Genomic DNA, 192,655 nt, shown 5'->3' on the forward strand with positions numbered 1-192,655 from the left:
GCCGGCAGCACCGCGTCAAGGCGGGAAAGCGTGCCTTGACCCGGCGCCACCGGCCGTGTTCTGGCTTCGGATCGGGGTGCAGGGAGGGGGCTGGGTGGGGTGCGGGTTGGGGCGTCAGCGTCTCGTTCACGTCGATGAGGCGCATTTTGAAGGCCCCGCTCGTAACCAGACAGGCCCCACCGCTCCCTGGGGGCTGACCCCGGTCCAGTCTATCGGCCGGCTCTGACAAAACCGCCCGGAAAGCCGTTCGGCCGCCCGCTTGTCCACAGCGCGGCGATCTTGTGGACAAGCGGCCGGCGGCAAGGTCACGAACGATTATTCGAGACATCGGAGGTCGCGAATGACTCATTCGGGACCCCCGGGTGTCCTGAATGAGTCATACACGACCTCCAACCTCCAACCGAGCCGACCCGCCCCGATCCCAGAGCACGAAAAAGCCCCGCACCCCAAGGCGCGGGGCTTCCCCGAAAAGAATCAACCGGCAGTGCGCACGTTCGACGAAACCAGCGCCGCCAGCCGGTCCCCGATCGCCTGCGTTGCCCCCGGCGAAGCCTGGTCCCGCGTCGCCAGGTCGAACGCCACCGACGCCTCGATCCGCCGCGCCGCCTCCTTCTGGCCCAGGTGGTCCAGCAGCAGCGCCACCGACAGCACCGCCGCCGTCGGGTCGGCCAGGCCCTGTCCCGCGATGTCCGGCGCCGAACCGTGCACCGGCTCGAACATGCTCGGGTTGCGGCGGGTCATGTCGAGGTTGCCGCTGGCCGCCAGGCCGATGCCGCCGGTCACCGCGGCCGCGAGGTCGGTGATGATGTCGCCGAACAGGTTGTCCGTCACGATCACGTCGAACCGCGACGGGTCGGTGACCAGGTGGATGGTCGCCGCGTCCACATGGGAGTACGCGACCGTCACCTCAGGGTGCTCCAGCGAAACCTCTTCGACGATCCGCGACCACAGCGAACCGGCGAACGAGAGCACGTTCGTCTTGTGCACCAGCGTCAGGTGCTTGCGCGGGCGGGCCTCGGCGCGGTTGAACGCGTCCGCGACCACGCGCCGGACACCGAACGCGGTGTTGACGCTGACCTCGGTCGCGATCTCGTGCTCGGTGTCCTTGCGGATCAGGCCACCCGTGCCCGCGTACGGGCCTTCGGTGCCTTCGCGCACGACGACCATGTCGACGTCGCCGGCGTCGGCCAGCGGTCCCCGGACACCCGGGTACAGCCGCGCCGGGCGCAGGTTGACGTGGTGGTCCATCTCGAACCGCAGGCGCAGCAGCAGGCCGCGCTCGAGGATGCCGCTCGGCACCGTCGGGTCGCCGACCGCGCCCAGCAGGATCGCGTCGTGCTGGCGGAGCTCGCCGAGGACCGACTCCGGGAGCAGCTCACCGGTCGAGTGCCATCGCGCCGCGCCGAGGTCGTAGTTCGTGATCTCCGCCGTCGGTACTACCTCGCCGAGCACCTTCAGCGCCTCGGAGACCACCTCGGGCCCGATCCCGTCTCCTGGGATCACCGCGAGCCGCATCCACACACCTCCGTCGACCGGACCACCGGCCGCACCGATGGCCCACCGCAACAAAACGCCAGCAGCCGGAAGGTTACCGGCCGTAGACAAACCGCCGTAGCCGCACCACCCTTATGTCGCATCCTCCCACGGGGTGAGACACCCAATCGGGTGAATACAAACGGGGCGCCCCCGGCGGAAATCCGCCGGAGACGCCCCTGGTCCTGCACAAATCGATCTTGCCGGGGACTAGCGGTGACCAGCCCCGATCGGCTGACGCTCGTTCCCCGGCCGGGCGCCCTGCGCCGCGTCCACCTTGACCACGTTCGCCCGGTTGCCCGCGGCGTTGTGGTGTTCGATGGCCAGCAGCCCGAGGGCGTTGTCGGCCGCGGCTGACGCCGCGTTCCGCGTCACGACCAGCGCCGTGCCCGGCTTCGCGACGTAGCCCAGCGCGGCGTCGCCGCCGCCCTGCACCGTGTAGCCCGGCGCGAGCGCGTCGAACGAAAGCGGCGTGCCGACGTAGTCGATCAGCCCGTTCGTGGTGCCCGGCGCGACGTAAAAACCGCTCACGCCCACCGTGTAGGAGATGCGGTGGGAGTCGGCGTTCGCGTCGATGCCCAGCGCGGCCAGGGAAACCGGCAGCGTGAGCACGTTCGTGTCGAACACGTTGGTGTCGACGTCGCCGAGCTGGCCGTTGACCGCCTGGACGTCCACGGTCGGGAAGCCCGGCTTCAGCGCGACCGTGTTGGCCAGGAGGACGTCGGTCGACGTCGCCTTGGTCACGTAGGTCTCGAAGTCCGGCTGCCCGTCCCCGGTCGTGTCGATGTCGACGAACGGCGAGGTATTGCTGCCGATGTTCGCCCAGTCACCCCAGGTGGACAAGCCGAACGCGAGGATCGCGTTCTCCGGCTCGCCCTGGGCCTTCGCCAGCGGAGCGGTCGACGCCGCGCCGATGTAGCGGAGATCGCCGCCCTTGGCCGTGTTGTTCAGCGTGCAGTCGGTGACCACGTCCGCGTCGCACTCGGGCAGCTGCGGGGACTCCGCCTGCAGCTCGAGCACGCTGATCAGCGAGCGGTACCGCTGCGCGCCACTGCCCTGGTCGACACCCTTGCCGGTCAGGTTCAGCACGGCCTGCGTAGCGTCCGGAGCGAACTTCACCGACGGCGGCGTCGAAATCGTCGACACCGGCTTCGGCGCGGAGTAGACCGAGACCCGCAGCGGCACCTTGGCCCCGCTGACCGGCGTGAAGGCGACGCGCCCGGAGGCGTCCGCGACGAACTGCCGGGCCAGGCCGGCCTGGGTGGCGGCCATGGTCGGGTCCATGACCTTGCGCAGCGCCTTGGCGTCGGTGATCTTCAGCGTCACCTTCACCTTGGCCGTGCCGCGCGGGGTCAGCTTGACCGACGGCTTGTCCACTGTGTACTCGACACCCGACAGCGCGTTGACCGCCTGGTAGGCCACCGAGTACTCGGCGGGCGTGACGCCCTTGTTGACCAGCTTGACGGTCTTCGACAGCGTCACCGGACCGGCCGCCTCGACCGTGCCGAAGCTGACGCTGACCGCGCCCGGGTCGTCGACGACGTAGGCGAGCACCTGGTTGTCCAGCGCCGCCTTCGCGTCGATCCGGCCGCTGCCGACGCGCTGCGGCGCGTAGGTGTGGCCCGCACCGTCGGAGACGTCGTGGCCGGCGGTGTCGATGACCGACGCCTTGACCTCCTCGACCGACCAGTCGGGGTGCGACTGGCGGACCAGCGCGGTGATGCCCGCGGTGTGCGGGGCGGCCATCGACGTGCCGCTCAGCACCGTGCGGCCGTTGCCGCTGCCGCGGAAGGCCGAGGTGATCGTGTCACCCGGCGCGGCGACGTCCGGCTTGACGGCCGGCCCGCGGGTGCCGCGCGAGGTGAACGAGCTCGGGGTGTCGACGATCGTCTTGTCGTAGGTCTGGATCGAGGCGCGGCCGGCGCCGTAGAGCCGGACCTGCAGCGTGCCCGCGGTCAGCGCCGCGCGCAGCGTCTTCGTGGCGGACCCGGTGAACTGGAACATCGGGATCGCGGCGTTGCCCGCGATGCCCGCGCTGAAGTGCTCCAAAGTGGACGAAAGCAGCGCGCCCTTCGCCCCGGCGGCCTGCGCGTTGTTGGCGCGGGCGGCCGAACCGCAGGCGCGGGTCGCGTCGTTGTCGTCCCACTCCAGGAAGACGAACTTGCCGGCCGCCTTCGCCTTGTCCTCGGCGGAGTACGGCGCGCAGCCCGCGGCGTTCGCCGCCGAGAGGGCCACGACCGGCGCGGTGACGTCCAGCGTGTCGTAGCCGGTGTAGTTCTGGCTGTACTGGCCGGTCTTCTGGCCCGCGGCGGTCGTCGGGGCCTTGACCTCGGCGGCGTCGCGCAGGATGCCGGCGTCGCGGGTGCTGGCGACGGTGAGCGCTTCGGGGGTGTTGCCCGGAGAGCCGGCGATGTCGTTGATGTCGCCGCCGTTGCCCGCGGAGATCACCGGGAGCACGTTGTTCGCGGCGAGCTTGCGCACGAACAGCGAGTCCGGGTCGTCCGGCGCGCCGAAGTCGGAGCCGAGCGAGAGGTTGACGATGTCGAGGTGGTCGGTGAAGTCGCCGTCGCCGTCGGGGTCGAGCGCCCAGTCCAGCGCCTGCGAGGTGACGTTCGTCGAGCCGGTGCAGCCGAACACCTTGATCGCGTAGAGCAGCGACTTCGGGGCCGTGCCCGGGCCGATCTGCATCGCGTCGACCTTCTTGGCGTCCAGCTTCTTGTAGTCGCCCTTGAACGTCTTGCCGTCGGCGGTGACGCCGAAGCCGCCGATGGTGCCGGCGACGTGCGTGCCGTGCTCACCGCAGGCGAGCGGGTTCGGGTCCGGCTTCGGGGTGGTCTTGCCGGCCGTGGCGGCGTCGTAGTCGTCGCCGACGAGGTCGGTGCCGCCGACGACCTTGGCGCTCGGGAAGAGCGGGGTCGGCTTGGTGGGATCGACGCTCTTGTAGGCGGCCTGCGTGCCGGGGCCGCCGAAGTCGGCGTGGGTGTAGTCGATGCCGTCGTCGATGACGCCGACGCGGACGCCGTCGCCGAACTTGCCGGTCTGCTGCCAGGCGGTGAGCGTGTTGGTCAGCTGCTCGGCGCTGGCGTTGGTGCGGGTCTTCGGCACGACCGTGCGCACGGCGACGACGTCGGCCCGCTTCGCGACCTCGCGCAGCTTCGCGGCGTCGGCGGTGACGACCACGCCGGGAACGGCGTTGGCGGTCTGGGTGACGACCTGCGGCTTGGCGTCGGCCGCGCGCAGCTGGCCGACGACGGCGTCCACGGCCGCCGCGGTGTCGGCCTTGGCCGCCTTGGCGGCCCGCTTGGCCTGCTCCTTGCCCTGCGGCTGCGCGTCGGCGAACGCGTCGACGGCCGGCTTCTTGGCCAGCTCGACGAACGCGGTGACCCGGCCCTGCGCGGCCCCCAGGCGCGGCGACAGCTTCCCCTGCAGCTTCGCGTCGTCGATCTTGGCGGGTGCGACGCCTTCCGCGAGCTGCGCGCCCTGTGCCGGATCAGGACTGGCGCTCGCGACCGGCGCCCCGAGCGCGGCCGCCAGAACGACGGCGAAGGCCGCCGTCGTGGCGCGCGCGGGGAGGCGGGATCTGCTCATGAGTCGGCCCCTTACTCGAGGTCTGGACCCGAACCTGCCTGCCGCTCCTGACACCCCCGACGGTGAAGCGCGGCGCAGCGCCGTCCCTCGACGACGCGTGGTTCAACCTCGCGCAGAGAACCTAATCCCCCAAAACACCTACTTAGGTAGGCAAAGGACTCCGTTATGTAGTTGTGATTGCGCACGAAGACCCCCTGCCGGGTGACAGGGGGTCCTCGAAAGTGTTACGTCAGTTGAAGTCCACCGCGCGGATCGTGTGCGCCCCGACCGAAGCGCCGATCGGCTCCAGCAGGTGCGCGTCGATGTGGCGGTCGACGCGCAGCAGCATCACCGCGTCCGAGCCGTCGGTGGTCTGGCTGATCTGCGCGGCCTCGATGTTGATGCCGGCCTCGCCGAGCAGCGTCCCGACGCGGCCCATCACGCCCGGGCGGTCCGGGTACTCGACCAGCAGCACGGTGCCCTCGGCGCGCAGGTCGAAGCCGCGGCCGTTGACCTCGACCAGCTTCTCGACCTCGTCCAGGCCGGTCACCGAACCGGACACGGTGAGCACCGAGCCGTCCGCGTGCACCGCGCGCACCGTGACCAGGCTGCGGAACTTGGGGCTCTCCGGCTCGGTCTCCAGCTCGACCTGCACGCCCAGCTTCTCCGCCAGCTGCGGCGCGTTGACGAAGGTGACCTGGTCCTCGACCACGCCGGTGAAGACCCCGCGCAGCGCCGCCAGCTGCAGCACACCGGTGTCCTCGTTCGAGATCTCGCCCTTGACCTGCACGGTCACCGACGTCGGCGACGTCGGGTTGAGCGCCGTCAGCAGCTGGCCGAGCTTCTGGACCAGCGACAGGTACGGGCGGACGTGCTCGCCGACCGCACCGCCGCCGGTGACGTTCACCGCGTCCGGCACGAAGTCGCCGCGCAGGGCCAGCAGCACCGACTTCGCGACGTCGGTGCCCGCGCGGTCCTGCGCCTCGGCCGTGGAGGCGCCCAGGTGCGGCGTCACGACGACGTTCTCCAGCTCGAACAGCGGGCTGGACGTGGTCGGCTCGGTGACGAAGACGTCGACGCCGGCGCCGCCGACGTGGCCCGAGCGCAGCGCGTCGGCCAGGTCTTCCTCGACGATCAGCCCGCCGCGGGCGGCGTTGACGATGATGACGCCCGGCTTGGTCTTCTTCAGCGCCTCGGCGTCGATGAGGCCCTTGGTCTCCGGGGTCTTCGGCAGGTGGATGGAGATGGCGTCGGCGCGGCTCAGCAGCTCGTCGAGGGTGACGAGCTCGATGCCCAGTTGCGCGGCGCGGGCGGCCGAGACGTAGGGGTCGTAGGCGATGAGCTTCGTGTCGAAGGCGGCCAGGCGCTGGGCGAACAGCTGACCGATCTTGCCGAGGCCGACCACACCGATGGTCTTGCCCTGGAGCTCGACGCCGGAGAACGAGCTGCGCTTCCACTCGCCGCCGCGGAGGCTCTGGTCGGCGGCCGGGACCCGGCGCGCGACCGCCAGCAGCAGGGCGACGGCGTGCTCGGCGGCGGAGACGATGTTCGACGTCGGCGCGTTGACGACCAGGACGCCGCGCTCGGTCGCGGCGGGCACCTCGACGTTGTCGAGGCCGACGCCGGCGCGGGCGACGACCTTGAGCTGCGTGGTGGCCGCGAAGACCTCGGCGTTCACCTGGGTGGCGGAGCGGACCAGGAGCGCGTCGGCGCTCTTCACCGCCTCGAGCAGCGCGGACCGGTCCGTGCCGTCGACGTGCCGGACCTCCACCTCGTCACCGAAGACACTCAGCACGGAGGGGGCGAGCTTCTCCGCGATGAGGACGACGGGTTTATTGGGCTTGCTCACGATGCGGCTCCCACTATCTGGTCATTTCCAGGACGCTCTGTGTCGACAAACGGTCTCAGCACGTCGTTGTGCCCCGGTCGAGCGGGAGTTTAACCCGCGCGCCGGACCTGTGGCGTCGTCCGGTGTTAACTTGCCCGCAATCCCTCGAAAACAAGAGCCAGCAGCCGCTGCATGCCCCCTTCGCCGGGCAGGTGCCCGCCCGCCCAGGATGCCGCGTGCAGCAACAGAAGCAGCTCGTGCGCCGTGACGTCCTCGCGGAGTTCGCCCGCGCGCTTCGCTCGTTCCACCAGTTGGGAACCGACCTCGCGCATGGCGTGGCAAGACTCGTACAACCGGGACGATTCGTCGTTCAGCGCATCGGCGGTGAGTTCGACCAGGCCGCGGAAGGTGCCGGTGGCGTCCCCGAGCCCGGCGAGCCACGAGTGCAGGGCGTTCAGCGGCTCGGGGTGGGTGAGCAGGGTGCGGGCCCGCTCGGCCTGGACGTCGAACCGGGCGCGCAGCAGCGTCTCGAGCAGCGCGTCCCGGGTCGGGAAGTGCCGGTAGAGGGTGCCGATGCCGACGCCGGCGCGGCGCGCGATGTCTTCCAGTGACGCCTCGACGCCGTGCTCGGCGAAGGCGCGCTGCGCCTCTTCGAGGAGGCGTTCGTAGTTGCGGCGGGCGTCCGCGCGCATCGGCTTCACATCGGTCATCGCCTCTCCGACTTTACCGGGTAGCCAATCGGAGGCTGCCTCCGTATATTAACCGGAGGCAGCCTCAGCTTACTGGAGGGAGTTTCGAGGATGACCTTGATCGAAGACACGCGGGCGCGGCTCGGCGCGGTCGGCGCCTGGTTGCCGAGCGCGCCGCTGGCCCCGCCACCGGACGTCGAGCGCGCGGCGACGCGCCGGCTCGCCGAGGCCGGTTACCGCTCGGTCTGGAGCGGCGAAGGACCCGGCACGCGGGAGGTGTTCGCCCACTTCGGCGACCTGCTGGCCACCGTGCCGGACGTCGTGCTCGGCAGCGGTATCGCGAACCTGTGGGCCCGGCGCGGGACGACCGCGTACAAGGGCGCGGCGACGCTGGCCCGGTCCCACCCGGGCCGGTTCGTGTTCGGCATCGGCGCCGGGCACGCGGTCCAGGCGGCGAAGCTCGGCGAGGACTACCGGCCGCTCGACCGGATGCGGTCCTATCTGTCCGAAATGGACGATGCGGCGGCGGAAAACCCGTCCTCGGTCACGTTTCCGCGCGTGCTGGCCGCCGTCGGACCGAAGATGCTGGCGCTCGCCCGCGACCACGCGGACGGCGCGCACCCGTTCGCCCAGCCGGTCTCGCACACGGCATACGCCCGCGAAATCCTCGGGCCGGGCAAGCTGCTGATCCCGCAGCAGACCGTGCTGGTGGGCAGCCGCGAGGACGCTCGCGAAAGCGTGCGGCGCCGGGTGGCGCAGGCGCGCGAGCACTCCGTCACCGTCTACCTCGCGGGCTGGAAACGGCTCGGCTACACCGACGCCGACATCGCCGGGCCGAGCGACCGGTTCGTCGACGACCTCGTCCTGTGGGGCGAGCCGGCGACCATCGCGAAACGCCTCGGCGAGGTGCTCGACGCGGGCGCGGACCACGTGCTGCTGACCCCGGCGGCCCCGTCGTTCGAGTCCACTGTGGAAACCCTGCTCGACCTGGCTGCGGTGGTGACCCGATGAGCGTCGGGATCTGGCGGTTCTTCGACGGCGCCCCGATTGGTGTGGTGCGCGAGACGGCCGCCGAGGTGGAGGAGCTCGGCTTCGACGCGATCTGGTTCGGCGAGTACGCCGGCCGGGACGCGTTCACGCAGGCGGGCCTGGTCCTGGCGGCGACGTCCCGGCTGACCGTCGCCACCGGGATCGCGCGGTTCGACCGCCGCGCCCCGATCGCGGCGGAGGCGGCGACCCGCGCGCTCGGCGAGGCCTACCCGGGCCGGTTCGTCGCGGGCTTCGGCGGCCACCTGCCCGGCGCGCGGCCGGTTCCGGCCATGCGCGCGTACCTCGACGGGATGGACGAGGCCGCGTTGCCGGCCTTGCCACCGCCGTCGCCACGGCCCCGGCGGCTGATCGCCGCGCTCGGTCCGCGGGTGCTCGACCTGGCGGCCGAGCGGGCGGACGGCGCGCACCCGTACTTCGTCCCGCCGGAACACACCGCGGTCGCGCGGGAGCGGCTCGGACCGGGCAAGTACCTGGCGGTCGAGCAGACGGTGATCCTCGACGCCTCGCCGGAGGCCGCCCGCGAAGCGGCCCGGGAGCACGTGGGCCTGTACGTCCGGCAGGCGCCGCACCACCAGGCCAACCTGCGCCGCCTCGGCTTCACCGACGCCGACCTGGCCGACGGCGGCAGCGACCGCCTGGTCGACGCCATCGTGGCGACCGGCGAGGAGACGGCCGCGGCCCGGATCCGAGCCCACCTCGACGCGGGCGCCGACCACGTCTGCGTCCAGGTCCTGGCCCGCACCCCCAAGTCCTACAGCCTCCTGGCCGACCTCCGCCCGTGACGAACGGGGCATCACGCGTGTCCCGGCGGGCATCACCGGTGATGGGGCGGGCATCACCGCGATGCCCGCCCAATCACGCATGATGCCCCGGCAAGCACGCGTGATGCCCCTTCAAGCACGGGTGATTCCGCTGGGAACACGCGAGATCCGGGTTCCGGGGTAGGGTGGCGGGGCGCGGTGCGGGCCGCGTCCCGTCCGCGGAAAGGGCCGAGCCCACCCCCGCTTCACCGCACCACCAGCTCCGCACCTTCTTCCTGCCCGGTGCCGGCGGACCACGGGCGACGAGGGAAGGAGGCACCATGGGCACGTTGCCCGCGAAACCGAGCCTGGACCAGCTGCGCAAGCGCGCGAAGGACCTCGCGCGCGCCGAAGGCGTCAAACTCGCCGAAGCGCAGTTCCGCATCGCGAGGGACCACGGGTTCCCGAGCTGGCCGAAGCTGCAGGCCTACGTCCGGCGCGTCACCGAGCACGGGAACACCCTGCAGCACCCGTACCACCAGGACGTCGGCTACTACGCCGAACGCGCGCTCGGGCTGCTCGCCTCGGCCGAGGACGACACGCCCGGCGCGAAAGAGCCGTTCGACCGCTGGGGCCAGCCCCTCACCCGCGACGGCGCCCGCGCGGTCGTCGCGCGCGAGCACGGTTTCGGTTCCTGGAAAGCACTCCGCGACCACGTGAAGTCTCTTGTGGACAGTGGCGAGCCGTTCGCGCGCGCGTACCGGGCGATCGAGGCCCGGGATCCCGAGCAGCTCGAAACGCTGCTCGGCGAGTTCCCCGGACTCGTCGACGCGCGCGGCACCAACGGCAACGACCTGCTCGGCATGGCCGGCGCCACGCACGACGAACGGCTCACCCGGGTCCTCCTCGACCACGGCGCCGACCCGGCCCGCGGCAACGTCCACGGCTGGACACCCCTGCACCAGGCGGCCTACAGCAACCTGCCGCGCCTGCTCGACCTGCTCCTGCGGCACGGCGCCCCCGTCGACGTCCCGGCCCGCGGCGACGGCGGCACTCCCCTGGTCGTCGCCTTGTTCTGGGGCCACCGCGAAGCCGCGGAAACCCTGGCCGCGCACAGCCGCGCGCCGGGCAACCTGCGCGTCGCGGCCGGCCTCGGCGACATCGAGGCCGTCGACGACCTCCTGACGTCGGGCCGCGGCGGCGCCCACCGCGGTTTTTACCGCCCCCACAGCGGTTTCCCGGCCTGGCAGCCGACCGACGACCCCGCCGAAGTCCGGAACGAAGCCCTCGCCTGGGCGGCCCGCAACGACCGCACCGAAGCCCTGCGCACCCTGGTCGCCCGCGGCGCCGACGTGGACGCGGACGTCTACCGCGGCACCGCGCTGGCCTGGGCGGCGGCGCAGGGCAAGCTCGCCGCCGTCCGGACGCTGCTCGACCTCGGCGCCGACGTGAACTTGCGTGGCACGTTCGGCGGCCCGAACCACGGCGAGGGCGTCACGGCCCTGCACCTGGCCGCGCAGTCCGGCCATCTCGACGTCATGCGCACCCTCCTCGAAAACGGCGCCGACCCCACGGCGCGGGACGCGATCTTCGACGGCACGCCGCAGACGTGGGCGGAGGTGTGCGGGCAGCCGGCCGCGCGGGACCTGCTCCAGTAGACAACCGGAGTATGTAGTCCGTATCTTCAGAGACGGACTACAGACTCCGTTTTGCCCCTGGGAGGATCGCATGAACTCACCCCGCGACGTCTTCACCGCGTTGTCCGACGGCATCAGCGAAGGACGCTTCAGCGAGCTGTCCGCGCTCTACGCCGAGGACACCGTCGTCGAGCACCCGCAGGCGGTCCCGCGGCCGACCCGCCTGGTCGGCCGCGACGCGGTCCACGAGCGGTTCGCCGGGGTTCTGGCCGGGGCGCTGCGGCTCAAGCGCAAGAACGTCGTCGTCCACGAGACGACGGACCCGGAAGTGATCGTCGCCGAATACGACTACGACGCCGAATCCGTGGAAACCGGCCGGACGATCACGACGGCCAACATCCAGGTGCTGCGCGTCCGCGACGGCCTCATCGTCCACTCCCGCGACTACCACGACTACCTGCGGCTGGCCGTCATCCGCGACGGCGTCGACCAGCTCGTCAAGGCGTACGAGCAGGCGCCGCCGTGCGAACTGTCCCCGGTGACGCCGGAGAGCGGGAACACGGCGTTCGAGCGGCTCGTGCACGGCGTCGCCGGCGGCCGCTGGGACGAGCTGCCGGAGCTGTACGCGGAGGAAACCCACGTCACGCACCCGTTCCTGCCGGGCTCCGAAGTGGTGCGCACGCGCGAGGAGCTGCGGGCGCACTTCGCCGCGGGCAAGGCGATGAACCCCCAGTTCGCCGTCGCGGACCTGGTCACCTACCACGGCACCGACCCGGAGGTGCTGATCGGCGAGTTCGCCTACCAGGGCGAGTACGGCGGGAAGCCGGTCCGGATCGCGAACATCTTCGCCATGCGGATCTCGGGCGGCCTGGTCGTCGAATCCCGCGACTACGGCGACCACCTGGGCATCGCCGGCGACCTCGGCCGGATCCCCGAGCTGGTGGCGAAGCTCTAAGCGTCGGCGAGGTCCTCGGGCAGGTCGAACTCGCCGTCGCGGACGCCCTTGACGAACGCGTCCCACTCCCCCGGCGTGAAGACGAGGATCACCCCGTCCGGCTTCGCGGACTGCCGCATCGCCGTGTAGGTGACGCCGTCGGTGTGCTCGATGAAGGCGTACTCGACGCAGTCGTCGAGGGTGACGCCTTCGGGCTCGGCCCGGATCCACTCGGCCTTCGTGAAGTCGAGGTGGTGCCGGATGTGCGCCTTGTCGTCGACCGGCTGCTCACTCATGTCACCAGCGTAGCGACCCGGGCACCGAACGCACTGAAGGGGACGCCCGCGGCGGGCGTCCCCTTCGAGTGGGCTGGAATCAGGCGGTTTCGGTGATCGGCCGGTCCACCCACGACATCAGGTCGCGCAGCTTCTTGCCGGTCGCCTCGATCGGGTGCTGGTTGCCCTGCTCCTCGAGCTTGGTGAAGTTCGGCCGCCCGGCCTCGTCCTCGGCGACCCATTCGCGGGCGAACGTGCCGTCCTGGATCTCGCCGAGGATCTTCTTCATCTCTTCCTTGACCGCCGGCGAGATGACGCGCGGGCCGCGGGTCAGGTCGCCGTACTCGGCGGTGTCGGAGATCGAGTAGCGCTGGCGCGCGATGCCGCCCTCGTACATGAGGTCGACGATCAGCTTCAGCTCGTGCAGCACCTCGAAGTAGGCGATCTCCGGGGCGTAGCCGGCCTCGGTGAGCACCTCGAAACCGGTCTGCACCAGCGCGGACGCGCCACCGCAGAGCACGGCCTGCTCGCCGAAGAGGTCGGTCTCGGTCTCCTCGGTGAACGTCGTCTTGATGACGCCGGCGCGGGCGCCACCGATGGCGGCCGCGTAGGAGAGCGCGAGCGCCTGGGCGTTGCCGGAGGCGTCCTGCTCGACGGCGATGAGCGCCGGGACGCCCTTGCCGTCGACGAACTGGCGGCGGACCAGGTGGCCCGGGCCCTTCGGGGCGACCATCGCGACGTCGACGTTGGCCGGCGGCTTGATCAGGTCGTAGCGGATGTTGAAGCCGTGCCCGAAGAAGAGCGCGTCGCCGTCCTTGAGGTTCGGGGCGATGTCCTGCTCGTAGATGAAGCGCTGCTTGGTGTCGGGCGCCAGGATCATGATCAGGTCGGCCTCGGCCGACGCCTCGGCCGGGGTGAGCACGCGCAGGCCCTGCTCCTCGGCCTTCGCCCGCGACTTGGACCCCTCGGGCAGGCCGATGCGGACGTCGACGCCGGAGTCGCGCAGGCTCAGCGAGTGGGCGTGGCCCTGGCTGCCGTAGCCGATGACAGCGACCTTGCGCCCCTGGATGATCGAGAGGTCGGCGTCGTCGTCGTAGAAGATTTCCACTGCCATGGGGGTACTGCTTCCTTTCCTGACTTACGTCTTAACGCGGTGATGTAGCGGTGATCGAACGGGCGCCGCGACCCACCGCGACCATGCCGGACTGCACGAGTTCGCGGATGCCATACGGCTCCAGCATCCGCAGCAGGGCGCCGATCTTGTCCGACGTCCCGGTCGCCTCGACGGTGAGCGCCTCCGGGGACACGTCCACCACCTTCGCACGGAAGAGCTGGACGGTTTCGAGGACCTGGCTGCGCACGGTGTTGTCGGCGCGCACCTTCACCAGCAGCAGTTCGCGCTGCACGGCGGTCGACTGCTCCAGCTCGACGATCTTGATCACGTTGACCAGCTTGTTGAGCTGCTTCGTCACCTGTTCGAGCGGTAGCTCTTCCACGGCGACCACGATCGTCATGCGGGACACCTCGGGGTTTTCCGTGGGCCCGACGGCGAGGGACTCGATATTGAACCCGCGGCGGGAGAACAGGCCCGAGACGCGCGCGAGCACACCCGGCTTGTTCTCGACCAGGACACTCAGCGTGTGGACGCTCATCTCAGCGCTCACCCTCTCCGGCGGCTTCCGCGGCGGCCTCGGTGGTTTCGACCGAAACCTCGTCGTCGTCGAACAGCGGTCGGATGCCCCGGACCGCCATGATCTCGTCGTTGCCGGTGCCCGCGGCGACCATCGGCCACACCTGGGCATCCTTCCCCACGACGAAGTCGATCACGACGGGGCGGTCGTTGATTTCCATCGCGCGGCGGATGGTGGCGTCGACGTCCTCCTTCGTCTCGCAGCGCAGGCCGGCGCAGCCGAGCGCCTCGGCCAGCAGGACGAAGTCCGGGATGCGGTGCTTGTGCGTCCCCAGGTCGGTGTTGGAGTACCGCTCCGAGTAGAAGAGGTTCTGCCACTGCCGGACCATGCCCAGGTTGCCGTTGTTGATGACGGCGACCTTGATCGGCGCGCCCTCGATGGCGCAGGTGGCCAGCTCCTGGTTGGTCATCTGGAAGCAGCCGTCACCGTCGATCGCCCACACCGGCGTGTCCGGGACGCCGAACTGCGCGCCCATCGCGGCGGGCACGGCGTAGCCCATGGTGCCGAGGCCGCCGGAGTTGATCCAGGTGCGCGGGTTTTCGTACTTGACGAACTGCGCGGCCCACATCTGGTGCTGGCCGACACCGGCGGCGTACACGGCGTCCGGGCCGACGAGCTCGCCGATCCGCTCGATGACGTACTGCGGCGACAGCGAACCGTCGTCGGGCCATTCGTAGCCGGCCGGGTAGGTCTTGCGCCAGTCGTCGGCCTGGGTCCACCAGTCGGCGAGGTCCGGACGGCCGCTGTGGTCGAACTCCGTCTTCACGGCGGTGATGAGCTCGCCGATGATTTCCTTGCAGTCACCCACGATCGGGACGTCGGCCTTGCGGTTCTTGGAGATCTCGGCCGGGTCGATGTCGGCGTGCACGACCGCGGCGTCCGGCGCGAACGAGGACAGCTGGCCGGTGACCCGGTCGTCGAACCGGGCGCCGAGCGCGATCAGCAGGTCCGCGCGCTGCATGGCGGCGACCGCGGCGACCGAGCCGTGCATGCCCGGCATGCCGAGGTGCTGCGGGTGCGAGTCGGGGAACGCGCCGCGCGCCATCAGCGTGGTGACGACCGGGATGTTCGTCAGCTCGGCGAGCTGCTTCAGCTGCTCGTGCGCTTCGGCCTTGATCACGCCGCCACCGACGTAGAGCACCGGGCGCCGCGACTTCGCGATCAGCTTCGCGGCTTCGCGGACCTGCTTGCCGTGCGGGCGCAGCGTCGGGCGGTAGCCCGGGAGGCGCAGCTCCGTCGGCCAGGAGAACGAGGTCATCTCCTGCAGCACGTCCTTGGGGATGTCCACCAGGACGGGGCCGGGCCGGCCCGTCGCGGCCAGGTGGAACGCCTCGGCGATGGTCCGCGGGATGTCCGCGGGGTCGGTGACGAGGAAGTTGTGCTTGGTGATCGGCATGGTGATGCCGCAGATGTCGGCTTCCTGGAACGCGTCGGTGCCGATCAGCGCGCGCGACTGCTGGCCGGTGATGGCCACGACCGGGACCGAGTCCATGTTCGCGTCGGCGAGCGGGGTGACCAGGTTGGTCGCGCCGGGGCCCGAGGTGGCCATGCAGACGCCGACCTTGCCGGTGGCCTGCGCGTAGCCGGTGGCAGCGTGGCCGGCGCCCTGCTCGTGGCGGACCAGGACGTGCCGGACCTTCGTCGAGTCGAGCAGCGGGTCATAGGCGGGCAGGATGGTGCCGCCCGGAATCCCGAAGACCACCTCGGCGCCGACGGCCTCGAGCGAGCGCACGAGGGACTGCGCGCCGGTGACGCGCACCGGCGTTCCCGCCGGAGGGGCCGGCTTCGGACGTGCTCCGGGCGTTCCGGGCGTCGGCCCGGGCTTCGCGTCGCTGCGCGACGTCGCACTGGTCATCGGATCTGCCTCGTGGGTCTCGGTGTCACTCGTTCGGGTCGGTTTTGTGCGGTGGGGCCGGGAATCTCTTCCCTTGGGCAACAAAAAACCCTCGCCGACCGTAAGGTCGCACGAGGGTTCGCGCGTCGACGCAGCGGAAAGTCTTCCCTAAGCGTCGACGCGCTTGGGAAGTACGAGGCCGGTCAGCGGTGTCACGGCGATGACGCTAGACCGAACGCCCCGCGGGTGTCAACTCTGCGGGATGACGTGTCCGCATCGTGGACGTGGGTCACACCGGCGCGACCCGGGTTCGAGCCCGGCGTGCGCGCGGTGCACCATTTCTCCGTGGCCGAAAAACAGCAGGACGAAGGCCGGAAGGCCGTCTTCCGCGTCCCCCGCACGTCGTTCATGGCGATCGCCCTCCTGACGATCTGCGTGACGCCGATCGCGCTCGGGGAGATCCCGTACCTGCAGTGGCTCTACCTCTTCCCCATCGCGCTGGCGGTGTTCGTGGTCCGCCACCGCACCGTCGCGACGCGCTCGGGGCTGGCGGTCCGCACGGTGTTCGGCCACCGCGACATCCCGTGGTCGGCGTTGAAGGGGCTCGCGATCACGAAGAAGTCCCGCGTGCAGGCGGTGCTGCAGGACGATACGAAGGTGCCGCTGCCGACCGTGCGGACCCGGCACCTGCCGGTGCTGTCGCTGGTCAGCGAAGGGCTGATCGCCGACCCGAGCGGGGTGCTGCAGGCCGAGGACATCAAGCCCGGGACACCGGCGAGCGAGTAACCCCGCGGCGTTTGCTGGGAACCCGACGGCGTAAATTGGTCCTACCAGTTTCGCCGGCCACCCTTTGACCTGGGAGTTCCCGTGCCGCCTCTCCGTTCCCGGACCACCACCCACGGCCGCAACGCGGCGGGCGCGCGCTCGCTCTGGCGCGCCACGGGCATGACCGACAGCGACTTCGGCAAGCCGATCGTCGCGATCGCCAACTCCTACACGCAGTTCGTGCCCGGCCACGTGCACCTCAAGGACCTCGGCGAGATCGTCGCGGACGCGGTCAAGGAAGCGGGCGGCGTCGCGCGCGAGTTCCACACGATCGCCGTCGACGACGGCATCGCCATGGGCCATTCCGGCATGCTCTACTCGCTGCCCTCGCGCGAGATCATCGCCGACTCGGTGGAGTACATGGTCAACGCGCACCAGGCCGACGCGCTGGTGTGCATCTCCAACTGCGACAAGATCACCCCGGGCATGCTCAACGCGGCGATGCGGCTGAACATCCCGGTGGTGTTCGTCTCGGGCGGCCCGATGGAGGCCGGCAAGGCGGTCGTCGTCGGCGGCGTCGCCCAGGCCCCGACCGACCTGATCACCGCGATCGCGGCGTCGGCGAGCCCCGAGGTCGACGAGGACGGGCTGGCCGTCGTCGAGCGTTCGGCGTGCCCGACGTGCGGTTCGTGCTCGGGCATGTTCACCGCGAACTCGATGAACTGCCTCACCGAAGCCCTCGGTTTGTCGCTTCCCGGCAACGGCTCGACGCTGGCGACGCACGCCGCGCGCCGCGCGCTGTTCGAGCAGGCCGGGCGCACGGTCGTCGAGCTGTGCCGCCGCTGGTACGAAAACGACGACGACTCGGTCCTGCCGCGTTCGATCGCGTCGAAGGCGGCGTTCGAGAACGCGATGGCCCTCGACATGGCGATGGGCGGTTCGACGAACACGGTGCTGCACATCCTCGCGGCCGCCCAGGAGGGCGAGGTCGACTTCACGATCGCCGACATCGACGCGATCGGCCGCCGCGTGCCGTGCCTGTCGAAGGTGGCGCCGAACTCCGACTACCACATGGAGGACGTCCACCGCGCGGGCGGAATCCCGGCGATCCTCGGCGAGCTGTACCGCGGCGGCCTGCTCAACACGGACGTGTGGTCGGTGCACTCGCGTGACCTCGAATCGTGGCTTTCGGAGTGGGACATCCGGGCTTCGTCGCCGTCTGCCGCCGCTCTCGAGCTCTTCCACGCGGCGCCGGGCGGGGTCCGCACGACCCAGGCGTTCTCGACGTCGAACCGCTGGTCGTCCCTGGACACCGACGCTGCCGGCGGCTGCATCAGGGATGTCGAGCACGCGTACACGAAGGACGGCGGCCTGGCGATCCTCCGCGGAAACCTCGCGGAGAACGGCGCGGTGATCAAGTCCGCGGGCATCGACGAGGACCTGTGGCACTTCGAGGGCCCGGCGCGCGTCCTGGAGAGCCAGGAGGAAGCGGTGTCGGCGATCCTGAAGAAGGAGATCCAGCCGGGCGAGGTCCTGGTGATCCGCTACGAGGGCCCGGCGGGCGGCCCGGGCATGCAGGAGATGCTGCACCCGACGGCGTTCCTCAAGGGCTCCGGCCTCGGCAAGAAGTGCGCCCTGATCACGGACGGCCGCTTTTCCGGTGGGTCGTCGGGCATTTCGGTGGGCCACATCTCCCCGGAGGCGGCCGCGGGCGGCCTGATCGGCCTGGTGGAGAACGGCGACCGGATCCTGCTGGACGTCCACGAGCGCCGGCTGGAGCTGCTGGTGGAGCCGGAGGTCCTGGTGGAGCGCCGGGCGAAGATGGAGGCGTCCGAGCGGCCGTGGCAGCCGAAGGACCGCCAGCGCCCGGTGACGGCGGCTTTGCGCGCGTACGCCCGGATGGCGACGTCGGCGGACACGGGCGCGGTCCGCGACGTGAACAAGTAAGCCAGGCTGGTTCGAGAAGGCCGTCCCGGGTTTCCCGGGGCGGCCTTTTCCGCTCCACCAGGCGATTTTTCGGCACACCAAGACCTCGGCCCCCTGGGGGACCTCCGATTTCAACATTACCGGCGCCCACCGACAGTTTTCCGGCGTCGCGGAGGCCGGAGCCGCCCCGCCGAGTCGTCCCCCGGCTACCGCGTCAAGACGATGACCACGACGGTCGCCGCGGCGGCGAGCAGCAGCGACACCAGTCCCAGCGGCAACGGCCGCTTCCGCCAGGGCGTGTTCCGCTCCAGCGAAATCGGCCCGGCGCCGGTGAACAGCAGGCTCAGCGCCGAGAGCCCCAGCAGCAGCTCGAACTCGAACCCCTGCCCCGAGCCCTCGAAGAACCCGCCGTGGAACTTCGCGTACACCGCGTTGGCCGCCACCCCGAGCAACCCGGCCGCGGCCAGCGGCGTGAACAGCCCGACGATCACCAGCACCCCGCCGCCGACCTCGGTGACCCCGGTGATCCACGACAGCAGCGTCGTCTGCTTGTGGTAGCCGAACGTCTCCAGCACCCGCGCGAACCCGCCGATGCCCGGCCCGCCGAACAGGCCGAACAGGTGCTGCAGCCCGTGCGCGCCCATGGTCACGCCGAGCGCCAGCCGCAGAATCAGCAGGCCCAGCCCCAGCCCGCCCTGGCGCGGCGTGTCGTCCGACCGATCGTCCTCGACGCCCGACAGGAGGCTGGTGGGCTGCTGCGAAAAGTCGTCTCCACTGCTCACCCGCGCAGGTTAGGGGATCGCCGCGGGCCTGGCGAGCTCAGTATTCGCCGTGCACCAGGTTGTCCGGCAGCTCGCCGCCGGCGTACCGGGCGATCTCGGCCGCGGCGACGGCGTAAGAACGACCACGAACCCCGCGGACGGCCCCGCCGACGTGCGGCGTCAGCAGCAGCCCGGGCACCGTCCACAGCGGGTGCCCGGCGGGCGGCGGTTCGGGGTCGGTGACGTCGAGAGCCGCCCGCAACCGGCCCGTGGTCAATTCGGCGACAAGAGCGTCGGTGTCCACGACAGCGCCGCGCGAGACGTTGACCAGCACCGCGCCGTCGCGCATCCGGGCCAGGAACTCCGCGTCGACCATCCCCCGCGTGCGGGACGTCAGCGGCACCATCAGCACCACGACGTCGTGCAGCTCGAGCAGCCCGGGCAGCTCACGCACACCGTGCACGCCCTCCCGCGCGGTCATCCCGACCATCGTGCAGCGCGCGTCGAACGGCTCGAGCCGGCGCCGCAGGTGCTGCCCGAGGTCGCCGGCGCCGACGACGAGCACGCGCTTGCCCTGCAGCGTGTCCGCCGTCTGCCGCTCCCAGCGGCCTTCGCGCTGCGCCACGGCGAACACGTCCAGCTTCCGGTACATCGACAGCAGCGCGGCGACGACCCACTCGGCCGTGCTCCCGCCGTGCGCACCGCGGCAGGTGGAGAGCAGGACGCCGTCGGGCACCTTGCCGACCCAGTCCTCGGCGCCGGCGGACAGCAGCTGGATCAGCTTCAGGTTCGGCAGCGTGCGCCACAGCTGCTCGCCCGGCGGGTGCTTGCCGGGGATGAGCACCTGGGCCTTCGCGGCCTCGGGCGGCACCGGCTCGCCCCACTGGTAGCGCACGGGCAGGACCCGCGGGACCTCGGCGAGCACGGTCATGCCCTCGTCGTCGGGCACCAGCACGGTCAGCGTCATGATCCCCAACGTAATCGAGGAGTACTCACCCATGGTTCACGCACCGGCCCCTAGGCTGGGGGATCATGCGCACCCGCTACCGCTCGGCCCTGCTGGCGATCTTGGCCTGCGGCGTCCTGCTGCCTACTGGGTGCGCGCGGTTCGACGACACCGCGGCCGGCCAGACGTTCAGCCCCGCGCCCGTCCCGAGCCCCGAGTCGCCGCCCGAGGTCCAGGGCCCCGGCGCGGACTCCGGCAGCGACCCCAAGCAGGCACGCCCGGGCCAATCCGCCGCGCCCGTGCCGCCGCCGCAGGGCTGCAAGGACTTCGACCCGTCGGTGATCGCGACGTGCCTGGACACCGTCGCCGCGGTGGCCGGCCTGCCGGGTGACGGCTCCACGCCGACCGCGCTGGCCGGCGAGCGCAAGAGCGGTCGCGTCCTGCTGGCGACGGCAGGCAAGGACGCGACGGACTTCGCGAAGCTCGACGTCCAGGCGGCCGGCGACGGCGGCCTGACCGGGCTCGCGCTGTCGCCGTCGTACGTCGAGGACCAGCTGGTCTTCGCCTACGTCACGACCGCGACCGACAACCGGGTCGTCCGGTTCGCCCAGGGCCAGCCGCCCAAACCGGTGCTCACCGGCATCCCGAAGGGCGCGTCCGGCAACCGCGGCACGATCGGCACGGACAACCGGGGCGCGCTCCTGGTCGCGACCGGCGACGCGGGCGACCCGAACGCCGCGGCCAACCCGAGCTCCCTCGCCGGGAAGCTGCTGCGGATCGACACGTCCGGCAAGGCCGCGGCGGGCAACCCGAACGGCTCGCTCGTGGTGGCGGCCGGCCTGCACGCGCCGGGCGGGGTGTGCGCGTCGGCCGACGGCGGCCGCGTCTGGGTCACCGACCGCCTCGCCGACAAGGACGCCCTCTACCGGATCCAGCCCGGCCAGCCGCTGACGACGCCGGCGTGGACGTGGACGGACAAGCCGGGCGTCGCGGGCTGCGCCGACTTCGTCGACGCCAACGGCTCCCTCTCGGTCGGCACGTCCCTGGCCGGCAACCTGCAGAACCTGCCGGTGAGCCCGGACGGCGCGATCAGCGGCAAGCCGACGGTCAGCCTCGACGGGAAGACCGGCAAGCCGCCGGTGACGTACGGGCGGCTGGCCGGCATGAGCATGATCAATCCCCAGCTGGCGGTGGCGGGCACGGTCAACAAGGATGGCGGCACCCCGGTCTCCAGCGACGACCGCGTCGTCCTGATCACCCCGGCCACCTCCGGCGGCGGCAACGGCAAGGACTGACCTGCGCGTTTCCGTCTGTCGCCGATAATCGACCCACGGCCGGACCCGCACCGCCCCTGTCGCCGATAAACGACCACACCGGACCCGCGCCGCGGTCGCCGACAATCGACCGCACTCAGGTCGCGCCGCCGTCGCCGATAAACGACCACGGCCAGACCCGCGCCGCCATCGCCGACAAACGACCACGGCAGACCCGCACCGCCCGTCGCCGATAAACGACGACTGGCCAGAGCGCCCCCCTCGCCGAAACCGACTGCGGCCAGACCCGCCGTCCATCGCCCACCGGAGCCGGGGCGGCCCGCCGCCTCCCCGGCCCACCGCCTCCCCGGCAGCCGGTCAGCTCAGTGGCTTCAGCTCCACCCGCCGCCCTTCAGCGGACGACGTCAGCCCGGCTTCCGCCACCTGCAACCCCCGGGCGGCCGAGAAGAAGTCGTACCGGTGCTGCCGCCCGGCGACGACGTCACGCACGAACTCCTCCCACTGCGCCTTGAAGCCGTTGTCGAACTCGGCGTTGTCCGGCACTTCCTGCCACTGGTCGCGGAAGGGTTCGGTGGCCGGCAGGTCCGGGTTCCAGACCGGCTTGGGCGTCGCCGAGCGGTGCTGGACGCGGCACCGCCGCAGCCCGGCGACCGCGCTGCCTTCGGTGCCGTCGACCTGGAACTCGACCAGCTCGTCGCGGAAGACCCGCGTCGACCAGGACGAGTTGATCTGCGCGATGACCCCCGACTCGAGCTCGAAGATGCCGTACGCGGCGTCGTCCGCCGTCGCCGCGTACGCCTCGCCCTGTTCGTCCCAGCGGCGCGGGATGTGCGTCACCGCCTTGGCCGTCACCGCCGAAACGCGGCCGAAGAGGTTCTCGAGCACGTAGTTCCAGTGGCAGAACATGTCGAGCACGATCCCGCCGCCGTCCTCGGCGCGGTAGTTCCAGCTCGGGCGCTGCGCCTCCTGCCAGTCGCCCTCGAACACCCAATAGCCGAACTCGCCGCGCACCGACAGGATCCGCCCGAAGAACCCGCCGTCGACCAGCCGCCGCAGCTTGAGCAGCCCGGGCAGGAACAGCTTGTCGTGCACGACGCCGTGGCAGATCCCGGCGTCCCGCGCGAGGCCGGCCAGCTCCAGCGCCGCCGGGAGCGTCTCGGCGAGCGGCTTTTCGGCGTAGATGTGCTTGCCCGCCGCGATCGCCGCTCGCACCGACGGCTCCCGCGCGGACGTCAGCTGCGCGTCGAAGTAGATCTCGACGTCCTGCAGCGCGGAGTCGGTGTCGGTGGTCCACGCCGTCAGGCCGTGCCGGTCGGCGAGGTCCTTGAGCTTCGCGGCGTTGCGCCCGGCGAGGATCGGCTCGAGCTGGACGCGGCTGCCGTCCGGCAGGGCGACACCGCCCTGTTCGCGGATCGCCAGGACCGACCGGAGCAGGTGCTGCCGGTAGCCCATCCGGCCCGTCACCCCGTTGAGCAGCACTCCGATGCTGGACTGGTTCATCACTGCAAGCCTTCCTGGTCGAGCGGGATGTCGTATTCGGTGCGGCGCCCGCACATGCCGTAGCCGTCCGGGTTCGACGGCGTCGCGACCCGCAGGCCGGACCGGTCGAGGTGGCTCCCGTCGCCGTCGGCGAGCGCCTTCAGATGGGCGCCGGTCAGCTCGGCGGCCCGCAACGCCCCGGCCTGCCAGCGCGGTATCCACTCTGCGACCTTCGGCGCGACGAGCGCGACGGCCGCCCGGTGGAACGCCCGCAGCGGTTCCGGATCGCCGTCCCGCAGGGCCTCCCGCAGCGGCAGGTACCCGCGAACGGCCAGGTCACGGCGTTGCCGAGCGGCGTGGTCGGTTTTCGGCAACGCCGCGGCCTCGGCGTAGGCGGCCGGGTCGGCGAGCACGTCGGGCGGGAACGTGAAGACGGCGTCCCCGGCCTCCGGCAGCCCGCTGTTCTGCATGAGGACCGTGACGCGCAGGCCGTCGTCCTGCACCATCCGGTGTACGGTGCCGGGCGCGAACCACGCGATGACCCCGGCTGACAGCGGCGTCTCCGCGTAGCCGTCACCGCTCAGAGTCTGGACCGCGCCCCGGCCCCCGGTGACGACGTAGGCCTCGGTGCAGGCGAGGTGGACGTGCGGACTGCCCCCGCAGACGCCGTCCTCGGCCGCCCAGTCGTAGGCGCGCAGGTGCGAGACGCCGATGCCACCCGGTAGCGGAAAATCGTTCATGACCAGCCGTGCCCGTCGAGGTAGCGGGCGACCCGGTCGCGGTCCCAGACCCCGTCGGCGACGACGATCCGGTAGCGGTAGGTGAAGCTCTCGCCCGGCGGCAGGTCGAATTCGTCGAAAAACGCCCACGAGAAGGCGACCATGGGCTGGTCCCCCGACCGGACGAACCAATGCGACTCGTGGATCGCCTTGTCGTTCTCGGGCGCATGGGCGAAGACGAGCGTCGAATGCGCGTCGACGCCGTCGTGCTCGCCGACGAACGCGAGCCACGGCGCCTGCGTGCCCATCATGGCCTCGCCTTCGAGGTCGCCGGGGCCGAGGACGCGGCCACCGCCGAAGTCCCGGGGCCCCCGCCAGTGCAGCCCGGTGTACCCGGCCAGCTCGCGGCCCGCGGTGGTCGGGCTGCCGAACACGAGCGCGGTGTCGCGGATGTTCGTCAGCTCGATCCCCCAGTCGAGCGCCCAGGACCCCAGCTCCGGTTCGACGGAGTGGACGACGATGTCGCGCCGCTCCCGCGCCCACTCCTCTCCGCCGTTGGCGACCCAGGTGAGGCCCTCGGTGAAGCTCAGCCGGTCGCGTTCGACGGTGAAGGCGGTGAATTCGTCGTGCCGCATCGAGCCGATGCGGTCGGGCAGCTCCTGGTACCAGTCACCGGGGACGTAGGTGTGCCCGCCCCAGAAGTTCTGCCCGGACAGGTGGCTCGCGGTCATCTGCAGGCCCTTGTGCCAGCGGTGGTCGGCGGGCCGGTAGCCGCTGACGGGCCGGCCGCCGAGGGTCCGCAGCGGGTGGGCGTAGGGCTTGCGCGACTCGAAGGCCACCGGGTCGGGTTTGTACACATAGGGCATCAGCTGGACGCCGCCCGCCTCGACGGCCACGTGCTCGCCGTGCCGGTGGGTCACCGTGATCGTCGCGCTCATCCGCGGCCTCCTGCCTGGTCGCCCGCCATGGAGCGGTAGAAGGGGTCGCCGGGCCCGATCTCCCCGCGGCGCACGCCGAGCCCGGTGGACGCGGACTTGTAGAGCGCGGCGATGAACTCGAGAACCTGCCGCCCGTCGTCCCCGCTGCACGGCGGCCGCCGCCCGGCCCGGTAGGCGGCGAGGACCGGCGCGAACGCGGCGGCGTGCGAGCTGTCGACGTCGGCGGCCGGGGTGTGCCACCGCTCGGCGGCCTCCCCGCCGACGTGCGGCGCCGGCGTGTAGCGCCAGTCCTTGACGCCGTATCCGTAGAGGTGGGTGAGCTCCGCGGTGGCGCGCTCGCAGTCGATCCGGATCCGGCTCACCTCGTCCGGTGAGAGCACGCTGTTGACGACGGTCGCGAGCGCGCCCGATTCGAACCGGACCAGTGCGGTGGAGACGTCCTCGGTCTCGACGTCGTGCACGAGCCGAGCGGTCATCGCCCGCACCTCGGCCCAGTCGCCGAGCAGGTGGAGCAGCAGATCCATCTGGTGGATGCCGTGGCCCATGGCCGGGCCGCCACCCTCGGTCTCCCAGCGTCCCCGCCACGGCACCGCGTAGTAGACGGCATCGCGGTACCAGGTGGTCTGGCAGTGCGCGACGAGCGGGCGCCCCAGCTCCCCGCCGGCGAGCAGCTCACGGAAGTGCGCGGTGGCCGAGCCGGACCGCTGCTGGTAGACGAAGGCGGCGTACGGACCGCCGTCCCGCTCGGCGACGGTCATCTCGTCGTACTCGGCGAGCGACCGGCACGGCGGCTTCTCACACCAGACCCAGGCCCCGCTCTCGAGCGCCTTCTTCGTCTGCTCGACGTGCAGGCTGGGCGGCGTACAGATCGAGACGAGGTCCGGTTCCTGCTCGGCGAGCAGCGTGCCCAGGTCGTGGTACGGCTTCGCGTGGTCGGTCGCGGCGCAGAACGCGGCGACCCGTGCCTCGTCGACGTCGGCGGCGGCCACGATGTCGACGTCTTCGTGGTGGACCTCGAAGGCGGTCCGGTGGCTTTCCGCGATGGCCCCGGTCCCGACGACCGCCACCCGTAAGCGCTTTCCCTGAGCCAACCCGGGTCTCCCTCCACGGCTCCGGCGCCCCAGCAACGCCGATCCACGCCGCCCGGGCACCCGCGGACGGCGGCCGCCACGACCGGGCTGACCTCTCCGACCGTTCCAGAAAGCGCTTTCTCATGCAACGGGCGACCGCGATGTCAACGTTGTCAACGGCTGCGATCCACCGGTCGGACGACTCGCGCAGCCGGTCGGAAATTCTCCAGCGGCAGGACTCTTACCGAAGTGGCCGCGAAGATCAGCTGCTTTTGCTGCGGGTCTTCCGCGGCTGCCGGCTCTCGGCCCGCATCGCCCGCATGTCCAGGAAAGAGGCAACGCCGGACACCAGTGCCGCGAACAACCCGAGGTACCGGCCGAGGCCGGGCTCGATGGCGACCCCGGCGGCCTCGAAGATACCGCGCTGGTCGGCGTCGAACTCCCAGTCCAGGGTCGCCCAGCCCAGCGCCATCAGCAGCAGCGACGCCGCGGCGACCACCAGCCACAGCTGCGGCAGGCCGCTGACGCGCAGGGTCCGGATTCGCCCGAAAACGACCACGACCAGCCCGGCCAGCAGCAACGGCAGCGGCGGGCACCAGGCGAAGAAGCTCGAGTGCCATGCGTCGCGGACGACGTCACCGTGGGGCAACTGCGCGAGGATGCCCTCGATGTCCGGTCGGGTGGCGGTCAGCGTGGTCCACGGCAGAAACGTCGAACCCAGCGCGAGCAGCCCGGCCGCCAGGCCGAGCCACTCGCGCCAGGTGACGCTTTTGACGGAGAACGGCTGTGTCATGAAAACGGTCAGGAACCGACGCGCTCGATGATCAGTTCGCGCACCCGCTTGGCGTCGGCCTGCCCCTTGGTCGCTTTCATGACCGCGCCGACGATGGCGCCCGCCGCGGCGACCTTCCCGCCGCGGATCTTGTCCGCGACGTCCGGCTGCGCCGCCAGGGCCTCGTCGATCGCCGCGAGCAGCGCCGAGTCGTCCGAGACGACCTTCAGCCCGCGCTTCTCGACGACCTCCCGCGGCTCACCCTCACCGGCGAGCACGCCCTGGACGACTTCCTTCGCCAGCTTGTTCGTCAGTTCGCCGGACGTGACTAGCCCGATCACCTCGGCCACCTGGGCCGGGGTGATCGCCAGCTCGGCCAGCTCGACCTCGCGGGCGTTGGCCTCCTGGGCCAGGGTGTTGACCCACCAGCCACGCGCGTCGTCCGGCGATGCGCCGGCCTCGACGGTGGCCGCGACGAGGTCGACGGCGCCGACGTTCAGCAGGTCACGCAGGGCCTCGTCGGAAAGCGACCATTCCTGCTGGATCCGCTTCCGCCGCTCCGACGGCATCTCCGGCAGCGTCCCGCGCAGCTCCTCGACCCACTCGCGCGACGGCGCGATCGGGACCAGGTCGGGCTCCGGGAAGTACCGGTAGTCCTCCGCGGTCTCCTTCGTCCGGCCCGAGGACGTGGTGCCGTCGGCCTCCTGGAAATGCCGCGTCTCCTGCTTGATCGAACCGCCCTCGGCGAGGATCGCCGCCTGCCGCGTCATCTCGTAGCGGACGGCGCGCTCGACGCTGCGCAGCGAGTTGACGTTCTTCGTCTCGGTGCGGGTGCCGAACTCGGTCGCGTCCTTGGCCATCAGCGAGACGTTCGCGTCGCACCGCAGCGAGCCCTGGTCCATCCGGACGTCGGACACGTCGAGCGCGCGCAGCAGGTCCCGCAGCGCACTCACGTAGGCCCGCGCCACCTCGGGCGCCCGCTCGCCGGTGCCCTCGATCGGCTTCGTCACGATTTCGATCAACGGCACGCCGGCGCGGTTGTAGTCGAGCAGCGAGTGTTCGGCACCGTGGATCCGCCCGGTGGCGCCGCCGACGTGCAGCGACTTGCCGGTGTCCTCCTCCATGTGCGCGCGCTCGATCTCCACGCGCACGACCTCGCCGTCGTCGAGCGTGACGTCGAGGTAGCCGTTGAAGGCGATCGGCTCGTCGTACTGCGAGGTCTGGAAGTTCTTCGGCATGTCCGGGTAGAAGTAGTTCTTCCGCGCGAACCGGCACCACTCGGCGATCTCGCAGTTCAGCGCGAGACCGATCCGGATGGCCCCCTCGACGGCCTTGCCGTTGACCGCCGGCAGCGCCCCGGGCAGGCCGAGGCAGGTCGGGCAGACCTTCGTGTTCGGCTCGCCGCCGAACTCGTTCGGGCAGCCGCAGAACATCTTCGTGTTCGTGTTGAGCTCGACGTGGACCTCGAGCCCGAGCACCGGGTCGAACCGCTCGACGACGTCGGCGTAGTCCATCAACTCGGCCACGGCAGTCACTTCGTTCCTCCCAGCTCCGGGACCTTGTGGATGAGCGCCCCACCGGCGGCGGCGTCGCGGGCGGCCTCGTAGGCGGCGCCGACCCGGTAGAGCCGGTCGTCGGCGAGCGCCGGGGCCATGATCTGCAGCCCGACGGGCAGGCCGTCCTCGTCGGACAGCCCGCTCGGCACGCTCATCGCGGCGTTGCCGGCCAGGTTCGACGGGATCGTGCACAGGTCGGCGAGGTACATCGCCATCGGGTCGTCGACGCGCTCGCCGATCTTGAACGCCGTGGTCGGCGTCGTGGGCGAAACGAGGACATCGACCTGCTCGAAGGCGGCGTCGAAGTCACGCGTGATGAGCGTGCGCACCTTCTGCGCCGAGCCGTAGTAGGCGTCGTAGTAGCCGGACGACAACGCGTAGGTGCCCAGCATGATCCGCCGCTTGACCTCGGCGCCGAAGCCCTTCTCGCGAGTGAGCGACATGACCTCTTCGGCGCTGTGCGTGCCGTCGTCGGCGACGCGCAGGCCGTAGCGCATGGCGTCGAACCTCGCGAGGTTCGACGAGCACTCGCTCGGGGCGATCAGGTAGTACGCGGGCAGCGCGTAGACGAAATGCGGACAAGAGACCTCGACGACCTCGGCCCCGAGCGCGCGCAGCTGCTCGACCGCGGCCTGGAACGACCGCAGCACGCCCGGCTGGTAGCCGTCGCCGCCGAACTCCTTCACGACGCCGACCTTGACGCCCTTCAGGTCACCGTTCGCGCCCTCGCGCGCCGCAGCGACGACCGGCGGCACCGGCGCGTCGATGGACGTCGAGTCCCGCGGGTCGTACCCGGCGATGACCTCGTGCAGCAGGGCGGCGTCGAGCACCGTCCGCGCGCAGGGCCCGGCCTGGTCGAGCGAGGACGAAAAAGCGACCAGGCCGTACCGCGACACCCCGCCGTAGGTCGGCTTGACCCCGACGGTCCCGGTGACCGACCCGGGCTGCCGGATCGACCCGCCGGTGTCGGTGCCGATCGCGATGGCGGCCTCGAACGCCGCGATCGACGCCGACGAGCCACCGCCCGACCCGCCCGGGATGCGGGCGTGGTCCCACGGGTTGTGCGTGGGCCCGTACGCGGAGTTCTCGGTCGACGACCCCATGGCGAACTCGTCCATGTTCGTCTTGCCGAGGATGACGACACCGGCCTCGCGCAGCTTGCGCGTCACAGTCGCGTCGTACGGCGGCAGCCAGCCTTCGAGCGTTTTCGAACCACAGGTGGTCGGCACGCCTTCGGTGGTCAGGACGTCCTTGAGCGCGAGCGGGACACCGGCCAGCGGCGATGCAGGCGCGTTGCCTTCGGCGATGCCCTCGTCGACCTTCTTGGCCGCGGCCAGCGCGCCCTCGGTGTCGACGTGCAGGAACGCATGGATGTGGTCGTCGACCTCGGCGATCCGGTCCAGGTGGGCCTGCGTGACCTCGACCGCGGACACCTCGCGCGAGTGGATCTTGTCCGCCAGCTCCGCGGCGGTCAGCTTGATGAGCTCGGTCACTGCTCTTCCCCCAGAATCCGCGGCACCCGGAAACGGCCCTCTTCGGCGGCCGGCGCACCGGCCAGCGCCTGTTGCTGCGTGAGCCCGGGGACGACCACGTCCTGTCGGAAGACGTTCGTCAGCGGCACGGCGTGCGACGTGGGCGGTACGTCGGCGGCGGCGACCTCGCTCACCTTGGCCACCGAGTCCAGGATCTGGTCGAGCTGGCCGGCGAAGACGTCGATTTCGTCGTCGGTCACGGCCAGCCTGGCCAGCTTCGCGAGGTGCGCGACCTCGTCTCGGGAAATGTTGGGCACGCGGGTGACTCCCGGGTTGTGCTGTGCGGGTTGTCTCGGAAGCTGCAAGTCTATGGTGGCGGCGCGGGCGGACTCGACTGGGTTACGCCCGGCGCAGGCAGGCTGCCGTCCGGCGACGCTCACATCCCGCCCGGCGGACAGCAGGTCCCGCGAGCCGAGTAGGTCTGTCACAATCGGCGACCGGCATCGAGCGTCCCACGGCAAGGCTGGGACGCCAGAGGTGAGAGGGGCGCGTGGTGTCGTTCCTGATCCGGGTCCTCCTTCCGGACAGCCCGGGGACCCTCGGCGCGGTGGCCACGGCGCTCGGCACGGTAGGCGCCGACATCCTCAGCGTGGACGTCGTCGAGCGCGGCAGCGGAGTCGCCGTCGACGACCTGGTGGTCGAACTTCCGTCGGGCCGCTTGCCCGACGCGCTGATCACGGCGGCGGAGAGCGTCGAGGGCGTCGAAGTGGACGCGGTCCGTCCCTACGCGGGCGTCCTGGACACGCATCGCGAGCTCGAGCTCGTCGAGGAGATCGCCGCGCAGCCGAAGTCCGGCCTCGACATCCTCGCCGAGGGTGTCCCCCGGATCGTGCGCGCCGGCTGGGCGATGATCGTCGAACATTCGGAGACGGGCGCGGTCCGGCTGGCCTCGTCCAGCGCCGCCCCGGAAACCCCGATCACCGACCTGCCGTGGCTGCCGCTCGAACGCGCGACGGTTCTCGACAGCGAGGAGGCCTGGATCCCGGAGACGTGGAAGGAGCTCGGCACCGAGCTCGCCGCGACCCCGCTCGGCAAGCCGGGCAAGGCGCTGCTCGTCGCCCGTCCCGGCGGCCCGAACTTCCGCGCCGCCGAGGTCGCCCGGCTCGCCCACCTCGCCGGCATCGTCGCGGTCGTCCTCGACGGGTAGCCCCGCACGCCGTCGAAAAGGGACGAGCCTTCCACGGGCTCGTCCCTTTTTCGACGAAGCCCAGGTCAGAGGTCGATCTGGTAGGCGATGAGGGTGATGTGCGGGAACGGCCGCCAGTCTCGCTCGGCCAGGCGCGTGAACCCGAGACGTTCGTAGAGCCGATGCGCGCTGTGCATCCGGTCGAGGCTGCTCAGCACCACCTTGCGGAGCCCGAGCGCACGAGCGTGGTCGAAGACAGCCTTGATCAAGGCTTCGCCGACACCGCGGCCACGCGCCGACGGCGCCACCGCCAGCATCCGGAACTCCAGCTCCCCCGGACGCGAGATCTCGGCGTACTCCGACCCGGGCCGCACGATGGTCACGGTGCCGACCACGTTCCTCGCCCCGTCCACGGCGACGAGAACCTCAGCCGCCTCGGCCCGCCGCGCGACGTCACGCAGCATCGCGTCGTAGCCGACGTCGTCGGCCAGGTGGCCGTCGGCTTCGTACGCCTGGACCGTGACCTCGCCCGCCGCGGCGTATTCCTCGGCCCGCGGCGGCCGGATCTCGACCTCACCCATCCGATCCCCCAGTCTCTCCTTCGGCGGTCTCGTCGCCGGCCGGCAGCGCCACCTCCCGCGCCGCGTCGGGGCCCTGCTCCAGCAGGACGCGGAAGCCGCCTTCGTCGAGCACCGGCACCTTGAGCTGAACCGCCTTGTCGTATTTCGAACCAGGCGAATCCCCGACGACGACGAAAGCGGTCTTCTTCGAGACCGACCCGGCGGCCTTGCCACCGCGGGCCATGATGACCTCCTTGGCCTCGTCGCGGGAGAAGCCGTCGAGCGAGCCCGTCACCACGATCGACAGGCCCTCGAGGTTGCGCGGGATCGAGTCGTCGCGCTCCTCCTCCATCCGGACGCCGGCGCGTCGCCATTTTTCGACGATCTCCCGGTGCCAGCCGACCTCGAACCACTCCTGCGTCGCGCGCGCGATGGTCGGGCCGACGCCGTCGACGTCCGCGAGCTCCTCCTCGGTCGCCTGCTCGATGCGCTCGATCGAGCCGAACTCTCGCGCCAGTGCCTGCGCCGCGGTCGGACCGACGTGCCGGATCGACAAAGCGACCAGCACCTTCCACAACGGCCGGTCCTTCGCCACCTCCAGGTTGGCGAGCAGCTTCCGCGCGTTCGCCGACAACTCGCCGGCTTTGGTACGGAAGAGTTCCACCTCGGCGAGACTGTCCTCGTCGAGGTCGAAGACGTCGCCCTCGTCGGCGATCACCCGCGCGTCGAGCAGCGCAGCCGCCGCTTCGTACCCGAGGACCTCGATGTCGAAGGCGCCGCGCCCGGCCAGGCTGAACAGACGCTCTCGCAGCTGCGCAGGGCAGAACCGGCTGTTCGGGCACCGGATGTCCTTGTCGCCCTCTTTCTGGTAGGCGAGTTCGGTACCGCAGGCCGGGCAGTGGGTGGGCATGACGAACTCGCGCTCGTCACCGGTTCGCGCGTCCACCACCGGCCCGAGCACCTCGGGGATGACGTCACCGGCCTTCCGGATGACGATCCGGTCGCCGATCAGCACGCCCTTGCGCTTGACCTCTTCCTGGTTGTGCAGGGTGGCCCGCGCGACGGTCGACCCCGCGACCTTCACCGGCTCGGTGACGGCGAACGGGGTCACCCGTCCGGTCCGCCCGACGTTGACCTGGATGTCCAGCAGCGTCGTGATGGCTTCTTCGGGCGGGTACTTGTACGCGATCGCCCACCGTGGCGCGCGTGACGTCGTGCCGAGCCGCCGTTGCAGCGCCACCCTGTCGACCTTGATGACCACGCCGTCGATCTCGTGCTCGGCGTCGTGCCGGTGTTCACCCCAGTAGGTGATGTGTGCGGTGAGTTCGTCGGCCGACGTCAGGACTTTGCTGTGCGGCGACACCGGTAGCCCCCAAGCCGCCAGCGCGTCGTACGCCTCCGACTGACGCTGGGGCTCGAAGCCGTCGCGCTTGCCGAGACCGTGGCAGATCAGCCGGAGGCGCCGCTCGCGCGTGATCTTCGGGTCCTTCTGCCGCAGCGAGCCGGCCGCGGTGTTGCGCGGGTTCGCGTACGGCGGCTTGCCCGCCTCGACCATCTTCGCGTTCAGCTCGAGGAAGTCCTCGACGCGGAAATAGACCTCGCCGCGCACCTCGACCAGGGCGGGCACCGGGAACTGGTCGGTGGCGGTGAGCGTTTCCGGGACTTGGTCGAGCGTGCGGACGTTCAGCGTGACGTCCTCCCCGGTCCGGCCGTCGCCGCGGGTGAGGGCCCGGGTGAGGTGGCCGTTTTCGTACAGGAGGTTGATCGCCAGGCCGTCGATCTTCAGCTCGGCCAGGAACTCGGTCTGCCCGACCTCCTTCTCGACGCGTTCCACCCACGCCAGGAACTCGTCCCGGTCGAACACGTTGTCCAGGCTGAGCATGCGCTCGAGGTGGTCGTACGCGGTGAATTCGGTCGAGAACGTGCCTCCGACACGCTGCGTCGGCGAATCGGGCGTGACCAGCCCGGGGTAGTCGTCCTCGAGCTGCTGAAGTTCGCCCAGCAGCTCGTCGAACTGCCCGTCGGAGATGATCGGCGAGTCCAGGACGTAGTAGCGGAACTGGTGGTTGCGCAGTTCCTCGGCGAGGGCGCCGTGCCGCTCACGCACGTCGGCCGGGACGTCGGTCACGTCCTCGGCGTTCTGGTCCTGGGGAAGGTCGGTGCTGCTCACGGGTGGTAACCCTAGTCGGCGGTACCGACATTTTCGTCGTGGTTGCCGCCCAGTCCGCGGACCAGTTCACGGAACTCCAGAAGGGTGATGGAGCCGGCGGGCTCGGCTTCGGCGGTCTCGACGCGCCGTAACCGTTCGGCGGCGAGCCGTTCACCCAATGTCGCATCGAGGGGCAGGAAGGTCATGGTCTGCCGGGTGGCGTCGTCGAGGTCGCCGAAGCGCGGGTGGAAGACCGCGACGTCGACCACCTGCTCGTCGTCGTCCACCTGAGCGACGACGCGGACTTCGGCCAGCGCGATCCGGTGCCTGCCGAGGTTCACCGTGACCTCGGTCGGATCGGGGACCGGCGGAACCGAGTCGTGGTACTCCCAGATCGCGTCGTCCGGCGGGGCGGCAGCGCGCCACGCGTCGGTGAACGGCCGCACTTCAGGGTCTTCCTGGCCCGTCACGACCAGGGCGTAGATCGCTTGGCGACCACGCTCCAGCGAGAAGTGCAGCCGCGGGTGCAGCGCCTCCACCAGCTCGCAGAGCTCGTGCTCGACCCGATGTGGCTCGCCCTCGCCCAGAGCGGCACTGACCATCGGAAGCAGCTCGAACCAGCCGTGCCAGAACGCCTCCGCGGCGGCTGCGGGATCATCCGGCACGGGCTGCTCCGGCCACGCGGTGCGCGGGTCGGGCGGGTCGGCGGCGGTGCTCTTGCGGCGGAACAGACGCATGGTTTCGGGAGGTCCTCGTTCGGTCGGCTACTCGCCAACGCTACTTGCCGGCCGAGGCGGACGTCCGCGAGTCGCCGGATTCCGTCACCAGCCTTCCGGCGGCTCCACGAAGGCTTTGCCGAGGTCCCGGGTGAGCGAGAGGGCGCGGCGCATCCATTCCGGCGTCGCGCCGGCGAGGCCGCAGGCAGGCGTCGGCACGGCCCGTTCGGCGAGGACGCTGCGGTTGAACCCGAGCCGGTCGGCCAGCCGGAACGCCGGCTCACCGACATCCTTCAGGCTCGGCGGCGCTCCGGGCGCCGTTGCCGGCACCGCCCCCAGGAACAACGTGGCCCCGCCGTCCCACACTTCGCCGATCTCGTCGAGGAACGCGGCGGAGGCGCCGTCGAGCGCGGCGAGGTCGAACGCCAAGGCGTCCGCGCCGGCCTCCCGCAGCAGACCGAGAGGCGGTTTCGCGGCGCAGCAGTGCAAGATCACCGGGCGATCGGTGATGCGGCGGGCGCCGTCGATGACGGTGGTGAGCAGCTGGCGGGCTTCGGGCGCCGGCACTGCCGGGACGTTGCCGTAGCCGGACGGCGTCGACAGGCCGCCGGCCAGCACCGCGGGCAACGACGGTTCGTCGAACTGGACCACCACCGGCGCACCGGTCCTGGCCTGCACCTCCGCGACATGTCCGGCCAGGCCGTCCAAGAGGGACGACGTGAAGTCCCGCAGGGCCCCGCGATCGGTGAGCACCCGATGCCCCCGGGGCAATTCGATTCCGGCGCCCAGGGTCCACGGCCCGGCCAGCTGGATCTTGAAGACCGGCGGGGTGACCCCGGCCTTCTCCCGCGCCTCCTGCACGGCGTCGAGATCCCAGCGGAGCAGGTCGACGGCCCGGCGATGTTCGTGCCCAGGCCGGGACGCGACGCGATAGCCACTCGGCACGACGTCGACGGCCAGATCGACGAGCAGTGCGGCGGTCCGGCCGAGCATGTCCGCGCCGACGCCGCGGGCCGGCAACTCGGGCAGGTGCGGGAAGTCGGGCAACTCGCCGAACACGACGGCAGCCGCTTCGGCGGGATCGTTGCCCGGCATCGAGCCGATCGCCGTCGCGGCTCCGCTGGCCCAGATTCGCTCACTCACGGCCACCGATTCTGGTCGATCCCTGGACGACGGCACCGGCCGGGGCGCCGGGATGCGGACATTCACCGCATATCCCTTGACCGGCACCATGGGTGCGTCCACGGCGATAGGCTGACCGGCCATGACCAGTTCCCCACCGCAGCCGGGCTGGTACCCGGACGCGCGGGACCCCCGTCTGCACCGATGGTGGGACGGCCAGGCCTGGACCGCCGACACCCGGCCGGCCTACCCCTCCCCGCCATCGAGCGATTCCGAGCCGATCGAGCTGGACATCGAACGCGCCCACGACCCGGCCCGGATCCAGAACCAGGTCAATCGCGCGACACGCGGCCGGGGCGCCGCACGCGCCGGGAGCGGCACCCTGTTCACCGAGCCGGTCCTCGTGGTCAACCAGCGAGCCAAGCTGATCGAGATGGCCAACGAGTTCGGCGTCTTCGACCAGCACGGCAACCAGCTCGGCGGGGTCGTCGAGGTGGGCCAGAGCACGCTGAAGAAGGCGATCCGGCTCCTGACCAACTACGACCAGTTCCTGACCCACAAGTTCGAGATCCGCGACGCCAACCACAGCACCGTGCTCAAGGTGACCCGGCCGGCGAAGGTGTTCAAGTCCCGGTTCCTCGTCACCAGGGCGGACGAGACGCCGATCGGTGAGATCGTCCAGGAGAACGTCTTCGGCAAGATCCGGTTCGGCTTCATCGTCGACGGCAGGTCGGTCGGCGGGATCTTCGCCGAGAACTGGCGCGCCTGGAACTTCTCGATCCGCGACCACGCCGGCACCGAGGTCGCCCGGGTGACCAAGACCTGGGGCGGGTTCCTCAAAGCCGCCTTCACCACGGCCGACAACTACGTCGTGGAGATCCCTCACCCGCTGCCGGATCCGCTCGCCAGCATGGTGGTCGCGGCCGCCCTGACCATCGACACCGCGCTGAAGCAGGACACCGACTGACCGAGGTGACCGGCGTCTCATCTCCTCCCGGTGGACAGCGGGCCCGGCACGGCTCAGGGTGAAGAAAGGCCGGGACGCCGCAGTCTCGCCGGGACGGGAGGTCACCGTGGAGCCGTTGCCGGAAAGCAGCGACAGGAACTGGACCGAGCCCGGAATCTACGAGGTCACTTCAGGCGTCTACCGGATCCCGTTGCCGCTGCCCAACGATGCTCTGCGCGCGGTCAACGTCTACGCGGTCACCGACGGCGAGAAGCTGGTGCTGGTCGACTCGGGGTGGGCGCTGACCGTGGCCCGGCAACAGCTCGCCGACGCTCTGGCCGGGATCGGCGCCGGACTCGCCGACGTCAGCGAGTTCCTCGTCACCCACGTGCATCGGGACCACTATTCGCAGGCGGTGGTCCTCCGTCGTGACTTCGGTTCGAAGATCGCGCTCGGCCAGGACGAAGAGCCATCGCTCAAGGCATCCGGCAATCCCGACCGCCTGCCGATGGAGGCCCAGGTCGACCTCTTGTTTCAGGCCGGGGCCGGCGAAGTCGTGGAAGCGCTCGCCCGGCAGTTCGGCACGAACCGGCGGCACACGGAAGCCGACCTCTGGGAAGCGCCCGACGAATGGCTGACGCCGGGCCCGCGGCCGATCCTGCCCGGGCGCGAATTCGAAGTCGTCGCCACTCCGGGACACACGTCCGGGCACGTCGTCTTCGTCGACGACACGGCCGGCCTGTTGTTCTCCGGTGACCACGTCCTGCCGCACATCACACCCTCCATCGGGTTCCAGCCGGTGCCGGCCGAGTTGCCGCTCAACGACTTCCTCGGCTCGCTCCGCCTGGTGCGTGCCATGCCGGACCGCCGCATGCTCCCCGCCCACGGTCCGGTGTCCGAGAGCGTGCACACCCGGGTCGACGAACTGCTGGAGCACCATCGCCAACGTCTCGAGACGGTAGCGTCGCAAATCGCGGCCGGCGCGACTTGCGCGTACGAAGCCGCACACCGGATGGGGTGGACCCGCCGCAACCGCAAACTGTCCGAAATGGACTCCTTCAACCAGATGCTCGCGGTTTTGGAGACCGCCGCACACCTGGACCTCCTGGTTTCCCAAGGAAAATTGAGCGCCCAAGCCGTCGACGGGATTCGTCGTTACGCGGTCGCCTGACACAGGGCGCCGCCCCGCACTGCGGGTAGCCGCCTCGTCGCAGTCAGGTCCACCGACCTGCCTCCTGCATACTGGATGAAATGGAGGTCATCAGACGCGCCCGGGCCACGGACGTCGAGGCGCTCGTGCGCCTGTTCGGCGCACCGGGCGAACCGTTGGCAACCGCGCTCCAGGAACTCATGAACACCTCGCACGTCACGCTTGTCGTGGCCGAGGACGACAACGGCGTCGCCGGCACCGCGCAGCTGACCGTGCTCCGCGGCCTGGCCTGGGACGGCGCGCCTCGTGGTCTGCTCGAGGGCATCCGCGCCGCGCGGCGCGGTGTGACCAGCGCGCTCCTGACCTGGGGTATCGACGAAGCCCGTCGGCGCGGTTGCGCACGCATCCACCTTGATTCGGGCCTCACCCGCGGCGACCTACGTGACTTCTACTCACGCTTCGGTTTCGAGTACAGCTACCAGGGGTTCTCCCGCGTCCTGTGATACTGACGCCGTGGCCGACTACACCATCCGCAGAGCACGGCGAGAAGACATCGAAGCGATCGTTCACATGCTGGCGGACGACCAGCTCGGCGCCACCCGGGACGATCCCGGCGACCTTGAGCCGTACCTGCGCGCCTTCGCCGAGATCGACGCGGATCCGAATCAGCTTCTGGTAGTCGTCGCAACAGGTGACAAGCCGGTCGGCACCTTGCAGCTGACGATCATTCCGGGCCTCGCCAGGCGCGGCGCGCTTCGCGGCCAGATCGAGGCCGTGCGGATCCACGCCGACCATCGCGGCACCGGCCTGGGTGCCGACCTCGTCCGCTGGGCGATCGACGAGTCGCGGCGGCGCGGGTGCGCCCTCGTGCAGCTCACGTCGGACACCTCCAGGACAGGAGCGCACCGGTTCTACGAGCGACTCGGGTTCCTGCCCAGTCACACGGGTTTCAAGCTCAAGCTCTGAGCGGCGGGCGTCGCCACTTGTCGCGAAGCAACGACTGTCTATTTCGGACATTGAATCTTCTCCAACCCCAGCGTGGACGTCCATTCACATCAACGAAGCACAAACAATGGTGATTAGTCAATAGAACGGCGCGAAGGGACCGTTCGCGCCGTTTCGATGACTTTTCTCGCGAGCCGTCGTACCGTCGGACTCATGACATCTTCACAACCAGTCCGCAAGCTCGTCCCTGCAACCGCCCAGAGCGCTGCCGGCGAACTTCCGTTCGTGCTGCAGTCGATCCGGGCCGACCCGAACACGTTGCAGCGCATGAAGGACGAGCAGGTCATCGACTTGATCCGCGATACGGACGCGGAGATCTCGAAGCTGCAAGCACTGCAGCTGAGAGCGATCGCGGACCTGAGCGTGCGGCGGAGACAGGCGCCCAGCGCGTCCTCGGAAGTGGCGTTGGCCTTGTCCACAACGGAACATCGCGCCAGTGCCATCGTTTCCGCGGCCAAAGCGCTGATCGCCCGCCTGCCCCGCATGCTGAATCTCATGGATGACGGCCAGCTCGACCTTTATCGCGCCATGAAAGTCACCGACGCGACGGCATGGCTGTCGGGAGAACACGTCCGTGTCGTCGACGCAACGCTCGAGGGTCGGATTCCGGGGAAGAACGCCACCCAGGTCCGCCGGGCCGCGGCCTACGCCGCCGCGCAGGCCGATCCCGAAGGCGCAGCGCTCCGCACCGAACGAAAGCTGGTCGAGCGGCGGGTCACCCTCCACCACCAGGACGCCGGCGTGACCCACCTGTCGGTCAACAACGCACCGACCGAAAAGGCAACCGCGGCCTATGCCCGCGTCGACCAGACCGCCCGTGCGCTGAAGACGCCGGACGAACCGCGAACGCTGGATCAGCTCCGAGCGGACGTGGCCATCGATCTGCTCCTCAGCGGCAACGGCGGCCCGAGCGAACGCACCGAGGTCTTCCTGCACATCGATCTGGCCACCTATCTCGGCCTCAATCAGACGCCGGCAGCGTTGTCCGGTCGCGGGCCCATCGCGGCTGCGCTCGCTCGCCACATCGTCGGCGGCTCCGGTACGACGCTGCGCCGGGTTCTCACCGACCCGCGAACCGGCCACGCGGTCGAACTGTCGCCGACGCGCTACGCGCTCGATCAGGACGAGTTCATCCGGGTTCGCGACCAGGAATGCCGACAGCCAGGATGCACGCGCCCCGCACAGAGATGCGGGATCAAAGCGACTCGCACGAAGGGCGAGCCGGAAGGCGTTGCAGACCAGGCAGTCACCTTGTGCTCGCGGCACGGCAAGCTGGCGGGACAGCCTGGCTGGGACTACGAAGTCACGCCGGAAGGCACCGTCAATGTCGCGACACCGTCAGGACAGGTCCATTCGACGACCCCACCGTCGATGCACCCCGCCCGCCGTCGGACGAACCGGCTCCGTAAGAAGCACCGGAGGTGACCGACGATCAGCGGGTTCCTGAGATCTTCGCGCTGCCGAGCACGACGTCCCCACCTTCGGGGTCAGGGCGGTAGAGAACGACGACCTGCCCTGGAGCGACTCCACGCAGCGGCTCGCGCAAGTGCACCGTCATGGTGTCGTTGTCCACGTCGGCGACCGCGTCCACGATCCCTCCGTGGGCCCTGACCTGGACCACGCACTCGGTGGGTTCGCTCAGCGGCCGCCCGCTGGGCCAGATCGCCCGGTCAGCCTCGATCACCTTGACGCCAAGTCCGGCCGCGGAGCCCACCTTGACGGAGCCCGACACCGGTTCGAGTGACAGAACGTACCGAGGACGGCCATCCGGTGCCGGTGCATCGATTCCCAGCCCCTTGCGCTGGCCGACGGTGAACCCGTGCACCCCGGTGTGCCGGCCGAGGACCGCACCCGTTTCCGCGTCCACGAGCTCACCGGGACGCTGCCCCAGCCGGTTCTCCAGGAACTTCTTGGTATCGCCGTCCGGGATGAAGCAGATGTCGTGGCTGTCCGGCTTGTTGGCGACGGACAGGCCTCGCCGCTCCGCCTCGGCTCGCACGTCGGTCTTCCAGGAGTCTCCCAGGGGGAACATGGCGTGGCTGAGCTGCTCCGGTGTCAACGACGCGAGGACGTACGATTGGTCCTTGCCGCTGTCCGCGCTACGACGCAACTCGGGCACGCCGTCCACCACGGAGAGGCGCGCGTAGTGGCCTGTCGCGACCGCATCGAATCCAAGCGCCATCGCCTTCTCAAGAAGGGCTTCGAACTTGATCTTCTCGTTGCAGGTGACACACGGATTCGGAGTGCGCCCGGCAGCGTATTCGCCGACGAAGGTCTCAACGACCTCTTCGGTGAAGCGCTCGGCGAAGTCCCAGATGTAGAACGGGATCCCGAGGATGTCAGCAGCCCGTCGGGCGTCGTGCGAGTCCTCGATCGTGCAACACCCGCGCGAGCCGGTCCGCAGCGTTCCCGGTTTGGCCGACAGGGCCAGGTGCACACCGACGACGTCGTGCCCGGCGTCGACCGCGCGCGCCGCGGCGACCGCCGAGTCCACTCCTCCGCTCATCGCGGCCAAAACCCGCATGCCTTACACCTCTTGCTTCTGGGTCTGCTTGCGCATTCCGGCGAGGCCGGCCTGCCGGGCGCGCATGACGACACCACCGATCTCCGCAGCCACCGCCTCGATGTCCGCGGCGGTCGATGTGTGTCCAAGGGAGAAACGGAGGGAACCACGAGCCGCCGCCGGGTCGGCACCCATGGCGAGCAGCACATGGCTCGGCTGGGCGACGCCTGCAGTGCAGGCAGACCCCGTCGAGCATTCGATGCCCTTGGCGTCGAGCAGCATCAACAGGCTGTCGCCGGCGCATCCGGGAAAGGTGAAGTGGGCGTGGCTGGGCAGCCTCTCGCCCTCTCCACCGTTGAGAACGGCGTCCGGCACCTCGCGCTGGACGGCCTCGACGAGGCCGTCCCGGAGTTCCTCGACGCGCTTCGCGTAGTCGGCTCGGGTCGCGACGCTCAGTCGGACGGCAGCCGCGAACCCCACGATTGCCGGGACGTCCAGGGTGCCGGAGCGGATGTTGCGCTCCTGGCCTCCGCCGTGAAGCAGAGGCGCACACGGTACGTCCCGCCCGAGCAGAAGCGCTCCCACACCGAACGGGCCGCCGAGCTTGTGTCCGGTCAGGGTGAGCGCAGCAGCGCCACTGGCCGCGAAATCGACCGGGACGGCCCCGACGGCCTGAACCGCGTCCGTGTGGAATGGGATGTCGAACTCGGCGCACACCGCCGCCAGCTCGGCGATCGGATTGATTGTGCCGACCTCGTTGTTCGCCCACATCACGGTGGCCAACGCGACAGATTCGGGATCCGCTGCGATGGCTGCGCGGAGGACGTCAGGCGACACCCGTCCCTGACTGTCCACGTCGAGCCACGTGACCTCGGCACCGCTGTGAGCTTCGAGCCATTCGACGGTATCGAGCACTGCGTGGTGCTCCGCGGCACCGCACAGGATGCGACGACGCTGTTCCTGCTCGCCGCGGCGGGCCCAGTAGATGCCCTTGATCGCGAGGTTGTCGCTCTCGGTACCCCCGCCGGTGAAGAGCACCTCGGAGGGACGGGCGCCCAGCGCCTCGGCGATGGTTTCGCGGGCTTCCTCGACCATCCGGCGAGCCCGGCGACCCGAAGAGTGCAGCGCCGAGGCGTTGCCCACGGTGGACAGCGCCTCGGTCATTGCCGCTATGGCTTCGGGCAACATCGGAGTGGTCGCCGCGTGGTCGAGATAGGTCATCGCTGTTCCAGGGTAGTCCGCTCCAGCGCGTGACGAAGCCCACCCTGGCTCTCGAAGTGGGCTGTCACACCTTTGACGGCCACCGCCCGGTCAGCCGGACGCCCACCATCGCGAGAGCCACCAGGGTCACCGTGAGCAGGGCCATCGCCGGTGACGGGTCGACAACCGAGCCGACCGCGCCGAGCAGGACCCCACCCAGGCCGATGAGCAGCGCGGATCCGACCCAGTCCGCGAGCTGCATCGCCGAGGTGTTGAATCCGCGCTCACCCTCGGGCGAGTAGCGGAGCAGGAGGACGGAGATCGCGGGCATCGCAATCCCCATGCCTGCGCCGCCGACCGCGCAGGCCACGAATGCGATCCAGCCGGGGAACCACGGCTGCGAGACCAGGCCGAAGCCGACCAGGCCGGCCGCGACCAGCCAGAACCCCGTGCGCAGCGACGCCTCCCTCGACCACTCGAGGTACCGGCCTTGCGCTGCCGACGCCGCGGACCAGCCCCACGCCGTGATCGTCAGCGGCAGGCCGGCCAGGGCGGGGTTGTAGCCGTGGACCGCACCCATCGTCAGCGGCAGGTATGCCTCCATCCCCGCATACGCCCCGGCGATCAGGGCTCGGGAGGCGACAACCGTCGGCAGGCCAGGGCGGGAAGTCAACGTCCCTGACGGCAGCAGCGTCCGGAGGGCGTAGGCCAGTGCGATCAGGCCGACCGTGCCGTAGCCGAGCGCGATCCACGACTGGTGCTGGGCCGCCCATGTCAACGCCGCGACACCGAGCGCGGCGATAATCGCCTGCGGCACGCTCGCCCGTCGGCCGCCGGTGGCGGGTTCGTGCGCGGGCAAGCGCCGGACGACCACGACCAGCATGAGCACCCCGACGACCACCAGCGGAACCAAGCCGAGGAAGACCCAGCGCCAGCCGATGCTGACCGTCACGACCCCTGCCACCGAAGGCCCGATGACCGCAGGCAGGACCCAGGCGGCTGCGTTTGCGGCGTAGATGACCGGACGTTCGTGGTCGGTGAAGGTCAGCGCGATCAGGAGCGAAACCGAGACGAGGAGCAACCCCGAGCCGAAGCCCTGCAGCGCACGGCCCAGGAGGAGCATCGGCATTCCGCTCGCTTTCCCCGCGACGACCAGGCCGACCGCAAACAGCACGGGTCCCGCCAGCAGCGCCGGCGCTGGGCCGCGGCGGTCGCCGATCCGGCCCGAAAGCACCGTCGCTACCACGCTGGAGACCAGGAAGATCGTGAAAGGCCACGAATAGAGCGACGCACCGTGGAGGTCGGCGACCAGGGTCGGCATCGCCGTCGCCACGCCCATGCTCTCGAACGCGACCAATGTGACCACGAGCAGCAGCGCGATCGTGGTCAGGCGGTGTTCCGCGGTCCAGAGCACACTTCGGCGGCGGGGTGCGGAGTCGATCGTCGAGGCCATGATCAGCAGCGTGCAACCTCCAGCCCGCTGGAGGTCAAGGTGGTTCAGGCGGAGCGGTGCGCCACCGGTTCCAGCGGCAGGTCGCGGGCCAGTGCCGCCGCCTCGCCGCGGGAACTCACGTCCAGCTTGTCGAGGATGTTGCGGACGTGGAACTTCACCGTGTGCTCGCTGAGCTGCAGTTGCTCGGCGATCTGCCGGTTGCGCAGGCCTTGGGAGATGCCCGACAGAACCTCCAGTTCGCGCGGATTGAGCCCGTCGAGCGGACGCAGCTCCGGCGGCTCTGTGACACCGAGCGGGAGGACCGCGGTGACCGTTGTGCCCCAGTCCGGCACGGCGTCGACCTCCCAGTGGCCGCCGAGGGCCGTCAGGCGCTCGGTCAGGCCTCGGGGCGGGACCGCGTCGGCGACTTCGGGGCAATCGTCGCGGACGGTGATCCGCAGCACCGATCCGTCCACGCGCCAGGACGCCCTCAAGCGCGTGGTCGCGGGCCGGTCCAACGCTGCGAGCACCAGGCCGCGGGTCAGCGTCCGTGCCGTGTGGGCGATGTCCTGCGGGAGGGACGCGTCGCCGACCGGGTCGACGAGGTCGACGTCGACTTCCGTGTGCCGGACCAGGTCGGCCAGCTGGGCCTTGAGGACGGCGAATGCCGCGTCCGACGGCTCCGCGGACAGAACTTGGTCACGGTCGCCGACGCCTTTGAGCTCGAGCAGCGCGTCGGCGGCGAGGTCGACCGCGGTGCGGCGGGCGACGGCGTCGGAGAGCCGGCCGGAACGGAGCACCGACAGGAGGGTGACCAGGGTGGCCGCGTGCGTCTGGCCGAGGTCGGTGATCACCTGGGCGCGAGCGGAGGCCGCGGCGAGGCTGCTGGCCAGGACGTCCGGGCCCGGGTCCGTCGCCCGCTGGCCTGCGTCGGTGCTGACGATGTGCCACAGCTGAGCCGCCAGCTCCAGTTCTGCCGACGGCGGCTCCGCGGCTTCCAGCACCACGGCGATCATCGCGCCGTGGCCGACCGCGGGTGTCGAAGTGAGCAGGATCAGGCGACGCTCGACGCCTCCGAGGATGCCGTCGGTCACCAGGGCTTTGTCCGGCTCGCTGCGGTCGACCAGCCGCTGTAGCTCGACGCTCGTTACTGCCTGCGTGATCGCTTCGTCGCCGATGGCCTTGAACGGGCTGCGGGGGCAGTCGCCCGTCTGCATCGCGGCCGCGCGGTGCGGGATCAGCTTGCCCAGCTCCGCGGTGAACCGGCTGAGCAGCTGGGGCCGGGGTGCTGACAGGAGCCGTTCGACGACGCCCAGCACGTGCCGCGGATCCGACCAGGAAACGTCCATGGTCTCCAAGGTAGGCGCGGCCGGGATCCGGCGACCTGCTCGTCCGGCTAGTGAACACTGCTCGTCCGGGCGGTTCGGCGGCTCCGCCGGGCGAGTTGACTTCCGAGGGAGGACATTCGAACCGAAGGTCACGAACCAAGGAGCGAGAACCACCATGCGAGCGATCACCTTCTCCGCATACGGCGGACCGGAAGTCCTGCAACTGTCCGACGTCCCGACGCCGGAGCCGGGCCCGGGACAGGTGCGGCTGGCCGTGCGGGCCGCCGGGGTCAACCCGATCGACTGGAAGATCCGCAACGGCGCCATGCAGCAGAATTTCCAGGTCCCGTTCCCGCACATCCCGGGCCTCGAGGTCGCCGGGGTCGTCGACGCCGTCGGAGAGGGCGCGGACTTCGCCGTGGGCGACGAAGTGTTCGGCTGGTCGGAGACCGGAGCCTACGCCGAATACGCGCTCGCCAAGACGGTCGCGCCGAAGCCCGGGAGCCTTTCGTGGGCGGACGCCGCCGCGTTGCCGGTCGCCGGCGAGACCGCGCTTCGCGTCCTCGGGCTGCTTGGGGTCCGCGAGGGCGAGACGCTGCTGCTCCACGGCGCCAGCGGCACGGTCGGGCGGTTCGCCGCGCAGGTCGCCGTCGCGCAGGGTGTGACCGTCATCGGGACCGGCGGCAGCCGGAGCCTCGACGACCTCAAGTCGCTGGGCGTCGTCCCTGTGCTCTACGGCGACGGCTGGGTGGAGCGGGTTCGTGAGGCGACGACCGGGCCGGTGGACGCCGTTTTCGACGCTGCCGGGCACGGCGTGCTGCCGGGGTCCGTGGAGCTGCGCGGCAGCAAGGACCGGATCATCACGATCGCCGATGCGGCCGCGTTCGAGCTGGGGATCCCGTTCTCCAGCGGGGGCGAGCAGACCCGTGAGGTCCTCACCGGGATCGCCGGCTGGGTGACCGATCGCGGGGTCGGCATCGCGCAGGGCAGGAGCTATCCGCTGGCCGAGGCGGCCGCGGCGCAGGTCGAGAGCGAGGGCGGGCACCCTGGCGGAAAACTGACGATCGCCGTCGGCTGAACGAAGCGGACCGGGACCGGCCGCCGGGTGATGGCGGCCGGGTCCCCCAATCCGGGCCTGCCGCCGGATCGCGGCGACAGGGCCCGGATCACTTCGCGGGAGGCGAAGCCAGTGGGGCCGCCTGGCGGCGCGGGGTCCGGCGGCGCTGCTGGACCGGGATCTGCACCGTGCCCAGCGCGGAATGGACCGCGGACTCGGCGAGGTCGGCCAGTTCACGGCGGGTTTCGGCCCGGCCGGGGGCGATCTCCGGGCAGATGTAAATCTCGAGCACCAGACCGCGCAGGGCCGCGACCCGGCGCAGGGAGGCGATCAGCGACTCCGGGCCGATGAACGCCGGGCGGCTGGTCTCGCGGCCGTCGGCGAGGCGGTACCGCAGCGCGATCGGACGCACCGGGACACCGCCGTCGATGGCCGCCTGGAACGTCGCCGTGGTGAAGCGGCCCGAAGCCAGACCGCACCACGTCGTGCCCTCCGGCGTGACGCTCACCAACGAGCCCGTCCGGAGTGCGTCGGCCAGCGCCGCCATCGTGGCGGGCAGGGTCCTCAGCCGCTCGCGGTCGAGGAAGATGCTGCCGCCGCGGCGGACCAGGCCGCCGAGCACCGGCCAGCTCGCGATCTCCTTCTTGGCCAGCGCGCGCATCGGCCGCAGCGCGTTGATCGCGATGATGTCCAGCCACGAGATGTGGTTGTTGACCACCAGCGCGCCGCGGCCGGCGGGCGCGGTCAGGAAGTCGCCGCCGCCCCGGATGTCCAACCGGACGCCGAACGCGCGCAGCACGCCCAGGAACACGAGCCTGAGCAAGCGCTCACGGCCGGGGGCGACCAGCAGCAAGGGTGCGGACACCAGTGCCGCGAGGACCACCGAGATCGCCGCCGCGAAGCGCAGGACCCGGCGCGGGAGGCCGACCAGCGGGTCGTCGGCGGTGAGGCACTCGTCTCCGCACGGCGAGGACGGCATCCACGCGTGGCTCATCCCTGGCCCCCGAGGAAGAACTTCAGGTAGCGCTCGTCGACGTTCTGCAGGTCCAGCAGCACGAAGAAGTCCGCGACGCCGAAGTCGGCGTCGAGCGCTGGCGGCCCGCAGACCTTGGCGCCGAGACGGACGTAGCCCTTGATCAGCGGGGGCAGCGTGGGCCGCGCCGGGCGCTCGATGCCCGAGGCGTCCCACGGGATCAGCGGCGCGACGCGCGTAGCCTCGTCGGAGTAGTGCTTGGCGCGCAGGAGGTCCCACACGCCGGCGGCGAAGGAACCGTCGTCCACGAGCGGGACGGACGCGCAGCCGGCCAGGTAGCGGTGGCCGGAAAGCAGCATGTAGCGGGCGATCCCGGCCCAGACCAGGCTCACGACGGCGCCGCTGCGGTGGTCCGGGTGCACGCACGACCGGCCGGTCTCGACCAGCGACGGGCGCAGGCCTCCGATCGCCGCCAGGTCGAATTCGCTGTCGGCGTAGAGCTTCCCGGCCTGGGCGGCGCGCTCCGGCGGCAGCATGCGGTAGCAGCCGACGATGTCGCCCGTGTTGTCGTCGCGGACCACGAGGTGGTCGCAGAACTCGTCGAACTCGTCGACGTCGAGACCGGGCCGCGGGGAGTGGAGCCGCGCACCCATTTCCTCGGCGAAAACCCGGTGCCGCAGTTTCTGCGCCGCGACCACTTCGTCGTTCGCGTGCGCGACGAGAAGCGAGTACCGGGGGGCGTCGGCGGGGAGCTCGGCACCCGCCTGATCAGTGCTGACGAGGAGCTGTGACGTCGTCATGGTCAAGGTGTACCTGCGCGGAGGAAGCCGCGGAGAGTGCCATCCGATGACCGATAAATGCACGTTCAGTTAATGGGGGGTTCTCTGTCCCGAAAACGCACGAAGGGGCCCTCCGGGTCGTCCGGAGGGCCCCTTCGCGGGCGAAGATCAGCCCTTGCGCTTCTCGACCGCTTCGGTCAGCTGCGGCGCGACGTTGAACAGGTCACCGACGATGCCGAAGTCGGCGATCTCGAAGATCGGCGCCTCCGGGTCCTTGTTGACGGCGATGATCGTCTTCGACGTCTGCATGCCGGCGCGGTGCTGGATCGCGCCGGAGATGCCGAGCGCGATGTACAGCTGCGGCGACACGGTCTTGCCGGTCTGGCCCACCTGGAACTGCGCCGGGTAGTAGCCGGAGTCGACGGCGGCACGCGACGCGCCGACAGCCGCGCCGAGCGAGTCGGCCAGCTTCTCGACGACGTCGAACTTCTCCGCCGAGCCGACGCCGCGGCCACCGGAGACCACGATCGAGGCCTCGGTCAGCTCCGGGCGGTCGCCGCCGGTGACCGGCTCGACGCCGGTGATCTTGGTGGCCTTCGCCGCGTCGACCGCGGGGAGCTCGACGGTCTCTTCGGCCGCCGCGCCCTCGGCGGGCTCGGCCTCGACCGCGCCCGGGCGGATCGAGACGACCGGCGCACCCTTGGCGGACTTGGACTTGACCGAGAACGCGCCACCGAAGATGGACTGGTCGATGACGCCGTCGCCGTTGACGCCCACGGCGTCGTAGATCAGGCCGGAGCCCAGGCGCACGGCCAGGCGGGCGGCGACCTCCTTGCCCTCACCGCTGGCGGTGACGAGCACGGCCGCCGGGGACGCCTGCTGCGCGAGCGCGGCGAGCACGTCCACCTTGGGCGTGACCAGGTAGTTCGCGGCGTCGTCGCCTTCCGCGACATACACCTTGGCGGCGCCGTGCGACGCCAGCGCCTGCTTCGCCTTCGCGGCGGTCCCGGTCGGGCCGACGACGACGGCCGACGGCTCACCGAGCGCGCGGGCGGCGGTCAGCAGCTCGAGCGTGACCTTCTTGACCTCACCGTCGACGTGGTCGACGAGGACGAGTACTTCAGCCATGGTTCTACTTCCTCCTCGAAGAGCCGTTGTCAGATGAGCTTCTGGCCGACCAGGTACTCGGCGACCTTGGTGCCGCCGTCACCCTCGTCCTCGACCTTCTCGCCGGCGGTGCGCGGCGGCTTCGGCGCGGACTCGGTCACCTGCGACCACGCGTTGGCGAGGCCGACCTCGCCCGCGTCGACGCCCAGGTCGGCGATGGTGAACGTCTCGACCGGCTTCTTCTTCGCGGCCATGATGCCCTTGAAGGACGGGTAGCGCGGCTCGTTGATCTTCTCGCCGACGCTCACGATCGCGGGCAGGCTCGCCTCGAGGTGGGTCAGGCCGTCCTCGGTCTCGCGGGTGGCCTTGATCGTCGAACCGTCGACGGTCAGCTCACGCACGTAGGTGACCTGCGGCAGGCCCAGCAGCTCGGCGAGGATCGCCGGGACGGCGCCACCGCGGCCATCGGAGGACTCGTTGCCGGCGATGACCAGGTCGAAGCCCTCGACCTTGCCGATCGCGGCGGCGAGCACCTTGGCGGTGGCGATCGCGTCGGAGCCGTGCAGCGCCTCGTCGGAGACGTGGATGGCCTTGTCGGCGCCCATGGACAGTGCCTTGCGGATGGCGTCGGTCGCGCGGTCCGGGCCCACCGAGATCACGGTGACCTCGCCCTCGCCGGCCTCCTTGATCTTCAGCGCTTCTTCGACGGCCTTCTCGTTGATCTCGTCGAGCACGGCGTCGGCGGATTCGCGGTCAAGGGTGTGGTCGGACCCGTTGAGCTTCCGCTCCGAGTAGGTGTCCGGTACCTGCTTGACCAGGACGACGATGTTGGTCATGGGTCTGCTTCGACCTCCCGGTTCGTGGCCCGCGGGCAACCACGGGACAGTGCTCTACTGGCCGGTAGATTAGGGCCATTCGGCGCGCAGGACCCGTTGAGGTGACGCCATTCACCTGGATGAGCAATTTACTGGGACCATCGTCCCGGTAGTTGACCGGTTACCCCACCCGACCTGCCGTTCGTCCGATCGGACCAACCACGGCCTACTCGCAGTGGGTGTCAGGCATTAACCTCCCCCACCATGCCCGCGCGCATCGCCGTCATCACCGACTCGAGCTCCTGCCTGCCCGACCTCGTCGCTTCCCGGTGGGCCATCGGGGTTGTCCAGATCCAGCTGAGCCTGGGCAGCCACTACGACGACGAAAACCGCTTCGACCGCGGCGAAGTGATCGACGCCATGAGAGCCGGGCAGGTCATCGTCACCGCGCCCCCGGACCCGGGGGCGTTCTTCTGGGCCTACCAGGAAGCCGCCGCCGCCGGGGCGACCGCCATCGTCAGCATCCACATCTCCGGCCGTATGTCCGACACCGTCCGCGCGGCTCGGGAGGCCGCCCAGCAGGTCCGCATCCCGGTGCACGTCCTGGACAGCCGGACCACCGGCATGAGCCTCGGCTTCGCCGCCGTGTCGGCCGCGCGGGCCGCCGCGGCCGGCGCGGACGCCGAGCGGGTCATCGATGCCGCCGAACGCCGGTGCACCACGAGCACCGAGTTCATCTACGTCGACACCCTCGAATACCTCCGCCGCGGCGGCCGGATCGGTGCCGCCCAGGCCATGCTCGGCAGCGCGTTCTCGATCAAGCCGCTGCTCACGGTCAAGGACGGCGAGGTCGCCCCGCTGGCCCGCGTGCCCGGCACGCGGCGCGCGCTGGCCAAGATGGTGGACCTCGCGGTGAAGAAGTCCGGCGGGTTCCGCGCCGACATCGCCGTGACCCGGTTCGGCGCCGGCGACCACGAACTGGAGATCGGCAGGCAGATCGAACGCCGGGTGCCGGGGATGGTCGAAAGCATGGTCGTCGAAGCGAGCACGGTCATCGGCGCGCACCTCGGCCCCGGCGCGCTCGGCATCACGGTGTCGCCGGTCGGCTGAGCCGCCGCCCCGGGATCGCCAGCACCGCGAGCGGCACCACGACGCCCAGCCCGGTCGTGGTGATGATCAGCCCTTGGTCGATCGGCGCGAAGTGCGACACGTGGCCGAGGTGGTAGAGGAAGTGCGGCAGTCCGAACAGCAGCGCCGCCACACCGGCGAGCCGGGCGACCGATGTGGTGCCGATCACGGCGGCTCCGACGAGGAGGGCGGCGAGCGCCAGGTTCAGGCCGCCGAAGTCGCGCAGGAGGTGCTCGTTGAACGGCCCGTCCATCGCCACCCAGCCGGTGCGGAAGCCGGGAAAGTCCTGGTAGAAGCCGGTCGGCGACATCAGTGGCCACATTCCGACCATGGCCTCGACCAAGCCGAAGAAGACGAGCAGTACGCGGGTGATGGTCCGTTGCATGACCACGGAACGAGAGGGCGGTGCCGGACGTGACACCCGCTAGGGTCGCGGAGGTGACCACCCCAGCCACCCGGGCCGAGGCGCTGCACCTGACCGGCGAGCGGACCGTCCCCGGCATCGCCGAGGAGAACTACTGGTTCAGGCGCCACGAAGCCGCGTACGCCGCCCTGCTCCCCCACTGCGCGGACGCGACGGTGCTCGAAGCCGGCTGCGGCGAGGGCTACGGCGGGAGTCTGCTCGCGACCACCGCCCGCCGGGTGCTCGCGCTGGACTACGACGTCCCGACCACCGAGCACGTCGCCCGCCGCTACCCCGAGGTCGCCGTCGCACGGGCCAACCTGGCCTTCCTCCCGGTCCGGGACGGCGCGGTCGACGTCGTCGCCAATTTCCAGGTCATCGAGCACCTGTGGGACCAGGCCGGGTTCCTCGCCGAGTGCCGGCGGGTGTTGCCGGAAAACGGCAAACTGCTGGTCACGACGCCGAACCGGCTGACCTTCACCCCGGACAGCGACACGCCGCTGAACCCGTTCCACACCCGCGAGCTGGCGCCGTCCGAACTGGCCGCGCTGCTCACCGACGCCGGCTTCGACGTCGAGACCCTGCACGGGTTGCACCACGGCGAGGCCGTTCGGGCGCTCGACGAGCGGTACGGCGGTTCGATCATCGACGCCCAGCTGGACGTGGTCATGGGCGAGCTGCCGGGTCAGGCCGTCTGGCCGGAGGCGCTGCTCGCCGACGTCGCCGCGATCGAGGCCACTGGCTTCGACATCCACGGCGACGACCTCGACACCAGCCTCGACCTGATCGCCGTGGCGGTGCGCCGATGAGCGAGGGCACCTTCTGCCTCGTCGTGCACAGCCACCTGCCGTGGCTGCCGCACCACGGGAGCTGGCCGGTCGGCGAGGAGTGGCTCTACCAGGCGTGGGCGCACTCCTACCTGCCGATGGTCGAACTCCTGGAGCGCTTCGCCGCCGAAGGCCGCCGCGACGTGCTGACGCTGGGCGTGACGCCGGTGCTCGCCGCGCAGCTCGACGATCCCTACAGCATCCGCGCGTTCCACGACTGGCTCGGTCATTGGCAGTTGCGCGCCCAGCACGCGTCGACCCTGTGGCGCGGCGACCCGCTGCTGCGCGAACTCGCCGCGGCCGAGCACCGGACCGCCGTCCGCGCGGCCGAGGAGCTCGGCACGCGGTGGCGGCACGGCTTCTCCCCGGTCCTGCGGTCCCTGGTCGACAGTTCGACCATCGAGCTGCTCGGCGGGCCGCTCGCGCACCCGTTCCAGCCACTACTGGACCCGCGGGTGCGGGAGTTCGCGCTGAACGCCGGTCTCGCCGACACGGCCCTGCGGCTCGGGTCGCAACCCGAGGGGATTTGGGCTCCGGAGTGCGGCTACGCGCCTGGTATGGAAAACGACTACGCCGCGGCGGGCGTGCGGCGGTTCCTGGTCGACGGCCCGTCGCTGCGCGGCGAGACCTGGGCCGCGCGACCGGTCGGCGGTACCAACGTCCTCGCGTTCGGCCGGGACCTCGAGGTCACCTACCGCGTCTGGTCGCCGAAGGCCGGCTACCCCGGCCACGCCGCCTACCGCGACTTCCACACCTGGCAGCACGAGGTCGGCCTCAAGGCGGCGCGGGTCACCGGCAAGACGGTCGAGCCACAGGACAAGGCGCCGTACGACCCAGCGCTCGCCGCGGACGTTCTGGGCACCCACGTCAAGGACTTCGTCGAGACAGTCGTGACGCGGCTTCGGTCGCTGAAGCGGCAACACGGGCGTGAGGCGCTCGTGGTCGCCGCGTACGACACGGAGCTCTTCGGGCACTGGTGGCACGAAGGACCGGCGTGGCTGGAGGGCGTGCTGCGTGCGCTTCCCGAGGCCGGCGTGCGGGTGACGACGCTGAAGGGCGCGATGGAAGCCGGCCACGTCGGCGAGCCGATCGACCTGCCTGCGTCGTCGTGGGGCTCGGGCAAGGACTGGCGCGTCTGGGACGGCGAGCAGGTCAAGGACATGGTCGCCGCCAACGCGGCGCTGCAGGAGCGGCTGCTCGACCTCGTTGCCGGTTTGGCGACCATGGCACGGGACACCGTCGCCGACCAGGCCGTCGCCGAGGCCATGCTAGCGCTGGAAAGCGACTGGGCGTTCATGGTCACGAAGGACTCGGCCGCGGACTACGCCCGTCGTCGCGCGGCGGTCCACACCGAGCGTTTCGACACGCTGGCCGGGTTGCTGCGCTGCGGCGATCGCGCGCGGGCCGCGGAACTCGCCGCGCGCTACCGGGCCGACGACGGACCGTTCGGGCACCTCGACGCCCGGGCGCTGAAGCACGACTGAAAGGGACCCCCGGATGGGAATCCACGAAATTCCGCTCAAGACCCTCGACGGGCGGGACAGCTCGCTGGGCGAGTTCGCGGGCAAGGCGCTGCTCGTGGTCAACGTCGCGTCGAAATGCGGCCTCACCCCGCAGTATTCCGGTCTCGAGCGGCTGCAGGAACGCTTCGGCGAGCACGGCTTCTCCGTCGTCGGGTTTCCGTGCAACCAGTTCGCCGGCCAGGAACCCGGCAGCGCGGACGAGATCCAGACGTTCTGCTCGACGACCTACGGCGTCACGTTCCCGCTGTTCGAGAAGATCGACGTCAACGGCGAAGGCCGGCACCCGCTCTACGCCGAACTGACCGAGACCGCCGACGCCGAGGGCGCGGCGGGCGACGTCCAGTGGAACTTCGAAAAGTTCCTCGTCGGCGCCGACGGCGAGGTCCTGGCGCGGTTCCGGCCGCGCACCGAGCCCGAGGACGAGGCGGTCGTCAAGGCCATCGAGGCCGCGCTGCCGGCTTGACGTCCGACGGCGGGGGACACCGGTCCCCCGCCGTGGTCGAATTCAGGACGAGCCCGCCTCGATCACCTTTCGCACGCACTCGGCGACCACCACCGGGTCCACTTTGACCACGTGGCGGTCGTAGGTGAGCAGGCCGTTGACCTCGTTTTCGACATCCGTCGTCTGGGTGTAGACGGCACCGGACAAGCCGCGCTCCGCCACCACTCGCTCGAGCGCGGCGCTCACCTCCGCGTACCGCTCGGTGAGCCGCTCTCGCGTCGGCGTCATCTCGTACGCGTTCGGCGGACCAGGCCAGCGGTGGTCGTCCAGAACGAGACCAAGGCCGCCATACTCGCCGTCGACGATCGCGCGGCCGTCGCTCACCGACGGCGTACCCGGGCCCACGTACGTGTGGTCGTCGTAGACGTCGCCCGCGCCGCTGTCCGGCCGCGAGAAACAGCAGTTGACGCCGCTGTTCGCGATCACCAGCCGCGTCGAGTCGAGGGCTTTGACCGATTCCGCGACACGGGCCGTGTCGAACTCGCCCCAGCCCTCGTTGAACGGGACCCAGCCGACGATCGACGGGACCGCTTGCAGTTGCGTCACCATCTCGGCCAGCTCGGCCTCGAACCGCTCGCGCGCCCGCGGCACCGGGTCCGGTGCGATCCCGGGCGGGCCGTCGAACGACACGGTCAGCGACGGCATGTCCTGCCAGACGACCAGGCCCAGCGTGTCGGCCCAGAAGTACCAGCGGGCCGGCTCCACCTTGACGTGCTTGCGGACGAAATTGAAGCCCAGTTCCTTCGTCTTCTCGAGGTCGAACCGCAGGGCGTCGTCGGTGGGCGCGGTCGAGATGCCGTCCGGCCAGTAGCCCTGGTCGAGGGGTCCGTGCAGGAAGGTGACCCGGTCGTTGAGCGCGATCCGGGGACGCCCGTGCGGGTCCGGGACCAGGCCGATCGTCCGCAGGCCGGCGTAGCTGCCGACCTCGTCCGAAATCGCACCACGCTCGTCGAGCAGCTGGACGCGCAGCGAATAGAGGTGCGGGTCGTCGGGTGTCCAGAGGCGCGGCGACGGGACGTCCACGCGAATCGACGTCCCGGCTGCGCCGGAGGCTCGTGCGATCTCGACGTCGTTGTCCGAAAAGACGACAACGACCTCGTCGCCGCCCGTGACCTGGGGCAACACCGTCACCCCGGTCAAGTCCGGAGTCAGCTCCAGCCGCTCGACCCGGGCCTCGGGGACCGGCTCCAGCCACACCGTTTGCCAGATTCCGGACGACGGCGTGTAGCAGATCCCGCCGGGCGCGTTGCGTTGTTTGCCGACCGGGAAGGGCTCGATGTCGGTGCAGTCCTCGGCGCGGACGGTCAGCTCCTGCGGTCCCGAGGCGCGCAGGACGTCGGTGATGTCCGCGCTGAACGCCGTGTAGCCGCCTTCGTGGGTCGCGACGAGCTGGTTGTTGACCCAGACCTTCGCCGTCTGGTCGACCGCGCCGAAGTGCAGGAGGACCCGTGACCCGCGCCAGTCGGCGGGAACGTCGAAAAGGCGCCGGTACCAGAGGACTTCGTCGCGTCGCCGGATTCCGGACAACGCCGATTCCGGCGGGAACGGGACCAGGATGCGCTCGGCGTAGCCGGACGGCCGTGGTTCGTCCGGCGACGACGGCCAGCCCGCGTACTCCCAGACGCCGTTGAGGTTCAGCCAGCGCGGCCGCGTCAGCTGGGGGCGCGGGTACTCGGGCAGGACGTTGTCCGGAGCGACGTCGCCGCTCCACGGGGTCGGCAGGGGCGGGTCGAGCCGGCGCCAGCCGGGGGCCTCGTCAGGAGTCATCCCGGTCGATGGTGGCAGAGATCCCCGCGCTCGCCAGTGATCGAGATCACATGTGAACACTTCGCCAGCACGGGCGCGTCTAGGCGTTCTGACTCGCGAGTAACCTCTGCCCATGCGAGTGCTGATGCTGTCCTGGGAGTACCCGCCCGTGGCCATCGGGGGCCTGGCCCGGCACGTCCACGCGCTCGCCACCCACCTCGCCCGCCAGGGCCACGACGTCGTGGTGCTCTGCCGGCACGCCGCGGGCACCGACGCCGGGACGCACCCGCGCACCGACCGCGTCGTCGAGGGCGTGCGGATCATCCGGGTCGCCGAGGACCCGATGCACGTGACCTTCGAACGGGACCTCGTCGCCTGGACGCTGGCCATGGGGCACGCCATGATCCGCGCCGCGCAGGACCTGCTGCGCACCTGGCAGCCCGACGTCGTCCACGCGCACGACTGGCTGGTCGCCCACCCGGCCATCGCGATCGCCGAAGCCGCGCGGGTGCCGTTGGTCGGCACGATCCACGCGACCGAGGCGGGGCGGCACTCCGGCTGGCTGTCGCACCCGCTGAACCAGCAGGTCCACTCGGTCGAATGGTGGCTCGCGAACCGGGCCGACGCGCTCATCACCTGCTCGCAGGCGATGCGCCGCGAAGTCGCGCACCTCTTCGAGGTCGAAGCGGCCGACGTCACGGTGATCCACAACGGCATCGAGGAGCGCGGCTGGCAGGTGCCCGCGGACGAGATCGCGCGTGCCCGCGAGGTCTACAGCCCGGCCGGGGCGCCGCTGTTGCTCTATTTCGGACGACTCGAATGGGAAAAGGGCGTGCAGGACCTGCTGGCCGCCCTCCCCCGCATCCGGCGCCGCCACCCGGGCACCCGCGTCGTCGTTGCCGGAAAAGGACGACACTTCGACGAGCTGGTCGAGCAGTCGCGGAAGCTGCGGGTGCGGCGCGCGGTCGACTTCGTCGGGCACCTCTCCGACCGGGACCTCCGGGCCGCGCTGGCCGCGGCCGACGCCGTCGTGCTGCCGAGCCGGTACGAGCCGTTCGGCATCGTCGCCCTGGAGGCCGCGGCCGCGAAGGCGCCGCTGGTCGCGTCGACGGCCGGCGGCCTCGGCGAGGTCGTCGTCCACGGCGAGACCGGACTGGCGTTCAGCCCCGGGGACGTCGCCGCGCTGGCCGCCGCGGTGACAGCGGTGCTCTCCGACGCCAAGGCCGCGGCCGAGCGGGCCCGGGTCGCGCAGTCCCGGCTGGCCGCGGATTTCGACTGGGGCCGCATCGCCGAGGCGACCGCCGAGGTCTACCGCCGGGCGAAGCCGGGCGAACCGGTCGAGCTGCCCCGGCCCAAGATCGCCACCGGCAACGCCTTCGAACCCGTCCCGGCCGAGATCCCGGAAGTCTAGGCAGCCGGGAATCTCAGAACCGGCAGGGCCGGACGCAATCCGGACCGGCTGCGACGGTCGTCGTCGCAATTTCGGACACGGCGAACGTCAGCGAAAACACGACGAAGAGAGTGGCTACGGCAGCTCTCAACCTGCTGGTCATGGGGACTCCTCGGGGAACGGGGGCGCGATCGGCGCCTCGCAGCGAGCATCCGCGCCGCTTCCCGGGGAAACAATAAGCGGAACAGCAGGGGCGATACGTATTCGTCGTCCGTGATCGGTAAGTCCGGTTCACCGGGTTCCGGTCAGCACCCGGACGCGGACGCGTTCCCGCAGCGGGCCGTGTGGGGTCACCGCCGCCCGGATTCGCTCGGTGAACGCCGGCCTCGCGTCCGGGGCGGGCAGTTGCTCCGGGCTCATGGCCGAAAAAACGCCACCGGCCAATTCCTCGACACTCAGCGGCGCCGAGTACTCGACGACCGTCGAGTGCACGACGTACCCGGCGGCCGCGAGAGCCGTCGCGTACCGCTCCTGGCTCGCGTCGTCGGTGCCGCAGGTCCGGTGCACCGGGGTGCCGAGGTAGGCGGCGAGGACCTCCCACAGTGCGGCCGACCACGCCGTGTCCTGCAGCCACAGCGGCTCGCCGTTGGTCACCACCGCGACACCGCCGCCGGGACGCAGCAGCGGGCGGACCGTCGCGAACAGCCGCTCGTGGTCCATCCAGTGCAACGCCTGCGCGACCGTCACCGCGGCCAGGCGTCCCCGTCCGAGGACGGCCGCCAGTGCGCCGACGTCCGAATCCGCGCCGAGCAGCCAGCTGACGTTCGCCTCCACGGTCGCCCGGCGGCCCTGCGTCAGCATCGCCGGTTCCGGATCCATGCCCAGCACCGCGCCGACGCGGGGCGCCAGGGCCCGGGTGAGCTGGCCGGTGCCGCAGCCGAGGTCGAGGACGACGTCGTCGCCGGTCAGCGCGAACGCCTCGGCGAGCTCGTCGCCCACCTCGGGTGGATAGCCGCGCCGGAACCGTTGGTAGTACTCGCTCACTTCGCCGCCGAACCCCGATGTCGTCATGCCACGAGCCTCCCCGCCGCGACCGGCGAGCGGCGTCGGTTCCACTCAGGGCGGACGCCGGGCGTCACAGTCGGGTCTCGGCTAACAACCCGCTGGCCTGCGCAAACGCCTTGAAGGCACGAACCGAACTCCGTGAGGTCACCATGAAGATCCTCTCCCTCACCACGGCCGGCCTGCTCGCCCTCACCCCGGCGGCCGCCGCGCAGGCCACCACCCCGCCACCACTGCCCACCTGGCTGAAACTGTCGGCCTCCAGCGGACATCCCGGCGAAAATGTCAGCCTCACCGTCGCGTGCGAAGGCGAAGCGAGCCCAGTCACCACCAAGACCCTGCGCGTCACCGTGCCGTTGGACCGCAACGCCGAGGGACACCAGCCGTGGGCGTTTTTCGGCGAAAGCGTCGTCGCCGCCGTCGCGCCCGGGACGTACCCGGTTTCCGTCCGCTGCGCGGGAGAGACCCTGACCTCACGCTTCACGGTCCTGGCGGCGAAGCCCCGGTTCGGCCAGGTCAAGGTCGTTCCCCACAGCGCTCCCCGGACCGGGGACGGCTCGGCCGCCTAGAAAACCGGCAGCAGGACGCCCTGCTCCGACTCCGTCCGCGGGCCGAAGATGCGGCGGTCGGTTTCGGCGATCGGGACGTCGTTGATGCTCGCTTCGCGGCGGCGCATCAGGCCTTCGTCGCTGAACTCCCACAGCTCGTTGCCGTAGCTGCGGAACCACTGTCCCTCGGCGGTCCTGGACTCGTACTGGAACCGGACGCCGATGCGGTTGCCGCGGAAGCCCCACAGCTCCTTGCGGAGGGCGTAGTCGAGTTCGCGCTCCCACTTCGCCGTGAGGAACCGGACGATCTCCGCGCGCCCGACGACGTATTGGTCGCGATTGCGCCAGACCGAGTCCTCGGTGTACGCGAGCGAGACGCGTTCCGGGTCGCGGGTGTTCCACGCGTCTTCGGCGGCCTGGACCTTCTGGCGGGCGGTGTCCTCGTCGAACGGCGGGAACGGCGGGCGTGGGGTCATGGAAGCTCCTTCCGGACGCGGAGAACGTGCGTTCTCCGCTGCTCCCGCTAGACTAGAGAACGATCATTCTCAGCGCCAGGGACAGGTGACATGAATTCCACGGAGGCGACCGACCGGCTGCTGGAGGCCGCCGAAGACCTCTTCTACGCCCACGGCGTGCAAGCGGTCGGGATGGACGCCGTCCGCGAGCGCTCCGGCGTCTCGCTCAAGCGGCTCTACCAGTGCTTCCCGGCGAAGAACGACCTGGTCGAGGCCTATCTCCTCCGCCGTGACGAACGCTGGCGCGGCTCGTTGCGCGATTTCGTCCACGCCCGCGGCGACGACCCCCTGGCCGTGTTCGCCTGGCTGAAGAACTGGTTCGCCGAGCCGGGCTTCCGCGGCTGCGCGTTCATCAACTCCTTCGGCGAGTTCGGCGAGCCCACCCCCGGCATCGCCGCCGCGATCCGCAAGCACAAGGACGAGGTCCGCGCCTACCTGCGCGGCCTCGTCCCCGACCGGAACATCGCCGACCAGCTGTTCTCGTTGATGGAGGGCGCGACGGTGCTCGCCGCCATCACCGGCGACCCCCGCGAAGCGGAGATCGCCGGCGAAGCAGCGAAGGTTCTGCTGGCCGCTCAGGGGTAGAGCGTCAGCCCGGGATCGAGCGCGACCTGCGCCAGCTGACCGAGGTCCAGGGGCGGCGACGGCATGTCCGGCGCGTCACCCAGTTTCGCGTCCCGGGCGGTGTTCTGGGCCTCGATGACGACGCCGGTGCCGTCGGGCTTGGTGACGTTCACCCGGTTGACGGTCGGACCCCCCGGGGTGGTGAAGGTTGTCTCGACGATCGTCTCGCCGTGCGGTCCGGTCCACGGTCGGCACGAGCCCTGCGTGTCCTCGGGCAGCGGGCCGCACTCGGTCGCGGGGGTGGCGTTGCCGCCGAGCCGGGTGACGATGGCCCAGACGGCGCCCTTGTGCGCCTTTTCCGTCGTCGAGGCCGCGGCCATGAAGTAGTCCTCGCCGCCACTGCACACGCCGTCCTCCTCCACCTGCGCGGAAAAGACGTGGTAGAAGGTCAGGGGCCCGTGCTGGGTGCCTTTCGGGTACTGCCCGAACGGGTGAACGCCCAACGTCGTGCCCGCGGCGACCCGCTGCTGGACGGCCGCGGTGAGCACCGTCGTCAGCCGGTCCGCCGCCACGGTCACCTTCTCCTTCGGCGGGGCCCCGGTCGGCCGCGAGGGGAGCCGGCACGCATTGGACGACGGAGGTGGCGGAGCCGCCCCCGGCTGCACGAGGCTCGGCCCGGGATCACCCGGGGCGAGGACGAGCACCGCGCCGGCGGCCACCGCCGCCACCCCCGCGCCCGCCGCGGTCCACGGGTTCGCCACCCGGCGCACCCGCGCCCGGCGGCGCTCGCGGTCCAGCACCGCCTCGACGTCCACTGTGGATGGTGGGACGACGCCGATCGCCGCGTCGAACTGCTCCCTGCTCATTGGCCCTCCATCAGTTCCGGCTCGCGGCGACGAGCGCGCGCAGCGAGTCGAGCCCGCGCGCGGTCTGGCTTTTGACGGTTCCGGTCGAACACTCGAGGATCTCGGCCGTCTCCTCGATCGAAAGGTCGCAGTAGTACCGCAGCACCACCGCGGCCCGGCGCCGCGGCGGCAGCGCGTCGAGCAGTTCCAGCAGGCCGAGCCGTTCGATGACGTCGTCGGCGGGCAGCACCGCGGGCTCCGGCAGCGTCTCCGCCGGCTCTTCGCGCCGCCACGCCCTGGCCTTCTCGTCCAGCCACGTCCGCACCAGGATCCGGCGCACGTAGGCGTCGAGGTGCGCCACCCGGCGAGCCCGCGGCCAGTGCCGGTACAGCTTGCCGATGGTGATCGACACGAGATCGTCGGCGAGGTGCCAGTCCCGGCACAAGAGGTACGCCGTGCGGCGCATGACCTCCATCCGCGTCGTGACGTAGTCGCGGTACCCCGCTTCTTCCGACCGTTTCACCAGTTCCTCCTCGTTGCCCCCACACCTGTCGAACGGGGCGCGCGGCCGCGGGGGTTGCCCGGAGATCGCAATCCGGGCAACCCGGCTCCGCGCCGAACCCGTTCCACGAACTGGGGGACCCGACAGTGAGGAACCATTCCATGAGGAAACCGATCACCGCGGTCATCGCGGTGACCTTGGCCGCGGGCGTGCTCACCGCACCCGGCGCGGCGGCCGCCCCGGCGGACGGACCGGCGGAGACGCCGACCCGGATCACGCTGGTCACCGGCGACCAGGTGCTGGTCGGCGGCACCGACGTGCGGGTGCTGCCCGCCCGCCGGGACCACCCGGTGCCGTTCCGGCAGTACACCCGCCACGGCGACAGCTACGTCCTGCCCGGCGACGCCGCCGAGCTGGTCCGCGCCGGACGGCTCGACGAGCAGCTGTTCAACGTCACCGGCCTGCTGCGCCAGGGCTACGACGACGCGCGCACGCCGCACGTGCCGTTGCTGGTCCGGCAGGCGGGCCCGGCCGTCGCCGCCCGGACCGGGGTGGCCGCGCGGCCCGCCGCACTCGGCTACACCGCACTCGACGAGCCCAAGTCCGGCGCCGCGGCGTTCTGGAACCGGCTCACCACGCAACCCGCCACGCTGGCGGCGGGCACCGCGAAGGTGTGGCTCAACGCGAAGGTGCAGGCGAGCCTCGACCAGAGCGTGCCGCAGATCGGGGCCCCCGCGGCGTGGCAGGCGGGGCTGACCGGCCGCGGCGTGACCGTCGCGGTGCTCGACACCGGCATCGCCACCGCCCATCCGGACTTCGCCGGCCACGTCGGCCCGAGCAAGGACTTCACCGGCAAGGGCAACGTCGAGGACGGCGTCGGACACGGCACGCACGTGGCCTCGACGATCGCCGGCTCCGGTGCGGCGTCGGGCGGGAAGTACCGGGGCGTCGCGCCCGACGCGACCCTGGCCGTCGGCAAGGTCCTCGACGACTCCGGCCACGGCACGTTCGACGGCGTCCTGGCCGGCATGCAGTGGGCGGTGACCGAGGCGCACGCCCGCGTGGTGAACATGAGCCTCGGCAGCGCGCCGTCGGACGGGACCGATCCGGTGTCCGAAGCCGTGAACACCCTGACCCGCGACTACGGGACACTGTTCGTCGTCGCCGCGGGCAACTCCGGCCAGGATGAATCCGTCGAGAGCCCGGCCGCCGCCGACGCCGCCCTCGCCGTGGCCAGCGTGTCCAAGAAGGACGTGCTGAGCCCGTTCTCCAGCCGTGGTCCGCGGCCCGGCGACGGCGCGGCCAAGCCGGACGTCGCGGCCCCGGGCGAGTCGATCACCGCGGCGCGCCCGGCCGGGATCCCGCCCGCGGGCGAGCCCGTCGGCGACGGCTACCAGACGCTGAACGGCACCTCGATGGCAACGCCGCACGTCGCGGGCTCGGCGGCGATCCTGGCCCAGCAGCACGCCGACTGGCCGGCCGAGCGGCTCAAGGCGGCACTGGCCAGCAGCGCCACGCCCGTCGACGCCGGACCGGCGGCGGTCGGCACCGGCCGCGTCGACGTCGCCCGCGCCACGACCACGGCGGTCACCGCCACCGGCGCGGCGTCGGCGTACCTCCCGTGGCCCCACCACGGGACGACCAAGAAAGCGACGGTCACCTGGTACAACTCCGGATCCACGCCGGTGACGCTGGCGCTCTCCAGCGACCTCGGCGGCGTGGTCACTTTTCCGGCCAACGTGACCGTGCCCGCAGGTGGCAGCACTCCCGTGGAGCTCACCTTCGCCGCCCAGGACGGCGCCCCGGGCACTCACTCCGGCATCCTCACCGCGCGCGGTGACGGCGTCAGCACCCGGACCGCGCTGTCGGTCCGGCAGGAAGGCGAGACGTACAACCTCACCGTGGGCCTGCTCGACCGCGACGGCAAGCCGTGGGCGCCGACCGGGTACCCGCCGGTGGCGATCCTCGACCTCGACACCGGCTCGCTGACCCTCGGCGAGGCGGGCACCTATCGGCTGCCGCGTGGCCGGTACGCCGTGCACAGCACCATCGAGACGCCGCGGCCTGGCCAGGAGCCGTCGTACAGCTTCATCAGCCTGCCGGAGCTGGTGCTCGACCACGACGTCACGCAGACCTTCGACGCGCGCGACGGCAAGCCGACGTCACTGGAGCCGGACAACCCCGCGGCCCGTGGCGGCACGTACGGGGTCGAGCTGCTCAGCCGGATCACCGGCTGCGGCTGCGTCTTCGCGAACAACACGGACCTCGACCCGCGTTTCCACGAAGCCTTCGCCGCGACGGTGCCGGGGACCTCGTCGGCCGCGTTCGCCTTCAGCCAGCAGCGCCGGGCCACCGAACCGGACCTCGAGCTGACCGCGGACGACGGGAAGCCGTTCGCGGTCCGGGGCCTGTGGCTGGAGTCCGCCGCACCGGCCGGCCGCAGCACGGTGCCGATGGTGTCCGGCGGGGCCGGCACCCAGGAGGACCTGGCCAAGATCGACGCGCGCGGCAAGCTCGTCGTCATCCAGGTGTCACCGGAAACGCCGATCACCGAGACCTACCGGCGGCTCGCGGACGTCGAGCACGCCGGGGCGAAGCTCGCCCTGGTTTCCCTGTCGGGTGACACAGCCGCGGCCACGGTGCTCGGCGGCGACGCCCCGACGCTGACCATGCCGACGATCTGGAGCGGTTCGTCGGTCACCGGGCGGCGGCTGGCGGAGCTGGCGAAGACGGGCGGGGCCTCGGCGACGGTCGTCAGCCGTCCGTCGCCCAATTTCCGCTACGAGCTCGGTGATGGCGTCGAGCGGGCCGTGACGGCAGCCCGCGTCCAGCGGCCGAAGACGCGTGACCTCGCCGAGGTGCGCACGGCCTACCACGACAGCACTGCCCAGACGATCCGCTACGTCGCCGCGCGCGAGTTCTTCGGCCGGATGGTCGGCTACGGCTACACCGAACCCGTCGCCGACCAGCAGGAACGCACCGAGTACTACTCCCCCGGCCGGTGGGAGACGGTGTGGACCGCGGGCCGGCTCGGGGAGCTGACGGAGAAGCTCGACCTCGCCGCGGGCCGCCAGTACCGGCTCGCGTGGAACAAGGCCGTGGCCGGGCCGTCGGTGCGCGGGCTGACCGTGACCCACTCGGGCGAGCAACCGCGTCCGTGGGCGTGGCGCAAGGACGGTGTCTTCGACATGTGGTTGCCGATGTTCGGCGACGCCGCCGGACGGCCGCGCACGGCCGAGTCGTTCTTCGGGGACACCGGATCGGTGAGCCTGACCAAGGACGGCGTCGCGATCCCGGTGTCCCCGGACGAGCCGGGCATGGCCCGGATCCCGGTGCCGGACGCGGACGGCGCGTACCGGCTCTCCGCGGAGGTCCACCGGCACGCCGGCTGGTGGCCGCTGTGGACGGATGTGTCGGCGGAGTGGGGCTTCCGTTCGTCGGCCGCCGCGGACGGCAAGGCGCTGCCGCTGCTCACCGTCCGGTTCGACCCGGCGGTCGACCTCCGCAACGGCGCGCCGGCCGGGCGGGTCTTCACCTTCCCGGCGTTCGTCGAGCGGCAAGGCGGTGGGACCGGGACGAAGCTGGCTGTCGAGACGTCCACGGACGACGGGCGCACCTGGCAGCCCGCGGTCACCCTGCGGACCGGGGACCACTGGACAGTCGTGGTCCGAAATCCGGCAAGTGGTTTCGTCTCGCTGCGGGCGAAGGCGTCGGACGACGACGGGAACACCGTGCAGCAGACGGTGATCCGGGCGTACGGGATCTCCTGACGCGGAAATGAACCGGTCCGGTGACGGGGAGCCGCCGTCACCGGACCGGTCCGGACCACACCATCCCAACCAGTGTGGATCCGGCCTCCCCTCGTCAGGTAGGGGAGGCCGGATGCTCGAAGCACTCTTTACCGCTGAGAGCACATCGAACAGAGCCCTGCTACCGGGCGTCCGTGAGGTACCGCGCGTAGGCACCCGTGGTGAGGAAGCTCGGCAGCTTCTCGCCCAGCGCGGTTTCGGTGAAGATCTCGTACGCGTCGTCCAGGCGGTTGCCCGCGCCCAGCTCGGCGCGCACCGACGCGAGTTCTTCGTTCAGGAATTCGACCGCCAGCTCGCGGGTCAGCGCCGTGCCGTCCTCGAGCTTCGTGCCGTTGCGGATCCACTGCCAGACCTGGCAGCGCGCGATCTCCGCGGTGGCCGCGTCTTCCATCAGGTTGTGGATCGCCGCCGCACCGGTGCCGCGCAGCCACGCGTCGACGTACCGCAGCGCGACGTTGATGTTCGCGCGGACGCCCGCCTCGGTGACCTCACCGCCGGCGCTGGCCACGTCCAGGAGGTCTTCGGCGGTGACGTGGACGTCCTCGCGCAGCTTGCCGAGCTGGTTCGGCCAGCCGCCGAGCACGCTGTCGAAGACCTCGCGGCAGACCGGGACCAGGCCGGGGTGCGCGACCCAGGAGCCGTCGAAACCGTCGCCGGCCTCGCGTTCCTTGTCGGCACGGACCTTCTCGACCGCGGTCGCGTTGACTGACGGGTCCTTGCTCGGGATGAACGCGGCCATCCCACCGATGGCGTGGGCGCGGCGCTTGTGGCAGGTGCTCACCAACAGCTCGGTGTAGGCCCGCATGAACGGCACGGTCATGGTGACCTGCGCGCGGTCCGGGAGGACGAAGTCGGCGCCGTGCGCGGCGAAGTTCTTGATGAGGCTGAAGATGTAGTCCCAGCGGCCGGCGTTCAAGCCCGCCGCGTGCTCGCGCAGCTCGTAGAGGATCTCGTCCATCTCGAACGCGGCGGTGATGGTCTCGATCAGCACGGTCGCGCGGATGGTGCCGCGCGGGATGCCGAGTTCGCGCTGCGCCAGCAGGAAGACGTCGTTCCAGAGACGCGCTTCGAGGTGGTTCTCCAGCTTCGGCAGGTAGAAGTACGGGCCGACGCCGCGGGCGAGCAGCTGGCGTGCGTTGTGGAAGAAGTACAGGCCGAAGTCGACCAGGCTCGCCGACACGGGACGGCCGTCGATGCGGATGTGCTTCTCGACCAGGTGCCAGCCGCGGGGGCGGGCGACGATCGTCGCGGGGTCGTCGCCGATCGTGTAGCGCTTGCCCGCGTCCGTCGTGAAGTCGATGTTGCGGCGGATGGCGTCGTAGAGGTTGATCTGGCCGTCGATGACGTTGTGCCAGGTCGGCGACGTCGCGTCCTCGAAGTCCGCCAGCCAGACCTTCGCGCCGGAGTTCAGCGCGTTGACCGTCATCTTGCGGTCGGTCGGGCCGGTGATCTCGACGCGGCGGTCCTCCAGACCGGGCGCGGTCCGGGCGACGTGCCACGACTCGTCGTCGCGGATCCGGCGGGTCTCGGGCAGGAAGCCGAGCGGCTTCTCGCCGGACTGCAGTTCCTCGCGCCGCGTGCGGCGGGCGTCGAGCAGCTCGCGCCGGCGGCCGGCGAACGTGTTGTCCAGCTTGGCCAGGAAGTCGAGTGCCGCCGGGGTCAGGATTTCCGCGAACCGGCCCTCGACCGGTCCGGTGACCTCGATGCGGTAGTTCAGCCGATCAACCATGGGGTGCCTCCGCGAGCTGTGGGCAGGGAAGGAAAGAAGGGGGAAGGTCGCGGCCGGACGACGGTGGGGGTTGCCGTCGTCAGGCCGCGGCCGGGATCAGTGGAACTGGGCTTCTTCGGTGGAGCCCTTGAGCGCGGTGGTCGAGCTCTCCGGGTTCAGCGCGGTGGCGACCTGGTCGAAGTAGCCGGTGCCGACCTCGCGCTGGTGCTTGGTCGCGGTGTAGCCGCGGCTCTCCGAAGCGAACTCGCGCTCCTGCAGGTCGACGTAGGCGGTCATGCCCTCGCGGGCGTAACCGTGCGCCAGATCGAACATCGAGTAGTTCAGCGCGTGGAAGCCGGCCAGCGTGATGAACTGGAACTTGTAGCCCATGTGGCCGAGCTCGCGCTGGAACTTCGCGATCGTGGCGTCGTCGAGGTGCTTCTTCCAGTTGAACGACGGCGAGCAGTTGTAGGCCAGCATCTGGTCCGGGAACTTCGCCTTGATCGCCTCGGCGTACTTGCGCGCCACCTCGAGGTCCGGCTCGGAGGTCTCCATCCAGAGCAGGTCGGCGTACTGGGCGTAGGCCAGGCCGCGCTCGATGCACGGCTCGATGCCGTTGCGGACCTCGTAGAAACCCTCGGCGGTGCGGCCGCCGGTGAGGAACTGCTGGTCGCGCTCGTCGACGTCGCTGGTCAGCAGCGTCGCTGCCTGGGCGTCGGTGCGGGCGACGATCAGCGACGGCACGTTCAGCACGTCCGCGGCGAGGCGGGCGGCGTTCAGCGTGCGCTCGTGCTGCTTGGTCGGGATGAGGACCTTGCCGCCGAGGTGGCCGCACTTCTTCTCGGACGCGAGCTGGTCCTCCCAGTGCACACCCGCGGCGCCGGCCGCGATCATGCCCTTCATCAGCTCGAACGCGTTGAGCGGGCCACCGAAGCCGGCCTCCGCGTCGGCGACGATCGGGGCGTACCAGTCGATGTCGGTGTTGCCCTCGGCCCAGCTGATCTGGTCGGCGCGGCCCAGCGCGTTGTTGATGCGGCGGACCACCGCCGGCACCGAGTTGGCCGGGTACAGGCTCTGGTCGGGGTAGGTCTGGCTCGCCAGGTTGGCGTCGGCCGCGACCTGCCAGCCGGACAGGTAGATCGCCTTCAGGCCCGCGCGGACCTGCTGGACGGCCTGGTTACCGGTGAGCGCGCCCAGCGCGTGGATGTAGTCCTCGGTGTGCAGCAGGTCCCAGAGCTTCTCCGCGCCGCGGCGGGCCAGGGTGTGCTCCTCGACGACGCTGCCGCGCAGCTTGATCACGTCTTCGGCCGAGTAGGAGCGCTGCACGCCCGCCCAGCGGGGGTCGCTCGCCCACTGCGCGGCCAGCTCCGCGGCCGCCTGCTTGGCCTGTTCCGTCATCGGATCTCCCGGTGTTGCGAAGTTTGCGATTGCTCGCCTTGCTTGGTCTGACCCTGACACGCCAGCGAAAACGAGGTCTAGTCGTCCAATTTGCCAATTTGTGCGAAGGGTACGTACGCTCTTTGCAAAGCTTGCGAATCGCCCGGTTCGCAAGTGATCGAAAATCCGCGTTCTTGACCGTTCACGTAACCGTTCAGGACCGGAAACCTTCCGGGAAAGAGGGCTCGCATGGAGAAGACTTTCGCCGGGGCGCGGCTGCGGCACCTTCGGGAAAGCCGCTCGATGAGCCAGGCCGATCTCGCTCGTGTGCTGGAGATCTCACCCAGCTACCTCAACCAGATCGAGCACAACTCGCGCCCGCTGACCGTGCCGGTGCTGCTGCGGATCACGCAGGCGTTCGGCGTCGACACCGAGTTCTTCGCCAACAACGACACGTCCCGGCTGGTCGCCGACGTCAAGGAAGCGCTGCTCGACGAGGTCCTCGGCGTCGACGTCACCACCAGCGAGCTCAACGACCTGGCGACGAACCTCCCGGCGATCGCGCAGGCGCTGGTCAAGCTGCACCGCAGCTACCGCAACGCTGTCGAGAACACCGCCGTGCTGACCACCGAAAACGGCCTGGGCCTGCACGGCAGCGCCGCTGCGCCGCTGCCGCACGAGGAGGTTCGCGACTTCTTCTACGAGCGCGAGAACTATGTCGCGGAACTGGACGAACGCGCCGAGAAGATGGCCGCGGAGATCCCGCTGCAACGCGGGCAGGTGCTCGGCGCGCTGAAGGAGCGCCTTTCCCAGCGCTACGGCGTCGAGGTGACCAGCGAAGGCATCGACGAAGCCGCCGGTCAGCAGCACCGCTACGAGCCGGTGACGCGCGTGCTGCGGCTGGCACCCAGCCTGCGGGTCGGGCAGCAGGCGTTCCGGATGGCTTCGCAGATCGCGCTGCTCGAGTACGACGACCTCATCACCGAGCTCGCCGACTCGTGGGCGTTCTCCGGCCCGGCCGCCCGGTCGCTCGCCCGCGTCGGCCTGGCGAACTACTTCGCCGGGGCGCTGATCCTCCCGTATGGACCGTTCCTGGCCGCGGCCGAACGGTTCCGCTACGACATCGAGCGGCTCTGTGACCACTACGGCGTCGGCTTCGAGACCGTCTGCCACCGGCTCTCCACGCTGCAACGGCCCAAGCAGCGCGGAGTGCCGTTCTCCTTCGTGCGGGTGGACCGGGCCGGGAACATGTCCAAGCGGCAGTCGGCGGCCGGGTTCCACTTCTCCCGCGTCGGCGGCGCCTGTCCACTCTGGAACATCTACGAGGCGTTCACCCAGCCCGGCAAGATCCTCACCCAGATCGCCACCCTGCCCGACGGCAAGAGCTACTTCTGGATCGCGCGCACGGTGTCGCGCAACATCGGCGGCTACGGCAGCCCGGGCAAGACGTTCACGGTCGGCCTGGGCTGCGAACTGCGCCACGCCGGGCGGCTGATCTACTCGACCGGCCTCGACCTGGACGAGCCGGCCGCCGCGACCCCCATCGGGATGGGCTGCAAAGTCTGCGAACGGCCAGCCTGCTCCCAGCGCGCCTTCCCGACGATCGGCAAGCAGCTCACCGTGGACGAGAACACCAGCACCTTCGTCCCCTACCCGGCGGTGCCCAAGGGCTGATCACCCGATCACGTGCGTGGTCCACTTCGTCTCGTCCGGGCCGAGCAGCGTGATCCGGCTCAGCAGTTCCTGGGCGGCGATGCCCGCGGCCTGGGGCTTGTCGATCGCGACGCACGCCCGCAGCCCGTTCTTCGTCGTGCACCGCGGCTCGCCGAGGCCGTATGTGCGGCGGGCGCCCGGCGGTGAGACGTTGATCGTCACCAGAGCGCCGTTCGCCGAGTACTGCAGCACCAGCTGCCAGGGGACTCCGTCGTCATCCGGACGGCGCGACGTGGAGGCGTCGGACAGGCGGAACGACGGCGGGAGGCTGCTGATGCGCAGCGGCAGGGACACCGCCCGGGGCCCGAAGGTCACCTCGCTCGCGACCCGCACCAGCGCCTGCTGAAGGTCGGGCCGGGCGAGGTAGTACGTGTGCAGCTGGGCCCAGCGGCCGTCCGGGGTCGGCCAGCGCAGGTAGCTGGCCCCGTGGTTGAGGGGGTCGTTCACGTCGGTTGTGATCCAGTGGCCGTCGCGGCCGCCGACCTTCTGCGGGACTCGCTTCGGCGTGCCGCTCAAGTTGGGTGGCGGGCCCGGTTCGCTGTCGTCGACCGAAAGCCAGATCATCGGAGGCAGGTCGCCGCGGCCGATGGCCAAGACGGTGTCGCCGTGTCCGCCGGTGGCGTATTCGATGCCCTTGATCTCCTCCGGCAGCCAGCCGAAGCTCGCCTTCGCCACCAGCGGGTTGTCGGTGGGCGCCGGTGCGACGGACGGCGGCGCGGCGAGCGACGGCGTGGGCAGGACGGCCGCCGGCGCGATCGGGGGCGGCGCTGGCCGGAACGCCGACACCGCCGTCCAGCCCCCGGCCGTCACCACCGCGGCACAGCCCAGGACCAGCGCCGTGGTCCGCGCGCGGCGACGGCGTCCCCCGAGGCGGCGCGCGCGGTCGAGGTCGAGGCGGGACGGCGGGGCGGGCGTTTCGGCCAGTTCCTTCAGCTTGGTGGCCAGCTCGTGGTCGGTCATGCTCGTCCCTCCCGGATCGGTTCGCGCAGTAGCTCGCGAAGTGCGTCCACGGCCTTCGCGGTCTGGCTCTTGACGGTGCCTTCGGAACAGCCCAGCGCCCGCGCGGTCTCCGCGACCGGGAGGTCGCAGAAGTAGCGCAGGACGACGGTCGCCCGCTGCCGGGCCGGCAGCCGCTCCAGCGCGGCCCGCAGGTCGAGGGCCAGTTCGACGTCCGCAGCAGGCGTGGACGGCTCGTGGTCTTTTTGGCGCAAATCCACCCGCCGCCACCACGACGTGCGCTGTTCGGCCAGGTACGTGTTGACCAGCGTGCGGCGCGCGTAGCCGTCGATGTTGTCGGCGCGGGCGGCCCGCGGCCAGTTCGCGTAGAGGCGGGTGATCGCCGACTGGACCAGGTCGTCGGCCCGGTGCCAGTCGCCGCAGAGCAAGTACGCCACCTTGCGCAGCCAGGCCGCCCGCACGGTCACGTACTCGGTGAATCCGGCGTCCATCGGCGCCCCCCATCTCGTTCGACACCCCTTTGATGTGGCCGGAGGCCCGAACGGTTGCCCGGGACGCGCGAGTCGTAGATTCACCGGGGTGCACGACATCGAGACGGTGACCGCGGCAACCATCGAAAAGGCCGCCGAGCGGCTGGCCGGGGTGGTGACCCGGACGCCGCTGGAGCCCAGCGCCCGGCTGTCGTCCCGGGTGGACGCCCAGGTCTGGGTGAAACGCGAGGACCTGCAGACCGTCCGGTCGTACAAGATCCGCGGCGCCTACAACTTCATCGTCCAGCTCGACGAGGACGTCCGCGCCCGCGGGGTCGTCTGCGCCAGCGCCGGCAACCACGCCCAGGGCGTCGCGTACGCGTGCCGCCGGCTCGGCGCCACCGGCCGCGTGTACGTCCCCGGGACCACGCCGCGGCAGAAGCGCGAACGCATCGCGACGCTCGGCGGCGCGCACATCGAAGTGATCGTTGTCGGAGAAACGTACGAAGACGCCTTCGCCGCGGCCAACGAGGACGCCCAGCGCACCGGCGCGACCCTGGTGCCCGCCTTCGATGACGTCCGGACCGTCGCCGGTCAGGGCACGGTCGCTCTCGAGGTGGTCGAGCAGCTCGGCTTCGTGCCCGACGTCGTGGTCGTGCCGGTCGGCGGCGGGGGGCTGCTGGCCGGGGTCGGCAGCTGGCTGCGCGAGCGGCACCCGGAGGTCCGGATCGTCGGCGTCGAACCCGCCGGCGCGGCCTGCATGGCCGCGGCCCTGGAGGCCGGGCACCCGGTGCGGCTGCCGGAGCTCGACTCGTTCGTCGACGGCGCCGCCGTGCGCGAGGCAGGCGCGGTCACCTATCCCCTGATCCACGAGAGCGGTGCCGAGCTGACCGCGGTCGCCGAGGGCGCGGTGTGCACCGAGATGCTCGCGATGTACCAGTCCGACGGGATCATCGCCGAACCCGCGGGCGCGCTCGCCGCGGCGTCGCTCGGCACGGTCGTCGAGGTCGAGCCCGGCCAGACCGTGGTCTGCCTGGTCTCCGGCGGCAACAACGACGTCAGCCGCTACGGCGAGATCCTCGAGCGCTCGCTGATGCACGAAGGGCTGAAGCACTACTTCCTCGTCGGGTTCCCGCAGGAGCCGGGCGCGCTGCGGCGCTTCCTCGAGCAGGTCCTCGGGCCCGAAGACGACATCACCCGCTTCGAGTACGTCAAGCGCACCAACCGCGAGCTGGGCCCGGCGCTGGTCGGCCTGGAAATCGCGCGGCCGTCCGACCTGGCCGGGCTGCTGGCCCGGATGGACGCGAGCCCGCTGCAGGTGGAGCGGATCGAGCCGGGCAGCCCCCTGTTCCACTTCCTGCTCTGAGCGCGCGGTCCACTAGGCGGATGGTGAAGGTCGACGGTGTCCGCAGTGTCGAGGCGTTGCGCGAAAAAGTCCACGAGGGTGCGGAGCCCGAATACCTGCTGTTCTACGGGCACACGCCCTCGAAGTCCGGCCGGGTGACGGCGAGCTGCCTGAGCCAGTGGTGGGTCGACCCGTTCGAGGCCGACGGCGTCGTCTACTCGACCGCCGAGCACTACATGATGGCGGGCAAGGCGCTGTTGTTCGGTGACGTCGAGAAGGCCGAGCTGATCCGGTCGACGCCCGACCCGAAGACGGCGAAGGTGCTCGGCCGCGAGGTCGCCGGGTTCGACGCCGCCACCTGGGAGCGGCACCGGTTCGACATCGTCGTCGACGGCAACCTGGCCAAATTCCGGCAACACCGCGACCTGCGCCGGTTCCTGCTCGGGACCGGGGACGCGGTGCTCGTCGAGGCGTCCAAGAAGGACCTCGTCTGGGGCACCGGTCTCGCGCGCGAAGAGAAGAACGCGACCAAGCCGGACTACTGGCGCGGGCTGAACCTGCTCGGCTTCGCGCTGATGGAGGTCCGCGACCAGCTGCGGGCGCGCGTCTGACTCAAGGCCCGGGGACCGGCGCGCCGGGGCACGACGCCGACGTCGTCCGGCCCGTGTCGAAGAAAGTGACCACGGCGTCGGCGCAGGGCAGCGACGCCAGCGAGCCGTGGACGTCGTCCTCGACGGTCATCAGCGCGCCGCCGATCCGTCGTTGCACCGCGAGCGCCCAGCCGATGGGCGTGACCGGCTCGTAGAGGTGGCCGGCGAGCTGCAGCGGGCTTGTCCCGTTTTCGAACGACCACGGCCGGGCGTCGAGGGGCCAGCCGATGCAGAGCTGTTCGTAGAAGCCGTAGCCGCCCGCGACCGGGAGGCGCTGCATGCGGTCGAGGCGGTGCTGCCAGACGGTCTCGAAGTCGCGCGGGCTCGGTGACTCGTTGCAGAGCAGCGCTGTCTGCTGGAAGTGGTTGAAGGCGTGCGGCTCGCCGTTCCAGCCCAGGCCGCCTGTTGTCGTTTTTCCGGCAACGGGCGTTCCGCCGTCGCGGATGGCGGCGAGCTGCTTCGCCAGGCCGGCCCATTCCCGACGTGGGTTGGCGAGCATGCCGTTGACGCTCTCGCCGTACTCGTCCCGCAGGCCGAGCAGGGCGTTCGCGACCGCGGGCTCCGTGGTCCCGAATCGGTAAATGGCGTCGTACCTGGCGATCCAGGCCGCGAACTCGTGGAAGGTGTTCTCGCCCGCGGTCGCCTGGCCGTCGTCCATCGCGGTGACGCTGAAGGCCGGCGGCATGACGGAGTCGAGCAGCATTTTGTCCACCTGGTCGTCGAAGAGCGACCGGTACTGGGCGCCGAGCGCGGTCCCCCACGAGACGCCGTAGTAGCCGATCTTGTCCTCGCCGAGGGCGACGCGGATGCGGTCCAGGTCGCGGGCGATCGTCGGCGTGGTCAGATTCCGGACGAAGGCCGGGTCGGCGTCGACGCACTTGCGGTTCGCCTCGGCGAACCGTTCGGCGGCTTCGCGCGCCTTCTCCTCGTCGGTGCTGCCCGGCTCGGGGAATTCGGCCGGGCACGGCAGGTCGGCGCTGTAGCCGACGCCGCGCGGGTCGAACCCGACGAGGTCGTGGTGGACACCGAGGCCGCCGGCGTGGGTGTCGGCGATGCTGCCGGGCATGGTGAGCCCGGACTGGCCGGGACCGCCGGGGTTCAGCAGGATCGCGCCGGCCCGCGTGCCGGTCGCCCGGATCCGGCTGACGGCGATGTCGATTTTCCGGCCATCGGGGTCGGCGTAGTCGAGCGGGACCGGGACCAGCGTGCATTCGGTGCGGTGGTCGCCGGGGTCCCAGCCCTGAGCGACGGTGGCGCACAGCTGCCAGGAGAGCCCGTCCGCGACGGCGACCGCGGGGACGGCGGGCAGCAGTGCCGCGGCGGCGAGCAGCGGGACGGCGAGCCGGGTGATCGACATGGGCCCAGGCTGCCGCGGAGCGGGCGTGGCGGAGATCGGCCGATCAGCCGGGGAGCACCGCCGAACGGCCGGGAAACGGGCGTGGTCGTTTCCCGACCATCGGCGAACCCGCAGGTCAGTCGCCCGGGCATTCGTTGTCGCCGCCGCTGCGCTCGACGCAGTGGGTCGGCTCCGGGGGCGGTGGCGGGCCGGGGTGGGTCTGGGCCCACCGAACCCCCGCCACCACGGCGACCACGACGACACCGATCCCGTAGAACCAGATCCAGCCCTGCCGCCGCGTGGTCGCCGAAACGACCAGTCCCACGACCGGGATACCCACGCCGAGCCAGCTCGCCCAGGTGAACGTCGGGCTCGCCGCAGCGGGGTCACCGGATCCCAGCCCGATGCCGTGCGCCGTCAACGTGCCCTGGAAGAACATCAGCGGGACGACGATCAGCCACACCACCGCGCCCACGGCGAGCAGAGCGGACGCGGCGACCTCGCGAAGCTCCTTCACCCGACCACTATGTCGCGAAAAGCGACCACGCGGCCTGAGTAGATCTACTGCTCGCCGAGGGTCTTCTGCAGTGCCTTGTTGGCCTTGCGGGCCATGTCCGCGACCGCCTCGCGACGGGCGGCGTCGGCTGCGTAGTCGTCTTCGCGGTTGCGGACCACGCGGGCCGGCGCGCCGACCGCGATCGAGTAGTCCGGAATGTCACCACGGACGACCGCGTGCGCACCGAGCACGCTGCCGCGGCCGATGCGGGTGCCCTTCAGGACGCTGACCTTGGTGCCGAGCCAGGTGTCCGGGCCGATCCGGACCGGGGACTTCACGATGCCCTGGTCCTTGATCGGCACGTGGATGTCCGAAATGACGTGATCGAAGTCACAGATGTACACCCAGTCGGCGACCAGGGTGGCCGCGCCGAGCTCGATGTCGAGGTAGCAGTTGATCACGTTCTGGCGGCCGAACACCGACTTGTCGCCGATCCGCAGGGAGCCTTCGTGGCAGCGGATGGCGTTGCCGTCGCCGATGTGGACCCAGCGGCCGATCTCCAGGCGCCCGTAGCCCGGGCGGCAGTGGATCTCGACGTCTTTGCCGAGGAAGAGCATCCCCCGCAGGATGATGTGCGGGTTGGCGAGCCGGAACTTGAGCAGCCGGTAGTACCGGACCAGGTACCAGGGCGTGTACGCGCGGTTGCGCAGCACCCAGCGCAGCGAGTCGGCGGTCAGGAACTTGGCCTGCCGCGGGTCCTGCCGGGCGCGGCGCCAGGCCCGCACCCGCGACAGCGCGGGCGCACCCCACATCGACGTCATGCCCGTGACCGTAACCTGTGTGCGGGACGGGTTCGCAGGCAAGGGGAGCGGGATGGGCACGAAGCTGATCATCGACACCGACCCGGGCGTCGACGACGCGCTGGCGATCGCGCTGGCGGCGCTGTCGCCGGACGTCGACCTGCTGGGTGTGACGTCGGTTTTCGGCAACGTCCCCCTCGACCGCACGACGTCGAACGCGCGAAAGCTGCTCGAGCTCTTCGGCCGCGCCGACGTGCCCGTGGCCGCCGGGGCGGCTCGCCCGCTCGTCTACTCGAAGCCGCGTGACGCGAAAGAGGTCCACGGCGGCGACGGCCTGTCCGGCCACTCCTACACCCTGCCCGAGGCGAGCCGTCCGCTGGAGGAGCGGGACGCCGTCCGGCTGATGCTCGACCTGCTCGAAGCCGCCGACGAGCCGGTGACCATCGCCCCGATCGGGCCGCTGACGAACATCGCCGCGCTGCTCGCGGCCCACCCGGGCGCGGCGGCGAAGATCGCGCGGCTGGTGATCATGGGCGGCGGCGTGACGTTCGGCAACAGCACGACCGCCGCCGAATTCAACATCTGGAGCGACCCCGAGGCGGCCCGGCGGGTGCTGGTCGAGGAGGACGTCCCGGTGGTACTGGTCCCGCTGGACCTCACGCACCGCTGCGCCGTCGACGGCGAGTGGCTGGCGAAGCTCGCGTCGTCGGGGCCGGTCGGCGCCACCCTCGAAGGACTGACGTCGACCTACCGGCAGCACTACACGCGCGTGTTCGGCGAAGACCGGATGGTCATGCACGACGCCGTCGCGGTCGCCGAGGCGATCTCGCCGGGCATCCTGCACACCGAGACCTACCGGGTCGACGTCGACTGCGGCCTCGGCCCGGCGCGCGGCCAGACCCTGGTCGACCGGCGGCGGCTCGGCGAGGACGATCCGCAGTTCTCCCCCGGCCGCCCGATCGAGGTGGCGCTGGACACCGACCTCGACGGCCTGCGCGGCTTCGTCCTCGACCGGCTCACGGGAGCGGCCCGGTGAGCGAGGAACCCGAGATCGTCCCGGCCGAGATCGAGACCGGCAGGCCCGGACCGCGCCGCCGGAAGCCCGTGGTCGTGATCGCGGCGGTGGTCGTCGTCGCGGGTGCCCTGGTGGCGGGGATCTCGCTCGCGCCGAAGCAGCAGGAGACCACGAACGCCGCCGCGACGGCCGGCCCGACGTCGTCGACGTCGGGGACATCGCCGACGCCGTCCACGCCGCCGACGACCACGCCACCGCAGACCTCGACGCCGCCGAAGGTGCCCGAAGCGAGCGAGTTCGACGCCTGGGCGTCCAAGACCAGCCAGTGGCTGGACATCCCGCTGCGCGCGATGGTCGGCTACGCCAAGGCGACGACGACCCTGAGCAAGGACATCCCCGGGTGCCACCTTTCCTGGGTCACGCTGGCCGCGGTCGGAAAAGTGACCACGGACCACGGCCGGGCGCGCGGCGGGCAGTTCGGCACCACCGGCGTCCTGGACAAGCCGCTCGGCACGATCGAGGTGCGCGACTTCTACAACAAGGTCGTCTCGACGGCGAACGCCGCCGGGCCGATGCAGCTGTCCCCGGCGATCTGGGGCAAGTACCAGGCGAGCGCGTCCGGCGGGCAGCCCGATGTCCAGAACATCGACGACGCCGCGTTGACCACGGGCCGCGCGCTGTGCGCCGACGGCCACGACCTGTCCCAGGGCCAGGTGTGGTGGAACTCGGTCGCCACACTGCAGGCGGCACCGCTGTTCCTGCACCGGACGCTGGCCACGGTCAACGTCTACGGCACGGTCGGCCAGGGCTCGGCGGCGCCGAACCCGGCGGTGCTGAGCGCGGTGAACTTCGCGATCGACAAGATCGGCCTCCCGTACATCTGGGGCGGCAACGGCACCGGCGGCAACGACCCGGGCTTCGACTGCTCTGGCCTGACGACGGCGGCGTACGCGAGCGCGGGGATCAAGCTGATGCGCACGGCCGACACGCAGTTCCGCAGCGTGCCGCACGTGACCGACCCGCAGCTGGGCGACCTGATCTTCTACGGCGAGCCGGCCACCAAGATCCACCACGTCGGTCTCTACATCGGCAACCAGCAGATGATCGACGCCCCCCAGACCGGCCAGGCGGTCCAGGTCCACTCGTACCGCCGGGACGGCGACGATTACGCGGGAGCGGGCCGCCCGACGGCCTGAGGCGCTGCGCTCGGAGACCTCGGTTTCCGACCTCGCCGGCGGCCCGGCGAGACCATCACCGCCCGCTCGTCTCCGCCCGTTCGGTCGGCGGGAACCAGTCCCACAGACGCGCGGCCTTGCGGGCCGCCACGCCGCCGCCGGCGACGCGGGTCAGGCGGGTCATCAGCCGGTGGGTGAGCGGGCTGGTGGACAGGCTGACCTTCGGGTCCTGCCGGGCCATCCGCGCCACCCGCTGGCTGCGAGGACGCCGCGCGTGGTCGTAGCGCGCCAGCGCCGCCGGGACATCGGTGGCGCCCGCGAGTTCGGCGGCGAGCACGGCCGCGTCCTCCAGCGCCTGGCACGCGCCCTGGGCGAGGAAGGGCGTCATCGCGTGGGCCGCGTCGCCGAGCAGCGCGACCCGGCCGTCCGCATAGGACGGCAACGGGTCGAGGTCGAAGATGTCGTGGCACAGCACGGACGCCGCCGGGGTCGCGGCCAGCAGGGCCGGAATCGGGTCATGCCAGTCGCCGATGCGGGCACGGACCTCGGCGAGGTTGTCGCCGTAGCGCCGGCCGGGCTCGTCCTCGCGGATGGTGAGGAACCAGAACACCCGCTGCCCGCTGAGCGGGTGCGCGCCGAACCGGGCGCCGCGGCCCCAGGTCTGGAACCCCGCGACCGGCCACACGGCACCGGGTTCGGTCACCCCACGCCAGCAGAGGATCCGCTGGAAGACGGGACCGGGCACGTCCGGCCACACCGCACGCCGGACCGCACTGCGAAGCCCGTCCGCCCCGATGAGGACGTCGGCGTGCGCGGTCCGGAGCCCGGCCGGGGTCCGGTAGGCGACGGCCACCCCGGAGCCGGACTGCTCGACTCCGGTCACCTCGGCCGCGGCGTGCACGACGCCGGCCGGCAGGTGGCCGGCCAGCACCCCGCGCAGGTCGGCGCGGTGGTTGGCCAGCAAGGGCGCGTCCCGCCCCGGCCGGAACCGCATGAGGTAACCGCCGTTCGGGGTGCGGAGCGTGGCTCCGGCCTCGGTCGGCACCGAGACCGCGCGGAATTCTTCGCCCACGCCCAGCGCGTCCGCCGCGCGGACCGCGTTGGGCGCGAACGACCAGCCTGCGCCGGCTTCGCCGGGTTCGGCCGCCCGTTCCAGCACGGTCACTGTCCAGCCGGCCCGCCGCAAGCCGATCGCCGCGGCGAGGCCGCCGATCCCTCCACCGGCGATCAGCGCCGTGTTCTCCCGGCCGGTCATTTCGTCTTCCCCTTCGCAGGGCGCGGCGTCTCGGTCAGGAGCTTGGTCATCCAGTCGTAGACGTCGTGGGCGACGCGCAGCCGTTCGGCGCGGCCGCTCCCGGCGCCGGCCAGGCCGATGCCGTCGGCGGCGAGGTCACGGAACTCGGCCAGGCCGGCGACCCGGCGCCGGATCACCGTGTCCCACGCGTCGTCGTCCACGCGGTAGTAGCTCGTCCGCTCGCCCGGCCTGGTGCGGCGCCGGACGAACCCGGCGTCGGCCAGGACCCGCATGTTCGTGGCCAGCGACGCCTTGCTCGCCCCGATCGCCTCCGCGATCTGCCCCGCGGACTGCTCCGGTGGGTCACAGATCATCAGCCACCCTAGGATCCGGCCGGCGATCGGTGGCACCGCGTACTCCGCGGCGCAGAACATCGCCATCCGCTCGACCCACTCGAGCTCCTGCTCGCGCTCGGCCACTCGAACCTCCCGTGCTGTTCAGTTAGTTCAGTATGTTCCGAACCAACTGGACTTGGCAACCCGGCTCGAAAAGAATTGGACGGCTCCCGGTCCGGGGTTGTAGCTTGCGGTCGTCCGTGACACCGCCCGAGGAGGTGAGACCCATGAACGCAGGATCGACGTGGGTGCTCCCCCTCCCGTCACGGCCGGGCGATTGACGTAGGTGTCGCCGGGAGCGCCTCGACCACCAGGCACTCCCGAAAGGCACCCCCATGGACTCTCCGCCCTTCGACGTCGTCATCGCCGGCTGCGGCCCGACCGGCGCGACCCTGGCCGCCGAACTGCGGCTGCACGACGTGCGCGTCCTCGTCCTCGAACAGGACACCGAGCCCGCGTCCTTCGTCCGCATCGTCGGGCTGCACGTCCGCAGCCTCGAACTGATGGCCATGCGCGACCTGCTGGACCGTCTCCTCGAGCACGGGCGGCAGCGGCCGGCCGGCGGGTTCTTCGCCGCCATCCCCAAGCCCGCGCCCCCGGACCTGGACTCCGCGCACGCCTACCTCCTCGGCATCCCGCAGCCGGTCGTCGTCCGGCTCCTCGAAGACCACGCGGTCGCCCTGGGTGCCCAGGTCCGCCACGGTGCGGCCGTGGTCGATTTCGAGCAAGACGACGACGGCGTGACCGTCGAGCTGGCCGGCGGCGAACGGCTGCGGACCCGCTACCTCGTCGGCTGCGACGGCGGCCGCAGCACGGTGCGCAAGCTGAGCGGCATCGGCTTCCCCGGCGAGCCGTCGCGGACCGAGACGCTGATGGGCGAAATGGCGGCGACGGCGCCGCCGGCGAAGATCGCCGCCAAGGTGCGGGAGGTCGGCGAGACCCACCGGCCGTTCTGGCTCCGGCCCTTCGGCGAAGGCGTCTACAGCGTCGTCGTCCCCGCCGACGGCGTCGGCGATCGCGCGACACCGCCGACCCTGGACGATTTCCGGCAACAGCTGCGTGCCGTCGCCGGAACCGACTTCGGCGTGCACTCCCCGCGCTGGCTGTCCCGGTTCGGGGACGCCACCCGGCTGGCCGAGCGGTACCGGGCGGGGCGGGTCCTGCTGGCCGGCGACGCGGCGCACATCCACCCGCCCACCGGCGGCCAGGGCCTCAACCTGGGCGTCCAGGACGCGTTCAACCTCGGCTGGAAGCTGGCCGCGCGCATCCGCGGCTGGGCACCCGGCACCCTGCTGGACACCTACGAGGCCGAACGCCGTCCGGTCGCCGAGGCCGTCTTGGACAACACCCGGGCCCAGATGGAACTGACGTCCCCCGAACCGGGCCCGCAGGCCGTGCGCCGGCTGCTCACCGAACTGATGGACTTCGCCGAGGTGAACCGCCACCTGATCGGGAAGATCACCGCGATCGACATCCGCTACGACTTCGGCCCGGGCCCCGACCTGCTCGGTCGGCGGTTGCGCGACATCGACGTCAAGCAGGGGCGTCTCTACGACCGGCTGCACCGCGGCCGCGGCCTGCTGCTGGACCGCACCGAACGCCTGGGCACCGGCGCCTGGTCGGATCGGGTCGACCACCTCCCGGACCCGGCCGCGGCCCTCGACGTTCCGGCCGTCCTCCTGCGCCCCGACGGTCACGTCGCCTGGATCGGCGACGACCAGCGCGACCTGGACGACCACCTGGCCCGGTGGTTCGGCTCGCCGCTCCGGTGAGGCAGCACGCCGAAGTGGTCGCTGATCGAGTCGAGCCCGGAGACGCGCAGGTTCACCACGTCCGGGTGGTCGCGGCCGAGCCGGCGCCGGTTCTCTTCGACCTGCCGCTCCCCATCGCTGTAGCGATCTTCGTCCGCTGCGAAGCGGCTGTCCAGGTCCGGGAAGGACGTCTTCGGGGCACTCGATCATGACCCCACGGCCGCCGTCGGCCGGCCTACCGTGGCGGGGTGATGTCTTTGAGCCACGACCGGCTGGCCGGCGCCCTCGTCACCGAAGCGGACCGGTTCGGGGCGGTGATCGCGGGCGCCGACCCGGACGCGCGCGTCCCGACGTGTCCGGAATGGACACTGCGGGACCTGACCTGCCACGTCGGCGTCGCCTACCACAAGTCGGCCGTGATCATCGCGAGCCGGCCCAGCGGTTACGTGCCGTTCGAGGCCGTCACGATCGACGAGCCGCCCGCGTTCGAGGCTCTCGGCGGCTGGCTGCGCGACGGTGCCGAGCGGCTCGTCGCCGCGGTGGCCGAGGTCGGTCCCGAGACTCCGACGTCGACCTGGACCCCCGATCGGCGCGCCGGGTTCTGGACGCGGCGGCTGACCCACGAGACGGTCGTCCACCGCGCGGACGCCGCCTTCGCGACCGGCACACCGTACGACGTCGACGCCGACCTCGCCGCCGACGGGATTTCCGAGGGCCTGGACCTGGTCGTCGTCTTTTCGCGGCAACAGCACCCGGCCCTGGACCGGACGTCGCTGCGGGGCACCGGCGAGACGCTGCTGTTCCGCGCCACCGAACCCGAGGTCGCCTGGCTCGTCCGGCGGACGCCGTCGGGGGTGGAGGTGAGCGAGGAGGCCGGCTCGGAAGCCGACGTCGTCGTCGAGGGCCGCGCTGCCGACCTGCTCCTCGCCCTGACCGGGCGCCTCGCCGCGGACGACGTCCGGCTCGCCGTGTCCGGTGACGCGGCCCTGTTCCACCACTGGCGGGAGCAAACGCGCTTCTAGACGTCGATGGTGGCGGTCGCCGAAATGTGTAAGGCTCCTGTCATGAGTGCAGCCCCGACCGGCGATCGACCGGGCTACCTGATCAAACGCGCCCAGCAGGCCCTGAACCAGGCCTGCACCGACCGGCTCCGCCCGCTGGGCCTGTCGATGTCGCAGTACGCCGTGCTGCGCGCGCTCCACGACCACCCGGGCGCGTCGTCGGCCGAGCTCGCGCGGATCACGTTCGTCACGCGGCAGTCGCTGCGGGACGTCCTGGGCGGCCTGCGGTCGGCCGGGCTGGTCGCCGTCGCCGAAAAAGCGACCACCGGCCGGGCGCGCCCGGTGACGCTGACCCCGCAGGGCCGCGCCCGGCTGGACGCGGCCGAAGACCTGATCACGCAGGTCGAAGCGCAAATGCTGAGCACGCTGTCGGCCGACCGGAAGCGCTGCCTGGCCGACCTCCTGCACACCTGCGTCGGCAACCTGACTTGACGGCGGTCGTATAGTCGGTTCCGACTAATAGGGAGCGACTAGTGCCGCCACGCAAGATCCGCAACACCCTCGCGCTGGCCCTGCTCGGGCTGCTGCTGGAACGCCCGATGCACCCGTACGAAATGGCGTCGACGCTGCGCGAGCGCCACAAGGGCTCGACGTTCAAGATCAACCCGGGGTCGCTCTACGACACTGTGGAGTCGCTGGCGAAACACCGCTGGATCGAGCCCGTGGAGACGGTCCGGGAGGGCAACCGGCCGGAGCGGACGGTCTACGCGCACACCGAACTCGGCCGCCAGGAGTTCGTCGCCTGGCTCGACGAACTGGTCCGCGAACCGGTCGCGGAGTACCCGAAGTTCGTCGCGGCGGTGAGCTACCTCGGCGCGCTCGGCCCCGAGCGCGCCGCCGACGCGCTCGAGGAACGCGCCCGCCACCTCGCCGAACGCATCGACGGCGCGGACACGGCGCTGGCCGAAACGGTCGGCAAGGGCGCGCCGCGGCTGTTCATGATCGAGGTCGAGTTCGTCCGCCACGCGTGGCAGGCGGAGCTCGACTGGGCGCGCCGCACGGTCGCCGAAATCCGGTCCGGCTCCCTGCCGTGGCCCGAGAACTTCTGAGGGGAACCATGTCCGACACCGATGTCCTCGTCGCCGGCGCCGGTCCGGCCGGCCTGCTGCTCGCCGCGGAGCTCGCGCTGGCCGGCGTCCGCACCACGATCGTCGAACGCCTGCCGGAACGTCCGCCGTATTGCCGCGGCTTCAACCTGAACGCGCGGGCGCTGGACCTGCTGGCCCGCCGCGGCCTGGCCGAGGGGCTGGTGGCCGAGGGGCACCGGGTGCCGCACGCACCGGTCACCGGTCTGCCCGGCCCGCTGCTGCTCGACGGCGCGGCGACGGACCACCCGTTCTCGCTGGGCATCCCGCAGACCCGCGTCGAAGAGGTCCTGGAGGCGCGGGCGCTCGAACTGGGCGTCGAAATCCTGCGCGGCCACGACCTGCGCTCGTTCACCCAGTCCGCGGACGAGGTCGCCACGACGGTCCACAACGGACGCTTCGGCCGGACGATCCGCGCACGGTTCCTCGTCGGATGCGACGGCGGCCGCAGCACGGTGCGCAAGCAGGCGGGCATCGGCTTCCCCGGCGTCGACGCACGCTGGTACGCGCTGCTCGGCGACGTCGAATGCGAGCTGCCGTACGGGCCTTCGGCGGGCCCGGACGGGCGGAGCGTGTTCGTGATCCCGCGGCCGGGCTACGTCCGGATCGTGGTCCGGGAGGACGACCCGCCGTCGGACAAGGACACGCCCGTCACGCTGGAGAGGCTGCAAGCCCAGGTGGACGCGGTCCTCGGCCGCCACGTCGAGTTGCGCGCACCCCGCTGGCTGAGCCGCTTCGGCGACGCGGCTCGCCTGGCCTCGAGGTACCGCGAAGGCCGGGTGCTCCTGGCGGGCGACGCGGCCCACATCCACCCCCCGGCGGGAGCGATCGGCGTGAACGTCGCTCTGGACGACGCGTTCAACCTGGGCTGGAAACTGGCGGCGACGGTGCTCGGCACTGCGCCGGAAGGCCTCCTGGACACCTACCACGACGAGCGGCACGCGGCGGGCGAGCGGATCCTGGCGAACACGCGGGCGCAGGTGGCGCTGGAAGAAGCCGCCGAGGAGCCGTGGGCGGACTTGATGCGCCGGGTGGCGGCGCACCCGGCGGGGAACCGCGCACTGGCGGAGATCATCACGGGCCTGGACACGTGTTACGAGCCGGGCGGCCACCCGTGGTCCGGGCGGCTGGCTCCGGACGTGCCGCTGCTGGCCTCGGGAGCGGAGACGCACTTGGCGGCCTTGCTGCACGCCGGGCGGCCCGTGTTGCTGGATCTGACGGCCTCGGGGTCGTTCGCGGCTTGGTCCGGCGGGGTCGAGGTGGTGGCCGCGTCGAGTCTGTCTCCTTTGGACGTCGAGGCGGTGCTGCTGCGACCGGACGGTCACGTCGCCTGGGTGGGCACGCCGGACTCGGGCGACGCCGGGCTGGCGGAAGCGGTGCGCCGGTGGGTGGGGCAAGTGCCGGCGTCGGTCTGACGGGGTCAGCGCGGGCGGTCCAGGACCGCCCGCTGCTCCACCCGTCCGTCCAGGACGAACTTGCTGTGCAAGGAAAATCCCAGCTTCTCGACCACCCGGGCCGACGGCTTGTTCGCCGGCTCGTAGACCGCCAGCAGCCGATCCGTCCAGCCTGACTCGAACGCGCGGTCGCGGACCGCGGACGTCGCTTCCGTCGCGTACCCGCGGCCCCAGCCCGAGGGCGCGATCCACCAGCCCATCTCCACCGCCGGCACGCCCAGGCCCGACTCCGTCGCCGCCCGCCGCACCAGGGAGACCACTCCGTCGAACGATCCCGGCGCCGCCGACACCGCGAACCAGCCGAAGCCGTGTTCGGCCCAGTGCGCCAGCGTTGCGCGGTGCTTGGCCAGCGTGTACTCGTGGCTCCACGGCTCACCGGTACCCACGTAGCGGACCGTCTCCGGCAGCTGGGCCAACCCGAACAAGTCGTCGAAAAACGCTTCGGACCACGCGTGCAGCGTGAGCCGTTCCGTGGCGATCAACACCGGTGCCACCTTATCCGAGGAGCACGCCGATCCCGTCGAGCTGACGCTGCAACCCGAACTCGAACGCCTCGTCGAGGTCGACGTTCTCGACGCCCGTCATCACCTCGGTCAGCGTCGGGAACCGGCCCGATTCGAGGAACCGGGTCAGCAGCGCCATGTCGGCCTCCAGGCGCTGGTCGCCCGTGATGCCCGTGTCCTGCTCGGCCTGGACCTCGAACGCGTTGCTCGCCGCGAGGCCGCCGACCCAGCCGTTGAGCGTCATGATCACCTGCAGCTTCACCCGCCGCTTCAGACCGGTTCCGGCCAGCGCGCGCAGCGACCAGTCGACCAGGCGCAAGCCCGCCGCCAGCACCGGCGGGCGGACCAGGGAGTTGAGCAGGATCGGCGCCAGCCACGGGTGACGGCGGTACGCCCGCCACTGCGCGCGGGCGGCCAGCTCGAGGCGCGGCCGCCACGGAGCCGGGCCTGGCTCCGGCAGCTCCGCCTCCCCGAGCGCGACGTCCGCCATCAGCCGCAGCAGCTCGTCCTTGTCCGGCACGTGCCGGTACAGCGCCATCGGGCCGACGCCCAGCTCGGCCGCCAGCCGCCGCATCGACAGCGCGGCCAGGCCCTCGGCGTCGGCGAGCGCGATCGCCGCGCGCACCAGGCTGTCGCGGCCCAGCGGCGGCTTGACCGGCGTCCGGTCCGCGACGACCGTGCCGCTGCCCGGCACCGCACGCACCCAGCCCTGCTCGCCCAGCGCCGACAGCGCTTTCGCGGCCGTCGCCATCGCGACCCCCCACTCGCGGACCAGCGCCCGCGTCGACGGGACACGGTCGCCCGGCCGCAGCTCGCCCGCCGTGATCCGGCGACGCAGGTCCGCCGCGATCCGGAGGTAGGGCGCCTCGGTCACAGCCACTCCGTACTAGAACAGTTGCCGGCAGAGCCTAGAACACTTCCAGGGTACTCCCCCAATGTCTGCACCAGAGATTGCCGGTGCGAAAGGCCGCACAATACGGTCCGAATACACCGTACGAGAAATCAGGGGGAACCATGACGACGACCGAAGTCCGCCGCTCGAAGCCGTGGGTGCGCCGCCCGTGGGTGTTCCCACTGGGGCTGCTGGTCACCGCGTTCCTGGTCTTTTCGCTGCCGCCCTACCTCGGGCTCGACCCCGCGCAGTCGCGGATCCCCGCCCCCACCGGCTGGTACTACCCGGTGCTCGTCACGCACATCGGCTTCGCGACCGTCGCCATGGTGACCTGCGCACTGCAGATCTGGCCGTGGCTGCGGCAGAAGTACCCGGCGGTGCACCGCCGCACCGGGCGCGTGTACGTCTTCGCCGGCGCGATCCCGGCGTCGATCGCCGGCTTCGTCATCGCGCTCGCCGCGCCGTTCGGCCCGGTCGGAGCCGTGTCGAACGTCCTGCTCGCGATCCTCTGGTTCGGCTGCACCGTGCAGGGCTACCGGATGGCCCGGGCGCGCCGGTTCGGCGACCACCGGCGGTGGATGGTCCGCAGCTTCGCGCTGTGCATGTCGATCATCAGCAACCGGATCTGGGGCGTGGTCTGGGCGATGGTGCTGACACCGCAGCTGGACACGACGTTCGGCGGCAGCGAAGTCGCGCTGGGCCAGGCGATCGCCGGGATCACCACGTGGACCGGCTGGGTGCTCCCGCTGCTGGCCGCCGAGTGGTGGCTGGGCCGGGGACGGCGTCGCGCGGCGGCCTGAGCGACCCAGCGTGACCGGGGTAGCCCGATCAGCCTATGGTCCACACCACAGTAAAAGGTCTATACCAATGGAGACAGGTTTCCGCCGCCGCGCTTCGAGTCGTGGAGGTTCCCATGCGTCTCCGTTCCCTGCTGGCCGCGCTGGCCGGTGCCACCCTGCTGAGCACCGGGGTCGCCGATGCCGCGGCCGGGTCGCCGATCCCGGTCGGTCCCTATGTCGACATGGGCGCCTGGCCGACGCCCAGCCTGTCGGCGATGTCGGCCGCGAGCGGCGTCAAGAGCTTCACGCTCGCGTTCGTCAACTCCTACGGCTGCAAGGCCAGCTGGTTCGGCGCCTACGACCCGCGCACGGCGTGGCAGCAGGACGAGATCGCGAAGATCCGCTCCGCGGGCGGCGACGTCAAGATCTCCTTCGGCGGCGCGTCCGGCATCGAACTGGCCCAGGCGTGCAGCACGTCCGCGCAGGTCGCGGCCGAGTACGACGCCGTCGTCAAGGCCTACGGCCTCAAGTACGCCGACTTCGACATCGAAGGCGCGGCCGTCGCGGACCCGACGTCGATCGCGCGCCGCTCCCAAGCGCTGAAGACGCTTCAAGACAACAACCCGGGACTCAAGATTTCCCTGACCCTGCCGGTGCTGCCCGACGGCCTCACCGCGGACGGGCTCAACGTCGTCAAGGCCGCGAAGAACGCCGGGGTGAACCTGGACCTCGTGAACATCATGGCGATGGACTACTACCAGGGCGCCGGCGACCAGGGCGCGAAGGCGATCTCGGCGGCCAAGGCCACACAGGCGCAGCTCAAGTCGCTCTACGGGCTGAGCGACGCGGCGGCGTGGAAGAAGGTCGGCGTCACCCCGATGATCGGCGTCAACGACTCGCAGAACGAAATCTTCTACCAGAAGGACGCGAAGGCGCTGGTGGCCTTCGCGAAGACGGTCCACCTGGGCATGCTGTCGTTCTGGGAGGCCGGCCGCGACGCCAACGCGTGCACCGGCGCGCTCTACAAGTGCACCAACGTGCCGCAGTCGAAGTACGAGTTCGCGAAGATCTTCGCCGGGTACACCGGCTGAGTCACCACCGGGCGGCGTCCGCGAGCAGTGCGTCCCGCACCGCCGCGGACCCCGGCCGGCAGGGCCCCGCCCGGGTGACCGCGAAGAGCGTGTTGATCGGTGGCTCCTCCGGCTCCAGCAGCGCGATCAGCGCCCCCGAAGCCAGCTCGGCCGCGCAGAGGTACCTCGGCAGCACGCTGACGCCGAAGCCCGCTCGCACGCAGGCCAGGACCGCGCGCAAGTCGGGTACGACCACCGCCGGCCCCGCGGGCGGGCGGGTGCCCAGTACCGAACGCCAGTAGCGGCGGATGATCGGCAGGTCCTCCGCGTACGCCACGAGGGGCGCGGTACGCGGGTCGCCGGTGAAACCGCCCGGGCCGACCAGGACGAACTCCTCGTCGGTCAGCGGGGTCGCCGTGAAGCCGCGGCCGCGGGGGCGGATCGTCGAGACGACCAGGTCGAAGCGCCGCTGCGTGAGGCCCGCGAGGAGGTCGTCGGCCAGGCCGAACGTCACGCGCAGCTCGAGACCGGACGCGACCAGACCCGCCAGCGCGGGCAGGACCCGCTCGGCCGTCAGCTCGGCGGGCCCGGCCAGGTGCACCGGTGCGGCGAACGGGTCAGCCTCACCGACGGTCACCGAAGCGAGCGCGTCGATGTGCGGGGCGATCCGGGCGGCGAGGTCGTCGGCGGCCGAGGTCGGGGTGACGCCGCGGGCGCGCCGGACGAACAGTTGCCGGCCGAGCTGCTCCTCCAGGGCTCTGACCTGCGCGGTCACCGTCGGCTGGGAGAGTCCCAGTGACGGCGCCGCGCCGGTCAGCGAGCCGGCCCGGTGGACGGCCAGGAACGTGCGCAGCAGGTCGAGGTCCAGCTCAGTCCTCGATCAGCTCGATCGAGTCCACCACGTTCGGGTAGAACGCGACGTGGTCCTTGATCGGCGCGACCGGGTCGTACGGCTTCTCGTACGTCCAGACCGCGTTCTCGCCCTGCACGTCACCCGCGTTGAGCGAGTAGTAGCTGGCCTCGCCCTTGTACGGGCAGTACGTCTCGTGGTCGGTCCGCTCGAGCACACTCGCGTCGACGTCCGCCAGCGGGATGTACTGGACCGCGGGGTAGGTGGATTCCTGCAGGGTGAACGCGTTGCGGCTGTCCGCGATGACGCGCCCGCCCGCCTTGACCACCACACGCGCCTTCGTCGGCTCGACGGTGATCGGGTGGTCCGGACCCGGCTGCAGAACCTTCTTCGCCATCTCAGCTCCCTAAGAGTTCTGTGTTCAGTGAGCAGCGCGCCGGGCCCGGCCGATATTCCGCGATCAGGGCAGGTAGTACATCGGGTTCGGCAGCTTGACCGGACGCAGCGCGTGGCCGCCTTCGAGGTCGCTGAACTGGTCGCCGAGGTTGAGGACGATCCTCGCGCCCGTCGCCTCGATGTGCGCCCGCGTGCCCGACTTGTACTGGACGGTGGTGCAGGTCAGCCCGCACGGCAGGTAGTCCGGCGCGGTCGTCTTCGGCTTGAAGAACGCGCCGGCCGGGGCGGGGAAGCCCTCGTTGGCGAGGTTCTTCAGCGACTGCGGGCCCTGGAACTCGTTGCGCCCGGTCAGGAAGTAGACCTGGACGCCGCGCTGCGCCGCCCAGTTCGCCAGCTCCAGCACCGGCTTGTTGGCGACGAACGTGCCGTTGTCGATGGCCTGCTGCTGCTTGACCGGGTCGAAGCCGAAGTCGTTGTCGGCCTCCCAGCCGTAGGTGACCTCGGACGTGTCGTCGACGTCCAGCACGATCGCCGGGTTCTTCACCCGGCCCAACGACTGCTGCAGGTAGCGCTTCGCGTCCGAGACGACCCGGTTGGTGTCCTTCGCGAACCGGCTCGTGTCGGAGTAGTGGTGCTTGCCGGCGGCGTCGACGTAGTCGCCGTAGTAGGCCTTGACGTCCAGCTTGACCTGGCCGATGTTGGCCGGTTCCTTCGAGCGGGCGGCGGTCGCGTCGTCCGACCCGGCGAGCGCGGTCGCCCCCGAGGCGACGGTGGCGCCGATGGCCGCGGCGGCGGCGAGCTTGACGAGACTTGACCATTTTCCGGACACGGCGAACCCTCCAGTGGAACTTTGACGACCCGGGGAACCTACGTCACGTTCACCGGGAGTTCCACCCCTCGAAAGTTTCTGTTCACGTGATGCGTTCGGCACGGCAGAAGAACGCGACGGGCGACCGCCCGATCCGCGTCAGCACCACCGAGGCCTCCGCGCCACCACGGGGTTTCAGCCGTCGCCGCAGCGCGTCCGGATCGACGTCGAGGCCGCGCACCAGGATTTCCAGCCGTCCGACGTCGTGCCGCTTGAGGACCGCCTTCAGCGCCTTCTCGGTGTACGGCCCGTGTTCGAGGACGCGGAACGCGCGCACGCCCGGTGGCGGCGCGTCGCCGGTCAGGTACGCGATGCGGTCGTCCAGCTGCCACAACCCGTGCCGCGCCGCGTAGTGGCGGACCAGCCCGGCGCGGACGACGGCGCCGTCGGGGTCGACGATCCACTCCCCCGGCTCCCGCGTGGGCAGTTCGTCCGGATCCGCGTCGGTGACCGTCCACTGTGTCCCGTCCGAGCGCAGCACGGTCGCCCGGCGGCTGACGCCGGTGCCCAGGCCCCGCCAGAGGCAGGATTCCCGGACCTGGCCGTCCAGGGACACGAGTTCGACCTCTTCGGCCCACGGCGTCAGCGTGAAGTCGAGGCCGGGGGCGCACTTGATCGCCAGCGGACGACCCGGGCAGGCCTCGACCAGCCCGTCCAGGGGCGGGGCGAAGTCGGCGGGTTTCCACGCCCGGCGGCCGGCGGAGTCGCGCCGCGCCGGGTCGGCGACGACCACCCCGGACCGGCTGGCCGGACGCAGGGCGTCGGCACGCGCGAGTCCGAACGCGACACCGGCCGCCGTTCCGTTGTGCCGGGCCATTTCCAGCCGGACGGGATCCACATCGGACCCGATCGTGCGACGCGCGACCCGGGCGATTTCGACGAGGTCCGCGCCCACCGAGCAGGTGACGTCGTGGACGTCGAGGCCCGCCAGCCGCCGAGCCCGGTGCCGCGCGACGATCGACGCACTCGCCTGCTGGAGCGCGTCGGAGGTGAACAGCCAGTCCACCCCGGACAGCTTGCCGACGGCTTTCCGCCGCAGCTGCACGGTTTCCAGGACGGCGGCCGCGTGCTCCTCGCCCACCAGGCGGCGCACCTGCGCCACGGACTTGATCGGGTCGGTCAGCGGCCACGCCGAAACCTCGGCGAGCGCCGCCACCCCCGCGCCGGAGCGCAGGTAGGCGACGTCGCCGAGGCTGAACGAATACCCCAACTCAGGACGGCCGCTTGGTCCCGGTGATCATGACGTTGTAGAACAGCTCGCGCGGCAGGATCTTCGACAGCACCTTCTTGTCCACGGCGGACAGCCGCAGCCACAGGTGGTAGGCGAACATCCGCCAGCGCACGGTCAGCTTCTCCGACGGCACGGCGGCCTCGAACGTCCGGATCGGCCAGCCCGCGAGCGCGGCGGCGAACTCCTCGGTCACCGCGCGGACGTCCTGGGCGCCGGCCCCGCGGGCCCACGACTCGAGCTCCGACGGGTCGAAGGTGTGGATGTCGACCACGGCCTCCAGCGCGGCGGCCCGCGACGATTCGTCCAGTTCGGACTGCGGACGCCGCCAGCCGCGCAGCGCCGGCAGCTTCGTCACCCGGGTCGTCAGGAACCAGGTGAGCTGGCCGAGCTTGCGGGCGTAGAAGTCGCCGACCTTGGTCGGCTCGCCCGCGAAGACGAACCGGCCGCCCGGCTTGAGCACGCGCAGCACCTCGCGGAACGCCGCCTGGACGTCCGGGATGTGGTGCAGCACCGCGTGCCCGACCACCAGGTCGAACGTGTTGTCGTCGTACGGGATGCGCTCGGCGTCGGCGACCCGGCCGTCGACGTCGAGGCCGAGCTTCTCGGCGTTGCGCAGCGCGACCTGGACCATGCCGGGCGAGAGGTCGGTGACCGAGCCCTTCTTGGCCACGCCGCCCTGCATCAGGTTCAGCAGGAAGAAGCCGGTGCCGCTGCCCAGCTCCATCGCGTGCTGGTAGGGCTGCCCGTCCTCGCCCGCGACGGCGTTGAACACGTCGGTGGCGTAGGAGATGCAGCGCTCGTCGTACGAGATCGACCACTTCTCGTCGTAGGTGCCGGCTTCCCAGTCGTGGTAGAGCACGTTCGCCAGCTTGGGGTCGGCGTACGCGGCCTGGACCTCTTCGGCGGTGGCGTGCGGGTTCGGCGCCGGGTCGTTCACGTCGGTCAAGGCGTCATTTCCCTTCGAAAGTGGCCTTGCCGGGCCCGTTTTCGATGAACGACTTCATGCCGTTCTGCTGGTCTTCGGTGGCCCAGAGGGCGGCGAACAGGTGCGACTCGAGCTTGAGCGCGTTCGGGAGGTCCATGTCGAGACCGCCGTCGATGGCCGCCTTGGCCGCGCGCAGCGCCACGGCGGGGCCGTTCGCGAACTGGGCCGCCCACTTGTGCGCGGCCGCGTAGACGTCGTCCGGAGCGACGACCTGGTCGACGATCCCCAGCTGCAGCGCCTCTTCGGCCTTGACGAACCGTCCGGTGTAGACGATGTCCTTGGTCTTGCTCGGGCCGATCAGGCGGGCCAGGCGCTGGGTGCCGCCCGCGCCGGGGATGACGCCGAGCTGGATCTCGGGCTGGCCGACCTTGACGTTGTCGCCGGCGACCCGCCAGTCCGCGGTCAGCGCGAGTTCGAGGCCGCCGCCGAGGGCGTACCCGGTGATGGCCGCGACGACCGGCTTGGGGATGTTCGCGATGGCGGCGAGGGTGCCGGTGAGGTTCGCGCCGAACTTGGCGATCTCCGGGTAGGTGCGGGTGGCCATCTCCTTGATGTCCGCGCCGCCGGCGAAGGTCTTCTCGCCGCCGTAGAGGATCACCGCGCGGACGTCGTCGCGCTCGGTCGCCTCCTTCGCCAGCTCGGCCAGCTCGGCGGTGACCTGGGCGTTCAGGGCGTTGACCGGCGGCCGGTCGAGCCGGACGGTGCCGACCCCGTCCTTGACCTCCAGGGTTACGAACTCTCCCACGCCCATCCTCCTCGTTGACGATCTGCCAGCACGCTACCGGTCGGTAGGGACAGCCTAGCGACGGCGGGCGAAGAAGCGATCCCCGGAACGCTCGAGCACGAGGTCCTGGTCGAACGTCTTCGACAGGTTTTCGCTGGTGATGACGTCGTCGACCAGCCCGGACACCACCGCGTGGCCGTCACGCAGGAGCAGCGCGTGGGTGAACCCGGGCGGGATCTCCTCGACGTGGTGGGTGACCAGGACCAGGGCCGGCGCGTCGGGGTCCAGCGCCAGGTCCGACAGGCGGGCGACCAGGTCCTCGCGGCCGCCGAGGTCGAGACCCGCGGCGGGCTCGTCGAGCAGCAGCATCTCCGGGTCGGTCATCAGCGACCGGGCGATCAGGGCCCGCTTGCGCTCGCCCTCGGACAGGGTGCCGAAGGTGCGCTCGGCCAGGTGCCCGATGCCCATCGCGTCCAGGAGCTCGGTCGCGCGGGCCGTGTCGAGGGTGTCGTATTCCTCACGCCAGCGGCCGAGCACCGCGTAGCCGGCGCTGACCACGACGTCCTTGACCAGCTCGTCGCCCGGCACGCGCTGGGCGATGGCCGCCGACGTGAACCCGATGCGCGGGCGCAGGTCGAAGATGTTGACCCGGCCGATCCGCTCGCCGAGCAGGTCAACCTCGCCGTTCGTCGGGTGCAGTTCGGCCGCGGCCAGGCGCAGCAGGGTGGTCTTGCCCGCGCCGTTCGGGCCGAGCACCACCCAGCGCTCGTCCAGTTCGACGCTCCAGTCGAGGCCGGCGAGGAGGTCGTTGGTCCCGCGGCGGACGCCGACACCGGCCATCCGGACCACGAGGTCGTCAAGTTCGCTGGGCTGGATCGGCTCGCTCACGAGGCCCATTCTGTCTGTCGTCGCGCGCGCGTGCGCACCCGCCCGGGTGAGACGGCGATCCGGCAGGTCGGAACTGTCCACGACGTGGAACGCCGCACCGCGAGAGAGCAGCTCCGGGCGTCGCTGTGGCAGGATTGCCGGCATGTCAGCCGACGCGCCCACCACCGGGATCACCCGGGGTTCGTTCTGGCGCCGTCGCACCATCGACCTGCTCCTCGTCGCCTCGGCCGGGTGTACCCGGGCGCGGCTCCGCTGATCCCTCGCGTCCTCTTCCGGCGCGTGCGGTGCCGTGCTGTCCCGGCGTCCCGATCACCTTCGCGTCCGAGGAGCACCCGCGTTGACCACGTCCCTGGTTCGCCCGCCCGTCGAAATCCACCCGCAGCTGACCGACCCGCTGCTGCCCGAGCTGCTGCACCCGTCGCGGCTGCTCTGGACGCCGCGTGAGCTGGCCGACCTGACCGCCACCGTCACCACCGAGCTGACCGCCGATCTGCGCGGCATCCTGCGGTTCGACGAGGACCGCCGCTGGTGGGCGCGGCTGGCGCTGACCGACGGCGTCGAGCTGTGGCTGCTGTCGTGGCTGCCCGGCCAGCACACGAAGCCGCACGACCACGGCGGCGCGTCCGGTTCGTTCACCGTCCTGCAGGGTGAACTCGGCGAGGAGTACCGCTACCCCGGTGGCCCGATCCGGCGCCGCACGCACCTCGCCGGCGAGGGTCTCGGCTTCGGCGCCGGCCGCGCCCACCAGGTCACCGGCCTCGGCGACCGGCCCGCGGCCAGCGTCCACGCGTATTCGCCGCCGCTGGTGGCGACGCGCGAGTACGCCTCGCTCGCCGACGTTCCGGCGGAAATCCCGCCGCTGCCCGCTATCGTCCACGGATGAGCGCCATCGATACGTTCCTGTCCGCCGCGCGGTCCGGGTTGGACCGCGTCGGCCCCGCCCGGGCCCGCGAGCTGCAGGAGGCGGGCGCGCTGCTCGTCGACATCCGGCCGCTGGCGAACCGGCGGGCCGAGGGCGAGATCCCGGGTTCGGTGATCGTCGAGCGAATTCACCTGGAGTGGCGGCTGGCGCCGGACAGCGAGTGGCGGCTGCCCGGGGTGACCCCGGATTCGACGGTGGTCGTGCTGTGCAACGAGGGCTACTCGTCGAGCCTCGCGGCCGCCGACCTGCAGCGGCTGGGGTTGCCGAAGGCGACCGACCTCGAAGGCGGCTTCCGCGCCTGGGCCGCCGCCGGCCTGCCCGTGCAGACCGGCGGCAGCCCGGCGGTGCCCTAGGCGAGCGCCGGAGCGACCTTCTCGGCGAACAGGTCGATTCCGGACCGGTCGTACGCGGCTTCCGGGAAGTTGAAGATCGCGTAGGACATACCCAGCTGCCCCAGCGCGGCGAGCTTCTCGGTGACCTGCTCGGGGGTGCCGGTGGCAGGGCTGTTGGCGAAGACGCCGTGCCACCGCTCCGCGGCGTCGGCAGGCACGTACTTGTCGAGGTGGGACCTGAGCCAGGCGAGCTTGTCCTGGACGTCCTTCTCCGTCTCCCCGATGACCACGTTGTGGTTGACCGAGCGGACGATCGCGTCGAAGTCGGTGCCGACGTCCTTGCAGTGCTGCGCGAGGATCTCCGACTTGCGGGTGAACGTCTCGGGGTCGCCGGCGAAGTTCGTGTACTTCGCGTACTTCGCGGCGATCCGGAGGGTCTTCTTCTCGCCGCCGCCGGCGATCCACAGCGGGATGCCGCCTTCCTGCGGCGGCAGCGGGCGCAGGATCGCCCCGTCGGTCCGGTACTGCTTGCCGTCCAGTGTGGACGTTCCGGTGGTCCAGAGGTCACGCATGATCTGCACGCCCTCGTCGAGCTGGGCGAGCCGCTCGCCGGCGGACGGGAAGCCGTAGCCGTAGGCCCGCCACTCGTGCTCGTACCAGCCGGCCCCGATGCCCATCTCGACGCGGCCACCCGAGATCAGGTCGGCGGTCGCGGCGACCTTCGCCAGGTAGGCGGGGTTGCGGTACCCCATGCAGGTGCACATCTGCCCGAGCCGCACGGTGTCGGTCGCCGCGGCGAACGCCGAGATCAGCGACCAGGCCTCGTGCGTGGCCTCCTCGGTCGGGACGGGCACGGTGTGGAAGTGGTCGTAGACCCAGATCGATTCGAAGGGGCCCGCCTCCGCGTGTTTCGCGAGGCCGAGCATGGTCTTCCAGTGGTCCGCGGGGTCGATGCCGGCCAGGTCGAGCCGCCAGCCCTGGGGAACGAACAATCCGAAGCGCATGCGTCCAACCTAACGCGGCCACCGCCCGCGCGCGGCGTGATTTCCGGCCACCGCGACGTGGAGCAACTCCAGGTCAGTCCGGTTTTTCCGAAAGCCGATCGACCTCAGGCCAGCACGACGCGCGCCAGCTCCGCCGGGGTAGCCAGCAGGCCGTGCTTCGGCAGCACCCGGACCGTGTACCCGATCGACCCCGGCCGGGGGAGTTTCACGCGGGCCGCGAACGCGCCGACGCCGTCGGCGGTCATCGGGACCGTCACCGGGTCGCGGAGCTCGTCGTCGTCGGCCACGCGGCCGACCACCGCCTGGATGTCCACTTCGGACGGGTCGAGGCCGGCCAGGTCGATGCGGGCCCTGATGGTCACCTCGGTGCCCACCACCAGGGGCTCGGTCGCCTCCACCAGCAGCTCCGAGTCGAAGATGCGCAGCCGCGGCCAGGACACCTCGAGCTTCGTGCGGTAGTCCGCCAGCGACAGCGCGCCGCGGTAGCCGTCACCCGTCGCCGCCGCGACCGTGCGCGCCGCCGGCAGGTAGCCGTTGTCGACGTACTCGCGGACCATGCGGGACGCCTGGACCCGCGGGCCGAGCGTTTCCAGCGTGTGCCACACCATCGACAGCCAGCCCGTGGGCACGCCGTCGGGCGAGCGGTCGTAGAACAGCGGCGCGATCTGCTGGCCGAGCAGCTCGTACAGCGCCGCGGCCTCGAGGTCGTCGCGGCGCAGCGGGTCGGCGACGCCGTCGGCGGTCGGGATCGCCCAGCCGTTGCTGCCGTCGTAGCACTCGTCCCACCAGCCGTCGCGGATGGACAGGTTGAGCCCGCCGTTCAGCGCCGACTTCATCCCCGACGTCCCGCACGCCTCCAGGGGCCGCACCGGGTTGTTCAGCCAGACGTCGCAGCCGCGGTAGAGGTAGCGCGCCATCGACATGTCGTAGTCGGGCAGGAAGACGATCCGGTGCCGGACGTCCGCCCCATCGACGAACCGGACGATCTGCTGGATCAGCTGCTTGCCGTTCTCGTCGGCCGGGTGCGACTTGCCCGCGACGACGACCTGGATCGGCCGGTCCTCGTGCAGCAGCAGCGTGCGCAGCCGCTCGGGGTCGCGCAGCATCAGCGTCAGCCGCTTGTACGTCGGGACGCGGCGGGCGAAGCCGACGGTCAGCACGTCCGGGTCGAACACCGAGTCCACCCAGCCCAGCTCCAGCGGCGACGCGCCGCGCTGCAGCCACGCCGCGCGCACCCGGCGCCGCACCTCGTGCACCAGCTTCTCGCGCAGCTCGCGCCGCAGCTCCCACAGCTGGGCGTCGGACACGCCCTCGCGCAGCGGCCCCTCGCCGACGTCGAGACCCCACTCGCGGCCGAGCAGCGTGCTCAGCTCGCGGGCCACCCACGTCGGGCCGTGGACGCCGTTCGTCACCGACGAGATCGGCACCTCGTCGTGGTCGAACCCGGGCCACAGCCGGGAGAACATCTTCCGCGTGACGCGCCCGTGCAGCTGCGAGACGCCGTTCGCGCGCTGCGCCAGCCGCAGGCCCATGTGCGCCATGTTGAACAGGCCGGGGTTGTCCTCGGCACCGAGTGCGAGCACGCGGCGCGGGTCGATGTCGGGCACCAGGCGGCCGTCGGCGAAGTAGCGCTGCACCAGGTCCACCGGGAACCGGTCGATGCCCGCGCTGACCGGCGTATGCGTGGTGAACAGCGTCCCGGCCCGGACGGCGGGCATGGCCTCGTCGAACGCGAGGCCGTCGGCCTGGACGATCTCGCGGGCGCGTTCCAGCCCCAGGAAGCCCGCGTGTCCCTCGTTCGTGTGAAACACCATGGGCTGCGGGTGGCCGGTCAGCTCGCAGTACTTGCGGACCGCGCGGAAGCCGCCGATGCCGGCCAGGATCTCCTGCCGCAGCCGGTGGTCGGCGTCGCCGCCGTAGAGCCGGTCGGTGACGCCGCGCAGGTCTTCGTCGTTGGCCTCGGTGTCGGTGTCGAGCAGCAGCAGCGGCACGCGCCCGACGCGGGCCTGCCAGATCTGCGCGCACAGCTCGCGGCCGCCCGGCATGGCGACACCGATCAGCACCGGCCGGCCGCCCGCCGTCAGCAGTTCGAGGGGGAAGGCGTTCGGGTCGATCACCGGGTAGTGCTCGACCTGCCAGCCGTCCAGCGACAGGGACTGCCGGAAGTAGCCGTTGCGGTAGAGCAGCCCGACGCCGACCATCGGCACGCCCAGGTCGGACGCGGCCTTGAGGTGGTCGCCGGCCAGCACGCCGAGACCGCCGGAGTAGTTCGGCAGCGCCTCGGTGACGCCGAACTCCATCGAGAAGTAGGCGACCGCGGACGGCAGGTCGGCGTCGGCACGCTGCTGGTACCAGCGCGGCTCCGACAGGTACTTCTCCAGGTCCTCGGCGGCGGTTCTCGCGCGCTCGAGGAAGTCGTCGTCGACGGCGAGCTCGTCGAGCCGGGCCGGCGGCAGCGCGGTGAGCATCCGCAGCGGGTCGCGCACGGCGTTGAAGAGCTCGGCGTCCATCGACGCGAACAGGTCGCGCGTCGGCGGGTGCCACGTCCAGCGCAGGTTGGTGGCCAGCGCGCCCAGCCCGGACAGGGAATCCGGGAGGCTGGCGCGGACGGTGAACCGGCGGACTGCACGCATGGGAAGCGACGATATCGGGCCGTGGGCCGCCGTGCGCAGGAGGAGTTCGGGGATAACGTGCACGCTCCGCGTATGCCCTGGGTATGGTCCTGCCCGTCGGGTACGGGTGGGCACGAGAGCGAGTGGAACAGATGATCCCAGGGGGAGGGCGGCGGGCGCTGGTCGCGCTGCTGTGCGTCGCGGCGGTCGCCGTGAGCGGGTGCAAGGACAAGGGCGGGGCGAGCGGGGACCCGGCCAAGGACACCGGCGCGGACTCGGTCTCCGGGCTGCCGGTGACGCACTTCGAGAGCGGCCTCAAGCCGGACGCGCCGACGCCGAGCCTGAACGTCCGCAACGCCGAAGGCGGCGAGGACGACAAGCTGGCCACCGCCGCGATCGACGACGTCCAGACCTACTGGGGCCAGATGCTGCCGTCGAACTTCGGCCAGCAGTTCGAGCCGGTGAAGTCCCTGCTGTCCTACGACGCGCAGACCGACACCGAGAAGACCGGCTGCGGCAGCGTGAAGAAGCTCGTGAACGCGTTCTACTGCCCGGTCGACGACTCGGTGGCCTGGGACCGCGGCGTGCTGCTGCCGATGCTGCGCCAGCGGTTCGGCCCGATGTCGGTGGTCGTGGTGCTCGCGCACGAGTTCGGCCACGCCGTCCAGTACCGGCTCGGGGACAAGGCCGGGATCGCCAAGAACACCCCGACCGTGGTCAAGGAGCAGCAGGCCGACTGCTTCGCCGGCGGCTACTTCCGCTGGGTCGCCGAGGACAAGAGCAAGTACTACCGCGTCTCGACGTCCGAGGGCCTGAACCAGGTGATGGCGTCGATGTTCCTGATCCGCGACCAGGCGGGCACCAGCGCCGCCGACAAGGGCGCGCACGGCACGGCGTTCGACCGCACCTACGCCTTCCAGGCCGGGTTCGAGAAGGGCCCGAAGGAGTGCGCGGGGATGACCGAACAGAACGTCAAGCCGCGGCTCACCGAGCGCCCGTTCGACAAGGGCGACCAGGGCAAGGGCGACGCGAAGTTCAACGCGCAGACCGTCGCGCTGCTGAAGAAGAGCCTCGACGAGGCGTTCAAGGGCGCCAACGTGGCCGCGCCGGAGATCACCGACGGCGGCAGCTGCCAGACCACGCCGCCGGCATCGTACTGCCCGGGCGACAACACCGTCAGCATCGACATGGCGAAGCTGGCCCAGCTCGCCCAGCCGATCGACCGCGACGCCGAGATGAAGGGCGAGGACCCCGGCGGCATGGGTGACTTCGCGGCGTTCTCCGAGGTCGCGGCGCGCTACGCGCTGGGCATCCAGAAGGGTGTCGGCGCGTCGATCGACAACAAGAACGCGGGCCTGCGCACGGCCTGCCTGGTGGGTGCCTGGGCGGCGTTCACCAACCGGCCGGGCGACCTGCGGCTCTCGGCGGGCGACCTCGACGAGGCCATCGCGGACCTGCTGCAGCCGGAGAGCCTCGTGTCGGCGGACGTCAACGGGAAGCGCCCGGACAGCGGTTTCGACCGGGTCGAGGCGCTGCGCCGCGGCTACCTCGAGGGTTCGTCGGTCTGCTCGAAGCAGTACGCGTAGGTACCGCGAAAAGGGCCCCCACCAGCCGGTGGGGGCCCTTTTTCACTTAGAAGAGGGCGCTCGCGAGGTCGCGGCGGGCCTTCATGACCCGGTCGTCGGCCGGGTCGAAGAGGTCGAACAGGGCCACCAGGTGCTCGCGGACCTTGTTGCGGTCCTCGCCCGCGGTGCGGCGGACGGTGTCGATCAGGCGCTTGAAACCGGCCTCGACCTCGTTGGCCGCGATTTCCAGGTCGGCCGCGTCGAGCTGGGCGGCCAGGTCCGACGGGTCGGCGTCGGCCTTGGCGCGGGCGTCCGGGTCGGCGTTTTCGGCGCGGGCGGTGAACTTGACCTGGGCCAGGGCGTTCTTGGCCAGCTCGTTCGCCGGTTCGACGTCGAGGATGCGCTCGTAGGCGGCCTGCGCGGCGGCGAAGTCGCCCCGCTCGAAGGCCTCTTCCGCCTCGGTGAAGCGCGGGTCCTCGGGCTCCTCGACCGGGCCGCCGGCCGCCTCGGCGTCGCGGATGCCCGGCAGCTTGTCGCGCAGGGCGTCCAGGAGCGCGGTGATCCACTTGCGGATCTCGGGCTCGGGCAGCGCGCCGGAGAAGGCGTCGACCGGCTGGCCGCCGGCGATGGCGACGATCGTCGGGATGGACTGCGCGCCGAACAGCTGCGCGATCCGCGGGTTGGCGTCGACGTCGACCTTCGCGACGACCCAGGCGCCCCCGGATTCGGCGGCCATCCGCTCCAGGACCGGCGACAGCTGCTTGCACGGGCCGCACCACTCGGCCCACAGGTCGACGACCACCAGCTGGTGGAGGGACCGCTCCACGACCTCGGCCTGGAAGGTGGCCTCGGTGACATCGATCACGGCCGCGCCCGCGCCTTCGCCGGAGGGCCGCGGCGGGCCGTCGCCGTCCGGACGCGCGGCCGGGGCCGGCTGGCGTTGCGCCGCTTCGGCACGGGCCTTGAGCGCGGACAGGTCGACCGCGCCGGAAAGGGCGGCGGACAGGGCCGCTGACTTCGCTGCAGATCCGCGTGGTTGTGTCACGGTTCCATCCTGGCACGCGCGCCGGAGAAGTTTCACCGGGTGCCCGGCCTGTCCATGGTCTGACACGTCCCGGCGGTGGGTGGTTTCGGCTTGGGGGGTGGGGCGAAGGTGGGGCGAGCGGCCTCGGTTCCGCGCTGGCCTCCGGCCCCCGGTATCAATTCTACCGGCCACCACCGACGATTCCGGGCCGCGCGCAGCCCCGCGAACTGTCGGTGGCCACCGGTAGGCTGGAAATCGGGGGCTGCTCACCGACCCGCGCCGTGGGTTTGCGCACCTGCGCGGCCCGTCCGCTTGGCAGGACGGCACCGCTGGGGCAGGCTCGGCCGGGTGCACATCCGGCGTGACGTGAAGGTGGGCCTGTCGGTCGCGGCCGCCGTCGTCTGGGTCGGCGCGGTGACGTTGCTCATCGTGCACGAACCCGATCCGGGCGCGGGCTCGCCCGCCGAACTGCGCGACCGGCTCGCCGCCGCCCTCTCCGGGCACGATGCCGACTCCTTCGCCGATCTCCTCGACTACCCCGGCTCGGGCGGCGACGACTTCGCGAAGGACTACGTCTCGGTGCTCGCCGACCGCGGCGTCCACGATGTGCGCGTCGAGCTGGGGCCGGACTCGGGCGCGCCGACCCGCGCCACCGTCTCGGGCGCCCTCGGCGACGGCAAGCCGTTCAGCTACCCGCTGACGGTGACGAGCGAAGACGGCCGGTGGACGGTCGCCTTCACCCCGCCGCTTCCCTGATCACGCTTCGCGCAGGTGCGCTTCCACCCGGTCCACCTTGGCCTCGAGCTGGCCCTCGAAGCCCGGCCGGATGTCCGCCTTCAACACGAGGCCGACCCGGGCCGAGCCCTCGCCCGCGGCCTCGACCGCGCGCTTCACGACGTCCATGACCTCGTCCCACTCCCCCTCGATGTTCGTGAACATCGCGTTGGTCGAGTTGGGCAGCCCGGAGTCGCGGACCACCTTCACCGCGCGGGCCACAGCTTCGCTCACCCCGCCGTCGGGGTCCCCGCCGGACGGGCTGACGCTGAACGCGACGATCATGCTCGGAAGTCCCTTCTTCGGTGGTCATTTCCGCCAGTCGTGCGACACCCGCCGGTACCCGCTGGTAACTTCGCGTGTCATGAACCGTCCGCTGCCGTTCGACCCGATCGCCCGCGCGGCCCGGATCTGGGAGGACCGGATCGGGCCCTCCGGGACCATGGCCGCGGTGACCGGGGTGATGCGGGTCCAGCAGATCATCCAGTCCGCGGTGGACGGCGCGCTCAAGCCGCACGGCTTGACCTTCGCCCGGTACGAAGCACTGGTGCTGCTCACCTTCGCCCGCAGCGCCAGCCTGCCGATGCGGGTGATGGGCGAGCGGCTCCAGCTGCACCCCACCAGTGTCACCAACATAGTGGACCGGCTGGAGCGCGACGGGCTCGTGAAGCGGGTCCCGCACCCGACCGACCGCCGCACGACGCTGGTGGAGATCACCGACGAAGGCCGCAAGCGCCGGGAGGCCGCCACCGAAGCCGTCACCGAAATCGACTTCGGGCTGAGCGGGCTGACCGAACGGCAGACCGAGCAGCTGACGGACCTGCTGACCAAGGTGCGCCGCGCCGCCGGGGACTTCAGCGAGTGAGCAGCAGAAGGGCCCGCACTCGGCGAGTGCGGGCCCTTCTCACATGCCGGGATCAGGCGGCGACGGGTTCCTTCGCCTGGAACAGGCCGACACCACCGTGGGACAGCCGCTGCGGGCCGTCGAGCTTGCCGTTGCGCAGCGCCCACTTCTCGAACAGCCAGGTGAACAGCGGCGGGATGCTCGCGAGCAGGGCCAGGACCAGCGTCTTCGGGCGCCAGCCGAGCGGCTTCGCCACGGACAGGGAGACGACCACGTAGAGGACGAAGATCACGCCGTGCACCATGCCGATGACGGGCACGCCGCCCTCGCCGGAAGAGTGGACGACGTACTTGAGGAACATCCCGACCAGCAGCGCGGCCCAGGACAGGGCTTCGGCTACTGCGGCCACGCGGAACACGAGAGCGGCCTTGCTGGACACTGCTTCCTCCTGTGGGGTCTCACCACGTTCGTACCGGAACATCAAAAAACGCCCGACACACCGTCCAAGCCGGACTTGCCTTGGACGTCAACGGCGCTGTCGGACGTACTGATACCCAGTGTGAGGCGTGATGCCCCTCACGGGAACACCGGGTCCCGTGACGATGCTCACGGCCGTGGTCCACTGTGGTCTGAACCACGGCCGTGAGCGTCCCTTGTCTACTCCGCGCAGGGCGAAGCCGGGGCGGACGAAGGTGACGTCCCCCACTTCGCCGTCGCGTCGGACGTGAGGCCGAAGTCCAGCGTCGTCCCGCGGTTCAGCTGGTCCACGTTGACGTACACCCGGTCACTGGCCTTGCCGCCCACCCGAAGGGACGACACGTACTGCAGCTCCGCACCGGAAGCACCCGGCGCCTTGATCGTGATGTCGCGCCCGTTCTCCAGGTGCAGAACGGACTTCGCGAACCGCGGAGCGTTGAGCACGAAGTTCCCAGTCCCTGGGACAGCGGGGTACAGCCCCAGCGCGCTGAAGACGTACCACGCCGACATCGTGCCCAGGTCGTCGTTCCCGGTGACGCCGTTGGGCGCGTTGGTGAACAGCGTGTGCGCGGCCCGCACGACCGTCGACGTCTTCGACGGCTGCCCGGTGAGCGCGTACATCCACGGCGAGTGCAGGTCCGGCTCGTTGTTCGGGTTGTAGCGGAACTGGTCGTAGTAGTCGTACGGGCCGACCACCCAGTTCTCGCGGACCGCCGTCGCCGGGTTCTTCACCAGTTCGTCGTAGGCGAAGAAGTCGTCGAGGCGCTTGCCGGTGGCCGCCGGGCCGCCCATCCGCTGCACCAGCCCGGGCACGTCCTGCTGCACGAGCCACTGGTACTGCCAGGCCGTCCCTTCATGGAAGCCGTCCTGGCTCTGCGGGCTGTAGGGCTTGTCGGCCGGCGAGAACCACGCGCCCCCGAGGACCTTCGGGCGGAAGAACCCGGTGAAGCCGCGATCGGCCTGAGTGGCATCCCACAACGTCCGGTATGTCCGGCCCTTCGCCGCCAGCGCCGCCGCGTCGTCCTTCTTGCCGAGCGCGGCCGCCATGACCGACAGCGAACAGTCACCGAGCGCGTACTCCAGGGTCGCCGAAGCGCCGTGGTTCGGGTCGGTGTCCTGGCCCTTCTTGGGGAAGTCCGGGTCGTACTGGACGAACCCGTCCTTCTGGTAGCTCGCGTTGCCCGAGCGGCCTTGGAACGGCGACGACGCGGGCGGGATCTGCGTCGAGTTCTGCAGGAGCGCCTGGTAGGCGTGCATCTCCTCCCCCGACAAGGCCCCGAAGCGCCACAGGTCGACCAGGAACGGCGTCACCGGGTCGCCGGTCATCGTGTTCGTCTCCTGGCTCGCGTACGCCCACCGCGGCAGCCAGCCGCCCTGGTCGTGGATGGCCAGGATGCTCTTGGCGATGTCGCGAGCCCGGTCCGGCCGCAGCAGCGCCAGGAGCTGGTTCTGCGTGCGGTAGGTGTCCCACAGCGAGAAGAAGTCGTAGTACGTCCAGCCGGCCGCCCGGTGGATCTTCTTGTCGAAGCCGTAGTAGCGGCCGTCGGCGTCGTTGGCCGTCAGCGGCTGCAGCAGCGCGTGGTAGAGGGAGGTGTAGAAGACCGTCCGGTCGTCGGTCGTGCCGCCTTTGATGTCCACAGAGGACAGCTCACGCCGCCAGGTGCGCTGGACGTCGGCCTTGGCCGCGTCGAACGACCGGATGCGCTCCGAGGCCAGGTTCAGCCGCGCACCGGCCGCGTCCACCTGGGAGATGGCCGTGGTCGCGGTGACCTGCCCGCCACCGAACGTCAGCCACGCGCCGCGCAACCCGGCGCCACCCGACGAGGAGCGGGAGCCGGGTGTGCCGCCGTCCGGCGACCACGTGCCGAACGCCTTGAACGGCTTGTCGAACTTCGTCGTGAAGTACGTCGTGTAGGCCTTGCCGCCGCAGAACGCCTGCGACTCCACGGTTCCTTCGACGGTCCGGTCGTCCACGACGCGGATGCTGCTGCCCGTCACCGGTTCCTTGTCGTTGGCCTGGCCGACGTTGACGAAGACGTTGGCGTCACCGGATTCGGCGAAGGTGTACCGCTCGACCCCCGCCCGGGTCGCCGCGGTCGTCTCGACGTCGACGCCGCCGTAGCCGGTCAGGTGGACCTTGTAGTAGCCGGGCTTCCCCACTTCACCGTCGTGGGTGAACGGCGAGGCGTACTGCTTCTGGTCGAAAGTGGACGGCTTGGTCGTGTCGAACGCCTTGCCGGGGCCCACGTCCCCGGTCGTCGGCAGGGTCGAGACCAGGCCGCCCTGCTCCCAGCAGCCCGCGCCGGACAGGAAGAAGTGCCCGAACCCGCGGATCGCGGTGTCGGTGTAGCGGTAGCCGGCGTAGTGCGAGGTGATCGGGCTGACCTGCGTCATCCCGAACGGCGCCGAGGCACCCGGGAAGGTGTTGCCCTCGTCCTGCGTGCCGATGAACGTGTTGACCGCGTCGAGGGCGTCGCCGCCGGCCGCGGCGGCGACGGTGGGGGTCGCCACCGTCGCCGCCGCGGCGAGCGTCAGGACGCCCGCCAGGACCTTGCGCTTCATGCCCCGATGCCGATCGCGAACACGTGCAGGGCACCGCCGCTGACGTTCGACGGCAGCGTCACGCTCGCCACCGTCTTGCCCGCGGCCAGGGTGATCGGGTTGGTGCCGAACACCATCGTGCGGATCTGCTGCGGGTCGCCGCCAGAAGCGTTGCGGTACGGCGTGGACAGCACGATCCGGTTGCCGAACGCCGGCTGCGCGCCACCGCCGCCGAGGGTCCAGTCGGAGAACCCGATGGTCGCGGTGGACGTCGTGCCGTCGGTGTAGGTCACCGTCAGCGTGCCCGACGCGTTGCCGTTCGACGCCGAGCCGAGCAGCGCCAGCCGCCCGGAACCGGTGACGTTCACGGTCTGGCCGCCGGCGACCACGTTGTCCGGGTCCCCGGCCGGGAAGGACGGCCAGGTGAACTTCAGCCCGTCACTGGTGATCGTGGCGCCCGGGGTGGCCCCGGCCGCGGCGAGGGCGTCGGCCGAGTAACTCCAGCCGCCGCCGTCGAAGTTGGCCGCCCCCGAGTTCGAGTCCGGGGAGATGCCCGCGTTGTTCACCGTGGCGAGCCAGCTGTTCGGCTGGGCCACCAGGACCGTCAGGACGGCCTGGGAGGAGGCCACGCCGGGCGCGGAGAACGTCACCGGGATGCGGCGGGCGCCGTCGGCCAGCCCGGCCGGGACGCTGACCGTGAGCTCGGCCTGGGCCTTGCCAGCGGCGGGCACCGCGATGCTGCCCGTCGACGGCGTCAACGTGATCCCGTCGACACTGCCCGCGGAATAGGTCCAGGTCCGGGCGGTCCCCGAGAGGTCCTGGACCCCGACCGACGCCTTCGACGTCGACCCCGCGGGCGTCACCGCGCGTGCCGGGTCCACAAAGGACAGGCTGGGCTTCTCCTGCTCGCGGAACGACGGCGGGGCGTCGGCCGCCGCGCTGCCCCACGCGGTCGCCGTGGCGGACCGGGTGTAGTCGAGCGTGCCGCCACTGGAAAGCAGCGCCTCCGGCAGCCACGCCTTCGAAGCGGCACCGCCGTTGACCTTCAGGCTGCCCACGTAGTCACCGGTGCCCGGCGCGTTGATGGTGATCTTCTTGCCCGCGCCCGTGGTGAGCACGGCGTGCTCGAAGCGCGGGGTGACGAGCAGCGTCTCGGCGCGGCCCGGGATCTCCGGGTAGATGCCGAGCGCCGACCAGACGTACCAGGCCGACATCTGGCCGAGGTCGTCGTTGCCGATCAGGCCTTCGGGACGCGGGTTGTACAGCTCGTCCATCGAGCGGTGCACGATCGCCTGGGTCTTGGCCGGGGCGCCCGCGTAGGAGTAGACGTACGGCGCGTTGGAGTTCGGCTCGTTGCCCATGAAGGCGTACGGCTCCTGCGTGCCCGCGTTCAGCTGCGTGAAGAAGGTGTCCAGCCGGGACTGGGTCGCGGTGTTCCCGCCGAACGCCGTCACGACGCCGCCGAGGTCGTAGGGCACCATCCACTCGTACTGGGCGCCGTTGCCCTCGACCCAGCCCTGCGAGCTGGCGGGGTCGTAGGTGCCGGAGAACGAGCCGTCCGCGTTGCGCGGCTGCAGGTGGCCGGTGCCCGGGTTGTAGAGGTTCTGCCAGTTCTGCGCGCGCTTCATGAACGTCGTGTACGTCGCGCTGTCGCCGAGCCGCTTGGCGAACTGGGCGATGGAGAAGTCGGCGCTGGTGTACTCGAGGGTGTCCGCGCCGGCGCCCGGCACGTAACCGAGCTTCTGGTAGTCCTCGAGACCCGGCCGCTCGGTGTAGCCCTGGGTCGGCTGGGTGGCGCCCTTGATCATGAGCAGCAACGCCTTCTGGGCGTCGAAGTCCCGTGCCCCGAACGCGTACGCGCTGGACACGATGATGTGGTACGGGTCGCCGTTCATGACGCCGGTGTAGTCGTTGGCCACCGTCCAGCGGTCCCACGAGCCGCCCTGCTCGGCGTAGGCCATCATCGACCGGACGATGTCCGAGGTCTCGTGCGGCGCGATCGTCGCCAGCAGCGGGGCTTCCGAGCGGTAGATGTCCCAGCCGGAGAAGTTGGTGTACATCGCGTGGCCCTTGTCGGCCGTGTGGATCCGGCCGTCGAAGCCGACGTACTGGCCGTTGACGTCGGAGAAGACGTTCGGCTGGATCAGCGAGTGGTACAGCGAGGTGTAGAACGTCGTCAGGTCGGCGTCCGAGCCGCCGGTGACGGCGATCTTGCCGAGCTGCGCGTTCCACGCCTTGCGCGCGTTCGACGCCACCGTGTCGAACGACTTGCCGGTGTTCTCCGCCTTGAGGTTGGCCTTGGCGCCGTCGACGGACACGAAGGACAGTCCGACCTGGACGTTCACCTGGGCGCCGTTGAGGTTCGCGAAGGTGACGTACCCGCCGCTGCCCGGGCCGCTGACCGTGGTGTTCTGCGGCGCCGCCTTGGCCGGGCGCGCGATCGAGGCGTCGACGCCGTTGGGCTGCGCGACCTTCGCCTTGGCGCCACCGGTTTCGGCGGCCTTGTTCGGCGTCACGGCGCCGTTCTTCCAGGTGCCGATCGACGCGAACGGCGTGTCGAACTTGGCCGAGAAGTAGACGCGGTAGCTGTTGCGCGCGCCGCAGAACCGGCCGCTGGTGGCCCAGCCGCTGATGGTGTCCTTGCCGATGGTGATCGACGCGTCGTCGGTGCCGTTCACCGAGCCGGAGGTGTTGACCAGCAGCGTCGAGGACGCGCCTGCCGGGTAGGTCAGCCGCGCCGAGCCGGTGCGCTGGGTCGCGCTGAGCTCGACCTTCGCGCCACTGTCGAGGGTGACGTCGTAGGCTCCCGCGGTCGCGTGTTCGTTGGCGTGCGAGAACTTCGACGTGTAGTGGGCCGGGTCGGTCGCCGGCGAAGTCGTCACTTCACCGACATAAGGGATGAACGGGATGTCCTGATAGGTCGAACAGCCCGCGCCGGACAGGTGCGTGAGGCTGAACCCGGTCAGGGCGTTGTCGTCGTAGAAATAGCCGCCCGGCTGGGACTTCACCGTGTCCGGGCTCCACTGGACCATGCCGAACGGGGCGACCGCGCCCGGGAACGTGTTGCCGGCACCGCCCCCGGTGCCGTGGTCGGCCCCGCCGGGCCGGGTGCCCACGAAGGGGTTGACCCACTTCGCGTAATCCGTGCTGCTCGCGGCAGCGGCGGGGACAGCGGGAGCCACCGCTGCGGTCACCGCCAGGGTCAGGAAAGCTAAACCGGCTCTGAAGCGCGCTCGCGCCATGGCCATCGCCTCTCCACCTCGTCAGCGCGACCAGAAACGGTGTGATGACAACCTTGTCGCGCGATCGGTCGAACCCGGCCACCTTCGATAACCACTCACCGGACAGTCAAGGGACACGTCAAGACCTGTCCGGTTCCGGACAGCGTCATCAACCGTCTGCCCTACGCCTTCGGTAGCCGAATCGGCACAATCCACGCATGAGGCGTTGACAAGCACCGGGCGGGTGGCGTTCAATCCCCGTCACTATGACAACGTTGTCTCCTCTCGGCCGGGACCGGGACGGCAGCACGCGCACCGCGAGCAGGCGGGCCACGATGAGCGACGTGGCCCGGCTGGCGGGCGTGAGCATCAAGACCGTCTCGCGCGTGGTCAACGACGAACCGGCGGTGCACCCCGACACCGCCGAGCGGGTCATGGCGGCCATCGAGCAGCTGGGGTTCCGGCGCAACCTGGGCGCGCGCAACCTGCGCCGCGGGTTGACCACCGGCACCATCGGGCTGATCGTCGAGGACGTCGGCAACCCCTTCTACTCCGAGCTGAACCGCGCGGTCGAACGCATCGCGACGTCGTTCGGGCGCCAGGTGCTCACCGGCTCGTCCGAGGAGAACTCCGACCGCGAGCGGGAGCTGGTCCTGGAGTTCTGCGCGCGGCGGGTGGACGGCATCCTCGTCGTCCCGGCCGGCCTGCAGCACGGCTACCTGGTGCCGGAGATGCGCGCGGGCACGCCGGTGGTGTTCATCGACCGCCCGGCCGGCGACATCGTGGCCGACACCGTGCTGGTGGACAACCTCGGCGGCACCATCGAAGCCGTCACTCACCTCGCGCAGCACGGCCACCGGCGGATCGCCTTCCTCGGCGACAGCCCGGACATCTTCACCGCGGCCGAGCGCCTGCGCGGGTTCCGCGAGGGCTGCGTGCGCAACGGGATCACCTACGACGAGTCGCTGGTTTCGATGGGGACACCCACGCCGGACGCCGTCGGCAACGCGGTCAAGCGGCTGCTCGACGGCCCGGACGCGGCCACCGCGGTGATCGCGGGCAACAACCGGATCGCCGTGCACCTGCTGCGCGCCCTCGCGCACGCCGAGCGCCGCCCGGCCATGGTCGGGTTCGACGACTTCGAGCTGGCGGACCTGCTGGACCCGCCGGTCACCGTGGTCGCACACGACGTCAGCGCACTGGGCCACGCCGCGGCCGAGCTGCTCTTCGCCCGCGTCCAAGGAGACCAGTCCCCGCCCAGAAAGGTAGTCCTGCCCGTGCATCTCGTCGCCCGTGGTTCCGGTGAGGTCGCCCCGTGACCCTCGAACCGATCCGGCTCCCCGCCAACCAGCCGCCGCAGTTCTACCGCGGCGGCGACGCCATCGCGGCGCTGCGCGGCGCGTCGCCGGACAAGAAGTTCGGCCCGGAGGACTGGGTCGCCTCGGCGACCACGATGTTCGGCCAGGAGACCAACGGCCTCACCCGGCTCCCGGACGGCGCCTGGCTGCGCGACGCGGTCGAGGCGAACGCGAACGGCTGGCTCGGCGCGAAGCACGTCGAGGCGCTCGGGACATCCACTGGGCTGCTGGTGAAGCTCCTCGACGCGGGCCAGCGGCTGCCGGTGCACTTCCACCCGGACGACACGTTCGCGAAGCGGCACTTCGACTCGCACTTCGGCAAGACCGAGGCCTGGATCGTCGTGGGCACCCACGGCGACGACCCGCGCGTCTACCCGGGCTTCAAGGAGACACTGTCGAAGGCGACGGTGTCCGAGTGGACGCGCGAGCAGGACGTCCCCTCGATGCTGGGCGCGCTGAACAGCATCCCGGTGTCTCCCGGCGACACCGTCTACATCCCGGCCGGGCTGCCGCACGCGATCGGCGAAGGCGTCTTCGTCGTCGAACTCCAGCAGCCGACCGACTTCTCGCTCACCATCGAGTGGCGCGACTTTCTCGCGTCGCCGGAGAAGGGCCACCTCGGCCTCGGCTTCGACACCGCCATCGAGGCCCTCGACACCTCGGGCTGGGACGCCGAACGCCTCGGCACGATCATCAAGCGCACCGCGGGCGATAACGCGTCCACTGTGGACCTCCTGGCCGGCGGATCGGAGCGGTTCTTCCGCGCCGAACAGCTGCGCACCGACGAGAAGACAACGTTGTCACTCGATCCGTCCTTCGCGGTGCTGGTCGTTCTCGACGGCGAAGGCACGCTGCGGACCGAGCACGGCGGCGAGCACGCGCTGGCGAAGGGCGACACCTACGTCGTCCCGTTCGACGCCGGCCAGACCGAGCTGTCCGGCACGGCGACGGTGATCCGCTGCCGGCCGCCGGCGCCGGAAGAGAGGCACGGATGAGCGAACTCCTCCTGGACGCGGTCGACCTGACCAAGCACTACGGGTCCGTCGAAGCCCTGCGCGGCGCGTCGTTCCAGGCCCGCGCGGGCGAGGTGACGGCCCTGATCGGCGACAACGGCGCCGGCAAGTCCACGCTGGTCAAGTGCCTCTCCGGCGCGGAACAGCCGACCTCGGGGAAGATCCTCCTCGACGGGACCGAAGTGCACTTGGACTCCCCCACCACCGCGCGGCGGCTGGGCATCGAGACCGTCTACCAGGACCTCGCCGTCGCGCCCGAGCTCGACCCGGCGGCCAACCTCTTCCTCGGCCGCGAGATCCACCGCAAGGGCATCCTCGGCAAGCTCGGGATGCTCGACAAGGCCGAGATGCGGCGGCAGGCCGTCGAGGAGTTCCAGCGCCTCGGCGTGACCCTGCAGAGCACCGACGTCCCGATCGGGTCGCTTTCGGGCGGCCAGCGGCAGAGCGTCGCGGTGGCGCGCTCGGTCGTGTGGGCGTCGAAGGTCGTGTTCATGGACGAGCCCACGGCGGCGCTGGGTGTCGTGCAGCGCGAGCGCGTGCTCGACGTCATCAAGAAGGTGCGCGACAAGGGCATCGCCGTGGTGCTGATCAGCCACAACATGCCCGAGGTGCTGTCGGTCGCCGACCGCGTCGAGGTGCTGCGGCTCGGCAAGCGGGTCGCCCGGTTCACCGGCTCGGACACGAAGCTCGAAGACCTCGTCGCCGCGATGACCGGCGCCCTCGTGCAGGAGGAGGCCGCGTGACCGAGCCTGCGAGGTCCGCAATAGACACAGCAGCGTCGGTCACGACGCCGACGAGCGTGAGCGAGGAGGCGGCGTGAGCGTGTCCAGTCCCCCTCAGAAGGACATCCAGGAGAGCCCCGAAGCGGGCTTCGGCAAGCGGCCGCTGGGCAAGCGCCTGATCGAGGCCAACACGTTCTGGATCGGGCTGGTCCTGCTGGCGCTGGTCATCCTGTTCAGCGCGATCGCGCCGGACAGCTTCCCGACGCTGTTCACGTTCCAGACGCTGTTCATCGAGTCCTCGGTGCTGCTGATCCTGTCGGTCGGCATGACGTTCGTGATCATCACCTCGGGCATCGACCTCTCGGTCGGCTCGGTGCTGATCCTCGCGGGCATGGTCGCGGGCAAGGTGATGGAGGCGCTGTCCGGCGGGGACGCGTCGAAGGCGGGCTGGGGCGTGATCCTCGTCGGGCTCGTCGTCGCCGTGGTCACCGGCACGATCTGGGGCCTGATCAACGGCGTCCTCGTCGCCGTGGCGAAGATCCCGGCCTTGATCGTCACCCTCGGCACGATGGGGGCCGCGCTGGCCACCGCGTACCTGCTCAACGGTGGCTCGGACCTGCGCACCGTGCCGGCGGAACTGACCAAGACCTTGGGCTACGGCACGTCCTTCGGCATCGTGCCCAACCTGGTGATCGTGGCCATCGTGATCACCGTCATCGGGGCGTGGCTGCTGCGGACCACGAAGTTCGGGCGGTACACGTTCGCGGTCGGCTCCAACGCCGAAGGCGCGCGGCGGGCGGGCATCGGCGTCACCGCGCACCTGCTGAAGGTGTACACGCTGACGGGTTTCCTGGCCGGGATCGCCGGGTTCCTTTCGCTGGCCTACTACAACTCGACCACCATCTCCGGGCACACCACCGACAACCTCAACGCCATCGCCGCGGTCGTGATGGGCGGGACGAGCCTCTTCGGCGGCGTCGGCACGATCCTGGGCACGGTGATCGGGGTCTTCATCCCCGCGGTGCTGCGCAAGGGCTTCAACATCATCCACGTCCAGGACTTCTGGCAGATGTTCATCGTCAGCTGGGTCCTGGTCGCCGCGGTCTGGTTCGACCAGCGCCGCCGCCGTCGCCACAACTCCCGCTGAGTCCCCCCAAGTACAGTCCCCCCAAGTACAACGAGGTGCTTATGAAACTGACCAAGACTCTCACCGCCATGGGTGCCGTGGTCTCCGCCGCCGCCCTGCTGTCCGCGTGCGGCTCGGGCACGGTCGGGCAGAGCGGGTCCGGAAACTCGGCGCAGCCGGTCGGCGGCAAGAAGCTCGCGCTGATCCCGGGCGTGCAGGCCGAGCCGTTCTACATCTCGCTGCAGTGCGGTGCCGAGGCCGAAGCGAAGAAGCTCGGCTACGAGCTGACCACCCAGGCACCGCAGAAGTTCGACGCGCCCCTGCAGACCCAACTGGTCAACGCCCTCGGCGCCAACCCGCCGGCCGCGCTGCTCATCGCCCCGACCGACGACACCGCGATGCTGGCGCCGATCCAGCAGGTCAAGGCGCGCGGGACGAAGATCGTCGAGGTCGACACCGCGCTGAAGGACACCGGGGTCGCCGTCTCGTCGATCTCGTCCGACAACGCCGCGGGCGGCAAGCTCGCGGCCCAGACGATGGCCAAGCTGGCCGGCGGCAAGAGCGGCTCGGTACTGGTGCTCGACACGATCGCGGGCACGTCCACCACGGCCGCGCGCGCCAAGGGCTTCGAGGACGAGCTGAAGAACACCCCGAACCTCAAGTCGATCGGCATCCAGTTCACCCAGAACGAGCCGGAGCAGGCCGCGGCCAAGGTGACGGCGGCCCTGTCGTCGACCCCGGACCTGATCGGCGTCTTCGCCACCAACCTCAACACCGGCGAAGGCGCGGCGACCGGCCTGCGCAACGCGGGCAAGGTCGGCGCGGTCAACCTGATCGGCTTCGACGCCAGCCCGTCGGAGGTCGAGGGCCTCAAGAACGGCCAGTACCAGGCCCTCATCGCCCAGGACCCGGCCTCGATCGGCACCCAGGGCGTCCAGCAGGCCGTCGCGGCCATCGAGGGCAAGGCGGTGACGCGGAACCTCACCGCGCAGCTGCACTCGATCACCAAGGACGACATGGACACCAACTCGCAGTACTTCTACAAGCAGTCCTGCTGACCCGTCCGTCAGAGCCCTGCGGGTGGTGTGCGCGCCTCCGCAGGGCTTTGACCAGCGGTGTTCACCGGCGGTGAACACCCGCAGCCGGTCACCGCGGTGGGAGAACCGCTCACCGCACCGCCCGTTTCCCCGGACGGGTGTCCTGCGTCACACTCATCTGCACATGCATCTGCACTTCCAGATGCATGATCGCAGGGAGGGTGCGATGAAGTACGAACGGCCGGCTTTGCACCGGACGATCTTCGCCGTGGACGTCGAGGGCTACGGCGACCAGAACAGGACCACACCACACCGGCTGGCGTTGCGCGAAGGGCTCTACCGCGCGCTCAGCCGCTCGTTCGACGACGCCGGCGTCCCGTGGGCGGCCTGCCGGCGCGAGGACTGCGGCGACGGCGTCTTCGTCCTCGTCCCGCCGGAGATCCCGAAGGGACTGTTCGTCGAGTTCCTGCCCGCCGCGCTCGCCGTCGCGCTGCACCGGCACAACCGGACCCACGACCCCGGCGCGCGGATCCGGCTCCGGATGGCGCTGCACGCGGGCGAGATCGCCTACGACGACCACGGGGTCACCGCGCCGGCGATCAACCAGACGTTCCGGCTCCTGGAGGCCAGGCCGTTGAAGGAGGCGCTCAAGGCGTCCCGCGGCGTGCTGGCGCTGATCACGTCGGCGTGGTTCTTCGACGAGGTCGTCCGGCACAGCGACGGTCTCGACCCGACGACGTTCCGGCCGGTGCCGGTGGCCGTCAAGGAAACCCGCACGACCGGGTGGATTTCGCTGCCGGACCGGCCGTACCCGGCGAACTCGAGCCTGCTCGGCAACGTCACGGCGATCGACCACTACCGGACCTGGCGCCGGTTCCGCCGCCACGCCCAGGTGCTGGCCGACCGCGACGGGCCCGCGTAGCCGTAGGATCTACTGCCCTGGACACCGCCGCCGAGGGGAGGCCCGACCGTGCACCTGCGCCCGGCGTCCCGCGCCGACCCGCTGCCGGTGCTCGCCGCCGCCCGCCGCATCACCGACGACCTGCGCGACGGCCTGTCCGGCATGCCCGCCCGCCGCGCCGCACACCGCCTGCGCCGGCTCTTCGGCTTCCCGGGACTCGGCCTCACCGACCTGTCCGGGTCCCTGCTGTGGTCGGGGCGGCCCGGGCCGGACGCGGTCGTCGCGACGGTGCTCGAAAGCGTGCTCCACAGCGAAGAACCCGGCTCGGCGCCGGACGTCCTGGTGCTGCCGCTGCACGTCCGCGACGAGCTCGCCGGGGCGTTGCTGGTCGTCGGGGACGTCCGGGACGCGGTCGCGGCCCAGGCCGCCGACCTGGTGGTGCAGGCGCTGGAGCGCGGGCGGCTCGAGGCGTCGGCGGAACAGGCGGCGCAGGCCGAACTGCGGGCGCTGCGGGCGGAGATGTCGCCGCACTTCGTCTACAACGCCCTGACGGTGATCGCGTCGCTGGTGCGGTCGGACCCCGACCGCGCCCGCGACCTCATGCTCGACTTCGCCGACTACACCCGCTACAGCCTGGCCCGCCACGGCGAGTACACCGTCGTCGCCGAGGAGTTCCGCGCCATCGAGACGTACCTGGCGCTGCAGAAGGCGGTGCTCGGCGAACGGCTGCGCGTCCAGGTGCGGGTGGCGCCGGAGATCCTCGCCGTCGCGGTGCCGTACCTCGTGCTGGAGCCGCTGGTGGAGAACGCGATCCGGCACGGCATCGAGCCGCGGTCGGGCACCGGGCAGGTCCAGGTGCACGGCCAGGCGGAAGGGAACGACTGCGTGATCTTCGTCGAGGACGACGGGGTCGGCATGGACCCGAAACGGGCGGCGGACATCCTCGCCGGGCGCACCGGCGAAGACGATCCCGCGGGTCTCGGGCTGGCCAATGTGGACAGACGGCTGCGGGACGTCTACGGCGCCTGGTACGGCCTCACCGTGGAAACCGAGGTCGGCGCGGGCACCCGGGTGATCGTGCGGGTGCCGCGGTTCCAGCCGGGAGTGCTGCCGTGAGCGGGCTCCGGGTACTGGCCGTCGACGACCTGCCGCCCGCGCTGGACGAGCTCTGCCGGATGCTGCGCGAAGCGCCCGAAGTCGGCGAAGTCGTCGGCGCCGCAGATGCGCTGAAGGCGTTGAAGCTGCTTCAGGCGGATCAGTTCGACGCGGTGTTCCTCGACATCTCGATGCCGGGCCTCGACGGGCTCGAACTCGCGTCGCTGCTGGCGAAGCTGAGCGAGCCGCCGGTGATCGTGTTCGTCACCGCGCACGACGGGCACGCGGTGACCGCGTACGGCATCGGCGCGGTCGACTACCTGCTCAAGCCGGTCCGCACCGAACGGCTGTCCGCGGCGCTGGCCAAGGTGCTGCGGATGGCGACCCCGGCGTCGCGGCCGACCCCGGACGCGATGGCGGCGCTGCCGGTCGAGTCGGGCGGGCGGACCCGGTACGTCCGCCGTGACGACGTGTTGTTCGTGGAGGCCCACGGCGACTACGTCCGCCTGCACACCCGAGGCGGGGTCCACCTGGTCCGGATGCCGATTTCGCGGCTGGAGGAGTACTGGGAGGGCACGGGGTTCAGCCGGGTGCACCGCGGTTTCCTGCTGGCGGTGGGGGCGGTGCTGGAGCTGCGCAGCGACACGGCGGGCGGGCTGCTGGCCCACACGGAGGCCGGAGACGTCCCGGTGAGCCGCCGCCACGCGCGGGACCTGCGGGACCGGTTGCTGGAAGCGGCCCAGCGCGGTCAGCTCGGATCCGATTCGCGATGAGCAGGATCCGGCGGGTCGCCGTCACCAGCCCGCAGACCCGGCTCGCGCACGCCCGCCGCCGGTCGCGCGGCCGCTGGCGCCAGCCCCGCCTGCCCGCGGGCGACACCCAGCGCGCCACCGCCCTCTACACCGCCCAGCGCCGTCGCGGCATCCCCGCGCTGGTCCTCATGTTCGCGCTGCTGCTCGGCCTTCCCGGTGTCTTCGCGCTCTTCCCGGCCCTGGACACCGTGCGGTTCCTGGGCGTTCCGCTGTCCTGGCTGATGCTCGCGGTCTTCCCGTACCCCGCGATGGCGCTGCTGGCCCGCTGGCAGCTGCGCCGCGCCGAGCGCCTCGAGGACGAGTAGTGGGCGTCGCGCTCGCCGTCGCGCCGGTCGTGCTCGTGACGCTGCTGATCGGCGTCCGCGGGGTCGCCGCCATGCGCACGACGTCGGACTTCCTCGTCGCCTCCCGCCGGATCTCCCCGCTGGTGAACTCGGCCGCCGTCTCCGGCGAGTACCTGAGCGCGGCGTCGTTCCTCGGCATCGCCGGGCTCGTCGTCAAGGACGGCATCGGAGCCCTCTGGTACCCGGTCGGCTTCACCGCCGGCTACATCGCGATGCTCGTCCTGGTCGCCGCCCCCATGCGCCGCTCGGGCGCCCTGACCGTCCCCGACTTCGCCGAAGCCCGCCTCAACTCCCCCGCCCTGCGCCGCCTGGCCGCCGTGGTCGTCCTGGTGATCGGCACGATCTACGTCGTCCCGCAGTTCCGCACCGCCGGCCTGGTGCTCGCCGCGGTCGGCGGCACGCCGTACTGGGTCGGCGTGGTGCTGGCCGGCGCCGCGGTCAGCGTCACCCTGGCGCTGGGCGGCATGCGCGCGGCCACGTACGTGCAGGCGTTCCAGTTCGTCCTCAAGCTGCTGCTGTTCCTCATCCCGGCGATCTGGCTGGTGCTGCAGGCCGGCGCGGTCAACCGGACCGACGCGCTCAACCCCGTCGAGTTCACCCACTTCGCCCGCGAGACGCCGGTGCGGTTCGAAGTCGACGTCACGATGGAGATCCGCGAGCCGACCCCGGTGCGGCGCAACGGCGTCATCGAGACCCTGCCGCCGGGCGAGTTCACCGCGCACAGTCAGGACGAGGTCGTGTTCGGCACGGGCGCGGCCGTCCCCGCGGTCCGCGGCGGCGCCGCACTGGGCGGTCCCGACTGGCGGCGCCCGCTGCTCGACCTCGGCGACCAGGGCCACCCGCTGCTGGGCACCTGGGCCGTGCTCATCGCGACCATGCTGGGCACGATGGGCCTGCCGCACGTCCTGATGCGCTTCCACACCAGCCCGGACGGCCGCGCCGCGCGCCGCACCGCGGCGATCACGGTCGCGCTGCTGGGCGTCTTCTACCTCTTCCCCGGCGTCTACGGGGTGCTCGGCCGGGTCCTCGTGCCCGGGCTGTACCTCTCGGGCGCGACGGACACGGTGGTCGTCGCGCTGCCGTCCCAAGTGGACACCGGCTGGGCCGGCGGGCTGTTCACGGCGCTGCTGACCGCCGGCGCGTTCGCCGCGTTCCTGGCGACGTCGCTCGGGCTGCTGCTGGTGATGTCCGGCGCGCTCGCGCACGACCTCGTGCCCGGCGGGCTGCGGCGGCTGCGGATCGCCGTGTTCGGCGTCGCCGGGGTGATGGTGCTGCTGGCCCTGCGCTCGGCCGAGCTCGACGCCGGCGTCCTGGTCACCTGGGGCTTCACGGTGGCCGCGTCGACCTTCTGCCCGCTGCTGGTGCTCGGCATCTGGTGGCCGCGGCTGACCGCGACCGGCGGCATCGCGGGCGTGCTGACCGGCCTGGTGGCCTCGTCCGGCTCGATCCTGCTCGCCCTCGCCGGGCCGCCGCTGCACGGCTGGGTGGCCATCTTGGTGCAGCAACCGGCACCCTGGTCGGTACCCTTGGCATTCGGCGCAATGGCGCTGGTCTCCCTGCGGGGCAGACCCCCCGGCTGGTCGACGGCAGCCATGCTGCGCCTCCACCTCGACGAACCCCGTTCGACACGCCCGCGCGACCGTTCGTCAACCGTTCGTCGTCTGACCCGGCTGTTGAACCGCTGAAGCTTCACGCGCGCCTCACGCGTCCCTACGGTGTCGCACGTCACTTTCCGCAGCGTCGCAGGGAGCAGCGATGAGCACGACGAACACCGGCGGGCCCCCGGACACCTCCGAAACCATCTGGGAACGAGCACACGAAAGCACGGAGTTCCGCGAGCTGCGCAGCCGCCTGCGCCGGTTCGTCTTCCCGATGACGGCGGTGTTCCTCCTCTGGTACCTGCTGTACGTGCTCCTCGCGGACTACGCGCACGGCTTCATGAGCACGAAGGTGTGGGGCAACATCAACGTCGGCCTGATCTTCGGCCTGCTGCAGTTCGTCTCGACGTTCGTGATCACCGGCCTCTACGTCCGGTACGCCAACCGGAAGCTGGACCCGGTCGCGGAGAAGATCCGTGAGGACATCGAGGGTGACTCTGCGAAGGAGCAGGCATGACGAACATCGCTGCGGGCGTCGAGGGCAGCAACCCGCTCCTCAACATCGGCATCTTCGCCCTCTTCGTGATCATCACCCTGGTGATCGTGTTCCGGGCCAGCCGCAACACCAAGACGGCGTCGGACTACTACGCCGCCGGCCGCGCCTTCACCGGCCCGCAGAACGGCATCGCGATCTCGGGTGACTACCTGTCGGCGGCGTCGTTCCTCGGCATCGCCGGCGCGATCGCGATCAACGGCTACGACGGCTTCCTCTACTCCATCGGCTTCCTGGTGGCGTGGCTCGTCGCGCTGCTGCTGGTCGCGGAACTGCTGCGCAACACCGGCAAGTTCACGATGGGCGACGTGCTGGCGTTCCGGATGAAGCAGCGCCCGGTGCGGGCCGCGGCCGCGACGTCGACGCTGATCGTGTCCTTCTTCTACCTGCTGGCGCAGATGGCGGGCGCCGGCGGCCTGGTGGCCCTGCTGCTCGGCGTCGAAGGCAGTGGCGCGCAGGCACTGGTGATCGCCGTGGTCGGCATCATCATGATCGCCTACGTCCTGATCGGCGGCATGAAGGGCACCACCTGGGTGCAGATCATCAAGGCCGCGCTGCTCATCGTCGGCGCGCTCGTGATCACGCTCTGGGTGCTCGGCAAGTACGGCTTCAACTTCTCCCAGCTGCTGCAGGCCGCCGTCGACAAGGCGGGCAAGGCCGGGCAGACGTTGCTCGGCCCGGGCAAGCAGTACGGCGCCACCGGCACCTCGAAGCTGGACTTCCTCTCCCTCGGCATCGCGCTGGTGCTGGGCACGGCGGGCCTGCCGCACGTGCTGATGCGCTTCTACACGGTGCCGACGGCCCGCGACGCGCGGCGCTCGGTGGTCTGGGCGATCGTGCTGATCGGGGTGTTCTACCTGTTCACGCTGGTGCTGGGCTACGGCGCCGGTGCGCTGGTCGGGCCGGACACGATCAAGAAGGCGCCGGGCGGGGTCAACTCCGCGGCTCCACTGCTGGCTTTGGAGCTGGGCGGCCCGGTGCTGCTGGGCCTGATCTCCGCGGTCGCCTTCGCGACGATCCTCGCGGTGGTCGCCGGCCTGACGATCACGGCGTCGGCGTCCTTCGCCCACGACGTCTACGCGAACGTCGTCAAGCGCGGCAAGACCTCGCCCGACTCGGAGGTCAAGGTCGCCCGGATCACCGCGGTGGTGATCGGCGCCCTCGCCATCGGCGGCGGGATCCTGGCCAACGGGCAGAACGTGGCGTTCCTGGTGGCGCTGGCCTTCGCGGTCGCGGCGTCGGCGAACCTGCCGACGATCCTCTACTCGCTGTTCTGGAAGCGGTTCAACACCCAGGGCGCGCTGTGGTCGATCTACGGCGGCCTGGCCATCACGATCGTGCTGATCATCTTCTCGCCGGCGGTGTCCGGCAAGAGCACGTCGATGATCAAGACCGCGGACTTCGCCTGGTTCCCGCTGAGCAACCCGGGCATCGTCTCGATCCCGGCCGCGTTCATCCTGGGGTGGCTGGGCACGGTCCTGTCCAAGGAGCACGACGAGAAGAAGTACGCCGAGATGGAGGTCCGCTCCCTCACCGGTGCGGGCGCCGAGAAGGCGGTCGTCCACTAGCTCCGCCGACGGGCGGCACGACCCCGAAGGCCGTCGCGAGGGTGTTCCCGATCCCCTCGCGGCGGCCTTCGGCCATCCTCAGTACGGAAGCTTGCCCTCGGCGACCCCCTGCAGGGTGGCCTCCAGCTGCTTGCGCACGTACTGCCACAGCCCGCCGCCCAGCGAAATCCTCGCCACCCCCAGTTCGGCGAGGCCTTCGAGGCCCGGGCTGCCCGGCCACGCGGGCGCGTTGACCGCACCGCCCGTTCCCTGCACGAAGCGCGCGATCAGCTCCGGCGTGCGCAGGTGGATCGGGTAGACGCAGTCGGCGCCCGCTTCGAGGTAGGCCTTCGCCCGGGCGACGCCTGCTTCGAGCGCTTCTTCCGGGTCGGCTCCGCGGAAGGAGTCGACCCGGGCGTTGATCACCAGGCCGTCGCCCGCCGCCTCGCGCAGGGCGGCGATCCGGGCCGCCTGCTCCTCGACCGGCCGGACGTTGCCCGTCGTGTGGTCGGTGTCCTCGAAGTTGCAGCCGACGGCTCCCGCGTCGAGCAGCCGGCCCGCCAGCTCGGCGCCGGAGAGGCCGTAGCCCGATTCGGCGTCGACGCTGACCGGGACGCCGACCGCCTTCGCGATCCGCGCGGCGGCGGCGAACATCTCGTCCGCGGGCGCCTGCTCGCCGTCGGGGAAGCCGAGCGCCGCCGCCACGGCGACCGAGCTGGTCGCGATGGCGGGGAACCCGGCGGCCTCGACGAGCTTCGCGGTGTCGGCGTCCCAGGCGTTCGGCAGGACCACCGGCTTGCCGGGGACGTGCAGCGCCCGGAGCGCGGCGGCGGTCATGCGTCCCGCTTCGGCAGCGGCGTGTGGCTGGTGATGGTCATCCGGTTCCAGCTGTTGATGGCGATGATCTCCCACGCGACGGCCTGGTACTGCTCCTCGGTGAACACCTTCGCGGCCTGCTCGTAGACGTCGTCGGGCACGCTCTGCGTGGCGGACAGCTTGGTCATCGCTTCGGTGAGGGCGAGGGCGGCCTGCTCCTGCTCGCTGAACAGGTCGGTCTCGCGCCAGCCGTCGAGCACGAACAGCCGCCGCGGCGACTCGCCCAGCTCGAGCGCGTCGCGGGAGTGCATGTCGAGGCAGTACGCGCAGCCGTTGATCTGCGACGCGCGGGTCTTCACCAGTTCCAGCAGCTTGGGGTCGAGCCCCGCGTTGGCGCCGGCCTTGTTCACCTGGGCCTGCAGGTTCGCCATCGCCTGGTAGAGCTCGGGGGCGCCCCCGAGCGCGATTCGCTTGCTCATGCCGTCCACGCTAGTGCCAACTGGTCCACGGGTATGGTCCAGTCACATGACGGATTCGTGGTCCAGTTCCGGGCTCGACGTCCACCTCGGCTGGCAGCCCGCTTCGGGCCGGGCCGGGCTCGCGGCGGCGATCCGCGCGGCCATCCGCGACGGCCGGTGGCAGGCGGGCGCGGCGGTGCCCTCGACGCGCTCGCTGGCCCACGACCTCGGGGTCGCCCGGGGCACGGTCACGCGCGTGTACGCCGACCTCGCCGCCGAGGGGTACCTGCGCACGGCCCAGGGCGCGCCGACCCGGGTGGCGACGGCGGGATCGCTGCCCCAGTCCGCGCCGCGGCAGGCCCCGCGCGACCCGGCGCCGCGCTGGGACCTGCGGCCGGGCCGTCCGGACCTGACGGCGTTCCCGCGTCAGGCGTGGCTCACCGCGACCCGCCGGGCCCTGCTGCGGACGCCGGCGTCGGCGTTCGGCTACGAGTCGGAGCTGGGCGCGCCGGAGCTGCGGGACACCCTGGCCGGCTACCTGGCCCGCGCTCGCGGGGTGGTCGCCGACCCGGCGCGGATCGTGGTGTGCCACGGGTTTTCGCACGCCATCGCGGTGGTGTCCCGGGCCTTGTTCTCGTTGGGCACGGGCGAAATGGCGTTCGAAAACCCTTCGCTGGGCATGTACCGGTCGATCGCGGCGGCGCAGGGCCCGCGGATCGCCGGCGTGGACGTCGACGGCGACGGCCTCGACCTGTCCGGTTTGGACAGTCCGGCGGTGGTCGTCACCCCGGCGCACCAGTACCCCACCGGTGTCACGCTGGCCCCGCCGCGCCGGGCGGCGCTGGCCCGCTGGGCGAGCGATTCGGGCGCGTACGTGCTGGAGGACGACTACGACGGCGAGTTCCGCTTCGACCGCCAGCAGGTCGGGGCGTTGCAGGCGCTGGCGCCGGAGCGGGTGGTGTACGCGGGCACGGCCAGCAAGACCCTGGCCCCGGCGCTGCGGCTGGCGTGGCTGGTGCTGCCGCGCTCGCTGGTGGAGCCGGTCCGCGCGGCCATGGCCGACAGCGGTTCGCGTCCGGCGTTGCTCAACCAGCTGGCGCTGGCGGAGCTGATCGACTCGGGCGCCTACGACCGGCACGTCCGCCGCAGCCGCGCGGAGTACCGTTCCCGCCGCACCCGCCTCCTGGGCGCGTTACCGGCTTCGGTTCGGCCACACGGCATCGCGGCGGGCCTGCACCTCCTGCTCATGCTGCCCCCGGACGGCCCCTCCGAGGCCACGGCGTTGGCCGCCTGCCGCCGCCGCTCGATCGGCATCGAGGGCCTGTCCGGCCACTGGATGACCCCGGGCCGCCCAGGCGGCCTCATCGTCGGCTACGCAGCAACCCCGGCCCACGCCTTCAAGGGAGCAACCCAAAACCTGGTAGAAGCCCTAGCCGAAATAACCCCCTAGCCACCCCCTTCCGGCTTCAATCCCGCAAACCGACCCTCCAGGTACGCAAGTCGACCCTCCAGGTACGCGGTCCGACCCTCCAGGTACGCAAGTCGACCGCCCAAACACACGTGATGCCCCTCCAATCACGTGTGATGCCCCCGCAATCACGCATGAAGCTCGCCCCATCACAGGCGATACCCCGCGGAGCACACGCGCGGACCGCGGGCCGCCCCCACCCGGAGCGGCCCGCACCACCGTCAGAACCAGCAGTCCGGCCGGACCCGCAGCAGTTCGGTCCGCAGCACCGGCGTGCCGTCGACCGGCGCCGGGTCCTCCGCGGTCGGCTGGATCCCACCCGCCGCGACCTTGTCCAGGGTCTTCAGCCCTTCTGCACCGACCGTGCCGAACACCGTGTAGTTCGGCCGCAGGGCGGAATCGCCGTACACGACGAAGAACTGCGAACCGTTCGTGTCCGGCCCGGCGTTGGCCATGGCGAGGAGCCCGCGCGCGTAGACGCGCCGGACGCCGGTCGGGTCGGTCGGTGCCGGTGGCAGGTCGACCGGCAGTTCGTCCTTGTACTTGTAGCCCGGCCCGCCTTCGCCGGTCGCGGTCGGGTCGCCGCACTGCAGCACCTTCAACGTCGGGTACGCGGTGAGCCGGTGGCACACCGTGTGGTCGTAGAACCGGTGCCGCGCCAGGTGCAGGAAGCTCTGCACGGTGCACGGGGCCTTCGCGCGGTCGAGCCGCAGCGGGAGCGCACCCTGGCTGGTCGGGACGGCGACGTCGACCTTGCCGTGGCTCGGCGTGTGCCGCGGGTCGGGCGGCAGCGGCACCGGCCGCGCGGGCGGTTCGTCGGGGGTTTCGGTGTACTGGCAGGGCCCGTGCGTCGTCTTCGGCGGCGGGGCGTCGGCCGCCGCGGCGACGCCGTTCCCGGCCACGAACAACGCGCCCGCCGCCAGCGCGGTGAGAAGTGTCCTCTTCATGTGCACGCCCTCCCAGTGATCGCCCGGTTCCGGAGCGCCCCGCAGTCTAGGGCCCGGCACCGACAGCCAGAACCGGCGAAAGTCGCCCCCTGTCAGTCCATCGGGTGAACCTCGGGGTCCGCACCCGGGAAATTGTCGGACCCCCGGCGCACGATGGTCGGCACGCGGCAAACCCGCCGCCCACGAGGGGAGGACACATGGAGCTTCAGCGAAGACCCGTTGCGGCGGCACGGTTTCTGCTCGCGCGGCTCGCGTCCGCGCTACTTGCGCAGATCCGCGATCAGTTCTTCGGCGGCGGCGAACGGGTCGAGCTCCCGCGCCACGACCCGCTCGGCGACCCCGGCGAGCCGTCCCCCGCCGCGCAGGTCCACGAGCTCGGCCCGCAGCCGCCGGAGCGCGATGGCCTCGACCTCGTCGCGCGCCCGGGCCACCCGGCGCCGGGCCAGCTCGTCGTGCCCGGCCAGCCAGTCGTGGTGCGCGGCCAGCGCGTGCACGACCCCGTCGACGCCCTCGCCCTTCGCCGCGACGGTCCGCACGATCGGCTGGCGCCAGCTCGGTCCCCGGATCTCCCGGCGGGCCAGGGAGATCATCTGCTTGAGGTCGTGCACGGTGGCGTCGGCGCCCTCGCGGTCGGCCTTGTTCACGACGAAGACGTCGGCGATCTCCAGCACGCCGGCCTTCGCGGCCTGGATGCCGTCGCCCATGCCGGGGGCGAGCAGCACCACCGTGGTGTCGGCGAGTTTCACGACGTCCACTTCGGACTGCCCGACCCCGACGGTCTCGATCAGCACGACGTCGAAGCCGGCCGCGTCCAGCACGCGCACCGCCTGCGGGGTCGCCCAGGAGAGCCCGCCGAGGTGCCCGCGCGTGGCCATCGAGCGGATGAACACGCCGGGGTCGGTGGCGTGCTCGGTCATCCGGATTCGGTCGCCGAGCAGCGCCCCGCCCGAAAACGGCGAAGAGGGGTCGATGGCGAGCACCCCGACCCGCTTGCCCTCCGCACGCAACGCGGTGAGCAGCGCCGACGTCGAAGTCGACTTGCCGACGCCGGGCGGTCCGGTGAGCCCGACGACCCGGGCCCGCCCGGTGTGCGGGGTCAGCGCCCGCGCGATCTCCGCGACCCGGGGGTGGGCGTCCTCAACGAGCGACAGCAGCCGCGCGACGGCACGGGGTTGTCCGTCCCGCGCGCGGCCGACGAGGTCGTCGAGGTCGAGTGGGCCGGCCACTTACGCCGACGGCACCCGCAGCAGGAGGGCGTCGCCCTGGCCGCCGCCACCGCACAGCGCGGCCGCGCCGAGCCCGCCGCCGCGGCGGCGCAGCTCGTGGATCAGGTGCACGGCGAGCCGGGCACCGGAGGCGCCGATCGGGTGGCCGAGGGCGATGGCACCGCCGTTGACGTTGACCTTCTCCGGGTCGAGGCCGAGCTTCTCGGTGGAGACGAGCCCGACCGCGGCGAAGGCTTCGTTGATCTCGACGAGGTCGAGCGCGTCGGCGGTCAGGTTCGCCTTCGCCAGCGCGGCGAGGATGGCGTTCGACGGCTGCTCGTGCAGGCTAGCGTCGGGCCCGGCGACGACACCGTGCGCGCCGATCTCGGCGAGCGGCGTGATGCCGAGCTCCTCGGCTTTCGCCTTGCTGGCCACGATCACCGCGGCGGCGCCGTCGGAGATCTGCGAGGCCGAGCCCGCGGTGATGGTGCCGTCGGAGGCGAAGGCCGGGCGCAGCTTCGCGAGGCCCTCGGCGGTGGTGTCGGCGCGGACGCCCTCGTCGGTGTCGAAGACGACCGGGTCGCCCTTGCGCTGCGGGATGGAGACCGGCGCGATCTCGTCGGCGAACCAGCCGTTCTTGATCGCCTCGGCGGCGCGCTGGTGGGAGCGGGCCGAGAAGGCGTCCTGCTGCTCGCGGGTGACGCCGTAGCGGGAGTTGTACTTCTCCGTCGAGGCGCCCATGGCGACCTGGTCGAAGGCGCAGAAGAGGCCGTCGTAGGCCATGTGGTCGACGAGGGCGGTGTCGCCGTACTTGAAGCCGGAGCGGGACTTGGGCAGCAGGTGCGGCGCCTGGGTCATCGACTCCTGGCCACCGGCGACGACGAGGTCGAACTCGCCGGCGCGGATGAGCTGGTCGGCGAGCGCGATGGCGTCGAGGCCGGAGAGGCAGACCTTGTTGATCGTCAGCGCGGGCACGTTCATCGGGATGCCCGCGGCGACCGCGGCCTGCCGGGCCGGGATCTGGCCGGCGCCGGCGGTCAGCACCTGGCCCATGATGGTGTACTGCACCGCTTCGGGAGAGACCCCGGCGCGTTCGAGGGCCGCCTTGATCGCGACCCCGCCCAGCTGGGCGCCCGTGAAGTCCTTGAGGGAGCCCAGCAGGCGCCCGATCGGCGTACGGGCGGCACCCAGGATCACGGAACCGGACACGGCGTCCTCCAAGCATCGGCGCATGGGCAGTTTTCCCGACCATACCCGGGAGCAGGGCTTCTTGATGGAGCCAGTGTGAGGCGGGGCACGCGACTATTCCGCCGTGAAGGGAGCCGCGGGCCCCCTATCCTGCCTCCATGAATGACGCCCTGCGGCCGTTCGTGACGGCCATCGACCACGTCGGCATCGCGGTCCCGGACCTGGACGCGGCCATCGAGTTCCACCGCACGCACTTCGGCCTGGAGGTCGCGCACGAGGAGGTGAACGAGGAGCAGGGGGTACGCGAGGCGATGCTGCGCGCCCCGGGCACGGCGGGCACGGAGACGCAGATCCAGCTCCTGGCCCCGCTGCGCGAAGACTCGGCGATCGGCAAGTTCCTGGCCAAGAGCGGCCCGGGTCTGCAGCAGCTGGCCTACCGCGTGTCCGATGTGGACGCCGCAGCGGCGGCCCTGCGCGAAAAGGGCCTGCGCATGCTGTACGAGGAGGCGAAGCGGGGCACATCGAACAGCCGCGTGAACTTCGTCCACCCGAAGGACGCGGGCGGCGTCCTAGTGGAACTGGTGGAGCCGGCCAAGGACGCCACGGCGCACTGAGTCGCGCCCGTTCGCCGGCAACAACACCGGCCCGGCGAAGCCGCATCCGCCTGACAAACGAGCAGGGCGGCGGAGGAGGGGGAGGGCGGGAGGGGCGGGGGGCGGGGCGGGGCCCCAAGAGATGCGGCAACCGGCGCCCTGCCCGGGCCGCGGCTCGAGCCGGAGCCGCCCCACCGCAGCCGGGCCAGTTGCAGCTGCGCCGACCCAGCTCCGGCCGCGCACGGTCGATCGGCACCTCGACCGTCGCGCACTGCGCCGACGGCTCCTGCGGCGTGGCGCACGGGCCACGCGCCGCCAGGCGCCCACACGCCGGCGGCTGGTCGGCGCCGAACGAAGCGCCGTCTCGAACGTGCCCAGCGCACTCGACCTGGCTGGTGTCGCGGGCAAGATCGAGCGGGGTGACGTGAAGCCGAAGGCGCCGCGCCCGCCCGAGCCGACGCCCCCCGCCCAACGCGCGCCCAAACCGGCTAAGCGGGCGCGGCTTTGGAAGACAACGCGTCCGCGATGAACGTCAGCTCACCGTCGAACTCCGCCGGGAGGTCGTCTTCCGAATGACGGGCCGTCGCGTGCCGATGACTGACCGCCCGGGCCAGCAGGCCCGAGGCGCGATCCACGTCCGCCGTCGGCAGCCCTCCGCCCGTCGCCGCCACGATCACCGCCCGGACCTGCCGGACCAGGACCTGGAACCGCTCGTGGAGGGCGTCGCGGACCACGTGGTGCGTGTCGGCCTCGCGCCACAACAGGTGCGAGAGCCCCAGCGATCTGCTGAACCGGTGGTCGAGCTCGCGGACCAGGCGCCGCAGGCTGCCCGCGAGGTCGCCCGGGACCACCACCACGGCCGGCTCGATGCGTTCGTCGGGCAACCGGGCGACGAGCGCCGTGAGCAGGTCGGACTTGTGCCGGAAGTAGTAGTGCACCAGTCCCTTCGGCACCCCCGCCCGCTCCGCGATGCGCGAAGTCGGGGTGGCGTCGAAGCCGGACTCGGCGAAGAGCGCCTCGGCGGCGCAGAGGATGCGCTCCTTCGCCGAATCCTCGGTCATTCCCGTGCCTCCTGCGTCGTCAGTGCTGACCTGCCGTGCGGTGCGCGGCGTTCGCGACCGGCATCGCTGCCGCACCCGCGATCACCGTCAGCACCCCGGCGATCCAGGACGTCCAGGATGCGCCGTTGAACTCCGTGTATCCCATCACCCACGGCGCGATGAACAGCAGCACGCCGAGCGCGATCTGGATGCCTTCGCCGTAGACCATGCCCGGCATCGCCAGCGAAACCAGGCCGTCGAGTGCGATCAGCGCGCCCAGGACGACCATCGTCCACATCGCGGTCGTGTCCGTGCTCAGCCAAAGGGGTGAAAGAGCGGCGACCACCCCGATGACGACCTCGGCCCAATCGTGCGGCCGGGTCCACGCGCGCGTAGAGACTTCACTCATTCGTGCTCACCTCCGTCGGTGAAACTGCTGGTCGGGTGGGTGTACCCAGCACCGATGATCCGCTTGACTGGCCAGCCGGTCAAGTTTCCGGACGTGTAATCGTGCTGTCCGTCTCGTACAGTTGTGGGCGCGTGTTACCGGCGAGTAATTTCTGCCGCCAACGCCCCCCATCTCCGCGGAGGAACCGATGACGCAGCTCGGCGAGATCCAGCAGGCCATCCTGACCGGCGAGTCCGCCGCGGTCGGCTCGTTGCCCGTGCCCGAGAGCTACCGCGGGGTGACCGTGCACGCCGACGAGGTCGACATGTTCGAGGGCCTCGAAAGCCGCGACAAGGACCCCCGCAAGTCACTGCACGTCGACGACGTCCCCGTGCCCGAGCTGGGCCCCGGCGAGGCGCTGGTCGCCGTGATGGCGAGCGCCATCAACTACAACACCGTGTGGACGTCGATCTTCGAGCCGATCCCGACGTTCAAGTTCCTGAAGAAGTACGGGAAGCTCTCGCCGCTGGCCAAGCGGCACGACCTGCCGTACCACGTCGTCGGCTCGGACCTGTCCGGCGTCGTTCTCCGGACCGGTGTCGGCGTGCACAACTGGAAGCCGGGCGACGAGGTCGTCGCGCACTGCCTGAACGTCGAGCTCGAGGGCCCGGACGGGCACAACGACACCATGCTCGACACCGAGCAGCGGATCTGGGGCTTCGAGACCAACTTCGGCGGCCTCGCCGAGATCGCGCTGGTCAAGGCCAACCAGCTGATGCCGAAGCCGGACCACCTGACCTGGGAAGAGGCCGCCTCCCCCGGCCTGGTCAACTCGACCGCCTACCGCCAGCTCGTCTCGCGCAACGGGGCGGACATGAAGCAGGGCGACGTCGTCCTGATCTGGGGTGCTTCGGGCGGCCTCGGCTCCTACGCGACGCAGTACGCGCTGAACGGCGGCGCCATCCCCGTGTGCGTCGTGTCCAGCCCCGAGAAGGCGGCGATCTGCCGGAAGCTCGGCGCGGAGCTGATCATCGACCGCAGCGCCGAGGGCTATCGGTTCTGGAAGAACGACGACGAGCAGGACCCGAAGGAGTGGCAGCGCTTCGGGGCGAGGATCCGCGAGCTCACCGGCGGCGAGGACCCGGACATCGTGTTCGAGCATCCGGGCCGGGAGACCTTCGGCGCGTCCGTCTACGCCGCGCGCAAGGGCGGCACGATCGTCACGTGCGCTTCGACGTCGGGGTACATGCACCAGTACGACAACCGCTACCTGTGGATGAACCTCAAGCGGATCATCGGCTCCCACTTCGCGAACTACCGCGAGTCCTGGGAGGCGAACCGGCTGATCGCGAAGGGGCTGATCCACCCCACGCTGTCGAAGACCTATGCGCTCGAAGAGACCGGGCAGGCGGCGCTGGACGTGCACCGCAACGCCCACCAGGGCAAGGTCGGCGTGCTCGCGCTCGCCCCGCAGGAAGGCCTCGGCGTCCGCGACGAAGAGAAGCGCGCGAAGCACATCGAGGGGATCAACGCCTTCCGCGGCGCCTGAGCCGCGCCGGCGCGCCGGGCCCCGGGTGTCGAAAACCGCCGGGGTCCGGCCCGTTCGGGCCAGTTCCTCCCGCCGCAGCAGACGGCACGTTCGGCGCACCGCACGGGTGCTCACCCTTCCGTGACCGGACTGCGACTACGGTAGGCCCCATGAGCCTTGGCGATGAACGGGAGCTTGTGCCGCTGGGAGCCGGCTTCGACGTGGCGAAGCGCGGGTACAGCCGAGCGCAGGTCGACGAGCACCTCGAACGGCTGGACGCCGATCTGAAGATGCTCACCGCGGATCGGGACGCCGCCATCGCGCAGGCGGGCGACCTCGCCCGCCAGCTGGAGATCGCGCGCGGCGAGATCGCGGACCTGCGCGGGCAGGTCGACCGGCTCGCCCAGCCGCCGACGAGCGTCGAAGGCCTGTCCGAACGGCTGCAGCGCATGTTGCGCCTGGCGCAGGACGAGTCCGCGGACACCCGGGCCCGCGCCGAAGCCGAGGCCGGGCACATCCGGGCGAAGGCCGAGACGGACGCCAGCGCCATGCGGGCCCGCTACGAGCAGCTGCTCACCGAGCTCGACCTCCGCCGCAAGGAGATGGAGGCCGAGCACCGCAAGGTCCTCGAAGACGCCCGCGCGCAGGCCAAGAAGATCACCGACGAGGCCGAGGCGGAGCGCAAGCGGCTCGACACCGAGTCGCAGGACCGCCGCACCAAGGTCGAAGAGGACTTCGAGATCGCGATGGCCTCGCGCCGCACCGAGGCGATGCGGGTGCTGGCCGAGCAGGAGGCGGCGAGCAAGGCCGAAGCCGCGCGGCGCGTCCAGGAGGCCACCCAGGACGCCGCCGACATCCGCGCGAAGGTCCTCGAAGAGGAGAAGGCCGCGAAGGCCGACATCGACCGCCGTCAGCGGGAGTCGGTCGCGGAGGCGAACAAGCGCCGTCAGGACTCGATCACCGAGGCCAACGCCCGGCTCGCGGAGGCCGCCGACGAGGCGCGGCGCCGCGTGACGTCGGCCACGGAAGAGTCGAACCGCCGGATCACCCAGGCGAACGAGCGCGTCGACGCGCTGCGGAAGGTGCGCGGCGGGCTGGCCGAGCAGGTGCGCGCGGCGCGGGCGGTGCTGGCCGAGGCTCACACCGTCCTCGGCGACGACGTCAAGGTACCCGCCGAAGTCACCGCCGACCTGGGAACGGACAAGAAACCGGACCCCGTCGACGCGACCGAGAAGACGGTCCGGGTCACGGACATCGAGGAGACGATCCGGATCCGCGCCTCCGACGTGCCGAAGCCGAAACCCGGCGCCAAGCCCGCGGCCAAGCCCGCCCCCGGTGCGGCCCCCAAAGCGGCGCCCAAACCGACGCCGAAGCCGGCTCCCCGGGCAAGCGGAGCGCAGAAAGCGACTGGCGAGTAACCTTCCACCCGACACGGGCGCGGACGGGCCTGCGCGGTCGGCATCGACCGGCTGACGTCCCTGCTCACGCGGGATCACCTGGAGGTTTTGCGCATGGGTGCGGCATATCGGACCGTGGTGGTGGGCACGGACGGCTCGGAGTCGTCGTTCGCGGCGGTGGACCGCGCGGCGGCGGTGGCCGGCGACGCGGGCGCCACGCTGGTCATCGCGTGTGCGTACTACCCGGCCAGCAAGTCCGACGTGGACAAGGCCCAGGACGTCCTCGGCGACGAGGCGTACCAGGTCGTCGGCTCGGCGCCGGCCGAGGACACGCTGCAGTCGGCGCGGGACCGCGCGACGAAGGCGGGCGCGCAGAAGATCGACACGGTCGCGGTGAAGGGCGACCCGGTCGACTCGCTGCGCAAGGTCGTGCACGAGCGCGAGGCCGACCTGCTGGTGGTCGGCAACCGCGGGCTGAACACGATCGCCGGCCGGATCCTGGGCTCGGTGCCGTCCGAGGTGGCCCGCAAGTCCGGCGTGGACGTGCTGATCGTCCACACGACCTGACGTGACCGATCCGAGCGAGGAGCTTCAGCAGCGGCTCGAACGCGTCCTGCTCGGCGGCAGGCGGAAGTACACCCGGCTCGAAGTGGCGGAGAAGGCCGGCGTGCCCGACGACCGGTCACGCCGGCTCTGGCGCGCACTGGGGTTCGCGACCGTGCGCGACGACGAAGTCGTCTTCACCGACGCGGACGTCGAGGCGATGCGGACCGCCGACCAGCTGGTGCAGTCGGGCCTGATCGACCCGAGCATCGAGGTGTCGGTGACGCGCGCGCTGGGCCAGCACCTGTCGCGGCTGGCCGAGTGGCAGGTCGACATGCTGTGGGAGCTGATCCGGGAGCAGCCGGAGCTGGGCCGCAGCGAACGCCAGGTGACGCGCCTGGTCGACCGGTTGCTGCCGGAGCTCGAGCGCGTCCAGAACTTCGTGTGGCGCCGCCACCTGGCTGCGTACGCGGGGCGGGCGTTCGCGGCGCCGGACGAGCACCTGGAGACGCGCACCGAGGTGGTCGGCTTCGTCGACATGGTGGGTTACACGCGCCTGACGCGCCAGATCGGCGAAGACGAGCTGAGCCGGGTGCTCGACGCGTTCGAGACCCTGGCCACGGAGGTGATCGCCGAGCACCACGGCCGCGTGGTGAAGATGATCGGCGACGAGGTCCTGTTCGTGGCGGACGCACCGGTCGACGCGGCCGAGATAGCCCTGACGCTGACCGAGCGCACCTCGGCGGACGAGACGTTGCCGGCGGTCCGCGCGGGCATGGCCTCGGGCCGCATCCTGTCCCGGTTCGGCGACGTGTACGGCTCGGTGGTCAACCTGGCGGCCCGCCTGACGTCGGTGGCCCGCCCCGGGACGATCCTGGTCGACCGCGAACTGGCGGCGGAGCTGGCGGAGGAGAAGGCGTACGAGCTGCGCGCCCGCAGGCCGGTGACGGTGAGGGGCTACAACCGCCTCCGCCCGGCTGCGCTGCGCCGGGCGAGCGAGGCACCGACGGGCATGTTCGCCAGTTCCCAGCAACTGGCGGCGGAGATGCTGGGGCTGGCGGACCCATCGGCCCGAGAGGCGGCGCCCGAGCAGCCCGGAACGCCGCCGGAGGACGAGGTGACGGCGACCCCACGCCCCCGCCGCCGGCGGCGCCGCATCCTCTGATCCGAACTCGCCAGCACAGTCTCCGGCACTCCCACGCAGGGTTCCGGCAGAGTCACAGTGCCTCTCAGGCGTGAACGGGACGCTGACGCCGGACCTGCACCCCACCCAGACCTCCCCCACCGCCCCGATCCGAAGCCAGAACACGGCCGGCAGCGCCGGGTCAAGGCACGCTTTCCCGCCTTGACGCGGTGCTGCCGGCCGTAGTCACAATGGCGGCTTCGGGGTGGTGGGCACCAAACTTGCCGGCCACGGCGCCCTGGCCCCACCCAGGTCCGCCGCACCTTAGGACCAAACCCGACCAGCAGCCCCCGGCTTCCACCACGCAACAGCGACCGACCTCGCCGGAAACTCCCCCGCCCTTCCCAGGGGGGCGTCCCCAGGTCCAGTCTATCGGCGCCCACCGACCAAACCCGCCCCGAAGCCGCATCCGGGCCAACCTGTCCACAGCAGGGTCACCTTGTGGAAACCCGGGCTCAGGCGTCGAAATCCACCGTAAGCGTCTCCGAGACCGGGTAAGACTGGCACGTCAGCACGAACCCCGCCGCCACCTCTGCCTCCTCCAGTGCGAAGTTGCGCCGCAAGTCCACCTTGCCCTCCGTCACCCGGGCCCGGCACGTGCCGCACACTCCGCCCTTGCAGGCGAACGGCAAATCCGGGCGGAACTTCTGCGCCCCATCGAGCACCGAGGACGAACGCGGCAACGTCATCGGGGTCGAGCGGCCGTCCAGGACCACCGAAACCTCCGACGACTCCCCCGCCACCGCCGGGTCGAGGTGCTCCACCGGCGCCGGTGGGGTGTCCACGTAGAACAGCTCCTGGTGCACCTTCGCCGACGGCACGCCCAGCGACGTCAGCAGCTCCTGCGCGCCCGACACCATCTCGAACGGCCCGCACAGCCACCAGTGGTCCACCGACTCGACCGGCACCAACGTCGAAAACAGCGTGCGCAGCTTCGGGACGTCCAAGCGCCCTGTGAACAGCTCCGCCTCGCGGGGCTCGCGCGAGAGCACGTGGATCAGCTCGAGCCGCGACGGCGCGCTGTCCTTCAGGTCCGCCAGCTCGTCCGCGAACATCACCGTGTCCGTGCGGCGGTTGCCGTACAGCACCGTCACCGTCGCCGTGGACGACTGCAGCAGCGAGGCCACTATGGACAACACCGGTGTGATGCCCGAGCCCGCCGCGATGAGGACGTGGTGACCGCCCTCCGACAGGTCCGGGGTGAACGATCCCGTGGGCGGGGCCACCTCGATCGTGTCGCCCGGGCGGACTTCATTCACCAGCCAGGACGAGAAGTACCCGTCCGGGACCAGGCGCACCCCGACCCGGGGCGGGGCGCCCGCCGGGGCGCAGATCGAGTACGACCGGCGCTCGTCGCGGCCGTCGATCGAGCGGCGCAACGTCAGGGACTGACCCGGCTTGAACGCGTACTCCGACGCCAGCGACGCAGGCACGTCGAACGTCACCGCGACCGCGTCGTCGCACAACCGCTCGACCCCGGCCACCTTCAGCGAGTTGAACCGCGCCACCTAGATCTCCTTGACGTGCTCGAACGGCTCCAGACACGCACGGCAGCGCCGCAGCGCCTTGCACGCCGTCGCGCCGAACCGGGACTGCTCTTCGGTGTCCGCGGAACCACAGCGCGGGCAGGAAACGCGCGAGACCGGCGCCGACAGCGTCAGCGGGATCGGACCCGACCGGCGCGGCGCCGCGCCCGGCGGGGCGATGCCGGCCGCGGCCAACTTCTCGCGCCCCGCGGCCGAAATCCAGTCCGACGTCCAGGCCGGTGACAGCTGCGTCCGGATCTCGACATCCGCGTAGCCCGCCGAAACCAGCGCGTGCTCCAGGTCGTCGCGCATGGTGTCCATCGCCGGGCAGCCCGTGTACGTCGGCGTGATCGCGACGACCACGCGGCCCTCGGACTCCGACACCGAACGCAGCACGCCCAGGTCCGCCAGCGTCAGCATCGGCAGCTCCGGGTCGGTGACCGTGGCGGCCACGGCCGCGGCGGTCACCATCGGGCGTCCGGCATCGCCCGGGCGACGCTCTGCAGCTCCGCCAGCAGATACCCGAAAGACTCGGTGTGGACGCCGTCGCGGCCCATCCGGCCCGAGACCCCGGCAAGCTCGCCGGAAGAAGGCCGCGAAAGCGTCGCCGCGGCCAGGGCCTGGTCCAGCACCGCATCGAACTCGGGGCGCAGCGAAGCCGCGTCCACGAACTCCGCCGGGTGCGTGCGGAACAGCTCGCCCACGTACGGCCAGACCTCGTCCAGGCCCTCCTGCATCCGCGAGTGCGACAACGGCGTGCCGTCGCCGAGGCGGACCAGCCACTGTGCCGCGTAGTCGCGGTGGTAGGTCAGCTCCTTGACGCCCTTGTCCGCGATTGCCGCCAGCACCGGGTCCACCGACATCTCGAGCCGCTGGAACAGGGCCAGCCGCCACGTCGAGAACACGAACAGGCGCGCGATCAGGTGCCCGAAGTGGCCGCCGCCCAGCTCGGCGAGCCGGACGTTGCGGAACTCGTTCTCCACCCGCTGGAACGCGAACGAGTCCTCCGAGCGATCGCTGCCGTCGGCCTTGCCCGCCCGGGCGAGCAGCAGCCGCGCCTGGCCCAGCAGGTCGAGGGCGATGTTCGCGATCGCGACCTCGTCCTCCAGCTCGGGTGCGTTCGTGCACCACTCCTGGAGCCGGTGGGAGAAGATCAGCGCGTCGTCGCCCAGCATCAGGCAGTACGCCGCCAGCGAAGCGGCGTCCACCCCGGACGGCACCGAAGTGTCCACTCCGGACAGCGGGTCCTCGAAGCCGGTGCCGAACGCCCAGCGGGCGTCGTTCTCCTCGGTGATGGCCTCGTACACGTTGTCGAAACTCATATGTGCGGCACATCCTCGGGAATGTCGTAGAACGTCGGGTGCCGGTAGACCTTGTCGCCGCTGGGGGCGAAGAACGGGTCCTTCTCGTCCGGCGACGACGCCGTGATGTCCGCCGCGCGTACGACCCAGATCGACACGCCTTCGTTGCGCCGCGTGTAGAGGTCGCGGGCGTGGTGCAGCGCCATCCGGTCGTCGGCCGCGTGCAGCGACCCGACGTGCACGTGGTTCAGCCCGCGCTTCCCGCGCACGAACACCTCGTACAGCGGCCAGTCGTGCTTGACCGGCCCCGGAGCGGCGGGGACGCCTTCCAGGGGGACGGCGCCGTGGCCGCCTTCGGCCGTCAGGTCGGTCACTTGCGCTCCTTCTTTTCAGCGTGCGCGACGGCGGCTTCCCGCACCCACGCCCCGTCTTCGTGGGCGCGACGCCGGTGCGCGATCCGCGAAGCGTTGCAGGGCCCGTTGCCCTTCAGGACGTTCTTGAACTCGTCCCAGTCCACAGCGCCGAAGTCGTAGTGCCCTCGCGCAGCGTTCCACTTCAGGTCGGGATCGGGGAAGGTGACGCCGAGGGCTTCGGCCTGCGGCACCGACATGTCCACGAACCGCTGCCGCAGCTCGTCGTTGGTGTGGCGCTTGATCTTCCACGCCATCGACTGCGCGGTGTTCGGCGAATCGGCGTCCGGCGGGCCGAACATCATCAGCGACGGCCACCACCAGCGGTTCACGGCCTCCTGGACCATCTCCCGCTGCTGCGGAGTCCCCTTCATCATCGTCATCAGCAGCTCGTAGCCCTGCCGCTGGTGGAAGGACTCCTCCTTGCAGATCCGGATCATCGCCCGCGCGTACGGCCCGTACGACGAGCGGCACAGCGGCACCTGGTTGCAGATCGCGGCGCCGTCGACCAGCCAGCCGATCACGCCGACGTCCGCGAAGGTCAGCGTCGGGTAGTTGAAGATCGACGAGTACTTCTGCTTGCCGTTGATGAGCTTGTCGGTCAGGTCCGCGCGGTCCGCGCCCAGCGTCGCCGCCGCGGAGTACAGGTAGAGCCCGTGCCCGGCCTCGTCCTGGACCTTGGCCAGCAGGATCGCCTTGCGCCGCAGCGACGGCGCCCGCGTGATCCAGTTGCCCTCGGGCTGCATGCCGATGATCTCCGAGTGCGCGTGCTGCGCGATCTGCCGGATCATCGTCTTGCGGTAGCCATCGGGCACCCAGTCGCGCGGCTCGATGCGCTGGTCGCGCTCGATGGTGTGCTCGAAGTGTTCTTCCAGCGAGACAGTGGCCGTCACGGCTGCTCCTTCGAAACCAGCGTCAGGACGTCGTACTTCGCCACGGACTCGCCCTCGGCGTTGGTGACGTCGGCGTCCCAGCGGACCTCGCCGTACTCCTGGTCGATCCGCGGGGTGATCTGCTTGGCGGTCAGGGTCACGGTCAGGGAGTCGCCGACCTTGACCGGCGTGAGGAACCGCAGGTTCTCCAGGCCGTAGTTGGCCAGCACCGGCCCCGGCTCGGGCGAGACGAACAGGCCTGCCGCGAACGACACGACCAGGTAGCCGTGCGCGACGATCCCGCCGAACAGCGGGTTGGCCGCCGCGGCTTCCGGGTCGGTGTGCGCGTAGAACGTGTCGCCGGTGAACTCGGCGAAGTGGTCGACGTCTTCCTGGGTGACCGTGCGCGGCCCGGCGACCACCGAGTCACCGATGCGAAGCTCGGCCAGGGACTTGCGGAACGGGTGCACGTCGCCTTCGGTACGCGGGGCACCGGTGACCCAGCGGCCGGTGACCGCGGAAAGCACGGCGGGCGAACCCTGCACGGCCGTGCGCTGCATGTGGTGCAGCACGCCCCGGATGCCGCCCATTTCCTCGCCGCCGCCCGCGCGGCCGGGGCCGCCGTGGACCAGCTGCGGCATCGGCGAACCGTGCCCGGTGGACTCCTTCGCGTCTTCGGCGTCCAGCACCAGCAGGCGGCCGTGGTACGGCGCCGCGCCGAGGACGACCTCGCGCACGAACTCCTTGTCCGCGCTGACCACGGACCCGGCCAGGCTGCCGCCGCCACGCGCGGCGAACTCGACGACCTGCTCGGTGGACGTGTACGGCATCAGCGTCGAGACCGGCCCGAACGCCTCGACCTCGTGCGGCTCGGAGCGCTCGGGGTCGGCCTTCAGCAGCACCGGCGAGAGGAACGCGCCGCGCTCGGCGTCGGCGTCCACGACGTCGACCTTCTCCGGGTCGCCGAACACGACGCTGCCGGCGTCCAGCAGCGCCTTCAGCGACCGCCGGACCTCCTCGCGCTGCTCCAGGCTGGCCAGCGCGCCCATCCGGACACCTTCGGACGCCGGGTTGCCGACCGTCACCTTCGCCAGCCGCTCCGACGCGGCCGCGGCGACGTCGTCGAGCAGCTCCGCGGGGACGAACGCGCGGCGGATCGCGGTGCACTTCTGGCCCGCCTTGACCGTCATCTCCGTGGTCAGCTGCTTGACGAACAGGTCGAACTCGGTGGTCCCGCGCACCGCGTCCGGGCCGAGGATCGAGCAGTTCAGCGAGTCGGCCTCGGCGTTGAACCGGACGGCGTGCCGGATGATCGCCGGGTGGGTCCGCAGCTTCTGGGCCGTCGACGCCGAGCCGGTGAAGGACACCAGGTCCTGCGCGGTGACGTGGTCGAGCAGGTCGCCGGCGCTGCCCGCGACGAACTGCAGCGAGCCCTCGGGCAGGATGCCGGACTCGATGATCAGCTCGACCACCCGCGCGGTCAGGTACGCCGTCTGGCTGGCCGGCTTGACCAGGCTCGGCACCCCGGCGAGGAACGCGGGCGCGAACTTCTCCAGCGGCCCCCACACCGGGAAGTTGAACGCGTTGATCTGGACGGCGACGCCCCGCAGCGGGGTCGCGATGTGCTGGGCGACGAACGTGCCGCCGCGGGAGAGCGGCTCGACGTTGCCCTCGACGTAGACGGTGTCGTTCGGCAGCTCGCGCTTGCCCTTGGAGCCGTAGCTGAACAGGACGCCGATGCCGCCGTCGATGTCGAACTTCGAGTCACCGAGCGTGGCTCCCGTGCGAGCGGAGAGGGCGTACAGCTCGTCGCGGTGCTCGCGCAGGTGGGAGGCGAGCGCCTTGAGCAGGGCCGCACGCTGGTGGAACGTCAGTTCCCGCAGGGCCGGGCCGCCCACGCGGCGGCCGTACTCGAGGGCGGCGGCGAAGTCGACGCCCTTCGACGAGATCCGGGCGACCTCCTCGCCGGTGGCCGCGTCGTGCAGCGGGACGCCCTCGTCCGCCGCCGTGTGCCAGCTCCCGGAGACGTAGCTGCGCAGCAATGCCATCAGGTCCCTCTCGCCGAATTACCTACCGGACGTTCAGTTAATCGCATGGTAGCCGCCGGGCCCGAAGATCGGAAGAGGCCGGCGCTTGACACCGGCCCGGACCACTGCCTTTACTGAGCGGCACCGCGAGGTGACCGTCCATTCGGTCAGTCTGGAGACACAGCGCATGACCAACGCCGCGCACACCATGTTCGCCGCCGACGAGGCGTCGCGCGCGCTGGGCATCGAACTCGTCGAAGCGAGCGACGGCCGGGCCGTGGCGACCATGACGATCACCCGCGAGATGGTCAACGGGCACGACATCGCCCACGGCGGGTACGTCTTCCTGCTGGCCGACACGACCTTCGCCTGCGCCTGCAACACCCACGGCCCGGTCACGGTCGCGGCGGGCGCCGAAATCTCCTTCGTCGCGGCCGGACGGCTCGGCGACCACCTCGTCGCCACGGCCACCGAGCGCACCCGCTACGGCCGCAACGGCATCTACGACGTCACGGTGCACCGGGAGACCCCCGCCGGGCCCGAGGTCGTCGCCGAATTCCGCGGCCGCAGCCGCGTCCTCTCCGCGAAACGGGATTGACCATGATCGAGACGGACATCGGCGCGGACGAGCTGGCCGCCCTCCAGCTGGAACGTCTGCAGTGGACACTCCGGCACGCGTACGCCAACGTGCCCGCCTACACGCGGAAGTTCGACGAGGCCGGCGTCCACCCGGACGACTGCAAGGAGCTCGCCGACCTGGCGAAGTTCCCGTTCACCACCAAGCAGGACCTGCGGGAGAACTACCCGTTCGGGATGTTCGCCGTGCCGCAGGAGCAGGTCCGGCGCATCCACGCCTCCAGCGGCACCACCGGCAAGGCCACCGTCGTCGGGTACACCGAGCAGGACATCGACACGTGGGCGACGGTGATGGCCCGCTCGATCCACGCCGCGGGCGGCCGCCCGGGGCACAAGGTGCACGTCGCCTACGGCTACGGCCTGTTCACCGGCGGTCTCGGCGCGCACTACGGCGCCGAGAAGCTCGGCTGCACGGTGATCCCGGCGTCCGGCGGGATGACCGCGCGGCAGGTGCAGCTGATCACCGACTTCCGGCCCGAGGTCATCATGGTGACGCCGTCGTACATGCTGACGCTGCTCGACGAGTTCGAGCGCCAGGGCGTCGACCCTCGTACATCGTCACTGAAGGTGGGCATCTTCGGCGCCGAGCCGTGGACCGAGCAGATGCGCGCGGAGATCGAGGAGCGGTTCGCGCTCGACGCCGTCGACATCTACGGGCTGTCGGAGGTGATGGGCCCGGGTGTCGCGCAGGAGTGCGTCGAGACGAAGGACGGTCTGCACATCTGGGAGGACCACTTCTACCCCGAGGTGATCGACCCGTACTCCGAGGAGGTCCTGGGCGGCGGGGAAACCGGGGAGCTCGTGTTCACGTCCCTGACCAAGCAGGCCCTGCCGATCATCCGCTACCGCACCCGGGACCTCACCGCGCTTTCCCCGGGGACGGCCCGGCCGGCGTTCCGGCGGATGGCCAAGGTCACCGGCCGCACCGACGACCTGATCATCCTGCGCGGGGTCAACGTCTTCCCGACGCAGATCGAGGAGATCGTGCTGCGGACGCCAGCGCTGAGCCCGCACTTCCAGCTCGTCCGGTCCACACGCGGCCGGCTCGACCACCTGACCGTGCGGGTGGAGGCCCGTCACGACGCTTCCGGCGAAGACCGGGCGCGCGCGGCTTCGGAGCTGGTCAGCGGGGTGAAGGACGGAGTCGGCGTGACGGTGTCGGTGGACGTCGTCGATCCGGACACGCTGGAGCGGTCCATGGGCAAGATGCGGCGGATCGTCGACCAGCGGGAGAAGCCGTGACAACCCCGAGGCGCGGTCGGCCGGGCTACGACCTCGAATCGCTGCTGCAGGTGGCGGTGAAGCTGTTCAACGAGCGCGGCTACGACGGCACGAGCATGGAGGACCTCTCCCGCAAGCTCGGCATCACGAAGTCGGCGATCTACCACCACGTGCCCAGCAAGGAGGAGTTGCTGCGGCTGGCGGTCGACCGGGCCCTGGACGGGCTGTTCGAGGTCGCCTCCGAGACGGCGTTGCTCGACGGCCGGGCGATCGACCGGCTGGAGCACCTGGTGCGCGGCAGCGTGGTGGTGCTGGCGGACCGGCTGCCGTTCGTGACGCTGTTGCTGCGCGTGCGCGGCAACACGAAGGTCGAGCGGGCGGCACTGGCGCGGCGGCGCGAGTTCGACCGGCTGGTGACGGACCTCGTGAAGCAGGCCGAAGCCGAAGGCGACGTGCGTCCGGACGTCGACCCGGCGGTCACCGCGCGGCTCGTGTTCGGCATGGTCAACTCGCTGATCGAGTGGTACAAGCCCCGGCGCGGCTCCTCGGCGGCCGAGGTCGCGGACGCGGTGTGCAAGGTGGCCTTCGAGGGCCTCCGCACCGGCTCGTGAGGATCACTCCTCGGCGGTCTGCGGTGGACGGCGCGCCTGCCACAGCAGGGCTTCACGCAGCTGGCCGATGAGCCGCTCGTCGTCCGCTTCGGACGGGTCGACGCCCAGCGGGATCCAGCGCTCCGACACCTTCTCGCCCCGGTCGTAGCTGGAAATGACGATTCCCGAGTACGACACGGACGCTTCGTCCGCGCAGTCGCCGTCCGGCAGCGGCTCGCCGGCTTCGAAGGCGTCGTCGAAGCTGACGTGGCGATGCTGCAGGCGGACGCTCACCCAGCGCCCGGCCGGCCGGATCGGCGCGCCTTCTTCGTTCATCTGCTCCTACCCCCGGTCCGGGCCCCCTGCCGTCTCGTCGCATCCGGGTGCCGAGGAGTTACCGGCGGGTTGTTCCGGTTGCGTAACGACAAAGGTTGGCGCGAAACACCGCTCGGCCGCCACCGGAGTCACTCTTTTGACGACGGGTCAACTACTTGTTGACAGCCTGCCGATCCCCCGCGAGGCTGAGCGGATGACCAGTGGGACCCGGCCCCGGCGCCGCCGGCTCGAGCCGGCCGAACGGCGTGCGGAGATCCTCGCCGCCGCCCGGCGGCTGTTCGGGGCGGGCAGCTACGCCTCGGTGTCCACTTCGGACATCGCCGAGGCCGCCGGGGTGGCGCGGCCGCTGATCAACCACTACTTCGGCGGGAAGCGGGAGCTGTACCTGGAAGTCGTGCGGCAGCTGATGATCGTGCCCGCGCCGGTCACCGAAGCGCTGCCGGACACCACGATGGAGCAGCGGCTGTCGATCGGCGTCGAACGGTGGATCGAGGTCGTGGACCGCAACCGCGACGCCTGGCTGACCGTGATCGGGCCCGAGGCGGCCGGGCGCGACCCCGAGATCGAGCGGATCATGCTGGAGGCCGACGAGATCGCCGCCGACCGGGTCCTGGAAGCCGCGCTGATGACCGGCGTGACCGAGGGCCGCGAAGAGCTGCGCGCGATGATCCGGTCGTTCGGCGGGATGCTGCGCGCGGCGTCACGGGAGTGGCTGATCCGCGGCACGCTGGACCGCGCGGCGCTGCGCACCTTCCTCACCGATGCGCTCCTCAACCTGCTGAAGATCACCTACCCGGCGGTCCTCGCCGAGCGGCGCGGAACCGGCGGGCGAACGCCGCCGGCGTCATCCCGGTCCAGCGCTTGAACGCGTGGATGAAGCTCGACGCCTCGGCGTACCCGAGCCGGTAGGCGACGTCCTCGACCGACAACACGCCGGTGTCCAGGAGCTCTTCGGCGAGCGTCTGGCGGACTTCGTCGACCAGGGCCCGGTAGCTCGTGCCGGCTTCGGTGAGGCGGCGGCGCAGGGTGCGGGTGCTGAGCGTCAGCTGGCGGGCGATTTCGTCCATCCCGGCGTCGACGCCGCCGAGCCGGACCAGGCGCTCGCGTACCTGCTGCGAAATGCCGGAACGCTGCCGACGCCGCGTGACGAGCGCTTCGCACTGCGCGGCGCACAGGGCGACCGTCTGGTCGTTGGCCTGCGGCAGCGGCCGGCTCAGCAGCGCCGGATCGAGCGTCGCCCGGCAGGCGTCGGCGCCGAAGCGCGGCCGCACGCCGAACGCGGCCCGGTACGGCTCCACGGTGGCCGTTTCGTGCCGGAATGTCAGCTCGTCCAGCGCGATCTCGGGCAGGAGGTCGCGCATGACGGCGAAGATCGCGGCCAGGTCGCGCAGGACGAGGAAGCGGGCGACGTCGGCAGGCACGCGGCTGTCGTCGAGTTCGAGGGTCAGCCGGTCGGCGCCGAGGACGACGTGCGGGATGCAGAAGGCGAAGCTCAGGTCGAAGTAGCGGAGGGCGAACAACATCGCGTCCCGCAACGTCGGGCTGCTGATGCAGGCGAAGCCGAAGATGCCGAAGGTGGTGACGCGGTAGCGGCGGCCCAGCTCCAGCGCCGCCGCGTCCGAACCGTCCAGATCGGCCAGTGCCCGGACGACGGCCAGCTCCTGGCGCGCGTCGACCTGGACGGCCGGGTCGGCGAGCAGCTCCGGCGTGAGCGTGGTGTTCGCCAGGAGCCTGCCGCCCGGGAGGCCGCGTTCGGCGGCGAACCGGGTCATCAGCTCGATGCTCGCGGTGCCGCGCGGGAAGTCCCAGTCCCCGACGGCGGGCGCGGCGAGCTCGGCCATGGCCGGAATTCTGGATCACGCCGGGAGAACGTGTCCAATCGAGGACCGGAACTGTCCGGGATGATCGTTAGGGTGATCGCGTGGAGAACTTGAGCCGACGAGCCGTCAACCGCGCCACGCTGGAGCGGCAACTGCTGCTGAGCCGGGCGAAGATGTCCGCTTTCGACGCGGTGGAGCACCTGGCCGGGCTCCAGGCGCAGGCGCCGTTTCCGCCGTACTTCGGGCTGTGGTCACGGCTGGAGGGGTTTCGGCCGGCGGAGCTCGTGGAGCTGCTCGAGAGCCGCCGCGTGGTGCGGATCGCGCTGATGCGCGGCACGGTCCACCTGGTGACGGCGGCGGACGCGCTGGCGTGGCGGCCGGTGGTCCAGGCGATCTACGACCGCGATCTGAAGCAGAACACGCTGCACGCGAGTGCGCTGGCGGGGCTCGACCACGATCTCGTCGCCGAGGCGGCGCGAAAGCTGCTCCTCGGCGGCCCGATGCCGGGGAACGCGCTGGGTGCCGAGCTGGCCCGGACCTGGGACGCCCCGCCGTCTTCCCTGACGCACCTGGCCCGCGGCCGGCTGCCGCTGGTGCAGACCCCGCCGCGGGCGATCTGGGGCAAGGCCGGGCAGACGACGTACGCGTGCCTGGAAGAGTGGGTCGGTGCTCCCCTGTCGCCGCCTTCGCCCACTTCGCTGATTGCGCGGTACCTGCGTGCGTTCGGCCCGGCCACGGTGGCGGACGTCCAGACGTGGGCGGGCATCACCCGCCTAGGCGAGGTGGCGTCTTCGATGGACCTCCGGCGCTACCGCGACCCGGACGGCCGCGAGCTGCTGGACCTGCCGGAGCTGACGGTGCCCGACGAGGACACCCCGGCACCGCCGCGGCTGCTGGGGCCGTTCGACCAGATGATCCTGTCGTACGCGGACCGGACGCGGGTGATCTCGGACGCCTACCGCAAGCGCGTGATCTCGCACAACGGCCTGGTCAAGGGCACGCTGCTGGTCGATGGCCAGGTGTGCGGGTTCTGGGACATCAAGGCAACGCGGAAGGCGGCGGTCATCGAGCTGTCGCCGTTCGAGAAGCTGGCGAAGCGGACAGTGTCGGCGTTGGAGAAGTCGGCGGGCGAGCTGGTGAAGTGGGCGGAAGAGGGCGCGGAGACGCACGAGGTGCGCGTCCACCCGCCGGAGTGAGGCTGGCCGGAAATCTCGATTGAGTGACCGTTCGTGGCCTGTTGTCACAGCCAGGGAGTCCGTAGCTTTTCGGACATGACTGGTTCGGCGAAGGGGCCGTCGGTGCTGATCGTGGGCACCGGGTTCGGCGGCATCGGGACGGCGATCGAGCTCAAGCGCGCGGGGTTCACCGACTTCACGATCCTCGAGAGCGCGGCCGAACCCGGCGGCGTCTGGCGGGACAACACCTACCCGGGCGCCGCGTGCGACATCCCGTCGCCGCTGTACTCCTTCTCCTTCGAGCCCAACCCGCGGTGGCCGAAGCGGTTCTCGCACCAGCCCGACATCCTCGCCTACCTTCGGCGCGTCATCGCGAAGTACGGCCTGGAACCGCACATCCGGTACCACCGCGAGGTCACCGCGGCCGCGTTCGACGAAGACCGCGGGCTCTGGCGCGTGGAAACCGGCACCGGGGAGACGTTCGAGGCGAACGTCTTCGTGCCCGCCGTCGGGCAGCTGTCGCGGCCGGTGCTGCCGGACATCCCGAACCGGGAGAGCTTCGCCGGCGACGCCTTCCACTCCGCGCGGTGGGACCACGACGTCGACCTGACCGGCAAGCGCGTCGCCGTCATCGGGACCGGGGCCAGCGCCGTGCAGTTCGTGCCCGAGCTGCGGAAACGCGCGCAGCACGTCACGGTCTTCCAGCGCACGCCGCCGTACGTGATGGCGAAGTCCGACCCGAGCTACCGGCGGTGGCAGCACTGGCTGTTCGAGCACCTGCCGCCGACGCAGCTGCTCGGCCGGCTGCGGATCTTCCTGCTCGCCGAGTACGCCACGTACGCGATGACACGCCACCCCGCGCTGGCGAAGATGTTCGAACTGCGGACCGCGCAGCTGCGGCGCCGTCACATCAAGGACCGGGAGCTGCGGGCGAAGCTGACGCCGTCCTATCCCCTCGGCTGCAAGCGGATCCTCTTCACCAACGACTACCTGCCCGCGCTGGCGCAGCCGAACGTGGACGTCGAGACGCGGCGGATCGCCGAGATCACCGAGAAGGGCGTGCGGGTCGAGGACGGGACCGAGATCGAGGCGGACGTCCTGGTCTACGGCACCGGTTTCGCCGCGACGCAGTTCCTCGGCCGGATGGAGGTGCGCGGCCTCGGCGGGCGGTCCCTGGACGACGAGTGGTCCGGCGGCGCGCGGGCCTACCTGGGCATGACCGTGCCCGGCTTCCCCAACCTGTTCTGCGTCTACGGGCCCAACACCAACCTCGGCGCCGGGTCCATCATCTACATGATCGAGCGCCAGGCGCGCTACATCCGGCAGGCGGTGGAACGGCTCGCGCGGCCGGAGGTGTCCTATGTGGACGTGCGGCCGGAGGTCGAAGAGCGGTACGACCGGGAGGTACAGGGGCGGCTGGGCCGGAGCGTGTGGAGCGCCTGCACGAGCTGGTACCGGCAGGCGGACGGCCGGGTGACGACCAACTGGCCCGGCCTGGTCACCGAGTACGACCGCCGGACCCGGCGCTTCGACGTCGCCGACTACCGGGTGGCGTGATGGACTACGACGTGCTGGTGATCGGTTCGGGGTTCGGCGGCAGCGTCACGGCGCTGCGGCTGACCGAGAAGGGCTACCGCGTCGGCGTGCTGGAAACCGGCCGCCGGTTCGCCGACGACGAGTTCGCGAAGACGTCGTGGCGGGTGCGGAAGTACCTGTGGGCGCCCGCCTTGCGCTGCTTCGGCATCCAGCGGCTGACGCTGCTGAAGAACACGTTCGTGATGAGCGGCTCCGGCGTCGGCGGGGGTTCGCTGGTATACGCGAACACGCTGTACGAGCCCCCGGACGGGTTCTACGAAGACCCGCAGTGGGCGCACATCACGGACTGGAAGGCCGAGCTGGCGCCGTACTACGACCAGGCGAAGCGGATGCTCGGCGTGGTCGAGAACCCGGCGACGACGGCCGCGGACCGGGTCCTGCAGAACGTGGCCGACGACATGGGCATCGGCCACACGTACCGGCGCACCCCCGTCGGCGTCTACTTCGGACAGTCCGGGGTGGACCCGTTCTTCGGCGGCGCGGGGCCGGCGCGGACCTCCTGCACGCTGTGCGGCGAATGCATGACCGGGTGCCGGGTCGGGGCGAAGAACACGACGGTCAAGAACTACCTGTACCTGGCCGAGCAGGCGGGTGCGGAGGTGCACCCCTTGACGACGGCGGTGTCGGTGCGGCCGATTCCCGGCGGGTACGCGGTGGACACGCGGCGCACGGGCGGTCTTTCCCGCCGCACGTTCACCGCGACGCAGGTGGTGTTCTCCGCGGCCGCTCTGGGCACGCAGCGATTGCTGCATCGCATGCGTGACACCGGCACTTTGCCGCTCGTGTCCCCGCGGCTCGGGCTCCTGGCCCGCACGAACTCCGAAGCGGTGCTGGCGGCGCGGTCGCTGCGGGCGGACACGGACTACTCGCGCGGGGTCGCGATCACGTCGTCGATCCACCCGGACGCGGTGACGCACGTGGAGCCGGTGCGGTACGGGCGCGGCAGCAACCTGATGGGCCTGCTGGCGACGGTGCTGGTGGACGGCTCGCCCGGCCGCCGCCGCTGGGTGCTGGGCCTGCGGGAACTGTGGCGCGCCCGGCGGAACCTGCTGCGGATACACAACCCGCGCCGGTGGTCCGAGCGGATGATCGGGCTGCTGGTGATGCAGACGCTGGACAATTCGGTGACGACGTACACGAAACGCGGGCTGTTCGGCCGGCGCATGACCACCCGCCAGGGCGCGGGGGCGCCGTCGCCGGACTGGATCCCGGCCGGCCACGAGGTGACGCGCCGGGTGGCCGCGAAGATCGGCGGGCTGCCGCAGGGCGCGTGGACGGACATGGCGAACATCCCGATCACGGGCCACTTCATCGGTGGCTGCACGATCGGCGACTCCCCCGCTTCGGGGGTGATCGATCCCTATCAGCGGCTGTACGGGTACCCGGGCCTGCACGTGGTGGACGGGTCGGCGATCTCGGCCAACCTCGGCGTGAACCCCTCTTTGACGATCACGGCCCAGGCGGAGCGGGCGATGGCGTTCTGGCCGAACCGGGGAGAAGCGGACCCGCGGCCGCCGCTGGGTGCGGAGTACCGGCGCGTGGCGGCGGTGGCGCCGAAGAACCCGGTGGTGCCCGCGGAGGCACCGGGAGCCCTTCGGCTGCCGATGGCGTGAGAAGGCCCTCCCGGACCGCGCCGCCGGGAGGGCCACACTCAGCGCACGGTCACGGCAGGCCCGCGAGCCCCGCCGACACCGTGTTGGCGAACGCGTACCCCTGCGACGCGTCCCAGTTGATCGACCACGTCATCGCGCCCCGGATCGTCGGGTACGTCGTCGACGGCTTGAAGCTGCCGCAGGACGTTCCACGGGCCAGGCAGTTCAGCGCCGACACCGTGTTCGCCGGGGCCTGGTAGCCGCCGCCCGCGGCCTGCGGGGAGGCCGGGAGGCCGAGGCCGACCTGGTCCGCGCGCAGGCCGCCCTGGAGCTGGATGCAGGCCAGCGCCGTCAGGAAGTCGACCGTTCCCTGGGAGTACACGTTGCCGTTGCAGCCGTTCATCGAACCCGAGTTGTAGTACTGCATGTTGACGATCGTCAGGATGTCCTTGATGTTCAGCGCCAGCTGGAAGTAGCCGCCCGCCGTGGACTGCATGTCGATCGTCTGCGGTGCCATCGTGATGACCTTGCCGCCGCCGTTGTAGATGCTGCGCAGCGCCTGGCCCATATACGTGGCGTTGATGCCGTTCTCGAGGTCGATGTCGACGCCGTCGAAGCCGTAGTTCGCGATCAGCGACTTGATGCTGTTCGCGAAGTTGTTCGCCGAGGTCGAGTCGCCGACGCTGATCGTGCCGTTCTGGCCGCCGACCGAGATGATCACCTTCTGGCCGCGGGCCTGTACCGTCTTGACGTCGGCCTTGAACTGCGCGTCCGTGTAGCCGCCGAGCTGCGAGGACAACCCCGAGTCGAGCGTGAAGCTCACCGCGCCCGGCGTGCCGGTGGCGTCCGCGAAGGACACCGCGATGATGTTGTACTTCGTCGGGACGTCGGCGAGCTTCAGCGCCTTGGCGCCGTTGTAGAAGTTCTGCCAGTAACCCGTCAGGACGTGCTTCGGCAGATCACCCTGAGTGGGCGGCGTCGACGTGGTCGTCGTCGGCGGGGTGGTGGTGGTTGTGGTGGTCGGCGGGGTGGTAGGCGTGGTCGGCGTCGTCGTCGGCGGGGTGCCGGGACCGTCGAGGCTGACGTCGTCGGCGTAGTACCCCGGCTGGCCGTACCAGCCGTGCAGGTACACCGTCAGCGACGTGCTCGAGCCGGTCGTGAAGCTCAGCGACAGCTGCTGGTAGCCGCTGGTGCCGGGCGTCCACGTGCTGGTCGTCGCCGAGCCGGAGACGCCGAGGTAGACGTAGCTGCCCTGGACCCACGCGGACAGCTTGTACGCCGTGTTCGCCGAGACGGTGAGCGTCTGCGCGCACTGGGCGGTGTCCGACGACGACGGCGTCGCGTTCAGGGCCCGGCTGCCGCTGTGCACCGGCGAGCCCACCGCGGCCGACGTGCCGGTGCACGTCCAGCCCGTGGTGCCGGCTTCGAAGCCGGGGTTGGCCAGGATGTTCGCCGCCGAAGCACTGCCGGCGAGCACGAAAGTGACGCCGAGAGACAGCGCCACCACGGAAAGTAAGGAAAGCAGAGCGAAGCGGACCTTGGGGACCACGGAGGACCTCCACGACACTGGTGAGGCAGGTCACCACAAAGTGGACTAGACCAATCTGAATGTCAAGCAACCCCATCCGAAAGTCGGGGTGCCCGAAACGGCAGAATGTGACGATCGGATCCAGGCGAAGCAGGAGCGTGTAGCAGTGAGCGTGTCGGTCGAGCAGAAGATCGCCGAAGAACTGGGCGTGCGCGAAGGACAGGTCAAGGCCGCCGTCGAGCTGCTCGACGGCGGTTCGACCGTGCCGTTCATCGCGCGCTACCGCAAGGAAGTCACCGGCATGCTCGACGACGCGCAGCTGCGCACGCTCGAAGAGCGGCTGCGCTACCTGCGGGAACTCGACGAGCGCCGGCTCGCCGTGCTCGAGTCGATCCGCAGCCAGGGCAAGCTCGACGAGGCCCTCGAGGCGTCGATCCTCGCCGCGGACACGAAGTCGCGGCTGGAGGACATCTACCTCCCGTACAAGCCGAAGCGCCGCACGAAGGCCATGATCGCGCGCGAAGCCGGGCTCGAGCCGCTGGCCGACGGCCTGCTGAACGACCCGAACACGGACCCGCAGGCCGCCGCGGCGGTGTTCGTCGACGCGGACAAGGGCGTGGCGGACGCCCAGGCCGCCCTCGACGGCGCCCGCGCGATCCTGGTCGAGCGCTTCGCCGAGGACGCCGACCTCATCGGTGAGCTGCGGGAGAAGATGTGGGGCCAGGGCCACCTGGTCGCCAAGGTCCGCGCCGGCAAGGAGGAGGAAGGCGCGAAGTTCTCCGACTACTTCGACTTCTCCGAGCCGTACACGAAGCTCCCCTCGCACCGGATCCTCGCGATGCTGCGCGGCGAGAAGGAGGAGGTCCTCGACCTCACCATGGCGCCGGACGAGCCCACCGACGAGCCGCAGGTCGGGCCGACCGACTACGAGCAGCGCATCGCCGCGAAGTTCGGCATCACCCAGCAGGGGCGGCCGGGCGACAAGTGGCTCGGGGACACCGTGCGCTGGGCGTGGCGCACCAAGATCCTCCTGCACCTGGGCATCGATCTGCGGATGCGGCTGCGCCAGGCGGCCGAGGACGACGCCGTGCGCGTGTTCGCGGCCAACCTGCGCGACCTCCTGCTGGCCGCGCCGGCCGGCACCCGCGCCACCATGGGCCTCGACCCGGGCTTCCGGACCGGCGTCAAGGTGGCGGTCGTGGACGCGACCGGCAAGGTCGTCGACACCCACGTCATCTACCCGCACCAGCCGGCGAACAAGTGGGACCAGTCGATCGCCGAGCTCGCGGCGCTGGCCGCGCGGCACAAGGTCGACCTGATCTCCATCGGCAACGGGACGGCGTCGCGCGAGACGGACAAGCTCGCCCAGGAACTGATCAAGAAGCACCCGGAGCTGAAGCTGACGAAGGCGGTCGTGTCCGAGGCGGGCGCTTCGGTGTACTCGGCGTCGGCGTTCGCTTCGCAGGAACTGCCGAACATGGACGTCTCGCTGCGCGGCGCGGTCTCGATCGCCCGGCGGCTGCAGGACCCCCTGGCCGAGCTGGTGAAGATCGACCCGAAGTCGATCGGCGTCGGCCAGTACCAGCACGACCTGTCCGAGGTGTCGCTGTCGCGCTCGCTCGACGCGGTGGTCGAGGACTGCGTGAACGCGGTCGGCGTGGACGTCAACACGGCGTCGGCCCCGCTGCTGACGCGGGTTTCGGGCATCACGACGGGCCTGGCGGAGAACATCGTGGCCCACCGCGACACGAACGGGCCGTTCCGCTCCCGGATGGCGCTGAAGGAGGTCGCGCGGCTCGGGCCGAAGGCGTTCGAGCAGTGCGCGGGCTTCCTCCGCATCCCCGACGGCGACGACCCGCTCGACTCGTCGGCGGTCCACCCGGAGGCGTACCCGGTGGTCCGGCGGATCCTGTCCAAGACCGGCACCGACATCCGGTCGCTGATCGGCAACACGCGGACGCTGTCCTCGCTGCGGCCGGCCGAGTTCGTGGACGAGCAGTTCGGTCTCCCGACGGTGACGGACATCCTGGCGGAGCTGGACAAGCCGGGCCGCGACCCCCGCCCGGCGTTCAAGACGGCGACGTTCGCCGAGGGCGTGGACAAGATCTCGGACCTGAAGCCGGGCATGCGCCTGGAGGGCGTGGTGACGAACGTGGCGGCGTTCGGCGCGTTCATCGACGTGGGCGTGCACCAAGACGGGCTGGCCCACGTTTCGGCGCTGTCGAAGAACTTCGTGAAGGACCCGCGGGAGGTCGTCAAACCCGGGGACATCGTGAAGGTGAAGGTCCTGGACGTCGACGTGCCGCGCAAGCGGATCTCACTGACCCTGCGCCTGGACGACGAGCCGGGCGCCGGCTCGGGCAACCGCGGTGGTGGCGGCGGTGGCGAGCGCCGGGACCGGGGCCAGGGCGGCCAGGGCCAGCGCCGTGGCGGCGGGGGCGGCGACCGACGCGGCCAGGGTGGCGGCGGCCGGGATCGCGGCGGCAACGCGAGCGGCTCGATGGCCGACGCGCTGCGACGGGCCGGCTTCGGGAAGTAAAAGGCAGGCGGGAGGCCGCCCCGGACGAGCCGGGGTGGCCTGCCGGCGGCCGAGGAATCCTCAGCCGCAAGGCACCATCAGCAACACTGCAGGATGCATCGCGCGCGGTCGAAACGGCCCGCTTCGAGGTCTTCGGAGCGGATCATCCAATAGAGCATTCCGGCGTCGCCCCACATCATGTCGGCAGCTTCGTCGCTGTCGATCTGGGCGAGGAACACCCAGCGGGCCGCCTCCTCGATCAGTCGCGGGTCCCGGTAGTCCCCCAGCACTTCCGTCGCGACCTCCTTTTCGACCGCGTTCTGGATGGGGTCGGCGAACCCGCCGACCTGGTGGTGCGGCCCCTCCGGGTGCAGCTGCCAGACCAGCTGCCCGAACACTCCGGTGCCCATGTGGTTGCCGGGCAGCAGCACCGTTTTGGCCGCCTCGGCGAGGGTTTCGCCACTCGCGGTCTTCGTCTCGTCGAGCAGGACGTGGTAGTTCCTCGGGGCGGTGGCCTCGACCTTGCCGAACAGGTCACGCGCCGGGTAGGGGTCGAGGCCTTCGGGTGCCGCCCGCTCGGTGACCGGAACTCCCGCCGGCACGAAGACCAGCCGGGCGGCTTCGGCGTCTCCGAACTCCGGGATGTCGTCGGCTTGGCGGCGCTCGGCGTCGAAGTAGAAGAACAGCAGCGTGCCCGCCTCCGGCAGCGGGATGCTGAGGAACTCCCGCGGCAGCGCGGCGCAGTCCACCGCGGCTACGAAGTCGAGCGGGCCCCGCCCCGGCCACTCGGGCCACCCGACGTCCTCGGGCAGCGCCGGCGCACCACCGATCCGGCCCACGGGCGGGCCTTCGCCCGCGGACACCAGGCGGATCCCCGGGCGAGCCAGCGCGGTCCACGCGGAAGCCAGCTCCGCGGGCAGCCGCTCGTGGGCGAGGGTGTCGAGTCGATCTCTCCAAGACGTCACCGGGACATCGTGGTAGGGGGTACCGACAAAAATCAGCGGAGCGCGAGGAGGCCGGCGGCGAGCAACACGACCGGCACCACCGCGGCCGTCGCGCTGATCAGCCCCATTCCGCCGCGCCAGCCGGCCGCCGACGCGACCATCCGGCGCACCAGCCCCACCTCCACCACGGCCGTCAGCACGAAGCCGAGGCCGACGCCGAAGATCGCCACCGCGCCGACGACCAGCAGGCCCGACGCGGACGCCGCGCCCAGCGGGGCCGCGACCTCCCAGCGCACCACGCCCGCGGCCGCCGCCAGCGATGCCAGCAGCAGGACGAACGCCACGAGGAAGCCGCTGCGGGCCGTCGCCGGGTGCGGGCCGCGCGCGAGGAACCAGAAGCCCGCGTCGAGGGCCAACACCACCACGGCGAGCACCACGAACCCGGGCCGGAAGGTCATGCGGCGAACCGCACTTCCACACTCCCCAGCTCACCGAAGTCCGCCACGACGTGGCCGCCCGCGCGGATCGGGCACGGCGGGGTGGCCGTTCCCGTCGTCACGATGTCGCCCGGGCGGAGCGCGCGGCCGTGGCGGGGCAGCTCCATCGCCAGCCAGTGCAGCGCCAGCCTCGGGTCGCCCAGCACCAGGCTGCCGCTGCCGCGCGAGTACTCCTCGCCGTCGGCGTGCAGGACCACCGGGCGGCGGGGCAGGTCGAGCTCGCGCCACCCCGGCACCGGGCGGCCCTCGACGAACCGGCCCGCGCACGCCACGTCGGCCAGCAGCTGCGGGCCGCCCGCGTGGCGGTGGTCGGTGTAGCGGCTGTCCGGCAGCTCGATCGCCAGGAACATCGTGTCGACCGCGTCGAGCACCGCGGCCAGTGACGGCGACAGCCCCGGGTCGGCCTTGAGCCGGAAGGCGAACTCCGGTTCGGCGACGCCCATCGTCATCGTGTCGGCCGGCACCGGCTCGCCCTCGACGTGGTGGAACCGCTCGAACATCGCGCCCGGCAACGGCCCGGGCACGTCGAGGTACTGCCGCGCGTACGCGGTGGTCGCGGCGATCTTCCAGCCCGACACCGGTCCGGCCAGCTCGGCGAGCGCCGCCTGCGCCGCCATGCCCTCGGCGAGGTCGGCCGGGCGGACGTCGGCCGGGAGGCCCTCCAGCCGCTTGCCGGTCAGCCACGCGTCCCAGATCAGCTCCGCCGCCCGCTCTCGGTTCACGCCCGCGATCTTGCCAACCGGAACACCGGGTGTCGATCGGCTTCCCCGGCGAACGCCTCGGCCGGGTCGCTCGCCTTCGCGTCGAAGAACGGCGCCGTCACCGGGAGCTTGCCGACGTACGCGCGCAGCACCGGGCCGGCCGTCGCCGCGTCGACCTCCTCGACCTCCCACGTCTCGGTCGTCTGACCGCGCCGCAGCCGGGCGGTGGCGTCGGCGCGGAGGTTGTACACCCAGCCGACCCGCCCGTACGGCGAAACGAGCCACCGCTCGCCGCCGACCTCGATGACGTTGACCGGCGTGGTCCGGTCGGTGCCGCTCTTGCGTCCCCGCGTGGTCAGCAGCCACCCGGTGCTCCCCGCGATCGGGACACCGCGGTTCAGGAACGCCGTCACCAGGACGTTCACGGCCTTCCGCACGACCCCCAGCCGGTACTTCTTCGCCATCACGGATTCATAGCGTAGACCCCGGAAAGCGCCCGCACGCGCGCCCAGACGTTCTCGAACCGCCCGGCGTCCACCACCGGCTTGCGCAGCGCGGCCAGCGCGATCGCCTGCTGGGCCTCGGTCGAGCTCGCCTTGCCGTTGAGGTCCACCGCCGCGACGCTGAAGTCCTGCACCAGCACCGCGAAGATCTGGTCGACGACCTCGTCGTCCAGGCCGGTGATGCGGGCCTGCTCCAGGACGAGCTGGCCGTACACGATCAGCGTGAACAGCTCGGTCAGCGCGAGCCCGAAGTCGAGGTCGGCCTGCTGCGCCTCGTCCGGCGCCGCCTCGGTGAGCAGCTTGACCAGGTACCCGGCCTGCTCGGTGAACAGCGCGACGTTCGGGATGTGCGCGGCCTCGGCGTAGGCGGTCTTCCAGTCGTGGAACCGCACCTTCGACAGGCCGCGCGCCGGGCCCTGGCGGAAGAGGAACTCGTCGTCCGCGGCGTCGGTGCGGGTCGGCACCGGGGCGTACTCCTGCGGCGCGAAGAGGTAGTTCGGCATGAACTTCGCGATCAGCGCCAGGTTGACGGCGACCGTGCCCTCGAGCTTCGGCAGGCCGTCGATGTCGTTCTTGGACATCGCCAGGTAGGTGTCGGCCTCGAAGCCCTTGGCCGCCACGACGTCGGCGACCAGGCCGATCACCTTCTGCGCCTCGGTGGTCACCTTCATCTTGGTGATCGGGTTGAACAGCAGGTAGCGGCGGTCGCCGGGGTTCGCGCTGCGGAAGTAGTCGACGGCGCGGTCGGAGAACAGCTTCATCGCCGTCAGCCGCGCGTAGGCCTCGACGAACTCGCGGCGGACGTGCGGGAAGTCCGTCACGGGCTTCCCGTAGAGGACGCGGTTGTGCGCGTGCGTGATGGCCTCGTACAGCGAGTGCGTGGCCATGCCGATGCCGCCGAAGCAGAGGTTGAACTTGCCGATGTTGACGGTGTTCAGCGCGGCGCTGAAGGCCTCGGCGCCGACGTGCAGGATGTCCTCGGCGCGCACCGGGTAGTCCTCGAGCCGGAACTCGGCGACGTACATCTGCGACGGCACCACGTTCTTCACGACGTGGTAGTTCGGGTGCTCGGAGTCGGCGTAGAAGAAGACGTACTGGTCCGGGCCTTCGACGCCGTCGATGCGGCCGAAGACCGACACCGTGCGGGCGCAGTTGCCGTTGCCGATGTAGTACTTGGAGCCGGTGGCGCGGTAGCCGTCGCCGTCCTTGGTGAGCACCATGTCGGACGAGTAGATGTCGGCGCCGTGGTCCTTTTCGGACAGTCCGAACGCGCCGACGCCCCCGGCGTCGAGGGCGGCCGCCGCGCGTTCACGTGCCTCCGCGTTACCGCTTTGCCAGACCGGGCCGAGGCCGAGGATGGTGACCTGCCACGGGTACCAGTAGTTGAGGCCGTAGAAGCCGAGGATTTCCGACAGCGCGGCGACGCGGCTGGTGTCCCAGCGCTTGTCGGGGTTGCCCCCGGCGTTCGCCGACGGCGTCAGGAACGTCGAGAACAGGCCTTCCTTGCCCGCGAACTCGATGAAGTCCGCGTAGAAGGTGCGGTTGTGGTAGTCCTCGGTGAGCTTCGCCTTGCCGCGCTGTTCGAACCAGTCGATGGTGGCGCGCAGCAGGCGCCGCGTCTCGGCGTCGAAGTGCGCCGGGTCGTACTCGCGCGGGTTCAGCAGCATGGTCGTCCTCCTCGATTACCGACCGGTAACTTAGCAAGGACGCGCGAGTGCGGGCAATCTCACTGGGGGTAGGTCACTGTCGTTGGTACACTGATCTTGCGGGCCGCTCAGTTCTGCCTCGGTCCGCTGCTGTTGTCGACTACCACGCGCCGCGGCCGTTGACCGGTCTGCGCCGGGCAGGACAACCCTTCTCGACGTTATGGAGACCAGGGCATTCGCTTGCCCGCACGCACTTATGAGCACTTTTTCCGAACTCGGCCTGCCCACCCCGCTCGTGGCCGCGCTGGCCACCCAGGGCGTCACCGAGCCCTTCCCCATCCAGGCGGCGACCCTGCCGCACACCCTCGCCGGGCGTGACGTCCTCGGCCGCGGCCGGACCGGCTCCGGCAAGACGTACGGCTTCGTGCTGCCCGTGCTGGCCCGCCTCGCCGCGGGCCCGACGCGGCGCAAGCCGGGCCGTCCCCGCGCGCTGATCCTGGCGCCGACCCGCGAGCTCGCGACGCAGATCGAGGCGTCGATCCTGCCCCTGGCCCGCCCGCTGGGCCTCAAGGCGACGACCATCTTCGGCGGCGTCAGCGCGAACCCGCAGATCACCCGGTTGCGTGACGGCGTCGACATCGTCGTCGCCTGCCCCGGCCGGCTCGCCGACCACATGCGCTCCGGGCACGTGAAGCTCGACGCCGTCGAGATCACGGTCCTGGACGAGGCCGACCACATGGCCGACCTGGGCTTCCTGCCCGAGGTCCGGCGGATCATGGACGCCACGCCCGAGCGCGGCCAGCGGCTGCTGTTCTCGGCGACCCTGGACAACGGCGTCGACGTGCTGGTCAAGCGCTTCATGGACGACCCGGTGCTGCACAGCGTCGACTCGGCGCAGTCGCCGGTGGCGACGATGGAGCACCACGTCCTGCACCTGGAGGAGACCCACCGGCTGCCGGTGCTGGTCGACCTGACGGCGGCGCCCGGCCGCACGCTGGTGTTCACGCGGACGAAGAGCCGCGCGAAGGCGCTGACGCGGAAGCTGAACGCCTCGGGTGTCCCGGCGGTGGAGCTGCACGGCAACCTGGGCCAGAACGCCCGCACGCGCAACCTCGAGGCGTTCTCGTCCGGGACGGCCCGCACCCTGGTGGCGACGGACATCGCGGCCCGCGGCATCCACGTCGACGACGTCCGGCTGGTGATCCACGCGGACCCGCCGGTGGAGCACAAGGCCTACCTGCACCGTTCCGGCCGCACGGCGCGCGCCGGGGCGTCGGGCACGGTGGTGACGTTGATGACGGACGCCCAGGTGCGAGACGTCCGGGACCTGACCCGCAAGGCGGGCATCAAGCCGACGACCACCCAGCTCGGCCCGGGCCACCCGCTGCTGGCGGAGCTGGCGCCCGGTGAGCGCACGTTCTCGAAGGCGCCCGCAGTGGACAACCGGCCGAAGAAGGTCTCCGCCACGGGCGCGGCTCCGGGTGGCGGCCGCGGTCGCCGTTCGGCGGCGCCGAAGGAGAACCGCGGTGGGCAGCGAGCCCGGGCGGCCTCGCAGGAGCGGTCGACCGGGTCCGGTTCGCGCCGCTCGGAGGGCGCCTCGGGTGGATCCCGCCGGTCGGGCACCTCGGGCAAGCCGGTCGCGTCCCCCGCTTCGGGAGGCGGGCGGCGCTCCGGTGGCGAGGCTGCTTCGGGCAACGCGCGGCGCTCCGGTGGTGCGCCCGCGGGGAACCGGCGGTCGGGTTCCGGCGGCGCGGCGGCGTTCTCGTCGGGCACCCGCGCGGGTTCGCGCCGCTCGCGCTGAGTTCAGCCGACAGGTCCGGGCCCCGGCACTCGTTGCCGGGGCCCCGGACCGTCCGGGGCCCGGCACGTCCGGTAGCTAAGCGCGGCCCACCGAGACCGGATGCGCCAGGATCTGCCCCGTCCGCTCCGCCGCCTCCCCCACCCCGTCCAGCCCGCGCCACTCCTGGACCACCACGTACAACGTGTCGTCGCTCAGCGCGCACGCGAAGCAGCCTCGGTCGAAGGTCAGCTTCTCCAGCACCTCCCCGCCTTCCCGGACCCGGGTGCACGACCGGTGGGGCACGTCCGACACCCACACCGCGCCCGAAGCGTCGAGCGCGATGCCGTCCGGCACTCCTTCACCGAGGTCCGCCCACACGCGGCGGTCCGTCAGGCTGCCGTCCGGGAGGACCGAGAAGGCGGTCAGGCGGTTCGCGTACGACTCGGCCACGATCAGCGTCGAGCCGTCCGGGGTCAAGGCCATGCCGTTGCCGAACGCGATGTCCTCCGCCACCCTGCGGACCTCGCCCGCCGGGTTGACGAACAGGATCGCGCCCGGGCGGTACGGCTCTCCGGCCATCAGGTCGAACCCGCCGCCGTTGACGTAGCAGCCTCCGGCGCGGGTCGTCACGATCTCGTTGAACCCGGTGCCACCCAGGTCGGCGTGGGTCGTCAAGCCGGACTCCGACAGCCGCAGCAGGAGGCCGTCGGACGACGACACGATCACCGGCTGCCCGTCGAGGAAGTCGAAGCACATCGGCATCGTCGGGAAGTCCGCGCGGAACACCACCTCACGCTCGGCCGCCGGCGAGACCGCCACGATCTCGTGGGCCAGCCAGTCGGCGAACCAGAGCCGCCCGTCGTGCCAGCGCGGGGACTCGCCGAACGCGACTCCGTCGAGCACCAGCGCCGTCATCGCCACACCCCCAGCAGCACCGCCACCACCGCGATCTTCACCAGCCAGTCGCCCGCGTGCAGTGCCGCCAGGCGGACCGGGACCCGCTCGTGCAGCACCGAGCCTGCCAGAATCACCGCCGGGAAGCCCGCCCACACCGCCAGCGCCAACCCGAGCGCGCCCGGCACGCCGTCCACCCCGACCGCGCGCGCCACCAGCGCGAACGCCGTCACCAGGACCACCGTCCGCGCGAACTCCGCGCCCATCCGCCACGGGGACGGCGCGGCCACCGCGCCCGCCGGGCTCAAGCGGGCCCAGACCGGCCCGAACACCCCGTACCAGGCCGCGCTCGCCGCGAACGCCGCCACCGAAGTCACCAATACCGCGATCACCACTGTCCGCTCCTTCGCTCGTCGAGATTCGAAGGAGACGTCGGCGCCGCGCAACCGGCTTCGACATCCGGTGCGGAAAACTTCTACAGCGACGAAGTCAGCCCGCGAGCCCGCAGCACCGCGCGCTCCAGCGGGCGGAACACCACCAGCTCGATTCCCACGCCGACTAGCAGGATCAGGAAGATCGCCGCGATCACCGTCTCCATGCTGTTGAACGACGAGCCCTGGTTGAGGTACGCGCCGAGGCCGATGCCGAGCTGCGGGGACAGCGCGATCAGCTCCGCGGCCATCAGCGAGCGCCACGAGAACGCCCAGCCCTGCTTCAGCCCGGCGAGAAAGCCCGGCAGCGCCGCGGGCAACAGGATGTGCCGCGCCGACGACAGCCGGTTCGCGCCCATCACCTGGCCGACGCGCGGCAGGATCGGCGGGATCTGGTCGATGCCGGAGACCAGGCCGTTCGCGATCGACGGCACCGAACCGAGCAGCACCACGAAGTAGATCGCGGCGTCGTTGATCCCGAACCACAGGATCGCCGCCGGCACCCAGGCCACCGACGGGAGGCTCTGCAGGCCGGTCAGCAGCGGGCCGATGGCCGCGCGGACGACGCGGACCTTCGCGACGACCAGGCCGAGCGGGGTGCCGATGAGCACGCCGGCGACGAAGCCGAGCGCGGCGCGGTGCACCGACGTCCAGACGAAGCCGAACACCTGGCCGTCGACGACGATGCCCCAGAACTCGTTCCACACCGACGCCGGGGCCGGCAGCTGGGACTCCGGCCAGAAGGCCGCGGCCCAGAGGAGCTGCCAGACGACGACCAGCAGCACGAGTGCGCCCACCGGCGGGAGGAAGCCCCAGGCGAACCGCTTCCAGAAGCTCGGGCGGCGTTCGCCGACGGGGGCGTCGAGCGAATCCAGTCCGGCGCCGACCGCATCCAGGTCGGCTTCGGCACTGGGGTGGGGGGTCCCCAGGGGGGCGGAGCCCCCTTGGGCGGGGGTCTGGGGGTTCGACCCCCAGGCAGCCGAGTCAAGCTGCGGCATGGGTGCTGATCACCTCACGCAGGTGCCCGGTGATTTCCTCGGTCAGCTCTTCGGCGTCGGCCAGCGGCACGTCCGTCCACTCGCGCACGACCCGGCCGGGCCGCGACGACAGCAGCACGACGCGCTGGCCGAGGCGGACCGCTTCGCGCACGTCGTGCGTCACGAACAGCACGGACGTGCCCGTGCTGCGGTAGACGCGCAGCAGCTCGCTCTGCAGGACGTCTCGGGTGATGGCGTCGAGCGCGGCGAACGGCTCGTCCATCAGCAGGAGCGACTGCTCCGGGTCGCCGCCGACGCGCAGCGTCGCGGCCAGGGCGCGGGCGAGGGCGACGCGCTGCCGCATCCCGCCGGACAGCTCGTGCGGCCGCTTGCCGCCAGCGCCGTTCAGCCGGACCAGTTCCAGCAGCTCGGCGGCCTTTTCGCGGCGCTCGGCCCGGCCGAAGCCGGCCAGCCGCAGCGGCAGCTCGACGTTGCGGGCCGCGGTCAGCCACGGCATCAGCGCGGCTTCCTGGAACATCACCGCGGGCCGGGAGGTGTTCAGCGTGATCTCCCCCGCCGACGGCGCGTCCAGCCCGGCGACCAGGTTCAGCAGCGTGCTCTTGCCGCACCCGGACGCGCCGAGCAGGCAGACGAACTCGCCGGGCGCGACCGTCAGGTCCACGCCGTCGAGCGCGACGACCGCGCGGCCTGCCGTGCCGAACGCCTTGCGCACGCCGTCGAGGCGCACCGCTGCCGCGCCGGTGAAATTGCTGCGGCCGGTCGGGAGGGTGGTGGTCATCGCTGACTGCCTCTCACTTGGTCAGTTCGGGAGCTTCGACGGCGGGCAGGTTCTTGGCCTTGAGCACCTCGTTCAACGGACCGAAGTCCGCGAAGCCCTTCAGCGCGACCGCTGACTTCACCACGCCCGCCGTCACCGAGTCCTGCGCGAGCTGCGGGAATTCGGCGGCGATGGGGTCGGTGGTCAGCTCGATGCCGGAGAAGGCGCGGTCCAGGACCGCTGCGCTCAGGGTACTGCCGGCCAGCTCCTTGAGTGCTCCGTTGACGACGGTCTTCGCGTCGGCCGGGTTGGCCTTGGCCCAGTCGATCGCGGCGAGTTCACCCTTGAGCAGCGCGCGGACGGTGTCCGGGTGCTGCTGCAGGAACTCGCTGCGCACGATCGCGACGGTCGTCGGGAAGCGGCCGCCGGGCCACAACGTCTTCTCGTCGACCAGGACCTTCGCGCCGGCGTCGAGCACCAGCCGGGACGCCCACGGCTCGGGCAGCCAGCCGCCGTCGACCTCGCCCTTCTTGAAGGCATCGAGCGTCTTCGGGTTGTCGAGGTTGGTGATCTTGACCTGGTCGGTCAGCTGCTGGCCGGCCAGGAACTTCTTGAGCGCGACGTCCTGGGTGTTGGCCAGCTGCGGGGTGGCGATGTTCTTGCCCTTGAGCTGCTCGACGCTGGTGATGTCCGGTTTGACGACCAGCTGCGCGCCGCCCGAGACGGCGCCGGAGACGAGCTGGATGGCCCCCTTGGACTTGGTGAAGGCGTTGATCGCCGGGCCGGAGCCGATGAAGGCGACATCGAGGGAGCCGCCGAGCAGGGCGTTGACCTCTTCGGGGCCGGCGTTGAAGGTCTGGGTGGTGAGCTTGGTCGCGCCGAGTTCGTTCTTGAAGAAGTCCTTCTTGACGCCGATGAGCGCGGGCGCGTGCGTGACGTTCGGGAAGAAGCCGACCCGGACCTCGCCGGCGGCGCCCTGGTTCGCGGCCGGGGCGGTGCTGCTGTCGGCCCGCGAACAGCCGGCGAGCGCGCCCACGACGGTCAGGGCGGCCAACGCCGAGGCCAGAGTTCTTCGAGGGGTGCGCACGTCAGCATCGCCTTTCGTCGGTGTCGGGGGCGAGGTTCGCACGGTCACCCACTCAGGCGCATAGCCATCCGCATCCCGGGAAAGGTGGTGAGATTTCTTGACATCGGCGGCCCCGGCCCTTAGAGCCGGGGAGAAAGTCGACGAAGAGGGCAACCGCTCGCGTCACCCGGACGTGGTACAGGGTGGACCACGGATTCGGGAGGAAGACATGACGAGCAGGGGCCAGGGAGCCGCCGGCGTCCGCGTGGCGCTGGTCGTGTTGTTCATCGGGCTGGGCCAGGCGTCGTTCGAGTGGCTCAGGTCACTGGGCATGGACGCGCTGACCAGCGCCGTCGTCTGGGCGATCCCGGTCATCACGGGGGCGGCGGTGGCCCTGGTGCTGTGGGTGGCATCGGACCGGGCGTTCCTGCTGCGCAACTGGCTGCCGGTGGCGATGTCGATCCCGGTGTACCTGGGCGGAGCATTCGGCCTGGCGACGGGGACGGCGAGTTTGGTGGCGTCGATCGTGAGCGGGGTCGGGCTGGGGATCGCGGCGGTGGTTGTTGCGGGGATGATCCGGTCGCGGCGGCGGGTTGAGGCTGGTCAGTAGGGGGTTGCTTCGGGTTGTCCACATGGTGGCGGGGGTGTGGATAACTTGGGGTCGAGGTGGGCTTTTCGGACTTTTCGGCGGGGGTGGCCGATAGACTGGACTTGGGGACGCCCGGAGAGGGCGGGGGAGTTTCCGGGGCCGCCCCGCGGCTTCGCCGCCGTAAACGGGACGCTGACGACCGCACCTGCACCCCACCCAGACCTCCCCCGCCACCCCGATCCGAAGCCACAACACGGCCGGCAGTGCCGGGTCAAGGCACGCTTTCCCGCCTTGACCCGGCACTGCCGGCCGTAGTCACAATCGCGGCTTCGGGGTGGCGGGCACCCAGCTACCCCGCTCGAGGGCAGGCACCGCAGCGCCATGAATGACCCATTCCTGACCCCAGACGCCAGGAATGAGTCATTCACGACGTCCGGGCGACCCGCACGCAAGACCCCCGGAGAGCGGCGGGACTGAGCGCCCACTCAGTGGCGCAGCAGAAGTGACACGTCACCGAACTCATGCCACAGGTACCGCTCCTCAACCGCCGCCGCATACGCGCGCTGGAGCACCTCGGCCCCCGCCACCGACTCCAGCAGCAACAGGTGCGATGCCTCCGGCGCGTGCAAGCCCGTGATGATCCCGTCCACCACCCGCGCCGGGCGGTCCGGGCCCAGGACCAGGTCCGTCCACCCTGACGCCGCGCGCACCTCACCATCGGAGACCGCCGACTCGAGGGCGCGAGCCGCCGTTGTGCCCACCGCGATCACCCTTCCTCCGCGGGCGCGGACCCACGAGACCAACGCCGCCGTAGTCGGGGGGACTCGGTACCTCTCCGCCTGGGGTGGCTCGGCCGCCTCCGGGGAGGAGACCCCCGTGTGCAGCAGCAGCGGCGCGAACAACACCCCGTCCGCCACCAACCCCGTCACCAGCTCCGGCGTGAACGGGCGGGCCGCCGAGGGCATCTCCGCGCTGCCCGGCTCGCGGGCGAACACCGTCTGGTAGTCCGACAACGGCCACGCCCGCGGGACGTACCCGTAGCGGATCGGGCGGCCGGCTTCCTCGAGCAACGACAGCACGTCGACCGACGAAGCCGCCCGCCACAGCCGGGCCTCCCCCGGGACCACGGGGGCCAGCAGCGTCAGCGACGCGCCCCCGGCCAGCGAAAGGCGCTCGCCCGGACGGCCGTCGAGCAAGGGGCCGTCCGGTGCGCGCAGCTCGACGACCCACGCGCCGTCGTCGAGCGGGGTCGCGAAGTGGACCACGATCGGGTGGCCCGCCCGGCGTGCGTCGACCGCCGCCGGGAGGGTTCCGGAGGTGTTGACCACCAGCAGGTCACCCGGCCGCAGATGCGCCCCCAGCGAGGTGAATGCCGTGTGGTGGACGCCGGCCGGGGAGGCGACCAGCAGGCGGACCTCGTCGCGGGACAGGCCGCGGGCCTCCGGTGGGGCCGATGCCGACAGCTCCGCCGGCAGGTCGAACCGGATGTTCATGCCGTCACCAGGAGGTCGGCCGCGCGGTAGCGGCCGCTCGGGGGACGCTCGTCCAGCAAGCGCAGGAACGCCGGGACCGCGGACGACGGCAGCGGCCGGTCCGAGATGTCCTCGCCCGGGAACGCGCGCTGGTGCATCGCCGTGCGCAGGTCGCCCGGGTCGATCGCGTACACGGACAGGTTCGGGTGTTCCGCGCCCAGGACGGCGGTCAGCTGATCGAGGGCCGCCTTGGCCGAGCCGTAGCCGCCCCAGCCCTCGTACGCCTCGACAGCCGCGTCGGAGCTGATGTTCATCACGACACCACTCGCCAAAGCCGGGAGCAGCAGCTGCGTCAGGGCCAGTGGCGCGAAGACGTTGACGCAGTAGACCTCTTCGAGCGCCGCCAAGGGATAGCGCGCCAGCGGCGGCAGCGGGCTGACGCCCAGGGAACTGGCGTTGTTGACGAGCAGGTCGAGCGAAGGACAGGCTTCGGCGAGCGCAGCGCGGTGGGCCGGGTCGGTGACGTCGCCGGGGACAGCCGTGAAGCCGTCCTCACGAGCCGCCGAAGCCAGCGCGTCCGCGTCGCGGGCGTCGCCGACGACCGTCCACTTGCGACGCACCAGGGCGGCCGCGAGCGCGCGGCCCAACCCGGCCGAAACGCCGGTGACGAGTGCGGTGGGCATGGTTCCTCCTTCGAGAGGGGGTGCCCCACCATCGTGAAACCTCTACGTTAGTCGAGGTCAACCGCTCGGCGGCCGCGCAGCAGGAAGTACGCTGCCAGCGAAACGACGAGGCCGACGTAGTACGCCAGATCCGCGCCGTGCAGCGCGGCCGCGACCGGTCCGGTGTAGAGGGAGGTGTTCATGAACGGGACCGCCGCGCCGAACCCGGCCACGAACGCCACCACCGCTGCCCAGGGCCGCACGGAATCCGCCGCCAGGACGTCCACGCGCCGGCCGCCGCGGGTGCGGGCGAGCCAGTCCGGGACGACCACGCCGAGGAACGGCGGAATCCAGTAGGACACGAACAGCAGCACGTTCTCGAACTTCGCCGAGAGGTCGCCGCTGTGCATCCACAGGATCAGCGCGAACGCGAGCACCGTCACGACCACCGCCGACACCGGGCGCCGCAGCCGGACGCCGACCGTCTGCAACGCCAGCGAACCGCTGTAGTCGTTCATCGCGTTCGACGACACCGCCGCCAGCGCGATCACCGCCAGCGCCAGCGCACCCATGAACCCGCCGCCGAGCAGCTGGGCGATCCCGGACGTCGTGTGGTCGCCCAGCGACGACCCCAGCGCGAGCCCGAGCCCTTCGCCGATCGCGTACGAGACGACGAGCCCGAGCAGCGTCGCCCAGAAGATCGCCCGCGACGACGCCGAGACGGGCAGGTACCGGCTGAAGTCCGACACGTAGGGCGCCCAGGAAATGGCCAAGGACAACGTGATCGTCGTGAACAGGACGACGCCGCCCGCCAGGTCCGCACCGGAAGCGGTGTCGGCGACGGCGATCGGGTGTCCGGAAAGGACCTTCACGGCGAGCGCGGCGAACGCCAGCACCAGCAGCACGCTCATCACCGCCTGCACGCGGTGGATCAGCGCGTAGCCGAACACGCCGAGCGCGCACTGCAGCACGAGCACGATCAGCACCGCCACCCAGAACGGCAGCCCGGTCAGTTCGGCGAGGGCCTCGCCGCCGAACAGGCCGACCAGCGCGTCCCAGGCGATCGAGCCGAGCCACTGCACCAGGCCGGGCAGCACGACGCCGCCGCCGAACGGCAGCCGGGCGAGCGGCAGCTGGCCGGTGCCGGTGCGCGGGCCCCACGTCGACAGGTACGCCACCGGCAGCGAGCCGAGCACGGTGCCGGCCAGCATCGCGGCCAGGCCCGTCCAGAACCCCAGGCCGAGCGACGCCGCGAGGGTGCCGGTGAACACCGCCGTCATCGTCAGGTTCGGCGCGAACCACACGCTGAACAGCCGCCACGGCCGCCCGAACCGGTTGCCTTCCGGCACCGGCGCGATGCCGTGGGTTTCGATCGCCAGGTCCCGCCCGCCCGCGGGCATCCGCCCGCCGAAGACCTCGGCGCCCAATCCGCGTCCGCTCATGTCCTGCCTCCTGTCGAGATCACCCTAAAGCGCAGCCGCGTGGTGTAACGCGACGGCCCGAACGGACGAATCACGGTTGGCCGTTGCCGGACTGCGCCACCCAGCCGCCAAGACCCACCGGGAGGGTCGCGAAGTGCAGCACCCGCGAACGTCGGTGATGACGGGTCTCCTGGCGGCCGGGTGCGCGCTCGGCGTCGTCGCGCTGACGCTCAAAGCCGGCGAAGGCAGCCACTCGGGGCTCGACACCGCGCTCAGCACCACGACCGGGTTCCTCTTCCTGCTCGCGGGCGCGGTCGCGCACGTGCGGCGCCCGGCCAACCCGATCGGGGTGCTCATCGCCTTGGCCGGCGTCGCCCTGTTCCTCGAGGACCTGCAGTTCACGACCGACCCGGTGCTGTACACGATCGCCGTGCCGCTGCGGGCCGCGTCCAGCCCGGTGATCGCGCACCTGGTGCTCGCCTTCCCGCACGGCAGGCTCCGCTCGCGGTGGGAGCGGCTGCTGGTGGCCGCGGCCTACGCCGTGGTGCTCGGCATCGGCGTGGTCGGCCTGCTGACCGCCGACGACCCGCGCGACCTGCTGGCCGTCGCGGCCGACTCGCAGGCCGCGCCCGTGGTCGGCCGCGCCCTCGGGCTCGCCGCGACGGTGATCAGCGCGGGCGTGGTCGTCGTGCTGCTCTACCGGTGGCTGACCGGGCGGCTGCCGCAGCGGCGGCTGCTGTCGCCGGTGGTGGTGATCGCACTGGCCGGGGCGCTGACGTCGGGGGCGGGCACGGCGCTCGGCGAGGGGCACCCCCTGTCCGGGCCGCTGCTGATGGCGTACCGGATCCTGTTCTGCCTGTGGCCGCTGGCGTTCCTGGCCGGCGTGATGCGGGCCCGGGTCGGCAACGCCGAGATGATCCGGCTCCTGCTGGAGCGCGACGGCACCGGGCTGGCCGCGCTGGTGCAGGACGACGAGGTGTGGAAGGACAGCCGGTCGATCGACGCGCTCAACGCGGCCGCCGGGCTGGTGCTGGACAACCAGCGGCTCACCGACGAGCTGGAGCAACGGCTGGCCGAGGTGCGGGCGTCGCGGGCGCGGCTGGTCGCGGCCGGCGACGAGGAGCGCCGCCGGCTCGAGCGCGACCTGCACGACGGCGCCCAGCAGCGGCTGGTCAGCGTCGTGCTGCTGCTGCGGATGGCCGCCCGACCCTCCGGCGCCGAACTGCCGCCGGAGCTCCGCGCCCTGCTCACGAGTGCGGTCGACGAGCTCCAGACGGCCATCACCGAGCTGCGCGAGCTGGCCCGCGGCATCCGGCCGGCGATCCTCACCGAAGCGGGCCTGGTCGCGGCGGTCCGGTCGCTGGCCGACCGCATGCCGATGGAGGTGGCGCTGACCGTCGGCACGGTCCCGCGCCTCGACGCGGCGGTGGAGGCGACGGCGTACTTCGTGACGTCCGAGGCGTTGACCAACGCGCTGAAACACGCCCGGACCGACCGCGCCGACGTGCGGATCGAGGTGGCGGGCGCCGAGCTGCGGGTGGCGGTGACGGACGCGGGCGTCGGCGGCGCGGACGTCGAGGGCAGCGGGCTGGCCGGGCTGCGCGACCGGGTGCAGGCGCTGGGCGGGGAGCTGGCGGTCGCCTCCGGGGCCGGCGGCACCACGGTCACCGCGGTCATCCCCCTGGCCGCCGAAAAGCCGTGAAGGCCCCCTCGCCGAAGCGAGGGGGCCTTCAGCCGAGCACTGACTAGACGAGCAGCAGGAACAGCAGGCCGTTGGGCGTGCCGAGACCCGTCACGTCGTCGTAGCCGGGGGTGGTGTGGATGGTCAGGCCCTGGTAGTCCAGCGTGCGGACCGAGCGGAGCAGGCCGTCCGAGGCGTCGACCGAGTTGGCGTAGTCGACGCGGGCCACCGCGGCGTCCACGTGCTTCACGTCGGTGATCGCCGGCGTGCGGGACGTCAGCTTGTAGATCACCGGGTTGATGAAGCCGTGGTGGAAGTGGTCGAAGCTGTCGGCCACCGCCATGATGCCGGCGAACACCGGCGACGCGAGGCTCGTGCCGCCGATCCGGTACTGGTCGTAGTGCGCACCCTCCGGGAAGGTCTGCGTCTGGCCGACCAGGAAGCCGGTGTTCGGGTCGCCGACCGCGGAGATGTCCGGGACGACCCGGCCCTTCTTGTTGCCGGTCTGGTTCTTCTTCGCCAGCGCGTCCGGGACGACGCCCTTCTGGTAGAAGGGCTGCTCGAACAGGCGGCTGGTGCCGCCGCCGGAACCGCTGGTGTAGTTGGCCGGGCCGTAGACGCCGTTGGTCAGCGTCGACTTGCTGGTCTCCCAGCCGGTCTCGAAGATCCGCTTGCCGTCTTTGCCGATCGCGATGGACGTGCCGCCGACCGCGGTGATCCACGGCGCGGAGGCGGAGAAGTCCGGCGACGGCGTGCCGAGGCGCGCGACCTCGTCACCGTTGTCGCCCGAGGAGAAGTACACGCCGATGCCCTCGAGGACCGCCTGCAGCGAGATCTGGTTGAACACCTTGACCTCGTCGGCCGGGATGTCCTCGCCGGTGTCGCCGTAGGAGTTCGACACGATGTCGGCCTTGTGGCCGGCGACCACGTAGTTCAGCGCCACGTCGAGGGCGTTGTCCTCGCAGGACTCGCCGCCGACGTACAGGATGTCGGCGCCCGGCGCGAGACCGTGGGCGGCCTCGACGTCGAGGGTCTCCTCGCCGTACCAGCCGGCCGCGTCGCACTGGTCCGGCGGCTCGAGGACCGGGTTCGCCGGGAAGACGTGCTGCTTGAACTGGCTCGGCTTCAGCGGGTGCTGCGGGTCGTTCTTCTTCGCGTACGTGCTCGCGTCCGAGTAGATGGTCGGCGAGGCGAACGCGTCGACGATGGCGATCGTGGTGCCCTTGCCGTCCGCGCCGACGTTGTCGACGCCGTAGGCCGACCGCAGCTGCGCCGGGGTGTAGCCGCAGGGGGCGTAGGGCAGGTGCTTGCCGTTGTAGGCGGGATCGGTGGTGTCGATCTTCTCGCCGTAGTAGGCGCTGCACGGCGGCGCGTTGCGGAACCCGGGCCCGGGCGCGACGTCCGACGGCGTGCCGGAGCCGGTCGCGTGGTCCGGCTTGAACAGGTTGGTCGCCTGGTCGACGCCGACGACGCCGAGCACGTCACCGGCCAGGTTCGCCGGCACCGACAGGTTCTTGTCGGCGGCGCGCAGCGTCTGGCCCTTGACCCGGTACTTGCCGAGGTCGACGGCGAAGGCGTTCTCCGTCTGGGCCGCGGTGCCGGTGGCTTCGACGTACGCCTTGTTCGACGGGATCTCGCCGATGCTGAAGCCGTTGCCGGTCAGCCACGCCTTGACGGCGTTCACCGTCGCGTCGGTGGCCGCGAACCGGTCACGCACCTGGTCGGGGCTGAGGTACTGGCGGTAGGTCTTGCTGTCCGGGTCGGACACGGCCTGCGCCAGCGCCTCGGCGCCGGCGTTGTCGCGCTGGTTCAGGTAAACCCGGAAGCTCAGCTTCGCGGCGGGCGCCGTGTCGGCGACCTTCGCCTGCGCGTTCGCCCACAACGGGTGCGATTGCGGGATGTCCTGACGCCCCTGCGCGGACGCCGTCGCCGGCAGGGCGCCGGTCAGGCCACCCACCACCGCGAGCGAAAGGAGCAGGGTGGAGCTTCTTCGCACAGAAATCTCCCTCTTCGAATGCGGCCCCCAGAAAATGGGCCTTGGAACACCGGGTGAGACTAAGCCGGTGTTCCGCTCGCGGGGAAGTGCGTGCGGAACCGTTATCTGGCCGGGAATTCGCGAACCGTGAAGCGTGGTACGGAAATCCGATTTGTCGCGGCGAAAACGCGAGGAATGGTGCGTGATGCGCGATTGGTCCGGTTTGCGCCGGTACGGCGGACCACGCACCACGGGCGTGCGCCACCTACTAAAGTCGGTTGCTCCGTCCACTCGGGACAGTCGGGCGGTGGCGGTACTTCGGCCGTCACGCCAGGCACCGGTCCACCTCGGCGGGGGCGAACACGGTGTCGACGACCATCGCCACCGCGCCGGCCACCGCCATTCCCTCGCCGCGGCCGCCGATTTCCACGCGCAGGTGCTGCGTCGCCCTGGGCAGCGCCCGCCGGTACAGCACCTCCCGCACACCCGCCACGAAGTGCGGCTCGGCGAGGTCGCCGGCGATCACCACCACGCCCGGGTTGACCACGCACACCAGCGTCGCGAGCACCTCCCCCACCTGGCGGCCGGCCACTTCGGCGAGCCGCACCGCGAGCGGGTCCCCCGCCGCGATCCGGTCGCGGACGCCCGAGCCGGACTCCGTCGGCAGCCCCAGCTCGGTCAGTCTCGCCGCCAGCGCACCGCCGCCGGCGACGGCCGCGAGGCAGCCGAGGGAACCGCACAGGCAGCGGGCGTCGGGGTGCTCCGGGAGCCGGATGTGGCCGATGTCGCCCGCACCGCCGTCGATCCCGCGGAACACCTCACCGCCGAGGACCAGGCCCGCGCCGATGCCGGTGGACACCTTCACCACGACCAGGGCCGCCGAATCCCGGTAGCGGGCCCGGTGCACGCCCAGCGCCATCAGGTTCGCGTCGTTGTCCACCAGCACCGGGGCGCCGAACCGGGCGCCGAGGTGGCCGTCGATCGGGTAGCCGTCCCAGCCCGGCATGATCGGCGGCTGCGTGACCCGGGCGCGGCCGGGCTCGACCGGGCCCGGCACCGACACGCCGACGCCGCACACCGGCCGCCCCGCCTCGGCCCGCAGCTCCTCGAACCACTCCGCGACCTGGTCGAGCACCGGTTCCGGGCCGTCGGCGACCCGCAGCGCACCGGCCCGGCGGCCCAGGACCCGACCGGCCAGGTCGGTGACGGCCGCTTCGGCGTGCGTGGTGTCGATGCTCGCGGCGAGGACGACCGCGTGCTGCTCGTCGAAGCGCAGCTGCCGGGCCGGACGGCCGCCGGTCGAATCCTCCTGGCCACCCTCGGCGAGCAGGCCCGCCGCCTGGAGCTGCTCCAGCCGCGCGGTCAGCGTCGAGCGTGACAGGCCGCTGCGCTCCTGAAGGGCCTTCCGCGTGCTCGCCTGCCCGGTCCGGACCAGCTGCAGCAGCTCTCCGGCGCTGGTCGGCGTGGTCATCCCGCAGCCCCCTTCGAACTTTTGTCCATTGACAAGACACAAGTCGGAGATAGATTGGACATATGAACGTAACACGGGAGCGGGCCGCGGCTGTCCTGGCGGGCAACTGGCTCGGCGCGTCCACCGTGCCCTCGCGGGCGCTCTACCCGCACCAGTGGAGCTGGGACTCCGCCTTCATCGCGCTCGGCCTGCGCCACCTGTCCCCCGGGCACGCCCGGCGCGAGCTGCTGACGCTGTTCGAAGCGCAGTGGCCCGACGGCCGCGTCCCGCACATCGTGTTCGACCCGCAGACCCCGCCGGAGGCGTACTTCCCGGGGCCGTCCTTCTGGCAGGCCGGGCGGACGTCGGGCCTGGTCCAGCCGCCGGTGCACGCCCGCGCCGTGCTCGCGGTGCACGAGGCCGAGCCGGACCACGCGTTCCTCGCCGCGCTGTACCCGAAGCTGGTCGCCTGGCACGACCACCTGCGGACCGGCCGCGACGCGGGCGGCCGGGGGCTGGTCGCGATCGTGCACCCGTGGGAGTCCGGAATGGACAACAGCCCGGCGTGGGACGAGCCGCTTTCCCGCGTCCCGCTCGCCACCGGATTCGTCCGCCGCGACCTGGCGCACGGCGACCCCGGCGACCGGCCGAGCGACGACGACTACGGCCGCTACGTCCGGCTCGCCGCCGCCTACCGGGACAGCGGCTACCGGGACTTCGGGGACTTCGTCGTGGAGGATCCCGGTTTCAACGCCCTGCTGGCCGACGCCGAACTGGCCCTGGCCGAGATCGCCGAGGAGCTCGGCCTGCCGTCCGGCGCACACCGCGAAGCCGCCGCCCGCCTCGAGAAGGCGTTGCAGGAAACGCTGTGGGAAGACGGCTTCTTCTTCGCCCGAGACGTCCACACCGGCTCACTGATCCGCGAGCACACCTGCGCGGGCCTGCTGCCGCTGATGCTGCCGGACCTGGCGGTCGCCCCGGCCCTGCTGACGACCGCGACCGGCCCACGGTTCCGGCTCGGGCGGGTGCACGGCGTCCCGAGCTACGACCTGACCGCGCCCGGCTTCGACCCGGCCCGCTACTGGCGCGGGCCGTCGTGGTCCAACGTCGGCTGGCTGGTCCGGCAGGGCCTGCTGCACCACGGTGAGTTCGCCCTCGCCGCACAGCTGCGCGACGACCTCGTCGAGACGGCCGCGCAGACCGGCTTCGCCGAGTACGCCGACCCGCTGACCGGGGCCGGGCACGGCGCCCGGTCGTTCAGCTGGACGGCCGCCTTGACCGTGGATCTGCTGTCCGAGGGGAAGTGACGGGTCGCCCGGCCGCGTCGGGGGCGGCCGGGCGATCCGTTCAGCCCGCCGCCGTCGCGTAGTCCGAGCCCACCCACGTTTCGTCGATCCTCAACCGCTTGTAGCGTGAGCTGTCGCTGGATGCGGCGTACGTGCTCGTCACCTGGAGCCGGACGTACCGGGTGTTCACCGCGGCGAGGTCGACGAACTGGACGCCGCGGTGGCTCGGCAGCGTTCCGGACTTCACCGCGCTGCCCCAGTCCTTGCCGTCACTCGACACGAACACCTTGTACGCCTTGATCCGCGCCGACTGCTCGGTGTCCGACCGGGCGTAGCTGACCGAATCCTCCCGCTGGTTGATCCCGAGGTACTGCACCTTCTTCGCCGTCCCCAGGTCGTAGTCGAGGTTGACCGGGAGCGTCTTGTTGTTGTCGAACCAGGTGAGGTAGTCGCCGTCGCTCGCGGACTGTCCACTGTGGCCGCTCCCCGACGCGCTCGCCTTGAGCGTGACGGTCTTCGGGTCGTAGGTGCCGGTGCGGCCCGCGGTCTCGACCTTGAACACCGTGTCGTAACCGTCCCAGCCGGACAGCCCGGTCAGGGTCAGGTTCCCGCCGCCCTGGCCGAACGCGATCGCCGCACCGGTGCGCAGGTTCGTGACGCGGCGGACGCGGTAGCCGTTGTCGCGGATCTTGAGCGTGCTCCCCGACGGCTTGGTCAGGACGTGCACGTACTGCGTGTCGCCCTTGATGGTGATGACGCCGTGGGCGCCGTCGTTCCAGAAGCCCGGCTGCATGCCGCCGTACATGTACCCGGCGCCTTCGGTGCTGCCGAGGGACTCCCAGATCGCGTCCAGGTACGTTTTCGCGAAGTTGTTGAACGCCTCCTGGTTCGACGGGAACTTCCCGTTCACCATCGCCGTTTCGGCCATCAGGGACTTGATCGACGAGCCCGAGTTCGTGATGAGCCGGCCCAGGTTGAGCATCTTGTTCACCGGCGGGTTCGACCCGCCGTACCACCACGAACCGGTGTCGGGGAGCTTGAAGCAGGCTTCGGTGAGCCGCGGCATCGCCGTGTACGTCGCCTGCGGGTAGTCGTACGACGGCGTCATGCCGGTCTTCTGCTCGTTGCTGATCGTGTCCATGATCGGCGTGTCTTCGTTGTTGTTGCTCAGCAGGTAGTCCGGGCGCTGCTGGTAGATCTGCCGGTACAGGTCGTGGGACTCCCAGTAGGCGTTGTCGTTGTCGATCCAGAAGCCGCCGAGGTCGGGGTAGTTCTTCATGACCTCGAAGAAGTTGTCGTAGCTGAACTGGCCGAAGCCGTCCTGGCTGTCGAGGTCGACGTCCTTGCCCTTGTACTTCGAGTAGCCGGCGGAGTCGAGCCACTCGTGGCCGCCCTCGTCGTGCCACTGGGCGTCGTTGGTCATGTAGAGGATGACCTTGAGCCCGCGGGCTTTCGCGGCGGCGATCAGCTCGCCGAGGAAGTCCCGCTTGGTGCTGCAGCTGCCGGGGATCTTCGACGGCCAGGCGCGCGAGTAGCCGAGCCGGCTGTGGAAGGAGGCGAGGACGAGGTAGGACGCGTGCAGCTTCTCGGCTTCGGTGACCCAGTAGCCGGGACTCCACCCGCCGTCGGTGATCGCCTTTTCCCAGGCGCTGCAACTGGTGTAGCCGGGTGACGTGCGCATGCCCCAGTGCAGGAACAGCCCGGCCTGGCTGTCGCGCAGCCACTGCTGTGACGGCTTCTGCAGGTCGGCCGAAGCCGGCGCGGCGATGAGCCCGGACGCCGTCAGCATCGCCGCGCACGCGACGAGCACCCGGCGGAGGAACCTGTCTGCCATGAGCGACCTCCAGTGGTCTGGTCCACTCGGTGGTGTACTCCTGGCGAGGAGGGCGGTCAAGGCTTAGATCCGACCTTTCTGCCGAGTTTCGCTGGCCGGTACATCCCTGCTGCCGCCGTTCGGGTTAAATATCTGATATATGACGCAAGAGATCCGATCTCTCTTGACTCCGCCTCCGGCAGGCGAGTAGATGTTCTCCCCGAGAGCGCTTTCGCTCTCCGAGACCATCGCTCCGGCGACACGGGCAGCACGCCGCGCCCCCCAGAGCTGGTCGGGATGCCGACGGACGGCGGATCGGCATCCCGGCCACCCTTCCACCGCGTCGCGGGGCCAGCGCAGGAAAGGGACGACGCATGTCCGAACATCCCCTTCGCCCGACCCGGCGTGCGGTCCTGGCCGGGACGCTGGGCGCTCTGGGCGCGCTCGCCGCGGCGGGCCCCCTCGCGCGGGCAGCGGACCAGCTGCCCCCGATCGGCGGCGCGGCACCGCCGCCCGACTGGTCGCGCGCGGTGATCGATTCGACGATGAAGCGCTACACGCCGGACAAGATCGGCGGCTGGGGCTACACGCTCGGCCTGTACCTCTACGGCCAGTACCTGTTCTACAAGCGCACCGGCGAGAAGAAGTACCTCGACTACATCATCGCGTGGTACGACCGGTTCATCACCGACAGCGGCATCTCCAACAGCTTCAGCAACCTGGACTCGATGCGCTCGTGCCAGATGCTGCCGCTGCTGTACGCGGAAACGGGCCGCAAGAAGTACAAGACGGCGGCCGACCAGCTGCGCAAGCGGTTCCCGTCCTACCCCCGCACGTCCGACGGCGGCATGTTCCACGCAACGAGCAAGGTCGGCCAGCTGTGGGGCGACGGCGTCTACATGGCCCAGCCGTTCCTCGCCCTCTACGGCGCGGCTTTCGGCGACGGTGACTACTGCTTCGAGGAAGCGGCGAAGAACATCGTCGTGTACTTCAGCCATCTGCGCGAACCGGCGAAGGGCCTGCTGTACCACGCCTACGACGAGGACGGCTCCGAGTCGTGGGCGTCCGGGTCCGGGCACCACTCGAAGTACCACTGGGCGCGGGCGATCGGCTGGTTCGGCATGGCCACCATCGACATCCTCGAGGTGCTGCCGGCCGACCACCCGCGGCGGGCCGCGCTGATCGACGTCGTCCGCTTCCTGGCGGCCGGCTACCAGCGCTACCAGGACGCCTCGACGGGCCGCTGGTACCAGGTGGTCGACCGCGGAGGCGACGCGAAGAACTGGCTGGAGACGTCGGCGTCGTCGATGTACACGTTCACGATGGCCCGCGGCGTCCAGCGCGGCTACCTGCCGGCGTCCTACCAGGCGGTGGCGGATCGCGGGTACGCCGGCGTGCTGCGCAAGGTGTCGCTCGGCTCGGACGGGCTCACGAACATCACCGACATCTGCGAGGGCACCAACGTCGGAGACCTGTCCTACTACTACGCCCGGGCCCGCAAGACCAACGACTTCCACGGCCTGGGCGCATTTTTGATCATGAACGAGCAGTATTCGCACTGACCCTTGTGACGCCGCAGAAGGGGCCCCGGCCAGTCGGCCGGGGCCCCTTCGTCCGTGCGGAAAGAGGCATCACGTGTGATTGAGCGGGCATCACACGTGACTGGAGGGGCATCACTCGTGATGCCTTACCAATCACAGATGATGCCCCTCCAATCACACGTGATGCCCCCTGGATCACGGGTGAGGCCCCTTCCCGCTCGCGGGAAGGGGCCTCGGGGTGGGGTCAGCAGGCCGAGGTGGAGCTTGCGGTGGTGATCCGCAGGGCGGAGCCGGAGGTGGTAGTGGAGTCCTTGACGCAGTAGCCCGTCACGGACTGGAAGCCGATGTCGAACGGGCTCTTCGAGCCCTTTTCGGCCGTGAAGTGGTCGAACGTGATGTCGGAGCTGTTGTTGACGATGCTCGCCGGGCGGCCGTCGTCCTTGGCGAACTCCACCGAGCTGTTCACGAACCGGATGCCGGCCGCGTAGTGCAGGTACCAGCCGTACGACGGGCGGGTGCCGATGCTCTTCGGGTTGTAGTCCGTCGCCGTGTTGCTCGGGACGCCCGTGCCCATGGTGCCGTTCCCGCCCGGCACCGAAAGCTTCACGCCGGTGAACGTGACGTCGGAGACGCGGTGGCCGCTGTCCGCGCCCCAGATCGTCGGGCTGAAGCTGCTGCCCGTGTGCGTGCCGGTGACGTTGTCGAACGTGATGCCGCTGATCGACCCGACACCCGGGTTGTTGCCGCAGCGCTTGCGCGTGCCGATCTTCATCATGATCGGCGAATACGTCCCGGACATCGTGATGTCGCGGTAGTGGACGTCGGAAATCTTCGCGCCGTCCATCGAAACGATGCCGATGCCCGATTTGTGCGCGCCGGTGATCGTGATGCCCGAGAAGTGGTACCCGGTGAAGTCGCCGCAGGTCTCGGACCCGAACATCAGCGCGTTGCAGCAGACCGCCGACAGTTTCGCGCCCGTCACCGTCACGTTCCCGTTCGGCAGTTTCGCGCCGAGCGCGTAGTCGCTCTTGAACACCAGCGCGTCGTCGTTCGCGGCGATCGCGGCGTTGGTGATCGTGACGTTCGTCGTGCTGATGATGTTCCAGCCGTCGCGGTCGCTCGCCGTGTCGATGGTGAGGTGGTCGGAAACGACGTTCGTGCAGCCGTTGATCAGCGCCGCGAAGTGGCCGCCGCGGCGCAGTTTGACGCCGGACAGCGTCAGGCCGTCACACCGGGTGAGGGACAGGATCTTGTCGGCCTCGCCGGACTTCGGGTTGCCGGTGATGAGGTTGCCGCCGCCGTCGATCGTGCCGGCGCCGGTGAAGCCGATGTTCGTCAGCCGGTCGCCGGAGAACATCGCGTTGTGGAAGTGGCTGTGCCCGTAGTCCTGGTAGTCGTCCCACTGGTTCGGCTCGGGCTTGTCGTAGGTGTCCGCGCTCGACCCGGTGATCGTCGCCCCGGCGTCGAGCTGGATCGTGACGTTGCTCTTGAGGTGGACGGTGTTCGCCGACTTGTAGGTGCCGGAAGTGAACCGGACGGTGCCGCCGCCCGCCGCGTTCGCCGCGGTGATCGCCTTGTCGATGGCGGCGGAATCGTTGGCCGACCCGTTCCCCTTGGCGCCGTAGTCCTTCACGTCGTAAACGCCGCCGGGCGCGGCGGCGGAAACGCCGGCGCCGGCCACCACCAGCCCGGCCACCGCGAAGGTGATCAGCAAGAGTTTTTTCACCGTGGAACCGCCTTGTCATGGGATCGCAGAATTCGGCATGACGGCGGAAACCCCAGATTACGAGCGGCACGAACGGAATGTCAAGATCGCCGGGTCCGGGGACCCGCGCCACCCCCAGTCGGGGCGCGGGTCCCCGTGTCCATTCGGGATTCTCGGAGTCTACCTTCGCCGGGCCCGGGTGCCCCGTACATTTTTCATGGTCCACAACGTGAATCCACCATGATCGGTGTCACGCAGGGTGACTTCAGGCCTTCTGGAGACCCGGCTTCCCGGCCTGCACCACGTAGCTGACGTCGTTCTTGATCACCACCGCAGCCGGGTCGTAGACGCTCGTGTCGGACGTCGTCATGAAGTCCGCCCGCAGCTGCGACGGCGTGGTCGTGACGCGGACGTACCCGCGCTCGCCCTTGCAGTACTTGACGTGCGGGTTGTTCGCGTACCAGGCCGCGCTGGGCGCGGACGCGGTGTCGCTGTTGCTCGTGACCGACGTCGTGACCAGCTCCGAGCCGATCACCGGGTCGCTGTGGTCGAAGTAGTCCAGCCGCAGGTCCGCGGCCCAGTGCCGGTGGACGTCGCCGGTGAGCACGACCGGGTTGGCCACCTTCCGGTCGACCCAGCCCTGCTGGATCCGGTTGCGGGAGGCCTCGTAGCCCTGCCAGGAGTCGTTGCTCTCGCAGGTGGCCTTGTTGCCGTCGCTGTCCCGCGTCGCGAAGAAGACCTGCTGGCCGAGGAAGTCCCAGGTCGCCGGGTGCGACTCGAACTGCTTGAGCAGCCACGCCTCCTCCGTGGCGCCGAGGATGCTGCGGGAGGTGCTGCGCATGTCGGCGCAGGCCGGACCGGCGTCACCGGACGGGTCGGGCACCTGGGCACTGCGGTACTGGCGCGTGTCGAGCATGTGGAACCGGGCCAGGTTGCCCCACATCAGCTGCCGGTAGAGCTGGATCGACGCGCCGTTCGGCTTGGCCGTCGACCGGATCGGGGTGTTCTCGTAGAAGGCCTGGAACCCGGCGGCCTTGCGCGCGGCCGGCGCGGGTGAAGTGGTGCCGTTCCAGTTGTTCATCACCTCGTGGTCGTCGAAGACCACGATCCAGGGCGCGATCGCGTGCGCGGCCTGCAGGTCGGCGTCGGTCTTGTGCTGGGCGTGGCGGGCGCGGTACTGCGCGAGCGTGGTGACGTCCTCGGTGAAGGCCAGGCTGCGCGGGTTGCGCTCCTGCGCGGTCCGGCCCGACTTCTTCTCGTAGATGTAGTCGCCGAGGAACAGCACCAGGTCCGGGTCGTCGGCCACGATGCCCTTGTACGCGTGGTAGTAGCCCTCCTCCCAGTGCTGGCACGAGCTGAAGCAGTACTTGAGCTGGTTGACCGCGGCCCCGGCGGCGGGCGCGGTGCGCGTCCGGCCGACCGGCGAAATGTAGCCGGAGCTCTTGAACCGGTAGAAGTACTCGCGGGCCGGCTGCAGCCCGGTCGGTTCGATGTGGACGCTGTGCCCGGACGCGCGGACGGCGTCCACCGACCCGCGCTGCACGATCGAGCTGAACGCCTCGTCGTTCGCGATCTCCCAGTCGACCGCGTAGGTGGCGTCCGGCATGCCGCCGAAGCCGTCCGGGTTGAGCGGCGCGGGGGCGAGTCTCGTCCACAGCACCACGCTGTCGGGCAGCGGATCGCCGGAGGCGATGCCGAGCTGGAACGGATCGCGGACGGCGGGGGCGGCGGCCGTGGTGCGGGCGTTCGCCCACGACGGCAGTGCCGCCGAAGCCGCGGTGGCGGTGACCGCGGCGAGCCCGCCGAGCAGCACCTTGCGCCGGTTGACCTGACCCATGGGAAAACCCTTTCTCGTGGTGGACGGGCCTCAGGCCGCGTAGTCGGTGATGCCGTCGCTGCAGGACTTCAGGTCGGGCTTGGCGGTCGTGTAGTTCGCGACGCAGACCTTGTAGAAGACCCAGCCGCCGTGCGCGACCGTGACGGCCTTGTCGGCCTTCGTGCCTTCGCCGCCGGAGTTCCAGACGTAGAACGGCCCGGCGCCACCCTTGAGCCAGTAGGCGACCACGGCGGAGTAGCCGTCGGAATTCGTGTCGTAGACCAGGAAGTGCGAGTCGGACGAGCGGTACTGCGCCTCGCCCGCGCAGGCGTCGGCGCACTGGCCGCTGCCCGAGCCGACGCCGCAGTCGGGCGCCACCCGCGTGTCGGAGTTGGTGAAGACGTAGGTGTCCGAGATGTACCCGCCGAGCGCCGGCACGTAGTCCCACAACGTGCCGGTGCCGTACGGGCCGGTCACCGACGAGCCGTTGACCTGGCAGTCGATGGTGACGGTGGCGCCGTTGGCGACGGTCTTGACCGCCGTGGCGGCCGTGGTGGGTGCCCGGCGGACGTTGAGGGGGTCACCGGCGGTCTTCACGGTCCCGCTCGCCGCCGCCGACGCCTCGATCGCGCCGCCGGCCAGGAGCGCGCCGACCGCGGCCAGTACCAGGCCGGAACCGGCGGTACGCCGGAGTTTCGATCGCTTCATGGCGGCAGCGTCGCTCCGCGCCATACACATTCCGTACAAAGCGCGCACGTGTGCGCACAGACACTCCGAATGGATCTAGCCGGTGCGCCCGGACGGTCCTAGAGTCCGGCTATGGGGGAACTCATCGGGCAGGTTGAGACCACCTCGCTGGCCATCCGCGTCCTCGGTCCGCTGGAGGTCACCGCCGCCGGGCGCGTGATCGCCCTCGGCGGGCCGAAGCCCCGGCTGCTGCTGGCCGCGCTGGCCCTGCAGCCGAACGTCGTCGTCTCGACCGACGTGCTGGTGGAAGTGCTGTGGCCGGCATCGGCGCCGCGGTCGGCCGCGGCGAACATCCGCACCTACGTGCATTCGCTGCGAAGACGGTTCGCCGAGATCCACCCCGGCCTGGGCGAGCGGATCAGCAGCCGGGCCTCCGGCTACCTGCTGACCGCGTCGCCGGACGAACTGGACCACCTCGCCTTCGCCGCCTTGGCCGGCGAAGCCCAGGAAGCGCTCGACGGCGGCGAAGCCGAAAGCGCCCTCAAACTCCTCGACAAGGCCGACGCCCTCTGGCGCGGCGAAGTCCTCGAAGGCCTGCCGCACGACCACAGCTGGGGCGCGACCGTCGCCCGCCTCGCCGAACTGCGGCTGTCGGTGCAGGAACAACGCCTCCGCGCGCGGATCGGCCTCGGCCGCTCCGGGGAGGCCATCGCCGAACTGCGCGGGCTGGTCACCGAGCACCCGCTGCGCGAAGAGCTCTGGGCGCAGTTGATCGTCGCCCTGCGCGCCGCGGGCCGGACCGGGGACGCGATCGAGGCCTACGAGTCGGCCGAGCGGGTCCTGCGCGAGGAACTCGCCGCCGAACCGGGCGCCCGGCTGCGCGAGCTGCGCGCGACCCTGGTGCCGGAAAACGTCCTCCCCCCGCGCGTCGCCGACGTCGCCCCGGTCTGCCAGCTGCCCCTGGACCTGCCGGACTTCACCGGCCGCGACACGCTGATCCGCGACGTCGTGACCCTGCTGCGCGAGCGTGCGGACTCCGGCACGCCCGCCGTGGTCGTACTGTCGGGCGCACCCGGCGTCGGCAAGTCGGCGGTCGCCGTCCGGGTCGCGCACGCGGTCCGCGACGAGTTCCCCGACGGCCAGCTGCACGTGGACCTGGCCGGCACGTCGTCGTCGCCGCGGGCGCCGATGAGCGTGCTCGCCGAACTCCTGCGCACGCTGGGCATTCCGGACGCCGGCCTGCCGCGCGAGCTGGCCGAGCGGTCGGCGCTGCTGCGGTCCCGGCTGGCCGGGCGGCGGATGTGCGTCGTGCTCGACGACGCCGGCAGCGAGGCCCAGGTGCGGCCGCTGCTGCCCGGGGCAGGGGCGTGCGCGGTGCTGGTGACCAGCCGGATCCGGCTGCCCGGGCTGGCCGGCGCGAAGCCGGTGGACGTCGACCTGCTGCCCGAGGCCGAGGCCGCGCGGCTGCTGGAGGGCATCGTCGGCGCCGGGCGGGTGGCCGCCGAGCCGGAGAGCGCCGCGGCGATCCTGCGCCAGTGCGGGCACCTGCCGCTGGCGATCCGGGTGGCCGGCGCGAAGCTGACGCACCGGCCTGGCTGGACGCTGCGGCTGCTGGCCGACCGGCTGGGCGACGAACGCCGCAGGCTCGACGAGCTGCGCGTCGGCGACCTCGCCGTCCGCGCGAGCGTGACGCTGTCCTACGACCTGCTGCCGATGTCGGCGGCCACCGCCTTCCGCGGGCTCGGCCTGCTCGGACCGGTCCAGTTCCCGGCGTGGGCGGTCGCAGCCGTGCTGGGCCGCCGTGACGCCGAAGACGTCCTCGACGTGCTGGTCGACGGCCACCTCGTCGAGCTGGTCGGCTCGGATTCGGCCGGGCAGCCGCGCTACCGGCTGCACGACCTGCTGCGCGTGTACGCGGTGGAACTCGCCGAGCGGAGTGACGCGGCGAAGACCCGGGCCGGCCTGCGGCGGGTGCTGGAGGGCTACCTGGGGCTCGCGCTCGAGGCGGCGCGCCGGATGCCGCTGCACTTCTTCGGGGCCTACTGCGACGACGAGCTCCCCCGCCCCGGCGTGCCCGAAGGCGTCCTGCCCGAAGACCCGGCCGAGTGGTTCGCGGCCGAGCGGCACACGACCGTCGCGGCGGTCTCGCTGGCCGCCCAGCACGGGTTCGACGACCTGGCCTGGCCGCTGGCTTCGGCGCTGACGCCGTACTTCGACCTGCGGGGCCCGCAGGACGACTGGCACAGCACCCATCTGGTGGCACTGGCGGCGGCCCGCCGGGCCGGCTCGGCGCGGGCCGAGGCGATCGTCCAGCGCAACCTCGGGCAGTACCTGCTCTACCAGGACGAGTACGCCGAGGCGCGGGTGGCGTTCGAGGCGTCGAAAAAGCTGTTCGACGAGGTCGGCGACATCCAGGGCGTGGCCGTCGCGCTGACCGGGGTCTCGACGATCCTCCGCATCGAGGGCGAGGACGACCTGGCCCTCGACCACTGCCACGAGGCGCTCAAGCTGTTCGCGGAAGCCGACGACCCGAACGGCGAAGCGGTGGCCCGCCTCGGCGCGGGCGCGGTGTGGATGTCCCGAGGGTGTTACGCGGTGGCGAAGCGCTGGATCACCGACGCGCTGGAGCTGTCGGCCTCGATCGGCGACCGCCACCGCGAAGCCCACGCGCTCAAGCGGCTGGGCCTGTTGTTCCAGCACCAGGGCAACCTGGCGGCGGCCCGCGAGCACGTCGACCGGGCCATCGCGATCTTCACCGACCTCGGCGACGACCACTGCGTGGGGTACGCGAACCAGAACCTCGGCGAACTGTGCCTGCACAGCGGGGACTTCGCGCACGCGCAGCTGCTGCTGGTGAACTCGCTGGCGGTGCACCGCCGCAACGGCGACCGGCGGTCGGAGGCCGAGGTTTCGCAGCTGCTCGGGGAACTGCACCGGGCGCTTTCGCAGCCGGAGCGGTCGCGGGACTACTCGGAGCGGGCGCTGGCCATCTGGCGGGAGCTGTCGACGCGGCCGAAGGAGGAGCCGTCGGTCGTGGTGGTGCCGGAGCGGCCGCACATCGCCTCCGCCTGAGCGAACCGCCCTTCCGGCGCGCCCGGGTGCCCTAGGATCCCGCCGTGACTTCGACGTCCCGGCGTGCGCGGACCACCGGACTCTGGCCGATCGGGAGACACCTCGTCGCGGTGGTCTGCACCGGGCTCGGCGTGTTCGCGGCCGCGACCGTGCTCCTGTGGGTGGCGCTGGGTCTGCCGGCCGCACCCAGGTGTGCATCGACGTGCTGTGCGCGTACCTGCGCATGCCGTACGAGCCCGCGCTGGATTCGCCGTGGTACCACGACGAGGAGACCGAAGTGCGCTTCTCGATCACGAGCGTGATCAGCGACCACCTCCGCCCGGGTGCGCCGGTCAGCTGGCAGGGCCACGAGTTCAACTTCCTCCGCGCCGTCCTCCGCTCCGCGGACTTCGCGGGCATCGAGGTGGGCAGCGGCCGGCTCCTGTTCAGCCTGGCCCGGTTCCGCCGCGGCTGGACATCGTTCGATGGAATGCGCGTAACCGGCGGCGAAGTCTGGTTCGGCGGCGCGCAGTTCGCCGACGGCGCCCGGGTCAATTTCGACAACGCCGAGTTCAGCAGCGGCCGCGTCCAGTTCGAAGGCGCCGCCTTCGAAGGCGGCGAAGTCGACCTCTCGAAGGCCAGTGCCGACGACTGCACCGCGCCACCCGTGTTCGACGAGTGGGAGACCCCGCCACCGGGGCTCCTGCTGCCCGGCGCCTGACGCACAATCCGCTTGTACGGATCATGTACGCCGTCCCGTCAGTCTTTCGCCACCTTCGAACAACAGGTGCGAGAGGAGAACCGGGGATGATCCGGATCATGAAAGCCGGCCGCGTGACCGCGGCGGTCCTGGCCGCCGGGGCGGTGACGGCTCTGGCCGGAGCCCCCGCGCAGGCCGCCACCGGCACCGGCTGGACCGCCGACTTGTCCACAGTGGACAGCAACGACGTCAACGTCACCGGAGCGGGCGGCACGCTCACCCTGGCCGACGCCGCGTGGCACCGGACCGCCCGCGTGTTCGCCGGCAGCGAGGGCAGCCTCACCACCGACGGGCACCGGCTCGGCTCGCCGACCAACCGCGTCAGCGCCGAACTGACCGCCGACACCCCCAAGGGCACCTCGGTCGACGTCGACGTCCGCGGCCGGACCGGGGCGGACGACTGGACCGAGTGGACCCCGGCCGGGACCACGCTGAAGAGCGCCGTGAACGAGGTGCAGGTGCGGATCAGCCTGCACAGCTCCACCGACGGCGTGCGCCCGTCGGTCACGAGCGTCAAGCTCGACGCCGACAACGCCCCGCAGGTCAACGCCCTCACCGCCGGCACCGAGCTGACCTACAAGGTCTACGGCACCCGCGAAGGCCTGCCCGGCGGGACCACCGCCAACGGCCACGTCATCACCAGCCGCGACCACTTCGTCGCGCTGCCCTCCGGCAAGGCGCTGGCCCCCAAGGGCACCGGCAACTACTCCGTGCGCGTCTGCCGGACCGACGGCAGCAAGTGCGAATACGCGCCGGTGTGGGACGTCGGCCCGTGGAACGAGCAGGACGACTACTGGAACCCGTCGTCGGTGCGGACGAAGTTCAAGGACCTGCCGCAGGGCCAGCCGGAAGCGTATGCCGCGTACCACAACGGTTACAACGGCGGCAAGAGCGGCCTCGGCTACAAGGTGCAGAACCCGGCCGGCATCGACCTCGCCGACGGTGTCTTCTGGGACGGGCTCGGCATGTCGGACAACGGCAACGTGAACGTCACCTACCTGTGGACCGGCTCCGGCCCGACCGGTGTCGTGAGCACGGCGGGCGACCCGATGAACGTCCGGGCGAGCGCGAGCACCTCGGCCGCCATCAAGGGCCTCGCGGCGAACTACGCCAAGGTGAACATCGAGTGCTACGTCGAGGGTGACACCGTCACCGGCAAGTTCGGCACCGGCAACATCTGGGACCGGATCGGCCCCGGGCACTACGTGTCCGACACCTACCTGCAGACGGGTTCCGACCAGCCGGTCGCCCCGCACTGCTGAAAATCGTCGCGCGGCTGACTGCCCTCACCCCGCGACAACGGCGAAGGCCCGGTGTCCCCCGCCGGGCCTTCGCCCATTTCCCCGCCATTCCGCTCAGCGGCACACTTTTCACAAACGTGAACGGGCTTCCGCCGGGTGTACAACGGCCCATCTGCCGTGCAAAAATTCCGGGCACTCTCCTCCCCCCGAAATCACGGAATGGCGGGTACCTGTGAGCGTTTCCCGGAGAACCCTGCTGACCACCGCGGCCGGTGCCGCGGTGGCGGTGGGCGCCAGCCCCACCACGACCGCATCGGCGGCCACCCCTGACCAGGCCTCGGCCACCCGGACGCTCCGCCAAGCGGCCGATTACGCGGTGGCCAAGCTCCGCGCGGTGGCCCCCGGCGTCACCGCGTTCCCGGTCGGCACGAAGTTCGAGAAATGGACCTATTCGCAGAACGGCGACTGGGTCGGCGGATTCTGGCCCGGCCAGTTGTGGCTGGCCTGGCTGCACAGCGGCGAAGAACAATTCAAGACCCTCGCACTGGCCTCCGCGGAAAAACTCGCGCCGCGCCAGAACGACACGGGCACGCACGACCTCGGTTTCCTGTTCTACCCCTCGTGGGTGACCGCGTGGCGGCTCACCGGCGACGAGAAGTGGAAGGCGGGCGCGGTGCAGGCCGCGTCGTCGCTGATCAAGCGCTACAACCCGGCGGGCCGGTTCATCCGTGCCTGGGGCGCGCTGTCCGACCCGAACAACGCCGGCCGGGTCATCATGGACACGATGATGAACCTCGATCTGCTCGCGTTCGCCAGTGCGCAGACCCAGGATCCGCGCTACCTCGAAATCGCCGTCGCGCACGCGAAGACCGCGCAGCGGAACTTCCTGCGCCCCGACGGGTCGACGCCGCACGTGTTCGACTTCGACCCGGTCACCGGCGCGCCGATCGGGCCGAACACGGTGCAGGGCTACAGCCCGGCGTCGTGCTGGTCGCGCGGGCAGGCCTGGGGCGTCTACGGGTTCACCACCATCCACCGGCGCACCGGGGACCCGGAGTTCCTGACCACGGCCCGGCGGCTCGCGGACTTCGCGCTGTCGCGGCTGACGCCCGACCACGTGCCGGTGTGGGACTACCTGGCCCCGCAGGCGCCAAACGACGTCAAGGACGCCTCCGCGGGCGTGATCATGGCGTGCGGCCTGCTGGACCTCGCCGAGCTCACGCACCGCCCGCAGTACCGGGAGAGCGCGCTGCGGATCCTCACGGCGGTCTCGCGGACGTGCCTGACCACGAAGTCCACCCGGGCCGAGGCGAGCGTCGCGCGCTGCACGCGGAACCGCCCGGCCGAGGACGGCGTCGAGGTGTCACTCCCCTACGCCGACTACTACCTGCTGGAAGGCATCCTGCGGGTGCTCGACCGGCGCAAGGTGGACCGCGCGATCGACCTTTCGCGCGTGTAGCGGCGTCCGGGGAGGCCGCCACCTCCCCGGACGCGCGCGCCGTGTTCAGTGGTGGTGGTGCGCGTGCACCTTGGCGTGACCGAGACCGCGCCCGATCATCCACTTGTTGACCGGCACCGTGACGACGAACGCGACCGCCAGCGAGAGCACCAGGGCCAGCCAGAACAGGACACTGGCCAGCCCGGCGTCCATCGCCCCGGGAATCGCCACGACCACGGTGTTGTCGATCAGCTCCATCACGGCGATCGACACGGTGTCCGCGGCCAGCGCGACCTTGAAGGCCGCCTGGAGGTTCATCCCCGACTTCAGCACGCCCCGCATGGTCAGGCCGTAGCCGAAGACGAAGGCCAGCGCGATCGACAGGACCACCGTCGCCGCGTTGTGGAGGCCGAACGCCGTGCCCAGCACCATGCCGAGCACCTCACCGATGGCACAGCCGGTCAGGCAGTGCAGAGTCGCCTGGATCGCTGTCGCCCACGAAGCCCCGTGCTGTTCGTTCATGCCGGTGACTATACCCCTGGGGGGTACTGTGCGCACGTTCCGCGCGTCACAGTGCCGACGGTCCGGCGCAGGCACAGACAGACGGATCGTAGTCACGCAGCGTGGTCAATCGAAGCTGACCAGGGGATATCTGCCGGAGCAGAACTCACTTCCGTAACCCTTTGCGCACATCCCGTTGACCACAGTTACCCGGGGCCCTACGTTCGCCCTTGGTCTCCACCATGCGCAGACCCATCGAACTGATCGAAATCCTGAGGAACGGGTGGGGATGCGAGCGCCGACGAAGACCTTCCGGCTGGTCGCGATGCTGCCGCTGGTGGCGGCCCTCGCGCTCGGAGGCTGCTCGGACCAGCTGGGCAACGCGCCGGCCGCGCCGCCGACCCGGATCGAGTTCGTGCCCAAGGTCCGCGGCATCCCGTACTTCGAGGCGATGGACAACGGCGGCCTCGAGGCGGCGAAGCAGCTGGGCGTCACCTGGCACTCGACCGGCCCGGCGACCGTCGACCCGGCCGCGCAGGTGACGATCCTGCGCGACCTGATCGCGAAGAAGGTCGACGTCATCGTGGTGGCCCCCAACGACCCGGCCGCGCTCGCGGGCGTGATCGCCGAGGCCAGGGCGAAGGGCATCCACGTGCTCACCTCGGACACCGACGCGCCGGGCACGCAGCGCGAGGTGTTCGTCAACCAGGCCAGCGCCCAGGGCATCGGCACCGCGCTCGTCGACGCGCTGATGGCGAAGACCGGCGGCGCCGGCCAGTACGCGATCGTCTCCTGCGGCCCGGCCGCGGCGAACCTCAACTCGTGGATCGCCGTCCAAAAGGAGTACGCGGCCGCGCACTACCCGAAGGCCGAGCTCGTCGACACCGTGTACGCGGGCGAAGACGAGGCCGCCGCGACGGCCATCGCGAAGCAGCTCATGACCAGCCACCCCGGCCTGACCGGGTTGATCGGCGAGTGCACGACGTCCGCGCCGGGGGTCGCGAAGGCCGTCGGCGACGAGGAGAAGATCGGCCGGGTGTTCACCGTCGGCGTCGGGACGCCGCAGGCCATCAAGCCGTTCCTGCTCGACGGCTCGTGCTCGCAGTCGGTGCTGTGGAACGTCGAGTCGCTGGGTTACCTGACCGCGTGGACGGCGAAGCAGGTCGCCGACGGCAAGCCACTGGGCCCGGTCAACAAGGTGAGCCTGGAGCTGCCGGCGGTGAAGTACGACGCGGCCACGAAGACCGTCCTGCTGGGCGACCCCCTGCTCATCACCGCCGACAACGTCGACCAGTTCAAGTACTGACGCCGGCTCACCGGTGCCGGCGCACGTGGGCGACCGCGGCGCCCCCGCCGAGCACGAGCAGCAGTGCCGTCAGCCCCCAGCGGCGTTTCTCCTCGGTCCGCCGTCCGGTGTCCCGGACCACCGGCTCGGCCGGCTTCTCCGGACGCGCGCGCGGGGTCGTCGGCGGCGGGGGTGGCGGGGCCGGGGTGGACGGCGTGGGCGTGACCACCGGGGCCGGCGTGGGAGCCGGCACCGGGGCCGGCGGCACGACGACGGGCTGTTCGACCGGTGGTGGCGGCAGGGGTGACGGCTCCGGTGCCTGCGTGGCGGGCGGCACCTCGGTCCGGGACGGGGTCGACGGTGGGGGTGACGACTGCTCCGGGGGCGTGCTCGGGGGAGGTGACGACTGCTCCGGAGGTGTCGTCGGCGGGGGCGGGGGCGGGGGCGTGGGTGCCTCCGCGATGCACCCGGCGGCGTCGCCGCTCACCAGCGGCGGCCCGGTCGCGACCTCGGTGGCCGGGCCCGAGCCGTCGCGCGGCAGGCGGAACGTGACGCTGCGCTGCCCGTAGTGGTTGGCCGTGGCGTAGAGCACGCCGGAGGCGAGCACGACCGACCCGTACGCGCCGCCTTCGGGGAACCGCAGCCCCGGCACCACCGCGACCTTTCCGCTCGCCGGGTCGATGGTGACCACCGAACTGCCGCCGTGTGAGGTCGCCGAGACGCCGTAGAGCAGCCCGTCCGCCGGGTCGACGGCGAAGTCGTCGACGCCGACGGCGAGCGAAACCGGCCGCAGCGCGGTCCGGTGCACCACCCGCAGGTAGTCCGCGTCCCCCGGGTCGATGTCCACTGTGTACAGATCACTGCCCTGCCGGACGTACCAGCGGTCGCCGTCGATCGCGCCCGCGGTGGCGCCGGTGACCGGGCTCCACACCGGGTGCGGCGTGCCGGCCCGGCCGATCACGCCCAGATCGGTGACCACGCCGGCGGCGTCGATCCGCACCGCGTGCGCGCCGTGGTACCGGCCGGCGCGGGTGCCGTCGGCGACGCCGTAGACCACGCCCTGCGCTGCGGAGTAGCCCATCGCGTTGATCCAGTACCCGGCCTGGCTCACCCGCTGCGTGACCCCGCCGGGCAGGGAGAGCCGTCGCAGGGTCGTGGGCGCGCCAGTGCGTTCGTTCTCCGCCTGCAGGATCGTGCAGCCGCCCGGCGGCCGCGCCACCGCGAGGTGGGCCGCCGGGGGCGTGAGCCAGCCCGACGCCGCGAGCAGCGCCGAGACCGCCGCGGCCACCCCGAACGCCGCCGCCCAGCGGGTCCGCGTGCCGGTCAAACCAGCCTGGCCAGCGCCGAGGTGAACGCCTCGGGGGGCACGCTCACCCCACCGCTGAACGGGTTCTGCAGCTGGTAGATCGCGAACAGCAGCAGCGTGATCGTGCCGGCCAGGGTGGACACGATGATGATGTGGGCGGCCAGCCGCGTGCCGCCGAACAGGTTGGGCAGCAGGATCGCGGTGATCAGGCTGCCGAGGATGAGCGCGAACCAGACGACCGCGCCGACCCCGCCGGCGCCGGAGTGGCTCAGCCGCTGCTGCCGGGCCTGGTAGACCGACCAGAGCTGGTCGCTGGCCTCGGTCTTGCGGTCCAGCTCCCAGTCGCCGTCGGCGGGCGCTTCCGCGACCGCCAGGCGCATCTGGTCCAGCTGGGTCGCGCCGGTGGCCGGCACCTCGCTGCCCTCGGCCAGGCGCGGCCACTCCTGCTCCTGGACCGTGTGCGCGTACGCCGTGGCGAGCTGGTGGACGCGGTCCTTCGTCGCCTCCGGCAGCGCGTCGGCCGCCCAGGTGGCCGCGACCAGGCTGTCGGCCTCGGTCTGCGCGTTCTGGCTCACGGTGCTCACCGAGTCGTACAGCGAGATGAGGACGAAGGCGACCAGGACCGCGTGCAGCCCGCCGACGATGGTGAACACCTGGCCCGCCGCGTCGTTGTTGCCGGGCCTGCCCTCGTCGTCCCGGCCGAACCGGCGGACCAGGTAGGCGATCAGTCCGCCGACGCAGGCCGCACCGGCCACCCAGAGACTGCCGGCCACGAAGATGTTCATCCAGGTCCTTTCGCCCGCGGACTGCGGGAAGCACGGCCCGGCATTCCACAACCGGGCACGCTCAAGTTAGTCATCCGTTTCCGGGCGGACAACAGAAAACAGCGAATTCATCCAAGTGGCCGCACCGGCAGGCGAAATTCGCCGATTCGGCGCAGCCAAAGCGGGGTACCCGCCACCGCGTCGTACCGCTGGGCAACCATGAACCGCGCTGCCGAGCAGGCTTTTTCACGACCGAGTGACGTCCGCGGACAGCCGGTGACCAGCCCCGTCGAACATCATCCGAGAATGATCGAGTGCCGCGCCCGCCATTAACCCGGTGACCCGATCGTGTCATTGTGCGGCCGGACTCGGTTGCTATGTTGATTTCGCGGCGCCACGAAACCCGCACATATCAGTGAATAGCAGGTCTGACCGGCGTGCCGGCTGGGGCGGGCACGTGCCGAACGCGAATGATTGGGTGGTCCTCGTTGTGACTGTCACCGACCCGGTGGGATCCGAGCAGGTGGAATCCGAGCCGGCGCCGTCGAGCCTGAGCCGGGCGGCGGCCCGGACCCTGGCCACGACGACCAAGTCCGTCCCGCAGATGCAGGGCA

174 protein-coding genes are annotated in these 192,655 nt (G+C 71.1%); 75 read left to right on the forward strand and 99 right to left on the reverse strand.

Features of this window, described 5'->3' with window-relative positions; translation table 11 throughout:
• Positions 1-474: 474 nt before the first annotated feature.
• The 4 genes from IE317_RS13635 to IE317_RS13650 form a co-directional block, all read right to left on the reverse strand.
• The gene (locus tag IE317_RS13635; RefSeq protein ID WP_191309904.1) at positions 475-1,515 is read right to left on the reverse strand and encodes a 3-isopropylmalate dehydrogenase; all 1,041 of its coding nucleotides are present in this window, start codon (positions 1,513-1,515) and stop codon (positions 475-477) included.
• Positions 1,516-1,743: 228 nt separating this feature from the next.
• Positions 1,744-5,121, reverse strand: a complete 3,378-nt coding sequence (locus IE317_RS13640) for a S8 family peptidase (protein WP_191309906.1) — start codon at positions 5,119-5,121, stop codon at positions 1,744-1,746.
• A gap of 229 nt (positions 5,122-5,350) precedes the next feature.
• Positions 5,351-6,949, reverse strand: a complete 1,599-nt coding sequence (gene serA, locus IE317_RS13645; protein WP_191309907.1) for a phosphoglycerate dehydrogenase — start codon at positions 6,947-6,949, stop codon at positions 5,351-5,353.
• Between the two features lie 125 nt (positions 6,950-7,074).
• Positions 7,075-7,638 (reverse strand): TetR/AcrR family transcriptional regulator, encoded by a 564-nt coding sequence (locus tag IE317_RS13650; RefSeq protein WP_191309909.1) that lies wholly within the window; start codon positions 7,636-7,638, stop codon positions 7,075-7,077.
• Positions 7,639-7,728: 90 nt separating this feature from the next.
• Between IE317_RS13650 and IE317_RS13655 the strand changes: the two genes are divergently transcribed.
• The 4 genes from IE317_RS13655 to IE317_RS13670 all read left to right on the forward strand — a co-directional run bounded on the left by IE317_RS13655 (position 7,729) and on the right by IE317_RS13670 (position 11,999).
• Positions 7,729-8,628 (forward strand): TIGR03620 family F420-dependent LLM class oxidoreductase, encoded by a 900-nt coding sequence (locus tag IE317_RS13655; protein WP_191309910.1) that lies wholly within the window; start codon positions 7,729-7,731, stop codon positions 8,626-8,628.
• Positions 8,625-9,449, forward strand: a complete 825-nt coding sequence (locus IE317_RS13660) for a TIGR03620 family F420-dependent LLM class oxidoreductase (protein WP_191309912.1) — start codon at positions 8,625-8,627, stop codon at positions 9,447-9,449. Before IE317_RS13655 ends, IE317_RS13660 begins: the two co-directional genes overlap by 4 nt.
• Positions 9,450-9,748: 299 nt before the next feature.
• Complete coding sequence (locus IE317_RS13665; RefSeq protein WP_191309914.1) at positions 9,749-11,065, forward strand: ankyrin repeat domain-containing protein; 1,317 nt, start codon at positions 9,749-9,751, stop codon at positions 11,063-11,065.
• A 70-nt stretch (positions 11,066-11,135) separates the two neighbouring features.
• Positions 11,136-11,999, forward strand: coding sequence for a nuclear transport factor 2 family protein (locus IE317_RS13670; protein ID WP_191309916.1), 864 nt, complete (start codon positions 11,136-11,138; stop codon positions 11,997-11,999).
• Here the strand turns inward: IE317_RS13670 and IE317_RS13675 are convergent.
• The 4 genes from IE317_RS13675 to IE317_RS13690 all read right to left on the reverse strand — a co-directional run bounded on the left by IE317_RS13675 (position 11,996) and on the right by IE317_RS13690 (position 15,799).
• Complete coding sequence (locus IE317_RS13675) at positions 11,996-12,274, reverse strand: DUF397 domain-containing protein (RefSeq protein WP_191309918.1); 279 nt, start codon at positions 12,272-12,274, stop codon at positions 11,996-11,998. The two genes, IE317_RS13670 and IE317_RS13675, sit on opposite strands and share 4 nt — an antisense overlap.
• 79 nt (positions 12,275-12,353) lie before the next feature.
• Positions 12,354-13,367: a ketol-acid reductoisomerase gene (ilvC, locus tag IE317_RS13680; protein WP_191309919.1), complete on the reverse strand. Its 1,014-nt coding sequence runs from the start codon at positions 13,365-13,367 to the stop codon at positions 12,354-12,356.
• Between the two features lie 31 nt (positions 13,368-13,398).
• Positions 13,399-13,905, reverse strand: coding sequence for an acetolactate synthase small subunit (gene ilvN / locus IE317_RS13685; RefSeq protein WP_003080760.1), 507 nt, complete (start codon positions 13,903-13,905; stop codon positions 13,399-13,401).
• 1 nt (position 13,906) lies between these two features.
• On the reverse strand, positions 13,907-15,799 hold the full coding sequence (locus IE317_RS13690; protein WP_191309921.1) for an acetolactate synthase large subunit: 1,893 nt from the start codon (positions 15,797-15,799) through the stop codon (positions 13,907-13,909).
• Between the two features lie 324 nt (positions 15,800-16,123).
• On the opposite strand from IE317_RS13690, the gene IE317_RS13695 reads away from it, so the two are divergent.
• The gene (locus IE317_RS13695; protein WP_191309922.1) at positions 16,124-16,564 is read left to right on the forward strand and encodes a PH domain-containing protein; all 441 of its coding nucleotides are present in this window, start codon (positions 16,124-16,126) and stop codon (positions 16,562-16,564) included.
• Between the two features lie 81 nt (positions 16,565-16,645).
• The gene (gene ilvD / locus IE317_RS13700; protein ID WP_191309923.1) at positions 16,646-18,490 is read left to right on the forward strand and encodes a dihydroxy-acid dehydratase; all 1,845 of its coding nucleotides are present in this window, start codon (positions 16,646-16,648) and stop codon (positions 18,488-18,490) included.
• Between the two features lie 185 nt (positions 18,491-18,675).
• On the opposite strand, the gene IE317_RS13705 is transcribed toward ilvD, so the two are convergent.
• Positions 18,676-19,251: a DoxX family membrane protein gene (locus tag IE317_RS13705; RefSeq protein WP_191309924.1), complete on the reverse strand. Its 576-nt coding sequence runs from the start codon at positions 19,249-19,251 to the stop codon at positions 18,676-18,678.
• A 37-nt stretch (positions 19,252-19,288) separates the two neighbouring features.
• The gene (locus IE317_RS13710; RefSeq protein WP_191309925.1) at positions 19,289-20,197 is read right to left on the reverse strand and encodes a 2-hydroxyacid dehydrogenase; all 909 of its coding nucleotides are present in this window, start codon (positions 20,195-20,197) and stop codon (positions 19,289-19,291) included.
• A 65-nt stretch (positions 20,198-20,262) separates the two neighbouring features.
• On the opposite strand from IE317_RS13710, the gene IE317_RS13715 reads away from it, so the two are divergent.
• Positions 20,263-21,471 carry a PQQ-dependent sugar dehydrogenase gene (locus IE317_RS13715; RefSeq protein WP_191309926.1) on the forward strand — a complete coding sequence of 403 codons (1,209 nt, stop codon included), beginning with the start codon at positions 20,263-20,265 and terminating at the stop codon, positions 21,469-21,471.
• Between the two features lie 336 nt (positions 21,472-21,807).
• Here the strand turns inward: IE317_RS13715 and IE317_RS13720 are convergent, their stop codons facing one another.
• The 8 genes from IE317_RS13720 to gatC all read right to left on the reverse strand — a co-directional run bounded on the left by IE317_RS13720 (position 21,808) and on the right by gatC (position 29,773).
• The gene (locus IE317_RS13720) at positions 21,808-22,950 is read right to left on the reverse strand and encodes a Gfo/Idh/MocA family protein (RefSeq protein WP_191309927.1); all 1,143 of its coding nucleotides are present in this window, start codon (positions 22,948-22,950) and stop codon (positions 21,808-21,810) included.
• Positions 22,950-23,669, reverse strand: coding sequence for a cupin domain-containing protein (locus tag IE317_RS13725; RefSeq protein WP_191309929.1), 720 nt, complete (start codon positions 23,667-23,669; stop codon positions 22,950-22,952). The genes IE317_RS13720 and IE317_RS13725 overlap by 1 nt, the downstream gene beginning before the upstream one ends.
• Positions 23,666-24,586, reverse strand: coding sequence for a PmoA family protein (locus IE317_RS13730; RefSeq protein WP_191309930.1), 921 nt, complete (start codon positions 24,584-24,586; stop codon positions 23,666-23,668). The genes IE317_RS13725 and IE317_RS13730 overlap by 4 nt, the downstream gene beginning before the upstream one ends.
• Positions 24,583-25,653, reverse strand: a complete 1,071-nt coding sequence (locus IE317_RS13735) for a Gfo/Idh/MocA family protein (RefSeq protein WP_191309932.1) — start codon at positions 25,651-25,653, stop codon at positions 24,583-24,585. The genes IE317_RS13730 and IE317_RS13735 overlap by 4 nt, the downstream gene beginning before the upstream one ends.
• A 265-nt stretch (positions 25,654-25,918) precedes the next feature.
• Complete coding sequence (locus IE317_RS13740; protein ID WP_191309934.1) at positions 25,919-26,449, reverse strand: hypothetical protein; 531 nt, start codon at positions 26,447-26,449, stop codon at positions 25,919-25,921.
• An 8-nt stretch (positions 26,450-26,457) separates the two neighbouring features.
• Positions 26,458-27,963 carry an Asp-tRNA(Asn)/Glu-tRNA(Gln) amidotransferase subunit GatB gene (gene gatB, locus IE317_RS13745; protein ID WP_191309935.1) on the reverse strand — a complete coding sequence of 502 codons (1,506 nt, stop codon included), beginning with the start codon at positions 27,961-27,963 and terminating at the stop codon, positions 26,458-26,460.
• On the reverse strand, positions 27,960-29,477 hold the full coding sequence (gene gatA, locus IE317_RS13750; RefSeq protein WP_191309936.1) for an Asp-tRNA(Asn)/Glu-tRNA(Gln) amidotransferase subunit GatA: 1,518 nt from the start codon (positions 29,475-29,477) through the stop codon (positions 27,960-27,962). Before gatA ends, gatB begins: the two co-directional genes overlap by 4 nt.
• A complete protein-coding gene (gene gatC, locus IE317_RS13755) occupies positions 29,474-29,773 on the reverse strand; it encodes an Asp-tRNA(Asn)/Glu-tRNA(Gln) amidotransferase subunit GatC (protein WP_043780795.1) in 300 nt (99 codons plus the stop codon). The genes gatA and gatC overlap by 4 nt, the downstream gene beginning before the upstream one ends.
• 236 nt (positions 29,774-30,009) lie before the next feature.
• On the opposite strand from gatC, the gene IE317_RS13760 reads away from it, so the two are divergent.
• Positions 30,010-30,663: an amino acid-binding protein gene (locus IE317_RS13760; RefSeq protein ID WP_043781008.1), complete on the forward strand. Its 654-nt coding sequence runs from the start codon at positions 30,010-30,012 to the stop codon at positions 30,661-30,663.
• A gap of 65 nt (positions 30,664-30,728) precedes the next feature.
• Here the strand turns inward: IE317_RS13760 and IE317_RS13765 are convergent, their stop codons facing one another.
• From IE317_RS13765 to IE317_RS13780, 4 genes are all read right to left on the reverse strand, one after another.
• Entirely contained in the window at positions 30,729-31,223 is a 495-nt protein-coding gene (locus IE317_RS13765; RefSeq protein WP_191309938.1) for a GNAT family N-acetyltransferase, read from the reverse strand.
• A complete protein-coding gene (ligA, locus tag IE317_RS13770) occupies positions 31,216-33,372 on the reverse strand; it encodes an NAD-dependent DNA ligase LigA (protein ID WP_191309939.1) in 2,157 nt (718 codons plus the stop codon). The genes IE317_RS13765 and ligA overlap by 8 nt, the downstream gene beginning before the upstream one ends.
• A gap of 11 nt (positions 33,373-33,383) precedes the next feature.
• On the reverse strand, positions 33,384-34,088 hold the full coding sequence (locus tag IE317_RS13775) for a hypothetical protein (protein WP_191309941.1): 705 nt from the start codon (positions 34,086-34,088) through the stop codon (positions 33,384-33,386).
• Positions 34,089-34,172: 84 nt separating this feature from the next.
• The gene (locus IE317_RS13780; RefSeq protein WP_191309943.1) at positions 34,173-35,210 is read right to left on the reverse strand and encodes a methionine synthase; all 1,038 of its coding nucleotides are present in this window, start codon (positions 35,208-35,210) and stop codon (positions 34,173-34,175) included.
• A 121-nt stretch (positions 35,211-35,331) separates the two neighbouring features.
• Between IE317_RS13780 and IE317_RS13785 the strand changes: the two genes are divergently transcribed.
• The 5 genes from IE317_RS13785 to IE317_RS13805 all read left to right on the forward strand — a co-directional run bounded on the left by IE317_RS13785 (position 35,332) and on the right by IE317_RS13805 (position 39,715).
• The gene (locus tag IE317_RS13785) at positions 35,332-36,156 is read left to right on the forward strand and encodes a phospholipid scramblase-related protein (RefSeq protein ID WP_191309944.1); all 825 of its coding nucleotides are present in this window, start codon (positions 35,332-35,334) and stop codon (positions 36,154-36,156) included.
• A gap of 106 nt (positions 36,157-36,262) precedes the next feature.
• The gene (locus IE317_RS13790; RefSeq protein ID WP_191309946.1) at positions 36,263-37,306 is read left to right on the forward strand and encodes an MBL fold metallo-hydrolase; all 1,044 of its coding nucleotides are present in this window, start codon (positions 36,263-36,265) and stop codon (positions 37,304-37,306) included.
• 80 nt (positions 37,307-37,386) lie between these two features.
• Entirely contained in the window at positions 37,387-37,788 is a 402-nt protein-coding gene (locus IE317_RS13795) for a GNAT family N-acetyltransferase (RefSeq protein WP_191309948.1), read from the forward strand.
• A 10-nt stretch (positions 37,789-37,798) separates the two neighbouring features.
• Positions 37,799-38,251: a GNAT family N-acetyltransferase gene (locus IE317_RS13800; protein ID WP_191309949.1), complete on the forward strand. Its 453-nt coding sequence runs from the start codon at positions 37,799-37,801 to the stop codon at positions 38,249-38,251.
• Positions 38,252-38,443: 192 nt separating this feature from the next.
• Entirely contained in the window at positions 38,444-39,715 is a 1,272-nt protein-coding gene (locus IE317_RS13805; protein WP_191309951.1) for a DUF222 domain-containing protein, read from the forward strand.
• A 7-nt stretch (positions 39,716-39,722) separates the two neighbouring features.
• On the opposite strand, the gene mnmA is transcribed toward IE317_RS13805, so the two are convergent.
• The 4 genes from mnmA to IE317_RS13825 all read right to left on the reverse strand — a co-directional run bounded on the left by mnmA (position 39,723) and on the right by IE317_RS13825 (position 44,774).
• Positions 39,723-40,814, reverse strand: a complete 1,092-nt coding sequence (gene mnmA, locus IE317_RS13810; RefSeq protein WP_191309953.1) for a tRNA 2-thiouridine(34) synthase MnmA — start codon at positions 40,812-40,814, stop codon at positions 39,723-39,725.
• 3 nt (positions 40,815-40,817) lie between these two features.
• Complete coding sequence (locus IE317_RS13815) at positions 40,818-42,014, reverse strand: cysteine desulfurase family protein (RefSeq protein WP_191309954.1); 1,197 nt, start codon at positions 42,012-42,014, stop codon at positions 40,818-40,820.
• Positions 42,015-42,078: 64 nt separating this feature from the next.
• Positions 42,079-43,446: an MFS transporter gene (locus tag IE317_RS13820; protein WP_191309956.1), complete on the reverse strand. Its 1,368-nt coding sequence runs from the start codon at positions 43,444-43,446 to the stop codon at positions 42,079-42,081.
• Between the two features lie 44 nt (positions 43,447-43,490).
• A complete protein-coding gene (locus tag IE317_RS13825) occupies positions 43,491-44,774 on the reverse strand; it encodes a response regulator transcription factor (protein WP_191309957.1) in 1,284 nt (427 codons plus the stop codon).
• 154 nt (positions 44,775-44,928) lie between these two features.
• Between IE317_RS13825 and IE317_RS13830 the strand changes: the two genes are divergently transcribed.
• Positions 44,929-45,831 (forward strand): NADP-dependent oxidoreductase, encoded by a 903-nt coding sequence (locus IE317_RS13830; protein ID WP_191309959.1) that lies wholly within the window; start codon positions 44,929-44,931, stop codon positions 45,829-45,831.
• Between the two features lie 88 nt (positions 45,832-45,919).
• Here IE317_RS13830 and IE317_RS13835 read toward each other — a convergent pair whose 3' ends face one another.
• The 4 genes from IE317_RS13835 to IE317_RS13850 all read right to left on the reverse strand — a co-directional run bounded on the left by IE317_RS13835 (position 45,920) and on the right by IE317_RS13850 (position 49,505).
• Entirely contained in the window at positions 45,920-46,804 is an 885-nt protein-coding gene (locus IE317_RS13835) for a lysophospholipid acyltransferase family protein (protein WP_191309961.1), read from the reverse strand.
• Complete coding sequence (locus tag IE317_RS13840; protein ID WP_191309962.1) at positions 46,801-47,583, reverse strand: GNAT family N-acetyltransferase; 783 nt, start codon at positions 47,581-47,583, stop codon at positions 46,801-46,803. The genes IE317_RS13835 and IE317_RS13840 overlap by 4 nt, the downstream gene beginning before the upstream one ends.
• Before the next feature lie 147 nt (positions 47,584-47,730).
• Complete coding sequence (locus tag IE317_RS13845) at positions 47,731-48,690, reverse strand: electron transfer flavoprotein subunit alpha/FixB family protein (protein WP_043780820.1); 960 nt, start codon at positions 48,688-48,690, stop codon at positions 47,731-47,733.
• 29 nt (positions 48,691-48,719) lie between these two features.
• Positions 48,720-49,505 (reverse strand): electron transfer flavoprotein subunit beta/FixA family protein, encoded by a 786-nt coding sequence (locus tag IE317_RS13850; RefSeq protein WP_191309963.1) that lies wholly within the window; start codon positions 49,503-49,505, stop codon positions 48,720-48,722.
• A gap of 243 nt (positions 49,506-49,748) precedes the next feature.
• Between IE317_RS13850 and IE317_RS13855 the strand changes: the two genes are divergently transcribed.
• On the forward strand, positions 49,749-50,594 hold the full coding sequence (locus tag IE317_RS13855) for a DegV family protein (RefSeq protein ID WP_191309965.1): 846 nt from the start codon (positions 49,749-49,751) through the stop codon (positions 50,592-50,594).
• Here IE317_RS13855 and IE317_RS13860 read toward each other — a convergent pair.
• Positions 50,572-50,997: a hypothetical protein gene (locus tag IE317_RS13860; protein WP_191309966.1), complete on the reverse strand. Its 426-nt coding sequence runs from the start codon at positions 50,995-50,997 to the stop codon at positions 50,572-50,574. The two genes, IE317_RS13855 and IE317_RS13860, sit on opposite strands and share 23 nt — an antisense overlap.
• Positions 50,998-51,050: 53 nt before the next feature.
• Between IE317_RS13860 and IE317_RS13865 the strand changes: the two genes are divergently transcribed.
• Genes IE317_RS13865 through IE317_RS13875 form a run of 3 tightly spaced genes read left to right on the forward strand, consistent with a single transcriptional unit; the run spans position 51,051 to position 53,828 of the window.
• Entirely contained in the window at positions 51,051-51,824 is a 774-nt protein-coding gene (locus tag IE317_RS13865) for a class I SAM-dependent methyltransferase (protein ID WP_191309968.1), read from the forward strand.
• Complete coding sequence (locus tag IE317_RS13870; RefSeq protein ID WP_191309970.1) at positions 51,821-53,326, forward strand: 1,4-alpha-glucan branching protein domain-containing protein; 1,506 nt, start codon at positions 51,821-51,823, stop codon at positions 53,324-53,326. The genes IE317_RS13865 and IE317_RS13870 overlap by 4 nt, the downstream gene beginning before the upstream one ends.
• A gap of 13 nt (positions 53,327-53,339) precedes the next feature.
• Positions 53,340-53,828, forward strand: a complete 489-nt coding sequence (locus IE317_RS13875; RefSeq protein WP_191309971.1) for a glutathione peroxidase — start codon at positions 53,340-53,342, stop codon at positions 53,826-53,828.
• A 42-nt stretch (positions 53,829-53,870) separates the two neighbouring features.
• Here the strand turns inward: IE317_RS13875 and IE317_RS13880 are convergent, their stop codons facing one another.
• A complete protein-coding gene (locus tag IE317_RS13880) occupies positions 53,871-55,634 on the reverse strand; it encodes a glycoside hydrolase family 2 protein (RefSeq protein WP_191309973.1) in 1,764 nt (587 codons plus the stop codon).
• Positions 55,635-55,746: 112 nt separating this feature from the next.
• Between IE317_RS13880 and IE317_RS13885 the strand changes: the two genes are divergently transcribed.
• Positions 55,747-57,024, forward strand: coding sequence for a glycosyltransferase family 4 protein (locus tag IE317_RS13885; protein WP_191309974.1), 1,278 nt, complete (start codon positions 55,747-55,749; stop codon positions 57,022-57,024).
• A 270-nt stretch (positions 57,025-57,294) separates the two neighbouring features.
• Here IE317_RS13885 and IE317_RS13890 read toward each other — a convergent pair whose 3' ends face one another.
• The gene (locus IE317_RS13890; RefSeq protein WP_191309975.1) at positions 57,295-58,074 is read right to left on the reverse strand and encodes a class I SAM-dependent methyltransferase; all 780 of its coding nucleotides are present in this window, start codon (positions 58,072-58,074) and stop codon (positions 57,295-57,297) included.
• A gap of 143 nt (positions 58,075-58,217) precedes the next feature.
• On the opposite strand from IE317_RS13890, the gene IE317_RS13895 reads away from it, so the two are divergent.
• Entirely contained in the window at positions 58,218-58,634 is a 417-nt protein-coding gene (locus IE317_RS13895) for a hypothetical protein (protein WP_191309976.1), read from the forward strand.
• Here IE317_RS13895 and IE317_RS13900 read toward each other — a convergent pair.
• Complete coding sequence (locus IE317_RS13900) at positions 58,631-59,089, reverse strand: nuclear transport factor 2 family protein (RefSeq protein WP_191309977.1); 459 nt, start codon at positions 59,087-59,089, stop codon at positions 58,631-58,633. The genes IE317_RS13895 and IE317_RS13900 overlap by 4 nt on opposite strands.
• A 90-nt stretch (positions 59,090-59,179) precedes the next feature.
• Between IE317_RS13900 and IE317_RS13905 the strand changes: the two genes are divergently transcribed.
• On the forward strand, positions 59,180-59,713 hold the full coding sequence (locus IE317_RS13905) for a TetR/AcrR family transcriptional regulator (RefSeq protein WP_191309978.1): 534 nt from the start codon (positions 59,180-59,182) through the stop codon (positions 59,711-59,713).
• Here IE317_RS13905 and IE317_RS13910 read toward each other — a convergent pair.
• Positions 59,704-60,558, reverse strand: coding sequence for a hypothetical protein (locus IE317_RS13910; RefSeq protein ID WP_191309979.1), 855 nt, complete (start codon positions 60,556-60,558; stop codon positions 59,704-59,706). The two genes, IE317_RS13905 and IE317_RS13910, sit on opposite strands and share 10 nt — an antisense overlap.
• Positions 60,559-60,568: 10 nt before the next feature.
• The gene (locus IE317_RS13915; protein WP_191309980.1) at positions 60,569-61,060 is read right to left on the reverse strand and encodes a SigE family RNA polymerase sigma factor; all 492 of its coding nucleotides are present in this window, start codon (positions 61,058-61,060) and stop codon (positions 60,569-60,571) included.
• A 140-nt stretch (positions 61,061-61,200) separates the two neighbouring features.
• On the opposite strand from IE317_RS13915, the gene IE317_RS13920 reads away from it, so the two are divergent.
• A complete protein-coding gene (locus tag IE317_RS13920) occupies positions 61,201-64,809 on the forward strand; it encodes a S8 family serine peptidase (protein ID WP_191309981.1) in 3,609 nt (1,202 codons plus the stop codon).
• Between the two features lie 160 nt (positions 64,810-64,969).
• Here IE317_RS13920 and aceB read toward each other — a convergent pair whose 3' ends face one another.
• Together aceB and aceA are read right to left on the reverse strand one after the other, a co-directional pair.
• Positions 64,970-66,577, reverse strand: coding sequence for a malate synthase A (gene aceB / locus IE317_RS13925; RefSeq protein WP_191309983.1), 1,608 nt, complete (start codon positions 66,575-66,577; stop codon positions 64,970-64,972).
• 96 nt (positions 66,578-66,673) lie between these two features.
• Positions 66,674-67,954: an isocitrate lyase gene (gene aceA / locus IE317_RS13930; protein WP_191309985.1), complete on the reverse strand. Its 1,281-nt coding sequence runs from the start codon at positions 67,952-67,954 to the stop codon at positions 66,674-66,676.
• 228 nt (positions 67,955-68,182) lie between these two features.
• Between aceA and IE317_RS13935 the strand changes: the two genes are divergently transcribed.
• On the forward strand, positions 68,183-69,607 hold the full coding sequence (locus tag IE317_RS13935) for a short-chain fatty acyl-CoA regulator family protein (protein ID WP_191309987.1): 1,425 nt from the start codon (positions 68,183-68,185) through the stop codon (positions 69,605-69,607).
• Here IE317_RS13935 and IE317_RS13940 read toward each other — a convergent pair whose 3' ends face one another.
• Together IE317_RS13940 and IE317_RS13945 are read right to left on the reverse strand one after the other, a co-directional pair.
• Positions 69,608-70,606: a hypothetical protein gene (locus IE317_RS13940; RefSeq protein ID WP_191309989.1), complete on the reverse strand. Its 999-nt coding sequence runs from the start codon at positions 70,604-70,606 to the stop codon at positions 69,608-69,610.
• Positions 70,603-71,094 (reverse strand): SigE family RNA polymerase sigma factor, encoded by a 492-nt coding sequence (locus tag IE317_RS13945; RefSeq protein ID WP_191309990.1) that lies wholly within the window; start codon positions 71,092-71,094, stop codon positions 70,603-70,605. Before IE317_RS13945 ends, IE317_RS13940 begins: the two co-directional genes overlap by 4 nt.
• A gap of 88 nt (positions 71,095-71,182) precedes the next feature.
• Here IE317_RS13945 and ilvA point away from each other — a divergent pair, with 88 nt between their 5' ends.
• Both ilvA and IE317_RS13955 read left to right on the forward strand, forming a co-directional pair.
• The gene (gene ilvA / locus IE317_RS13950) at positions 71,183-72,439 is read left to right on the forward strand and encodes a threonine ammonia-lyase IlvA (RefSeq protein WP_191309992.1); all 1,257 of its coding nucleotides are present in this window, start codon (positions 71,183-71,185) and stop codon (positions 72,437-72,439) included.
• A 20-nt stretch (positions 72,440-72,459) separates the two neighbouring features.
• Positions 72,460-73,029, forward strand: a complete 570-nt coding sequence (locus IE317_RS13955) for an NADAR family protein (RefSeq protein ID WP_191309994.1) — start codon at positions 72,460-72,462, stop codon at positions 73,027-73,029.
• A gap of 1 nt (position 73,030) precedes the next feature.
• Here IE317_RS13955 and IE317_RS13960 read toward each other — a convergent pair whose 3' ends face one another.
• From IE317_RS13960 to IE317_RS13970, 3 genes are all read right to left on the reverse strand, one after another.
• Entirely contained in the window at positions 73,031-74,425 is a 1,395-nt protein-coding gene (locus IE317_RS13960) for an alpha/beta fold hydrolase (protein ID WP_191309996.1), read from the reverse strand.
• Positions 74,426-74,540: 115 nt separating this feature from the next.
• Complete coding sequence (locus tag IE317_RS13965) at positions 74,541-74,921, reverse strand: hypothetical protein (RefSeq protein WP_191309998.1); 381 nt, start codon at positions 74,919-74,921, stop codon at positions 74,541-74,543.
• Between the two features lie 44 nt (positions 74,922-74,965).
• A complete protein-coding gene (locus IE317_RS13970; protein WP_003058890.1) occupies positions 74,966-75,721 on the reverse strand; it encodes an acyltransferase in 756 nt (251 codons plus the stop codon).
• 52 nt (positions 75,722-75,773) lie between these two features.
• On the opposite strand from IE317_RS13970, the gene IE317_RS13975 reads away from it, so the two are divergent.
• Positions 75,774-76,736, forward strand: a complete 963-nt coding sequence (locus tag IE317_RS13975; protein ID WP_191310000.1) for a nucleoside hydrolase — start codon at positions 75,774-75,776, stop codon at positions 76,734-76,736.
• A 68-nt stretch (positions 76,737-76,804) separates the two neighbouring features.
• Entirely contained in the window at positions 76,805-77,911 is a 1,107-nt protein-coding gene (locus IE317_RS13980; RefSeq protein ID WP_191310183.1) for a C40 family peptidase, read from the forward strand.
• A 55-nt stretch (positions 77,912-77,966) separates the two neighbouring features.
• Here IE317_RS13980 and IE317_RS13985 read toward each other — a convergent pair whose 3' ends face one another.
• Entirely contained in the window at positions 77,967-79,145 is a 1,179-nt protein-coding gene (locus tag IE317_RS13985; protein WP_191310002.1) for an FAD-dependent monooxygenase, read from the reverse strand.
• The gene (locus tag IE317_RS13990) at positions 79,142-79,603 is read right to left on the reverse strand and encodes a GbsR/MarR family transcriptional regulator (RefSeq protein ID WP_229902703.1); all 462 of its coding nucleotides are present in this window, start codon (positions 79,601-79,603) and stop codon (positions 79,142-79,144) included. The genes IE317_RS13985 and IE317_RS13990 overlap by 4 nt, the downstream gene beginning before the upstream one ends.
• A 251-nt stretch (positions 79,604-79,854) precedes the next feature.
• On the opposite strand from IE317_RS13990, the gene rox reads away from it, so the two are divergent.
• From rox to IE317_RS14015, 5 genes are all read left to right on the forward strand, one after another.
• Positions 79,855-81,291 carry a rifampin monooxygenase gene (rox, locus tag IE317_RS13995; RefSeq protein WP_191310004.1) on the forward strand — a complete coding sequence of 479 codons (1,437 nt, stop codon included), beginning with the start codon at positions 79,855-79,857 and terminating at the stop codon, positions 81,289-81,291.
• Positions 81,292-81,521: 230 nt separating this feature from the next.
• Complete coding sequence (locus tag IE317_RS14000; protein ID WP_229902704.1) at positions 81,522-82,292, forward strand: maleylpyruvate isomerase family mycothiol-dependent enzyme; 771 nt, start codon at positions 81,522-81,524, stop codon at positions 82,290-82,292.
• 42 nt (positions 82,293-82,334) lie between these two features.
• Positions 82,335-82,763 (forward strand): MarR family winged helix-turn-helix transcriptional regulator, encoded by a 429-nt coding sequence (locus tag IE317_RS14005; protein ID WP_191310008.1) that lies wholly within the window; start codon positions 82,335-82,337, stop codon positions 82,761-82,763.
• Between the two features lie 41 nt (positions 82,764-82,804).
• A complete protein-coding gene (locus IE317_RS14010; RefSeq protein WP_191310010.1) occupies positions 82,805-83,380 on the forward strand; it encodes a PadR family transcriptional regulator in 576 nt (191 codons plus the stop codon).
• Positions 83,381-83,388: 8 nt separating this feature from the next.
• Positions 83,389-84,831 carry an FAD-dependent monooxygenase gene (locus IE317_RS14015; RefSeq protein WP_191310012.1) on the forward strand — a complete coding sequence of 481 codons (1,443 nt, stop codon included), beginning with the start codon at positions 83,389-83,391 and terminating at the stop codon, positions 84,829-84,831.
• Between the two features lie 5 nt (positions 84,832-84,836).
• Here the strand turns inward: IE317_RS14015 and IE317_RS14020 are convergent, their stop codons facing one another.
• Both IE317_RS14020 and IE317_RS14025 read right to left on the reverse strand, forming a co-directional pair.
• Positions 84,837-85,355, reverse strand: coding sequence for a GNAT family N-acetyltransferase (locus tag IE317_RS14020; RefSeq protein ID WP_191310013.1), 519 nt, complete (start codon positions 85,353-85,355; stop codon positions 84,837-84,839).
• Positions 85,356-85,365: 10 nt separating this feature from the next.
• Complete coding sequence (locus IE317_RS14025) at positions 85,366-86,247, reverse strand: TetR/AcrR family transcriptional regulator C-terminal domain-containing protein (protein ID WP_191310015.1); 882 nt, start codon at positions 86,245-86,247, stop codon at positions 85,366-85,368.
• 140 nt (positions 86,248-86,387) lie between these two features.
• On the opposite strand from IE317_RS14025, the gene IE317_RS14030 reads away from it, so the two are divergent.
• Positions 86,388-87,065 carry a DUF2306 domain-containing protein gene (locus tag IE317_RS14030; RefSeq protein ID WP_191310017.1) on the forward strand — a complete coding sequence of 226 codons (678 nt, stop codon included), beginning with the start codon at positions 86,388-86,390 and terminating at the stop codon, positions 87,063-87,065.
• 113 nt (positions 87,066-87,178) lie between these two features.
• Complete coding sequence (locus IE317_RS14035; protein WP_191310019.1) at positions 87,179-88,135, forward strand: chitinase; 957 nt, start codon at positions 87,179-87,181, stop codon at positions 88,133-88,135.
• A gap of 1 nt (position 88,136) precedes the next feature.
• Here the strand turns inward: IE317_RS14035 and IE317_RS14040 are convergent, their stop codons facing one another.
• The 7 genes from IE317_RS14040 to IE317_RS14070 all read right to left on the reverse strand — a co-directional run bounded on the left by IE317_RS14040 (position 88,137) and on the right by IE317_RS14070 (position 94,065).
• Positions 88,137-88,982: a LysR family transcriptional regulator gene (locus tag IE317_RS14040; RefSeq protein WP_191310187.1), complete on the reverse strand. Its 846-nt coding sequence runs from the start codon at positions 88,980-88,982 to the stop codon at positions 88,137-88,139.
• A gap of 1 nt (position 88,983) precedes the next feature.
• Positions 88,984-89,361 (reverse strand): DUF427 domain-containing protein, encoded by a 378-nt coding sequence (locus IE317_RS14045; RefSeq protein ID WP_191310021.1) that lies wholly within the window; start codon positions 89,359-89,361, stop codon positions 88,984-88,986.
• A 63-nt stretch (positions 89,362-89,424) separates the two neighbouring features.
• Positions 89,425-90,189, reverse strand: coding sequence for an HAD family acid phosphatase (locus tag IE317_RS14050; protein WP_191310023.1), 765 nt, complete (start codon positions 90,187-90,189; stop codon positions 89,425-89,427).
• A gap of 82 nt (positions 90,190-90,271) precedes the next feature.
• Positions 90,272-91,438 carry a class I SAM-dependent methyltransferase gene (locus IE317_RS14055; protein ID WP_191310025.1) on the reverse strand — a complete coding sequence of 389 codons (1,167 nt, stop codon included), beginning with the start codon at positions 91,436-91,438 and terminating at the stop codon, positions 90,272-90,274.
• 1 nt (position 91,439) lies between these two features.
• Entirely contained in the window at positions 91,440-92,405 is a 966-nt protein-coding gene (locus tag IE317_RS14060) for a class I SAM-dependent methyltransferase (RefSeq protein ID WP_191310027.1), read from the reverse strand.
• Positions 92,406-92,409: 4 nt separating this feature from the next.
• The gene (locus tag IE317_RS14065) at positions 92,410-93,189 is read right to left on the reverse strand and encodes an enoyl-CoA hydratase/isomerase family protein (RefSeq protein ID WP_191310028.1); all 780 of its coding nucleotides are present in this window, start codon (positions 93,187-93,189) and stop codon (positions 92,410-92,412) included.
• Between the two features lie 54 nt (positions 93,190-93,243).
• Positions 93,244-94,065: an ABC transporter ATP-binding protein gene (locus IE317_RS14070; protein WP_191310030.1), complete on the reverse strand. Its 822-nt coding sequence runs from the start codon at positions 94,063-94,065 to the stop codon at positions 93,244-93,246.
• A 328-nt stretch (positions 94,066-94,393) separates the two neighbouring features.
• On the opposite strand from IE317_RS14070, the gene IE317_RS14075 reads away from it, so the two are divergent.
• Complete coding sequence (locus IE317_RS14075) at positions 94,394-94,939, forward strand: cysteine dioxygenase (RefSeq protein WP_191310032.1); 546 nt, start codon at positions 94,394-94,396, stop codon at positions 94,937-94,939.
• Positions 94,936-95,331: a rhodanese-like domain-containing protein gene (locus IE317_RS14080; protein WP_191310034.1), complete on the forward strand. Its 396-nt coding sequence runs from the start codon at positions 94,936-94,938 to the stop codon at positions 95,329-95,331. Before IE317_RS14075 ends, IE317_RS14080 begins: the two co-directional genes overlap by 4 nt.
• Here IE317_RS14080 and IE317_RS14085 read toward each other — a convergent pair.
• Both IE317_RS14085 and glgP read right to left on the reverse strand, forming a co-directional pair.
• Positions 95,328-96,314, reverse strand: a complete 987-nt coding sequence (locus IE317_RS14085; protein WP_191310035.1) for an LLM class F420-dependent oxidoreductase — start codon at positions 96,312-96,314, stop codon at positions 95,328-95,330. The two genes, IE317_RS14080 and IE317_RS14085, sit on opposite strands and share 4 nt — an antisense overlap.
• Before the next feature lie 104 nt (positions 96,315-96,418).
• Complete coding sequence (glgP, locus tag IE317_RS14090; RefSeq protein ID WP_191310037.1) at positions 96,419-98,947, reverse strand: alpha-glucan family phosphorylase; 2,529 nt, start codon at positions 98,945-98,947, stop codon at positions 96,419-96,421.
• Between the two features lie 131 nt (positions 98,948-99,078).
• Here glgP and IE317_RS14095 point away from each other — a divergent pair, with 131 nt between their 5' ends.
• Positions 99,079-100,512, forward strand: a complete 1,434-nt coding sequence (locus tag IE317_RS14095; protein WP_191310038.1) for a neutral zinc metallopeptidase — start codon at positions 99,079-99,081, stop codon at positions 100,510-100,512.
• Between the two features lie 46 nt (positions 100,513-100,558).
• On the opposite strand, the gene IE317_RS14100 is transcribed toward IE317_RS14095, so the two are convergent.
• Positions 100,559-101,536 carry a tetratricopeptide repeat protein gene (locus IE317_RS14100; protein ID WP_191310040.1) on the reverse strand — a complete coding sequence of 326 codons (978 nt, stop codon included), beginning with the start codon at positions 101,534-101,536 and terminating at the stop codon, positions 100,559-100,561.
• 327 nt (positions 101,537-101,863) lie between these two features.
• Between IE317_RS14100 and IE317_RS14105 the strand changes: the two genes are divergently transcribed.
• Positions 101,864-102,271 carry a hypothetical protein gene (locus IE317_RS14105; protein ID WP_191310042.1) on the forward strand — a complete coding sequence of 136 codons (408 nt, stop codon included), beginning with the start codon at positions 101,864-101,866 and terminating at the stop codon, positions 102,269-102,271.
• Here the strand turns inward: IE317_RS14105 and IE317_RS14110 are convergent, their stop codons facing one another.
• Entirely contained in the window at positions 102,272-102,574 is a 303-nt protein-coding gene (locus tag IE317_RS14110) for a thiamine-binding protein (protein ID WP_191310044.1), read from the reverse strand.
• Between the two features lie 79 nt (positions 102,575-102,653).
• On the opposite strand from IE317_RS14110, the gene IE317_RS14115 reads away from it, so the two are divergent.
• Positions 102,654-103,154, forward strand: a complete 501-nt coding sequence (locus IE317_RS14115; RefSeq protein WP_191310046.1) for a MarR family winged helix-turn-helix transcriptional regulator — start codon at positions 102,654-102,656, stop codon at positions 103,152-103,154.
• Between the two features lie 52 nt (positions 103,155-103,206).
• On the opposite strand, the gene IE317_RS14120 is transcribed toward IE317_RS14115, so the two are convergent.
• The 3 genes from IE317_RS14120 to IE317_RS14130 form a co-directional block, all read right to left on the reverse strand.
• The gene (locus tag IE317_RS14120) at positions 103,207-103,572 is read right to left on the reverse strand and encodes a DUF3817 domain-containing protein (RefSeq protein ID WP_004562934.1); all 366 of its coding nucleotides are present in this window, start codon (positions 103,570-103,572) and stop codon (positions 103,207-103,209) included.
• A gap of 218 nt (positions 103,573-103,790) precedes the next feature.
• Positions 103,791-106,172: a GH92 family glycosyl hydrolase gene (locus IE317_RS14125; protein ID WP_191310048.1), complete on the reverse strand. Its 2,382-nt coding sequence runs from the start codon at positions 106,170-106,172 to the stop codon at positions 103,791-103,793.
• Positions 106,169-109,393 carry a GH92 family glycosyl hydrolase gene (locus tag IE317_RS14130; RefSeq protein ID WP_191310189.1) on the reverse strand — a complete coding sequence of 1,075 codons (3,225 nt, stop codon included), beginning with the start codon at positions 109,391-109,393 and terminating at the stop codon, positions 106,169-106,171. Before IE317_RS14130 ends, IE317_RS14125 begins: the two co-directional genes overlap by 4 nt.
• A gap of 314 nt (positions 109,394-109,707) precedes the next feature.
• Here IE317_RS14130 and IE317_RS14135 point away from each other — a divergent pair, with 314 nt between their 5' ends.
• From IE317_RS14135 to IE317_RS14190, 12 genes are all read left to right on the forward strand, one after another.
• On the forward strand, positions 109,708-110,691 hold the full coding sequence (locus tag IE317_RS14135) for a LacI family DNA-binding transcriptional regulator (RefSeq protein WP_191310191.1): 984 nt from the start codon (positions 109,708-109,710) through the stop codon (positions 110,689-110,691).
• Positions 110,688-111,725, forward strand: a complete 1,038-nt coding sequence (locus IE317_RS14140) for a class I mannose-6-phosphate isomerase (protein ID WP_191310050.1) — start codon at positions 110,688-110,690, stop codon at positions 111,723-111,725. The genes IE317_RS14135 and IE317_RS14140 overlap by 4 nt, the downstream gene beginning before the upstream one ends.
• Positions 111,722-112,486, forward strand: a complete 765-nt coding sequence (locus IE317_RS14145; RefSeq protein ID WP_191310052.1) for an ATP-binding cassette domain-containing protein — start codon at positions 111,722-111,724, stop codon at positions 112,484-112,486. Before IE317_RS14140 ends, IE317_RS14145 begins: the two co-directional genes overlap by 4 nt.
• Positions 112,487-112,559: 73 nt before the next feature.
• Positions 112,560-113,612 (forward strand): ABC transporter permease, encoded by a 1,053-nt coding sequence (locus IE317_RS14150; RefSeq protein WP_191310054.1) that lies wholly within the window; start codon positions 112,560-112,562, stop codon positions 113,610-113,612.
• A 41-nt stretch (positions 113,613-113,653) separates the two neighbouring features.
• Positions 113,654-114,649 carry an ABC transporter substrate-binding protein gene (locus tag IE317_RS14155; RefSeq protein WP_191310056.1) on the forward strand — a complete coding sequence of 332 codons (996 nt, stop codon included), beginning with the start codon at positions 113,654-113,656 and terminating at the stop codon, positions 114,647-114,649.
• Positions 114,650-114,854: 205 nt separating this feature from the next.
• Positions 114,855-115,550 carry a hypothetical protein gene (locus IE317_RS14160; RefSeq protein ID WP_191310058.1) on the forward strand — a complete coding sequence of 232 codons (696 nt, stop codon included), beginning with the start codon at positions 114,855-114,857 and terminating at the stop codon, positions 115,548-115,550.
• Positions 115,551-115,598: 48 nt separating this feature from the next.
• A complete protein-coding gene (locus IE317_RS14165; protein ID WP_191310060.1) occupies positions 115,599-116,645 on the forward strand; it encodes a sensor histidine kinase in 1,047 nt (348 codons plus the stop codon).
• Positions 116,642-117,397: a LytR/AlgR family response regulator transcription factor gene (locus IE317_RS14170; RefSeq protein WP_191310062.1), complete on the forward strand. Its 756-nt coding sequence runs from the start codon at positions 116,642-116,644 to the stop codon at positions 117,395-117,397. The genes IE317_RS14165 and IE317_RS14170 overlap by 4 nt, the downstream gene beginning before the upstream one ends.
• The gene (locus IE317_RS14175; protein ID WP_191310064.1) at positions 117,394-117,741 is read left to right on the forward strand and encodes a hypothetical protein; all 348 of its coding nucleotides are present in this window, start codon (positions 117,394-117,396) and stop codon (positions 117,739-117,741) included. Before IE317_RS14170 ends, IE317_RS14175 begins: the two co-directional genes overlap by 4 nt.
• Positions 117,741-119,465, forward strand: coding sequence for a sodium/solute symporter (locus tag IE317_RS14180; protein WP_191310066.1), 1,725 nt, complete (start codon positions 117,741-117,743; stop codon positions 119,463-119,465). The genes IE317_RS14175 and IE317_RS14180 overlap by 1 nt, the downstream gene beginning before the upstream one ends.
• Positions 119,466-119,535: 70 nt before the next feature.
• Positions 119,536-119,895, forward strand: a complete 360-nt coding sequence (locus IE317_RS14185) for a DUF485 domain-containing protein (protein WP_191310068.1) — start codon at positions 119,536-119,538, stop codon at positions 119,893-119,895.
• The gene (locus tag IE317_RS14190; protein WP_191310070.1) at positions 119,892-121,499 is read left to right on the forward strand and encodes a solute symporter family protein; all 1,608 of its coding nucleotides are present in this window, start codon (positions 119,892-119,894) and stop codon (positions 121,497-121,499) included. Before IE317_RS14185 ends, IE317_RS14190 begins: the two co-directional genes overlap by 4 nt.
• A gap of 78 nt (positions 121,500-121,577) precedes the next feature.
• Here IE317_RS14190 and IE317_RS14195 read toward each other — a convergent pair whose 3' ends face one another.
• Entirely contained in the window at positions 121,578-122,315 is a 738-nt protein-coding gene (locus IE317_RS14195; protein WP_191310072.1) for an isocitrate lyase/PEP mutase family protein, read from the reverse strand.
• The gene (locus IE317_RS14200; protein ID WP_191310074.1) at positions 122,312-122,773 is read right to left on the reverse strand and encodes a carboxymuconolactone decarboxylase family protein; all 462 of its coding nucleotides are present in this window, start codon (positions 122,771-122,773) and stop codon (positions 122,312-122,314) included. Before IE317_RS14200 ends, IE317_RS14195 begins: the two co-directional genes overlap by 4 nt.
• A 46-nt stretch (positions 122,774-122,819) precedes the next feature.
• On the opposite strand from IE317_RS14200, the gene pdxR reads away from it, so the two are divergent.
• Positions 122,820-124,202, forward strand: a complete 1,383-nt coding sequence (gene pdxR / locus IE317_RS14205) for a MocR-like pyridoxine biosynthesis transcription factor PdxR (protein WP_191310076.1) — start codon at positions 122,820-122,822, stop codon at positions 124,200-124,202.
• Positions 124,203-124,441: 239 nt separating this feature from the next.
• Here pdxR and IE317_RS14210 read toward each other — a convergent pair whose 3' ends face one another.
• The 3 genes from IE317_RS14210 to IE317_RS14220 all read right to left on the reverse strand — a co-directional run bounded on the left by IE317_RS14210 (position 124,442) and on the right by IE317_RS14220 (position 127,581).
• Entirely contained in the window at positions 124,442-125,167 is a 726-nt protein-coding gene (locus tag IE317_RS14210) for a peptidylprolyl isomerase (RefSeq protein ID WP_191310078.1), read from the reverse strand.
• A gap of 260 nt (positions 125,168-125,427) precedes the next feature.
• Complete coding sequence (gene meaB, locus IE317_RS14215) at positions 125,428-126,393, reverse strand: methylmalonyl Co-A mutase-associated GTPase MeaB (protein WP_191310080.1); 966 nt, start codon at positions 126,391-126,393, stop codon at positions 125,428-125,430.
• Entirely contained in the window at positions 126,394-127,581 is a 1,188-nt protein-coding gene (locus IE317_RS14220; protein ID WP_191310082.1) for an acetyl-CoA C-acetyltransferase, read from the reverse strand.
• A gap of 137 nt (positions 127,582-127,718) precedes the next feature.
• Here IE317_RS14220 and mce point away from each other — a divergent pair, with 137 nt between their 5' ends.
• Positions 127,719-128,174 (forward strand): methylmalonyl-CoA epimerase, encoded by a 456-nt coding sequence (gene mce / locus IE317_RS14225; RefSeq protein ID WP_191310084.1) that lies wholly within the window; start codon positions 127,719-127,721, stop codon positions 128,172-128,174.
• 467 nt (positions 128,175-128,641) lie between these two features.
• Here mce and IE317_RS14230 read toward each other — a convergent pair whose 3' ends face one another.
• Together IE317_RS14230 and IE317_RS14235 are read right to left on the reverse strand one after the other, a co-directional pair.
• A complete protein-coding gene (locus IE317_RS14230) occupies positions 128,642-129,214 on the reverse strand; it encodes a TetR/AcrR family transcriptional regulator (RefSeq protein ID WP_191310086.1) in 573 nt (190 codons plus the stop codon).
• Positions 129,215-129,233: 19 nt separating this feature from the next.
• Positions 129,234-129,602, reverse strand: a complete 369-nt coding sequence (locus tag IE317_RS14235) for an SPW repeat domain-containing protein (protein WP_071831581.1) — start codon at positions 129,600-129,602, stop codon at positions 129,234-129,236.
• Between the two features lie 187 nt (positions 129,603-129,789).
• On the opposite strand from IE317_RS14235, the gene ccrA reads away from it, so the two are divergent.
• The 4 genes from ccrA (at position 129,790) to IE317_RS14255 (ending at position 134,214) form a co-directional block, all read left to right on the forward strand.
• A complete protein-coding gene (gene ccrA, locus IE317_RS14240; RefSeq protein WP_191310088.1) occupies positions 129,790-131,130 on the forward strand; it encodes a crotonyl-CoA carboxylase/reductase in 1,341 nt (446 codons plus the stop codon).
• A gap of 176 nt (positions 131,131-131,306) precedes the next feature.
• Entirely contained in the window at positions 131,307-132,527 is a 1,221-nt protein-coding gene (locus tag IE317_RS14245) for a chromosome segregation protein (protein WP_191310193.1), read from the forward strand.
• 93 nt (positions 132,528-132,620) lie between these two features.
• Positions 132,621-133,073 (forward strand): universal stress protein, encoded by a 453-nt coding sequence (locus IE317_RS14250; RefSeq protein ID WP_191310090.1) that lies wholly within the window; start codon positions 132,621-132,623, stop codon positions 133,071-133,073.
• Position 133,074: 1 nt separating this feature from the next.
• Complete coding sequence (locus tag IE317_RS14255; protein WP_191310092.1) at positions 133,075-134,214, forward strand: adenylate/guanylate cyclase domain-containing protein; 1,140 nt, start codon at positions 133,075-133,077, stop codon at positions 134,212-134,214.
• Between the two features lie 473 nt (positions 134,215-134,687).
• Here the strand turns inward: IE317_RS14255 and paaE are convergent, their stop codons facing one another.
• Genes paaE through paaZ form a run of 6 tightly spaced genes read right to left on the reverse strand, consistent with a single transcriptional unit; the run spans position 134,688 to position 140,389 of the window.
• Positions 134,688-135,740 (reverse strand): 1,2-phenylacetyl-CoA epoxidase subunit PaaE, encoded by a 1,053-nt coding sequence (gene paaE, locus IE317_RS14260; protein WP_191310094.1) that lies wholly within the window; start codon positions 135,738-135,740, stop codon positions 134,688-134,690.
• Positions 135,741-136,229: a 1,2-phenylacetyl-CoA epoxidase subunit PaaD gene (gene paaD / locus IE317_RS14265; RefSeq protein ID WP_191310095.1), complete on the reverse strand. Its 489-nt coding sequence runs from the start codon at positions 136,227-136,229 to the stop codon at positions 135,741-135,743.
• The gene (gene paaC, locus IE317_RS14270; protein ID WP_191310097.1) at positions 136,223-137,080 is read right to left on the reverse strand and encodes a 1,2-phenylacetyl-CoA epoxidase subunit PaaC; all 858 of its coding nucleotides are present in this window, start codon (positions 137,078-137,080) and stop codon (positions 136,223-136,225) included. Before paaC ends, paaD begins: the two co-directional genes overlap by 7 nt.
• On the reverse strand, positions 137,077-137,391 hold the full coding sequence (gene paaB / locus IE317_RS14275) for a 1,2-phenylacetyl-CoA epoxidase subunit PaaB (protein ID WP_229902709.1): 315 nt from the start codon (positions 137,389-137,391) through the stop codon (positions 137,077-137,079). Before paaB ends, paaC begins: the two co-directional genes overlap by 4 nt.
• Before the next feature lie 38 nt (positions 137,392-137,429).
• Positions 137,430-138,362 (reverse strand): 1,2-phenylacetyl-CoA epoxidase subunit PaaA, encoded by a 933-nt coding sequence (gene paaA / locus IE317_RS14280; protein ID WP_191310101.1) that lies wholly within the window; start codon positions 138,360-138,362, stop codon positions 137,430-137,432.
• The gene (gene paaZ, locus IE317_RS14285; RefSeq protein ID WP_191310103.1) at positions 138,359-140,389 is read right to left on the reverse strand and encodes a phenylacetic acid degradation bifunctional protein PaaZ; all 2,031 of its coding nucleotides are present in this window, start codon (positions 140,387-140,389) and stop codon (positions 138,359-138,361) included. Before paaZ ends, paaA begins: the two co-directional genes overlap by 4 nt.
• Positions 140,390-140,555: 166 nt before the next feature.
• Between paaZ and paaI the strand changes: the two genes are divergently transcribed.
• Genes paaI through IE317_RS14300 form a run of 3 tightly spaced genes read left to right on the forward strand, consistent with a single transcriptional unit; the run spans position 140,556 to position 142,836 of the window.
• On the forward strand, positions 140,556-140,966 hold the full coding sequence (paaI, locus tag IE317_RS14290) for a hydroxyphenylacetyl-CoA thioesterase PaaI (protein WP_191310105.1): 411 nt from the start codon (positions 140,556-140,558) through the stop codon (positions 140,964-140,966).
• 2 nt (positions 140,967-140,968) lie between these two features.
• Positions 140,969-142,246 (forward strand): phenylacetate--CoA ligase PaaK, encoded by a 1,278-nt coding sequence (gene paaK, locus IE317_RS14295; RefSeq protein WP_191310106.1) that lies wholly within the window; start codon positions 140,969-140,971, stop codon positions 142,244-142,246.
• Positions 142,243-142,836: a TetR/AcrR family transcriptional regulator gene (locus tag IE317_RS14300; RefSeq protein WP_191310107.1), complete on the forward strand. Its 594-nt coding sequence runs from the start codon at positions 142,243-142,245 to the stop codon at positions 142,834-142,836. The genes paaK and IE317_RS14300 overlap by 4 nt, the downstream gene beginning before the upstream one ends.
• Positions 142,837-142,839: 3 nt before the next feature.
• On the opposite strand, the gene IE317_RS14305 is transcribed toward IE317_RS14300, so the two are convergent.
• Entirely contained in the window at positions 142,840-143,151 is a 312-nt protein-coding gene (locus IE317_RS14305) for a hypothetical protein (RefSeq protein WP_191310109.1), read from the reverse strand.
• A gap of 193 nt (positions 143,152-143,344) precedes the next feature.
• On the opposite strand from IE317_RS14305, the gene IE317_RS14310 reads away from it, so the two are divergent.
• On the forward strand, positions 143,345-144,016 hold the full coding sequence (locus IE317_RS14310) for a TetR/AcrR family transcriptional regulator (protein WP_191310111.1): 672 nt from the start codon (positions 143,345-143,347) through the stop codon (positions 144,014-144,016).
• On the opposite strand, the gene IE317_RS14315 is transcribed toward IE317_RS14310, so the two are convergent.
• The gene (locus tag IE317_RS14315) at positions 143,937-144,992 is read right to left on the reverse strand and encodes an AraC family transcriptional regulator (protein WP_191310113.1); all 1,056 of its coding nucleotides are present in this window, start codon (positions 144,990-144,992) and stop codon (positions 143,937-143,939) included. The two genes, IE317_RS14310 and IE317_RS14315, sit on opposite strands and share 80 nt — an antisense overlap.
• 80 nt (positions 144,993-145,072) lie before the next feature.
• Between IE317_RS14315 and IE317_RS14320 the strand changes: the two genes are divergently transcribed.
• From IE317_RS14320 to IE317_RS14330, 3 genes are all read left to right on the forward strand, one after another.
• Entirely contained in the window at positions 145,073-146,167 is a 1,095-nt protein-coding gene (locus IE317_RS14320) for a winged helix DNA-binding domain-containing protein (RefSeq protein ID WP_191310115.1), read from the forward strand.
• Positions 146,168-146,242: 75 nt separating this feature from the next.
• A complete protein-coding gene (locus IE317_RS14325; protein WP_191310117.1) occupies positions 146,243-147,703 on the forward strand; it encodes a flavin-containing monooxygenase in 1,461 nt (486 codons plus the stop codon).
• Positions 147,703-149,355, forward strand: a complete 1,653-nt coding sequence (locus IE317_RS14330) for a GMC oxidoreductase (protein ID WP_191310119.1) — start codon at positions 147,703-147,705, stop codon at positions 149,353-149,355. Before IE317_RS14325 ends, IE317_RS14330 begins: the two co-directional genes overlap by 1 nt.
• 49 nt (positions 149,356-149,404) lie before the next feature.
• On the opposite strand, the gene IE317_RS14335 is transcribed toward IE317_RS14330, so the two are convergent.
• On the reverse strand, positions 149,405-150,883 hold the full coding sequence (locus IE317_RS14335) for a chitinase (RefSeq protein ID WP_191310121.1): 1,479 nt from the start codon (positions 150,881-150,883) through the stop codon (positions 149,405-149,407).
• A 145-nt stretch (positions 150,884-151,028) separates the two neighbouring features.
• Here IE317_RS14335 and IE317_RS14340 point away from each other — a divergent pair, with 145 nt between their 5' ends.
• Positions 151,029-153,401 (forward strand): Tex family protein, encoded by a 2,373-nt coding sequence (locus IE317_RS14340; RefSeq protein WP_191310123.1) that lies wholly within the window; start codon positions 151,029-151,031, stop codon positions 153,399-153,401.
• A 77-nt stretch (positions 153,402-153,478) separates the two neighbouring features.
• Here IE317_RS14340 and IE317_RS14345 read toward each other — a convergent pair whose 3' ends face one another.
• Genes IE317_RS14345 through IE317_RS14365 form a run of 5 tightly spaced genes read right to left on the reverse strand, consistent with a single transcriptional unit; the run spans position 153,479 to position 157,692 of the window.
• A complete protein-coding gene (locus IE317_RS14345; RefSeq protein WP_191310125.1) occupies positions 153,479-154,345 on the reverse strand; it encodes a YwqG family protein in 867 nt (288 codons plus the stop codon).
• A gap of 32 nt (positions 154,346-154,377) precedes the next feature.
• A complete protein-coding gene (locus IE317_RS14350; RefSeq protein WP_191310127.1) occupies positions 154,378-154,782 on the reverse strand; it encodes a hypothetical protein in 405 nt (134 codons plus the stop codon).
• Positions 154,779-155,543 carry a 2-keto-4-pentenoate hydratase gene (locus IE317_RS14355; RefSeq protein WP_191310129.1) on the reverse strand — a complete coding sequence of 255 codons (765 nt, stop codon included), beginning with the start codon at positions 155,541-155,543 and terminating at the stop codon, positions 154,779-154,781. The genes IE317_RS14350 and IE317_RS14355 overlap by 4 nt, the downstream gene beginning before the upstream one ends.
• The gene (locus IE317_RS14360) at positions 155,540-155,986 is read right to left on the reverse strand and encodes a nitroreductase family deazaflavin-dependent oxidoreductase (protein ID WP_191310132.1); all 447 of its coding nucleotides are present in this window, start codon (positions 155,984-155,986) and stop codon (positions 155,540-155,542) included. The genes IE317_RS14355 and IE317_RS14360 overlap by 4 nt, the downstream gene beginning before the upstream one ends.
• On the reverse strand, positions 155,986-157,692 hold the full coding sequence (locus IE317_RS14365) for an acyl-CoA dehydrogenase (protein WP_191310133.1): 1,707 nt from the start codon (positions 157,690-157,692) through the stop codon (positions 155,986-155,988). Before IE317_RS14365 ends, IE317_RS14360 begins: the two co-directional genes overlap by 1 nt.
• Positions 157,693-157,927: 235 nt before the next feature.
• Between IE317_RS14365 and IE317_RS14370 the strand changes: the two genes are divergently transcribed.
• Positions 157,928-159,472: a DEAD/DEAH box helicase gene (locus IE317_RS14370; RefSeq protein WP_191310134.1), complete on the forward strand. Its 1,545-nt coding sequence runs from the start codon at positions 157,928-157,930 to the stop codon at positions 159,470-159,472.
• Positions 159,473-159,547: 75 nt separating this feature from the next.
• Here IE317_RS14370 and IE317_RS14375 read toward each other — a convergent pair whose 3' ends face one another.
• From IE317_RS14375 to IE317_RS14395, 5 genes are all read right to left on the reverse strand, one after another.
• Entirely contained in the window at positions 159,548-160,366 is an 819-nt protein-coding gene (locus tag IE317_RS14375) for an SMP-30/gluconolactonase/LRE family protein (RefSeq protein WP_229902705.1), read from the reverse strand.
• Positions 160,363-160,737: a DUF1761 domain-containing protein gene (locus IE317_RS14380; protein WP_229902706.1), complete on the reverse strand. Its 375-nt coding sequence runs from the start codon at positions 160,735-160,737 to the stop codon at positions 160,363-160,365. Before IE317_RS14380 ends, IE317_RS14375 begins: the two co-directional genes overlap by 4 nt.
• A gap of 83 nt (positions 160,738-160,820) precedes the next feature.
• Positions 160,821-161,774 (reverse strand): ABC transporter permease, encoded by a 954-nt coding sequence (locus IE317_RS14385; protein ID WP_229902707.1) that lies wholly within the window; start codon positions 161,772-161,774, stop codon positions 160,821-160,823.
• Positions 161,761-162,552, reverse strand: coding sequence for an ABC transporter ATP-binding protein (locus IE317_RS14390; protein WP_191310137.1), 792 nt, complete (start codon positions 162,550-162,552; stop codon positions 161,761-161,763). Before IE317_RS14390 ends, IE317_RS14385 begins: the two co-directional genes overlap by 14 nt.
• 13 nt (positions 162,553-162,565) lie before the next feature.
• Entirely contained in the window at positions 162,566-163,618 is a 1,053-nt protein-coding gene (locus IE317_RS14395; protein ID WP_191310138.1) for an ABC transporter substrate-binding protein, read from the reverse strand.
• A gap of 208 nt (positions 163,619-163,826) precedes the next feature.
• On the opposite strand from IE317_RS14395, the gene IE317_RS14400 reads away from it, so the two are divergent.
• The gene (locus IE317_RS14400; RefSeq protein ID WP_191310140.1) at positions 163,827-164,207 is read left to right on the forward strand and encodes a hypothetical protein; all 381 of its coding nucleotides are present in this window, start codon (positions 163,827-163,829) and stop codon (positions 164,205-164,207) included.
• Positions 164,208-164,671: 464 nt separating this feature from the next.
• On the opposite strand, the gene IE317_RS14405 is transcribed toward IE317_RS14400, so the two are convergent.
• Genes IE317_RS14405 through IE317_RS14415 form a run of 3 tightly spaced genes read right to left on the reverse strand, consistent with a single transcriptional unit; the run spans position 164,672 to position 167,762 of the window.
• Positions 164,672-165,679 carry an S-adenosylmethionine:tRNA ribosyltransferase-isomerase gene (locus IE317_RS14405; protein ID WP_191310141.1) on the reverse strand — a complete coding sequence of 336 codons (1,008 nt, stop codon included), beginning with the start codon at positions 165,677-165,679 and terminating at the stop codon, positions 164,672-164,674.
• Entirely contained in the window at positions 165,676-166,341 is a 666-nt protein-coding gene (locus IE317_RS14410; protein WP_191310143.1) for an SDR family NAD(P)-dependent oxidoreductase, read from the reverse strand. Before IE317_RS14410 ends, IE317_RS14405 begins: the two co-directional genes overlap by 4 nt.
• Positions 166,342-166,388: 47 nt before the next feature.
• Positions 166,389-167,762, reverse strand: coding sequence for a purine-cytosine permease family protein (locus tag IE317_RS14415; protein WP_191310145.1), 1,374 nt, complete (start codon positions 167,760-167,762; stop codon positions 166,389-166,391).
• Between the two features lie 157 nt (positions 167,763-167,919).
• On the opposite strand from IE317_RS14415, the gene IE317_RS14420 reads away from it, so the two are divergent.
• Positions 167,920-169,443 (forward strand): sensor histidine kinase, encoded by a 1,524-nt coding sequence (locus tag IE317_RS14420; protein WP_373309046.1) that lies wholly within the window; start codon positions 167,920-167,922, stop codon positions 169,441-169,443.
• A 43-nt stretch (positions 169,444-169,486) separates the two neighbouring features.
• Here the strand turns inward: IE317_RS14420 and IE317_RS14425 are convergent, their stop codons facing one another.
• Positions 169,487-171,418 carry a S53 family peptidase gene (locus IE317_RS14425; protein ID WP_191310149.1) on the reverse strand — a complete coding sequence of 644 codons (1,932 nt, stop codon included), beginning with the start codon at positions 171,416-171,418 and terminating at the stop codon, positions 169,487-169,489.
• A gap of 304 nt (positions 171,419-171,722) precedes the next feature.
• A complete protein-coding gene (locus IE317_RS14430; RefSeq protein WP_191310151.1) occupies positions 171,723-172,868 on the reverse strand; it encodes an ROK family protein in 1,146 nt (381 codons plus the stop codon).
• Positions 172,869-172,930: 62 nt separating this feature from the next.
• Here IE317_RS14430 and IE317_RS14435 point away from each other — a divergent pair, with 62 nt between their 5' ends.
• The gene (locus tag IE317_RS14435; protein ID WP_191310153.1) at positions 172,931-174,154 is read left to right on the forward strand and encodes an amylo-alpha-1,6-glucosidase; all 1,224 of its coding nucleotides are present in this window, start codon (positions 172,931-172,933) and stop codon (positions 174,152-174,154) included.
• Between the two features lie 40 nt (positions 174,155-174,194).
• Here IE317_RS14435 and IE317_RS14440 read toward each other — a convergent pair whose 3' ends face one another.
• Complete coding sequence (locus tag IE317_RS14440; RefSeq protein WP_191310155.1) at positions 174,195-175,967, reverse strand: alpha-L-fucosidase; 1,773 nt, start codon at positions 175,965-175,967, stop codon at positions 174,195-174,197.
• A gap of 353 nt (positions 175,968-176,320) precedes the next feature.
• On the opposite strand from IE317_RS14440, the gene IE317_RS14445 reads away from it, so the two are divergent.
• Positions 176,321-177,508 carry a glycoside hydrolase family 88/105 protein gene (locus IE317_RS14445; RefSeq protein WP_191310157.1) on the forward strand — a complete coding sequence of 396 codons (1,188 nt, stop codon included), beginning with the start codon at positions 176,321-176,323 and terminating at the stop codon, positions 177,506-177,508.
• A gap of 223 nt (positions 177,509-177,731) precedes the next feature.
• On the opposite strand, the gene IE317_RS14450 is transcribed toward IE317_RS14445, so the two are convergent.
• From IE317_RS14450 to IE317_RS14460, 3 genes are all read right to left on the reverse strand, one after another.
• Positions 177,732-179,213 (reverse strand): glycoside hydrolase family 28 protein, encoded by a 1,482-nt coding sequence (locus IE317_RS14450; RefSeq protein WP_191310160.1) that lies wholly within the window; start codon positions 179,211-179,213, stop codon positions 177,732-177,734.
• Positions 179,214-179,457: 244 nt separating this feature from the next.
• A complete protein-coding gene (locus IE317_RS14455) occupies positions 179,458-181,029 on the reverse strand; it encodes an alkaline phosphatase D family protein (protein WP_191310163.1) in 1,572 nt (523 codons plus the stop codon).
• A 30-nt stretch (positions 181,030-181,059) separates the two neighbouring features.
• The gene (locus IE317_RS14460; RefSeq protein ID WP_191310165.1) at positions 181,060-181,716 is read right to left on the reverse strand and encodes a hypothetical protein; all 657 of its coding nucleotides are present in this window, start codon (positions 181,714-181,716) and stop codon (positions 181,060-181,062) included.
• Between the two features lie 111 nt (positions 181,717-181,827).
• Here IE317_RS14460 and IE317_RS14465 point away from each other — a divergent pair, with 111 nt between their 5' ends.
• The 4 genes from IE317_RS14465 to IE317_RS14480 all read left to right on the forward strand — a co-directional run bounded on the left by IE317_RS14465 (position 181,828) and on the right by IE317_RS14480 (position 188,206).
• On the forward strand, positions 181,828-184,767 hold the full coding sequence (locus IE317_RS14465) for an AfsR/SARP family transcriptional regulator (protein WP_191310168.1): 2,940 nt from the start codon (positions 181,828-181,830) through the stop codon (positions 184,765-184,767).
• Between the two features lie 157 nt (positions 184,768-184,924).
• Complete coding sequence (locus IE317_RS14470; protein WP_191310170.1) at positions 184,925-185,467, forward strand: pentapeptide repeat-containing protein; 543 nt, start codon at positions 184,925-184,927, stop codon at positions 185,465-185,467.
• Positions 185,468-185,553: 86 nt separating this feature from the next.
• Positions 185,554-186,768 (forward strand): hypothetical protein, encoded by a 1,215-nt coding sequence (locus IE317_RS14475; protein WP_191310172.1) that lies wholly within the window; start codon positions 185,554-185,556, stop codon positions 186,766-186,768.
• Between the two features lie 211 nt (positions 186,769-186,979).
• On the forward strand, positions 186,980-188,206 hold the full coding sequence (locus IE317_RS14480; protein WP_191310174.1) for a glycoside hydrolase family 88 protein: 1,227 nt from the start codon (positions 186,980-186,982) through the stop codon (positions 188,204-188,206).
• A gap of 45 nt (positions 188,207-188,251) precedes the next feature.
• Here IE317_RS14480 and IE317_RS14485 read toward each other — a convergent pair whose 3' ends face one another.
• Positions 188,252-188,707 (reverse strand): DUF4396 domain-containing protein, encoded by a 456-nt coding sequence (locus IE317_RS14485; protein WP_191310176.1) that lies wholly within the window; start codon positions 188,705-188,707, stop codon positions 188,252-188,254.
• A 268-nt stretch (positions 188,708-188,975) separates the two neighbouring features.
• Here IE317_RS14485 and IE317_RS14490 point away from each other — a divergent pair, with 268 nt between their 5' ends.
• Positions 188,976-189,992: an autoinducer 2 ABC transporter substrate-binding protein gene (locus tag IE317_RS14490; RefSeq protein WP_191310178.1), complete on the forward strand. Its 1,017-nt coding sequence runs from the start codon at positions 188,976-188,978 to the stop codon at positions 189,990-189,992.
• A gap of 7 nt (positions 189,993-189,999) precedes the next feature.
• Here IE317_RS14490 and IE317_RS14495 read toward each other — a convergent pair whose 3' ends face one another.
• Entirely contained in the window at positions 190,000-191,298 is a 1,299-nt protein-coding gene (locus IE317_RS14495) for a DUF6923 family protein (protein ID WP_191310180.1), read from the reverse strand.
• A complete protein-coding gene (locus IE317_RS14500; protein WP_191310181.1) occupies positions 191,295-192,062 on the reverse strand; it encodes a bestrophin-like domain in 768 nt (255 codons plus the stop codon). The genes IE317_RS14495 and IE317_RS14500 overlap by 4 nt, the downstream gene beginning before the upstream one ends.
• Between the last annotated feature and the right edge of the window lie 593 nt (positions 192,063-192,655).

Source organism: Amycolatopsis bullii (genome assembly GCF_014654205.1).
GTDB classification, from domain to species: Bacteria; Actinomycetota; Actinomycetes; order Mycobacteriales; family Pseudonocardiaceae; genus Amycolatopsis; species Amycolatopsis plumensis.

Excerpts from the sequence above, each read along its gene's own strand:
- IE317_RS14365 (WP_191310133.1), bottom strand. The coding sequence starts at position 157,692 with ATGCTGCTGAACCCGCGCGAGTACGACCCGGCGCACTTCGACGCCGAG.
- IE317_RS14500 (WP_191310181.1), bottom strand. The coding sequence starts at position 192,062 with ATGAACATCTTCGTGGCCGGCAGTCTCTGGGTGGCCGGTGCGGCCTGC.
- IE317_RS14125 (WP_191310048.1), bottom strand. The coding sequence starts at position 106,172 with ATGAAGCGCAAGGTCCTGGCGGGCGTCCTGACGCTCGCCGCGGCGGCG.
- IE317_RS14210 (WP_191310078.1), bottom strand. The coding sequence starts at position 125,167 with ATGAAGAGGACACTTCTCACCGCGCTGGCGGCGGGCGCGTTGTTCGTG.
- glgP (WP_191310037.1), bottom strand. The coding sequence starts at position 98,947 with ATGCGTGCAGTCCGCCGGTTCACCGTCCGCGCCAGCCTCCCGGATTCC.
- IE317_RS14045 (WP_191310021.1), bottom strand. The coding sequence starts at position 89,361 with ATGGCGAAGAAGGTTCTGCAGCCGGGTCCGGACCACCCGATCACCGTC.
- IE317_RS14325 (WP_191310117.1), top strand. The coding sequence starts at position 146,243 with ATGACTGGTTCGGCGAAGGGGCCGTCGGTGCTGATCGTGGGCACCGGG.
- IE317_RS14430 (WP_191310151.1), bottom strand. The coding sequence starts at position 172,868 with ATGACCACGCCGACCAGCGCCGGAGAGCTGCTGCAGCTGGTCCGGACC.
- IE317_RS13710 (WP_191309925.1), bottom strand. The coding sequence starts at position 20,197 with ATGACGCTGACCGTGCTGGTGCCCGACGACGAGGGCATGACCGTGCTC.
- IE317_RS14195 (WP_191310072.1), bottom strand. The coding sequence starts at position 122,315 with ATGACCGCCGCCGCGCTCCGGGCGCTGCACGTCCCCGGCAAGCCGGTG.
- IE317_RS13815 (WP_191309954.1), bottom strand. The coding sequence starts at position 42,014 with ATGACCTATCTCGACCACGCGGCGACCACTCCGATGTTGCCCGAAGCC.
- IE317_RS14160 (WP_191310058.1), top strand. The coding sequence starts at position 114,855 with ATGAAGTACGAACGGCCGGCTTTGCACCGGACGATCTTCGCCGTGGAC.
- IE317_RS14115 (WP_191310046.1), top strand. The coding sequence starts at position 102,654 with ATGAACCGTCCGCTGCCGTTCGACCCGATCGCCCGCGCGGCCCGGATC.
- IE317_RS14360 (WP_191310132.1), bottom strand. The coding sequence starts at position 155,986 with ATGGCGAAGAAGTACCGGCTGGGGGTCGTGCGGAAGGCCGTGAACGTC.
- IE317_RS14095 (WP_191310038.1), top strand. The coding sequence starts at position 99,079 with ATGATCCCAGGGGGAGGGCGGCGGGCGCTGGTCGCGCTGCTGTGCGTC.
- IE317_RS13875 (WP_191309971.1), top strand. The coding sequence starts at position 53,340 with ATGGGAATCCACGAAATTCCGCTCAAGACCCTCGACGGGCGGGACAGC.
- IE317_RS13970 (WP_003058890.1), bottom strand. The coding sequence starts at position 75,721 with ATGACGTCGATGTGGGGTGCGCCCGCGCTGTCGCGGGTGCGGGCCTGG.
- mce (WP_191310084.1), top strand. The coding sequence starts at position 127,719 with ATGAATGACGCCCTGCGGCCGTTCGTGACGGCCATCGACCACGTCGGC.
- IE317_RS13660 (WP_191309912.1), top strand. The coding sequence starts at position 8,625 with ATGAGCGTCGGGATCTGGCGGTTCTTCGACGGCGCCCCGATTGGTGTG.
- IE317_RS13940 (WP_191309989.1), bottom strand. The coding sequence starts at position 70,606 with ATGACCGACCACGAGCTGGCCACCAAGCTGAAGGAACTGGCCGAAACG.
- ilvN (WP_003080760.1), bottom strand. The coding sequence starts at position 13,905 with ATGAGCGTCCACACGCTGAGTGTCCTGGTCGAGAACAAGCCGGGTGTG.
- ilvC (WP_191309919.1), bottom strand. The coding sequence starts at position 13,367 with ATGGCAGTGGAAATCTTCTACGACGACGACGCCGACCTCTCGATCATC.
- IE317_RS14350 (WP_191310127.1), bottom strand. The coding sequence starts at position 154,782 with ATGACCTTCCGGCCCGGGTTCGTGGTGCTCGCCGTGGTGGTGTTGGCC.
- IE317_RS14405 (WP_191310141.1), bottom strand. The coding sequence starts at position 165,679 with ATGAACATCCGGTTCGACCTGCCGGCGGAGCTGTCGGCATCGGCCCCA.
- IE317_RS13960 (WP_191309996.1), bottom strand. The coding sequence starts at position 74,425 with ATGTCGATCACCCGGCTCGCCGTCCCGCTGCTCGCCGCCGCGGCACTG.
- IE317_RS14155 (WP_191310056.1), top strand. The coding sequence starts at position 113,654 with ATGAAACTGACCAAGACTCTCACCGCCATGGGTGCCGTGGTCTCCGCC.
- IE317_RS14305 (WP_191310109.1), bottom strand. The coding sequence starts at position 143,151 with ATGAACGAAGAAGGCGCGCCGATCCGGCCGGCCGGGCGCTGGGTGAGC.
- IE317_RS13945 (WP_191309990.1), bottom strand. The coding sequence starts at position 71,094 with ATGGACGCCGGATTCACCGAGTACGTGACCGTGCGGGCGGCCTGGCTG.
- IE317_RS14385 (WP_229902707.1), bottom strand. The coding sequence starts at position 161,774 with ATGCCGCAGCTTGACTCGGCTGCCTGGGGGTCGAACCCCCAGACCCCC.
- IE317_RS14190 (WP_191310070.1), top strand. The coding sequence starts at position 119,892 with ATGACGAACATCGCTGCGGGCGTCGAGGGCAGCAACCCGCTCCTCAAC.
- IE317_RS14015 (WP_191310012.1), top strand. The coding sequence starts at position 83,389 with ATGTCCGACACCGATGTCCTCGTCGCCGGCGCCGGTCCGGCCGGCCTG.
- IE317_RS13670 (WP_191309916.1), top strand. The coding sequence starts at position 11,136 with ATGAACTCACCCCGCGACGTCTTCACCGCGTTGTCCGACGGCATCAGC.
- IE317_RS13910 (WP_191309979.1), bottom strand. The coding sequence starts at position 60,558 with ATGAGCAGGGAGCAGTTCGACGCGGCGATCGGCGTCGTCCCACCATCC.
- IE317_RS14185 (WP_191310068.1), top strand. The coding sequence starts at position 119,536 with ATGAGCACGACGAACACCGGCGGGCCCCCGGACACCTCCGAAACCATC.
- IE317_RS13820 (WP_191309956.1), bottom strand. The coding sequence starts at position 43,446 with ATGGCCTCGACGATCGACTCCGCACCCCGCCGCCGAAGTGTGCTCTGG.
- IE317_RS13955 (WP_191309994.1), top strand. The coding sequence starts at position 72,460 with ATGGTGAAGGTCGACGGTGTCCGCAGTGTCGAGGCGTTGCGCGAAAAA.
- IE317_RS14070 (WP_191310030.1), bottom strand. The coding sequence starts at position 94,065 with ATGGGCCTCGTGAGCGAGCCGATCCAGCCCAGCGAACTTGACGACCTC.
- IE317_RS14315 (WP_191310113.1), bottom strand. The coding sequence starts at position 144,992 with ATGGCCGAGCTCGCCGCGCCCGCCGTCGGGGACTGGGACTTCCCGCGC.
- IE317_RS13985 (WP_191310002.1), bottom strand. The coding sequence starts at position 79,145 with ATGACCGGCCGGGAGAACACGGCGCTGATCGCCGGTGGAGGGATCGGC.
- aceB (WP_191309983.1), bottom strand. The coding sequence starts at position 66,577 with ATGGTTGATCGGCTGAACTACCGCATCGAGGTCACCGGACCGGTCGAG.
- paaD (WP_191310095.1), bottom strand. The coding sequence starts at position 136,229 with ATGGTGACCGCCGCGGCCGTGGCCGCCACGGTCACCGACCCGGAGCTG.
- IE317_RS13935 (WP_191309987.1), top strand. The coding sequence starts at position 68,183 with ATGGAGAAGACTTTCGCCGGGGCGCGGCTGCGGCACCTTCGGGAAAGC.
- IE317_RS14330 (WP_191310119.1), top strand. The coding sequence starts at position 147,703 with ATGGACTACGACGTGCTGGTGATCGGTTCGGGGTTCGGCGGCAGCGTC.
- IE317_RS13775 (WP_191309941.1), bottom strand. The coding sequence starts at position 34,088 with ATGCGTCTGTTCCGCCGCAAGAGCACCGCCGCCGACCCGCCCGACCCG.
- paaK (WP_191310106.1), top strand. The coding sequence starts at position 140,969 with ATGATCGAGACGGACATCGGCGCGGACGAGCTGGCCGCCCTCCAGCTG.
- IE317_RS14490 (WP_191310178.1), top strand. The coding sequence starts at position 188,976 with ATGCGAGCGCCGACGAAGACCTTCCGGCTGGTCGCGATGCTGCCGCTG.
- IE317_RS14415 (WP_191310145.1), bottom strand. The coding sequence starts at position 167,762 with ATGAGCGGACGCGGATTGGGCGCCGAGGTCTTCGGCGGGCGGATGCCC.
- IE317_RS14420 (WP_373309046.1), top strand. The coding sequence starts at position 167,920 with ATGACGGGTCTCCTGGCGGCCGGGTGCGCGCTCGGCGTCGTCGCGCTG.
- IE317_RS13740 (WP_191309934.1), bottom strand. The coding sequence starts at position 26,449 with ATGACACAGCCGTTCTCCGTCAAAAGCGTCACCTGGCGCGAGTGGCTC.
- IE317_RS13885 (WP_191309974.1), top strand. The coding sequence starts at position 55,747 with ATGCGAGTGCTGATGCTGTCCTGGGAGTACCCGCCCGTGGCCATCGGG.
- IE317_RS14200 (WP_191310074.1), bottom strand. The coding sequence starts at position 122,773 with ATGAGCAAGCGAATCGCGCTCGGGGGCGCCCCCGAGCTCTACCAGGCG.
- IE317_RS13715 (WP_191309926.1), top strand. The coding sequence starts at position 20,263 with ATGCGCACCCGCTACCGCTCGGCCCTGCTGGCGATCTTGGCCTGCGGC.
- IE317_RS13785 (WP_191309944.1), top strand. The coding sequence starts at position 35,332 with ATGACCAGTTCCCCACCGCAGCCGGGCTGGTACCCGGACGCGCGGGAC.
- IE317_RS13825 (WP_191309957.1), bottom strand. The coding sequence starts at position 44,774 with ATGGACGTTTCCTGGTCGGATCCGCGGCACGTGCTGGGCGTCGTCGAA.
- IE317_RS14080 (WP_191310034.1), top strand. The coding sequence starts at position 94,936 with ATGAGCGCCATCGATACGTTCCTGTCCGCCGCGCGGTCCGGGTTGGAC.
- IE317_RS14175 (WP_191310064.1), top strand. The coding sequence starts at position 117,394 with ATGAGCAGGATCCGGCGGGTCGCCGTCACCAGCCCGCAGACCCGGCTC.
- IE317_RS13805 (WP_191309951.1), top strand. The coding sequence starts at position 38,444 with ATGACATCTTCACAACCAGTCCGCAAGCTCGTCCCTGCAACCGCCCAG.
- IE317_RS13795 (WP_191309948.1), top strand. The coding sequence starts at position 37,387 with ATGGAGGTCATCAGACGCGCCCGGGCCACGGACGTCGAGGCGCTCGTG.
- IE317_RS13870 (WP_191309970.1), top strand. The coding sequence starts at position 51,821 with ATGAGCGAGGGCACCTTCTGCCTCGTCGTGCACAGCCACCTGCCGTGG.
- rox (WP_191310004.1), top strand. The coding sequence starts at position 79,855 with ATGGACTCTCCGCCCTTCGACGTCGTCATCGCCGGCTGCGGCCCGACC.
- IE317_RS14455 (WP_191310163.1), bottom strand. The coding sequence starts at position 181,029 with ATGGGTCAGGTCAACCGGCGCAAGGTGCTGCTCGGCGGGCTCGCCGCG.
- IE317_RS14440 (WP_191310155.1), bottom strand. The coding sequence starts at position 175,967 with ATGGCAGACAGGTTCCTCCGCCGGGTGCTCGTCGCGTGCGCGGCGATG.
- IE317_RS13850 (WP_191309963.1), bottom strand. The coding sequence starts at position 49,505 with ATGACCAACATCGTCGTCCTGGTCAAGCAGGTACCGGACACCTACTCG.
- IE317_RS13675 (WP_191309918.1), bottom strand. The coding sequence starts at position 12,274 with ATGAGTGAGCAGCCGGTCGACGACAAGGCGCACATCCGGCACCACCTC.
- IE317_RS13895 (WP_191309976.1), top strand. The coding sequence starts at position 58,218 with ATGAAGATCCTCTCCCTCACCACGGCCGGCCTGCTCGCCCTCACCCCG.
- IE317_RS13855 (WP_191309965.1), top strand. The coding sequence starts at position 49,749 with ATGCCCGCGCGCATCGCCGTCATCACCGACTCGAGCTCCTGCCTGCCC.
- IE317_RS14085 (WP_191310035.1), bottom strand. The coding sequence starts at position 96,314 with ATGCGCTTCGGATTGTTCGTTCCCCAGGGCTGGCGGCTCGACCTGGCC.
- IE317_RS13905 (WP_191309978.1), top strand. The coding sequence starts at position 59,180 with ATGAATTCCACGGAGGCGACCGACCGGCTGCTGGAGGCCGCCGAAGAC.
- IE317_RS13845 (WP_043780820.1), bottom strand. The coding sequence starts at position 48,690 with ATGGCTGAAGTACTCGTCCTCGTCGACCACGTCGACGGTGAGGTCAAG.
- mnmA (WP_191309953.1), bottom strand. The coding sequence starts at position 40,814 with ATGCGGGTTTTGGCCGCGATGAGCGGAGGAGTGGACTCGGCGGTCGCC.
- paaC (WP_191310097.1), bottom strand. The coding sequence starts at position 137,080 with ATGAGTTTCGACAACGTGTACGAGGCCATCACCGAGGAGAACGACGCC.
- ccrA (WP_191310088.1), top strand. The coding sequence starts at position 129,790 with ATGACGCAGCTCGGCGAGATCCAGCAGGCCATCCTGACCGGCGAGTCC.
- IE317_RS13920 (WP_191309981.1), top strand. The coding sequence starts at position 61,201 with ATGAGGAAACCGATCACCGCGGTCATCGCGGTGACCTTGGCCGCGGGC.
- IE317_RS13830 (WP_191309959.1), top strand. The coding sequence starts at position 44,929 with ATGCGAGCGATCACCTTCTCCGCATACGGCGGACCGGAAGTCCTGCAA.
- paaZ (WP_191310103.1), bottom strand. The coding sequence starts at position 140,389 with ATGGCATTGCTGCGCAGCTACGTCTCCGGGAGCTGGCACACGGCGGCG.
- IE317_RS13730 (WP_191309930.1), bottom strand. The coding sequence starts at position 24,586 with ATGAGCGCGACGATCACGGTGACCCACCGGCACGGCGAGCACGTGGCC.
- IE317_RS13880 (WP_191309973.1), bottom strand. The coding sequence starts at position 55,634 with ATGACTCCTGACGAGGCCCCCGGCTGGCGCCGGCTCGACCCGCCCCTG.
- IE317_RS14030 (WP_191310017.1), top strand. The coding sequence starts at position 86,388 with ATGACGACGACCGAAGTCCGCCGCTCGAAGCCGTGGGTGCGCCGCCCG.
- IE317_RS14110 (WP_191310044.1), bottom strand. The coding sequence starts at position 102,574 with ATGATCGTCGCGTTCAGCGTCAGCCCGTCCGGCGGGGACCCCGACGGC.
- IE317_RS14135 (WP_191310191.1), top strand. The coding sequence starts at position 109,708 with ATGAGCGACGTGGCCCGGCTGGCGGGCGTGAGCATCAAGACCGTCTCG.
- IE317_RS13665 (WP_191309914.1), top strand. The coding sequence starts at position 9,749 with ATGGGCACGTTGCCCGCGAAACCGAGCCTGGACCAGCTGCGCAAGCGC.
- IE317_RS14310 (WP_191310111.1), top strand. The coding sequence starts at position 143,345 with ATGACCAGTGGGACCCGGCCCCGGCGCCGCCGGCTCGAGCCGGCCGAA.
- IE317_RS13860 (WP_191309966.1), bottom strand. The coding sequence starts at position 50,997 with ATGCAACGGACCATCACCCGCGTACTGCTCGTCTTCTTCGGCTTGGTC.
- IE317_RS14005 (WP_191310008.1), top strand. The coding sequence starts at position 82,335 with ATGAGTGCAGCCCCGACCGGCGATCGACCGGGCTACCTGATCAAACGC.
- IE317_RS13890 (WP_191309975.1), bottom strand. The coding sequence starts at position 58,074 with ATGACGACATCGGGGTTCGGCGGCGAAGTGAGCGAGTACTACCAACGG.
- IE317_RS14235 (WP_071831581.1), bottom strand. The coding sequence starts at position 129,602 with ATGAGTGAAGTCTCTACGCGCGCGTGGACCCGGCCGCACGATTGGGCC.
- IE317_RS14370 (WP_191310134.1), top strand. The coding sequence starts at position 157,928 with ATGAGCACTTTTTCCGAACTCGGCCTGCCCACCCCGCTCGTGGCCGCG.
- IE317_RS14465 (WP_191310168.1), top strand. The coding sequence starts at position 181,828 with ATGGGGGAACTCATCGGGCAGGTTGAGACCACCTCGCTGGCCATCCGC.
- IE317_RS14035 (WP_191310019.1), top strand. The coding sequence starts at position 87,179 with ATGCGTCTCCGTTCCCTGCTGGCCGCGCTGGCCGGTGCCACCCTGCTG.
- IE317_RS14130 (WP_191310189.1), bottom strand. The coding sequence starts at position 109,393 with ATGGCGCGAGCGCGCTTCAGAGCCGGTTTAGCTTTCCTGACCCTGGCG.
- IE317_RS13650 (WP_191309909.1), bottom strand. The coding sequence starts at position 7,638 with ATGACCGATGTGAAGCCGATGCGCGCGGACGCCCGCCGCAACTACGAA.
- IE317_RS14445 (WP_191310157.1), top strand. The coding sequence starts at position 176,321 with ATGTCCGAACATCCCCTTCGCCCGACCCGGCGTGCGGTCCTGGCCGGG.
- IE317_RS13655 (WP_191309910.1), top strand. The coding sequence starts at position 7,729 with ATGACCTTGATCGAAGACACGCGGGCGCGGCTCGGCGCGGTCGGCGCC.
- IE317_RS13975 (WP_191310000.1), top strand. The coding sequence starts at position 75,774 with ATGGGCACGAAGCTGATCATCGACACCGACCCGGGCGTCGACGACGCG.
- IE317_RS13840 (WP_191309962.1), bottom strand. The coding sequence starts at position 47,583 with ATGACGACGTCACAGCTCCTCGTCAGCACTGATCAGGCGGGTGCCGAG.
- IE317_RS14485 (WP_191310176.1), bottom strand. The coding sequence starts at position 188,707 with ATGAACGAACAGCACGGGGCTTCGTGGGCGACAGCGATCCAGGCGACT.
- IE317_RS14460 (WP_191310165.1), bottom strand. The coding sequence starts at position 181,716 with ATGAAGCGATCGAAACTCCGGCGTACCGCCGGTTCCGGCCTGGTACTG.
- IE317_RS14250 (WP_191310090.1), top strand. The coding sequence starts at position 132,621 with ATGGGTGCGGCATATCGGACCGTGGTGGTGGGCACGGACGGCTCGGAG.
- IE317_RS13765 (WP_191309938.1), bottom strand. The coding sequence starts at position 31,223 with ATGGGTGAGGTCGAGATCCGGCCGCCGCGGGCCGAGGAATACGCCGCG.
- paaI (WP_191310105.1), top strand. The coding sequence starts at position 140,556 with ATGACCAACGCCGCGCACACCATGTTCGCCGCCGACGAGGCGTCGCGC.
- IE317_RS13720 (WP_191309927.1), bottom strand. The coding sequence starts at position 22,950 with ATGAACCAGTCCAGCATCGGAGTGCTGCTCAACGGGGTGACGGGCCGG.
- IE317_RS14390 (WP_191310137.1), bottom strand. The coding sequence starts at position 162,552 with ATGACCACCACCCTCCCGACCGGCCGCAGCAATTTCACCGGCGCGGCA.
- aceA (WP_191309985.1), bottom strand. The coding sequence starts at position 67,954 with ATGACGGAACAGGCCAAGCAGGCGGCCGCGGAGCTGGCCGCGCAGTGG.
- IE317_RS14000 (WP_229902704.1), top strand. The coding sequence starts at position 81,522 with ATGTCTTTGAGCCACGACCGGCTGGCCGGCGCCCTCGTCACCGAAGCG.
- IE317_RS14475 (WP_191310172.1), top strand. The coding sequence starts at position 185,554 with ATGATCCGGATCATGAAAGCCGGCCGCGTGACCGCGGCGGTCCTGGCC.
- IE317_RS13835 (WP_191309961.1), bottom strand. The coding sequence starts at position 46,804 with ATGAGCCACGCGTGGATGCCGTCCTCGCCGTGCGGAGACGAGTGCCTC.
- pdxR (WP_191310076.1), top strand. The coding sequence starts at position 122,820 with ATGACGGATTCGTGGTCCAGTTCCGGGCTCGACGTCCACCTCGGCTGG.
- IE317_RS13635 (WP_191309904.1), bottom strand. The coding sequence starts at position 1,515 with ATGCGGCTCGCGGTGATCCCAGGAGACGGGATCGGGCCCGAGGTGGTC.
- IE317_RS13690 (WP_191309921.1), bottom strand. The coding sequence starts at position 15,799 with ATGACCAGTGCGACGTCGCGCAGCGACGCGAAGCCCGGGCCGACGCCC.
- IE317_RS14230 (WP_191310086.1), bottom strand. The coding sequence starts at position 129,214 with ATGACCGAGGATTCGGCGAAGGAGCGCATCCTCTGCGCCGCCGAGGCG.
- IE317_RS13640 (WP_191309906.1), bottom strand. The coding sequence starts at position 5,121 with ATGAGCAGATCCCGCCTCCCCGCGCGCGCCACGACGGCGGCCTTCGCC.
- IE317_RS13900 (WP_191309977.1), bottom strand. The coding sequence starts at position 59,089 with ATGACCCCACGCCCGCCGTTCCCGCCGTTCGACGAGGACACCGCCCGC.
- IE317_RS14145 (WP_191310052.1), top strand. The coding sequence starts at position 111,722 with ATGAGCGAACTCCTCCTGGACGCGGTCGACCTGACCAAGCACTACGGG.
- IE317_RS13725 (WP_191309929.1), bottom strand. The coding sequence starts at position 23,669 with ATGAACGATTTTCCGCTACCGGGTGGCATCGGCGTCTCGCACCTGCGC.
- IE317_RS14410 (WP_191310143.1), bottom strand. The coding sequence starts at position 166,341 with ATGCCCACCGCACTCGTCACCGGCGTTTCGGCCGGGTTGGGCCGCGCG.
- IE317_RS14375 (WP_229902705.1), bottom strand. The coding sequence starts at position 160,366 with ATGACGGCGCTGGTGCTCGACGGAGTCGCGTTCGGCGAGTCCCCGCGC.
- IE317_RS14400 (WP_191310140.1), top strand. The coding sequence starts at position 163,827 with ATGACGAGCAGGGGCCAGGGAGCCGCCGGCGTCCGCGTGGCGCTGGTC.
- IE317_RS14435 (WP_191310153.1), top strand. The coding sequence starts at position 172,931 with ATGAACGTAACACGGGAGCGGGCCGCGGCTGTCCTGGCGGGCAACTGG.